Below are 230,686 nucleotides of genomic sequence, written 5' to 3' on the forward strand. Positions count from 1 at the left end.
CAATATATTGAAGAATCTGCAAAACTATTTAATAATATGAAAATAAATATTACTAATGATTCAATCATTGAGTTGTATCAAATTACTAACACACAAGAAGCAGAGCCATCTATGGAAGAAAGAACAATTAATATTACAGAAAATGATATTAAATTAATTCTTGAAGAAGTCGGAATATCTCCAGAAGAGTTTAGTAGAAAAAATGTTGATGATAAATTTAAACAATTAATTGAAAACGAAAAAGATGAAGTTTTAAAAGATCAATGAAAAATGAAATTCACAATTGTTTCAGGATTTATGGATAAATTAGATGAAATGTACAATGAAAAAGTGCAAAATGTTAATTTAACAAATGAAGATTTAGATAGAATTGTTGAAAAGTTTGATTTTAAAAATATTCAAGGTGATAAAGAAAAAATAAAAGCTAAAATTACTGAGTTGTGTGAAGGTAAAACAGAGGAAGAAAAAGAAAAAATATATTTTGAAGCAATTATTTTAAGAGACATTGACAGAATATTGAAAAATAAAATTAAAGATATGTCAAAATTAGATGAAGTTGATAAACAAGAATTTAAAACAAAATTAGGCTAGAATTATTTTTTTGTATTACAATTAAATAAACTATAAATTTACTAGGAAATTTTCTTAGTATTTTTTGTATTTTAAGAGGTTGAAATGAAAAAATTTAAGTTAAAAACCACATATCAACCAAGTGGTGACCAACCAAAAGCAATTGAAAAATTAGTTATTGGTTTAAAAGAAAATAAGAAACATCAAGTATTATTGGGTGCAACTGGTACTGGAAAAACTTTTACAATTGCAAATGTTATTCAAGAGGTTCAAAAACCAACATTAGTTATCGTAAGTAATAAGACTTTAGCAATGCAATTGTATGTTGAATTTCAAGAATTATTTCCAGAAAATAAGGTTGAATATTATGTTTCACATTTTGACTTCTACCAACCAGAAGCATATGTTAGTGCCAAAGATTTATACATTAGTAAAGACGCACGTAGAAATACTGATTTAGATATGATGAGAATCAGTTCTTTAAATTCATTAATTACAAGAAATGATACAATTGTTGTTGCCTCAGTTGCTTCAATATATCCAACACAAAACCCAGATACTTATTCAAAGTTTTTTGCACAATTTAATGTAGGACAAATTATAAAATTAAAAGATATTTTATTATCTTTAATTGAAATGGGTTATGTTAGAAATGATGTTGATAATGAAATTGGTTCGTTTTCAGTGAAGGGCGATACTTTAATTATTAGACCAGGATGAACAGATTCAAAAAATTATCGAATTGAATTTTTTGGAAATGAAATTGAAAATATTTCTATTTCTGATCCTATTAATAATAATGTTTTTGAAAAGTTAAGAACATTAACAATTTATCCTGCATCAGCTTATGTTTCAGACAAAGATAAAATGAAAATAATTATTGAAAAAATCAAAAAAGAATTAAAAGAAAGAGTTGAGTTTTTTAAAAAAGAGGGATTAATAATAGAGGCTGACAGAATAGAGAAAAGAACAAATTATGATTTAGAAATGCTTGAAGAATTTGGTGTTTGTTCAGGAATTGAAAACTACTCTATGTATTTAGATTTTAGAACACCAGGAAGCACGCCATGAACTATTATTGATTATTTTGGTAAAGACTTTTTGACTATTATTGATGAGTCACATTTAACAATTCCCCAAATTAGAGGGATGTATAACACCGATAGAAGCAGAAAAGAGTCACTAGTTCAATATGGTTTTAGATTACCAACAGCAAAAGAAAACAGACCTTTAAATTTTGATGAATTTAATAGCAAGCTAAATCAAACTATATATATTTCTGCAACTCCTAGTGATTATGAGTTAGAACTTACTCATAATAAATATGCTGAACAAATTATTAGACCAACCGGTTTATTAGATCCAATTATAGAAGTAAGAAAATCTGAAAATCAAATTGAAGACATAATCAATGAAATAATAATTCGAAATAAAAAAAATGAAAAAGTTTTTATTACAACATTAACAATTAAAAGCTCTGAAAAAATTACAGATTATTTACAAGAACGAAAAATTAAAGTTGCTTATCTACATTCTGAATTAAAAACTTTTGAGAGAACACAAATTTTAAATGATTTAAGACTTGGAGTCTATGATGTTATTGTCGGAGTAAATTTACTTAGAGAGGGTTTAGATATTCCTGAAGTAAGTTTGGTTTGTATTCTTGATGCTGATAAAAATGGGTTTTTAAGAAATTCAAGAAGTTTAATTCAAACAATAGGTCGAGCAGCAAGAAATGAAAATGGAAAAGTAATTATGTATGCTGATCAAATAAGTAGTTCAATGCAAGAAGCCATTGATGAGACTTATAGAAGAAGAAAAATTCAGGAAGAATATAATCAAAAAAATGGAATTACTCCCAAAACAATTATTAAAAAAGTTAACAAAAATACAAATAATTACTTTAAAGAAGTAATGTTAAAAACTAAAAAAACAAAAGATAAAAATAATATTATTAAAGAATTAAAAGAAAAAATGTTTAAAGCATCTAAAGAAATGAATTTTGAAGAAGCAGCGCGTTTAAGAGATATTATTTTTGAATTAGAGGTAGACACAAATGGTAGATAAAATTATTGTAAAAGGTGCAAAAGAACACAACTTAAAAAATATTGATATTGAATTACCTAAAAATAAATTAATTATTTTTACAGGTTTATCAGGTAGTGGAAAATCTTCATTAGCCTTTAATACAATTTATGCTGAAGGTGAAAGAAGATATATTGAGTCTTTATCTTCATTTTCAAGACAATTTTTAAGAACGGTTGATAAACCAAACGTTAGTGAAATTGATGGTTTATCACCAGCAATTTCTATTGATCAAAAAACTACAAGTCATAACCCAAGATCAACTGTTGGAACAACAACAGAAATTCATGATCATTTAAGATTGCTGTGAGCAAACATTGGAAAAGCTTATTGTGTTAATGGTCATGGACAAATAAACTCACAATCAATTCAAGAAATTTATAACACTATAAAAGCAGAAACAAAAGAAGGCCAACAAATTTTTATTGAATCACCAATTGTTAGGGATAAAAAAGGGACTCACAAAGATTTATTTTTTAAATTAAGAAAAGAAAATTTCTTAAGAGTAGAAGTCGATGGTAATGTTCGTCTACTTGAAGAAGATATTGAACTTGAACAAAATAAAAGACACAATATTAGTATTATTGTGGATAGATTAATTTTTACAGATAATGATGATTTTAATTCTCGTCTTTATTCTGGTTTAGAAGTTTGTGCTTCATATTCAAAAGGGTTAATTAAAATTAAATATCTAAAAGAAAATACAGATAAGTTATTTTCTACTAATTTTGCATGTAAGGAATGTGGTTTTTATATTGCTGATTTAGAACCGAATTTATTTTCATTTAATAAAAAAAATGGTGCTTGTGAAGTTTGTACTGGACTTGGAATTAATCTTGAAGCAGATATGGAATTATTAGTTCCAGATAAAAAATTATCAATTAAACAAGGCGCAATAATTTATTACAAAAATTTAATTGACACAACTAATTTAGAGTGACAAAGATTTAAAGTATTACTTGATTATTATAAAATTCCTCTGGATCAACCATATGATGATCTGTCAGAAACACAAAAAAATTTAATTGCTTATGGTAGCGATGAACCAATTGAATATAGAATTGAATCTTCAAGCGGAAATATTTTAAAGGGTAGCGATTTCATTGAGGGAGTTGCAAACTTAGTTCAAAGAAGATATTTTGAAACAAAATCAGAAGAGACAAGAAAATGATATGCAAAATTCATGGTTTCAAAAGTTTGTCGCGCGTGTGGTGGAAAAAGATTAAATGAAACAGCACTAAGTGTAAAAATAAATAATAAATCGATTTCAGATTTTACAGAATTAACAATTAGAGAAGAGTTAGATTTTTTATTAAATTTAAATTTAACAAAAAAAGAAATAGAAATTTCATCTCTTGTGCTAAATCAATTAATTTCTAGAGTCAGTTTTTTAAATGAAGTAGGACTTGATTATTTAAATATTTCTAGAGCAACAATGACACTATCTGGTGGTGAAGCACAAAGAATTAGACTAGCAAAACAACTAGGATCAAAATTATCTGGAGTGCTTTATGTTTTAGATGAACCATCAATTGGATTACATCAAAAAGATAATGATAAATTAATTACTACTCTAAAAAAACTTCGAGACTTAGGGAACACATTAATTGTTGTTGAACATGATGAAGACACAATGAAAGAATCTGATTGAATTGTTGATATAGGTCCGGGTGCTGGTGAAAGTGGAGGACACGTTGTTGCTGAGGGAACATACAAACAAATTTGCGAAAACCCCCAATCACTTACAGGACAATATTTATCTAAAAAATTAAAAATAGAAATTCCTAAAAAACGTCGTGGTGGTAACGGAAAAACAATCGAATTTATTGGAGCCACAGAAAATAATTTAAAAAATATAAGTGTAACAATCCCACTTGGAAAATTTGTGACAATCACCGGAGTTAGTGGAAGTGGTAAATCAACACTGCTTGAAGAAATAATTTATAAAGGATTAAAAAAAGAAGTTAATGGAGAAATCATTAGAACTGGTAAATACAAAAAAATTATTGGTGGGAATAACATTGATAAAGTAATTTATATTTCACAAGATCCAATTGGTAAAACACCACGTTCTAATCCAGCAACATATACTTCTGTATTTAATGATATTAGAGATCTATTTGCATTAACACCCGAAGCTAAAATAAGGGGATATGCAAAAGGTAGATTTAGTTTTAATGTTCCTGGTGGCCGCTGCGAAAGTTGTCAGGGTGATGGTGTTGTAAAAGTTGATATGCAATTTTTGGGATATGTTGAAGTTATATGTGAAGTTTGTAAAGGTAAAAAATATAATGAAGAAACTTTACAAGTAAAATACAAAGGTAAAAATATTTATGATGTTTTACAAATGAATGTTGATGAAGCGTGTGAATTTTTCAAGAACATTCCAGCCATTCATGATAAATTAAACACAATGTTAGAAGTTGGATTGGGTTATATTAAACTTGGTCAAAATGCTGTAACTTTATCTGGTGGTGAAGCTCAAAGAGTTAAATTATCGACATATCTATTGAAAAAAGCAACAGGGAAAACATTGTTCTTGTTAGATGAACCAACTACTGGTTTACATATTGATGATATTAAAAGATTAATTAAGGTTTTAGATAAATTAGTTAATTTGGGAAATACAGTTTTAACAATTGAGCACAATTTAAATTTTATTAAAATGTCAGATTATATAATTGATTTAGGTCCCGATGGCGGACAAGATGGTGGAGTAGTTGTCACTAAAGGCACTCCAGAACAAGTGGTTGAATCTGGAAAGGGGTACACAGCAAAATACTTAAAGGAGTATTTAAATGATTAGTGTAAATGAAAATATTTTTCCGAAAAATAATTTATTTGCCAAAGAATATAATTTAAAAAAGTTATTAATAGAAGTTAAAAATAATTCTCAAAATAATTTTGAAGTAATAAATGTTGTTGGAACAAATGGAAAAGGTTCAACATCAACAATACTAGCAGATGCAATGCAAACCAAATATAAAAAAGTAGGATTATTTATATCACCTGCATTTTTAAACCATAATGAACGCATTTCAATTAATGGTAAGTGTATTTCTGATGAAGAATTAAAAAATACCATTAACTTAAATAAGGAATTAATAAAAACTTATAATTTAACTTTTTTTGAAATTTGAACACTTATTGCAATTGATTACTTTAATAAAAATAAAATTGATATTGCAATTATAGAAGCCGGAATCGGTGGATTGTATGATAGTACAAACGTTTTTGAAAATCAAAAATTAGTTGCCATAACTTCAATTTCATTAGATCATGTAAATGTTTTTGGTAATTCAATTGAAGAAATAATTAAACAAAAAATTGGCATTGTAAAAAATAAAAATAAAATATTTTTAGCAAATTCAAATTTAAAATATAAAGATTTTATTAAAAAAGAATTTTCTGATGAAAAAATAATTTTTTCAGAAATAGATGATTTACAAGAAAATCATTTTCAAAAAGATAATGTTGGATTAGTTAAAGCGATAGTTAAATACTTAAATATAAAATATGATTTTAAAAATATAAAATTTCCTTTAGGAAGATATAGTGTATTAAGAAAAAAACCATTTTTTGTAATCGATGGTGCTCATAATGAAGAAGCCTTTAAAATTTTAAGTTCATCTATTAAAGAAACAGGAACTATTGTTTTAGTTGGTTTGAGTGATGCCAAAAAAGTAACAATGGCACAAAAATATTTTTCAAATAATTTGTACTTTACAAATTTTGAAAATTTCAAAGCAGCAGACTTAAGTAAAATAAAAGATATTAATTTTGTAAATGATTGGAAACAATTTTTAATAAAAAATATTAATCAAAATATTTTAGTTTGTGGAAGTTTATATTTTGTTCCACAAGTTTATGAATGATTTAATAAAATAAAAGATAAAATATAAATATGAGATAAGCGAGATAAGCATGAACAAATTAACTATTAAAAAAATTGTATCTGAATTTAAATTAGATGTTTTATATGGAAATGAATATTTAGACAACATTGTTGAAATATATGGTTTGAATAGACCAGGTTTAGAATTGGCTGGATTTACAGCTAAGGGTGAAAAAATTCATAGGTTAGTTTTGCTTGCAACTAAGGAATTTAAATATTTAACAACTTTTACAAATGCGGAAAAAGAAAAAAAATATGAAGATATTTTTAAAATGAACTTACCAGCAATTATTATTACTAATAGTTTTGAAGACAAAACAATTTTTGAAGTTGCTAAAAAATACAAAACCCCAATTTTAAAATCTAATAAAAATTCAACAACATTAACTCATGATATCTTAGGATATTTAGATGACTGATTTGCACCATCTATTGAAGTTCATGGGTCACTTGTGAATATTTTTGGAACAGGTGTTATGTTAATTGGTAAATCTGGTATTGGTAAATCAGAATTAGTTTTAGATCTTGTAAAATATAACCACTTATTTGTCGCTGATGACAGAGTTGTAGTTTTTAAAAAAATGAACAAATTATATGCTAAGTCACATCCAATTTTAAAAAATTTAATTGAAGTTCGTGGTTTAGGAATAATAGATGTTACACAAACTTTTGGTCATCAAATTATACTTGACCAGACTTCGCTTGACCTTGTTATTGAATTAGAAAAATTTGAACAAGCTGATACTTTTGAAAGATTAGGATCAGATATTAAATTAACAGAATATTTAGAAACAAATATTCCATATATTAAATTACCAATATCTTCTGGTAGAAATGTTGCTAATATAATTGAAACTGCAGTTGCAAAATTAAAAATGTCACAATTAGAAAACTATAAACCAGCATTGGAAATATTACAAGAAAGAATTGATAAAAATGAATCTTAATAATATTTTAAGTAGCGTTATGCCTAATAAAATAATTGATAAAGATTTTTCAGATGATTTATCTTTTATGTATGGAATATTAATAGCAACAGGAGCATGTGTTGCTATTTTGGTATCAGTCATAAGGTTACGTCGTAAAAATATTCCAGTCTTAGACATAATTAATGTAATCTATATTTCGGTACCAATCGCTTTTTTTGGTGCATCTTTAATTGGCAAATTAGATACAGGAAAACAAGATAGTTGACACATATGAGAATATTTTTATTTTTGAGATCCGGGTATGAGCATTTTTGGGGGAATGATATGCGGTTTTGGAAGTGCATTTATTTTCTTGCAAAAAAAAGGGAGGGTAAATAAAATATCAGTTTTAGTTTATGCTGATTGTATTCTCCCTAATGTTTTATTAGCACAATCTATAGGAAGATGGGGGAACTTGTTTAATCATGAAATTTTAGGTAAATCAACCAATATTGAGAATTGAAAGTGGTTGCCAAAATTTATTTGATCACGTTTTTTTTACATTTCTAATCCAGCCACAGGGAAAAGATATGATGTTGTCGAGTATAGAGTGCCACTTTGTCTTGTTGAATCAATTTTAACTTTAACTTTATTTTTTATAATTATTTTTATAGTGCCACTTTTATTTAATTTAATTAGTTCAAAACCATGAAATGTTGATAAAAAAGCTTTTCCAATTAAAAAATATGCAATTAAAAAAGAAGAATTAAAATTTGTTCAAACGCAATTGGCTATTGATGAAATTAAATATAATGGAAAAGTTTATTATTCAAGAAAAAACGCTTGAAGAAAAGCATATTATTGATATGAACCAAATGCTATCGAAGTTAGCGATGCTCAAAAAGAATATGACAAAATAAAAAATGTTTTAGCTTCAAAAGGAAAATCAAAATGAAAATCTATTTGAATGAGTAATTCAAAAAAAATGTATAATCTAAATAATACTGGAAATTACACAATTATGCATTGTGGAGTTCAAGGCTCATTATATTTCATCGGTTATGTTTTAATTAGAATTATTTTAGATTTTTCAGAAAGATCAGAATATGAAATGACTATAAGAAACATACCAGGTAATGCCTTATTTTTAGTTGTTATGTTAATTCTCTCTATTTCATTTTTAGTTATAGTTCAATTTATTGCACCATATAAATGAAGAGAAGCAGAATGGTTATATGAAAAATCTTATTAAGGAGTAAATTATGAATACAAATTATGATGTTGTCATTGTTGGGGCTGGTCCTGCTGGATTAAGTGCGGCGATTTATACTGCAAGAGCTGATAAAAAGGTTTTGGTTATTGAAAAAGAAGCACCTGGAGGTAAAATAATTAAGACTTATAAAGTCGAAAATTATCCTGGTTTTGAAAATATAGATGGAGTTGAATTGGCAACTAAACTTTTTAATCATGCTACTAATTTTGGTGCACAATTTGAATATTCAAGTATTAAAAATTATATTAAAAATGACGATGGATTTTTAGTTACTTTAACTAACGAAAAAAGTTTTCAAACTAAAGCAATTATTTTAGCAACTGGTACTAAAGAAAATAAATTATGCATTCCGGGCGAAGATGAATTTTATGGTAAAGGTGTTTCATATTGTGCAATTTGTGATGGAGCATTCTATAAAAATAAAGAAATTGCTGTTGTCGGTGGTGGGAGATCCGCATTTGAGGAATCAGACTATTTAACAAATTTTGCAAGCAAAGTTTATCTAATTCACAGAAGTGAAAAATTTAGAGTTAATGATGACGTTTTTAATAGAATTCAAAAAAATAAAAAAATTGAATTAATTTTAAATACTGTTGTCACACAAATAAATGGAAAAGATAAAGTAGAAAGTTTAATTTTAAAAAATGATAAGGGAAAAGAAACAATATTAAAAGTTTCAGCAATTTTTCCTTTTATTGGTCAAAAACCTGTTACCGAATTTATTACTGAACCTAAATTTTTAAATGATAAAAAAAATATAATTACAAATGAAAAAATGCACACTAAAATTTCTGGAATATTTTCTGCAGGAGATGTTAGGGATACACCATTTAGACAAATAGTTACCGCAGCATCTGATGGAGCTATTGCGGCCCAAGAGGCAATTAAATATTTAGATAGGTTAGGTAAATAATATGTTAAGTTCATATAATGTTAATTGACCCGATTGGGATTCAAATTATGGAAGAATGGGTTATTGAACCATTAAGGAAAATTACGGTCCATTTCACATGTATGCAACAATTATTACTATTGGTTTTATTCTTGCAATACTTTTGTCATGTTATCAAGCAAAACTACGAAAAACAGAAGTAATGCAACTATTATTAGCAGCAACTCCTATAATTCCTTTATCGCTTATGGGTGCTAGTTTTGTAGGGAAAGTTAATACTGATCCAGACGCAAGTTTTTTTAGTTTATTTAAATTTTGAGAAGGTGGTATGGCAATTCATGGTGGTGTAATAACTGCAACAATATTTGCAATTCCAGCCCTTATTTATTTTAGTAAAAAATTTGATATTTCTGTTTGAGAGTATTTAGATTGTTTTGTTCCAAATATAATGTTGGCACAAGCAATTGGAAGATGAGGAAACTTTTTTAATCACGAATTAGTTGGACCGTGTGCAGGAATAGTTGATGAAAATAACACACCATTATCTTGACTACCTAAATTTATTCGTGTAAATACTCAATATACATTTAATGGAGCAGTTTATCAATTCCACCCAATATTCTTCTATGAATCAATTGGATTGTTTTTAGGTTGAATTTTTATTATGGTTATTCCTTTTATTGTTAAAGCAACTGGGAAAAAACCTTGAAAATTAAAATCGGATAAATATAAATTTTCATGAAAACAAACACTAATAGCACCACTTGATCTTAATAAAGAATATAAAAATTCATATATGTATATTTGGGATAAAGAATATCATTTCAAATCTAACAAAGAAAATAGAGAAAACTTTTTACAAGAATTAAAAAATATTGAAAGTTCTAATAAATCAAATTTTAAAAAACATCTTGAAAAAGGAATTTTATTAAATAAATGCAATAATCCCGAGGGTTATCATACGCTTAAATCTGGTGTAAAAGCAGGATTTTATTGAGCAATTTGAAATCTTGTAAGAGGGATACTTGAAACAATGAAAACCGATAATATTTTGTTTATTAAATACCACAAAGAATTATCAGTAAGTTTAATATTTACAATGATGGTTATAGGAATTATAATTGTATTATTATGTCAATTTGTATTCCCGTACGTTTTTAGAAAACCGGGAATGCGCTATGAAAAACAATATTTTTATACAAAGGATGTATTAGAAAAAAAATATAAATAAAAGGTGGTTTAAATATGTCGTTTTCAATAGAAGTAAAAGAAGAAATTGTTTTACATACTTTTAATGAAGATCAAACCACAGCTTTTTTATCAGGTTTTATAAAGCATAATGGAGAAATTTTATTTACAAGTGATGGCCTTGAATTAAAAATAAGTTCTTCAAGTAATCAAACAATAAGAGAATTTTATAAGAAAATTAAAAATGTTTTTGATGGTAAAATTAATATTCGTATTGTTCAATATCAAAAACTTAAAAAAAACAAAGTATATGAACTAATATTGTCAAACAATGTTAAAAGCTTTTTAGAAAAATATGAAGTCTTAGAGCCAGACACGTTGCAAAAAAAAATTACTCTTAAAAAAGAATGGGTTCAAACAGAAGAAATTTTAAGAGCATATATAGCCGGAACATTCATTGCAACAGGAAGTGTTAATTCTCCCAAAACTTCTAATTATCATTTAGAGATACAATTAGATAACAAAAAGGAAGCAATTTATTTAAGTAAAATTTTAAAAAACTTTAATTTTAAAATTATTCAGCGAAAAAATAAATGAGTAATGTATATTAAAAAATCACTTTTAATTTCTGATTTTTTAAAGTTTATTGATGTTCCTAAATCAGTTATTTATTTTGAAAATACCAGAATTAAAAGAGATTATTCAAACAATATAAATAGAATGATCAATATTGATATTTATAATCAGCAAAAATCAATTCAAGTAAGTGAAAAACAAACTGAATTAATTAAAAATATTTCAGAAAAAAAATACAAAAATTTATCTTATAAAGCAAAAAAACTTTGTGAGTTGCGAATAGAAAATCCCGATTCATCATTTGCGGAGTTAGAAGTTTTAATGAATGAAGCAGGAATTAAAATAACTAAATCTGGAATTAGCAATTTATTTAAAATAATAGCTAAAGCTTCAAGAGAGGAATAATTTTATGAAAAAAAGTGAAGACATAATAAGTATTTTTACTAAAAATATGAGAAATATTAGAATTGCAAAAGAACTTACTCAAGAAGAATTAAGTTTTAATTCAGGTTTACATAAAAATTATATTTCAGATACAGAAAGAGGAGTTAGAAACATTTCTCTAAAAACAGTCGAAAAAATTGCTAAAGGGTTAGGTGTAGAGATTCAAGAGTTGTTTAAATAATGTTAACTTTTGTTAAATTATCAAAATTACTATTATTTCTAATTTCTTTATAACCAGCATATAAAACATATGGGTTATATCTTTTTTTCTTTAGAGAATTATAGATGTTTAAATTGCTTCTATAATCATTACTAATTAAAAGAATTTTCATTCTAGGTTTTAAATGTTTATAATATTTTCTAAAAAAATCTAGTGCAGGAATATTAACAGTACCTTGAAGATGATGTTCATAATAGGCAGCTTGATTTCTTAGATCAATTACAATCCAGCTATTTGATTTTAAAATATCTTTTAAGTTTTTTAATTTTTTATGTTTGTATTTTGTTTTTCAACCATAATCTTTTAAAAAGTATGAAAATATTTTTATCATTTTTTCAATAAATTGCATATAAAAGACCACCAACGAATATAATATATTATAATTTTATAGTATCATATCATTGTGGAGGAATAAAAAAGTGTTTGAGTTATTACTAGTAGCAGCTTCAGATAAAAAAACAGTTAATGTTGTGGTATTTGCATTAGAAGTTTTTTGTTTAATAATTTCTATTATTATAATTGGAATCGGAATGATTCAAAATAAAAAATCACAAACTGGTCTAAGCGCACTTAATGGTGGTAATGATGAATTATTCTCAAATTCTAAAGAAAGAGGATTAGACAAAACACTTTCTACTTGAATGATGGTTATAGGAATTGTGCTTGCTGTGATTGCGATAACTTCTGCGATTTTAACTAATATTTACTTAAAATAATTTTATGAAAGAACAAATAATTAATATTCTTGAAAAAGAAAAAATAACAAGCATCGATAATTTAAAGAATTTATTAAACATTGAAAAAAATAAATTCTTTAAATTAATAGATGAATTAATAGAAGAAAAAAAGATATATAAAACTATCGAATCTAATATTATATTAAATAATAAAAGTTTGAAAAAAGGAACAATAAGAATTAATTCAAAATGTTTTGGTTTTATAAAACCACTAGAAGAATACAATGAATTTAATCAAGATTTTTTTGTGCCCAAATTTGGTTTAAATAATAGTATTTCAAATGATGAAGTAATATTTTCATATATTGAAGAAGACGATGGAAGATATCGTGGTAATGTTGAAGGAATTATAAAAAGAGATAAAAAAACTTTAGTGGGAATTATGTCTTATAGTCAAGACAAAAGATTTTTAGATTTCATTCCCTCAGATCCTGCATTTATTAACTACCGAATTGTTTTGGTAAATAAAAATAAATATAAATTAAAAGAAGATTTGATAGTTAAAGTTTCTATTTCTAATGTAAAACAAAACAAAATGTTTGTGTATATTGATGAAATTATTGGTGATGCTAATAAGGCTGTTGATAGAATTATTTCAATTGCCTATGAAAATGAAATTGAACCAGGATTTTCTAGTGAGTCTTTAAAAGAAGCGGAAGAAGTTGCAAAACCAATAAATAAAAATGATATTAAATTTAAAAAAAGATTAGAGAAAAATTTATTTAATAAACCTATTGTAACAATAGATGGTGCTGATTCTAAAGATTTAGATGATGCTGTATGTGTTGAAAAAGTAAATGATAATTATGTATTAACAGTTGCGATTGCTGATGTAAGTTATTATGTTAGACCAAGAACTAAATTAGATTATGTGGCTTTATATAAAGGAAATTCTACTTATTTAGCTAACAAAGTTTTACCAATGCTTCCTGAAGTTCTTTCAAATGGAGTTTGTTCATTAAATCCTAATGAAGAAAAGCTGTGTATGGTTTGTGAAATGACAATAAATAAAAATGGAGAAATTATTGATTCTAATATTTATGAATCAATAATGATTTCAAAAGCACGTTTAACATATGGGGGAGTAAATGATTTATTTGAAACAAAAAAATCAAAATATCCCGATGAAGTTAATGCAATGTTGTGAGATGCTTTAGAGTTACATAATATTATTGAAAAAAGAAAAGATAAGTTAGGAACAATTGATTTTGATATTCCAGAACCAAAAGCAATTTTAAATGCTAATTCTGATGTTGTTGATATAGTTGCTCGTGAAAGAGGAATTGCTGAACGATTAATTGAAAATTTCATGGTTAGCGCCAATGTTACAGTTGCTCTAGAAATGGAAAAAATTAAAATGCCTTTTCTTTACAGAAACCATGAAAGTCCAAAAAAAGAAAACATGGGTGAATGAGTAAATAGTTTAAAACTTTTAGGTATTAATGTTCCTTTTAATTTAGAAAAAGATATAACACCCTTAGATGTAAAACAAGCACTAGAAAAAATTGCAAATGAAGTAACTGATGTTAATGAAAAAACAGTGATCAACATAACACTTTTAAGATATATGGAAAAAGCTAGATATGAATCAGAAAACATTGGTCATTTTGGTTTAGCGGCAAACACATATACCCATTTCACTTCACCGATAAGAAGATACTCAGACTTAATGGTACACCGATATCTAAAAAAATATTTAATAAATAAAGAAGATGATTATCAAAATGAAAATATTTCTTTTATTGATAAAGCATGTGAAATCATTAATGAAACGGAAAAAAAATCTCTTAATGCAGAGCGTGAAGTTAATAAAGTTTGTATGGCTGAATTTATGAAAGATAAGGTTGGCCAAGAATACAATGGAATCATCTCTGCAATTTTAAAATTTGGAATATTTGTTCAATTAGAAAATTGTGTTGAGGGATTAGTACATATAACTAATTTAAAAAATGCCACATTTGATGAAAAGAGAAATATTTATACAACTGATGATAAAAAAACATACAAATTAGGACAAAAAGTTAAAATCAAAGTGATAGCAGCTGATGTTAAAAGAAGAATTATAGATTTTGAATTTTGTTAATTAAGGCAGGTGATTAAAATGGGTATAAAAATAATTATTAAAAATAAAAAAGCCCGTTTTAATTATGAGATTTTAGAAACTATTGAAGCAGGAATTGTTTTGAATGGAGATGAAATAAAATCGATAAGAAATAATGATGTCTCAATTAATGAATCATTTATACTAATTAAAGAAAAAGAAGCATATATTTTAAATATGAGTATTAAAAAATATGAATTTTCTACTCAAAAAACTTCTGAACCAACTAGAAACCGTAAGTTGTTATTACACAAAAAACAAATTATGAAACTGTTAAAAAGAGTTAAACTTGAAAAATTAACAATTGTGCCAATAATGTTATATTTTTCAAATGGTTTAGTTAAACTTGAAATTGGATTAGGAAGAGGAAAAAATTTAATTGATAAAAGAGAAACAATTAAAGAGCGTGACTCAAACAGAAAATTAAACAAAATTAGAAAGGTATAATATGAAATTTTTATTACAAACAGCAAATTTAAATAAAACATCAACACCCGTTGTTTGTGGGATCATTATTTTAATTTCAATTTTGGTATTTCTTATAACTTTGTTTGCTTTTATTAAATACTTAAAACAAAGAAATTTAAAACAAAAAAATTTTGGAGAAACAACAAAGCACCAAGACTTATTTAAATTTTGAACATTTTATGCATTTATAATTGTAATGTTTTCAGCGGTCTTAATATTTTTAATTTCATTTTCAATTATGATTGGCAGTTTTTAAAAAAAATTATAAACAAATTTAAATTAAATACAACATCATTTGTCAAAAAAAATGATGTTTTTTTGTAGTAAAAATTTAACAAAATAATACATAAACTTTTTCAAAATCATTGCTTATTTTTTTATAAAAAAAACATAAAAAATCCTTGCTTTTGTTTTTTAGTTTAATATCATAAGGGCAAGAACTAAATATTAAACTTATATAGTTTGGCATAACGGGCCATTGATTCCACCCCAGGACCTATCTTGGGACTATAAGTATTAATAATTTAAAAAAGGGTTTAGGATTTAGTTTGAATATAATTATAAATTAAAAACAAAAAAAAGAATTATATGAACGAGATTGTTAAATCAATATTTAAATTTGAAACCATTATTATTTTGAGACATGTATTACCTGATGGTGATGCATATGGCTCTCAGTTGGGTTTAAAAAGTCTAATTTTAGATAATTTTAAGCATAAAAAAGTTTACGCCTTTGGTAAAGAAATTTCCTACTTAAATTTTGTTGGGAATATGGATGTTTTTCAAAAACAAGTTTTTAAAAATGCATTGGTTATAGTAACTGATTGCGGAAACATAGAACGAATTGACATAGAAGACAAACAACTTTTGCAGCAAGCTAAAAAGGTTATTAAAATTGATCATCATCCAGATGTTGAACCATATGGTGATATTTCATGAGTAGATACATCATTTACAAGTGCAAGTGAAATGGTTGGTTATCTAAGTTTAAAAAATAATTGATATGTAAACAAAAAATGCGCACAAATTATTTATCATGGAATTTGTACAGATAGCGGAAGATTTTTATATGAAGGGACAACTTCAAGAACATTTGATGTTGCTAGTTATTTATTTAAAACAAATTTTGACTTTAAAAAACTTTATAAAAATATGTATGAAAAAACATGAAATGATGTTTTGTTAAATACAAGATTAATTAATCAAGCTCATATAACTTCTAAGGGAGTTGGTTATTTAATAATAAACAAAGATATTTATAAAGAATTCAATATTGATCCGTCAACAAGCGGTAAATTTTCAAATATTTTAAGTAATATTAAGGAAATTAAAATTTGAATTACCTTTTCCTGAAGAACCGACAATAAGTGACGTGTAGAGTTCAGATCTAAAGATGTTTCAATTAATAATTTAGCTATAAAGTTAGGTGGTGGAGGACATCGATTAGCTAGCGGAGCTATTATTGAAAACTTGAATGATATTAAAAAAATAATTAAAGAAGCAGACTCCTTATTATAAAAAATAAAGGAGCAAAAATGAAAAAATTATTATCCGTATTAACAGGAATATCACTTATTATTGCACCAGCCGTAACATTAGTTTCATGTGGAGATAATTCAAAACCAGAAAACGATGTTGAGTTTCTTTTACAAGGTAGAACAATGGCAAAAGGTTCAAAAATTGAAAAAGCTTATGAAAAAATAGCGCAAGACTTTAATTCAACATTACCAGAAGGAGATGTAAAAATTGATGTTGAATGAGAAGCAAATGATGCTGTTCAAAATAGAATTAGTGCTAAAAGAGCATTACCCGATTTGTATATTTCTTATCCTGGGGATGTTGCTAAAAATATTTACGCATCAATTTCTGATCAAAAAGTAAGAGACATGGATAAAGTGTTACCTCAAAATGCCAAGTTTTGAGATAATGCTCTAAAAAATGAAGGACTTATTTCCAAAATGGGAGAAGGTGGCAAAGACTTACAAGCTGTTTTACCACTTAATAAATCTTTAGATGTTCAAGTGATTAATGTAAAAATCTTTGCAGAATTAAAGTGATTGGCCGAACAACATAAAGCTTCATCAACTTATAGTGCAGTTGAACCAAAAAAAGAAGAATTCTTAAAAGTTTATAAACAAATAACTGGAGATAAATTTTTTACAACAGCAGATTTATTTAAAGATGAAAAACTTAAATTTGATACAACAAATGATGATGTTAAAAAAGCAATAAAAAACATTTCAGAAATTGTTGTAACCGATGAGGATTCAATAAGAAATGCAATGGAAAAAACATCGAACGTTGAAGATTTTATGACACTATATTCATTTTGTTATAATCAAGCGTATCCAAAAAATGATTTAAAAAACAATATGTTTTCTGTTGGTCTTGATGATATCCCAAACGCAATATTTGAAAATTATGCTTCTGCAGCTAAACAATATACATTTGATACTGTTTCGGCAAAAGATGATAACAACAACAATAATAAGTTTTTTTATAACATGACAAAACCAGAAAATCTAAGCACAAAACTTTATTTAAATAAAAAAGGTGCTATTGAAAATGTAAATAATTTTTTTGCCAAAGCTCAAAAATTAGCAATTCATAAAGAAGAAAAACAGTCATTAGCAAATAATTGAAATGGTTCAATGTATCTAGGAAAAATGGATGGAAAAACTTATACAAGTAATTTCTTCGATGCAGGAACAATGCTATCTTCAATTAATTGTTCATCAGCAGGTCTAGGATATTTCACACACAGCAGCTCAGTTAAAGAAAATAAATATAATTCCTTTTATGACTTAATTGTGGCTGGAAGTCCTACAAAAGAAGGAGGGTTTAATGCTATTTCACAAGGACCTGGTTTAGCTGGATTTACTTCAAAAGGAGGTAATCAAGAGATTAAAGAAAAAACAGTTAAAGATTTTGTAACATTTTTATATGATAAAAAAAACATTTCTAAATTAGCTGCTAGTTCGGGGTATTTACCTTCAACAACAGAAGCTATAAAAGATTATGATCAATATTTAAGTGACGATTATAATGCAAGTCACCCTAAAAGTCCAAAAAAAACATTAGAAGAATTGAAACATAGTCTTGTATATCAATTAATTAGATATGTAAAAAATAATATTGATAAAACTGGTGATAAGAAAATATTTAATTTAGTTTCAACAACACCAGATCCTTTATCAAACACTCTTCGTAGTGCTTTAAAAAATTCTTATCAAAATACTATTTTTACAGAAAATAAAAATATTAGTGAAGTATTATTTAATAAAGATGCAGGACATTCTTTAATAAATGAAATGAATAAAATCTTACCAGGAGGTTTTGATGATATAGAATTTAAATTCATGGTTTAAGAGAAGTTATTGTATGAGCATAAAGTTAAAAAATATTGTTATTGATTATGGCAATTATATTGCAGTTAATGATTTTAATGTTGAAATTAAAACTGGCGAATTAGTATCCTTATTGGGTCCAAGTGGTTGTGGAAAATCTACAACCTTAAATGCAATCGCAGGTTTAATAAATATTACTAAAGGTCAAATTGTATTTGATGATATTGATGTTACTAACAAAAGTTCCCAAAAGCGTAATATTGGTTTAGTTTTTCAAAATTACGCTTTATATCCCCATTTAAGTGTTTACAAAAACATTTCCTTTCCATTAGTACAATCAAAAACATTTCGATTTAACCTTAAAAAAGAAAATTTTCAATACCAATCAGAAATTAAAATTTTAAAAAAAATTAAAAACAATAAACGAGCATATTTAATTTTAATAAAAATTTTAAAAAACATTGATTCAATAATAAATTATATTTATGAACAATATGATAAATATGAAAATGAATATTATGATATTCAAAAACAAGAAATTAATATTTACTTACAAAAACTTTTAAGTAATGTTAATTCAAAATTATTTTATGAAAAGATGGTTACTTATTTATTTGATAGGGTGAGATACTCATATTATTATTCTAAAAAAAAGTCTTTAATAAATTTAAAAACTTTTTTAAAATCTAATCTTCAAGATCAAACAATTAGTTTTGAAATTCGAGATGTAATTGTTAATAGAATTAAATACATTAATAAGTATCGAATTAAAAAAACTAACATAATTTTACTCGATGTTAGAGGAACAAGAAATATTAGTAAAAAAAATATAAAAAAAGAACAAGCTTTTTACAACAAAACAAACACTAATAAATTAGAGATTTTTAATATTGAAAAGAACAAACAAATTTATAATGACTATGCTAATAAGCGTGACAGTTTATTTAAAGGTGTTATTAAAGATTTAAATAATAAAATTAATAACAAAATTGACAATCTTAAAGAGTTATTTAAAACTCTAAGCAATGATTTTAATGAATTGCTTGAAAAACAAGATTTAAATTTTAACTTTAAAAAGCAAATAATTGAATTAAAAAAACAAATTTTTTCTCATTCTAGAAAAATTAGAGAATTAGTTTTAGAAGTGGCAAATAAAGTTGACATTACATCACAATTGCATAAAAAACCAGGAGAATTGTCAGGAGGTCAACAACAGCGTGTTGCAATTGCAAGAGCAATAATAAAAAAACCCCACATTTTATTGCTTGATGAACCTTTGTCAAATTTAGATGCTAAATTAAGATTATCCACTCGTGAGTGGATAAAAAAATTTCAAACAGAAATGGGAATTACAACAATTTTCGTTACTCATGATCAAGAGGAGGCGATGAGTATTAGCGATAAAATTGTTGTAATGAATAAGGGATGTTTACAACAATGTGGAACACCCCATGAAATTTATAATAACCCAGTTAACACATTTGTAGCTAATTTTATTGGAACACCAAATATTAATTTGATAAGTGTTGAAATAAAGAATAAATTAGTTATTTTAAATCAAGAAATAATATTTAAAACCGAAACTGATGTGAGAGATGGTAATTATTTTATTGGTATTCGCCCAGAACATTTTAGTCTAGAAAAAAGTATTAGCAATTTTGTGTCATTAAAAGGAGGACGCTTAATACATTGTGAAATGCTTGGAAAAGTAAATAATTTAAAAATTCAGTTTTCAAATTATGAAATTTGTTTAATTGTTAATCCAGAAGAGATGACAAAACTTAATCAAAATGAAAGTGTAATTTATTTTGCACCACAAAAAGTTCATTTCTTTAATAAAGATGGGAGGTCAATTTTGTAATGAAATGGACATTTGTTTTAAGGGTTGATCGCAATAAGTCTCTAAAACCAGATAATAAGAAACACCGAAATAAAAATAAAAATATGCAGAAAGGAAAGTTTGATTTAATTAATCAATTAATTTGAATAACACCAGCTTTGTTTCTACTATTTTTATTTGCTTATTATTCTATATATATTTTGTTTAAACGTGGATTTGATCAACATGGTGGATATAGTAAAAATTTTACCTTTTCTTGAAGATATTTAAAGATGGTTTGAAATGATGCCGATTTTATTATAGGTATTAAAAACTCATTTATTTATGTTGTTATAGCTATCCCAATTTCCTTATTAATTTCTCTATTAATTGCTAAATGTCTAGCAGATATTGTAAACAAAAAAATATTTGCTTTTTTACAATCATTATTTTTTATGCCGTTTGTTACTACAGCTTTAGCAATCACAATGGCATTTTCTGCAATATTTTCTAGTACAGATCAGTCACTTTTAGAGCAACTACTTAAAAAATTAGGTGTCGGGTTCGTGGATTTTAGAAAGCCTGTAAATGCTAAAATGATTTTAATATTTTATGGAATATGAAAAATGATGCCATTTAAAATTATTATGTTTACAGTTGCTCTTAGCGCCGTTGATAAAAAACTATATAGTGCAGCATCTATTGATGGAATGGCTAAATGAAAACAGTTTTGAGCAATTTCAATACCACAAATTATTCCAATAATCATTTATATGATTACCACTAGCATGATTGGTGCATTTAAATATATGCCCCTAGGATTGTTTGGTGATTATAATGCTGTAATGCAGTCAAAAGCACAAACAATGGTTTATTATATTTTCGAAAATATGGTGCAAACCCAAAATTATGGTAAGGCAAGCGCCGCTTCAATTATTTTAATGATAATTATCGGAATAATGACAATTGTAAATCGCTTTATTACAAAAACATTAAGTAAAAAATATAAAAGCGAGGCAATTTAAAATGGAGATTAATAAATTCAATAAACTTAAATTTGCTTATGAAAAACGTAAAACAAATTTAACAAATTTAAAAAACAAACATCGAAATGAAGAGTTTGAAACTTTAAACATTTTTAAAAAACAAATTTTAAAATTTAAACATTTTTTAATTGAAATTTGAAATTTAAAAATAATGAACTTTTTATCAAGAAATCTTAATCGAGAAATTGAACGTAAAAAATTAATTACGTTATCATTAGCAGGTGAAAACATTTGAATAAAATGATTTAAAAAACTTATACAAGCAACTACATTACTATTTTTTTCAATTCTTTTAATTTTTCCCTTTTACTGAATGCTTATGAGTTCTTTTAAACATCCAGATGATATTAATCCAACCTTTAACGAAACGTTGTGACCCAAACATTGAACATTAAACGCTTACAAAGAATTGTTTAATTATGTAAATGGTGATGGTCAAAGGAGTTCAATTTCTATTAAAACTTTTCTATTAAATTCGTTTTACATTTCTGGAATTTCGACATTTTTTCAAGTAATAATCTCTTTAATAGGCGGGTTTGCAATTTATAATTGAAAAACTAAATTTAATAAAATTTTTCTAATGATAATGTTCTCATTATTAATGATTCCTGGTGAAGCATTAATGATTGGTAGATATATTTTCATTGTTTCACTTGGATGAAACAACATGATGATCGCTTTAATTGCACCATTTGTTGCCAACGTATATACAATTTATTTAATGTCTAACGCATTTTCAACATTGCCAAAAGATTTAAAAAATGCTTGCAAAATTGATGGCCTATCGACATTTAAATACTTTTTTAAAATAGCTATTCCTAGCATTAAATCAACAATTGTTACTTCAGTAATTATTTCTTTTATTGAAGGTTGAAACTCAACGCTATGACCAGTAACGGTAATTAGGGCAGATGGGCAATCATCAACAATTCCAATGCTTTTGTATCAAATAATTTCTTTGACGGGAGTTGATCTTTCAGACGAATATCATTCCCTAATTGATCCTTATAATGTCAAAATGGCAGGTTGTGTAATTACAATTATGCCGATGATTATTATTTTTATTGTTTTCAACAAGTGAATTATTAAGGGAGTTTCAAATCGTAAAGCAACATCAAGCACGAAAGGATAAGATGATTAGAATTAAAAAAATATTGCTGATGTTATTGCTAATTATTGGTATATTCCCACTAGTTTTTGCCACATCATGTAAAAAAGATCCAATTGTTAAAGCAGATTTTTCTTATCATGTTTTAGCTGTTGGAAATGGAAATTTTACTTTTTTAGAAAATAACAACACAGGACATATAGTTATTTTAGATTGTGGTAATGGCTTAAAAGCTAAACAAACCGATGATTTGGAAAGTAGTCCTATATCAAATCGTAAATGAGGATTTGAAAGACGTACTAATGTTAAAAAGTATTTTGTTGATTATTTAAACCACTTTCATGTAACTGAAATTGAAGCAATCTTTGTTTCACACAATCATGCAGATCATTTTAATGAAATCGAAAATATGCTTAGTAATTTTAAAGTAGATAATCTAATTATGCCAATTGTTTATGATAGTGCCAAAACACAAATCGAAACATATGTCAAAAAAACACAAAATGAAAGTTTAAATATTGATACAACCTTTTCGTATAAATACAGTTTTATGGGAATCGAATTTCACAATATTACTGCCAAATTAGATCACCAAGCACTAATAGATGCAGATTATAAAGCTAGCGAAGGACCCAATGCAACTTCAATGGTTATTGACTTCACAGTTAATGGACAAACGGTTTTATTCACAGGAGATGCAATAGAAATGACTGTGAGCCCTAAAAAATTTGATCCCAATGGAATATTTAAATCTTTAATTAGTAAAATGAATATCAATACATTTTTATTAGCTCATCATGGCTCAACAAACAGTTCAACCGATAAATTATTAGAATATATGGGTAAAAATGCCTCAAGCATTAAATACTCTTTGATTAGTGGTACTAATCATTATTCTGGTAATTGATGAAATGCCTCTGGTAATCATTCCTTAGCTTCTATCCAAGAAGTGGGATATACCAAACAATGTGCTAAAAATACAAAAATTTTTATTACCGGAACAATGACCGATGACAATAGTGGAACCTATGATGTAACCCCAGATGGAGAAAATAAATCTTATGAGATTGAATACAAAGAAAGTGGAGAAACTTTAGTGATTCCCAATAATTCAACCGTTATTCACCCCGAGTTTTAAAATTAAAATGGCCAATGGCCATTTTTTTATTTTTTAAACAAATATTTGTACTTGCTTTTTTCCATATTTTCCATTAAATTATTAAAGTTAGGAGAAAAAATGGAAAATATAAAAATAAAACAGAGGACCAATTGGAAATCTAGAATTTTAAACACATTACAAGAAATTGGTAAATCATTGCAATTCCCAATTGCAATCTTACCGTTCGCGGCAATATTAAACCGATTCGGAGCATTGGGTTTATCATATACATCAAATACAACACCTGATGGTGTATTACATATAACAAATCACATTGGTTATTGAATATCATTTATTATTCAAAAACCAGGTGGTGTAATTTTTGATAACTTACCCTTAATCTTTGCAATCGGTATTGCATTTGGTCTTGCAAAAGACCACCGTGGAGAAGTGGCATTAGTTGGTGCAGCTATTTATTTAGTTATCAGCGCAATGTTGGGTGAACACGGTATTGGTAACATGATTTATGATAAGGTACTTACGTTTAAGGCCGCCGATGGTAATTTTTCAAAATTACTATATGTAGAAAATTACAAAGGCGACGTTTTACAAAATGGTAAGTTTGTCTTATCTATTGGTGTTCTTGGAGGGATTGTTTCAGGAATATTAGCATCAGTGTTATATAACAAATATAAAGAAATTAAATTACCAAAAGCATTATCATTCTTCGGGGGAAGAAGATTTGTTCCAATGATTGGATTAGCATGTGCAGTTCCTGTAGCATTAGCATTTGCAATTATTTGACCATGATTACAATATGTTTTAATGTTAATGGGAAAACAAGTGGCAGATCCTTCAAAAGCATCTGTGGCGATTCCTGGAACAATGTTATATGGATTCTTAAATAGATTGCTATTACCATTTGGATTACACCAAATATTAAATACATTCTTTTGATTCCAATTACCAATTCAAGGAAATCATATTGATCCAATCTCAGGTAGTTCAGATGGAATTATTCACTGAGATTATGGAGATATAAATGCATTTACAGCGAAAAATGAAAATGCAGGATTATTCCAATCAGGATTCTTCCCAGTAATGATGGGTGGAATTCCCGCAATTGCATTAGCAATGATTATGAGTGCTAAAAAAGAAAAAAGAAATGAAGTAGCAGGGTTCTTAGGTGGAGTTGCAGTCGTTGCAATTGTATCTGGTATTACAGAACCAATTGAATTCTCATTTGTATTCTTAGCGCCAGCATTATTATTAGTTCATGCATCATTAACTGCAATATTTGTTGGAATAACAACAGCTATGCGTATTCAAGTTGGATTTGGATTCTCAGCAGGAATTATTGATTATCTAGTTTCATTCCCACAAGCATGAGGATTCTCTCAACACCATGGTGGAATTTGAAAAGTAATTAGTAATCCGTTAATGATAATACCATTGACAGCAATATGTGCATTTGTTTATTACTCAGTATTCATGATATTAATTAAAAAATTAAATGTTATGACACCAGGTAGAGAAGAAGAAGGTGTAGAAGTAGAAGAACAAACATCATCTTCAAAACAAAACTCAACTTCTTATGATCAATCAAATAAATATGCTAAACAAGCAAAAATGATATTTGATGCAATTGGTGCAGATAACTTGGTTTCAATTGATAACTGTGCAACTAGATTAAGATTAATTGTTAAAGATAATCAAAATATTGATAAAGCATTAATTAAACAATCAGGAGCATTTGGAATAAAACAATTAGGTACAGAAGCATTACAAATTGTAATTGGACCAGACGTTGAACATGTAGTAAACGAATTAAAAAAAATTAGTAACTAAACAACATATAAATAAAAAAAGCAAACTTTTAAGTTTGTTTTTTTTATGACTCTACGTGTAAAATAATTTTTTGTATTATAATAATATTTGGAAAAGGAAAAAAATGATAACATCACTTAAAAAAGAATTGCTAAAAGCAAAAAAAGAACACTATGCAGTGCCAGCATTTAATTTTGACAATCTTGAAATGTTAAAAGGAATAATTGCTGCTGCGGAAGATCAAAAATCACCAGTAATCTTAATGGTTACTGAATCTGCTGCAAAATATATGGGAATCGAATATGTTTTTGCATTTGGAAAAAAAGCAGTTGAAACATCAAAAGTGCCAGTTATATTACATTGAGATCATGGTTTTGATATTGATTTAATTAAAAGGGCATGTGATAACAAATTTACATCAGTTATGTTAGATGCTTCAACAAAAGAGTTTAATGAGAATGTTAAACTAACTCAGGAAGTTGTGGAATATGCACACGCAAGAGGGGTAGAAGTAGAATCTGAAATTGGTCACGTTGGAGGAAAAGAAGATGACAGAAATTCAGCAGGTGGAGGATACACTAATGTTGATGAAGCATTTGAATTTAACAAATTAACAAATGTTGATGCACTAGCAATTGCTGTTGGTACAAGTCATGGTATTTTTAAAAGTGCTCCAAAATTACAGTTTGAAATTATCAAATCTGTAGTAGCTAAAATTGATACTCCAATAGTTTTACACGGTTCAAGTGGAGTTCCCTTAGAAGATCTGCAACAAGCTATTAAATGTGGGGTTACAAAAATTAATATTGGAACTGATTTAAAAATAAAAAATGCTCAAGCATTAAGACAATGGTTAAATGAAAATCCTGATGGATATGACGCAAGAAAATTTGGTGAAGCAGCAATAGAAGCTGTTAAACTTGAAGCAATCAAAAAAATAAAAGCTTTTGGTTCAAATGGAAAAGCATAATTTTATTTTATTAGGAGTACAGTTAAATCAATTCCCAATGTGAGGATTGTTTTTAATTTTATTTTCAGTAACTTTAGTTATTACTATTGCCCCTTGAACATTGGTAAAAAATAAACGTGAAATAAAAAAACAAGTAAAAAAAGAAATTATAAATAAAAAAATAGAAGAAGAATTGAAAGAGAAAAAAATGATATTTAATTATACAGAACAAGAATTAGAACAAAAAAAAGGAATACATACTTTAAAAGAAATTGAACAACAACCAGTTATTTGAAACAACATAATTGATTTAATTCAAAAAGATTATGAAAAAATAGATAATTTTTTAAATAAAAATTTAACAAAAGACACTAGAATAATTTTTTCTGGTGCCGGAACTAGTGAATTTATTGGTAATACACTATATCCATATTTTATTGAACAAGGGTTTGATGTTCAATCAGTGTCAACAACAGACATAGTTTTACAACCAAAAAAATTTTTATCAACAACCAAAAGAACTTTATTAGTTTCATTTGCAAGAAGTGGTAATTCTCCAGAATCTGTTGCAACGTTTAATTTAGCAAATCAATGCTTAGAAAATGTTTCACACTTGATTATCACTTGTAATAAAGAAGGTAAATTGGCAAATATTAAATCAAAAGATAATGTCTTTATTTTTTTATTACCAGAAGAATCAAATGATGTTTCATTTGCAATGACTTCAAGTTTTACGGGAATGCTTTGCACAGCTTTATTGATTTTAGATAAAAAAAATTATAAAAAAAATCTTGAAGAATTAAAAATAATTTCTAAGCAAACAAAAGAAGATATGCAAAAAAATCATTTAGAAATTAAAAAGATAGCCAATATAGATAACAAAAGAATAACTTATTTGGGTTCAAATAGTTTAAAAGGAATTGCTCAAGAAGCACATTTAAAAGTCTTAGAATTATCAGCAGGAGATGTCACAGCATTTTTTAATTCACCAACAGGTTTTAGACACGGTCCCAAATCAATACTAAATAAAGATTCTATTGTTTTGTTGTTTATGAGCAATGATGAATATACAAGAAACTATGATAAGGATATGATTAATGAATTATATTTGCAAAAGCAAATAAATAAATTGGTTGTGTTTGATTATTTAGAAGAAAAATTTATTTTGGATAGAGCGGATGTTTTAATTAAAACTGGAACACAAAAAGTTAAAAATGATATTTTGCAAGCAATTAATTATATTGCAATGGCACAATTATATGGTTTTTATAAATCACTATTCTTAAATAAAACACCCGACAACCCTTGTCCAACAGGAGAGGTTAATCGTGTTGTTAAAGGAGTAATCATTCACGATTACAAAGGATAAAAATGGAATTTAAAATATTATTATGCATAATAGTTTCAATTATTTCTTCGGTTTCTTTGGTTGCGTTAACTATGTTTTTAATTTGAAAAATTAAACATTATAAATTAATGAAATATAATTCTTTTAATAATGTAAATTCTTCATTTGGTTTTAAAAAATGATCTAAACCAGTTTCATTTTATGCACTGTCTATATTATGGCTAACATTATTATTAATTTTTTTGGTATCGGTAGCTTATGCAATTACATATAGTTAGTTTTCTAGCAATGTTTGATAATCAAAAACTTGCAATTTCAGTAATAGTTATCTTAAGTTTTTTGACAATAATTTTATTAGCAACATGAATTTTATTTGTTAATAAAAGAAAAAATGCTCTTGAAAATTTTATAAATTTTAAAACACAATTTAAGCAACACCAAAAACCAATTGACTATTTTGGAGGAGATGTTGAATTAGCAGCTCATTTTTATGAAACAACTTTTAGTAAAAAAAATACAATAAACAACATGTTTTTTGAAGAAAAGCGAATTCATAATTCTAAAATTATTGTTGAAAATTTTTTGGATTTAAAAAAAATAATCGAAATTAATGAGCAAATAAATTTTATAGAAGGCAAAATAATAATAAATGCTAAAAATATGACTTTTAATTTTAAGGATAAACAAATTGTAGTTAATTTAGAAGACGTGTTTTATTATTCAGGGTTTTATGAACCAAAAAATAACGTTTTGTTTTTAAAACTTAATTTTTTCGATCAAAATAATGATTTAAACATAATATTTCAAATGAAGTATTATGAAGATTTAAACACCTTTATTCAAATAAATAATTTAGTCAATTAAATTAATTTCCAAAAATAAAAAAACTTCCAATTATTTTGGAATTTTTTTTATTTTTTGTTGTTTAATAATATTGGAAAGGATTATAAAAAAATATGAAAACAAAAATAGAAACTTTAAACGTAAGCGAATCTAGTTTTAAATCAAAGCGTTCAAACGACGTTAACTTTGGTGCAAGACTAATGGTTAATTTACAAAAAATTGGTAAAGCTCTATTATATCCTATTGCTGTGTTGCCTTTTGCTGCGCTGCTAAATAGGTTTGGAGCTTTAGCTACAGGTTATTCACACTTTGGAACAACCGGTGAATATGATGTATTGTATTGAATTGGACTAATAATTGGTACTCCAGGTGCCATTGTTTTTAATAACATTGCATTAATATTTGCGATTGGTGTAGGATTTGGTTTATCTAAAGATAATAGAGGTGAATCAGCACTTGTAGCAGCCGTTTTATTTTTAGCTATTACAACATATCTAAAAGAAAATGGAATTCAAGATTTATTTTATAAAAATGTATTACCATTTACATATAATGATGATAAAGGCGTCGCACACAGTGCTTCACAACTATTCTATGTACCATCTTATTCTGTAAAACCAGATGGTTCAACATTTGTATCAGGACAAACATTTATTCTTGATATCGGTGTTCTTGGGGGGATTGTTTCTGGTGGAGTAACAGCGATGCTTTATAATAAATATTCAACCATTAAACTACCACAAACTTTATCATTCTTTGGTGGAAGAAGATTTATACCAATGTTAGCATTAAGTGTATCATTACCATTAGCATTAGCATTTGCAATTATTTGACCATGATTACAATTTATTTTAATTAAATTTGGTACTTTAATATCTTCATCAGATGCATGAGCAATTCCTGGTGCAATGCTATATGCACTTGTTAATAGAGCGGTGCAACCATTTGGAATTCACCACATTATTAATACATTCTTATGATTCCAATTACCAATTGAAGGAGATATGATTAATAGTTCAGGAAAAATTGGATTAGAAGGCTCAAATTTTGCTAATAATTTACCAACATCTGATGGTTTAGCATTAATGAAAAACATAGCACATCATTGAGCAAGTCATCCAGATATTAATAGTGATAACTGACAAAATTATTTCTTTAATTATGGTAGTCAACCAAAAGATGTACACCCAGGAAAAGATGGATCACAAATTGTATTTGGAGATATTAATGCATTCCAAAAAGGAATAATATCTGGTAACTTCCAAACCGGTTACTTCCCAATGTATTGAGGAGGACTACCAGCAGCAGCGTTAGCAATGATAATGACTGCTAAACCTGAAAATAGACGAGAAGTTTCTACTTTCTTAGGGGGGGTTGCCCTTGTTGCTGCCTTAACTGGAATTGATGAACCTATAGTATTTGCATTTATCTTTGTAGGACCAATCTTATGAGCTTATAATGCAATATTTACAGCAATCTTTGCAGGTATCGCTATTGCAATGCATATGCATATTGGATTTGGATTCTCAGCCGGATTCATTGATTATGTTATTTCATTTGCAAACTCATGAGGAATGAGTAAATGAGAAGGAAATGTTAATGGATCATTGTATGGAGTTTTATCTAACCCACTATGAATGTTGGTATTAGCTGCATGTATTGCGCCAGTTTATTACTTTGCATTCTACTTCACTATTAAAAAATTTGATATCAAAACACCAGGTAGAGAAGATATGGATGTTGCCATTAAACCAATGGCTTCAAAATCAGCTTCTTTAAAAGGTGATAAATATGTTATTCTTGCAGAAAACATTGTTGATATTATTGGTGAAGACAATATTGTTAAAGTAGATAATTGTGCAACTAGATTAAGACTAATTGTTAAAGACAATTCAATTGGTACCGATCAAGAATTTAAAGCTTTAGGAATATTTGGAACAAAACGTTTAGGTAAAGAAGGATTACAACTAATTATTGGAACGGATGTCGAGCATGTTGCAAACGCAATGCATGACATAACAAATAAATAAAAAACAAAAATAGACAGTTGTCTATTTTTATTTTTTTTGAATATCTTGCTTTATAATAGTATTATGTTTAAAAAGATATTCTCATTAAAAACATTAATTGTTTTAATAGTTATATTTCCTTCACTGTTGGGGTTTGTTATGATGACTCCTGGTGTTGGTTTTCAGTCATTAAGATTTATAAATTCTGTTAAAAAACAAATTAAAAAAGTAATGCCAAAAGGAAAGTATGTTCTTGATGGTAAACACCCAATGTATAATGCTGCAGCTGGAAGTATTATTAAAAAAACTTATGTTGCTGATATTTTATCTGTTACAGATTGAAGAAACCCAGAAGAATCGGGTTCTGAAGCTAATAGAAAAAAATATGTAGAATATGCTGAAAAATGATATGAAAAAACTTATGCAGAAAAAGTAAAAAATCATCAAGATATTGATATTAATTCTGTTTGTTTAGACATGGTTAAGTTTGATGAAAAAGCAGTCGCTGATTTATTTAAACCAACTTATGTAAAAACTGGAATTGAATGATTTTTTAGAGACGGTTTAGAATACTTGTTTTCTAGTAAAGGAAATGATTTGGTTAAAGAAGCAAGATTAAAGCAAACAGTTATTGATCAAGGACAATTTATTAATGCATTAAATTATTCTAATCACACACTAGATGGACCTGAAGTAAAATTTTCAATTGGTAATTATGTTGTGAATGCAAAGGTTTGATTATTAAATATTCAGCAAGAATCAATGCGAGCTGCTGCAAGTTTGGGTTTATTAAAAGATCACAATATTAAAGCATCAGATATTTTTTGAAATGTTAAACCTTCAGATTTAACAGCACCAAATTATGTATTAGCAATATATGCAACATTTATTGGTTATGTTTTATTCTTAATAATTGGTCCTATATCAATTTTAAGTTATATTACATTTTTATTAATCGTAAGAATAAGGAGAAAATATCATGCGTAAATTATTGACACCATTATTGGGAATAATAATAATTTCTGCTTCTGTTTCAACAGTTGTCGCTTGTGGTAATAATAAAACAAGTCAAAAAGAATTAGATAAAGTTGTTGGCATGGATATTGATAAAAGTAGTGCTAGTGATGAAAAACCTAAAAATTTACAATATGGAATCACTGATTTTTATACAATTGGTGATTCATTAAGCGATGGTGGAGCCTTGTTTCATGCTTTGGGGTTCAAAGCAAAAGCTTTACTTGATATTATTGCAAGTGATCCTAAAACCTTAGATCCTATTGTTAAAAATATTTTAGTGAATTATTTACATTTTAATGTATCTGATTTTCAATTAAAAAATTTAATTACTTTAGCAAAAGCGATTATTGGCTATGATTCATGAAAAATCAATATAAATTTAGTTAATGAAAAAAATGAATCAAGAAATTATTACAATGATAATGGAGCAGCAGCTATATGATTAGCTAATAAATTGGGATTCAATATAGATGACACAATAAATGGGGCTGAAAAACCTCAAGGCGGATTAAAATTTGATTATGGTTTTGAGGTTAACATTAATGGAAAACTAAAACATAAATATGGAAGAAATTATGCAATAGCTGGTTCCACAGCTCAAGAACAAAGTGGTATTTCTGGAATTCTTTTAAATGATTGAAGAATTAGCGAACAAGCAAGAGTAGTTGTAATGCAACATAAAATTTTACCTAATGACTTAGTTATGATGGAAATTGGGGGAAATGATTTATATAATTTAGCTGCAACAAATAATGACAAAGAAAAAAATGCATTAATGAATAGTTCAATAAATGATATTAGAAGAGCAATTTTAACATTAGTAAACAATGGTGTTAAAAAAATTATGTTTTTAAATGCACCAGATATTAGTTTAACACCCAATATAATTAATTTAACTAGCGACAAAAAAAGAGCAAGTGAAATTACTAAAGAATTTAATAATAAAGTTTCTGCAACAATTAACGACATTGAGAATGAGTATGAAGAAAGTAATTTAAATATTCAAAAATATAATTTATTTTCTAAATTTAATTCAATCATTGAAAATTCTCAAAAAGAAGATGTGAAGACAAATATAACAGATTCTACTGTTAAATTTGATTTTTCAAAAGAAACAAAAACAAATTTAGAAAATCTAAAAAACTTAATTGAAAATATAATCAAAGAACAAAAAGAAGGTAAATTTCCACTTGATGCCTTAGCAATAGGTTCAAAAATTGAAACCTTTTTAAAAAGTATAAATATATTAGTTTCTGATAATGAATCAATTAATAAAGATAATCCCGCTGATCCAAAGGATGGCAAAGGTGGATATGTATTTTGAGATAAAATTCACCCAAGAACTTGGGTTCATAAAGAAATAGCTCAAGATATGTTTGATATGTTAAAAAAATAAAATAGAACCGTAATTTTGCAAAATTTAGTTTTCAGCAGTTTAATTATTGGTTAATTAAATTTAGAAAAAAAAGAATTATATATTCATTTTTTTATTTTTTTATAAGAAAACTCAAAATAATACTATGAATATTTTATTTAAAAAATAAATAAAATATATTAAAATTATTAAGGGGGAAAAAGAAATGGATATTATAAAAAAAGATTATATATTTCTAGATTTAGAAATTCAAAATCAGCAACAACTTTTTGAAAAAGTTGCAGAAATATCATTTGAAAATAACTTAATTAAAAATAAAGAAAATTTAATTAACGCTTTTTTGGAAAGAGAAAAAATTGATTCTACATATCTAGAAGATGGATTTGCAATTCCTCACGCAAGGGATAAATCCGTTTTAGAGTCTGCAGTATTCTTTATTAGAACTAATAAGGAAATCCAATGAACAGATAAAGAAGCAACAAAACAATTTATTCTTTTAGTTATACCAGAAGGAAATGGTGAATATTTAGACATTTTAAGTGGCATTGCTACCAAATTAATGGATAAAGAATTTAAAAATAAATTAAAAGTTTCTACTAATATAGAAGAAATTTTAGAATTACTAAAAGAAAAAAATAAACAAAAAACAAGTAACATTGTTGGTGATGATGCACTAACAATTGTTGGTGTAAGCGCTTGTGCAACCGGAGTTGCTCACACATACATGGCAAGAGATGCAATATTAGCAGCTGGTAAAGAATTAAATTGAAATGTTTATTGTGAAACACAAGGACAAAAAGGAATTGAATTCAAACTAACAGATCAACAAATTAAAGACGCAGATGCAGTTATTTTGGCAACAGACATTTCTGTTGATCTAGAAAGATTTGCCAATAAAAAAATATATAAAGTAGGAACAAAGGCTTTAATTGCTGATCCAGTTAATCATTTAAGAAGCGCTGTCTCAAAAGGTAAAAAAATGCAAATAGGAAATGATGGTAAAGGTGTCTTTGATGTTAAAACTGATAAAGCCTGAATTGGTCATATAATGAGTGGTATTTCATATATGATTCCATTTATTGTATTTGCTGGAATTATATTTGCTGTAGGAACTGGTATCGGAAAAATTGTATATGGAAAATGATTAGACTATAACGGAGATTTAAATGGTCTAAATTATGTGCAAAAAAATATTCACATTAATAGTGATTGATCAAAAGATTACTTAACACCAAATGGTGATGGAACATATACTGCGCATATCAATGGTTATTGTATTGCAATATTTTATTTATTAAATAAATTTGCGAATGTGGGATTTACAGTTATGATTCCAGTGATGGGAGCATACATTGCAAATTCAATTGCTGGTAGATCTGCAATTGCTCCAGCATTTGTTTTAACATGAGCAGGAGCAAATACAAACTTATGATTACACTGAAGTTTTATTTCAGATAAATTAGTCAACAACTATCCAAGTAATGGTGGAGGTATTTTTGCGGCATTATTCTTCGGATTTGTAATAGGATATACAATAAAATGAATAAATACCAAATGAAAAATTCATAGAATAATTCAACCAATCATGCCAATAATTATTATTCCTGTTTTTGTATCATTAATTTATGGTCTAATAACAATATTATTTTTAGGAAATATTTTTGGGATATTAATTGGTTATGTAAACCAAGGATTACAAGATCTAGAAGCTACTCAATTTGGAATGGCAGGTCTAGGATTAATCTTAGGATTGTTAGCCGGAGTTGATATGGGGGGACCAATTAACAAAATTGCTTCTTTTGGAGCAACAGCCTTAATCTTTACTGATGGAGGTAAAGCTATGGGTTGTGCAGCAGCAGCTTTTGCAGTTGCACCAATCGGTTGTGGTTTATCAACATATATCTTTAAAAAACGTTTAAAAAATGATAAACCTTTAGGAATCAATGCCTTAATCTTGGGATTTATGGGAATTTCTGAGGGAGCAATTCCCTTTGCAGTTAAATATACTTGAGCAGTAATTTTTGCCAATATTATTGGTTCTGGGGTTGCTGGAATGATGGCTGGTTTATTACATGTTTCTGGATGAGTTGGTGCCTGAGGGGGACCTATAATCGCCTTATTTGGTGGTGTAACAAGTTGAGATATGTCATACATTGGAATTCTTTGATATTTATTAGCAATATTTGCAGGTGTTGTTTTCCAAATTATTATTTTTAGATTTTTATTGGTTGTTAAAGATAATGGGGGATTTAGAGGATTAAAAATTAAAAATGTTTTATCTGATAAAATAGAAACCGAAAATTTTGTGACAAATAAATAAAATATTCATATTTAGGCGTTAGTTATTTATAATATTTAAGAGGAATAAAAACATGATCTTAGACAATATAAAAATTTACGCAAGTGATAAAAAAAATAGTTATTCAAATATAGCAAAAAAAATTATTGAAATTATAAATGAAACCAAAGCATTTCATATTTCTGTTAGTGAATTAGCCAAACGAGTTGGTTGTAGTCAACCGACAGTGACTAGATTTATTAATATCGTTAGTAACAAAGAAGGATATAGAATATTTTCTATAAAAATTAACAAAGAAATAAAACTTTATTTTGAGGGCGAACTAGTTAATGGTGATTATGTTGAAGATCAAAATTCTATTGTAGAAGATATTAAAAATACTTTTGCTGGAATCACAAAAGAAAACATTGAAGGTATAGTCGAAACAATTAAGGGTGCTAATAAAATAAATGTTGTTTCAATCGGTGGCAATAACTCAATTAAATTTGAAATTGAACATACACTTGCCAAAATAGGTAAGTTTGTTATGATTGGTTATGATTGACATCAACAATTAATAAACATTAAATATATGCAAGAAAATGATATAGTTATTGCAATTTCTTATTCAGGATCAAAGGGCGAGATAATATCAATAATTAATGAAGCTAAAAGGAAGAATATTAAAATCATTTTAATAACAGGTTATTTTGAAAGTGAATCAAAAAAATTAGCCGATTATGTTTTAAATGTTTATTCAAAAGACGCAAAGTTTAGAGCTTTTTCTTACTCATCTAGAGTATGTGCACTTGCATTATGAAATGTTATTTTTAAATACTTATTGATGAAAGAAGAACTGAGTCAAGATATAATTGAAGCTTGACAATGAAAAAAATAAATTTTTATTTTGAGTGTTATAATCAAAATATGTTTTCTGATCACGTTATGGAAAAGATTGATTTGGCGGGAATGTTATTGTTTAATATAACATTTTTTTTGCCTCTAATGACTTTGGCATTTTATATATCAATATTGCTTGTTATATGAATTTCAACAATAAAATACACTAAGAAAAAAATTATTTTTCACCACTCTTTGAATAATCATATTTCAACAATTTTGATAAATTGTGTTTCTATTTTTGCAAACATTTTAATTGTTTGTTTACTATTTTTCACGAATGTTTTATTTTTTGGTTCTAAAAACATTGATACAAAAGCATTCATAAAAATTAGTTTTATAATTGCAATGCTAATAATAAATTCAATAACATTTGTTGTCATATTTTTTAAAATTAAATATCTTTTATATTATGTTAAAGATGAAAAAGTATATTATTTTTTATTTAATAAAAAAGCTAAATTACCTAAAACAAAACTTGTGAAACTTTTGGCAGGAAAAGATTTTTTATTATATTTTAAAAACAACGATAAACAATTTTCAAAAACTAATGAAACTTGAACAGAAAATTTAAAATTTAAATCATATTCATGTGGTTTGAGTTTGATTTACATTATTTCATTTTTATTACTTGCAGTTTCTAGTTTTTTTCTTACATACAGATTGGGAGAGTTAAAAAATAATCCTACCAATGCTGCCGAAAAAATGAAAGTAATCCCCCCAAAATTTAAACTTAAAAAATCAGTAAATTATAATAATTACATACACAGTTTTTTTGGAACCAAATATGACAACTATGCAGTTTACTTGGAACACAAAGCTCAAGAAGATGTTTCAAAAAATGAACGTAAATTAGCTTCTGGTTCTTTTTGGGGTAATTATAAAGATTTATTTAATGTTACAAATGATAATTCTAAAACAACTTTATGAGAACACGATTTTAATTCAATGCAATTTGTAGTAATTCCCAAAGATTCTATTTCTTCAATGAGTTTAAGTATTGTGCCTAAAAATAATATAGAAGATAACAACATTTCTGTTAGTTATGGTTGATCAAAATATGTTTATGCATCTAATAATTGAGATTGAGATGGAAACCAAATTGCTAGTGTGCCAAATAAACCATTATGAATACCAGAAAATGTTACCCAAAATCACACTCTAAAAAATATTGATAATCAAAAAGATGTTAATGGAAATTATATTGTTTATGTAGCATGGATTAATTTTTATTCAAATTATGATAACTTAGACAAACCAGTTTCTAAAGAATATACATTAAAGCTTGATGTAAATAGAAGTAGTTATAATTTTCAAGAGTCTTTATGACAACAAGAAAATAATATTAATGTAAAAATTATTAATCATAATTATAATGAAGCAAAACAAACTGCTAATAATAATTTAACATTATTAACCAATGATTCTTTTTTAGCATATAACTCTAGATACATTAATAGAAATAAATTAAATGTTCCTTGAAAAAATGAAGAAGACAAAAATGATTATAATAAATATCTTGATTGAATTTGAAATGAAGGAAAATTAACGCAATTTTACTCATATGCACACAAATATTTAAATTTAAATAATTATACAATGTTTTTTTCAAAACACATGGATAACTATGATAATGGTGATTATCAAACAACAAATTTTGATCAATCTTGAAATTATTCTAAAAACAATTATTCTTTTGTAACATGACATATAGGTACTGATGAAATAACCAAAAAAAGAGAGTTATATATTCCTGAATCAAACAAAGAACTCATTAATAAAAATTTAGATTATGTTTCCAAAACCGGAATTAATAAAATTTATGTTAGGGGATTAATGGATGCTTCAAGAAGATATGGTGGCAAATTTAATAGCAAAAATTTATACTATGATGATAATACAAAACACATGGTACAAATTAATTCATCTGATGAAAACACTGGTGATGAATTTGGTTTTACAGGTCATAAATATAAAATGGAATTTGTTGAAAACATTTTAAATATATTTAAAGAATGAAATAAAAATAATAAAAACAAGTTAACACCAGTATTTTATTTTGATGAAAGAGATAAAGAAGATATTCATGGATTAATTGATGATATAAATATTGATAAACAAGCATGAAAATCAATGGATGAAGATTTTCCAGAACTTGATCCCTTTAAACAACCATATAAAATTGCATGATCAGAATCAATATATAATATGGATTTTAATGATAATGTAATTTTTGCAAAAGATCAACCAATAGATGAACTTTATTTTTATGTAGACTCTTTAAATGAAGTTGGGCCAAATTTAGAAAAAATATCTAATGAAAGAAGTGAAAAAAATAAAAGTACTGGAGTTTATACGGTTGCGACAAATAAATTTAATTTACTTTCAAGATCAGAACCAGGAAACAGTGCATTTTTCTTAAATGCAGAATATAACAAACAATTAAATTCATTTTTAAAATATGCTATAAGTTCTTGGACATATTATAATCAAAAAGATAAAAATCAATTAGTTGAATCAGATAGTGTTTGAACGAGTAATTATGAAAAAAAATATAAACATGAATGAAGTAATGCCGATGTTTCAGGTGATACTGTTTTAACTTTCCCTTTAGAAGATAGTGATGAATCGGCTTTAAAAGAAAATATAAATAGCCAAAATCCTTATTTCAATATTTCTAATAGATATTATATGCTTTCATATGGTTTAAATAATGTTAAAAAACTTGAATGATTAAAAGAAAAAAATAACCCAGATTATAATAATTATTTAGATTATGCAATTAATTTTAATGAATATGCGCAACAACAAAGCAGTTCAAGTTTTAATAAATTTCATTTTAATACAAAAAATTGATTTAAAGATCCATCTAATTGATTTAGAGCAAACTTTTACATTTATAACATAAAAAACATCGCAGAAGATCCAATAAGTATTTCAAGAAAACTTGAAAATATTTTAAACAAATAAAATACTTTATCACCAATAGAATAATTTATTCATTTAATAAATAAAAAATAGTATAATATTTTATTGAGGAGAAGATTTGTAATGGATATTATAAAAAAAGAATACATTTTCTTAGATATAGAAGTTAACAATCAAAAAGAAGCGTTTAGTTTTTTTGCAAAAAAAGCTGCCGAATTTGGAATTGTTAATGATGAAAAATCTTTAATAAAAGGTTTTGAAGATAGAGAGCAGGAATCATCTACAGGTTTTGAGGAGGGTTTCGCAATCCCACACGCAAGAATTCCAGAAGTTAAAAAAGCCGCTGTTTTTTTTGCTAGATTCAAAAAAGGAATTGATTGAAAATCAATGGATGGTAATCCAACAAACGTCGCAATTGCACTTATAGTTCCTAAAGGTCCATCAGGAGATGAACATATTAGTATATTAAGCAATGTGGCAACAAAATTAATGGATAAAAAATTTAAAAATATTGCAAAAACAAGTAATAATGAGCAAGAAATTGTAGAGCAATTAGTTGAGGAACAACAACCACAAAAAATTACTAATAATAATGACGACAAGAAATTAAACATTGTTGGTATTACAGCATGTGTTGTAGGAATTGCTCACACTTATATGGCAGAACAAAAGTTATTAGAAATGGGGCAAAAATTAGGTCACAACATTAGAGTTGAAACACAAGGTTCTAAAGGTGTTGGAAATAAACTAACAAGCAAAGAAATCGATGAAGCTGATGTTGTTATTTTAGCAACAGACACAGCTGTTGATACATCTAGATTTGTTGGTAAAAAAGTTTACTCAGTTAAAGTTGCTGAAGCTATTAAGGATCCAGCTAAAATTATTAACCAGTCAATGAAACTAGGTTCTATATTAGTTGGAAATAACAAAAACAATTCATTTAATACAAAAAATGTAAATAATGAAAAAAATGGAGTTATGCAACACATTTTATCTGGTATCTCATATATGATTCCAGTTATCATCATGGGGGGTATTTGTCTTGCCTTTTCATTAGGGGTAGCAAAAGCTGTTTGAGGACCGGGTGCATCACCTGATCACGACGGTCTTGCAAAATGAGGTCCCTTAAATATTTTAAATATTATTGGAGGAGCCGCATTTGGATTAATGATTCCAGTTCTTGCTGGATTTATTGCAAATTCAGTTGCTGGTAGATCGGCCATAGCCCCTGCAATGGTTTCTGCCTGAATAGCAAACCAAGCAGGCACAATGAATGCTGATGGAAAAATTGAAAATCTAGGAAACTTAATGCCTTGAATTAGCGGTATGGACGTTGTTCAAACACCGCTAGGATTTATTGGAGCAATAATTGCTGGGCTTGGAGTTGGATATTTTGTAAAATGAATTAACACCTGAAGAGTACCAAAAGCATTAGCACCAGCAATGCCAATATTTTTTGTACCACTAGTTGCTGGTATAGGAATGTCATTAATATTTATTTATATAATTGGTGCGCCAATTGGATGAGTAATGCAACAAGTTCAAGACGGAATTAAAAAGGCTTATTCAGGAGATATTGGATTTGGTGTTGGTATTGGACTTGGATTTATATTAGGGGCAATGGCTGGATTTGATATGGGTGGACCCGTTAATAAAATCGCTTTTGTTACATGTTCAATGTTAGTAACAATGAAAATTTATGAACCAATGGGAGCAATGGCTGCAGGTATTCCTGTTGCACCATTAGGAATGGGACTAACAACAATATTCTTTCCAAGATTCTTTAACAAAGATGAAAAAGGTGTTGGAGTTGCGGCAATTATTATGGGATCAATCGGTATTTCAGAAGGAGCTATTCCTTTTGCTATAAGAGATCCTAAAAGAGCTATTGTTTGTAATGTTGCCGGTTCTGCTGTTGCATCTGCAATTGCAGGAGCATTAATGGTAACAAATAGTGCTGCTCATGGGGGACCAATTGTTGCAATATTAGGAGCAGTTCCTTATGGAAAAGAAACCGCATACTTTTTTCTAGCTATTTTCTGTGGGGTAGTAGTAAATACTTTAATGTATGGACTATGATTAACAAAAGATGCTGGAGCTTATGGTTCAATTAAAGAAGCTCATGTTGCTAAAATTAATGAATATATAAGCGACAGAAATGAAAAAATTGACGAATTAAAAACTCAAATTAAATTAGCAAAACAAGAAAAAAATACATTAAAAGCAAATTCACTAAAAGAACAAATTTACAAAGAGAAACACATTTGTAAATCACTAATTAGTGAAGCAAAAAATGCTTATAAATCAACTTATAAATTAGAATCACAATTAATTAAAGAAAATAAAACTAATATTAAAAATGAAATTTCTAAAATTAATTTTGAATATAAACAAAAAATTGCAGAAGCAAAAATTGAACTTAAAAAAGCACAAAATAAAAAAGATACTTCTAAAATTCAAGAAAAAGAAAATATTATTAATGAAATATTTGAAGATAAACAAAGTGCAATTATTAAATATAATCAACAACTAAGAAAAGATTGTCGTGAAAAATATTTAAGCTTAATTAAATAAAACCACATTTAAAAAAGAGTTAAACTCTTTTTTTGTTTATAATCAAACATAGGTGAAAACATGAAAAATAATGTAGCAATATCATCAGAACAACTAAATAAATTATTTAAGTCAGGATATGGTGTTTTTGATGCTAATTTTGATGTTGAATACGGAAAAGTATTTGGTTATTTGGGGCCTAATGGTGCAGGTAAATCTACTACTATTAGAATGATTATGGGATTTATTAAAGCCCAAAGTGGGAATGTAACAATTAATAAAAAAGATGAAGATTTAGAACAGTATGTTCAATATGATTCATGAAAAGATGCAAATATGATTCAAAGAAATATTGGTTATGTTCCAGGTGAAATTTCTTTTCCAAATTATATGACTGGTGTCGAATTAATTAAACAAGTTTGTAAATTAAGAAACATGAATAATTGAGAAGATGCTAAAAAATGAATTGATTATTGAGAATTTAATCCCAATATGAAAATTAAAAAAATGTCTAAAGGGATGAAACAAAAAGTTGCTTTAGTTTTAGCGTGAATGCATAATCCAGATATTATTATTTTGGATGAACCAACAACAGGTTTAGATCCATTAATGCAAGAAAAGTTTTGCAAACTTGTTCTACAATCAAAAAAAGAAGGAAAAGCAGTTATTCTTTCATCGCATATTTTTTCAGAAATTGAAAAAGTTTGTGACAAGATTGCAATTATTAAAAGAGGAAAAATAATTTCTAATATAGACATTGATGAAATTAAATATCATGAAGAAAAAACTTATGAAATAAAATTTCTTGATAAAGTTGAAATGAATCAACTTAAAAATGATGACAAATGAATAATTGAAAATTATGACAATGATTCATATGTTATAAAAGTAAACAATAAATTTGTTAATGAATTCATTTCAAAAATATCTAAATTTAAAGTGGAATATTTAAAAGAACATGCATTAAGTTTGGAAGAATATTTTATGAAATATTATCAAAACGAAATTGAGTCAGATGTTACTGATTCTGTTGCAAGGGTAGAAATATCAGGTTCTCATAAAAGGGGAAAATATTCTTTTGAATTGATTAGAGATACAACAAGAAAAACATGAAAACTTTGAGCATTTTTAACTTTTTTACCAATTTTAATTGAAGTTTTATTAATTATAATTTTTAAAAAAGACAAAGGTACGGGTGTTACTATTGAAGATTCACTATTAAAAATGTTTTTCACAAGTACTGGAACACCATTTTTAGTAATGTTAATTTATATTATTATTGTTAATAATTCTTTAGTAGTTGGTGAGGTTGATAAAGGTACAATGGTGAACTTGTTAACAACAGATCAATCAAGAAAAAGAGTTATTATTTCTAAAATGGCTGTGACTTATGGTTCTGTTGTGTTAAGTATTTTATTGTTTTATTTAACCCAATTATTAGTATTTTCAATGCTAGGAATAATAAGTCAAACAAATCAAGTAACTTTATTTATAAACTTAGTTGGTCTATTATTACTACTACTAACATTTAGCACTTTAACTTTTTGATCAAGTGCGTATTTTAATAAATCAGCGATTTCATTATCTATTTGTGGAGCAGTTTCAATAATATTTTACGTATTTGCTTTAACCGCTAAAATTGGTGAAATGGAACATAATAAAGCGATTGAGAATTTAAAATATATCACAATTTGTACATTGTTCGAACATATAAAAAATATTTCTAAAGTTCAAACATGAATGCCAGAATTTCTAGTTATGGGGGGAATAATTTGTGGATCAACGTTTGCTGCATATCAAACTTTCTTAAGAAAAGATTTACCATTATAAAATAAATATTAAAAAACCTTTTTATATTAGGTTTTTTTTTTTTTTTTATTATTAATGTAAAATTAAATTAGAAAAGAAAATATTAAATAATTAAATTAAAAATCAACAATACAAAATTATACAAAATTCAATTTATTATAAAGTTTAAAATATAAATTTAAACTTTTAAACAAACTAAATAAGGATTTAAATAAAGTAATGAATTCAATAAAAATAATTAATGTTACAAAAGATTATGGAAATAATCGAGGAAATTTTAATATTAATTTAGATGTTAATGAATCTGAAGCATATGCAATCTTAGGACCAAATGGTGCTGGTAAAACCACATTAGTTAGTCAAGTAATGGGTTTTATAAAACCTACATCAGGACAAATTAAAATTAATGAAATAGATTCTTTAATTGAACCAGAAAAAATAATGGAATTTGTTGGTTATATACCAGGAGATTTTTTGTTATATAAAAATATTAAAGGAAAAGATTATTTTGATATCATATCTAGTTTTAGAAAAAATATTGATAAAAAATATTTAGATTATCTAATTCAATATTTTGAATTAGACCCTAACATAAAAATTAAAAAAATGTCTAAAGGAACAAAACAAAAAGTTGCAATAATAAATGCTCTCATGTTTAAACCAAAAATTTTAGTTTTAGATGAACCAACAAGCGGGTTAGACCCATTAATGATGGAAAAATTTAATAATATAATTATGAATTTAAAAAAACAAGGTTGCACAATTTTTGTGTGTTCGCATATATTTCAAGAAGTTGCAAAGTTTTGTGATAAAGCAGCATTTTTAAAAAATGGAAAAATTATAAAAGAAATAAATATAAAAAATAACAATGTTGATTTAATTGAAAAAGAATTTTTAAATATTTTTAAAGAAAAAATGGAATTTAATTATGAATAGTAAAAGTAATTTAGCGATATTTAAAATACATAAGTTTGAGTTTAAGCGCTCATGAATTTTACTTTTATTTTTTACAATTATTTATTTTTTAATTACTGCACTTTTTATTTTACAAATCACAAACTATACCTTTAAAACAGTTAATAGTATTACTAAAATATCTTTTTTAAATCCATATGTTAAGTTAAAGGGTTCTGATCACGGTTTTTTTTATGGTATGGAAGATAATGGTTATGCCTTTAGAAACATTTTACTTAATGCGCCAGCTATTGTGTTGTTTTTAATTTTTTCACAAATTATGATTAATAAAGTTTTATTAGTAGAAATTAATCATGGAGAAATTTACACATGATTAACACTGCCAATAAATAGAAAAAAAATAATTTTAGGAAAAATGAGTTCAATATTTTTAATGAATATAATAATATTTCTTCCGTCTTTTTTATATGGGGTTTTAATGACTTGTTTTTATGGAGTGAGTTCTGAATGAGCAAGGATGTTATTATTTTATTTAGAATTCTTAGTTTTTATATTTTTAATGATTTCAATTTTTATAATTGTTTCATTGGCACTTTCAAATAATAGTTTTTTAACTAATTTTATATGTTCCATAATAACAACATGAATAATTCTTAGTTTTGCCATGACACAAGTTTATGAGGCACAAAAAAGTGCAAATAACGAAGTTCATGGATTTATTGCAAACTTTAAATACATAAAATATTTTTCATTTCAATCACTAATTATTTCAACAATAGATTATGATAATGAAATTCTAACAAAGACAATTAATCAAACTTATTTACCCAATGGTAAGTTAAAACATTATTATGTTTTAACTTATGTATTAATTAAAAAAGTTAATTGAAAATTATTAATTCCATTTACATTATTAACTACGTTAATTACATTTATAAATAGTTTTATAAACATAAAATTATTTAAAACAAAAAACTTCTTATTATAAACCACAAATAGTGGTTTTTTATTTTGATATAATAACTTTATGGGGATGTTTTGGATTCGACAAGATATTTCTGATTTTTAACTGCAGTGGTGTGGTAGACCATAATTACTACTAGGTTTGATTAAACGCAAACGAAGAAAAAAACGAAACTGAAATGCCAGCATTTATGATCAACAATGCATCAGCTGGAGCAGCATACGCTGCTTTCTAATCTTTTAGATTAAAGCATTCAAGCTATTTTATGTTGTGTGTTGAATAAGATAGTTATAATAAACACAATCGAATTAATGATGGTAATAAATTAGTTCAAAATTATATTACCAAGGTCATCGAGTTAAGCTTGTTAGTTTCTTAATTGGTGATCACGTTTTAGAATTAACTAAACTGTAGATGTTATTAATTGGTGTATTTTGGACGCGGGTTCAACTCCCGCCATCTCCACCATTTTTTTATTGTTTTTTAAGAAAGGGTATTGAAAATATGCAATTATTTCAGTTATTAGTATTCAATGGACTTTCTTACATAGCAATAATTTTATTGTTTTATATTATCGTGTGAGGTTTTACAAGACACATTTTTGATAGTGTAAAAATTTATTATGAAATCATTTTGGGAATTTTATTTTCCCTTTTTTCAATTGTATTTAATATTTTTTTACAAGGTACACTTAAGGGTAATGAATTATTAAATAACAACTATGAAATTATTTATTTATTGCCCATATTAGTTTTTTGAACCGTAACAGTGTTTATTTCTTTATGATCATCAGCAATAGTGTTAGCAACAAATTTATTAGTTATCTTTTCGTTTTATAAAATATTGCCAGAATTTTTTAAACAGATTGAAAATCAAGAAATTTTAATTTTAATAATGATTTCTTATTTTTTAATATTGTTTTTAATGATATTAAAAACATTTGTTTACCGAAAAATAAACACAGTGGTTATTTGATCATCAACAACACTAGCATGTTTAATGTACATATTTATTAGAATTATTCCTCATTTATCTGCAGAAAATAATTGAAACACTTTGTTAATATTGTCGGTTTGATTAGTTCTTGGTTATATATTGTATGGTTTTGTTGTAATAGTTGAAAAAATTTATAATCATGCGCTAAGACTTAAAAATATTGTTAAATTTGAAAATGATTATTATTTAAATTACAGCTCAAAAAACTCTTTTTTACTCGAACAAATATTTGATAAAAATATTAAATATGGAATATACATACACTTCTTTGTTTCTAACTATGAGTTATTCGAAAAAAATTTAAATTCAGCTACTCGTGAATCAATAATGAAAAATATAACTGATCAAATCTATCAATTATTTGTACAAAAATTTCCTAATGCAGTTTTCTTTAAAGAAAATTATAAAACTTATGGATTATTTTTGCCCTTAGAAACATATGGAAAGATTATTAAAAATCCTACAAAATTTATTGGAGAAAGTATTCCACAACTAGAAGAACTTATTTGTAAACTAAAATTAGATTTTTTTTATAACAGTTACAAAATTTCTTTGCAAATAAAAAATTCAGTTGCATTTTTTGGAGTTGATTCAAATGACTTTAAAGAATTAAGTTATTTTAATCAATATAACGAAAGATTTAATAAATCATTAAGAGCAGATAAATTAAACGTTATTAATGTTGCAAAAATTCACCAACATGAAAATATTAAGCACCAAATAAATGCACTTTCATCATCAATTGATTTAAATTTATTTACTCCTGTTTACAAACCAATTTATTCTTGTGAAGCAAGCGATTATATTGGTTATGAAATTGATTATGCATTTGAGGGGTATTTAATTACCGAAAAAGTTTTTGAAGAAAATATGAGGAATATTCAAAAATTAGAATTAAATTCTTTATTTACACGTTACATTTCTTTAATAGGGGTTAAGCGTTATAAAAAAGATGTTGAAAAACTAAAAAACAAAAAAGTGTTTATTAAGTACGATTTAAATACATTTTGTGAAAAAACATTTGATGTAGAAGAATTTATTTTAAAACTAGAAGAAAATGATGTTAATTTTCAAAATTTGTATTTAGGATTTGATTACTTGTTTGAAATAAAAAACGTTGAAGTCTTTCAAAAAAATATTGAAAAAATATTACAATGCGGAATTAAAACTTTTATTTTTAATTACGAATTTGATAAAGAAAAAATCCAATATGTATTGTTGACAAAACCATCATATGTTTGAATTAATAATGAAAATTGAGCTAAGTATTTAGAATTAAAAGTTTATGTTGATTTTATAGAAAGCACAAAAAATATTTTTGAAAAATTAGGAATTGAAGTTATTTTTACCAACGTAAGGACATACAATGATTTTAAAAAAATTAAAGAAAAAGGTGTAAAATTAGTTCAAGGTGAATTATTTGAGAAATTCTATACACCAAGTAACATTGGTAAAGAACTTAAATATCTGTTAAATAAATAGGGAGAACATCGTGGAATTAAACGATTCGAAAAAGTTAGAAGAAATAAAGACGAAAATTAAACTTGCTTATTTAAACAATAGCAAAAGCGACTTAGAAAAATTGGCAGAGGAATATTATTTTATTGATATCGCCGAAGCAATTAATGATTTTGATGATATTAATTATACATTTAATGTATTCATGTTTTTTGATATTGAAGCACAAGCGGAGATGTTTGAACATTTAAAAAACGAATTAAAAGAAAAAATTGTTAGTAGTTTATCCTCAATAAAACTTAAAGAAATTTTTTCAGAAATAGATACAGATGAAATTGTAGAAATTTTAGAAGACGTCGATAAAGAAACAGCAATTAAGATTTTAAAATCAATGGATAGAGAACTTCGTAGTGAAGTAAATCAAATATTAAAACATGATGATGATAGTGTGGGAAGCATTATGTCTACAGAATTCATTTCTTTAAATGAAAATTTAGATGTCAAAGAATGTAAAAAAATTTTAAAAATTAAGTTAAAAGAATTTAATGAAGTTAAAGAGTTTTATGTTGTTAATGACTATAACATGTTGATTGGAACAATTACTTTAAAAGAAATTTTCTTTGAAAGCGATTCAACTAAAATTAAAGACATTATGGAAACAAGAATAATTTCTTTAAAAACAAATCAAGATCAAGAAGAAATTGTTGAGTTATTTAAAAAATATGAAGTTACTGCTATGCCAATCGTAGACGAAAAAAATGTACTTGTTGGTGTAATAACTGTTGATGATGTTTTAGATGTTATTGAAGAAGAGATTAATGAAGATATTTATAAAATTGGGGGAGTCGTTCCACACAATGATGATTATTTTGAAACATCAATTTTTAGCTTGTTAAAGAATAGGTTTTTAATGATGTTTTGTATAGGTGTTATAGGTATGATAATTCAGTTTACAATTTTTGCAACTATTAAATTAGTTGATGTTGATGCATTTAATCAATTTCAAAAAACAAGAATGTTTTTGATAATCCCAGCATTAACTTATTTCTTTTTATTAATATCTACAAAATTTACACAAACTTATATTGTGGTAAATCGATGTGTATCATTAAGAGAAGTTGATAGAGATGAAATTTATAAAATATATGGCAAAGAACTGTTGGTTTGTTTGGGGATTTCGGGACTGGTATTTTTATTATCAATAATTAATTTTATTTTATTAAAATTATTATTTGTTGATTTAAATAGCATTAACAAATTTATTGAGTATTCACTAGCACTTTCATTATTGGTAGTTTTCTTGTCATTTGTTTTTACAATAATTGCGGTTGCAATACCAACTTATTCTTTTAAATATAAAAAATCTGATTCAAAAATTTCGTTGCCCATATTAACTGGTTTTGTACAATTAATAACAATTGTTTTAGAATGTTTATTTATTTACTTAATAAAATTTTAGAAATGAGGCTTTATGAGACTTAGAAATAAGCAATGAACAAAAGAATATATAGAACAAAATCAACAACATTTTATTAATTCTCAAGATGATGTTAAGAATTTTGCAAAAGACTCCCATCTTCATATTGAAATTGGTTGCGGTAAGGGGAAATTTATAACTGAATTAAAATACAAAAACCCAACTATTAAATACATTGCAATTGAAAGAGAGGCAACAGTTATTGGTGTTGCATTAAAGAAAGCTTTAGTTTACTTTGACAATAAATTAGAAAATTTAAAATTCTGAAACGGAAATGCAAAACAACTTGGAGAATATTTTGAAAAGTCATCAGTTGATAAAATTTATTTAAATTTTTCAGATCCATGACCTAAAAAAAGACACTCTAAAAATAGATTAACCCATATTAATTTTTTAAATATTTATCTTGATATATTGAGGGCTGGCGGTGTTATTGAAATTAAAACAGATAATGAAAATCTATATAACTTTACTTTAGAAGAAATAACAAAATCAAAATTTACCTTAGTTTATAAAACAACTAATTTATATCAAGATATTGAAAATAATTTAGAAAATATTGCAACTGAATATGAACAAAAATTTGTTGAACAAAACAAAAATATTTATAAAATTTGTCTAGTAAAAAATTAATTTTTATTTAAATAATAAGTGTTTAATTTAACAAACAACGTGCAACATAAAAAGTTTGATAATAAAATAACTAATATTGGAATTAAAATTTTATGAGTCATAATTTGAAAATCAACACCTTTAAATGAAATAAAAAAACTTACAAATTGTAAAAATGTTATAAAAATACAAAAAGCAATTATTCATATTAATCCAAAACTTGAAATCTTATATTTTCTTTCATCATTATTAACAACAAAAATTTTTAAATAAACTATTTCTTTATAATTTAAAACAGCAAAGAAAACAGAAAATAATATTGGATTAATACCAATAATTAATAATTTATATTTCTTGTAAGTGTCATCATTTAACGAATTGAATAATGCAAACAAGATGATTGCAATTAAAAACAAAACAGACAGCGTGATTAAAAATATTTTATTTTTTGAATTAAGCATTATTTTCTCCATATTTACATATATTATATATTTAAAATTGTAAAATATATTCATATAAGAAAGGGTAATAAAATGACACCACATATTAAAGCTGAAAAACACGAAATATCAAAAAAAGTTATTATGCCTGGAGATCCACTAAGGGCAAAATTTATCGCAGAAAAATTTTTAAAAAATATTAAACAAGTAAACACAATTAGAAATATGTTTTTCTATACAGGAGAATACAAGGGAGAACAAATAACTATTGCAAGTAGTGGAATGGGAATCCCAAGTATGGGAATTTATTCATATGAATTGTATAAATTTTATGATGTTGAAAAAATTATTAGAGTTGGAAGTTGCGGAACTTACACAAAAGATTTAAATTTATATGATATTTATAATATAAAACAATCTTTTACAGAAAGTGCGTATCCAATAACTGCTGGGGGTTTTGAAACTAGTACAACTGGGTCAACTGAAAATTTATTTAATGAAGTAGAAATAACAGCAAAAAAATTAGGTATTAAATTACATTCTGGTAATGCACATTGTTCAGAGGTATTTTATGGAAAAGATCCTAAATTTACTTTTGCTAAAACACATAATTTAGATGTTGTTGAAATGGAATCAACCGCTTTATTTGCAAATGCAAAAATATTAAATAAAGAAGCTGCATGTTTATTAACTATTTCTGATAGTTTAATTGAAAAAAATCAATCAACAACACCAGAAGAAAGAGAAAAAAATTTCATGCAAATGGTTGAAATTGCACTTGAAACACTTACTAAAAAATAATGAATATATTAGCAATTGAATCTAGTTGTGATGAATTTTCAGTAGCAATTTTGAAAAATGAAAAAATTGTTGCTAACATTATTTCATCACAAATAAAAGATCATAAAAAATTTGGTGGTGTTGTTCCCGAACTTGCATCCCGACTTCATGTGGAAAATTTTTATTGAGTTTTAGAAACCGCTTTGTTAGAATCAAAAACCAAAATTGAAGAATTAGATTGTATTGCATATACTGCAAAACCAGGATTAATTGGTAGTTTAATAGTTGGCAAAATTGTTGCTGAAACACTTGCAAATTATTTAAATATAAAATTATATCCACTTGATCACTTAGAAGGACATATATATAGTTCTTTAATTGAAACAAAAGTTCAATTTCCAGCACTTGCTTTAATTACAAGTGGTGGACACACAGAACTATATTTAATGAAAAAAGATTTAGATTTTTGCTTACTTGGTTCAACACAAGATGATGCTGTTGGTGAGTGTTATGATAAAGTAGCCCGTAAATTAAATTTGGAATATCCTGGCGGACCCAAAATTGATATGTTAAGTAAACAATCTAAAGAAGAAAAATATATGCTGCCAACACCAAAAGATAAAGAAAAGTATGATTTTTCTTTTTCGGGTATTAAAACTGCTTCAATTAATTTAATAAATAAATTAGGAGCTGAAATTGATACAAAAAGTTTTGCATTAACATTTCAAAAAACATGTATTAACTATATACTTAATAAAGTAAAACTAGCAATCAAAGAGTATCCTGAAATTAAATCGCTATTATTAGGTGGAGGAACATCAGCAAACTCACTTTTACGAGAAGAAATCAAAAAACTTGAAAATAAAAATTTAAAAGTTTATGTTCCTAAAATGGAATATTGCACCGATAACGCTGCAATGATTGCAAGGCTTTGTTTAAGCTATTTAAAGGAAGGTAATTAAAATGACATCATTTTTTGCAAGATTAGCCAAAATAAATTCAAATGAATTTACAAAAAAAGAACAGGTATTAATTGAATATATCAAACTTAATGCTGTTCAAATAGTTACTTTAAATATGAGAATCGAAAACCTTGCTCAAGAAACTAATACAGGTTTTAGTGCAATTTATGGAATAATAAAAAAGTTAAAATTAACTGGTTATAAAGAATTATTATCATGTTTAGAATATGATGTTGAGTCTGGAACTTCTGAAAAAACTATACTTAAAAATGAAGAAATCAAAAATATTTACATTAAAGCAATTAATGAAAATTTTAATTCTCTTAACAATAAAGAAACACTAGAAATTGTTCACTTAATTGAAAAAAGCAAAAAAGTTGTTGTTGTTATTTGAGAAAGAGAATTAGAAGATATTTCAAAGCAATTATGAAGATGTTTGTGAGAAAAAAATATAAGTGCTTTTTTAATTGATAAAGGTGATTGTGTTTTTGATCATATTATTAACAATGCAAATCATGATTGAACATTTATTTTTTATGCTCGTGATACATATAAATCTAATTCAATTAATTCAGTATTAGGGGAAATAAGCCGAAGAAATTCTAATATTATTTATTTAAGTGGAACCGATCCTAAAAAAAATATTGATAAATATATTACTTTAAAACACATAATTAGTTTGCCATCAGGGTTAAATTTAAAAATATCAGATTTAGCATTCTACTCTTTTTTTAATGATATTTTAATTTCACAAATTAGTAAAGCAAAAGGTTAGCATATGAAAAAAAACAAAAAAAACCTAATTAATACTACAAGAAATTCATTAAAGTTATTTTATGGTTCTTTAGAGAATTATTTTAGTGTTAGAGGTGTTCTTAAAAGGCAACTAGAAGAATTTAATGATGACAATGCAACATATAAACAAATTATTAAATTTAATAATATTATGTTGAAGTTTTATAAAAGAAAAGAATTAATCATTGAAGATATTGAAAATTTAAAAGATGTTGTTTTTGAAACTCAGGACGGGAAAAAATTAAAAGGTTTATTTTATATTCCAAACCGCGATTCAAATAAATGATTAATTGCTTGTCATTGATTTTCTGGTCACAAGTATTGAGCATTGTATCATGCAAAGGTTTTTGCAAAGATGGGATACAATATTTTTGTTTTTGATTTTAGGGGACATGGTGAATCTCAAGAAGCTACAAGCACATTGGGTTTAACAGAATCTTTTGATTTATTAGCAGCGATAAAATTTGTAAATGAAAAATATTCAGTTGATGAAATTGCATTAATGGGAACAAGCGTTGGTGCATTTATTGTCAACTTTGCTAGCATCAAATATAATCAATTTTTTTTAGAAAATAATGTTAAGCTAATTGTTTCAGATTCTGCTTTTACTAATATTGAAACTGTTTTAGCATTTTTTACTAAAAAACTTATTTGAGTTGTTCCTAAAACAAAAAGAAAAGAATTAGTGAACAAGTTTGTGGAATCACAAAATAAAATGTTAAAAAGTGAAGGTTATGAAAATCTAGATTTTTATGAAATGAATATTATGAAATTAATTACAAAACAAAAAGATTTAAAATTAATTCCAACATTATTTATTCATTCTAAAGATGATAAACAAACTCCGACTTCTGATACTTATGATCTCGCTATTGCAAGAAAAAAATTTGATTCTGAAATAAGGGATGAAATTTTAAACTTTAATCACGCAATGCACACACAAGCAATAAAAACACATTTTAAAATTTATAACAATAAAATAGCAGATTTTATTGTTGAAGAAGCTAAACATAATAAATCAAAAGAACTAGAAAATATAATTAAATTGTATAATAAACTTATTAGTGAATGAAAATTAGATGATTTAAATGTTGAAGATAAAAGAGACAAAAAATCACTTTCACTTTATTAGGGGGACAAATGTTAGTAAGAGAATTATTAAAAAACTTTCAAGAATTAGCGAATAAAGAAGTTGAATTTACTGGAAGAATTAGATCAAATAGACAAGGTAAAAATGTGTCTTTTTTAGTTTTAAATGATGGCTCTGTAATTGACGATGTCCAAGTTGTGTATAAAAATGAAACTAAAAATTTTGAACAACTTTCCAAACAAAGACTAGGAGCGGTGGTTTATATTCAAGGTAAATTAGTACCCACCCCTAATAGACCACAACCTTTTGAAATTCAAGCAAAAATTTCAGAAATAATAAGTGAATGTGCTGAAGAATATCCATTACAAAAAAAAGAACAATCTCTTGAATTTTTAAGAGAAATTCCGCAATTAAGACCAAGAACTAAAACTTTTCAAGCTGTATTTAAAATAAGATCTTTATTGTCTTTTGCAATCCATAAGTTTTTTAATGAAAAAGATTTTGTTTATGTAAATACTCCAATAATTACAGAAAATGATGCCGAAGGAGCGGGGGAAGCATTTGTTGTAACTACCAGAAATGATGGTAAATATGAAGATGATTTTTTTGGTAAAAAAGCAAACTTAACTGTTTCAGGTCAATTAAATGCTGAAGCATATGCTCAATCATTAAACTCAGTTTATACTTTTGGACCAACATTTAGAGCCGAAAATTCTAACACATCAAGACACGCAGCTGAGTTTTGAATGATTGAACCAGAAGTTGCTCTAAATTCTTTAAAAGAGAATATTGATTTAATTGAAGAGTTAATTAAATCTGTGCTTTCATATGTTCTAGAAAATGGTAGAAAAGAGCTTGAGGCTTGTCAAAACTTTTTTGATGATAAGTTAATTTCAAGATTAGAATCTGCCAAAGATTCAAAATTTAAAGTTTTAGATTATGCTGAAGCCATAAACATTTTAAAAGAAGCTGTTAAAAAAAATAAAAATGAGTTTGAAGAAAAAAATATTAAATTTGGTTTAGATTTAGGTTCAGAGCATGAAAAATATCTTTGTGAAAAACACTTTGGAAGTCCAGTTTTTTTAATTAATTATCCAAAGGAAATTAAAGCATTTTACATGAAATTAAATGATGACAAAAAAACTGTTGCAGCAGTCGATTTATTAGTTCCCGGAATTGGTGAATTAGTTGGTGGTAGTCAAAGAGAAGATAATTTTGACAAGTTAATCCTTCGTTCAAAAGAATTGGGTATTAATTTTGATGATCTAAGTTGATACTTTAACTTAAGAAAATTCGGTTATTACAAATCTTCAGGATTTGGACTTGGATTCGAAAGACTAGTGATGTATGTAACTGGAGCAACCAACATTAGGGATGTGATTTCTTTCCCAAGAACACCCAACAATTTATTATTTTAGTTTATAATATTTAGTATATATAGGAGACCTTAATATATGGTAGTAAGTTTTATATGTGTTACAAATCTAACAAAATATGATTTTAATAGAACAATTAATTCAATAAAAAAACAAACAAGCACAAACTATGAAGTGATTATTATAGTTGATTCTTTTGATGGTGCTCAAGAAGAAGTAAGTTTTAATAATGTAAGAAAACTTATGATTGAAAATGACAACATTAAAGTAATTCATGCTTTAAAACCACAAGGTAGATCTTCAAGTTGAAATGATTCAATTAAATTGGCCGAAGGACAATACATTAAATTTATAAATGATGGTGAAGAATTAGATCCTAATTTTGTAGAACGTGTTGAAAAAATTGTTGCCGAAAAAAATGCTCCTGATATAATTGAATATTCATTAGTAATGAATCTAAAAACACAACCGCTTCCAGTTGATGTTTTAGTTAAACCAAATAAAGTATTTGATTTAACAACTGATTTTAATCCCTTGGCATATACTGGAGAAATTGTTTTTAATAAATTATTTAAATTAGATATTATTAACGAATTTACATTTAGATTTAATAGAAAACAAAGATTTGATTTATTGTTTGTTTACAAAGTATTCTCAGAAGCTAAAACATACATTTGGGTTGAAAAAGGTTTAGCTTCTTCATACACAATTAGACCAGTTGATTATTCTGCTTTTGATACAATTAATCAATGAACACACATTTTTAATTATTTTAGAAGAGTTGGAAAATATAGAGAAGTCGAACACTATATTAAATATGCTTATTTTAGACTTTTAATTTTAAAATGATTAAGAACCCTAAAATGAGAAGGTAATAAAAATTTAATTAGAAAAGGTGTTGAATTTGCTAAAGTTAAATTTAGAAAAGAAAAACGTGAAAAATTTATCAAAGATAACATTATTCTTGCTAGAAAAAAAGATCTTGATTTTAATGATTGAGTTGAAAACTTTGAGTCAAACATTAAACAACAAATTTTAAAATAATTTATGAATAAAAAAAATTTCTTATTTAAAGATAATGAAAAATTTGAATATAAAACACCACACTGAGGAAGAATATTAGCAGCAAGATTTTTTGATGTGTTAATAATGCTTCCTTTCTTATTGATAATTTATTATTTTTCATGAAAAAATTTACCTGAAAAAAATATAGATATTATTTTAAGGGCAATGCTTGTTTTTCTTTCGCAAGTTTTACTAATTATTTATTTTTTTGTACTTATTCCATGAGTATTAAAAGGACGAACATTAAGCAAAGTAATTTTTAAATTATATTTGATTCAAGAAAACGTTTTTTATCCAACTTTTAAAAATCTCTTAATAAGAGAAAGTTATTTTTTAATAATCCCAGCATTTGTAGAATTTTTATGCAAAATAATTGGATTAGAATTAAATTTATTTTCTAAAGACCCGATTGTTTTTATAATTTATAACTTTGGTCAAATGTTGTCAAGTGCTTGATACATTGTTTTATTAATTTCAATTTGAGCACAACCAAATAAACTTTCTTGAATTGACATTAAATTAAAAAACAAAGTTTTACACGTTATTAAAATAGAGATAATGATTAAAGATTTTGATGATAAAGTGAAGATTGACGAAATGCCCTTTGTTGTAAGCAAAGAAAATTTAAAAGAAATTATGGAAGAAGAAAATGATTAAAGAACTATTAGCAAAACTTAATAATGATCAATTAGAAGCTGTCCTTGAAATTAAGAGGCCTTTAAGAATAGTAGCTGGAGCGGGTTCTGGTAAAACCAGAGTAATAGCAACAAAAATTGCTTATTTGATTGATGTTGAAAAAATTAATCCTAATAAAATTTTAGCTATAACTTTTACAAACAAAGCAGCAAAAGAAATGAAGAATAGAGTTTATGATTATTCGGGTTTTGAAACTAAAAATATATCAACTTTTCATTCTTTGTGTGTAAGGGTTTTAAGGGAAGAGTTTGCACATGCTAATTTAAAAAAAGATTTTTTAATTTTAGATTCATCTGATCAAGTTTCGATTGTAAAAGAATTAATAAAAACTAACAAAATTGATGATGTCAAAAAAGAAAGGGCTATTGTTTCCAAAATAAGCCATTGAAAAAATAATGGAACATCTCCAGAGTCAGCTGCCAAAGATAATTTTAAATACGCAGATATTCAGATTGTTAAAATTTATAAATTATACAATCAATATTTAAATGAAAATAACTATTTAGATTTTGATGATTTAATTATTAAAACTGAAAAATTATTTTCTAATAACAAAGACGTTGTACAAAAATGATCTGAAAGATATGATTATATTTTGGTTGATGAATTTCAAGATACTAGCTTAAACCAATATAACTTAGTTAAAATGCTAGTTAATAATAGAAATAATCTAACAGTTGTTGGTGATCCAGACCAAAACATTTATACATGAAGGGGTTCAAAAATTGAAATAATTTTAAATTTTGAAAAAAATTTTAAAAATGCAAAAACAATATTTTTAAATAAAAATTATCGTTCAACACAACCCATTTTAAACATTGCAAATGATTTAATTTCTAAAAATAAAAATAGAGAAGAAAAAAGTATTTTTTCTGATATAAAAGTCGGTGAAAAAGTTTTAGTAACGGGCGCTGCTAACAAAATGTTTGAGGCAAAATATGTTGCTAAAAAAATTGCCAAATATGTAAAAGATGGTAAATATAATTATTCTGATTTTTTCATTATCTATAGAATAAATGCATGATCACAAAATTTTGAAAATGAATTACAATATAACAAAATTCCATTTGATGTGTATGGTGGAATGGCATTTAGGGATAGAGCAGTTGTTAAAGATATGACAGCAATTCTTAAAGCTGTTGTATTTGGCGATAAAAACTCTTTTAAAAGAGTTTTTAGATTTATTCCAAGAGTTGGTGAAAAAACAGCTGAAAAAATTTTTTTAGCAGCGTCAATTGAAAACTTAAGCATTTTAGATATATTTTTACATCGTTTTGAAGTTGTTGAAACAATATCAAAAAATTTAAAATTTTTAAGAGATGCTTTTGTTGCAGCAACTAAGTCAATGGATGAAAATAAATCAATGGTGGAAATTGCTAAACAATTAATTACAGATCTTGAATATGCTAAAAAATTTGATCCGAAGGATGAAGAAGATGCAGATTCATTAAGATACATTAAATCATATTATGATTTAATTTCTAGCTTTCAAGAATATTCAAATGAATCAAATACCAAAGATATGTTTATTGAGTTTTTACAAAATGAAACCTTAAGTGATTCTTCTAGCAAAGAAGACACTAAAAATAAAGTTATACTTTCAACTATTCATGGTGTAAAAGGTCTTGAAGCAAAATGTGTTTTTGTTGTTGGAGTAAATAGAGGAATATTTCCACTATCAAAAATTTGAAGAGAAGAAGAATTAGAAGAAGAACGCAGAGCATTTTATGTTGCAATTACTCGTGCAAAAGAAGAACTTGAAATTACTTATGTTGATGGTGATTTCTCATATATCACTAATGAAAAATTACAACCCTCACAATTTATAAGTCAGATTGATAAAAACTTATATGTATCTCAAGAAAATCTAACATTTAATTCACCTAGTGAAGCAACATTTTTTAAACCACAAATGCAATCACCAATTCCTAAATTTCAAACAAATAAAAAAGAACCACCAAAAACTAATCAAAAAATAACACATATTAATTTTGGAGAAGGTGTTGTGATTGATATTGTCGGTAACTTTATTAAGGTTGCTTTTGCAGATTCAAAAATAGGAATAAAAATGGTGCCATTAAATTCAAATTCTTGAAAAATAGCATAACAAAATGATAAAATAATATAGAACACACATAGGGGGAATTATGACTTCATTAAAAGTAACAATCATCGATCCAGTTGGATTACACGCAAGACCAGCTTCTATACTAACAAAAGAAGCTTCAAAATTTTCTTCAGAAATAAAAATTAAATCTGGAGAAAAAGAAGGAAACTTGAAATCAATTATGAATATCATGGCTTTAGCAATCAAAACAAACACTGAGGTTACTATTATGGCAACAGGTAGTGATGAAAAAGAAGCTATCGTATCAATTGAAAAAGCAATGAAAGATAACTCACTAATTTAATTTTTGAGTTAAAAAAACGCTTCGGCGTTTTTTTGTTTAAACAATCTATCAAACAATATAAATATAAGATAAAATTATAAACAAAGGAAATTAATAATTATGGAGATTTTTAAAATAAAACCACATTTTTCTGAAAAGCTATGGGGATCAGATAAATTAAAAACAATGGGATTTAATATTGGTGATGCTAAAAATATTGGTGAAGCATGAGTTATATCTGCTCATGAAAATGGAATGGGGTATATTGAAAATGGGAGATTTAGAAACAAATCTTTAAAAGAAGTTTTTGACAACAACAAAGATTTATTTGGTAATTATCAAGGAGAATATCCCTTATTAGCAAAAATAATTACTGCTAAAGATTTTCTTTCAGTTCAAGTGCATCCCGATGATAAATACGCCTTAAAAAACCACAAACAACTTGGAAAGCCAGAGTCATGAATAATTTTAGATTGTCCCGACAGCGCACAATTAATTTATGGTCATAATGCACAAAACAAAAAAGATTTAGAATCAATGATCGATAACGGTGAATGAGATAAATTATTAAAAAAAGTTAATGTTGAAAAAGATGACTTTGTTTATGTTCAACCAGGAAAAATTCACGCAATAACACCGAATGTAGTTGTATATGAATTACAAAGATCAAGTGATGTTACATATAGATTATATGATTATGATCGTGTTGATAAAGATGGTCAAAAAAGAGCTCTAGATATTCAAAAATCTTTAGATGTTACATTGGTGCCAGATATTCAACCTGAAATAATTCAAGAAGCAAAAGAAAAAGTATTTAGCTCTGAAGTATTTTCTATTTATATCTTAGATTCAAAAATAACAACTAAATTTAGAATGTATGAAGAAGCAAGTTGATTACAATTTACTGTTATTGATGGTGAATTTGAAGTTTTAGAATTAGGATTTAAAAAAGGTGAATCAGGAATTATTTGCGATTTAGAAAAAGCGAAATTTAATTTTAAGGGTGAAGGTAAAGTAATAATTTCATGAATTAAAAAATAGCAACGCTATTTTTTTGTTATTTTAAATCCATTTTTTGTGTTTTCAAATAATAATTAAGTATAATTAATAAATATAAACGGAGGACAATTATGTCAAAAACATTTAAAGGTATTGGTTCTTCAGAGGGTATTGCAATAGCAAAAGCATATATTCTAAATGAACAACCTGTTGAAGATTTTATCAAAAATGATAAAATTTCTGATCCAGAAAAAGAGATTGAAAAAGTCAATAAAGCAATTGAAGAAACAAAAACAGATTTAAAAAAATTGCAAGTTATTGCATTAGAAAAATTAGGAAAAGAAAAAGCCGAAATTTTTGAAGCGCATTTGTCTATTTTAGAAGATCCAGCAATTATTGATGACATTAAACAATTAATTAAAAATGATAAATTAAATGTATCAAAAGCTATGTTTGATGTTTCAAAAAAATATATTGAAATGTTTGAAATGATGGAAGATGCTTATTTTAAAGAAAGAGCAGCTGATGTTAGAGACGTTTCAGAAAGAATGTTAAAACATTCACTAGGACTAAGAATCATTGATTTGGCAAATATTTCTGAAGAAGTAATTATAGTTGCTGAAGATTTAACTCCTTCACAAACTGCACAACTAAATCCCAAAATGGTTAAAGGGTTTTTATGTAACATGGGAGGAAGAACTTCACATGCAGCAATCATGGCAAGAAGTTTAGAAATTCCAGCCGTGCTTGGATTAAAAACTATTTTATCTGATGTTAAAGAAGGACAATTAATTGCTATCGATGGATTAACTGGTGATGTAGAAGTTGAACCAAAAGATAAAAAAACTTGATTAAAAAAACAAGAAGAATTTAATGTAACAAAAGAAGAACTAAAAAAATTCATTAATAAAGGAACTGTTACAAAAGATGGTTATGAAGATTTTGTATTAGAGTCAAATATTGGTAGTACAAATGACATTGAGAGTGTTTTAGAAAATGGCTCAGAAGGAATTGGATTGTTTAGATCAGAATTCTTATATATGAACAACACACACTTCCCAACAGAAGAAGAACAATTTACTGCATACAAAAAAGTTATTGAAAAAATGGCTGGTAAAATTACAATTATTCGTACATTAGATATTGGTGGAGATAAAAAATTATCATACTTCGAATTCCCACATGAAATGAATCCATTTTTAGGATATAGAGCTATTAGATTTACACTAGATAGAAAAGATATTTTTAAAACACAAATTAGAGCATTATTAAAAGCTTCAGCCTTTGGACCATTAGGAATTATGTTTCCTATGATTGCAACAGTTGATGAATTTAAACAAGCAAAAGAATTCACTTTAGAAACTAAAAAAGAATTAGAAAAAGAAGGAATTAAAGTTGGTAAGGATTTACAAATCGGAATGATGGTTGAAATTCCTGCCGCTGCTGTTAATGCAGATAAATTTGCTAAATACTCAGATTTTTTCTCAGTTGGAACAAATGACTTAATTCAATACTCAATGGCTGCTGATAGAATGAGTGAAAATGTTGCTTATCTATATCAACCATATAACCCTTCAATTTTAAAATTATTAAAATTAACAATTGATGGTGCACACAAGCACAAAAAATGAGTTGGAATGTGTGGAGAAATGGCTGGAGAACCTAATGCAATTCCATTGTTAATGGGATTGGGATTAGATGCATTTTCAATGTCAGCAACAAGTATTCCAAGAGCAAGAAGTATTATTTCAAAATTAACTTTAAAAGAAACACAAGAATTAGCTGAAAAAGCATTGGAATGTGAAACTACAAAAGAAGTATTAGACTTAGTAAAAAAAGTTATCAAATTATAGTAGAATAAATTAGAGGAGATATAAAATGGGTTTATTTTCAAAAAAACCAAAAATGGTTGAAATATTTGCACCAGTAGATGGTGAATTAATTGAACTTTCAAAAGTTAATGATGAAGTGTTCGCAGAAAAAATGTTAGGAGACGGATTAGCTGTTATTCCAGCAAATGGTGATTTCATTTCACCAGCAGATGGTGAATTAGTTACCGTTTTCCCTTCAGGACATGCATTTGGATTAAGAACATCTTTAGGTGCAGAAATTTTATTACATATTGGAATGGATACAGTTTCATTAAACGGAGACGGATTTGATGTTAAAGTTAGTCAAGGTCAAAAAGTTAAAAAAGGTGAACATTTAGTTAAAGTTGATTTAGAAAAAATTAAATCAAAAGATTTATCAATTCAAACACCAATTGTTTTTACCACAGAATCAATGGATGGTAAAAAAATGGAAATTATCAAAGGAACAGGAAATGTTAAAAAAGGCGATTTAATTGCTAAAATAATTTCAAAATAATTTATATTTTAAAAAAGAGTCGCAAGATTCTTTTTTTATTTTCACTTAAATATATAATTAAGTCATGAATAAATTTAAATTAGCTATTAAAAAAAGTAACGAAAAATATAATAATACTTTTAACTTAACCGACTTTCGAAGAGATGGACTTTTATTTATACTTTTTGTTTTAGTAATTCCAATGATAAGTTGCTTTTTATTATTTGCTGTGTTTAATAATTTTAAAGCTTTTTCAACAGATCAAAAAAATATTAGTTCCATTAACATAATGATTCAATTATTTTCACCACTAATAGGAATATATATTTTTTACATTAGACAAAAAGAAATTTTTTATAAAGAAGGATTTTTTATGTTTTTGTTTTATTCAATTATGCCAATTGTTTTATCGATTTGTTTAATGATGTTTGCAGCTGAAAAATCAAATGATAGCATTACTACTTCAAACTATAAAAATTCTGCCCAAATCCTTGGTCAAGCAATTTATGAATTTATTTTCATTCTTGTTGCTTTTAAACAAATAAAATCAATAAGAGAAATTTTTATTGAAACATTTAAAAAAAGTTGAAAACTTATTTTAATCACTACATTCTTTGGTGTTTTGCTAACATTATTTTCTACATTTATTGTTAATCTTATTCATAGTAGTCAATCAGTTAACCAAGAATCATTAACACGTGGATTAAAATCTGCAGCTTCACCTTCAAAAACATTATTAATTATTTCACTATTTCTTTTTACTGTTTTGGTTGCTCCATTATTTGAAGAAATAATATGTAGACATTTAATTAATATGTTTGTTTCTAATCAAACATGAGGTTTTATTTTTAGTGCATTATTTTTTGCGGCAATTCACATTATGCAATCTGGAGATTTTGAAAATATTTTAAGTTATCTTGCACCCGCAATTGTTTTAACAGCGTTCTTTTCTCTAAGTGGGGGAAATATCGCATATTCATGACCAATTCACTCAATATATAACATGGTTGTTTTAATTATTGAAATAACAAATCCCGGGGGTACAAAATAGTGGTTAAATACATTGCTAACAAAAATGATGAAGGTCAAACACTTTTTAAGTTTGTTAAAAAAACCCAAAAAGATACTAAATTATCAATTATTTATAAGTGATTTAGAATTGGTAATATTAAGGTTAATAATAAAAGAATTAAAAATAATAATTACATAATAAAAGAAAATGATGAAATTATTATTTATGACACATCAGCAAAAAAAGAATTAAGAGATAAGGTTGAAACAGTAGATTTTTCAACATTAAAAGTTATTTATGAAGATAAAAATATTTTAATTGCTGATAAAGATGCAAATGTAGAAATGCATTCTCAGTATAATATTTCACTTGATCAAATAATTAAATCTTATTTAATATCTAAAAATGATTATAAAATTGAAAATGAAAATAGTTTTGTAATTAGTCATATAAATAGAATTGATAAGTTAACCTCAGGTCTAGTTATTTATGCTAAAAATAAAGAAGCACAAGCTTATTTTTTACAAGCTATCAAAAATAAAAATCAAATTCAAAAGACTTATATTGCAAAAATTGAAGGTGTTTACCAAGGTCCATTAGTTGTAAAGGGATATTTAAAATATGATGAAGACAAAAAACAATCACTTTTTTCTTTAGAAGAAAAAAAAGATTATAAAAAATGCTCAATGGAAGTTAAGCAAATCTCGAAAGAAGTAATTGAAATAAAATTACACACCGGAAGAAAACACCAAATTAGAGCAGTTCTTGCTTATTATAAAAGTCCGATTGTTGGTGATTTCCGATATGGAGCAAAAAAAACATTCGATAAAAAAATTGATTTAATATCTAAAAAACTTGAATTTAATAACATGGAAAAATTTGAATACTTAAATAAACAAAGTTTTGAAAGCGATAGACATTTTTAATTAGCTAAAAATGATAAAATAAATAAAATGGAGTCAATGATGAATTTATCTAAAGCACAAGGTTTATATAATTTAATTTTATCTGTTCTATTTTCTATATTTACAGCCACAGTGCAACTTTTATTAATTTACTTTATTATGAATAATTATGGCACTAAATTTAATGGTTTCATAAGAATGCTTATGGCTTTTTCAACATTTATCATTACAGCCGAAAGTGCATTGGGAATAGCGACAATTATTTTGTTGGTTAAACCTATAAAAAATCATGATTGAATAACTTGTAATGAAATCTATTCTTCATCTAAACGAAATTATCGTAAGTCTGCAATAATACAACTAGCTGTGGGAATTATTATTTCTATTATTATTCCATTATTTATGAATGCAAATGGTCTTGACTCAATATTTGAATCAAAATCTTTTGGTAAAGGTATTGAAATAAAGGATAATGGATCAATATCTTATTTTGGAATGGCAGCACTTGCCTTAATATTTCTTTTTAAAAATTTTATTAACACTTGATTTTTTGCTGCAGAAGAAAATATTTTGGCAGCTGATGAAAAAAATTCAATTAGAAGATCAATAATAATTTTTTCTGAGATTACTATTTATTCAATTATTATATTGTTAATTTCTTTAGAAAAAATTTCTCCCTTAATTGTATTTAATTTTATTTTATTAACTGGTCCAATTAAATGCGTTTTATTATATTTTTTTGTTAAAAAAAGATACATATGATTGAAGTACAAAAAAAATGTTGTTAATTTAAGACTAAGCACAATGACTGCTCAAATTAATAAATCATCATATGGGACTTATTTATTAATATCAACTGATGTAATTGTTGTTTTCGTTTTATTTGGACTTAACATTTCATCAGCTTTTTCACTATATATGGTTATTGCGTTTAACATTCAACTAATTATGTTAAATTTTATTACGTCATTTAGAGAATATTTCACACACATCATTGCTCAAAAGGGAAGGGTGTATTGAGAAAGTTACTCTCGATATGAAATGTATACATATATGATTGCTGCATTTACATTCATTAATATGTCAATTTTGTCACCTTACTTTGTGTCTGCGATTTATTGAAAACAGTTTGAAGATTTATTTAATAATACTGATCCAACAAAAATACCATTTGGAGAAAAAGAATTAATTACGTACATTTTCAAAAAACCAATGTTTTCTACTCTTGTTGCTCTTTCTACCTCATTAATAATTTTATGCGAAACACAAAGTATTTTAATTTATGCTAAAGGACGTAATTCTGAAATTTCTAGATTTCAAAATTATTTAGGTGCGGCTTATATAGTAATTGTATTAATTATTGGATTTACTTCAAAACAAGCATTAAATAGATTAGATGTAAATAAAAATGATTTTATGATTAAGGCGATTGTCTTGATGTATGTTACAAAGTGCATTGCTTTATATATAAAACGTTTATATTTATGAATTTATTGTTATAAATATTTAACATATGACTCTTCTACAAAATTTGTTTTTCGAAATCTTTTAATTTTATTAATTCCAATTTCACTATCTATATTTATTAACTTTACAGTAATGAAAAATCATTATGACGTTGATTCATTTAAAAGCGCAAGGGAATTATTTGAATTAATGGTATTTTGTGGATTGACATCTATTGGAGTTATTTTAATTGTCACAGTATTGCTGTTGCCAAAATTATTTCTTTCTGTTATTGGTAAAATACCAATTGTTTCAAAAGTTGTTGATAATAAACTAGTAGAAAAAATTAATTCTTTAACTAGCAAGTTTGACGAAACAGAAATTTATATTAAAAATGATAAAAATTTAGAAGAAGTTTTAAAAGACACTAAAAAAGTAAATATAATGACTTCTAATGCAACTGTTGGTGGTAACACACTTGCTATTGATGGATTAAATTTAGATGAAGACAAAAATGTCGAACTAATTTATAAAATTCAGCCAGAAGAATAATTGATAATAAAATAGGAGGTAAATATGATGCCATTATTTAGTTTAGGTTTAATATTTGGGTTGTTATCTTGTGCATCATTTTATGCTTTTGGTTCAGCTATAACAAACATGTTTAAGATAAATATAAAAAATAATTTTGCCAACTTAGCAATTGGGGCATTTTTATATTTTTCATTAATTTTCATGTTCTTTATGCCAATATTGTTATTAAAAAACATCCCTTATTTTATTTTGATATATTATTTTTTAATATTAAATATTGCTTACTTATTAACTGTTTTAGTATTTATTAAGTTTTGATTTCAATCCATTAAAATATCTTGGGAAACATTTACATTAGCAATATTATTTTTACTTACAATACTATTTTTTTACTTAACAAAAGAAATAAAACTTTCTAATAATGTTAATAAAGAATTTCACAATATTATTAATGCTTTCAGAAAGAAAGATGACAAAATAATTAATTTTTTTATTCTTGCCAAAACTAAACATAATGTCAAAAATTTTCCAATATGATATATATTTTTGATGCTACCATTTTATTTTGAAAGAATTGTGCCTATTAATAATGAAAGTTTTAACTTAATTAACTATTTAGAGGGGTTTTCCTTAATTTTTAATGCATGTATATTATTTTCGATTTTTGCTATTGTTTATCCTTTATTAAAAATAAATTCATATAAATGATTTAATCTTTTATCCCTAGTAGTATTTTGGGTTGTTGCAATGTTATTTTTCGTTTTTGTTTTAGACATAAAACACCCACAATTTGTAAACAATAATTTAATGAAATATTATTTGGTTTTTTTAGTAACATTATTTATAGCGTATGTAAACGAAAATTATCGTATGAAGTCTATGCCATTATTGATTGGAATGGTTTTACCAGCTTATATAGTATTTAATTGAAATATAACATTTCAATTTCTGTTTTTATTTTACACAATGCTATTTATTATACAGATTCGTTACTTTAATATTTTTGTTAAAGATTTTACAAAAATGGCTTTATTTATTTTTTCTTCAGCATTGTTTTATTGTTTTAAACAAGAGCTATATTTTCAAGTAATAGCAGTCACAATTTTAATTGTAATTACTTTTATATTTATTGTTTGAATTAATACAAACTATCATAAAATAAATTTATTTGAAGTTTATGTTAATAGAAACATTTCTTTTTTCATTTTAATAGCTCCATTTATTTTAATAGTAATGGGGGGAATTTATTTTATTAAAAGAGACAATGATTTTAATAACATTAAATTTTTAGAAAATTTTTTATCTTATCATATGCTCTTTTTTATTAAAGAAGATCTAACATTAAAAACCAATTTAACTTTGGCTATATCGGGATTAGAAATTATTTTAGCAATCTGTTGATTTATTAAAAGGAAATCTATTAAAAACAATTATCTAACTTTTGCAATAGATTTATTATTAATTCAATTTATGACATTTTACAATTCTTTTTCATTTATTATAATATTTAAAAGTTTTAAAAATAATAATTTGTTTTATGAAGACATAATTTATAAAACGTCGCTATTTTATTTAATTTTTGCATTTTTATTATATTTACTAAAATATATTGAAAAAGTAATGTTAAAAAAATTTCCCGTAAGTGATGAAATAGAATTGATTTATATAAAATCAACAAAAGAAAAAATTGAGGATAGAGTTTATGACTGAAAAAATTGAACGCAAAATAAATCAATTAAAAGAAAAGCTTAATAAGTGAAATAATGATTATTATGTTTTAAATCAACCAAGTGTTGATGATTTAGAGTTTGATTCAACAATGAAAGAATTAATCGATCTTGAAACTCAGTACCCTCAATTTAAAACGCCTGATTCACCAACCCAAAAAGTTGGAGGTTCAGTTGAAAATATTTTTACAAAACATAAACATAAATATCAAATGTTAAGTTTAGCAAATGCTTTTAATTTTGATGATTTAGAAGCATTTGATACAAAAATAAAAAAAGAGCTAGAAGAAAAACCTTATAGTTATTTTGTCGAGCCCAAAATTGATGGTTTATCAATTTCACTAATTTATGAAAATGGCAAATTAGTTAAAGGTGTTACAAGGGGTGATGGTATAGTTGGTGAAGATGTTACAAACAATATTTTCACAATTAAGAGCATTCCCAAAACAATTAATAATAATGATAAATATTTTGAAGTTAGGGGAGAAGTTTATTTATCAAAAAAAGAGTTTGATAAAATTAATGCAAAAAAATTTGAAAATGGCGAAATGTTATTTGCAAATCCAAGAAATGCGGCTTCTGGTACATTGCGTCAATTAGATTCTGAAATTGTTAAAAAAAGAAATTTAGATATCTGAACATATTTTTTAATGAACAAAGAACATATAGAAACACATGAAGAATCTTTAAAGTTTTTAAATGATTTAGGCTTTCAAATAAACCCTTTATCTAAGCACTGTCAAAATATTAATAATGTTAAAGAACAAATTGGTTATTTAAATGAGATTAGAGACTCATTAGAATATGAAATTGATGGAATTGTTATAAAAGTAAATGAATTTGAATATTATGACATTTTAGGGAATACTTCTAAATTTCCCAAATGAGCAATAGCTTATAAATTTCCAGCAGAAATAAAAGAAACTAAACTATTGGATATTTTTCCAACAGTTGGAAGAACTGGGAGAATAACTTATAACGCAAAACTTAAACCGGTTAAATTGGCTGGTTCAAATGTAAAAGCGGCAACCTTACATAATTCATATTTTATAAGAGATAAAGATATTAGAATTGGTTCCACTGTTAAAATTAAAAAAGCGGGAGATATTATTCCCGAAGTGCTCGACTCAATTAAAGATACAAACTACGAATCACTTCCAATATGAACAGAATCAAATTTATGTCCATCGTGTCAAAATAAGTTGGAAAGATTTGAGGGTGAAGTTGATCAATATTGTGTAAATATTGAATGTCCACGAAAAATAATTAGATCACTAGAACACTTTGCAAGTAGAGATGCTATGAACATTGAAGGTTTAAGCATTAAGATTATCGAAAAATTATTTGCAAATAAATACATTGTTAAAATATCAGATATTTATAAATTAACTAATTTTAAAAATGAATTAATAATGCTTGATAAGTTTGGCGAAAAATCAGTTAATAATCTTTTGAAATCAGTCGAAAGATCAAAAACTAATTTATTTGAAAAATTAATTTTTGGATTAGGAATTCGTCACATTGGTAAAAAAACAGCCTATATTATTGCTAAAAATTTTAAAAATATTGACAACATCATAAATGCAAATTTTGAAGATTTATCAAAGATTAGGGATGTCGGACCAATTGTTGCAAAATCTATAAAAGATTGATTTGAAATTGACCAAAATATAAATTTAATAAATGATTTAAAAAGTTTAAATATTAATATGAACTTTAGTGGAACTGATGTTATTGAAAATAATAATATTACTTCAAAAAACTTTGTGATTACAGGAACACTTTCAAAACCAAGAAATCATTTTAAAGATTTATTGGCGAAATATGGGGCAAATATTTCTGAATCCGTATCTAAAAATACTGATTATGTTTTAGCTGGTGAAGAAGCTGGAAGTAAACTGGAAAAAGCTAAAAAATTAAATGTTAAAATATTAAGTGAAACTGAATTAGAAAAACTAATAAAAGAGGAAAACAATGACTAAAGAACAAATTAAGGAATTAGCTGAAGATCTTTTGATAGATTTAAGTGAAGATGAAATAAAGGATATTTTATTAACAGATGAAAATGTTGAAAAAAGATTTGAAAAAATAATTAATTATCAAGTTGCAGATGTTGAACCTTTAGATTTTCCTTTTGAAATAAATAACACTTTTTTGAGAGAAGATGATCAAATAGAAGCAATTGAAAAAGAAACAATTTTAAATTTAGCGCCAGAAAAGAATGCAGATTATATAATTGTTAAAAAGGTAATTTAAATGAACAAAACTATTAAAGATTATTTGAAAACAAATAATAAAAAAATTTTAACTGATAAAATTGTAGAATCTCAAAAACTAAAAGATTCTAATTTTTTTGTGTCATTAAATAAAGACTCTAATTTTAAAATGATTGATGGACCATTAACGGGGGTTCCATTTTTTGAAAAAGACAATATTTCAACTAAGGGAATTTTAACTACAGCAGGAACAAATATTTTAAAAAATTATATTCCGCCTTTTGATGCAACAGTTCACAAAGAATTAATTGATAATGGTGCAGTTTTAGTTGGAAAAGCAACATTGGATGAACTTGGAATGGGCGGAACTGGATTATTTGCAGCTAATGGAATTGTTCACAATTTCTATGATAAAAAAAGAATAATTGGTGGAAGTTCATCTGGAAGTGCATTTGCTGTTAGTTCTGGAATTGTGCCATTTGCTACAGGCACAGATACCGGAGATTCAATTAGAAAGCCAGCTTCTTATGCAGGGATTGTTGGATTCAAACCAACATATGGTTCAATTTCAAGATATGGTGTAATTCCATATGCCCCAAGTTTAGATACAGTTGGTTTATTTGCAAATAATGTTGAAGATGTTTCATATGTTTCTAAATTAATTTTTAAACAAGATTTAAATGATTTCACTTCAATTTCAAATGAATTAAAATTTGAAAATTTAGATTTTACCAAAAAAGCAAGCATTGCATATATTAAAGAAGTATATGATTGAATGCCTAATGATGTTAAAGAAAAATATAACTTATTGAATGAAAAATTAAAAGAAGTAGGACATAAAATTAATTTTATTAGTTTTGATACAGAGTTATTATTTCTAATACAAGAGTTGTATATGATTATTTCTTATTGTGAAGCATCTTCAACACATGCCAATTTAGATGGTATTAATTTTGGCGCAAGAATAAATGGCAAAGATTATCGTGAAATTATGTCAAAGTCTAGAGGAATGGGGTTTGGAAGAGTTGTTAAAAGAAGATTTGTAATTGGTAGTTATAATTTAAAAAAAGAAAATCAAGAAAAATTATTTTTAAAAGCTAAAAAAATTAGAAGAATTTTAAACGACAAAATTCAAAAGATTTATGCAAAAAACGATTTTTTAATTTTACCCCCAGCAGTTGATATTGCCCCTCTTATAAGCGATGTTCTAAATAAAGATATTGTTACTGTTGTTGATGAAAAACAAAACGCGCTAGATACAATTTTAGTGTTGGCAAATTTTAATGGTATGCCTTCAATCACATTGCCATTTTATAAAAAAAATAATTTACCAATAGGAATCAATATAAATGCCAACATCAGAGAAGATTCAGAATTATTAATATTTTCTCAATATCTAGAAAATATTTTGAAAGGATTTTATGAATAATTTAGAAATAATTATTGGTATTGAAAATCATGTTGAATTAAAGACAAAATCTAAAATGTTTTCAAAGTCTGCCGCAGAATTTAATGTTGCTCCGAACACAAGTGTTGATGAAAGAGTATTTGGATTACCAGGAGCTTTACCGAGTGTTAATAAAAAAGGTGTTGAATTAGCATTATTGGCATGTAATGGATTAAACATGGAAATTGATACACTGCTTAGATTTGATCGTAAAAATTACTTTTATCCTGATTTAGCGAAAGGCTTTCAAATAACACAAAACTTTTTTCCTATTGGTAAAAATGGCTATTTAGAAATTGAAGTAAATGGTAAAAACAAAAAAATTGATATTGAAAGATTGCACATTGAAGAAGACACAGCTAAACAAATTCACAAAGATGATAAAACATACTTAGATTACAATAGAAGTGGTGTCGGATTAGTTGAAATTGTTACAAGACCAGTTTTAAGAGGGGCAGATGAAGCTGTTGCTTATCTTGAAAAATTAAGAGAAACCCTTTTATATCTTGGAATTAGTGATGTAAAAATGAATGAAGGTTCATTGCGTTGTGATATAAATATTTCTTTAAGACCATATGGTGTTGATAAGTTTGGATCAAAAGTGGAAATCAAAAATTTAAATTCATTTAATAATGTTAAAAAAGCTATTGATTTTGAAATTAAAAGACAGACTGAAATGATTTTAAATAATGAAATTATTTCTCAAGAAACAAGAAGATTTGATGAAAAAACTCAAGAGACAATTTTAATGAGAAGTAAGGGTGATGCACTTGATTACAAATATTTTGCTGAACCAAATATATTTCCAATTCAACTTGATAAAAATTGAGTAAATAATGTTATTAAAAATTCGCCTGAATTACCTTCGGTCAAAAGAAATAAATATTTAAATAAATTTGGTTTAAATAAAAAAGAGATTGATTATATTTTGGCAGATTATGATTTTAATAATATTTTTGAATCATTGGTTCAAAACACTAAAACTGAACCAAAAAAAGTATTTAATTTATTATCATCTGATATTCAATCAATTTTAAATTTAAAAGGGATTAGTTTTAAGGAATCAAATTTTAATGTTGAAAACATTTCTAAAATTTTAAATCTTTTAAATGAAGAAAAAATTTCTTCTAAACATGTTAAAGTGATTTTACAAATTTTAAGTGAAAAAAAAGATACAGTAGAAAACATTATTGATAAAAATAATTTGAAACTGATAAGTGATGAAAAAAGTATTATTAATATTTTAGAGCCAATAATTTTAAAAAATACTGAGTTAATTAAAAATGAATTCAATAATAGACCAGAGCGTGTTTTGAAAACAATAATGGGATCATTAATGAAAGAAACGCAAGGTAATGTGTCACCATCAATTGCTCAAAAAATCATTGATATTAAAATCAAAGAAATTGTTAAATAAAATTAATAACAAATAATAAAAAAAATACGCACTGCGTATTTTTTTTATTATTCATTAATACCACTTATTTTTAAAACTAAATCATTAACAATGTTGTTTCTAGCGAAAATATATAAAAGATCTCTTTCTTTAATTATTGTATATTCATCAGGAATTAAAATTTTTCCTTCTCTTCGAATTTGCACAATTGTAAAGTCTTTATTTGTTACTAAATTATTTTCTGCTATTGATCTATCAAAGTGTGATTCTTCTTTAACTTCAACTTTAGTAAATACAAATTCATTATCAATTGGTTGAACATCAATATCAATATCAAATAACACTTTTGTTGCAACTAATTTTCCTGAAATTTTGTTTGGTACAATGATTTGTTCTTCTGTTAATCCTAAGGCAATCAGAATTCTTTCATGTTTGTTTTCAATTCCTTGAACAATAAAGTTAGAAACATTTAAGTCAATAATATTTAAAGTAACCATTATGTTTGCTTCAATATTTTTACTAATACATACAATGACACTGTCAAATTGGTCAATTCCATTTTTTTCTAAAACTTTTTTTAAAGTACAATCAGCAACAATTCCTTCAACTGATTCAAAGTCATCAATATGAGCATTTAATTTTTCTTCAGAAATATCAAACAATTTAACAATTTGCTTTTTCTTATCTAATTCTCTAGCGACAGACAATCCAAGTGGACTTGCCCCAATAACGGCAAAGGTTTTTTTTCTAGCCATACATATGCCTCCATTGACTTTAATTATAACAATTATTAATAAAATAGTATAATATTTAAAATAGTAAAAATACAAATATTAAATTTGTAATAACATATATTAATATTGAAAAATTCTGGGGAAATAATAAATGATTGATAAAGATTTTGATAAAACAAATTCTTATAGTAAAAAAGATTTTAGTGAAAACTCAACAATTCGTGAAGAGACTAAAGATTTAAAAAGCGAAAAGAAGTTGTATAAAAAGCGAAAATTAAAAGAGAATGTAAAGAAGTCTAAAAAATATAGAATACAAAAAACGTTTTTTAGTCGCTTAAAACAAGCTGTGCCATTTTCAAGAGTTATGGGTAAAATTATTATTCTTTATTTTATTGCGGTTGTTTTTGCTGGCTTCTTGTTAATGATTCCTGGAATAGTTGACACTACAAGGGGAAATAAAAAATTATCTTGAAATTTAATGTCAGGAATTTTTAATGCAGCGAGTGCGCTTTCTGATACTGGAATTACAACTTCTTTAATTCCTGCGTCGTATACATTTTGAGGTCATTTGATTATTTTAATTTTAATTCAATTGGGTGGAATCGGGGTTCTAACATTTAAAATTACATTTATGATTTTATTAAATAAAAAAGTGTCTATTAATGATCAAATAGTTGCCCAAACCGAAAGGGGTGGTATTGCGCTTGCAAACACTACCGAGATGATTAAGGATGCATTTATTTTTTTAGTATTTGTTGAACTTATCGGAGCGCTTTTGTTATTTTTTGGTTTTTACTTTATTCCTGTAGAAAATAGTAATGATTGAAATCCAAATCACAACTTTATAAGATCTTTTTGATATGGAATTTTCCACTCAATCAGTGCAACAAATAATGCAGGAATCGATATATTTTCTAATTCATCATTAAAAATTTATAATGAAAATAATTATGGTTATTTTATTCAAGTAATATTTTTATTTCAATGAGTTATTGGTGGATTAGGATATCCAACATATCACGATATTAAGAAAAAATGAAGAGCAAGAGCAACTGGCTCTGCTGCCCACTTTTCATTATTTACTAAATTAAACTTTATTGTTTATACAACATTATTTATTTTAGGACCGATTCTAGTGTTTGGGTGTGAACTAACTTTATCACACGAATCCAAAATTCTTTACAACCCCGATGGAACCAATAAGGTTTGATATAAATCTTTTATGGATATTGTAATCAATTCATCGGCTGCCAGAAACTCAGGATTTTCAACTATTGATGTTAATGATTTTTCATCCGGTTCTAAACTTGTTTTAATAAACTTAATGTTTATTGGTGCGGCGCCATCATCAACGGCTGGGGGGATTCGTACAACAACATTGGCAGTTTTATTACTATCTATTTGAAGTGCTGTACGTAATAAACAAACGGTTGATGCATTTGGTAAAAAAATTCCTAATGAAACAGTTAAAAAAGCAAACGCAGTTTTCTTTATGTCAATTTTCCTTGTAATGGTAGTGCTTTTCATAATTTATATTGATAGTTATGATGTTTTAAAAAATCAACATAAAAATGTGCTTAATGGATCAGATTCGGGAATATTTGTAAATTTATTATTAATAGTTGGTAGTGCCTTTGGTACCGTTGGGTTCTCTCCATATGATAATGAAACAATTACATCTCTTGGAACACTTTCAAAAATAACATTAATTTTAACAATGTTCATCGGACAATTAGGGATTTCAAATACTTTATTAGCATTTGTTAAACCTTCAAATAAACAAAATCACAGAAACCTTGAAGAAGATTTAATGATTGGATAAAAAATTTACTTGTGTAAAAAAACTATTGATATTAAAAAATAAAATATGTTATTATCAATAAGTAAGTTTTACTTATGGCTTTTTAGCTCAGTTGGTAGAGCAACCGGCTGTTAACCGGTTTGTCACAGGTTCAAGTCCTGTAAAAGCCGCCATTTTTATGGCCTGTTGGTGAAGTGGTCAACACACACGGTTTTCATCCGTGCATTCACGGGTTCGAACCCCGTACAGGCTACCATATTATTTCTGGAGTACTAGCTCAGTTGGGAGAGCTCCTGCCTTACAAGCAGGTGGTCGGCGGTTCGAGCCCGTCGTACTCCACCATTTTTTATGCTGATGTGGCTCAACGGTAGAGCAACTGACTTGTAATCAGTAGGTTGTAGGTTCGATTCCTATCATCAGCACCATTAGGAAAATTAGAAAACTATTTAAAACAATTAGCCAAATTGTTTTTTATTTTTTTCTTTTATGTTTTAATAAAATTATCAACCGGAATTGGCGGAATGGCAGACGCACCAGACTTAGGATCTGGCGTGGTAACACGTGGGGGTTCAAGTCCCTTATTCCGGACCAAATATGATATTAAAGCTTCTCATTAGAGAAGCTTTTTTGTTGTATAATATATAAAATAAAGGTGGCTTATGAATAAAAATAAAAAAATAAATTTAGTTTTTTCTGATCTTGATGGTACTGCTTTAAATGAAAAATTTGAATTCTCTCCTGAAACAAAAGATGTAATTAAAAAATTATTTGCACAAGGTGATGTATTTATACCAATTACAGGGAGAAATATTACCAACACAGTAAGTTTAATTAAAACTTTAAATAACCATGAAGAAATTAAGTTTATTATCGGTCACAATGGCGCACAAATTTTAGATTTTAGCAAAAAAGAGTTTTATAAAAACAATGTTATAGATAGGGAAACTATTAAAAAAATCTTTAAAAGTACTTATGGGAGAGTTGGTGAAGTAAAAATTCATTTTATTGGTGATAAAACAACCTTTTCGTATGGCAAATCAGACGACACTGAATTTTGAACAAAAGTAATGAATAAAAAATATAAAATAATTTCTGATGCACAAGAAATTCATGAAGATATAAATATTTTGATGATAATTTTAAATGAAAATGCAAATGAAGAAGATGCAAAATATATGTATGAATTATTTAGTAATCATAATGGTTATAAAGTTCACCAATATACAAATAGAGTTTTTGAAATGTCACATTGTAATTCTACAAAAGGAGCAGCAGCTCTAGAAGTTATTGGTGAATATGAAAAAGCAGGTTTTGAAGTAGAATCTTGGTGTTTTGGAGACGGGATGAACGATGTAACAATGTTTAAGGTTATTGATAACCCAGTAGCAATGGCAAATGCAAATGATAATTTAAAAGTATTTGCAAAATTTATTACTACAACAAACAAAGAAAACGGAATTGCCAAATTTATTGAAGAAAATATATTAAATTAAATATGATAAAATATTATTAATAGGAGACAAAAATGGCAAAAATTGTTGAAAACATGCAAGAATTTAATCAAATATTAAATCTTGACAAAGTTGTAGTTGATTTTTATGCAGATTGATGTGGACCATGTAAAATGATGGCACCTTTTTTCGAAAAGGTTTCAGAAGAATTTCCTGAAATAAATTTTATTAAAGTTAATGTCGATGTCGCAAGAGAAATTTCTGACAAGTATTCAATTATGTCTATTCCTACTACGATAGTTTTTGTAAATGGTGAAGTTTACAAAAAACATACGGGATTTTTAAATAAAGAAGGACTTGAAGAGTTAATAAAATAGGAGAACACAATGATTAAATTATTATTTTTAGATTTAGATGGAACACTTTTAAATAAAAGTGGAGAAGTCACAAAAGAAACATTAGAAGCAATTAGAAAGGGAAGAAGATACGGAATAAAAGTTTGTATAGCAACTGGAAGATCAATTAGCAGAACAAAACCATTAGCAAAATTTATTGACGGTTTCAAGTTTGATGACTACGTTATTTGTTTAAACGGATCAAAAATTTATAAATTTACAAACGACATTTTAAATCAAGTGGAGTCACACCCAATTATTGAAGAAGATGCACAAATGATATTTAAAAAAGCTAATGACTTAGGTTTAACAGTTTTAGGGTATGGTGAAAAAGATACAAAATACTACACAAACAAAAGATTTTCACTACTTTCAATGTTTGTTAAAAGAACAAGTGGATTACAACCAATTAAATATAAAGGTGAGAAGTTGCTTGATGAATCAATTTCTAAATTTTTAATTAAGGGAAATAATGAAAAATTAAACAAAATGAAAAAATTCTTAACTAAAAAAGAATTTGAATGATGTGGTTCTTCATATGCTTCAGATAAATCAATTGAAGTTAGCAAAAAAAATATTAACAAATTAACAGGTGTTAAATTTGTTGCAAAAGAATTAGGAATAGAAGCTAAAGATATTGCATATTTCGGAGATGGCGCAAATGATATCAAAGCATTAAAATGAGTAGGTCATTCATATGCAATGGGTAACGCAATTGATGAAGTTAAAGAAGTTGCTAAATTTAGAGCTCTTTCAAATAATGAAAATGGGATTATTGAACCACTAGAAAAATATGCAGCACAATTAGAATCAACTACTGTTTCTTCAAATACAGTATTAAGTGATTTTGCTGAACCACAAAATGAAAAAAAATAAATTTTCTTAATCGGTGCAAGCCGATTTTTTTATCTTTAAATATTAAAAAAACTTTAAAAAATAGCAAAAGTGTTTATAATAAATTTATCTTTAAAAACAGGGGGTTACTATGAAAAAATTAATAAATTGTATAAATATAAAACAATATTTAATTTATGAATGATTCATGGTTGTTATAACCCGTGTTGAATGATTTGAAAAAGTTCTTGAGACCCAAACACTTTCCCGTTAATTTAAAATAATTAGCAATTTTAAATTAAATAGGAGAATTAAAGAAATGACAAAAAAACCAATATTGGAAATTCGTAATTTGACAAAGCAATATGAAGGTAAAGTTATTTTAAAAGGAGTCAGTTTTAATGTTCATGAAGGAGAATTTGTTACAATTCTTGGACCATCTGGTTGTGGTAAATCTACAACACTAAATATTATTGCTGGACGTGAAAAACAAAATAGCGGAGATCTTTTATTTGAAGGAAAAGACTTGTCAAGAATACCAACTAACAAAAGACAAATTAATACAATTTTTCAAAGTTATGCATTATTTCCACATTATAATGTTTTTGAAAATATTGCTTTTGGCTTAAGAGTTAAAAAAACAAAAGAACACATAGTTAGAAAGCTTGTGGGCGAATACATTAAAAAGTTCGATTTAATCGGACTAGAAGAAAAAAATATTAATGATTTAAGTGGTGGACAAAAACAAAGGGTTGCAGTTGCAAGAGCACTAGTTTTAAAACCCAGAATTTTATTGTTGGATGAACCACTTTCAGCATTGGATGTTCAAATTAGAAAAAAAATGCAAGATGAATTAAAACAACTTCAAGAAGAAATTGGGATAACATTTATTCTTGTTACCCATGATCAAGAAGAAGCTTTAACACTAAGTGATAGAGTTATTATTTTGAATCAAGGTGTTGTTCAACAAATCGGAACACCACAAGAAATTTATAATGAACCAGAAAACAAATGAGTAGCAAGTTTTATTGGGAAATCAAACGTTATTGAAAATGGAATTTTTATTGATGATGAAAAAGTAAAATTTGATGATGTTGAATTTGCATGTAATGATAAAGGTTTTGGAAAAAATGAAACAAATATTGATATTGTTTTAAGACCAGAAGATATTCAAATACTTCCTAAAAATCAAGGCTTTTTTAATGCAACTGTTGAAGACGTAGTTTTTAAAGGTGTATTTTATGAATATTTATTAAAAACAAAATTTAGAAAATTTTTAGTTCAATCAACTGCTTTTCATGATTTTGATAAAGAAGTATCAATTAAATGAGATAAAGATGAAATTCATGTAATGTGAAAAGAAATTGATGATTAGTGAGAGGTATTGTGGATATGGAAAAAGTTTCAAAAAGTAGTACAAATTCTTCAAACCAAAGCATGAACATCACAGAAGAAATTTCAAAAAAAATTCAAGATATTGAAGTTAATATTTTGGAAGAAATTGATGAACCCAAAGCACCCAAAAAAACTAATAAGATTATAAAATTTGTTGATAAAAACTTTATTAGTAAGTCATGAGCTATATTAGCACCATTCTTTTTTGTTATGATATTTTTAATCATTTTACCAATTATTGCAATCGTTGTTTATTCAATTGTAAAACCAACAAACGATGCTACAATGTTTAAAATCAGATTTGATCATTTCACTAGTTTAATGAAGGATGGTTCTTTTATATGGGTATTATTCAAATCATTATTTTTAGCCTTTATTGCAAGTATGGTTTCTGTAGTATTTGCTTATCCAATTGCTTTAATATTAGCTTCATTAAAATCAAAAACAGCAACAAGAAATATTTGAATTCTTGTAACATTACCAATTTGAATTAATATGATTTTAAAAACAATTGGATTGAAAACATTATTTTTATTGCTAATGCCTTCAGTTTTTGGAACCCCAGTAGCAATTGTTATTGGAATGGTATATATGTTTTTACCATTTGCAATTGCTCCAATTTACAATGCATTAGAAAAACAAGATAAGTTATTAGTACAAGCTGCATATGATTTAAAAGCAAGTCGTTTAAAAACATTTTGAGAGATTATATTTAGATATTCTATTCCGGGAGTGATAACTGCCTTTTCACTTGTTTTAATTCAAGCATCAACAACACTTTTAGTTGTTTCTTATTTAGGTGATGGAAGAGTGACATTTATTACTTCAATTATTGAATCATATTTCTTACAAGGAAGTGACTTTGGACAGGGGTCTGCAATTGCAGTTGTTTTAGCAATCGTTGTTTTATTCTTAATTTTAGTTTTAAATCTACTATCAAAAACATTTGAGTCAGGAAGGGGTAAAAAATGAAAAAATTTATCAGATCTAGCTATCTAGCAATTATTTTGTTGGCGCTTTATTTACCGATTGCAATTATGATGTTTTATTCTTTCAATAGTAAGGATGGCTCAGAATATACTTTTAATTCGTTTTCATTTTATTGATATGATAATTTAATTAAAAATTCACCATTTTTAAAATCAATTACAACATCTTTATTTGTGGCAATTACTTCAACAATCATATCAATTGTTATTGGAGTTATGGCTGTTATCGGGTTATCAAAAATTAGTCCCAAAAAATCTAGAAGATATTATGCAATTGCTAATATTCCATTAGTAAATGCAGATATTATTACAGCAGTTAGTTTAATGGTTGTATTTATTATAATGGGGATAAAGTTTGGAATACTAACATTAATTGCATCCCACGTTTCTTTTAATGTTCCATATGTAATTATTACCGTAATGCCATTTTTAAAAAGAATTGATAAAAATATTATTGCTGCTAGTGAAGATTTAGGTTCAACTCAAAGACAAACAATATTTAAAGTAATCTTGCCTTCACTTTTACCATCAATTATTACAGCAGCAGCAATTTGTTTTTCAATGTCATTTGATGATTTTATAATTTCATATTTTAATGGTGGAGATCAAACTAACGTCTCAACATTTATTTATACCGCTAAAAAAATTGAACCATACATTAATGCCTTTGGAACATTGCTTGTTTCTTCAATTTTTGCAATTATTATTTTGTTTAACATATATAAATCAATCGTCAATAAAAAAGCGGCTGAAAAAAATCAATTAAAAAACAATGAGTATAAAATTAAAAAAATTAATAAATTTGAGAAAAAAATTGCTTATTATCAAGGAATTATTGATTACAAAACTTTTACTAAAAAAACAAAAAATATATTTTTATTAATTAAATATAGATATTTATTTTTATGTTTAAAAATAAATCAAATAAGAAACTATGATTCTAAAATTTCTAAACTAGAATGAAAAAAAGAAGTTTTAAATAAAAAAATCAAAAATCAAATTCTTTTGCAAGAAAAATATCAAAATGCGATTTTTAAAAAAGAGGATTTGTTAAAACAACTAGATAGTCTAGATAGCAAATCTAAAATTGAAAAAATTAATTCTATAATTGAAAAACTAAATAAAAAAATTAAACATTGAGAATATGAAATTGAGTGACAAAAAGAACATGAAAGTTATGTCCTTAAAAAAGTTACTGACATTCAAAATACCATTGATGAATTTAAAGATGAACTAGCACAAGTTGAAAACAAAAAAGAAAAACAATGATATTTAAATCATATTGAAAAACTAGAAGTTAGAAAATTTGAAATCATTGAAGGTAAATCTAAAGTTAAACTTAAAAAAACAATTGCTAAGTTAGCTCTTTTAAAACAAGCACAAAGTAAAAAAATTCAAAATGTTTATGCAAAATTAAGTGTTATTAAAAACCTTGTATTTGTTTCATTTTTAATAAAAGATGATAAAAAAACAAAAATTATTACTAAAGCAAAAAACAAAGTTATTAAACTTCAAGCTAAAATTGCTGATATTAATAATAAAAAAGAAAAATTATATATAAAATATTACCCCGACTATATAAATGTAGAAGGTCATGAAATTAATGTAAATAAATGAAGATTTAAAAACTTGAAAGTATTTATGGTAATTATTTTATTTGGAACTTCATTTATTATTTTGGCAGTAACATATGCTTTAAATAATGTTTATGACATTGTAATTGGTAATTGAGGAAGTTATATAAGAATGTCTTTGGTTACTGATTTTGAAAAAAAATACAACGTTAAAGTTAATTATCAACAATATGATTCTAATGAAATTTTATATAACAAAAATATCACATATAATTATGATGTTATGGTTCCTAGTGATTATATGGTAAAGAAAATGGCTGAAGAAAGTTACTTACAACCAATAGATTGAAATAAAATTACAATTGGTGGAAAAAAGGGAACTGATGGTGTTAATAAAACACTACTTTCTCAATTGAACAAAACTAAAATAGATAGAGATAAAATCACAAAAGACTTATTACCAGTTAATTCACAAACAAGTGAATTAACATTAAAAGATTATTGTGCTCCTTATTTTTGGGGTGATGTAAGAGTTGTCTTTAATATGCAACATAAAAATGTTGTTAAATTTTTAAAAGATAATGACATTAAATATAACGCAAAAACCGGTGCAATTACAAATCAACAAAAATTATCTTGAGATATTTTATGAAGGGCGGCAGACAATAATTTAAATCTTTGTTTAAATGATGACGATAAAAATTTATTTATGTACGCATTAGAAAAAGACTTTCAAATAGCAACTCCTGGAAAAAAATATGAGAATGGTGAATTCAAAGATTTTGGAGATGCTTCAGATCAAATAACAAAAGCTACTAGTGATTTAATAAATTTAATTAAAGGTCGAAAAAATGTTGGTCTATACACAGATGATTTAATGACTAAAGTGCAACTTGGTGATTTTGATGTGGCCACTTTATATAATGGTGATAGTGTTTCAGCAACAGATGATTATATGAATGCTCATAAAAATTGGGATTCATCAATTGCTCCGTTTGTTCAAGGTTCACCACAACGTAATGGAGAAACCACAAATGCGTGAACCGACAATATGGTTATTTCTAAAAATGCAAAAAATACAGATTTATGTTATAAATTTATTTCATTTATTTATGAACAAAATACTCAAGATCAACTTGTTGATGAAACTGGATATTTAGTACCAACATATGCTGAAAATAAAACATATTTTGATAATTTTTTAAATGATTGATATAAACCAATACCTGAACAAAACGCAGTTCCATTCCAAATGTTAAGTAAGGAATTAGAAAAACAATTGGTTGATTCTTATAATAAAATAAGAATGCAAAAATAATTAATATAAAACAACAATCACTGTTTTTTATATTTTACAAAATTAATTATCAATTTTAGTATAATTAATTTTGTAATGGTACCATGGCCAAGCTGGTCTAAGGCACGAGTCTGCAACACTCTGATCGTCGGTTCGAATCCGACTGGTACCTCCATTTTAGAAATTTCTGCTAAATTAGCAGATTTTTTATTTCTTTAATAATTATTTGATATAATAAAAAATGTCTTTTATTTATATAAAAGAGTGTAAATGTAATATATAATATTGTTGTGTTTTTTTATGCGCCATTAGATCAATTGGATAGATCGTTTGACTACGGATCAAAAGGTTAGGGGTTCGAGTCCCTTATGGCGCGCCAGATAAAAACCAATGAATATTGAAAAATATTCGTTTAATCGGGAAGTGGCTCAGCTTGGTAGAGCATTCGGTTTGGGACCGAAGGGTCGCAGGTTCGAATCCTGTCTTCCCGACCATTAATTTGGGCCCGTAGCTCAGCTGGGAGAGCACCTGCCTTGCACGCAGGGGGTCGTCGGTTCGATCCCGATCGGGTCCACCAATATGGCGGGGTAGCTCAGCTGGTCTAGAGCGCTCGGCTCATACCCGGGAGGTCAAGGGTTCAAGTCCCTTCCCCGCTACCATATTATTTTATTATTGGACCTTTAGCTCAGTTGGTTAGAGCATCCGGCTCATAACCGGACGGTCATTGGTTCGAGTCCAATAAGGTCCACCATAATTTGAAAATTAAAAATGACGAATTGTGAGGGACCAAAAAACAAGGAAGATTACCCAAGTCCGGTTGAAGGGGTCGGTCTTGAAAACCGAGAGTCGGGGAAACCCGAGCGGGGGTTCGAATCCCTCATCTTCCGCCATTTTTTTATCGCGGGGTAGAGCAGTTGGTAGCTCGTCGGGCTCATAACCCGGAGGTCGTAGGTTCAAGTCCTGCCCCCGCAACCAATGGCTCCATAGCGAAGTTGGTTATCGCGCCTCCCTGTCACGGAGGAGATCACGGGTTCGAGTCCCGTTGGAGTCGCCAGATGGTTTTGTAGCTCAGTTGGTAGAGCAATTGATTGAAGCTCAATGTGTCGGCGGTTCAATTCCGTCCAAAACCACCATTTAGAAACTAAATTTTTAGTTATTAAAAGTGTGACCCATCACACTATTCCGGAGCATAGCTCAGCTGGTTAGAGCGCACCCCTGATAAGGGTGAGGTCGGTGGTTCGAGTCCACTTGTTCCGACCATTTTAGAAATTTTACAAGCGGGACATTTAATGTCCTATTTTATTTGTTTAGAGAGGAGAAAGAATATTTATGTTTATTGATAATCAAGAATCATTGCAAAATGATCCATTTCAAACTACAAATATTAATAATCCTTCTAAAAACAAAATTCGTAAACGTTTTTTTGCAACAAAGAATTGATATAAATTAGCAATAACGCTTATTTTATGGGCTGTGTTGCAAGAAATCGTTTCAGCATCAACTGATATTATTGACAACATATTTGTTAACTTTTTAAAAGAAAGACAAATTGATGGATTAAAAGATTTAAATCAACAAATTGAAGATAGCGGTTGAAACAATTTAAGTAAAGACGTTTTAAATGGACTTCAACTATTTAAATATCATGCTGGTCAAATTGCTGTTAACGGAGTTGTTGCTTCAAACCAAATATTTTTAATTATGTTTTGTACTATAACAGGATTTTGTTATGGAGCAGGAGTTTATTCTGCTCAATATTTTGGTGCGGAAGAAAATGCCAAACTAAGAAATATAGTATGTTTAAAATTATATGTCACAGTTTCTATCGGAGTATTGGTAGGTATGTTTAGATTTATTCCTGGTTTACCTGAAGCATTAATGAAATTAACTATTGACTCTCACGGTAATGGTGCAGGACATTATATTGAAAAAATAACAAATAGAGAACAAGCACAAGAATTTTATTGATACATTCAAAATCAAGTTGATCAAATGTCGATAAAAGAAGGGGCGATGTATTTTAAATCAATTTCATGAAGTTACCCAATTTTAGCAATTAACTTAACATTTATTTCAGTACTTAGAGAAACAGGAAGACCAAAAGCTTCTTTCATTATGGCAGTTATTGCCTTAGTTTCTAATTTTACAGGTAATGCAATATTTACTTTACCAAATAGTATTTTGAGTGGAATTATTGGGATTGGTTATGGTGTTCAAGGTTCTGGTATAGGAACTGGAATCTCAAGAGTCTTTCAGTTAGTGTTTATTTTATTATTACTAAATTTTAAAAAATATGAGTTTATTCCAAGATGAGCAAGTTTCAAAATACCATTAGGTGTTTGAACTAAGGCAATGAAAAAAGCATTACCGTTAGTTGCAAGTGAAATAATGTTTTCTTTAGGTGTTGTATTACAAGTTAAATTAAAAGCAAAATATTCAGCTGATTCTTTAACAGCTAACGCAATTTTTGAAACTGTATTAACTATTTTATTTTCTCCAATTTATCATGGTTTTAGTGCGGGAATTTCTGTACTTGTTGGTAATACCTTAGGAAAGAAAAAATTTGAAGAAGCAAATTATAATGCAGAACATTTGATTAAGTTATCGGTTATGATTTCAGTAATATTAATGATGATGGGATTTTTAATGGCATATCTAGTTCCTAATCATCTATACACAAATGCCAGTCACGAAGCTAAAAATATTGCTTTTTGAACAATTGCAATATATTCTTTCTTTTATCCAATTGTAATTGTTGATAACTCTTGTTATTCAATAATACGGACAGGTGGGAAAACGCTCCAAGCATTTTTATTAGACTCCATTGTTACATGGTGTATTACATTACCAGTATTGTCAGTTTTAATTTTATATAACACAAGAGTGACAAATATAAATTCAAAATTTACAATCAGTATTAGTATTATTTGAATTCAATTTATTGTTTTTGCATTAGAATCTACGAAGTTTTTCTTTGCCATTTATTTTTATAAAAGAAAAAAATGGCTTCAATCTATAGTGTAAAATTTAAGATATTTATTTATAATATATTTAATGGAGTAAACATATGAATTGAGCAAACAAAATAACACTTTTAAGAATAATCTTAATACCAATAGTTTTGGTTTTAATGTTTTTGGATGAAAAACATCATGGTTTAATAGACATTAAAATTGGAAGCAGCTATGAAATTTCATTGGTAATGATACTTGCAGGAATTATTTTCATTATTGCTTCATTAAGTGACTTTTTGGATGGTTATATCGCAAGACATCATAATCAAGTAACAACATTTGGAAAATTTTTTGATACAATAGCTGATAAGCTTTTAACTAATTTAGTTTTAGTAATGTTTGGGTATTTAAATGTAATTCCTATTTGAGCAGTTTTAATTTTTGTTGCAAGAGATTTTATAATGGATGTAATTAGACAAGTTATGTCTTCACAAAAGGTAATTGTTCCTGCAAATAAATTAGGAAAAATTAAAGCCGCTGTGCAAATGATTGGTTTATCAATATTGTTTTTTGCAAATTGTAAAATATTAAGTATTGATATTTACTCTTTTACAAGTCAAATGTTGTTAATTCCAACATACATCGCAATTTTATTATCAATAACTTCTTTAATAAATTATATTTACTTAAATCGTAAAGGACTGCTTGATACAAGCACAAGAAAACATGATTAATGAAAAAGGGTGAGCAATAGTTACTGGTGCTTCAAAAGGACTTGGATTTGCTTATTGTAAAGAATTATTAAAAAAAGGTTTTAATGTTGTTGGCGTGGCACGAAATACTGACACATTAGACGAATTAAAAACAATTAATCCAAATGTGGAAATCAAAAAAATTAATCTTGATCTTTCGAGCAATGAAAGTGCAATGAAGTTATTTGAATTAACTAAAGATTTAAATATCACTCTTGTTATAAATAATGCCGGATATGGTGTTTTAGGTAAATTTACTGAAACAGATTTAGAAAAAGAATTAAACATGATTAATTTAAATATTAATTGTCTTCATATAATTTCAAAATTATTTATTCAAAAATTTCAAATTAATAATAAGGGAAGAATAATCAATATTGGATCAATTGCTAGTTTTATTCCTGGTCCAGGGTTTTCAAGTTATTATGCTTCAAAGGCATATGTATTAAATTTGGGTGTAGCAATTAATACTGAACTTAAAAAATCAAAATCAAAAGTTAGATTAGTAACGGTTTGCCCAGTATTGTTAAAAACTGATTTTCTTTTAAGAATAACTGATGGAAAGAAAAAAGCAAATTATTCAAAATTCAATTCAATAGATACAAATGTTTTTGCAAAAAAATCTTTAAACAAAGCATTCAAGACAAATAAAAATTATATTATAATTGGAAAAATTAATAAACTAGTAACTTTATCATTTAAGTTATTACCGCAAAAATATTTTTTAAATAAAATATATAAATTTCAAACTAAAAGGAAAAAATAAAATGGAATTTTCTCACAAAGCAATTGAAAAAAAATGACAAAAAGTTTGAGAAGAAAATAAAACTTTTAAAACAACAGATCAAAGCAAACAAAAAATTTATGTATTAGATATGTTTCCTTATCCTTCGGGCGCAGGATTGCATGTTGGACATACCAAAGGTTATACAGCAACTGATGTGTTTGCAAGGTTTAAAAAACACCAAGGCTTTGATGTTTTACACCCAATTGGATATGATGCATTCGGTCTTCCAGCAGAACAATATGCTTTAAAAACAGGAAATGATCCTCGTGATTTTACTTTAAAAAATATTGCTAATTTTAGAACCCAATTAAAAAAAATGGGTTATTCATATGACTTCGACAAAGAAATTATTACGTCAAATCCCAATTACTATAAAATTACACAATGAATATTTTGTGAGCTATTTAAAAAGGGTTTAGCAGAAATTAGAAATGTAAATGTAAATTGATGTCCTGGACTTGGAACAGTTTTAGCAAATGAAGAAATTGAAACTAAAAATGGAAAAACCGTTTCAGAAGTTGGTGGTTTTGATGTTTTCAAAAAACCAATGCGTCAATGAGTTTTAAAAATAACTAATTATGCTGATGAATTGCTAGATGGTTTAAATGAATTAGATTGATCAAAATCAATTAAAGATTTACAAAAAAATTGAATTGGAAAATCTGCAGGAACAGTAATTGAATTTGATGTAAAAGATTCAGCTGAAAAAATTTCAGTTTTTACAACAAGAGCAGATACTATTTTTGGAGTTTCATATATTGTGTTAGCTCCAGAAAATAATTTAGTTAAAAAATTAGTTTCTAAAAAACAAGAAAAATTAGTTGATGATTACATTAAACAAACAAGTGCCAAAACCGATATTGAAAGACAAGATGATTCAAAACCTAAAAATGGTGTATTTTTGGGGCGTTATGCAATTAATCCAATTAATGGTGAAGAAGTTCAAATATGGACCGGAGACTATGTTTTAAATGATTATGCAACAGGAAGTGTTATGGCAGTTCCTGCACATGATGAAAGAGACTTTAAATTTGCATCTAACTACAATTTACCAATCAAATTTATTTTAGAATCAGAAGATAAAACTAAGGCATTTGTTGGAGAATCAAAATATATTAATTCTGAATATTTAGATGGTCTTCAAAAACGCGATGATGCTAAAAATTTAGTAATCAAAAATTTAACTAAAAATAAAAAATGTACTTTAAAGGTTAATTACAAATTAAGAGATTGATTGTTTTCAAGACAAAGATTTTATGGTGAACCATTTCCATTAGCATTTGATGAAAATAATAATATTGTTTTATTAGAAAAAGAATTACCAGTAGAACTACCAAAAGCAGATTATATAAAACCATCAGGTACTGGTGAATCACCGCTTGCTAACTTAACTGATTGATTACACATTGAAAGAGATGGTAAAAAATTGGTGAGAGAAACAAATACCATGCCTCAATGAGCGGCATCAAGTTGATATCATTTAGCATATATTTTAGCAACGTCTCCAAATGAGTTTTTAGATATTCAATCTTCAGAAGCAAAAGCATTATTTAAAAAATGATTACCAGTAGATATTTATGTTGGTGGACAAGAGCATGCAGTTGGTCATTTGTTATATGCAAGATTTTGACATCGCTTTTTATATGATTTGGGAATTGTTCCTACAAAAGAACCATTTAAAAAACTTATTAACCAAGGAATAGTTTTAGATTCTAATGGTGAAAAAATGTCGAAGTCAAAAGGTAATGTTATAAATCCAGAAGAAATAATTAATTCTCATGGTGCAGACTGCTTGAGATTATACAATGTGTTTATGGCTCCCGTTGAAGCATCGCTACAATGAAGTGAAAAGGGTCTGGATGGTGCTCGCAAATGATTAGATAGAGTATTCAGAATGATTAAGAACACAAAAACAACAGATAAAAACAATGGTTCATTAGATTTTATTTTTAATAGTGTGTTACAAAAATACACACAAATGATGGAAGACTTTAAATATAACACCGGAGTTTCACAATTAATGTTATTTGTAAATCAAGTTTATAAAGAAGATCAACCAGTTTATAAAGAATATTTTGAAAAATTCCTAATAATGTTATCACCAATAGCACCACATATTGCAGAAGAACTGTGAGAGTTTTTGGGTCATAAAGATTCTATTTATGCTCAACCTTGACCAATATTTGATCCTAAGAAAATTGAAATTGATGAAGTAATAATTCCAATTCAAATTAATGGTAAAGTTAAAGCAACCTTAAATGTTAAAAAAGATACTTCTAAAGATTCTTTAATTAAGGAAGCTAAATCAATTGAAAATATTAAAAAACAATTACAAGATAAAAATATTTTAAAAGAAATAGTTGTAATAAATAAAATCATTAATTTTGTGGTTAAATAGTCTAAAAGGTGACATATGAAAAAAGCAATATATGCAGGCACATTTGATCCATTTCACGAAGGCCATTTGCAAGTTTTAAAACAAGCAATGGAAGTGTTTGATCTAGTCTATGTAATCATTGCTAAAAATATTAACAAAAAAGTATCAACCTCAGCACTTGAAAGAAAACAAAACATTGAAAAAATAATAGATAATCCTAAAATAAAAATTTTAATTAATGAAACTAATCTTATTGCAGACATTGCTAAAGATTTAGGTGTAAAATTCTTAATTAGAGGTATTAGAGATAAAACTGATTTAGAATATGAATTTGAGATAGCAGATGTAAATCATATTCTAAATAAAGAACTAAAATCAATTTTTTTTATAACATATGATGATAAAAGAAAAATATCTTCTTCAAAACAAAAAGAAATTGCGTTTTTTCAAAATAAAAAGGAGTAACAATGAAATTAACTAGAAATACCGAATTTTCATTAAAATTTACAATTTTGATAATTTTAGTAATGTTTTTGGTAATTGACTTTTTTTCACAATTTTATTTTCCCAAGAAAAATCTAGTTGGAATTCCAACAATGGAAAGATTGAATATTTACTATGCTTTTTGAACAACCCAAACAAATTATATTGTTTTGGTTTATTTAATACTAACTGTTTGTTCTTCACAATTTTATGGAACTAAAAAATTATTTGGTTTAGATTTAGCTGTAACAATTTATATTACAATTACTTTTATAGTTTTTTGATTTGGGTTAGTTTTATCTAGTAGTGAGGCGGGCGCTTATAGACCAATTAATTGATTTACAACAGTTATCCTTCACTTAGTTATTCCATGAATTATGATTTTTACATTTTTAAATTCTTGTGGAAGTAGATATGTTAATTTAAAAGAATTTTCAAAATTTGGTCTAGGTGCATTATGTGCTTATCCAATATTTTATTTAATTTTTATATTAATAAGAGGATATTTGAGATTTCAAATGTTTGGGCCAGATTTTTACACTCATATTTATAGTAGTTATGGACCTCAATCTTGATGAAATTATAATATTAATAATGAGGAACAAGCAAAAGCCTTTGGGATATTAAACTATAAAAAACCATTTTCATCACAAATGTATTACCCATATTGATTTTTAGACATAAATTCATATGTATTACGTCATCAAAATAGCAATGGTGATTGAATAGTTGATTTTGATCATAGTAGACCAAGAATTCAATATATTTTAACTACAGTTGTATGTGTTTGTTTAATTACACTTTCTGTTATTGGGTTATGTGCAATAAATTTAAAAATTAATAATAAAAAATACTATAGTTGACATGATTTACGTGGTGTTCAAATTACCCCAGAAGAACATAAATATCGTAAAATTCAAAGAAAAGTTAGTTTGGTTAAAATGAAAGCAACTAGAAAAGCTGAAAAAACAACTAAAAAAATTGCTATTAAAAATTTTAAACACTCATTAAAATTAATGACTCCAGAAGATAGAAAAATTTTATGAGCAGAACATAAAAAAACAGAACAACAAGTAAGACTTGAAAAAAAATGAAGTGCACAATCTCAAGCATTAAAACTAAAAAATGAAGAGAAAAATTTAAAACAAATTTATAAAAATTTATCACGTAGAGATGTTAACTTTGTTAAAAATAATTTAAGAGAAGCACAGCGTTATCAAAAACTTGTTAAAAAAGGTATTTTAGTGCCAACAACAAAATACTAAAACATAATGTATAATTAAATAAAGCAAGAGGAATCACATGTCTGACAATAAATCTAAATTATTTGAAAAAGATTTAAGAAATAATAAAAGTCGTTTTAGAGATTTGGTAGAAAAAAGAAGAAGCGATTTTTTAGCACAAGAAGATTACGAAGAATTTGTAGAAAAAAAAGTAGATTCACAAGATTTTTTAGATGATGATGGTAAACCTAAAACATTAAGAAATGTTATTGATAAAAGAATGCAAGATTTTAAAGAGGGCACTTTAGAATTAGATGATGATTCAACAAAATATAGTAAACAACTAGAAACTAGTAATTCAAGTGATCCACAAACTGATACAATAATTTCTAAAATTTCTAAAAAACCAAAAACTGATCGTACTTATGCTGAAAAAAAGATTATGAGTTTTTATGATCGTGAAGAAGCTGATCGTATTTTAAATGATGCACGTGTGAATAATAGTAATATCAATAATCGTAAAAGAATATATGAATCACAAAATGGTGGTACAAAAGAGATAATTGAAGAAATTGGTGGTGTTCAAATTCCAATTCATTTTTTAAGAGAATCGAAAACAATTGACCCTAGAACTGGCAGAGTAGTTAATATAAAATTTAAAGACACACCAGATGGTCGTGATGATTTTATTAAATGATTAAAATTAAAAAATATCTTTCATTTATATAAAGATAAATTAAGTGACATCAAAATTGAAAAACAACAACAACCTGATGAACAACAAATCAGAATGCCTTCACCAATTTCAACTATCAGATTTAAAAAAGAAGAAATTCATGAAATTGAAGAAAGTGAATTACCTGAAAAAAACTTTGTTGAAGCTCCATCTGCTATTGATGAATTGGCACAATTACGTAGAGAAGTACAAGAACTAAGAACACAGGTTTTGGAAAACACAAATGACTTTAATGACATTAAAGAAGATGTTGTTGATGATTTATTTTCATTAGAAGATGAAGATTTTTCTGAATCTAAATCAAATAGATTAATTAAAAAAATTGATACTAAAATTCCAGATGTTGTTGTTGAAGAAGTTAATATTTCATCAATTTTTAAAATTAAAAACGAAATGAAAGAAATTGGAAATAATAAATTTGTATTTTCAACAATGGCCTTTGTAATAAAAGCAATTTCATTAGCATTAAATAAATATAAAATTTTTAATTCAAATTTTAATTCTAATTATGGAACTGAAATTTTTGAAGAACAAAATATTGGTTTAGTAATTGATTATGAAGGAAATACTTTAGTGCCTGTTATTAAAAGTGTTGAAAATTTAACAATTAAAAATATTGCAAAAGATATTTCAAAAATTACTGCAGAAATTAGGGGAGAAAAACATATTTATCCAGAAGAACCAACAATAACAGTTGCTAACTTTGGACATCTAAATGCAATTGCATCATTAAAAATTCAACCAAATAATTCAGCTGCAATTTCTTTAGGTAAAGTGGTGAGAAAAGAAATTCATGACAAAAATAAAAATCGCATTTTAAATGTTGCTACTTTAAAAATATCATTGACATATGATCGCAGAATTTGCGAGCAAAATGATGCTAAAGCATTTTTAAAATTAGTCAAAAATTTCCTTGAAAAACCACAACTTTTAACATTATCATAAATGCTTGTAGTATAATTACGAGTGTTTATTAATATGGCGTATGTGGCGAAGTGGTTAACGCATCGGGTTGTGGTTCCGACATACGAGGGTTCAATTCCCTTTATACGCCCCATAAAGAAAAACAAGCGAGCAATCGCTTTTTTTATTTCGTCAACAATTTATTACAAAAATACACGATGTAAAAAATGGAGGCAATTATGGATATACAAATTAAAAGTCCACTTAATAAAAATAATGATCCTAAAATTTCTGAACAATATGATTTCGTTGGTTTAGATGTAATTTTTTTTGATTATAAGTTTAATGTTGATGGAAAAGAATTTTATAAATTCTATTTCAGACCCAATTATCGTTGTGATGCTTCATATGGTGTTGAGACATTAAATCCTTATTTAACATCATTTGCATTAAATACAAATGATGGATTAAAAACTCTTAAAAATGACATAACAAATAAAAATTATTGAATAACAAAAGAACAAACAACATCATGTATGGATTTTTATGGAACACAATATTGAGAGTGTGCAAAAATACCAATCAAAGATTTAAATGATTCTAAAATCAATTTAGAATATAAATTACAAAATCAAGAAAGTGGTAATGTTTTTAATGGAAAACTAACTTTAAATACAAACAAACAAATTAATAGAACTAAATTAAAACCTGGAGAAAAATACGGTTGAAAAGTTCCGGGAGTAATCAGTTTATTTGTAAAATGGTCTAATGAAAGTGAAGAAGGTGTATGTTATTCACTTGTTGATGAACAATTTAAATTTTTAAATGTTCTTGATGATTATAGTTTTCAACTAAACAAAAAATTCTTGTTTAAAAAATTTCAATGTTATTTTGATACTAAACATAACCCCGAGTTACTATCATTAATTAATGCATTCTTAAATGAAGGAATAGCTAAAAATAATATAACAAAGTTTAATTTTAATGATAATGAAGACAAAAAATATTATGAAATAATTAAACCGGAATTAGAAATTAATAAAGTCAAATCTAATTACCAATACAATTTAAAATTTAAAACAAAGTTTGATTTTTCTAAAAAGTTAGTTAAAACAGATAAGGATGGTGAAAACGGAATAATTAGAAATCCATATTTTAAAGGAAAAGTTGATTTAACTTATGAAATAGACATTGATGATATTTTATTTGCATTTACTAAAAATTGAATTGAAGATAAAGAAATTGACAAAATGTTTTTAAAAACAGAAAACAAAAAAAATTTAATAAACTCTAAATTTATTAAATGAAAACTAAAAGATATAGATAAAATTAAAAAATTTACATTTAAAGAATTTGAGGATTACTTTAATGAATAAAAAAATAAAAATAGTTTTGTCAATTTTATTAATTTTATCAATTGGAAGTGGATTTACATATTTTGCTTATAGATTTATCTATGTTAATTATTTTTCAAATAAAATGAATTATAACCATAAGACAGAACCAAATTCTGATTCAGATCCTGATCCCAAACCAAATCCAAAACCTAAACCCAATCCTGATCCCAAACCAAATCCAAAACCTAAACCCAATCCTGATCCCAAACCCAATCCACAACCTGATAAAATTAACCTAGAAAATATTATCTTAGTAAAAGAAATTGGTTATCAAGATGATTTAACAAATTTAGAATTAATTAAAGCAGTACGGGAAAAAAATATTAATTTAAATATAAATTGAGTAAAAATTGAATCATTAAAAGATAGTCAATTTTTCATAGTACCGACTACTAATGGTCAATATTATTCAAAACATGAAATAAAAATTACATTTATTAATGGGATGAAAGTTCCTGATTTTGGAAAAGAAGATACAAATATTAAATTTACAATGACAGAAAAAAGTGAAATGTTAAGAAGAGTAGAGGGAAATTGAAATATAAATATAGAAGAATTTCAATTTATTTTTTTTAAAAAGTTTTTAAATTTGTTACCAACTAAAAGTAATCAAGGACTTGAATTTTCATATGATGACAATTTTAATACAAGAATAGCATGTGCAACTTATGAAGGAAAAACTAAAAAATTTATATGAACTTATAAGATATAAAATATATAATATTATTAAAAGGAGTATTGTATATGAAATATTTTGAACAAATTAAGGAATCACTAATCCAAAAAGGGGTTTCTGTAGAAATTACTCCAGAATCAATAATTAAAGATTTAGGTATAGATTCATTAGACTTAATGGATTCAATTGTGGATTTAGAAAGTGCTTTAGATATTCAAATTCCTGATGATAAATTGATGGAAATTTCGACTATTAAAGATCTTTTGGAAATTATTGAAACATTAAAAAAATAGTTATGGTAGATGAAAGCATAAAAGATTTTTATTTAAAAAGATTAAAGGAATTGAAAATAAAAATTACTGATTTAAGATTATTGATTATTGATGTTTTAGCTTCTAAAAGTCATTTTAATATAAATGAATTAATTGAAATTTTAAAAACAAAAATAGATAAAGTAAATGTAATGTCAGTTTACAATAATATTGATTTGTTTTTAGAAAAACATTTAATTTATGCAAATACATTTAACGGTAAGTTAATTATTTATGAAGCAATAAAACCATATTTAGTGCACATTAAATGTGATGAGTGTGACAAGATTATTGATTTAGAAGATAAAAACTTAAATGAAAAATTACAATCAACATTTAAGGAATTTTCAAAAAAAACAAACATAGAAATAAATCATTATAAAATTGAAATGCATGGTGCTTGCAAAGAACACAATAAATAATGATTTTATTATTAGGGGTATAGTTCAATGGTAGAACATCGGTCTTCAAAACCGAGTGTTGTGGGTTCGAGTCCTGCTACCCCTGCCATAGAAAAAAGCCGCCGGAGGGCGGTTTTACTATAGGGATGTAGTTCAATGGCAGAACATTAGTCTCCAAAACTAAGTGTTGTGGGTTCGAGTCCTACCATCCCTGCCAAAAAAATAAAAAAGTTAACCACCGCGGTGGTTAACTTTTATTTTTATTATTTAAATTAATTTGATTTTGGTAAAAACATTAAAGCTAGTGAATTAACCCCAGCATGACAAGCAAACACTGATGGTAATTCTTCTTCAACATAGTTAATTTTTTCTTTTATTAATCTTTCTTTAGTAAGTTTATCAAACATTGGTTTTAAAGCTTTAGATTTAACATAAATAACATTATCCATTGACATTTTTTTATCTTTAGCATAGATAATTGCTTTTTGAATTGCAGCATCCATTTTTCTAGTCATTCCGACTCTTTTAGGTTGTGCTCCTCATGCAATTAACACTTTAGTGTTTAATGCTGATAAAAATGATGCCAATATTCCAGTTCCACGACCTGATTTAGCCAATCTTTTAATATCTCCCGGAATAAACATTATTAAAGTTTTTGAATTGTAGTCTTTAATAAAATTAATAACATCATCATGTTTTTCAAGTCCTGCTTGTATTTTTTCATTTAAAGCCAACGCTAAATATTTCATTGTAGATGCTTCAACAGTTTCATCAACTAAAGTGATACGACCATCAAATTGTTTATCTTTTGAAACTATAAAAGCTATTTTTTTCATACTTGATAATTTTTCAGATATTGCTATATGAAAAATGTGTTCATATTCTTTCAACATTTCAGAATATTTGTTTTCTAATTTTCCTTGTGAAGCAAGAGAGGTTGTTACTTTTCCATTTCCATCAATAACTTTTAGTAAGTCATGTTTTTTGGCATTTTCTTTAGTATCATCAAATTCTGTTGTGCCATTCATAACAATTGTTAAGGGAATTAATTCAATATTTGTATCTTTGATTTCTGCTTCAGTTATACCTGAAGAACTATCAATTAAAATACCTATTTTTTTCATCTTTATTTAACCTCAATACCTTTCATTATGGCAAAAACATCTAATCCTACATGTGCTGTAAGAACTGCCGGGATGACAGCGATTGTTCTAACTTCAAAGCCTTGTTTTTTTAGCTCACCTAAAAGATAATTTTTATCATCTTCATTTTGTAGTGATCATCCCATGTCAATTATTTTATTTTCAGTGTCTATTTTTGATACCATTCTAATTGACTCATCAACCGCTTTTTTTCAAGTCCTAGCTTTTCCAGCTTTTTCAATTCTTCCATTTCATTCAAGAATAGGAAATATTTTTAAAACTTTTGCAAGTGTTGCGACACCAGCCCCAACTCTTCCGCCTTTAACAAGTCTTTTTAAACTTTTTACTACAATAAAACCCTTAACCTTTGAGGCAATCTCATCAATCTCATTTTTTATTTTTTCTGCATCTCAACCTTCATTAATTCTTTGTTGAATAATTGTGATATATCTGTAAAGAATTAAAGAAATTCCGTTTGTATCACATACAAATACTCTACCTTTATATTTTTCATCATTTGCCAACATACATAATTTGTCATATTGACCTGATAATCCACTTGAAATTGGTAAATTAATTATGTAATCATAGCTATTTAAAATTTCATCTCATTTTTCTAAAACCATTCCTGGTGGAGTTTGTGAAGTTTTTAAGTCTTCATTTTTTTTAATAATTGCTTCTAATTCTTCTATTTTAAAATTTTCATCATCTTTAATTTCTCTTCCATCTTCTGTTGTTATAAGAAGGGGAATTAAAAATACATTGCTTACGTCAACTGATTCTTTAAGCTTTTGGGGACCGCAAGCTGAATCAACTACTATTGCTATTTTTTTATTCATTATTACCTCGACATAATATATGATTATAATATATATAATATAAAAAGGCACCAAAATATGAAAGTTAATTCAAGTAAAGTTCTAGTTAAATACAATGATTTTTTTAAGACGTTATTTATTTTGTTTTCAGGAAAATCATGAAATCAAATTAAAGAACATAAAAATATGATCATAATGTTAAATGATGATGAAATTGTTGCCATAAATGTTATTGATATAGAACCGTCAACTAATTTGGTTTTATTAGCAAAAAAATTAATTAAAGATAATTTAGGAATTGAAATAAATTTGGAACCTCAATTTGTAGTTGTTGAAGTGATGGAAACTACAATGATTCCAAACACACATTTAACAGTCTGCAAAGTTTTTGATGGTAAGCAAACATTACAAGTTGTTTGCGGAGCTGCAAACGTAAAAAAAGGTATGAAAACAATTTTGGCCACAGTTGGTTCATGAATGCCTAGTGGATTACAAATAACAAAAGGTAAGTTAAGCGGTTATGAATCATTTGGAATGTTATGTTCTGCAAAAGAACTTAACATTAAAAACAAATTTAATGATAAAGGAATTATTGAATTATCAAAAGAAACAGTCATTGGCCAAAATTTAGAGGAGTTAATTTAAAATGAAGTACAAAATAAATTTGGATAAAAGGATAATTGATAATTATTATTCGGCTGACTATTTTAAAAAATCAAGAATTATTGCAAAAAATAATTTAGAAAATAGTATGGTTACTATGCAATGATTTCAAAGACAAAATGATGTTGTTGTTTGTGGATTAGAATTTATTTTTGAAATTTTGCGAATGAATAATCTTGAAGACAAAATTGAAGTTTATGCTTTACAAGATGGCGATCGAGTTAATGAAGGTGAACCAGTGTTAAAAATTACTGGTAAATATGAAGATTTTATTCACTTTGAGGGTTTGTTTGATGGAATATTATCAAGAGCCACTTCTATTGCAACTAATTGTCAAAGAATAAGTCAAGTTGCTAATGGTAAAACAATTCTTAATATGAATGATAGAAATGATTATTTTTTAAATCAACAAATTGATGGATATGCATCTTTTATAGGTGGTATTAAAAATCTTGTAACTGAAGCAGCAACAGAAGTTGTAAGTGAAGAAATTAAAACAACTACTGGAACAATGCCACACTCTTTAATTGCTTTATTCAAAGGTGATTTGATTAAGGCTTTAGAAATGTATAAAAAAGAATTTCCTAATAATAATTTAGTTGCCTTGGTTGATTACAACAATGATGTGATTAATGATTCGTTAAAAGCAGCTCAATCATTTGGAAAAGATTTATTTGCCGTAAGAGTTGATACTTCAAATGCCTTAATTGATAAATCTTTACAAGGTAAAAAAGAAGTAAGTACTGAAAATCATGGAGTAAATTCAACTTTAATAAAAATTTTAAGAAAATCATTAGATGATAATGGTTTTGAACACGTAAAAATTATTGTGTCATCTGGATTTGACGAAGAAAAAATTAGATTGTTTGAAAAACAAAATGTGCCAGTTGACATTTATGGTGTTGGTGAAGCAATCACAAAAAACAAAATTCACTTTACAGGAGATCTTGTTTTGGTTAGTGGCGAAGAACAATCAAAAGTTGGTAGAAAAAATATTAATAGTGATAAACTTAAAAAAATAAATTTATAGGAGAAAAATGACTGTATTTAAAAAGTTCAAATTGTTTTTTAAAAAACCAAATAAAATTTCTGAATACGAAAGATTGGAGAAGGAAAGAATTCCTAACCATGATGCTTTTGATGATGACCCTTTGTTAAATATAGAACCAATATTAGTTGGATCACCAGAAGAAAAACAAAGAGCACAGCAAAATAAAAAAATTATTGAAAAAGTAAAATCTACTCCGACATTAGATGAAAAAATTCAGTTTAAAAAAGTTAATGAAAGTTCCCCACTAAGTGGAATAATTCAAAATGCAAAAAAAACAAATGAACAAAATATTGAAAAAGTTTATCAGTCTAGTGAAACTCAAAAGAAAATGGCACTTATTGAAGAAATCAAAAAAAATGGTGGTGAGATACCAGACTATTTATTTACTGATTTAAGTAAGTCTAATAGTGCAAATTCATATAGACAAAAGGCCAATCAATTAAATAAAAGTTCTTACAATAGTCACGATATTCATGAACAACTTGAAAAGAGACGAAAATTAAGTGAAGAGAATCAAAAACGCTTAAAAGAAAATCCTAATGGAAAACTTTTAAATGTTTTAGTAAATAAAAACCAAAACCAAAAAAATAATAAATAATATATAATTAACTAATAAGAAGAGGTATTCAAATGAATAATTTATTATTTTTATCAGAATCACAAACATTAGAAACTACTGCTAGAATTTTAACAATTGTGTTTTTTGCAATCGCTATAATTGTTATTTTGTATATTGCATTTACCTTTAAGAGAATTGGTTCTGCAGCAAAAAAAATAAATTATTTTTATGAAGATCTAACATATAAGTCAGAAATGTTAAATTCAACAGTTGACTCTATCAACAGGATTTCAAATTATGTTGACTTATTTGATGCCTTAGCAAAAAGAAATGTTAAATCTTGATCAAAAGTTGCAACTCAAAATAAAGATGTTATTTATAAGTTGATTGATAAATTAAGAGATTTTGCAAACTCAGAAGATTAGTGTGGTAATTATTTATGGCGAAAATTGTTAAAAGTCTTGGATTATTTTTTTTAGGAATGATGTTAGCTCCCAAGAGGGGTGTCGAAATACGTGCAGATTTCGTTGATTATTTAAAAAAATATAAACCACAGTTAAAAAAATTAATTGAAAATATTGATGAAGTTTGAGAAAAATCTAATTCAGGTAAGAATGATGAAATTTCTTCTGAGATTGAAATGAAAATTAATGAAATCAAAGAATTAGAAGAAGAATTAGATATTGTAAAAACTAAAGAACTTGCATATAAAATTGTTGAAAAATTAGCAAACAAGTCTTTAAAAATTTCTAAAGATTTAGCAAAGTCAGAAAATATGAAATTGGTTACAAAAGATTTAGCATTAATGAGTGTAAATATTATTGATAAGGCAAGTGATGTATATAATAAATCAAAAACAATTTCTGAAAAAGTTACTGAAGATTTAGCAACAAAATCTGATCAAGAGAAAGAAAAAGAATAATATGAAAAACATTTTAGATGAATTAGAAAAATTAGGTGTTTTAAAACAATTTACTAATAAAAATAAAATTATAGAAGCACAAAAAAATCATAGTGCGATATATTGTGGATTTGACCCCACAGCAGATTCTTTACACATTGGTCATTTAATTCAAATTGTAAATCTTATTAGATTTCAAAATTATGGTTTTAAACCAATAGCATTAATTGGTGGTGCCACAGGGATGATTGGTGATCCATCATTTAAGAGTGCTGAAAGAGTTTTGCTAGATAATAGTGTTGTTAAACAAAACACAAACAAAATTCAAGAACAAATAAAAAAATTAATTCCAAATATTCAAGTTGTAGATAATGCTGAATTTTATAAAAATTTAAACGTGTTAGATTTTTTAAGAGATGTTGGAAAAAGTTTTAATATTTCATATTTATTAAACAAAGAAAATATCGCTTCTAGAATTAGTAATGGTCTAAGTTTTACAGAATTTACATATACATTATTACAAGGATATGATTTTTATAACCTATATAAAGATCATAACTGTATGGTGCAATTAGGTGGTTCAGATCAGTGGGGTAACATTACAAGCGGAATTGATTTTATCGCTTCTTCTGTAATTAAAGATTCAAAAGCATGTGGAATTACTTTTAATTTATTAACAAAAAAAGATGGACAAAAATTTGGTAAATCAGAAAGCGGAACAATCTGAATTGATATCAATAAAACAAATGAATATGAGTTATATCAATTTTTAATTAATCAAGATGATGATCAAGTGGAAAAATTAATTTGTTTTCTAACAACATTAGAATTGAAAGAAATTAAACTTATTATGGACGAACATAAACAACAACCATTTAAAAGATTGGCACAAAAAAGATTGGCTAGTGAGGTTGTGAAATTTGTTTATGGAAAAGAAGCATTACAAAATGCTTTAGAAATATCTGAAGCTTTGTTTAAAGGCAACATAATTGAACTTCCTGAAGACAAATTACTAAAAATTATTAAAACATTTCCTCATCATGAAATCAAAAATGCAAAAACTGTTTTAGAACTACTTGTTGAGACTAGTATTTGTTCATCTAATCGTGAAGCAAGAGAGTTAATTAAATCTGGAGCTATAAGTATAAATAATTTAAAAATAGAAGATAATGAGACTATAATTAATAATATTAAAAAAATAATATCAAAATTTTATATAATTAAAAAAGGTAAAAAAAATTATTATTTAGTTTTTTAATTATCTTATAAAGAAGGATTTAAATGAAATCTTACAAACTACTTTTAAAAAATGGATTTAAAACAATGTTTAAATCACATAAAGGAATTGTCTTTATAGTGATTTTAACTTTTTTACTATCTTTAATTATGAATTTATCATTTACAACTATTAAAAAAATCAGTAATGATTTTAATCAAACTGTTGGTAAACATGAAAAATTTAATTCTGTTTATAGTAAAGACTCAGTTCTTAACCAAAATAAAGATGACGTTTTTTATCCATTGATGGATTTAGTTGATCCTAACTCTTACACAAAAGAATATACATATCATGATTTAAGTAATGAAGATATAAAAGACAAATATGTAAAAATGAATTCATTTGACTTTGACTATCATAATGTTGATTTCATTAATAAAACAATTGAAGGAAATGAATTCCAGTTAATGTTTCCATTTTTAAATCAAGTAAAAAATATAAATAGATTAGCAGCTGGTGGAGATTCAATACAATGATGTAATTACAATGATTTACATAAAGGTTTGAAATTTTATTTAATTCCAACAGAAAAAAAAGCAGATAAATATATAATTGACAAACCATTTGATTTACAAGAAAAACAAATAAAAGATCTTTTAAATTCAGACGAGTGATATTTTGGTGAAAATAGAGAGCTTTTAGGTTATGATGGTATTTTTGCAAATCTTGATATTAAAAGTACAAATACAACTCATCAAACTAAAAAATTGACAAACGGTATCTTTTGATATTCTGATGATTTAAAAACAATAGATAACATAAATAAAATAGATCACCTAGAAGCCCCAACAAACAAAAATCCGTTGGAAGATTTTTTATTTAATAATTATAAAGGCAGCAATTCAAACATAATTGATATCTTTTTAGATATTTTTGCAAAAAATTTATTTACACATTTAAAAAATGATAATTTAGATAGCGATCACTCAAATATTGCTGAATTTACAAAATTAAATCCTGATTGATTTAATAATTTAGCATTTAAAAATAATAAATTTATAAACTGAGCAGACCATTTTGATGCAAATAGTAATTTTATTAGTAATAATGTAACAGAAAAAAATTTAAGAATGTATAAATACATATATTATTCTATTCAGAGTTATGTAGAATGATTGGCAAATAGAACATTCGATTTTCAAAAATATATATATCCAGATATTAGCAAAATGAAAGAAACTTCAGATTATGGTAAAACCGGTGCTAGTGATTTATCAAGTATCCCAGAAATTACAGATATTAAAAAATTGTTTTGATCACCATTTGCAGTCAATGTTCCTTATTACACATTTCAATTTTTATTTGGGGAAAAAATTAATTCATATGATAATTTATACAAAGAATTTAATGATTCTAAATTTAAAGATAAATTAATTATTGTTGATGCAGAATCCACAATTAATTTAAAGCGCGATTATGAATATATCTCTGATAAAAAAGAAGAAAATCAATATAATATTGATGTTGAAGATAAAAATAAAAATATATCATGGTATCTTGGTGACGCCAAAGGCAAAACAGAAGAAGATTTAATTTTAAATAAAGGTTATCGTGGACATTTAAATCCAATATACTTTAACTCAAAAGACAAACAATGTTACTTTGTTAATAATGTAGATGAACTACAAGGTTATTCAAATAGTGAAGTATCTAAAAACTTACATTTTCCAAATAAAATAAAACACTATTCTGAAGTATTTAATAAATTTAATAATGTTACAGATATTGGTTTATATGGGCAAAACTTTTTAGGATTTAATTATAAGTATGCAAATTCAGTAAACCCACTTATTATTCAAAGTAATGCAGATGTTTGAAATGGGGTAAGTGATATTGCGTTAACTAATGAATATTATTCACATACACTTTTATCCTCATATATAAGCAATGTTGAAATTAAAAAAAGAACAGAGCTATTTTATTCTGATGCAAGTGAACAAAGGGAATTTAGACTAATTAATTTAGATGAATCAAAGCAATCAAATAAAATTACAACAACATTACTATCTGGTTCAATGCCTGTTGGGGACAATGAAATTGGCATAAACTATCAATTTGCAAATAATAATAACATTAAAGTTGGAAATATAATTAATATAGGTAATGCTTCATATGTTGTTAGTGGATTTTTAACAGATACTTATACTTTTTTTCCTAGTTCATCTTCAACTATGCCAATTCCTTCACCAACAAAAGGAATGATTGGATATTTAAATAATTCGGGTATTGAATCTTTATTAAAATACACTGAAGGAATTGAAGGTCAAATACAATCTATTGTTAATTTCTTTGTTTATGCAAATAATCAAAAAGATGTTAATAAATTTTATGAAAGATTAGGAGATAATCTCGAACAGTCTCAAACAATACTAAATAACATTAATAAAAATGATTTTTCAGATTCATTTAGCTCGGTTCAAAAACCAAGCAAATTTAAAGATTCAAATTTTGGTTTGAATTGATCTGTTTATGAAACTGTTTATAAATTAATGAAATACTTACTAGTATTTATTACTATTGTGATTATTGTATTAATAATTTCAATTGTTTATATAACAGTTTCAAGATTAATTAAACAAAATGCCAAAACTATAGCAATTTTAAAAGCACAAGGTGTTAGTTCACTGATTATTTCATTTCAATATGTTTGATATTCACTACCAATCTTGTTAATTTCTATTCCATTTGGAACTATAAGTGGTTTCTTTTTGCAAAACTTTTTTACAGGGTTATTTAAAAATTATCTTTCATTTAATACAGAATCTTATCAATTTGGTTTTTTGGGATTATTTTTAGTAATATTTATATTATTCATTTTTATTGGAATTTTTATTCCAGTTGTTATTGCCGTGTTAATTATTAAAAGACCTTATTTAACTTTATTAAATTCAGAAGCTAGTTCAAAAAAAATTAAATCATTTATTTGAGTTAAAAATAAATTCTTTAGTAAATCTTCATTTAATAAAAAAATATCAATTGATTTATTATCTTCTGAAAAAAAATTGCTAGGAATATTCTTTTCAATAATGATATTTTCTTCATTTATAGTTTCATTAATTATTACAATACCTTCTTTAAACTTGAAAATTCAAAATAACTACTTTAAAAATAGTAAATATAAAAATCAATATACATTAAGAGATGGAGCGGTTAACTCACCGTTGGCACAAAAAAATATTAATTTATGAAAAGGTCCTGATCAATTATCAAATGAAAGAATTAAGGTTAACCAAGTTTTTGATGGTAAGGGTGGAAATGAATCATACATCTATAATTCATCAGATGGATTTTCAAGTTCAGTAGCAAACTCTAAATTTTTACCATTATTTGTCTATAACAACGGAACAACAAATCCATTAAGTAAAACAATTATTAATGATCCTGGTAAATTATTTAATTTAATGTTGGGTTCAGTTATATATAATCTTTTAAATCCAACTGGAAAAGGTATTTCTGTAGGAATATTTGATCAATGAATAACAGATTGTTTTAATAATGCTTCATTGCTAGGTGATAACAAGGGTGTCTCAGATGCAGAATATGAAAAAATCAGAGTAGAGAACGCCTCTAAAATAGTTTCTACTATTTCAACAATGTTACCAAATGTGTTCTCGATTGCAACCATTCCGAACTTATCATTCCAACCAGGAGATGATTGAAAAAAACAATTACTATTAACTTTCACCACAAAAGCTCCACCTTATATAAAACAATATATTGAAAAAAAAGACAGACAAGATATTACAAGTATGGGATTGCAAACCGAGAATTTAGTTGCCGGAAAAGAAACTGCTGCAACAACTTCAAGTTTTAATGGACAAAACTTATCATCAGATGTTATAGGTATTTCAAAAACAAATAATTCTTTTGGAATTGATTCTCGTGTTAAAAAGAGATTATTTTATAGTGACAAGACTATTGATGAAATTCATAAACTTTATAATGGATTTAAATTATCAAGCAAAGAACTTGATGATCTTAACAATCAAGGTATTTATAATAGTGGAACTAATACATTAGAATTACCAATTATTGTAAATAAAAAATTGCAAATATTAAATAATTTAAATGAAGGTCATGAAATTCAAAAAGTTAAGTTTAATTCTAACAATTTGGTAATGAGTACTTCAAAATACAATGATTTAATCATTCCTAAAACTGCTTGAAAATATGATGATACTGATTTTGCAAATACAACATATGCAAAAAAAACAGTTAAAGGTCTAGAAAATATTTTTAAAAATTCACTTAATGGATATAATCAAACAAATAAAAGAACTTATTTAGATGCATTTAATATAGATCCAAATAAATTTACTTACAAAAAAGAATTTGATCAACCAATTGATCAAGTTAAAACAGATGCACAAACCGAATTATTAAATAATTCATATATGTTTGGAAATTTTTCTTACAAATATAATGAAAAAAATGGAAATAAAGAAATTGAATCATCATATTTAAGACCTTATTATCAATGACAAAATGTTAAATTATTTATTCCTAAGTCAATATTTTCAAATGATGCAGAACAAAAAGAATTAAATAGATTTATTAACCCAAGAAACAACCTTTATTATGATAAAGATAAACTTAAAGAAATAGGTTGAACTTTAGATGATAATTCAAGTATTTTAGTAAGTGGAAATGAAGTTCCTGATGATGTTAAACAAGGATGAAAATATAAATTAACACCCGAAGATTATAAAGAATTAAATGACTCAAATTCAAAAAATTGATTTGCAATAAGACCATATGATATAAGACCTTCAATTGGTTTACCGGGAAATGGTGGAGAGGGTGAAGAATTAAAAGTAATGATTCCTCAAGCTCAATACTATTGATTAAGAGAAATGCTAAACGATGTAAATAGCGGGTTTGTAAAATTCAAAAATACTGAAAGTGAAAATATCAAAAATATTAATGTTAACTTTAAAGTAAAAGGAATTCTAGATACATACAATGGGGACACAATACTTTCAAATATTGACTTAATAAATACTTTAATTGGTGCATCTAATGCCAAAGAAGTTCAATTTAATTCTAATTTATTAGATTCTGATCAACCTGTCACAAACAATAAATATAATTACAATTTATATAAAGAAAATGTGTTTAAACCATACGTGGAAAATAAAGATGATGGAACAAAACTAATTAAAAAATATACAACCGTAAATGGGTTTGATTCATTTAAAAATGCAACCAACATGTATAACAATTCAATATATTCAAACATAGAAGAACCTGTTGGAATATCAACTGGTGTATCTATTGAAAAAACACAAAGAGATGGAGCTTTATCTGTTTATGATGACTTCGGACAATATGATACAGGAATGAAAAATATTGATATGTTCTCAATCAAAAAAGACTTATTTACAAAAGCATCAATGATAATACTGTCAATAAGTTTAATATTCATTGCTATATTGTTTATAATATTAGTAATAACATTGATAACAAATTCAGATATTTATATTACAAAATATAAACACTTTATTGTTACACTTAAATCATTTGGATATTCAAAACGACAAATATCATTATATACAATGACAATTCCTGGAATAATTGCGTTCATAGGAATAATAATAGGTTATCTATTTATGATGGTCGTCTCGAACTCTATAATAGCAATTCTAACTCACAACGGAATAGTGGTTCCATTTGCAATATCACCACTAATACCATTGATTACATTTATCTTAATTATGAGTACATGATTTTCATCAACATTAATTGTTGTATTAAAACTATTGAAAAAATTACCATATGAATCTTTAAAGGATACATTTAGCGAATAAAAAAAGGAGACATTAATATGTTTAAAAAAATTTATTTATCATTACTATCAATTTTAATATTAGTGTTTTCTTTTTCATCACTTGTTAGCTGTGGGGCAAATGAAGTTGAAAACAAAATGTATAAGTTTGTTAAAATTGCAAGTTATAGTGCCAAAGCAGCAATTATAAATTCTAAAACAAAATTAGCTTTAGATGATCACCTAGATCAAAAATATATTGTTAAATCAATGGGTGAAAAAAATGTCAAAGATGAACTTGGCAAAGATTTCACCACAAATCAAACATCTAACACAAAAATGAGTAGTTTGTTTCAAATGATGTTTGGTGATGCAAACTATACTTATAATAATGATCAAGGCACTAACGAGGGAATTAAAACCAATGATGGTGGTTTAACACCCAAATCAGACTTACAACAAACTATTTCTAAATACTTTGGAATAGTTTATGGTTTTTTACAAAATGGTGTTAAACAAGAGTCATTAGGAATGTTAAATAAATTTTTATTGGATACTTTATCAAGTCTTTCTGATTTAAATAAAGATCCAAATGAAGCTTCAAAAAAAGATGGTGTTAAAAAATTATCTACATTTGGAAAAATTGATGAATTTTTACAAGGAATTGAAAAACCAATTATTGAACCAATGAAAGATGCTTTAAAACCAATTAGTCCTGAAAATCAAAAATTAACATTATTTGATTATGAAAATAAATTAGCAGATGAAATAAAATTAAATCCCCAACATACACAAATTTCTTCAATTATAAAAAATTTAATTTCACTTAACAAAGAGGGATTGCTAGGTGATGGTAATGAAGATAAATTAGCAGACATTGCTAAGTTAATTACTAGTATTATTAAATACATCACATTTAATTTAACTGTTGCTTACAACTACTATGATGACTATTTAAAAGCAAAAGAAAATGATGATGTAAAAATAATTGGATTATTAGGATATTGAAACACTAAATTAGTCAGTGATATACCTGAATTAAAAAATAATCAAATAAATGGTGAAAAACTATTTCAATTATTATCAGGAATCTTTAAATCTAATCCTAAAGATGGTGCTGGTATTGATAATTTCACAGCAGTTCAAGCATTATTATATTCACCAAGTTTATCTGAAATATTAGTTGAGGTTTTAAATCCAATTTTAAATAAATTATTAGAAAAAGTAAATATTGGTAAATTAGTTGTAGGATTTGCAAGTGATGAATTTAAAAATACTGATGATGCAAAAAAAATTGAACCAGCAATAAATACATTTATCATTAAAACTGTAGATAAATTACCTAAAATTATAATTGAATTATTATCTCCAACAGACAAAGGTGAAGAATTGATTCAAAGTATATTGGATGAAATAATTGCAACCAAAGATCCACAAAAAAAAGATGATATTTTTTCATATCTTATTAACTTAATGGCCGCAATGAGCAACGATACAGGAAAAAATATACTCTATAATATTTTGGACTTGCTTGCCAAGAATGCTAGTCCAAGTTTTAAAGATACAATTAAAACAATAAAAGGTTTATTGCCAGTTATCTTAGGTCGTTTGGGAAGATTTGTTTTAGATGGGGCCAGATCTAAAATTAGAGATATTTTACAAAACTATGTTGATAAACTAGCTGATTGAAATGCTGATATAAATGGAATAATTAGATCATTATGATCAATCTTATATGTTGGTATTCAAATTGATGATAAATTTTCAATTGGATTGAAAGAATTGTTTAATGCTAAATTATTAAACTTATTAGATGATGGTGTTTTTGCAAAAAATGATATACTAAAAAACTTTTATACATTCAAAAATGAATCCTTAAGCTCTATTTTTGAAATTTTGTCCAATAGATTTAAAACATCAACCAAACTAATTAAGGGAAAAACTTATAAAGTTGTACCAACTCTTAGTTTAAGCGCCTTATCTCTATTGCTTAATTTATTTACTCAAAAAACTTGTTGATTTAAAAATATTAGAAATACAAGAGATGGGGATGCTAATCAAAATCCATCATTCGGAGGAAATCTTACAAAAGCACAAAATGATGATGTTCAGTCAGGCAAAGGTATAAATGTAACAGTACTTAAGGGTATTGAAATATTAAATAATAATATTATGTTAAATGAAGCTAGATGACAAAAAGAATTTGATTATCCAAATGCAAAATATTTCTTTAGCGAAGATGGTAAAGGACCGAATGAGGGGTCCGGACCAAAAGATGGCGGTTGAAGAAATTATAATGATTATTCAATAATTACCCATAATAATATTTTTGACACAATTCTGGGTAAAGATTTATATAAAACAGATGCCACAAAAGACAATGATTATTTATATAAAAATTCATTAATAGATACACTAGGAACGGTTTTTGGTGGAAAAGATGTTAATGATCAAAATATTGTTATGGAACTTGCACAGAATCAAGCATTTATGTGTGGTGGAGTTTTAGATATATTCCAAGATTTGTTTGATAATTATTTTAAAAAATCAGAAAAAGAATTAAATGAAAAATATTTTGAAAGTTATGTAGACAAAAAAAATTGAATGATTGAAAATAATAAATCTTTCTCTCAACAATTTAAAAATGGATCTTCAACTGAATCACATTTCTATTTTAAAATGTATTGAAAAACAAGTAATGTTTTCCCTAATGAACAATATAAAGTTTGAATTGCAAAAAATGATAATGGAACTTATAGAATTGAAAAAATTACACAGCAATAAAAAAATGAACTTTTAAAGTTCATTTTTTCTTATTTAATAAGACGGTTGTATCATTCAACAATAAGTGATTCATTAATTTCTTGGTTAAGTTCTTCTCTTTTAGGTAATTCTTTAAAAACTCCTTCTAGTTTAGTTTTGTCAAATTTAACAAACCCTAATGTAGAAACATTAGCTTTTAAAGCTTCTTGAATTTTTACATTTTTTTTGATTTTTTCTTTAACTTCAATTTTGTCCCCAACACTTAAAATGTGTGAAGGAACATCTAATTTTCTACCATTAACTAAAATGTGACCGTGTGACACTAATTGTCTTGCACCTTGTCTAGTTAATGATAAACCCATACGATAAACAATATTATCTAAACGGCTTTCTAATCTTTGCATAAAGTTAACACCAGTAACACCTTGCATTTTTTTTGCTTTAATGTAAGTGTTTCTAAATTGTCTTTCTGTTAGTCCATACATAAATTTCAATTTTTGTTTTTCTTGTAATTGTTGACCATATTCAGAAAGTTTAACTCTTTTAGCTCCGTGTTGACCAGGAGCAGTTACTCTTTTTTTACCTTTAGAAAATTCTTTACCATCTTCTCTTATTGAAAAACCATAACGTCTAGCTTTTTTGAATGAAGATCCAGTAAATCTTGACATATATTTTTCTCCTTTATAATTATCATCAAATTTTAAGATATCCAACCCTATTGAGGGAAGTGTAACATTCACCTTAAATCTGCAAAGGTTACAACATAATTTTGTTAACTAAGTACCTCAATATGTTTGAACGCAGAATATCAAAATTTAACCTTATTATTATATAACAAATTATTATGTTTATAAAATATTCTTTAATAATTGCTATGTTATAATTTATTAATAATAAGAGGTGTATTTTGCAATTATTAATGGGTGAAAAATTTTTAAATACTAGCGATAAAGTTATCTGATTAACACTTACAATAATAGTTGTTTTTTTAGTGTTTGGTTATTTATTGTTTTTATTTGGATATAAATATATCATTCAAACATATGCTAAAACATTAGATTTAATTAACATTATTAAAAAAAATCAAGTTAAATATAAATTAAAAAGAATTGCTGAAATTAATAAAAATACAAATACACTTTTTGGTGAATTACAAATTTGACGAACAAATTATGAGCATTATGTGGAATTACGTTTGAAGGAAGTTTATTATTCATTTTATAAATTCGTTACTTCTAAAAATTGATTAATACCAACTCCTAAAAATATTAGAAAAATTAAAAAAATAAATAATGAAATAAAAGAAATTTATGAAAAATTATTTCATATGTTAAATGAAATAAACAATGTGCTTGAAGTAGAGGATATTCAAAGGGACTCAATTACTTCTTATAAAGAAATGTTTGAAAAAATTAAAACAGAAACAAACATGTTTATCATGGCACACAACTATGTTGATGAAGCAAAACTTTTTAATACATTATCAAACATTGAACAATTGTTTGAATCTTTTTATAATGAATTAGCACTTGGGAAATATGAAAACTCAGTTGCAATTCTTGGTTCAATAAAACAAGCATTAATCTTTATGATTGAAATGTTAGATTCAATTCCACGAATAGTTTCGACATTAAAAAATACTGTTCCTCCAAGAATGGAAAAATTAAAAAAACAATATATGTCTGCAAACTCTTTAAAACGCAACTTATCTAAAAACGCCAAAACTTTTTTACAACTTGAAGAAAAAGTTAATATGTTAACAAACCAAATTAATGAAAATTTGAAAAATGCACAATTTAAAAAAGCCCAAAAAAATTTAAAAATTATTTTAAAATCCATTCAAAGTTTTAATGATGAAATTGTTGGTGAAGACAAATTAAAAGACTATGTAATTTATAATATTGACGGAATTAGAAAACTAATTGACAGTTTATTTACTTCTTCATTAATGATTGAAAGGGCATTTAGAAATGTGGAATCACTTTCAAAATATCCAACAAAAGAAAAAATTGAATTTGATCGCGCTAAAGCAGAGTTCACAAAAGCAAAAACTAAATTAGATATTATCTTTTCAAATTGAGATGTTAATCGAAAAAATGGATTAGAAATCGACATCAAAGACTTCAAGAAAAGATTATTACTAAATCTTGAAGTAATCATTAATGAAATGGATAATTTTGAGAAATCAGCTAAAAAGGTTAAAAACTCATTAACAAATAAAGAGAAAGTAAATAATGCAATAGTTTTTATAAAAGCTATTATTTTACAATCACAATCTTTAATAAAACAAAACAAAACAATTTCTCAACTAAGCGCCTTCGAACCAAAAATTAATGAGTTTATTGAAGAATTAGAAAAGTATATTAAAGATAATCAAGATAAATTTGAAAATCAACAATATAGAAAAGATATTGAAAAAGATATTGAAGAATTACACAATAGAGGTTGAGAATTATTTGCTTCTATTAAAGACGCAATTTTTTATGATTTTATTGCCCAAGAAATTTTGGTGTATTTAGAAAAAATCGCAATTCAAAATCCTACAGTAGAAAAGGATTTAATAACACTTGAAAATATGTATAGAAAAAAAGAGATGGATTTATTAATGGGTAACCTATTAACAATATTAAAACAACTTAGAAAATAGGTAATTATGAAAACAATTTTAATTAGATATGGAGAATTAACTTTAAAAGGGAATAACAGAGACATTTTTATTGATCAACTTATTAAAAATATAAAGTTTAAACTAAAACCTTATAAAGAATCATTAACTTATATAAAAGATCACAACAGTTTAGAACTTGAAATGATTGATGAATCTAAAATTGAAGTAATTTGTAACATTGTTAAAAATATTTTTGGAATCTATTCTTATTCAATTGCAGAAAAAATTAGTTATTCTAATACTGAAAAAATTATTGATACTGTAGTTGAAAGTGCAAAAATAATTAAAAACAGAACCTTTAAAGTTAATGTTGTTAGAAAAGATAAAACATTTCCTATAAAATCAGACGAATTTAAATTGGACTTAGCAAAAAACATTTTACAAAAATATGATAATTTAAAGGTAGATGTTAAAAATCCAGAAGTTGAAATTCAAGTTTTAATTAAACAAAAAAAAGCTTATGTCTTTAGTGAAAAACATGATTGTGTAAAAGGTTTACCAGTTGGAACCGGTGGTAAAGCTATCTCTTTAATAAGCGGGGGTATTGATTCGCCGGTAGCAAGTTTTCTATCATTAAAAAGAGGACTACAAGTGGATTTCTTACATTTTATGACACCACCTCACACAACTAAAGAAGCAGTTGATAAGGTATTTGATTTAATTAAAGCAATTGCAAAATACAACACTAATAATTCAAGTTTTTATTTATGTGACTTTTCAACTATTTTAAAAGAATTAATGCACATAAAAGATGAATCATATCGTATAACAATTATGAGGAGAGTTTTTTTAATTATTGCAAATAAACTAAGTGAAAAAATTGGAGCATCAGCAATAATTACAGGTGATTCACTTGGTCAAGTTGCTAGTCAAACAATTGAATCAATGAGTGTTATTAGTGAAGTTTCTGAAAAAATAATTCTTAGACCATTGATTACTTTTGACAAAGAGGAAATAATTAAGATAGCTAAACAAATTAATACATATGAAACTTCAATATTACCATTTGATGATGTGTGTTCAATGTATGTTCCTAAAAAACCGGTAATTAAACCAAAATTAAAACAAGCATTAATACAAGAAGAAGGTTTAATAATTGAAGAAATGGTGGAATATGTAATTAACAATTGTATTACTCGATATTATTTAAAAGATGGTGAATGAAATGAAGAAAAGAAAATCTAAAGAAGAATATGGTGTTTTCAAAAATAAAAAAGTAGATAAAAATGTTTCTAATAAAGAAAAAACATTTGTTGTTAATGAAGTTGAAGATGAAAATATCAAAATAGAAAAATCTTATAATATTAATAAAACAATTATTGATGAAGATGTTGTGTTAATACTTGATTCGGATCAAAACAAAAAGAAAAAGAAAAAAAGATTTTTCAATCTTTATTGAATAGCGTTATACATTTTAATATTAATCATTGTTATTATTTTTGTAGTATATGCAATTAATAAAATGTCTAATGGTGAAACATTAATTACATAAGGAAATAAATATGGTGAACCTAATAAATGTAAGAACAGAATATAATTTTCTTGATTCTTTAATTAAAATTAAAAACTACATAAAACTTGGTGTTGAAAACAAGCTTGATGTTTTATTTTATTCTGATGTTAATTTTTTATATGGGGCAGACACTTTTACAGATGAATGTATTAAAAATAATATTAAACCAGTTATTGGTGCTAGTTTTAAAATTTTTAATTCTGAAATTATTTTGTATGCAAAAAGTAAAACAGGTTATGAGTTCATTTCAATAGTTAGTTCAAAAATGGCACTTAAAAAAGAAGTTCAATTTGTTGATGTTATAAATAATTTAATTTTAAAAGATTTAATTATTGTTTTTTGTCCTTCAGTAAAAGCGGAATTAGAGAAATTTAATTCTCTAAAATTAGAAAATTGTGAAGTGTTTTTTGGAGTTAATAAGCAAAACTATGAAATTTTAAAAAACAAAGAAAATGTCATCTTTGCAAATCCAATTAAATATTTTAATAAAAATGATAAGTTTTCATTTGAAATATTAAAATCAATTGAAAATAATTACTCTAAACTTAATGTGGAAGATGATTTTCATTATTTTACAGATGAAGAAGTCAAAAAATATATTGATTTAAAAAAACACAATAATGCAATTAAAACAATTATTAGTAAAACAAATTTTAATTTATTAGAAAATAAAGAAAAACATTTTTTAAAAATAAATGATAAAAATTCTTTAGATATTTTGAAAAAAGTTTGCAAAACTTTAATTGAAAAATATTGTGATATTAACAAGTTAAATCTTAATAAATATCTAGAAAGATTAGATTATGAAATCACAATTATTGATCAAATGAATTTTGTTGATTATTTTTTAATTGTGCAAGATTTTATCAAATATGCTAAAGAACAAAAAATTTTAGTAGGACCAGGAAGAGGTTCTGCAGCAGGAAGTTTAGTGTCTTTTTGTTTAGGAATTACATGATTAGATCCAATTAAATACAATTTAATGTTTGAACGATTTTTAAATACTAAAAGATATACTATGCCAGATATTGATATTGATTTTCAAGATGATCGTCGGGAAGAAATTATCAATTATTTAAGTAAAAAATACAAAGATAAATTTGCAACAATTTCTACTTTTCAAACAATTGGAATTAAAAATGCAATTAGAGATTGTGGTAAGGTATTAAAAATATCTGAAACAGAAATTACAGCAATTATTAAATCAATTAAAACTGCAACTGTAACAGATTTAGAATTAGCATTTAATGAATCAGAAAGATTTAAAGCATATGAAAATGATTCACGCTACACGACTTTATTTCAAGTAATTAAAAATATAATTGGTTTGCCTAGACAAGCTGGAACTCATGCGGCTGGTGTTGTTTTTTCTGACATTGAATTAAGTAAAATTATTCCGACCAAATTGTCATCGCAAAATATTCAACAGACACAATTTCCAATGACTAATTTAGAAAATTTAGGTCTTATAAAAACTGATATTCTGGGGTTGCGTAATTTAACAGTTTTAAAAAACATTATAAATTTATATACAGAGCAATATAACAAAAAAATTAATTTAAGATCAATTAATTTAAATGATAAAAAAACTTTTGATTTGTTATGTTCTGCAAAAACACTAGGAATATTTCAATTTGAATCAGAAGGGATGCGTAAAACGCTTTTAGAAATTAAACCGCGAAATTTAGAAGAAATTTCTTCTGTTTCCGCACTTTATAGACCGGGACCCCAAGAAAATATTCCTCTATATGTAAAAAATAAATTATCAAAAAAATTTAAAAATATAGATAAAAGATTAGATCATATTTTAAACCCAACTTATGGAATCATTGTTTTCCAAGAACAAATTATGCAAATTTTTAGTGAGCTAGCAAACTTTTCATTAAATGAAGCAGACATTATAAGAAGGGCAATTTCCAAAAAAAGTTTTGCATTATTAGATAAATATAAAAAAGAGTTTTTTCAAAATTTACAAAAAAATAATTTTGAATTATTTAAAGCTCAAAAACTTTGAGATTTTATATATAGTTTTGCAAACTATGGATTTAATAAAGCACACGCAATGTCATATGCTTTAATAAGTTATTGATTTGCTTATTTTAAAGCTAATTACCCCCAAGAATTTTACTGCGGCCAATTAAACTCGTTAATTAGAAATATTGATAAATCAGAACAATTTGTAAATGAAATTAAAAATCAAAATATGCAAATTGTATCACCTTCAATTAAAACACCAACAAAACTATTTGTTATTAAACGTAACAAAATACAATCACCATTATCAATTGTTAAAGGTGTATCTGAAGATAAAATTAATCAAATAGTGTCAGTATATGAAAAAGATAAAAATGCTTTTCAAAGTTTTGAGTCAGTAATAACTATTTTACAAAGTGAAAATATTTTGGATGAAGAAACATTTTCAGCATTAGTTTATTCAGGAACATTTGATGAATTCGGATACTCACGCAAGTTTTTAATGAAAAATATGGAAGATATTTTATATTTAGCTTCACTTGGTAATTTAAAAGAAAATACTTTGCTTGAAGATCACGAAAAAGATGACACGATTGCAAAAATGAATTATGAAAGAGAATATATTGGATTTTTTATTTCAGAAAATCCACTAATTCATTTGCGTAATAAAGAAGAACAACTGAATAAGATTAAAATATCTAAGATAAAAGATTGTGAAACCAATAATATTGAATATAATGTTTTAGGAACACTAAAAAGAAGTGCTTTTAAATTAGATAAAAATCATAAAGAAATGGCATTTATAGATTTTGAAGATGAAACAGAAAAAATTAGTTTAACTATATTTACAAGCGTTTATACAGAAATTAAAGATCAACTTGTAGAAAATGGTGTTTATTTATTAAGTTTTAAAAAACAAGTTTATAAAGATCAAAAAAGTGGTGTAGTCACTAAAATTATCAAAAGATTAAAGGATTAGTATGAAAAAAATATTATTAGTAGATGGAAACGGATTATTGTTTAGAGCATATCACAGTTCAATGTATGGGGGGAATCAAATGAAGACCTCATCAAATATTGTGACTAATGCCGCATTTTCATTTGTTAATATGCTATTAAATTTAATTAACAAAAATGATTATTACAATGTTATTGTTGCTTTTGATATTGGTAAAAAAACTTTTAGACATGATAAACTACAAGATTATAAAGGAACCCGTTCAAAAACACCTGAAGATTTAATTACACAATTTCCAATAGTTAAAGAATTTTTAGCAGCTTCTAATATTCCTTACTATGAACTTGTTAATTATGAAGCAGATGATATTATTGGGACTATCGCTAAAAAGAAAATTACAGATTATAAAATTGAAATTCTTTCAAGCGATAAAGATATGTATCAATTAATTGACGACAGAATTACAGTTGTTAGTCCACAAGTTGGCACATCTTCAATGAAGGTAATTGATATTAAGGCAGTACATGATAAATATCAAATTACTCCAGCACAAATAATTGACTTAAAAGGAATATGGGGTGATAGCTCTGACAATATTAAGGGAATTAGTGGAATTGGAGAAAAGGGCGCCATAAAACTTTTAACCCAATTTAAAACCCTTGAAAATATTTATAAGAATATTGATTCAATTTCAGGATCACAAAAAGATAAATTAATTGCAGATAAAACTAATGCTTTTTTGTCAAAAGAAATTGCCACAATATGTTTAGAAACACCGATTAAAGAGTTTCAAAATATAGAATTAAAAATTAATTTTTCTAAAATGAAAGATTTTTTTGAAAAATATGAAATGTTTAGTTTGATTAAAAAATTTTGTCCGATTGATGAAATTCCTGAAACAAAAATCAAGTATCAAATTTTAAAAAATTGAGATACAAAATTTAATTGTCCTGAAAATTATATATATTTAGAAACACTTGATGAAAATTATCATAATGCAAAAATTATTGGGGTTGCCATTTCAAATAAGAAGGGGAATTTTTTTATTAATTTAAATACTTCAATGACTGAAGAAGTTAATTTATTTAACTGAGATAAACAAAACATTGATCAAGATTTTCAGCAATTTTTAAAAATGGCAAAGTTTAAAACATATGATGTAAAAAAAACTATCTATTGTTTAGAAAGATTAGACTATGTTATAAATTATGATAATTTTATTTATGATATGATGCTTGCTTGCTATGTTTTGAATCCCAACATTAAATCAACTATTGAAACACACATTAATTATTTAGATGCGAAATATTCTTTAACTTCTTTTGAAGAAACATTTGGTAAAGGAGTTAAAAAAACAGATTTTATTGAAAATGATATTAAAGCATTATTTATGTGTCAAAGATCAGAAGCAATATTAAACTTAGAAAATAAAATAATAAAAAATTTAAAAGATGAAGATCAATTTGAATTGTATGAAAACTTAGAATTTTCTTTTGCTTTTGTTCTTCTAGAAATTGAAAAAAATGGTGTGTTAGTAAACAAAAAAGAATTAGAATTGCAAACAAAACAGACTCATGAAATAATAGTTGATTTAGAAAATAAAATTAAAGATATCTTAAAAGAAAATATCGATGAAGATTTTAATTTATCTTCACCAAAACAACTAAAAGAATTATTGTATGAAACACTAAAATTACCAGATAAGTTTAAAGGAAGCACAAACAAAGATGCGCTAGAATTTTTAGAAGATAAACATGAAGCTGTTGGATATATTTTAAGACACAGAATGTTTTCCAAACTATATTCAACATATTTAGTTGGTTTAGAAAAATACATTGAAGCAGATTCTCGTATTAGAAGTATTTTTAATCAGGCCCTTACTAATACTGGAAGATTAAGTTCTTCATATCCAAACTTACAAAATATTGCTATAAGAAATGATGAACAAAAAGAAGTTAGAAAAATATTTATCGCTCCTAAAGAAAAAACTTTAATATCATTTGATTATTCACAAATAGAATTAAGAATTTTAGCAGAAGTTGCTAATGAAAAAACATTAATTGAAATCTTTGACCAAAACAGAGATGTTCATGAAGAAGCAGCAAAAAGAATTTTTAAAAAAGACACTATAAGTTCTGATGAAAGAAGGATTGCGAAAATCTTTAACTTTGGAATCTTATATGGTTTAAGTGAATTTGGTTTGGCTAATGATTTAAAAATCACAAAAGCAGAAGCTAAAGAGTTCATTGATAACTACTTTAAAACATTTGAAGATATTCTTAACTTTAAAAAAGAAATTGTAGAATATGCTAAAGCACATAAATATGTTTTAACGCTTGCTAATAGAAAACGTTGAATTCCGGAATTAGAAAATTCTAACCGCATGATTAAAAGTTTTGGGGAAAGAGTTGCAGTAAACGCTCCAATTCAAGGCACCTCAGCTGATATATTAAAAATTGCAATGAATAACATTTATAAACATTTTAAAAATGAAGTTAAAATTATTTGTCAAATTCATGATGAAATAATTGTTGAAGTTGATTCTGAAAAAGTAGATTTTTATAAAGAAAAAATTTCTTTTATTATGAAGTCTGCTCTTGAAGATCTTTATCAATTAGTTAAAAAAGATAATAAACCAAAAGTTAGATTGGAGGTTAATAGTTCAAGCGGTAAAAACTGATTTGAACTAAAATAGTTATGCCTGAATTGCCTGAAGTTGAAAGTGTCCGTGCAGTACTTGAAAATCAAGTTAAAAACAAAACAATAGATAGAATTAAAGTTATTTATAACAAGTTGCTAAAAGACACAACTGAAATTGAATTAAATAATAAATTAAAAGACAAAAAAATTATTAATGTAAATCGAAAAGCTAAATACTTAATTTTTGAATTTGAAAAATATGTATTAATAAGTCATTTGAGAATGGAAGGTAAATGATATTTTTACAATGATTTAAATATTAATATAAACAAGCATGCAGAATTTATATTTTATTTTAACGATAAAACAATGCTAGTTTATTTTGATACTCGTAAATTTGGAACACTAAATTTTCTAGAAAAAGATAATTATTTTCAAAAACTTCCTTTAAATAAGTTGGGACCAGATGCAAATAAAATTGAAAACAATTTTACACCATTTTATAAAAAAATATCAAAATCAAGTAAAAATATTAAAACTATTTTATTAGATCAAACCATAATTGCCGGGTTGGGAAATATATATGTTAATGAAGTTTTGTTCGCTGCAAAAATATTGCCTTTTAGGGAAGGTAAATCAATTTCTGAAGAAGAAATGAAGACAATACTAAATGAGTCCCAAATGATACTTAATAAGGCCATAAAATATGGCGGGACTACAATTTCGACATTCCATTCACAAGAAAATTCTAAAGGTGGATATCAACAATTTTTAAAAGTTCACTTAAGGGTGAACAAACCATGTTTTACATGCGGAACACTAATAAAAAAAATTGCTGTAAATGGTCGAGGGACCTACTATTGTGAATTGTGTCAAAAATAATTTAATATGTGGATAACTTTAAATAATCCTTTATTAATGGTACTTTTGTATATTGCAAAAAGTTAATTTAATAACAAAGAGCACAAATTAATCAAGTCATAATGACTTGGTTTTATTTTATTTTATATTTAACTTTGTCGTACAAAGGAGTAAGAAAAATGAATTCATTTGAATATAAAATTTCTGCAAAAAATAGAATTGAATATGTTGATGAAAAAGTTCTTCTTTACCTTTATCAACCAATTGTTGGTTCATCTGCAATAACGCTATATAAAATTATGATTCACGAAATGGATCTAATAAAAATGTTTAAATCAAATGTGTATTTAAAGTTGGACAGATTAATTAAATTATTGTCATTTAAAGACAATGAAGAGTTTTTCGAAAATGTTAAAAAACTTGAAGCTATGAATCTTATAGAAACAAAAAGAAATTTTAAAACTAATAAAATAATTTTTAATTTATTATCACCAGTTGATGAGTGTGAATTTTTTGATAATCAACTTTATAGTTCTTATTTGTGCAAGAAAATGGGTAATGATAATTTTGAAATTAATCAATTCATTTTTAGAAATGATAACCTTACAGAGCCAGATGATTTTTTAAATACTACAGAAAACTTTGCTGACATATTTTCTGATGCTTTAATTGGTGATGTAATTGCAGAACAAAAAAATATTAAGCCATCAAAATTTAACAAAATATTTAATAAACAATATGAAGATTTACTTATCCTTGCAACTAAATATAATTTAGAAAATGTTATTAATGAAGGTGTTGTTAAAAAAGTTATTAAATCAGCGATGGATGTTTATACTCTAGACAATGATGATTACATAAAAATTATTCAAGAATTACAACTAAATCAAAATAATAAATTTGATAAAAATAAATTTAATGATTTATGTGTTCAATATCAAAACAATTATAAAATTGAAAGTGATAACAAATCTTATTCAGAAATAAAAAGAACTAAATTAGCTAAAAAAATGGTTGAGTTAAGTACAGAAGATTCAGAAAATTATGCAAAACTATTATTAAAAATGCATTCTTTATCAGAAGATATTACAAACATGATTGCTAATTTACGAAACAATTTTTTATTAGATGATTCATTAATTAATGCAATTATGGAATTCTCATATTATAAAAATGATGGAAAAGTTGTTCCTAACTATCTTTACAAAATAGCAACAACAATTAATGATAAAAATATTACAACTCTTGAAGATGTAATGACACATTTAAAAGGTGCTTACAATGGCAAAAAACGTCAAACTAAAGTATTTGCAAATATAGAACCGCTAGAATATGATAAAACTAATGTTAACTATAAATCTAATCCAATATTAAGTGATGAAGAGTTGTTAAACTGGGATGGTGAATAGTGGTGGATTTAAATGACATTAAAAAAAATATTGCAGTTCAAGATTGCATCAAAAAATTTAACATAACTGATGAAAAACTTTCTTCAATTCCCGTTATGCGCGTTTTAACAAGATTTATTAAAACATTTACATATTGTGATAAAGAAGAACCGTTGGTAAACTGCAAGCAAATAATTCCTGGAATTCAAGAATGATTAACATTTGAAAACGGCAACTTTTATATTGTTTCAAAAAAATGTAAGCATTGAGAATTTGAAAACCCTTATCATTTAATTGAAAAATATGTTTTATATAGTGAATTCAATTTAATAACTAAAGAAATTGATATTGCCCACTATATTAAAAAATTAAACCAAGAAAAAAATATTGATGAACAAAGAAAACATTTTTTAAAAACCTTTATTGAAACAAAAGATAAAAAAGGAATATATTTGTGAGGTTCTATAGGGGCTGGAAAAACCTATTTGTTAAAACTATGTGCAGTTTATTATTTAAAAAAAGAAAAAACAGTTACTTTTATTTCAATTGGCGGACTTGCAAAAAGTATTAAAGATTCATTTGCTTCAGATGAAAATAAATCAAACTTAAATAAATGTTATAAAGCTGATATTTTGTTTTTAGATGACTTAGGTTGTGAACAAGAAACTGATTGATTTAAAGATGAAATATTATTACCATTATTAAGTTTTAGATATGAAAATAAATTGTTAACTTATTTTTCATCGAATTATTCAATTGAACAATTGAATAGTAAATGATCGGCAAAGAGAAAAAATGATTTAGTTCCAGTTAATCGATTAATTGATAGAATTAAAGCTTTGGGAAAAGAATCAGAAATAAAAGGAAATTCAAGGAGATACTAATGAAAATAGATAAAAAAGAATTAATGGAAAAATACTTACCCGAAATTAAAAAAGAAATTAAAAATTTAGTGGCAATTTCAAGTTATAAAAGAGGTCCTAAAGGATCACCAGTTGATAAGGAGGTTGAGCAAGCTTTAGATTATGCTTTGAATTTAGCTAAGTCATTTGGCTTTAAAACTTTTAAAGCAAAAGATGCAAGATATGGTTATGCAGATTTTGGTGATAAACCAGAACTGTTCGGAATCTTATGTCATTTAGATGTTGTTCCTCCAGGAGACTTAAATGAATGAAATTCATCGCCATTTGAAGTAATTGAAAAAGATGGCAAACTAATTGGTCGTGGTGTGTTTGATGACAAAGGGCCAACAATTATAAATTTATATGCAGTTAAATGTTTAATTGATCATGGTTTTGAATTTGACTACACAATTAGATTTATATTTGGAACAAGTGAAGAAACTACATGAGAATGTATGGAAGCATATGTTAAAAATGAGAGATTAGTAGATCGCGGATATGTACCTGATGGAAACTTTCCTGTAGTTTATGCTGAAAAATATATTGCCGACATGGATATTGTTTCTCAAGAAAAAGCAGACTTTGAATTAAAAGGTGGCGAAATTTACAATGTTGTTTGTGATCTAGTTAGTTTTGTAGGACCACAATTAAACAAATTACAAGAATTTATAAATAATGATAAAAAAAATAATTTAAAAACTTATATCAAAGATGGCAAGTTATTTGTTAAGGGAAAATCAAGTCATGGAAGCTTACCACAATATGGAATATGCGCTTCAACTTATACTTGTTGAGCATTAACACAAATTGGTGTTAAACACCAATTAGTTAATTTTATTGCAAATAACTTTTGAGGTAATAATGAGTTAAAACAATTCTTTGGAGAAACCCAAGATGAGACTGGAACATTAACATGATGTAATGGAATTATTAATATTGATTCACAATCATCTAGATTTACTTTAAATTTTAGAATTCCTTGTGTTAAAAATACAACAGATACAATTGTTGAACCTATGAAAAAAATTCTTACAAAAGAAGGATTTGAATTTAAATTAATTAAAACTGAAAATAGAATTTATCAACCAATTGATGGTGAAATAGTTACAAAAATTATGGATGTTTATAAAGAAGTAACTGGTGATCAAAATGCTAAACCAATTGCAATTGGTGGGGGAACATTTGCTAAATCTATGCCTAATTTATTGGCATTTGGTGCTGAATTTGATAATACAAATTCAACAATGCATACACCTAATGAATTTTTACCGCTAAGTGATTTGGAAAAAATGTTTGAAATATATGTTAAATCATTAATTAAATTAACCAAAAAAGACTAACTAAGTCTTTTTTGTTTTCAATTGTAATATAATATGACTATATAAAATAATATAATTCTTGGCAAAACATAGTTAAATTTTATCTAAGCATTAAAAAAATAAAGGGATTTTTATGATAGAGGTTAAAAATATTACTAAAAAATTCACGCCTACTTCAGGAAATTTTAATATTTCTTTTAATGTAAAAAAAGGCGAAATTTATGGAATTCTTGGACCAAATGGTTCTGGTAAGACTACATTAATAAGACAATTTTTAGGTTTTATAAATTCAGATGCTGGTGAAATAATTGTTAATGGTATTCAAATTAAGAAAAAGGGTTTTGAGAAAGTTTTGCGCGACATTGCCTATGTTCCTGCAGAAACTTCAACCTTTGATAACCTTTTGGCAAAACAATATCTAAAAATTGTTGCTGAATTAAATGGCAATGTTAAAAAAAGATATGTAGATCAATTGATAAAATATTTTGAATTAGATGTAAATACAAAAATTTCAAAAATGTCTCGTGGAATGAAACAAAAAACTTTTATAATTGCAGCTTTAATGCAAGAATCTAAAATTTTAATTTTGGATGAACCAAGTAGTGGTTTAGACCCTGTTATGCAAAAGAAATTTGTTAACATAGTTAAAAAACATAATTCCTTATATGGAACAACAATAATTTTATGCTCACATATTTTTGAAGAGGTTGCGAACTTATGTAATAGAGCAGGTTTTTTGAAGCATGGAAAATTAATTAAAGAAACTTTTGTTACTGAAGGAAATAATAAAGAAATTTCAAATGAATTTGACAAGTTATTCGAAGATGAGGTTTCCCATGTTTAGCAATTCAAAAACAATTTTTACACTTTTTAAGTGACATTTAAAATTAAATTATAAACTAATTATTTTTTTAATTATTTCATTTTCTTTGCTTTTTGCATTGCTTTTATATTTTTGAACACTTTTTTCAGATGCACATGACGTCTTTTTTAAGGATCCAAACTTAGATAATGAAGATGGTACAAAAAAATATCATTATTTAATAAATGGTTTTTCAAAAAGTTCATTTGTTATTTTTGGACAGCTTAGTTATTATTTTTATGCATTGTTTGGTTTTATAATAATTTCAATTTCTTCAATATGTTTTACAAGCAAATTATTTTTAAAAGAACTTGAGGGAAAAATTATTATTTGATTAATGAGTGGTGTTTCTAAAAAACAATTAATAATTATGAAATTTTTAACAATTCAATTTATAAATATTTTAATAATTTTTGTGCCTGTAACAATTTCTGTAACTATTTGTCTTCTTTCAGAACACGATGATGAAATTTATAAAAGATTTTTAATAATGATTGCTAATTTTATTTTGTATGTAATTGCTATTGCATCAATATATTTTTCATTATCAATGATATTTATTAAAAACACAACTTTATTTCTTTTAGTATCTTTTATCTTTTATTTTTTAACAATAGTATTTACAATTACATATTTCATTGCATACATAAAAGTTTATTCACCACAAAATGCTGGTGGTGATTCAGGGCCTTTTTGATCTGGTCTGCTTAAACTTAAATATGTAACATATCCATACCTATTTACAAATCTATTTCCCGTTGATATTGAATTACAAACACCTCAAAATTTAGCTAGTGAAATATTTAAACATAGACATCAAACAAAATTAAATTTAAAACCTTTTGATTATTCAAAAGTGCTTAAAAAAGACATGATACTTTTCTCAATAACAGCAACTCCTTACTTATTAATATATTTAATTGCTGAAAAAAATGATTATCAAATATAAAGTTAAAATTATTTTTTTGTATTTTTTATATAAAAATGTTATAAAATATTTTGTATAGAAAAGAAAAAATTAATATTAATACTTTTTTGATTTAATATACTTGAGTGATAATTTCAATTATAAATGTTGGTCAATACTTTATTAATTTATTTATAAAAGGAAATATTAAATGTTTAAAAATCAAAAAAAATTATTAAAAATTTTAAAATGAAATATTTTGTTAAATAAAAAAATGATTATATTTTTTACAATACTTTTTACTTTAATACTATTATTTATGACAATTATTTTATTTCTCGCATCACAAAGTTCACCACTTTTAAAAAAGCCAACTATGGCAGCATGGTATTGTATAAGAATTATTTTTGAAAATAATAAAGACCATCATAGTATTTCTTCTGTTAGTGGAAATGCAATGTCTTTTGGAGAGTTAAGTTATTTTTTCTTTTCAATTGCTGGATTTATTTTGTTATCTTCATCATCAATATATTTTGTAAATAAATTATTTTTAAGCGAACTTAAAGGTAAAATTTCAATTTGATTAATGAGTGGAGTTTCTAAAAATGGTTTATTAATTATAAAACTATTAACAATACAGATTATCAACTTAACAATTGTTTTTCTTTCGATGTTATGTTATTATTTTTGCTTTAAAAGGAGAACATAATAGTGACGAAATTAAAAGATTATTTTTAACGATATTCAATTTTATTTTTTATGTGATTATTATTACATCAATATATTTCATAGTGGGACTTATTTTTATTAACAAACCAATTTTGTTTTATATAGTATCGATATTGTTTTTGGCTTTTACAATAATAACAACATCTATGTATACAATTTCAAATATATTTATATTAGGTTCAACCGATCCAAACAAATTTAAAGGAACTATTTTAGGTAAATTACTAAAACTTAAATATATTTCTTATCCATATTTATTTGAAAATTTATTTTCATTCCATAGTCTCACTGAACAACAACAACAAGAGATAAATTCTTTTTTAAATGATAATAGAACAGGAAGTGGAGATATATCAAAGGTTTGGAAAAAACCTTTGGAAAAAATAAATACTTCAAGAATTATTATTAAAGACTTAATTTTTTTATTGATAGGATTAATTCCCTATCTCTTAAGTTATTTTATTGTTGAAAGAAAAGATTATAAATTATAAAATAAAAAAATTTTATTATTAAAAAAATAATTTTAAAGTCAAAAAACAAAGTAAGGATTTTATATGATAGAAATTAAAAATATTACCAAAAAATTTACATCAACTTCAGGAAACTTTGATATTTCCATATCTGTAAAAGATGGAGAAATATATGGAATTTTGGGTCCAAATGGTGCCGGTAAAACAACATTAATAAGACAAATTTTAGGATTCATGAATTCAGATTCGGGAGAAATTGTAGTTAATGGAACGCAAATTAAATCAAAAGGTTTTCAAGAAGTGTTGAATCATATTGCATATATACCAGCAGAAACAGAAACTTTTGATGAATTAACAGCAAGAAAATATTTTAAAATTATTGTTGATCTTAATTCAAATGTTAAAAAAGAGTATATGGAACAATTAATAAAATATTTTGAGTTAGATATAAATGTTAAAATTTCAAAAATGTCTCGAGGGATGAAACAAAAAACATTAATAATTGCGGCCTTAATGCAAAAAACAAAAATATTAATACTTGATGAGCCAAGTAGTGGTTTAGACCCTGTTATGCAAAAGAAATTTGTTAACATAGTTAAAAAACACAATTCTTTATATGGTACAACTATTGTTTTATGTTCTCATATTTTTGAAGAAGTTGCTAACCTATGCAATAGAATTTGTTTTTTAAAAAACGGCAAAAATATTAAAGAAACTTTAGTTACTGAAGGTAACAATAAAGCAATAGAGCAAGAATTTGATGAGTTGTTTAAAGATGAAATATTTGATATTTAAAATTATTAATTATAAAACTAAAAGTCTTTTTTTAATTTATATAACTAAAAAAACAAAATGTTATATAATTAGTTTATGAATAACTCAAAAGGTTAGCATAAATATAAGGAGAACAAAATGAAAAAAATCGCTATAAATGGTTTTGGTAGAATTGGAAGATTAGCTTTCAGACAATTATTCCAAATGAAAGACATAGAAATCGTTGCTATTAATGACTTAACAAGTCCAGCAACATTAGCATACTTGCTACAATATGATTCAGCACACAGAGGATTCCTAAAAGGAAAAGTTTCTGCAACTGAAGACAGTATAGTAGTTGATGGTAAAAAAATTAAAATTTTAGCAGAAAGAAACGCTGCTGATTTACCATGAGGAGACTTAAAAATTGACTTAGTTGTAGAATGTACAGGATTCTATGCTGATAAAGAAAAAGCTTCAGCACACATTAAAGCAGGAGCTAAAAAATGTATAATTTCTGCACCAGCTACAGGAGATTTAAAAACTATTGTTTATGGTGTAAACCACAAAACTTTAACTAAAGATGACTTAGTTGTTTCAGGTGCATCATGTACAACAAACTGTTTATCACCAATGGCTAAAGTATTAAATGACGAATTTGGTATTGTTAAAGGTTTAATGAACACAATTCATGCTGTAACTAATGACCAAAGATTATTAGACTTACCACACAGTGATTTAAGAAGAGGGCGTGCAGCTGCATGAAATATTATTCCTTCAAAAACTGGAGCTGCAGCCGCAGTTGGTAAAGTATTACCTGAATTAAATGGTAAATTAGATGGATTAGCATTACGTGTTCCAGTTATTACAGGTTCAATCGTTGACTTAACTGTTGAATTAGAAAAAAATGTAACTGTTGAAGATGTTAATAAAGCTGTAAAAAATGCTGTTGCTAAAGATAAAGACTTAGCTAGAGCATTAAACTATGTTGAAGATCAAATTGTTTCATCTGATATTATTGGTTCTACATTTGGATCAGAATTCGATTCAACAATGACAAGAGTTATGACAGTTGATGGAAAACAATTAGTTAAAGTATTTGCATGATATGATAACGAAAATTCATTTACTTCACAATTTGTTAGAACAATTTCTCACATGTTAAGTTTATAATTTAAAATTAAAAAACCTTTATTGGTTTTTTTTTTTTTTTTTAATAAACGAGCATTTATTACATAATGCTCGTTTTATTGATTTATATACTATTTTTGTGCTAAAAATGTTAAAATACTATTAATATATAAGGAGTTAAAAATGAAAAAAACATTAAAAGATATTACTTTTAAAAATAAAGTTGCTTTAGTTAGAGTGGACTTCAATGTTCCAATTAAAGATGGAAAAATTACAGATGACAATAGAATTCAGGCAGCATTGCCTACTATAAAATTCTTAATGAAAAAGAAAGCAAAAATTGTGTTATTTTCTCATTTATCAAGAATTAAATCTGAAGAAGATAAAAAAGCAAAATCTTTAGCACCAGTTGTTGCAAGATTAAAAGAATTATTAAAAAAAGATATTAAATTCATCGCCCAAACAAGAGGTGAAGAATTGGAATCAGCGATTAAAACAATGCAAGCAAAAGAAATCGTTGTATTTGAAAATACTAGATTTGAAGATGTTGTAAATGGTGAAGTTGTAAAAAACGAATCAAAAAACAATGCTGAATTAGGAAAATACTGAGCTTCTTTAGGTGATGTATTTGTAAACGACGCTTTTGGGACTGCTCACAGAGCACATGCTTCAAACGTTGGAATTGCTTCAAATATTGAAGAAAGTTGTGTTGGATTCTTAGTTGAAAAAGAATTAACAGCCTTAGCTAAAGGGATTGATAATCCTACAAAACCATTTGTAGCAATTATTGGTGGAGCTAAAGTTTCAGATAAAATTGGTGTTATTGATAACCTGTTAACAAAAGCAGACAAAATTTTAATTGGTGGAGGAATGGCATATACATTCTTTAAAGCACAAGGACACAATATCGGTAAATCATTATGTGAAGAAGATAAAGTAGAATTGGCTAAATCATATTTAGATAAAGCAAATGGAAAAATTATTTTACCAGTTGACTCAGCAAACAATACTGATTTTAAAGATTCACCAGCAACATTCTCTGGTGTTGATCTACCAGATGATGTAATGGGATTAGACATTGGACCAAAATCTATTGAATTATTTAAAAATGAATTAAAAGGTGCAAAAACTGTTGCTTGAAATGGACCAATGGGTGTATTTGAAATGGAAAACTTTAAAAAAGGTACAGTTGGAGTTTGTGAAGCAATTGCAAACTTAAAAGGAGCCTTTACATTAATTGGCGGTGGAGATTCAGCAGCTGCCGCAATTCAATTAGGATTCGCTAAAAAATTCACTCATATATCTACAGGTGGTGGAGCATCACTTGAATATATGGAAGGTAAAGTTTTACCAGGAATTGAAGCAATTCAAGAAATTTAAGAAAATAAAACCACCCCTTAATCAAAAGGTGGTTTTTATTTAAGTTAGATTTCTTTAAACATTAATAGTATAATATTATGGAGGTGAAAAGATGAGATACGATTTATCAAGAACAAGGTTCTGATTAACATTATGTAATTTTGTTGGTTTAATTATTTCAATATTTACATTAGCAATGATGTTGTTTGGTCTACAAACAATATTAGACAAAGCTGATAGCTATGAAGGAATAAATACTATTATATGAGTATTTGTTATAGTAGCATTAATATCAGCAGCGTCTATTTATTTGCAAATTGTACTTATTAGATTTATTAGAACTTCAACAGATGAAGAATTAATTGGTAATAGATATATTCTTGCTTTATTCTCATTAGGTTTAGGTGGCATTATGACACCATTTATGTTAACACAAATGCCAAATGTAGATTCAGAGTCAAAAGACAATCCAAGATATACATTATCTAAACATTATGGAATGGCTGCACTAATTGGTGGAATATCAGCTATAGCATTCTTTTTCTTAATGAAACAAAAATATCATTCAGAATTAGAATTTACTAACGCTTTTGACATTAAAGCAACAGGAGTACAAATAGTATTAGCAATTTCAGCGGTTTCATTTGTTTGAGGTGCTCTAACAGTTCCTTTATTTTGAACTAAAGGTGCTAAAGCAAGATTTGATGCACAAGAAGGAATGTTATATAACTTAATGGCATTCGTTGCAATAATTAACTTAATTGTTGGAACTCTTGTACTAGTTATGTTAATGGTTAAAGCTTTTATAAACTTATTAAATGCAATTAGCAGATTATTTGAATCACGTGGTGGTTTTGATATGTTTATAGCACTATTAAATTTAGTATTTGTTATTTGATATGTAACATTTATTATTTCAATTGCTGCTCAAACAATCAAAGGAATCTGAAGTAAAAATAATGTTGTTGCTTACAAAGTTTATACAAAATTTGATGAAGCAAAACAAAACAGAGAATATAACAATAGATAATAAATAAAATAAAAAAGAACCAAAAGGTTCTTTTTTATGTTTTATTTATGGTTTTTACAAATATAAATGTCATCAGGATCACTATTGGCAATTCCTTGTTGCATTTTACTTAATAAAATTGGGTTAATTTTATTTTTTGGATCATTTTGCATTTCTGCTAAACATTTAAAACATTTATTATCATATTCTTTTTTCATTTGAAACTCCTACTTATATTTTACCAATTTAAGGCAACAAAAAAACAGCATCTGCTGTTTTGTTTTATTTTTTAATAGGTGTATCAGTTTTTTTATTTAAAATGACTGGAATAATTAAAGGATTTCTTTTTTTGTGTTTAAAAATATATGGTGATAAAGATTCACGAACTGCATTTTTAATTCCTGCAAAAGTAGTTTTTTCTGAATTTAAAACTTCATTAACTGCATTTCCAACTATTTTAATTGAATCATTTATAATGTTAAAACTATCTTTTACATAGAAACATCCTCTAGATAAAATTCTTGGTGGATAACACATTTTATTGATTTTTGAATCAATAGAAACTACAACTAAAATCATTCCTTCTTTAGAAAGAATAGTTCTTTCCTTCATAACAGTTGCAGATTTTCCGGTTGTATCTTTTCCATCAATAAATACTGCTTCAACAGGAATTCGTTTTCCAAGAGATGCTTGTTGATTTTGCAATAGTATTTGATCACCATTGGCAACAACAAAGACATTATCTTTTGGAACATTTACTTTTGTGGCAGTTTCCCCATGAGTTTTTAACATTCTATATTCACCATGCATTGGCATAAAGAAATGTGGTTTTAATAATGAAAATAATAATTTTTGTTCTTCTTGACTGGCGTGTCCAGAAGTATGAATTTTATTAGTATCACTATTTTCAATTACAGTTGCTCCTAATTTAGTTAATTTGTTAATTACATTTTCTACATCAGCTCTATTTCCAGGAATAGGTGATGAAGAAAAAATTATTGTATCACTAGGGATAATTGAAATTGCTTTATGTTCTTGACGAGCCATTCTTGAAAGGGCGGCCATTGGTTCTCCTTGAGAACCTGTACAAATAACCATAATTTGATTTTTAGGATATTTATCAACATCTGTTTGTTTTATAAATAATTTTTCATTAATATCCAAGTGACCCAATTCTCTAATTACTTTAATAATTTTTTCAAGTGATCATCCAACAACCACAATTCTTTTAGAATATTTATTTGCAAGTTTTATAATTTCTTGAAAACGGTGCACATTAGATGCAAATGAAGCGATTACAACACGACCCTTAGCTTTTAGAATGTGATTTTCAATATTAGAAATAACTTTTCTTTCACCAAGAGTATAACCTTCAACTTCGGCATTAGTTGAGTCGGCCATTAATAATTCAACTCCTAATTCACCAAATTCTGCAATCCTTTGTAGGTTTGCTCTATGCCCTAGAGGTGTTCAATCAAATTTATAATCACCAGTTGAAAAGATTGCGCCATTAGGTGTGTTTACATAAATTCCGAAAGCATCAGGAATAGAGTGGTTAACCGCTGCAAACTTAATATCAAAATGTTTAGTTTTATAAACATCATCTTCAACATATTCTTTAACAATTGTTTGATATTTGGGCTTAGCGTCTTTTAATTTTTCTCTTATTAATGCTGCTGCTAATTCAGGTGCATAAATAACAGGAATTGGCATTCTATCTAATAAATAAGGAATTCCACCAATGTGATCTTCATGACCATGAGTTATAAGTAATCCTACAACTTTTTCTTTGTTTTCAACTAAGTAAGTATAATCGGGAACAATTGCACTAATTCCTAATTGAGTCTCATCAGGAAATTTTACACCTGCATCAATTATCAATATTTCATCATCATATTCAACACAATATGTATTTTTTCCAACTTCTTCTAATCCACCTAAGGCAAAAACCTTAGTAGCAATATTATTATTTTTTATTTTTTGTCTTAAAATAGTTTTTTCAAAACTACCAACTTTCTTAATTGGTAAATCTTTATCTTCCATATGTCTCCTTATAAAATTACAAAAACACATTAATTATTAATATATATGATTAATTACTCAAAAAATTGCTAAAAATAATACGTGTTTGTTTTATTAATATTAGTATAAATCATTTATTGAAAATTAACAAAAAAAAGTTAAATACAACTTTAACTTTAAATTTCTATTCAATCTTCTTCAAAATATTCAGGATCTTCTTTGTTGATATGGTCATAATATAGTTTACCAATTATATGATCATATTCATGTTGAAACACAATTGCTGTATATCCCCTTAAAATCATGACATAATTTTTATCTTTTAGATAGTCATAGAATTCCACTTCGATTTTGTAGTTTCGTGGAACAACACCACGTCTATCACCATCAACACTTAAACAACCTTCACCACCTTTTAAATAAGTTAGTTGTTCACTTCTAGCTGTAATTTTACAATTGACAACAGCATATTCGTCAATTGTATTAACTTCATCTTCTCAACAAATTTTAATATAAAACATGTTTTTATTAATTCCAATTTGGGGGGCCGCTAATCCAACAGCTGGTCTTAAGTGTTCTGGAGTACCTTCGGGAGCATTTAATTTTTCATCTTGAGAAAAATTTACAAAGTCAATTAACTTTTTCATACAAAGATCATCTTCTTTATTCATTGGGTATTTAACATCAGGACTTGTAGCTCTAATTATTTCAGGATTGTTATCTTTTGTAAGTCACTTATTAGTTGGTTTTTCTTTAGATAAAAACTCCATAATTAATCCTTTCTAATTTATAATCATTAATATAATTATATATTATTGAGGTTTTAATGAAAATAATTTCTGGGAAATATAAGGGAAGAAAGTTAGTTGCACTTGAAACAAATGACACAAGACCCACACTTACAAGGGTAAAAGAAGATATTTTTAATGTACTAAATAGTTATTTTATTTTTGAAAATAAAACATGTTTAGATTTATTTGCTGGAAGTGGATCATTGGCGATTGAATGTATTTCAAGAAATATTAAGTTTGCCTATATCAATGACAACAATTCCTTATTACAAAATGTGATTAAAGAAAATCTAAAAAATATTCCTGAAATACAATATTCAATTTTAAACAAAGATTATCATGAAGCATTAGATTTTTTAATAAATAATAATATTAAAATTGATTTATTATTCTTAGATCCACCATATTCACAATTAGAAGTTTATAATGAAGTAATAAGTAAAATCTTAGAAAATAATATGTTAAATAACTATGGGATCATTGTTTGTGAATCTAGTCTTAATTGAACATTAAATTCTTTTAATAACCTTGTATTGTTAAAGAATAAAAAATATAATAAACTACAAATAAATATTTTTAGATTAGAAGTGGAGAATTAGACATGGCTAAAGGTAAAATTATAATTGTTTCAGGTCCTTCCGGAGTTGGAAAAGGTCGAGTAAATACCGAATTAATTAAAAACGAAAAATTAAATTTGTCATTTTCAATTTCTATGACAACAAGAGCACCAAGAGTTGGTGAAATTCATGGCGTTAATTATTTATTTGCGTCAAAAGAAGAATTTGAAGAAGAAATTAAAAAAGATGGTTTTATTGAATACGCTGAATTTTTAGGAAATTATTATGGAACTCCAAAAGCAGAAGTATATAGACAATTGAATCAAGGAAAAAATGTTGTATTAGAAATAGAAGTTATTGGTGCAACCCAAGTATTAAAAAAAGAAAAAAATGTTGTTTCAATTTTCTTAATGCCGCCAAACTTAAAAGTTTTAGAAAATCGTCTTAGAACAAGAGGAACAGAAAGTGAAGCAATAATTAAGGAACGATTAAATAAAGCACTAGCTGAAATTCCGCTAAAGAAAAAATATAAATATGTAATTGAAAATGATGATGTAAATGTTGTTTTGGCCAAAATTGAAGATGTTTTATTAAAAGAAAAAGCAGTTAGAGGTTCAAAAGAACCAAGTCAATATGAACAATTAGTTAAAGACATTCAAAAATTTATTGATAATAAATATAATTTCTTTATTGCTGGTTGAGAAGAAAATTTAAAAAGAAACCAAATTAAAATTCCTGCAAATGTTAATTTAAATAATCACTTAATTAAATTTTTAGCAGATAAAATTTATGATTATGTTTTAAGAAATGAAGACATAAAAATTTTAAAAGACCCTGAATTTATTGACAATATAGCAGAATACTTTTTATTAGAAGTAGACTTCTTTAAAGTAAGACAATAATGAATACAAGACTAACAATAGTTAAAATTTTAATTGATGTTTTTAAAAATAATAAATTTTCAAATGTTCTTATAAATAAACTATTTAAAAATTCAAATCCCAATGATGAACAGGATTTGAATTTTATTGTTAACTGTGTTTATGGAACAATTCAAAATAAATTATATTTTGAAGAAATTGCGAGTCAATTTATTAACATTAAAAAAACTAAAATTGAAGCACAAATTATTTTGTTTGAAGCGTTGTATGAAAAAATTGTTTTGGATAAACCAGATTATGCAATCGTTAATAATTCTGTTGAGACAACAAAAAAAATCAATTTTCATTTAAGCGGCTTAATTAATAAAGTTTTAAAAAATATATTTACCAATCTTGAAACACTAAAGACACTTTCATGAATAAAAGATGAAGATAAAAAAAATATGATTAAAAATTCAATGCCACTTTGATTGGGACAAAAAATAATTGATCAATACGGAAAAGAAACATTTTTAAAACTTGCTAATGATATAAATAGAACACCAAATAATTATTTTATAATTAATTTTAAATTAATAACTAAAACTGAATTTATGAACAAATATCAAGCACAATACAATATCGTGCCGTCATTGCTCTCTAATGAAGTTTATTTTATGAATAATTCAGTTGTAAAGACAGAATTTTTTAAAAACAATGAAATATACATTCAAGATGTAACAAGTACCTTAGCAATTAAAAAATTAGCTCTAAAAAATGAATCAATAATTTTGGATATGTGTTGTGCTCCAGGGGGCAAATCAGTTGTTGCTTCAATGTTTTCAAATAAATCTAAAATCATCGCAAATGATATTAACGAAACCAAAAAAAATTTAATTATTGAAAATTTTAAAAAAGCTAAGATTGAAAATTATGAATTAATTATTGGTAATGCTTTAGAACTTGATGAATCTCAATTATATGATGCCATTATTTTGGATGCTCCTTGTTCAGGATATGGGTTAATTAAAAGAAAACCAGAAACTAGATATCATGAAATCACAAATGATTATCAAGATTTATTAATGTTACAATCTAAACTTTTAGAAAAGGCTTATAAATTATTAAAAGTAAATGGTAAATTAGTTTATTCAACTTGTACAATTTTTAAAGAAGAAAATGATAATCAAATTAATAACTTTTCAAAAAAATATTCAAATATGAAAATTGAATATCAACAACAATTTTTTGGTTTTGAAGAAAATAATAATGGTTTCTTCATTTGTGTAATGATAAAAAATTAATACTTATATAATTATTTAATTTATAATTAATTTAGTAGGTATAAAATGAAATACAATTTTACAAAATTAACAGATGTAGGAAATTATAGAAAGAATAATCAAGATTATCTAGATTTTGTTACTAACTCAAAAGGTGAAGCGTTAGCAATTGTGTGTGATGGTATGGGTGGTCATGCGTTTGGTGAAGTGGCATCAAAAATTGCAGTTGAAGAATTTGTTAAATATTTTAATAAAACAGAGTTTTCTAAAGTGGAAAATCCAGAAGAATGACTTAAAAGTTCAGTTGAAAGAATTTTAGAAGTTATGATTAATCATGCTAATAAAAAACCAGAAACATTAGATATGGGAACAACATTAACTGCAGTATTGTTTGTTAAAAATAGAGCCTTTAATATTAATATTGGTGATTCAAGAACATATAAAATTGAAGATGAAGAATTGGTTCAAATTTCAGTTGACCAAAACTTATGAAATCAAACTAATGATCAAGAAAAAGAAGCTGCTAGAAAAACAAATTTATATGCCAAAATGAATGAGGCTACATTTTGAAAAGTTTTAACAAGTGCACTGGGTCCTAACAAATCATTAAAAATTGACATAAAAGAAATTGAAGATCCTAAGGGAATTTATATGTTAACAACTGATGGAGTTCATGATTATATTGATGAAGAAGTAACTGCTTCAACATTATTGAACACATCATTAAAATTAAAAAAGAAAGCATATTTTATTGTTGAAGATGCTAAAGATAATATTTCAACAGATAATTTATCAATCTTAATTGTTGAAGCAAAATAGAGGAAAACCATGAAGTATGAAAAGGGACATTTAATTGATGATCGTTATGAAATAATATCTAAACTTGGCAATGGGGGAATGGCCGAGGTTTTTAAAGCGCTTGATACTGTTAACAACAAAATTGTGGCAATTAAAAAAGTTAATGAAGAAACAATTGTTAAAAAACAATCTCGTGAAAGATTTGATATTGAAAAAGAATCTTTTGCAAAATTGGGATTAAATCCTTATGTTGTGAAATTATATGATGTCGTGCAAACAAAAGATGAATGAATCATTGTTTTAGAATGTGTTGATGGTGGAACATTAACTGAATTTTTAAAACGCTTTGTTAACATGAATAAAAATGAATTCAAATACTTTTTTAAACGTTTAAGCATTGCTTTAAAAGATGCTCATAAATTAAAAATTTTTCACCGTGATATTAAATCAGATAATGTTCTTTTAACAAAAGATGGAAATGTTAAATTAGGAGACTTTGGAATTTCATTTATTGAAGGATTTTCAAGTGATGCTAGGGGAGAAATTATTGGGACACCCACATATATGGCACCAGAAATGTTTAATAAGCAACCAGTGTCAGAAAAAACAGATATTTATTCATTGGGGATTTTAATGTATTATGCTGCTACTGGTGAATTACCATTTACTAACTTTATTCCAAATAAAAAGAATGGTTATCGATTTATTATTAAAAAACATGTTATGAATAAACCTTTAAGACCATCATTGATTAATCCTTTATTAGATTCAAAAATAGATAATATAATCATGAAAATGATTGAAAAAAATCCTGTATATCGTTATGAAAATATGGATATGATTATTAAAGAAATTGAGTCAATCACTAGTGAAAAAAGTAATGATAAATTATACAAATATCATAAAAAATCACAAGTTCTTGGAAAAGGAAAAACAACAAATATTAAAGTTTTAGATGACCTAGAAAGTATTCCATTTGCAAGTAAAAATAAATACTTTATTATTTTATGCTCAATGTTTTTGTTTTTTGTATTTTGTTTTATAGGAGCAATCATTGTTAAGTATGCATAGAGTTATTAAAGTAAATAAAAAAAGCTTTAAAGTTTTTCTAGACAATAAAGAAGTTGAATGTTTTTATAAAGGTCAAAATCTTTGAAATAACCATAAAATTTTTGTTGGTGATTTTGTCGAAATTGTTCAAAAAGATGATAAATATATTCTGGAAAAAATTCACGAACGCAAAAATTTTTTATATAGACCAAATGTTGCTAATGTAGATCGAGCAGTTATTGTTACTTCTTTAGAAAACAGTGCAAAAGACACCTTTATACTAAATAAATATATTAGCTTTATTGAATTAAATAATATTAAACCAGTGCTTTTGTTTACAAAGAAAGATGTAAAAAATGATATTTTTTTTAACATTGCCAATAATTATAAAAAGTTAAACTATGCAACATTTTTTATTTCAAATAATCAAATAGATAAAGAATATGATTTGTTTAAAAAAGAAATAAGTAATGGTTTAAATGTTTTCACAGGATTAACGGGAGCTGGTAAATCTACAACCTTAAATAATATTTTGAATAATCAAATTCAAAAAACTCAAGAAGTATCTGAATATACAAAAAGAGGAAAAAACACCACAACTTCATCAGAAATATTTTTATATAAAGATGGATTTATTATCGATACTCCTGGTTTTTCATCATTTGAGATAAAAGATTTTACTAAACTTGATATTGCTCGTAGTTATGGTTTTTTAAAAGATAATTTTAATAAATGCAAATTTAAAGATTGTTTGCACACCCCCGAAACACCAAGTTGCTTTATAATTGAATTTGTTAATAATAATGAACATGTCAAAATAATGTATGAAGATTATTTAAAATTAATTCAAGAGGTAAAATATTAATATGAAAAAGGGAATTTCATTAAGCATTTTAAATGTTAATTTTTTAAATTTAAAACAAGAGTTAGAAAAATTTAAACAATTTGGAATTGAAACATTACACTTTGATGTTATGGATTTTCATTTTGTGCCTAATTTATCATTTGGTCCAAAAATTTTAGAAGATATAACCAAAGAATTTGATTTTTATATTGATGCCCATATGATGGTTGAAATTAAAAATGATTTTAAAAATGTAGTTAATGTGTTCAAAAATGCTAAGGTAAATCAAATGACTTTTCATATAGAAGCGTTTTCAAATCAAAAGATTATTCAAATAATTGAATATTTAAAATCTCAAAATATTGCCGCTTCTATTGCTATCAAGCCGCAAACAAACATTACAGAAATAATTAATTTATTGCCACTTGTAGATAATGTTTTAGTAATGAGTGTTGAACCTGGCTTTGGTGGACAAGCATTTATTCAAAGGGTTATTGAAAAAGTGGAAAAATTAAATCAAATTAGAAATGATAATAAATACAAATATACAATTCAAATTGATGGCGGGATTAATGATCAAACTTACAAAATTGCCAAAACAGCTGGTGTTGATAATTTTGTTGTGGGTAGTTTTCTTGCAAACAAAGATGACTTTAGTGAAAGGTTAAATAAATTTTATGAATAAAAATGTTTTAATTTGTTGTGCAAAAAATAAATTAAATTTTGATAAATTTCTAAACTTTAGTTTTATTGGTGTTGAAGGTGGCGCTATTGATTTGTTAGCTAAAAAAGTATCGCCAGAACTATTTATTGCAGACTTTGATAATGTTTCAGAAGAAGAATTTGATTTAATAAAAAAATCAGGAATTGAAACAATTGTTTTAAATCACAATAAAGATTTATTAGATGGTGAAGAGGCAATTATTGAAGCGCTTAAAAGAGGGGCAGAAAATATAACAATGGTGGTATCTCCCACAAGAAGAATGGATATGAATATTAGTCATTTGCACTTTATCTATCAATATAATTTAAAAATTATAAGTGACAATAGTTTTTTATTTAAATTAAACAAGGGTATTAATGAAATTGATTTTAATAAATACCAAGATTATAAATACATAAGTTTTATTTCAAAAGACAATGACACTAAAATTACTTTAAAAAACTTTTTGTATAATGCAAATGATTTAGATATTGCAAATTTATCAACATGAGCGTTTTCAAATCAATTTATTCCTTATCAAAATGGAATCGTACAATCAAACAACGAGATAATAATTATTTTCTCAAAATAAAAAAATCGGAGTAATCCGATTTTTTTGTCTAGTGGTGCCCCCTGTCGGGGTCGAACCGACACGGTTTCCCGGCAGATTTTGAGTCTGCTGCGTCTGCCAATTCCGCCAAGGGGGCATATAAATAAATTATATTATTAAACAAAATAAAAAACTACACAAAATGCAGCTTTTTATTCTTTACATTAATTCTTCATTTTTCTTTAAAGTTTTTAAAGTTCTTGCAGATACTTTAATAGTCATAACTTTACCTTTTTCATCAGTAACTTTAATTTTTTGTAAATTTAAATTTCATTTTCTTTTTGTAGCATTTAAAGCATGAGATCTAGAATTTCCAGATAATGCTTTTTTGCCAGTAATAAAGTCTTTTCTAGCCATATATTTCACCAACCTATATTTTGAATACTTAATAATAATAACAAAAAAAAATATTCTTTTTGTTTTTTTTTTAAATAATATAAAATAATATGTAGGTAAAATGTTTCAGGTAAAATTTAATGGAAAAAAATAGACACAAAATATTAGAAATAATTAAGGAAGAAGTTTCAAGGGTTCCCGGAGTATCTTCTTTTGCAAGATTTGATTCTGATGAAAAAGGATACGCTACAACTGACAAAGTTGAAGAAGCCGTGGAGTTTTTTAAAGACGACTTTGAAAACAAAATAATTATTCATGTAACTATATTAAGCAATATTAATATTAAAAATCTTGCTGAAGAAGTTCAAGAACATTTAAAATTAAGAATCGATAAACTACTTGATTATATTGATGAGTATCAAATCGATCTTTACGTTGAGGGCATAAAGTCTAAAACATTGAACAATTAACATATAAATAAATAGGAGTATAAAATGTCAAATGTCAAATTTTTAAAGAACGCCATTGAAAGTGGTGTTAACAATATTTATAACTTTCATCCTCAAATTGATAAGTTAAACGTATTCCCAATCCCAGATGGCGATACAGGTACAAACATGAATCTTACTTGTACAAGTGGATTCGCTGAAATTTCTAAAATAACAAGTTTTGAAAATTCAGGTGCATTAATGCAAAAATTCTCTAGAGGATTAATAATGTCTGCTAGAGGTAATTCAGGAGTTATTTTTTCACAAATAATTAAAGGGTTTGCAACACAATTTGAAGGAAAAGATATCATTACTGTAGCTGAATGAGTTGCAGGATTTGAAAAAGCAAAAACAATTGCTTATGAAGCTGTTATGAAACCAGTTGAAGGAACTATTTTAACTGTAATTCGTGAAACTTCTGCAGCACTAAGCGAAGCTTTCAAAAAAAATCCTTCAATGACAATGAATGAATTTTGAGCACTTGTTGTTAAAGAAGCAAATGTTTCATTAGATAACACACCAAATTTATTGGAAATCTTAAAAAAAGTTGGTGTAGTTGATTCTGGGGGATTCGGATTAGTTAAATTTTTTGAAGGTATTGAAAAATTTGTTAGAACTAAAAAAATTATTGCTAAATCTAAAAAACTAGAAACCAATTTGGGTGAAAATGTTAATATGGATTTAGAAGATGAAGAATTTGGATACTGTACAGAAGCCATTGTTATGTTGTCTTCACAATACATCAAAAATATTAACGTTAAAGAAATTAGATCAAAATTTGAAAGTTTTGGTAATACTTCAATTGTTGTTGTTTCAGATAATGATATTTTAAAAGTACATACTCATGCCTTAAAACCAGGTCAAATCTTAGATACTTTACAAGAGTATGGGGATTTTCAAACTATAAAAGTTGAAAACATGACTTTACAATCAGATAAACATGTTAAAGGTGGAAATCCAAATGTTAAAAAAGGTGTTGTTATTGATAAAACAATGACAATTATCGATAGCCAAATTGAAGAACCAAAAAGATTATTAAATAAATCAGCTATTATTGCTGTTGTTCCTTCTAAAAAAATTCAAGATTACTTCAAAGAAGAATTGGGTGTTGATTTTGTTATTAATGGTGGACCTAAAATGAACCCATCAACAAATCACTTTTTAAAAGCAATTTCTGAAGTTGATGCTAAAGACGTTTACATTCTTCCTAATGACTCAAATATTATAATGAGTGCTAATCAAGCAAAAGAATTAGAAAAAAAATCAAGAGTTCATGTTTTACCAACTAAAACACTTGTTGCTGGAATGACTGCTATTTTAAATATTGATCACGACGAAAGTGCTAAGAAAAATATTTCTAATGTTACAAAATCATTGAAAAATTTAGTTTCAATTTCACTATCTAAATCAACTAGAAACGTAAAAATTGATGGTGTAAATATTAAAGAAAATGACTGTTTAGCTATGGTTAATGGTAAAGTTTATGCTTCACACAAAGACACTAAAGAAATTATTAAAAAATGTCTTAAAGACCACATTAAACCAAAAACAGAAATAATTACTATTTTTAAAGGTATGGATGCAACATATAAAGATGTAAATTTCTTAAGAAAATTCTTAGATGAAAACTATGATGTTGAATATGAAATTGTTGACGGTGATCAAGAAATCTATCCATTCTTAATATCTATTGAATAAAACAGAAGAGCGGAACCTAAAATGAATAAAATTATAAAATCCTACATTAAATTATTTTCAAAAACTCTTATAGAAACTTTTGGTACAATAATTTTTATTGGATTTTTTATTTTGATATGTCTTCCGCTTTTGTCATGTCCATTGCAAATAGTCGCGTTTTCGAATCAAATTGAACAAAAAACTAATAAATGAGATTATAGTTTCCAAGTAAGTAAAATGAATACTGAAAATGTAGATTTTAAAAAAAATAAAAGTAATGCAATTTCTATTAAATTATTGGAACAATCTTTAGATTATATGTTGACTCATAATGGAGATCAATTTGGAAAATATAAACTAAAAAATAATATTGATTCACAAGAAATTCAATTATTTTCTAATTTTCCTAAATTACCAAACATAAATACAAAATTAAAAGATATATTAAATTTAAAATTTTCAATTGAAATTGATAATACAAAAAAATCAATTATTATTGATGAATCAGAAAATAACAAAGAAAACAAAGATCTTTTTAAATACATATTATTGTTTCATGTTACAAAAAATTTATTTGATGCAAAAATAAACTACGCTAATGATTTTTCAAAAATTTTTAAAAATTCTTATAACAAATTAGTTGAAGGAAAAACCAAAAAAGAAAAAGAAAAAATTAATAGTCAATTTGTTATAAAAAATAACGAAATTTATGAGAATTCAAATGATAATAATATTGTTAAGTCATGACTAGAAAAAATTGGTCAATCATATTCTGGTGATCTCTGGGCAATGTTTACTAATGATGTTTTAACCCAAATGAAAATACAAAATAGTAAGATAAATAATTTGTATAATGTTTCTAGTAATAGGGATGTACTTAACTTTTTTAGTGTTAAACGAACACCTCAAGAAGAAAAAGATTGTTTTAATAATTTAGTAATAACAAAAGGGGACTATCCAAATAAAAAAGTAGAAGACAACGACGGTTATTTTCAAGCTGCAGTTAATCAAAGATTTTTAGACTATCATCAATATAAACTTGGTCAAAAAGTAGAAATTCCAATTAATGATAGTGGTTTAATAAACTCTAAATATAATCAAAAGTTAAAAATTCAGTTTACTTCAATTGGATATCGTTATCAAAATTTATCTCCAGAACAATGGCAATTAACAGCTGATTATAATGGCGCAAATTATGCTAATATTTTTATGCAAGAAAAAGATTTAAATAACATTATTTCTGAAGCAAAAAACAACACAAATTTAATGTTTTATATTAAAGATGAAGCAGATAAAAAGTTAAATTTATTAAAAACAAAAATAAATAGTAAAGATGAAAACTTCTTTGCGTCAAATGTAACATCAGTAGTTTATTTTTCAGATGATATTTTATTTGGTAATGTAAAGATTGCTAATATATTAATGATAATGTATTCTACTTTATTTTTTGCAATGATCGCTTTAGCTTTCGGATTTATTATTTATGTACAAAAAAAAGAACTATCAGGCACAAGAAAACAAATGGGAGTTTTCAAATCTATTGGTTATAGCAAGTGATCACTTTCAGTTCCCTCAACAATTAAAATTATAATTATTATGTATGTTGGAATTACTTTTGGATATTTAATTTCAATGCCAATGCAAGTTAAAGTATTTAATACTCAATATAGCAAAATGATGGTCTTTAGTATTCAACATGTCTTTCATAGTTTGTGGTTTATGTCAATTTTGTTTATTGCCTTGCCGGTATTCTTTACAATAATAGGATATTTAATAATTTTAAATTATTTAAAAGAATCACCACTATCACTTATGAGTGATTCTACTACTACTAAAACTAGTCAAAAATGATATAAAATTTTATTAATTTTACAACCATATATTTTATTATTTATTTGATTTAATAGGCTTGTAGGAAAAATACTTAGCCGATGATCATGGGGATTTAAACATAAATTACAAACAGCATTTTTGGCTAAATCAAAAGGAAAGTTTGTAATTATTATTACCCTTTACTCATTAATGTCACTTGCTCTAATGCTTGAAATAAGAATGGTTTATGCAATGCAAACTCTATTTTATCAACCATATGTTCATTTAAAAAACTCTGTTGATCACTATGACAATATTTTAGGACCTAAACTAAATATTAATAATGACGATAAAGATAAATATGGAAAAACATCAAAAATAGATTATGAATATGACAAAATTTATAACATTAACTATTTAAATCTTAATGGTCATAGTACTAAATATTTATTGGAGCATAAAGAAGATTTTAAAGATAAATTCGATTATAATTTTCACACACACTTTCATTTAATTTGTAAAGCATTAAATAATACTCTTGAAGATAAAGAGATTAGTGAATTTATTAATAAAAATAATATTCCAAATTCTAATGATAATATTGTTGACTATATAAGAGCTTGGTTTATTGCTTGTGCATTTTTCGAAGTAGAAATGCAAAACAATAATACTAATCAATCTAAAACATCTCAAGAATGATTAGAGTATTATAAAAATGAAATTGAAAATACAGAAAATATAAATAAAGCTAAATCTGATGTAGATTATATTAAAGAAAATAAACGACTTCCAGATTCTGATAATAAAAAAAATACATTAATGTTTATGCAAATGGATTTATATGATAAAAAAATTAAAGCATTTAGTGCTAATGATTTTTTAACTTCATTTAATGAATTGCAAAGAATAATTAACAAATATAATAAGAATTCAAAAGAAAATAGTTTATCAAGTATAAAAAATAAAGATGATTCTATTTGAGATGATCTTCCACAAATAAATTTAAATAATTCAGTATTGTTAAAAAAAGTAGTGCCCTTGTTAATGAAACAAAGAAGTGGCAATAACACTTTATGTGCTTTAAACGGTATTATATTTGATGGAAAACAAGAAACTATGGTCAATAGTTTTGATTTAAATTTTGATAAACTAGGAGCTGTACATCCAAATTTAGTTTTAACTCAAACTAAAAATAATGATTTTGGAAACATTGCAAATACTTATGATCTTTCAAATAAAAATAAAAAACAATTGAAAAAACTTCTGAATTTAGGAAATAATGGTAAACCAATAGTTAATGAAGATGGTTCAATTAATGGAATTATATCTGCGCGTCTCTCAAAATGATATGGTGCAAAAATTGGGGACACTGTTAATACCTTTATCGAAACAAAACCAATAAAAGTGCATGTAGTTGGTATACAGGAGTCTTCAACATATGAAGATGGAATTATTGCTGACGCCGATCAATTTTGAGCTACTTATGCAAGTAAAATGATTCAAAATCATGAATTTATAAGAAAATTTGATAAAAATGATAAAAATAAAGATATAAACTTAAAAAATGTTTACTCTTGAAATCGAATTATTAGTAATAAAAAACAATTTTATGGAAAACTAAGTTCAGGAATTTCTACTGATAATATAAGTGTAGGTCAAGATAGTATGTGTATATCTAGTCGTTTTATTCTTGAAAATGAAAAAAACTTTTCAAGCAATCATTGATTTTTTGAATTTGCAATTGGTTGAGAAAATGATGACTTTAATCATGTTGAGGTATGTAATTTCTTAGTATTTACTCTTTCTGGAAAAGAATTTAACTTAAATCTTAACTATTCATACTTTATTCAAAAATTACTAATTAAAATTCAAATTCAAAGTTCAATTGAAATTATGATATTTGATACAGTTATACTAATTTTCTTAATGATAATTTTATTTATTATATTAATTAAATTTATTATTTTTGATTCTAAAAATATAATAATATTGTTACGTTCATTTGGATATAGAGACAGAGAAATAAACTTTATTATTTTAGGAAAATATGCAACATATAGTGTGGGTTCATTCCTACTAATGTATTTTGCTAACTACATGCTATGAAAAATAATTGAAAATATTATTTGAGATAAAGCAAAACTAGTTTTTCATACACCAACGGTTGTTTGAATGGGATATTTAGTTTTTGCTCTTATTGAATCTATTGTATTATTATGTTGATTAGCTGGTGAAAAATATATTAAAAAATTACCATTGTCAAGATTATAGGAGTAAACATATGGAAAAAATAAAAATCGCTTTTGATATAATGGGCTCAGATGAAGGTCCAATTGTTGCAATTAATGCAGCCTTAAATTTCATTAAAAAAAATAAAGATGTCATTCTTTATTTGGTTGGTGATGAAAAAATTATTAAAGAAAAAATTAAACAAGAAAAAGACAATTTAAAAATAGTTCCAGCGACACAACAAATTGAAATGACTGATGGAATTTTTGAGATTAGAAGAAAAAAAGATTCTTCAATGGCCAAGTCATTAGAATTAGTAAAAGATAATGTTGTTGATGCTATGATTACGGCTGGAGCAACAGCACCATATATTGCTGGATGTCATTTAGTATTAGGCGAAATGCCAGGAATTTCAAGACCAGGATTTATGCCAATAATTCCCACAATGAAAAAAGGTCGAGTTACATGTTTATTAGATGTTGGAGCAAACTTAGAAAATGATCCTAATGATTTAGTAAATTATGCATTAATGGCAAGTGTTTATCAAAAAGAAATTCTTAACAATAGTGATCCATTAATTGGATTATTAAACATTGGTGAAGAAGAATCAAAGGGTAAAGATTTACAAAAACAAACTTTTAAACTATTAAAAGCTAATGAAAAAATTAATTTCTTTGGAAATATTGAAGGAAGGGATATTTTTTCTGGAAAAGTAGATGTTATTGTAAGTGATGGATATAGTGGAAATATTTTATTAAAAACTATGGAAGGATCTGCTAAAGCTGTAACCCAACTTTTTAAAGACCACATTACAAAAACTATCATAAGAAAAATTGCGTGTTTATTTTTATTAAGAGCATTTAAAAGTATGAAAAAAACAATGGACGTTAGAGATTATGGTGGGGCAATACTTTTAGGAGTTAATGGAATTGTTTTCAAAGCACATGGTTCAAGTGATGAAAAAGGTTTTGCAGCAACATTAAGATTTGCTAAAGAAGCTGTAAAACATGACGTTTTAAACAAAATAAAAGAAAAAGTACAAGGATAAAATGAGAGAACTATTACTAGAATATGGAATTGAAATTAAAGAAATGAGTTATTTTGATGAAGCTTTAACACACAATTCATATGCAAATGAACATGGAACACCAATTACTTATCAAAGATTAGAATTTTTGGGTGATGCTATTTTACAACTTAAAGTTAGTGAATATTTATTTAATAATTTTAAAACCTATAATGAAGGACTAATGACTAAATATCGTAGTGCCATTGTTAGGGAAGAATCACTTTCATATATTGTTAAAAACATGGGTTTAGGAAAATTAATTAAACTTGGTGCTGGAGAGATTCAATCAAAAGGTCATGAAAAAAATTCAATACTTGCAGATATTTACGAATCAGTTACTGCTGCAATATATCTAGATTCCGGAATGGAAGTTGTTGAACAATGATTAAATAAAACATTATTTATTTCAAGCAACATTTCATATTTTTTAGACAAAACTCATGATTATAAATCTGAATTGCAAGAATTAATTCAATTAGAAAAACGTGATCAATTAGTTTATAAAGTAATTAATTGTGAAAAAAATGAATACAACCAACAAAACTTTACTGTCAATGTTTCTGTTGAAAATATTGTTTATGGTACAGGAGAGGGAAATAATAAAAAAGCCGCAGAACAAAATGCAGCAAAAGACGCACTATCAAAATTAAGAAATCTTAAAGGAGTAAAACATGCCAATAATTAAATTTAGTGGAATTGATAAAAAAGAAATTTTAGAATATTCAAAAAAAGTTAATGAATTATCAAAATTAGTAAATGCAGATCCTGAAAATATTTTATTTATAAATGATAATTCTGAGATCAGCAAATCTCCAAAAGGGGTTGAACTTCTATACATTACTATTGAATGAATGGCAAGACCTGACAAACAACAATTAGTTGTTAACAATTTAATGGAGCATTTTAAAAAAGAAAATCGTAATATATTTATTTTTATTACTAATGTAGATGGAATGTTATATGTTAATTGTAATAAAAAAGGAATTTCTAATTAAGGGAGTAGTTCCTTTTTTTATTTTTTTAATAATTAATTGTATATAATCATAATATATTTCATATAAATAATATGTACAGGACGGCTGAACTATTAGAAATAAAGAGGTATTTAATTATATGATTTTTGTCAAATCTATTGAGGCATATGGATTTAAATCCTTTGCCGAAAATACAAATTTAAGTTTCGAATATCCAATGACTGGAATTGTTGGTCCCAATGGTAGTGGTAAGTCTAATATCACAGATGCTTTACGTTGAGCCCTGGGAGAACAATCATCAAAATCATTAAGAGGTAGCAACATGGAAGATGTTGTTTTTTCTGGTTCTGTTAATAAAGCACCATTAAATATTGCAGAAGTTACAGTAACATTTGATAACAAAAATCGTATTTTTAAAAATTTAGATTTTAATGAAGTTTCAATTACGAGAAAATTATTTAAAGATACTAAAGAATCTGAATATTACATTAATCATTCACGAGTGCGTTTAAAGGATGTACAAGAAATTGCCATGGAAACCGGAATAACTAAATCATCTTTAGCTATTATTTCTCAAGGTACAATTTCAAATTTTGTTGAAGCAAAACCAAATGATCGTAGAAAAATTTTTGATGATGCAGCAGGAATTTCAATTTATAAAAAAAGAAAAGAAGAATCAATTCGTAAAATAGTTAGAACTCAAGAAAATCTTGATCGTTTGAATGACATTTTAAATGAGATTGAAAGAAAATTACCAGGGTTAAAAAAACAAGCAGAAAAAGCTAAACAATTTCAAGAAAAGTGAAATGAATTAAAAGTTATTGAAGTTGCGATTCTAGCAAAAGATATTAGTTTGTATGAAAATAGAATTGTAGAACTTGAAAAAACAATCAATATTTTAAGTGAACAAATTAAGACTGTTCAAAAAGATTTAGATCTAAAAACAATGGATCAAAACAATATTTATTTAAAAAATAATTCGATTGAACAGCAAATGGCAATTCAAAATGATAAATTTTCACGAATTGTTGAACAAATTTCTGCATTAAAAATATTAAAAATTAATTTAGAATCTAAAAAACAAAATTCATCAATTGATCAAAATGAATACCGTATATCAGAATTAAAACGTCTTTATAGAGAGAGCCAAATTCACTCTGAACATGAAGAAAAACAATATGAATTATTAATGACTTCTAAAAATAAATTAAAAGAAGAACTTGAGACAGAGTTTGCAAATAGATATAAATTAAGCAATGCATTAGATTTTTTAAAAAAAGAAATTTATAAAATTGATTTAAGTATAGATATGCTAAATAAAAGAGTTAATAATAATGACTCATTGCATTTCGGGGTTAAAAATATTTTACAAAATCGTAATTCACTATCAGGAATCATTGGAACAGTTGATGAATTAATTAAAGTACAACCAAGTTATGAAAATGCAATCTTGCCATTGTTGTCTACTTCTCAACAAAACATTGTTATGAAGGATGCTATATCAACAAAACATGTAATTAAGTTTTTAAAAGAAAACCGTGCAGGTTATGCCACATTTTTACCAATGGATAATCTAAGGGTTAATTATATTAATGATGAAATTAGGTTTGCTATTGAAAAATCAAAAGGGTTTATTGCCTATGCGAATCAATTAGTAGATTTTGATGATAAGTATGCTAAAATTGCCGATTATTTATTAGGCACAGCAATCGTTGTTGATAATTATGATAATGCAATTGCAATGTCTAAATTAATTAATCAAAGATATAATGTTTTAACACTAGATGGAGAAAGAATTTTACCAAACGGAGCGGTTGTTGGTGGTGAACGTAAATTTAAAAATCCAAACAATAGTATTAAAGAAGATATTGAAAAGGCAGAATCATTAAAAGTTTTAAAAGAAAAACAAGAATTTGAAATTATGCAAACTCTTGGCGAATTGAATGATAAAATTGAGCATTTAAATGAAAAAAAATCAGAGAATACATCTTTAATTACAATATCAAGACAAAAACTTGAATCAATCGAAAAAGAATTAAATAGAATTTCTGAAGAGTATCGACAATTAACTGGAAAAAGAATTGATATTGAAAATGATAAGTTTAAATCAGTTGATGGTCAAATTATCGAAGTTAGTGAAAAAATTATTAAATTTGAAAGCGAATGTCAAGATATTAAAAATGAGATTGAATTACTAAAAAATTCAAAATCTAAATATCTTGAAAAACAAAATAAAATTAACACTGATTTAAATCAACAACGTCAAGAATTATTTTCTATGAAAGATGAAGTTTCAGCTCAAAGATCAGATATCTTATTAATTAGTGAAAGAAAAACTAATGCTTTAGAAAGATTGGCTCAAGAATATAATTTAACTTTTGAGACAGCAATGTCAATGGAACAAGTGGAATTTGAAAATGAACAAGAAATTAGAGATAAAGTTATTAATTTAAGAAATGACATTCGTGATTTAGGAAATGTAAATATCGAATCTATTGCTGAGTATGAAGCAGAAAATGCCCGATATGAAGAATATAAAAAACAAATTCAAGATATTGTTGAAAGCGTAAACAATCTAAAAAAAGCCGTTAAAGAAATGGATGAAAAAATGGTTGAACAATTTACAACTGTAATTAATGATGTTAATAAAGCACTTCCAGAAACATTTAAAAGGTTATTTAATGGTGGAACCGCTCAAGTTATTTTCACAGAGACAGATAATATTTTAGAAACAGGTATTGATATTAAAATTGAACCACCTGGTAAAAAAATTACTAATCTCAACTTATTATCAGGAGGAGAGAAGTCACTTGTTGCCTTAACAGTACTTTTTTCAATATTAAAAGTAAGACCATTACCATTAGTTGTACTTGATGAAGTAGAAGCTCCATTAGATATTGCTAATGTTGAAAGATTTGCCAAGTACATTAAATCATTTACTAAACAAACACAATTCATGATTGTAACTCACCGTATGGGAACAATGGAAAATTGCGACATTTTATTTGGAGCTACCATGGAACAAAAGGGAATTACTAAAATTGTGCAAATAAAACTGATTGAGGCTAAAAAAATCACAAACGCCAACTAGGAGAAAAATGAAAATTAAAAAAATAGTTTATATAATTTCAAGCTTAATTATAATTTTGTCTATTTTATTATGAACAATATTCTCTTCAAATAATTACTATATGTATGGTGGTTCTACAAGTGTTAATGAGTTTATGCAAGCAGTAACCAATATTTGAAACAAAGATAAATCACATAAAAAAATTATTTATAATTCAATGGGAAGTCAATATGGCGTTAACTCAGTAGAAAACAATACATTTAATATTGGGTTTATTTCTAAAGAAGTAGAAAACAATACTTTAAGTAAGGGAAATGAATTTGTAGATAAAAAATATCAAGATAAAACTTTAATAAAAGATGGTGAAGCTATTAAAGTGAAAGATGATAGTTCATTCAGTTTTGTTGAAATGTTAAATAATGAAAAAAATCGGTTTTTATCACTTCAGTTTGCAATTGATAAAATTGCAATTATTGGAAATTTACCAAATTGATTAAATGAAAAATTACCGAGCATTAATCTTAAAGAACACCCAAATATTTTAAAAAAAATTTATGAAGGTTCTTTGACATGAGAACAACTCGCAAAAGAAGAGGGCATTAAAGATATTCCTAATTCTTCAACAAAAATTATCTCAATAGCTAGAGAATCAGGTTCGGGAACTAGAACAGCATTTGATGATTTAGCAGATGTTAAAAATTCTAAAGATTCATCTGTTGCAACTTCAAATGGAATGATGGTGCAAAATATTAAAAATACACCAAACTCTATTGGTTATGTTTCATATGGATTTATTCAAAATGAAATTCAAAAAAAAGAATTTACTACATTTGAGATTAATGGTGTTGATATAAAAAATAAAGATTATTCATTTTCTAGACCATTTAATATGATTTTAAAAGCTAAAAAATCATCATGAAATCAAGCAAAAAATTTAGTTAGTTTCTTGTTTGATCATCAAGAAATTTATGACAAAGAAGGATTGGTAAAAGATTTTGTGTTAAACAAAATAATTTCTAAAGGATAGTTATGCAAATTAAAAATTGATTTAAAACTTCAGGATTTAAAAAGTCAAAAAACGACGGTATTTTTAAGTTATTTTTAATATCAATTACAAGCTTTGTTTTGTTGTTTTTAACATTGATTATTTTATTTATATTTATTAAATCAATCCATGTATTTAAAGAAGTAAAGATTTGAAAATTTATTTTTTCAGATAATTGAAATCCGGGAAAAGATAATTCGTCAACTGCCACATATGGAATTCTAGGAATTATAATTTCTACAATTGTAATGTTGGCTTTTGCATTAATAATTGCAATACCATTAACAATATTTTCATCACTTTATATATGTGAATATATGAGTGAGCGTGGAAGAAGAATTATTATTACTATTACTCAATTATTAGCCGGTATTCCTTCAGTTGTATTTGGGTTGTTTGCTGTAAGTCATATTGGTAATCTAATGGTATCTTTAGGAGCAAAAACTCCTGGAAATTTAATGACAGCTTCAGTTACATTGGCCTTTATGTCGCTACCAACAATGATCACATTATCAGTAAATGGAATTGCCGCAGTTCCAGAATCATATCGTTTTGCTTCAATTGGTTTGGGGATTTCTAAAGAAGCAACCACAATGAAAATTATTTTTAAATCAGCGTTGCCTAAAATTATTACAGCTATTGTTATGGGAATGGCAAGAATCATTGGAGAAACAATGGCTGTAATTCTTGTTGCTGGTAATTCGGCTGGTGGGTTAAATACAAGTAATGGATTTGGTGGATTTATATTTTCTTCACTAAGAACACTTTCAGGAACTATTGGAATTGAAATATTAGAAAATTCAGGAAAAACTCATGAATCCGCTCTTTATGCCATTGGATTAATTTTATTTATTGTAATCATTATTATTAATTTAATAGTTTTAAGTTTATCAAGAATGAATGCAAAAAAAAGTTCAAGAATTTCAGCAAGAAAAAAATCACATAAAAATTATCAACACTGAACATATAAATATAAAAGATTAATTATTAATAAAAAGAAACTTGGACTTGATGAACAAAGAATGAGTTTATTAATGAAAACAAGTGGTGAAAATAAATTATCAAAAACAATGTATAGTTGATTTTATAAAATACTAATGTTAACTTCATTATTTATTATTGTTGCTTTTACACTATGAATTATTTTTTCTATTATCTTTAATGGGGTTGCTGGATTTCAATTTTCTGCATTCAACTCCATAAGTGGTAGTGGCAGTCAAGACGGTATCATTTCTACAATTCTTGTTACAATCTTGCTAGTTATTACAACAATGATATTTGCATTGCCATTAGCATTATTTTCTGCAATATACTTTAATGAATACGCCAACAAAAAAGCATTCTTTACCAAATTCTTAAGATTTGCAATTAACATATTAGCTTCAACGCCATCGATTGTGTTTGGTATATTTGGATTAACCTTATTTTTAATTACAATGCATATTCCTATGTCGGTCTTAGCTGCAGGATTAACAATGACAATGGTTGTCTTGCCCACACTAATAATTACATTTGAAGATGGTTTAAGCGACGTGCCCATGGAATATCGTGAAGCAGCTTATGGTATGGGAATTAGAAAGATTAAAGTAATTTTCTTGATTATTTTACCATCGGCTACAAGGGGAATTGTTACAGGAACAATTTTGACAATTTCAAGAATCATTGGTGAATCAGCTCCGGTGTATTTAACATTAGGAACAACAGTAAGAATGCCAAGTGAAGGATTACTTTCACCAGGAGCTACATTAACAACAAAAATTTATATGTTAGCATCAGAGGGAACTGGTAACAATTCATTAGGAATTGCTTATCAAATGTCATTAATAATTATTTTAATTATTTTTGGATTAAATTGATTAAGTAGATATTTAGCAGAAAAACTTGATCCATTAAAAAAACCAATTCCTGTAAAAGAAAGAATTAAATTAGCTCAACAACGAATTGAACGTTTATTTTCAAAAAACACAATTATTTCAATAAATAAGTGATTTATTAAAAAAAGTAAATCAATTAAATTGCTATTTAATCACAATAGGAATAAAACCATAATAAAGAATGCAAAAGAAAGAAAGAAAATTATTAAAACAATTATAGAAGAGGAGGAGGATGACAATGGATAAAGCAGTTAAAATAGTTGAAATTGATAGTGAAAAAGAATTATCACATAAACCTAAGAAAGCTAAAATAGCAGTTTCCAAAAGAAAAGTTATAATAAAAATTAACAACTTAAATTTTTATTATAAAAATGGTAAAAAACAGTCACTTAAAAATATCTCATTTGATATTAGAGAAAACACAGTTACAGCATTAATTGGTCCATCGGGTTGTGGTAAGTCAACATTATTACGAAACATTAATCGAATGAATGATTTAGTTGAAGGTACACTATCAGATGGTGAAATCATTATTGATGATAAAAATATTTTAGATAAAGATATAAACTTAACGGATCTAAGAAATAAAGTTGGTATGGTATTTCAAAAAGCTAATCCATTTCCTTTCTCAATTTATGACAACATCGCATTCGGCCCAAGAAACCAAGGGATTAAAAATAAAAAAATATTAAATCAAATTGTGGAAGATTCATTAAGAAAGGCAGCACTTTGAGATGATGTTAAAGATGTATTGTCAGAATCGGCATTGGGATTATCTGGGGGACAACAACAACGTCTTTGCATTGCTAGAGCAATTGCCATGAAACCAAAGGTGCTCTTAATGGATGAACCAACATCAGCACTTGATCCAATTGCTACTTTAAAAGTTGAAGAATTAATTTTAAAATTAAAAGAAGAGTACACAATTATTATTGTGACTCACTCAATGGCCCAAGCCGCTAGGGTAAGTGACTATACTGCATTTTTATTAAATGGAGAATTAATTGAAATTAACAGAACAAGAAAAATGTTCACAAACCCAAAACATCAAAAAACAGAAGATTACATTTCAGGAAGATTTGGATAGGAGGAATAAGATGTCATATAATAAAATTTTAGATAACGATATTAAACAAATCAAAAGAGAATTAAATCATCTTATTGAAAAAACTAAATCACAATTCGCCTTAACTTATGAAGCATTATCACTAAATGATATGGTTTTATTTCAAAAAGTTATTGATGGTGATAGTGCCATTAATGAAGTGCAAGATAAATATGTTAAACAAGCATTATGAAAAATTGCTAAACAGCATATGGTGGCCTCTGATTTAAGATTGGCTGTTGGGGGAATTATTATTGCGCGTGATATTGAAAGAATTGCCGATATTGCCAAACACATTTGTGAATATGCAATAAAACATAAACCAGCACCAGTTGACATTAGTTACATTTCAAAACTATTTGATATTATTAACTCAATGTTAAACATAACTTCACAAATTATTGAAAATTATAATGAAGATTTAAAAGAACAATTATTAAAAATGGAACTAGAAGTTACAAAAACATTTAGTACTTTACATAAAGAATTAGCAGAAAAAACAAATAATTTAAAAAACTCACAAGAAATTAGAGGGAATTTTAGAATAATAAGACAGCTTAAAGATATTGAAAGAATTGCAGAATATTTAATTGGTGTTCAAGAAACTGTGTACTTTATTAAAAATGGAAAATTTGTCGACACTGAAAGACCTATCATTCAAGAAGAAATAATAAAAACAGAAAAAAAATAAAAGGTAATTTTATGGGATTTTGATCAAAATTAAAAGAACGTCGTTCAGAAAAAAAAGAAATTAAAAAGCATTACAAAGAAAATAAGAGTACTTTAACTTTTTCTAAAGAAATCAAAGGGCTTTCAAAAAAATATAAAAAAGTAAATGAAGAATATTTTGAAGACTTAGAAAACATTTTAATTAAAACTGATATGGGAATAAAGATGGTTTTAGAAATTACTAAAAACATTCGTAAAAAAGTGAAAAAAGATTCATCAACAGAATTTATTAAAGAATTAATTGCTGAAGAAATCTATGATGCTTATGATAGGGGTAGATATCATGCTGAACCAAATTTAGCAAAAGAAGGACCAACAGTTTTTTTAATTATGGGTGTTAATGGTGTTGGTAAAACTACTTCAATTGCCAAAATGGCAAACTACTATAAAAATTTAGGAAAAAAAGTTTTAATTGTTGCGGGTGATACATTTAGAGCGGGTGCTGTTGAACAACTAGAACAATGAGTGACAAATCGTTTAACTGACATTGATTTATTGAAACCAGATAAACCACACCAAGATCCAGCAAGCGTTGTCTTTGATGGTGTTAAAAAAGCGGTTGAAGAAAATTATGATATGTTGTTAATTGATACTGCTGGTCGTTTGCAAAACAAAACTAACCTAATGCAAGAACTAGAAAAAATCTTTAAAATTATTAAACGTACATTACCGAAAGCTCCCCATGAATGTTTCATGGTAATTGATGCTAATACTGGACAAAATGGTGTGGTACAAGCTAAATCATTTTCTGATGTGGCACCAGTAACGGGGATTATTTTAACTAAAATGGATTCAACATCAAAAGGTGGAATTGCTTTATGCATTAAAGACTTAATTAATATTCCAGTAAAATTTGTGGGATTTGGTGAAAGTGTTGGTGATTTAAAACCATTTAATTTAGATGATTATGTTTTTGAATTAACAAGTGGATTTATGGAGGATGATAATGAAAATTAGTAATGATTTTGATAAATCTCTAGAAACAATCCAACTATATGATTTTTATAAATCATTGTTATCTTTAAAACAACAAAAATATTTTGAAATGTATTACATTGAAGATTATTCATTATCAGAAATTGCCAATGAATTTAAGATTAGCAAAAACGCGATTTATGACAGTTTAAGTAAAACAAAATTATATTTAGAAGATCTTGAAACAAAAATAAGTATGAAAAAAACAATTTATGATTTAAAAGATTGCGCAAGTAAAACAAATGAAAATAATTATAAAGAATTATTAAAAAGAATTGAGGAAATATAATGCTAAAAATTTTGTTTATTGGAGATATATTTGGAAAAGTTGGGAGGGATACAGTTGACACTCTTTTACATGAAATTATTTCCAAAGATAACATTGATTTAGTAATAGCAAATTCAGAAAATGTAACACATGGTCGTGGCATGAGTTTGCAACATTATAATAAATTAATGGAATCAGGAATTGATATTTTTACTGGTGGTAATCATACATTTGACAATCAAGATGTTTACGAATATATTGATAATCAAAACTTTATAAGACCAGCAAATTATAATCGTTTTGTTGCTGGTAAAGGAACTGAAGTATTTTCTTATAAAGGAATTAATATTAGAGTAACAAATATCTTGGGTAGAGCTTTTATTAATGCCAATACTAACAACTTTTATGAAGTGATGGATGATATTTTAGAACAAGATAATTCTGATATTCATATTATTGATTTTCATGGTGAAGCAACTGCTGAAAAAATTGCTTTCTTTGCTACATACAATGGAATGGTAGATGCTATTCTAGGAACTCACACACATGTTCAAACAGCTGATGAACAAATAAAAAACAATACTGCATACATTAGTGATGTTGGTGCAACTTGTGCTCTTGATTCAGTTATTGGGGCAAATAAAAAAGAAGTTTTATTTAAAGAAAAAGTTGGTCTTCCAATAAGATTTCGTTCAGCTTCAGGTGAAGGACAATTTTGTGCAGTTAAATTAACTTTTGACAATGAAAATAAAATTGAAAATATCGAACGAGTTTATATTAAAAATATTTAAACTATGATATTCTATAAATGAAAATTAAATATTCTTATTCAGAACTGCATAGAGAAACAACTCGTCAAGGCAGTAGCAACCTACGGAATGCAAGGTGCTTAAATAGGGGGGAACCATCAATAAGGCTAACTTTTGTTTAAATATTCCCAGGAATATTTTTTTTATTAATAAGGAGAAATTAACATGAAAATATTATTTACAAGTGAATCTGTTTCAGAAGGACACCCAGATAAAATTTGTGATCAAGTATCTGATGCAATCTTAGATGAATGTTTAAAACAAGATAAATTATCACGTGTAGCGTGTGAAGTATTTATTTGTGATCAGAAAATGATTATTGGTGGAGAAATTACAACTAGTGCCAAAATTGATTATGACAAAATTGCTCGTGAAGTAATTAAAAAGATTGGTTATGAAGATGAAACAATTGGTTGTGATTGAAGAACTTTAAAAATTGAAGTTATGGTAAATACACAATCACCCGACATTGCCTTAGGATTAAAAAATGAAGATGATTTAGGAGCTGGCGATCAAGGGATTATGTTTGGTTATGCCACTAATGAAACTGATTCTTATATGCCCTTAGCAATTAAACTTGCGCACGAATTAGCCCAGGAAGCTTCACGATTACGTAAAAGCGGAAAATTTAAATGAGCAAAGCCGGATATGAAAACTCAGTTTACAATTGACTATACAAATAAAAATGAAATTAAAATTGATACAGTTTTAATTTCAGTCCAACATGACAAAGAATATATTGAAGCAGAATTTAAAAATTATATTAAAAATGAAATCATTTCAAAAATTGCAAAAAAATATAATTTAAATAACGATTATAAAGTTTTAATTAATCCAACTGGACAATTTATTATTGGCGGTCCAAAAGGGGATGCTGGATTAACTGGAAGAAAAATTATTGTTGATTCATATGGGGGATATGCTCGTCATGGTGGCGGTGCTTTTAGTGGTAAGGATGCCACTAAGGTTGATAGATCAGCATGTTATATGGCAAGATATGCAGCTAAAAATTTAGTAGCAGCTGGTTTTGCTGATAAATTAGAAATTCAAATATCTTATGCGATTGGTAAACCACAACCTGTGTCAATTTTTGTAGAAACTTTTGGAACTAATAAGGTATCTATGGAAAAAATTTATCAAGCAGTCAATGATAATTTTGATTTTAGTGTTTCTAACATTATTAGAACATTAAACTTAAGAACTCCAATTTTTTCACAAACAAGTACTTATGGTCACTTTGGTAAAGAAGAATTACCATGAGAAAAATTAAATTTAGTCAACAAACTAAAAAAATACTTATAATCATAGTAAGTGGAGAAAATAAATGTTGTTAGAAGTCATTGCATATAATCTTGAAGATGTTAAAAAAATTAATCAATCAAATGCTAGTAGGATTGAACTAGTCAGAGATATTGATAAAGAGGGTTTAAGTCCCAGTAAAGAACTAATTTTAGAAGCTTGTGAAATTTCTAATATTCCTATTAACGTAATGGTGCGTGAAACTTGAGACTCGTTTGTATATTCAGATGAAGAGTTTGAAAAATTGCTAAATGAAATTGACTTTATTAAAACAACTGCAGTTAATGGAATTGTATTTGGTTCATTAACTACTGAAAATAAAATTAATGAAAAACAATTAGCAGAAGTTATTAAAAGAAAAGAACATTTAGAAATAACATTTCATAAAGCGTTTGATTTAGTCGACGATTTTACAAATCAATATAATTTATTGCAAAAATATAATGTTACAAATGTATTAACAACTTGTGGCGCATCATTTGAAGCTAACCAAGATAAAATTAAAGAATTAGCCAAAATTAATAATCCTAAAGTTTTAATCGGCGGGGGAATTAATGAGACAAATTTCAAAGCAGCGATGAGAATTAGCCAAAATGTACATATTGGAAAACTAGCAAGAAAAAATAATGACATCAATAATGAGATTGATGTTGATAAAATTAACAAACTATTTAAAGGAAAATAAAAAATGTGAATTAAAGAAATTAATAAAGAATTAAAAGAAGTTTCATTTGTAACTAGAATTGGTAAGTCAATTGCTGCAACTTCAAATCAAAAAACATATCTAATACTTAATTTCGTCGACAATACGGGACGTATTGATGCAAGGTTGTGAGATAGTTCAAAAGAAGATGAAGAAGCCCTTAAATCTAACAATTATGTAAATGTTACTGCCGAAGTTAATGTCTTTAAAGGTACAATTCAATTAAAAGTAAAAAGCTATACTTTAATAACACCTCAAAGAATTGTTGAAATGGGTTATAAAGAAGCAGATTTTTTAATTACTTCTGCAATTGATGTTGAAAAAGAATATAAAAATTTAATTGAAGAATTAAAAACTTTTAAAAATAAAACTTATTCAAAAATAACTTTACATCTATTAGAAAAGCATAAAGAAAAATTTTTAAAATACCCTGGAGGAATGTTTGTTCATCACAATGTAGTTGAAGGATTATTTTGACATTCAATTTCTTTATACAAATTAGCAAAACAAATTAAACCAGTTTACTCATATGCAAAAAATATTGATTGAGAATTAGTTTGTTGTGGAACTATTTTACATGACCTTGGTAAAATCTTTGAAATTAAAGATAAACAAGGAAGCGACTATACAAATTATGGTAAATTAATTGGACACATTTCAATTGGTAATCAACTAATTTTTGCAACAGCACAAGAACTAGGATTAATTTCTTTAGAGACTAATATTGATGATCAAAAAAATCAAGATGTTCTTAAAATGCAACATATGATTATTGCCTCACATGGTAAAAAAGAATATGGTTCACCAATTGAACCACGAATTATCGAAGCGGTCATTCTTTCAACATTAGATGAAATGGATGCAAGAATTTATAAAATTAATGACGAATTAGAAAGAGCTGAAATTGATAAATATACAGCAAAAGTTATTACAGAAAATGGAACAGCATATTTTAAACATTTTAAATAAAAGTTTATAATTATTGGAAAGAAAGGGAGTTTAGATGTTAAAGAATAAGAAAAAAAATGCTAAAAAACAACATTGATTAAAAGATGAAACAATTTTTTCTTGTGCAAAACAATCAAAACAATCATTACTACAAGACTTTAATTTAAAATTTTTTGGTGATGCTTCTAATCGAAAGACCCGAATTTCAAAATATGGATTAAATACAACAAAAATTTCTAAATTTAATCATATTTTATATTTTTTAAAAGAAACTATTGAACCATTTAATATCTTGTTGTTTGTAATGATTTTTATTGATTTAGGAATATATTTTTTTAAAGCCCCTGAGCACGGTCAAACATCAAATGTTGACAACTTAGTTTCTGCAATAATTTCATTTATTCTTTTATCTTTAAATATGTTTGTGGCCCAATTTCTAGGTTATAAAAGTTATAAAGTTTCTAAAGAATTATATGATGTTATTAACAATAGGTATAATGTTGTAAATTATCAAATTGATGATTTATCAAAAGTAGATATTCCACATTTACAAAGTAAAGTGTTTTCTATTGCAAGAAATTCCTTAACTATTGGAGATGTCGTTTTATTACAAAAAGGAGACATTGTTCCTAGTGATATGAGAGTTCTATGAGCTTCTAATTTATCAGTTAATGATAATCATATTAGGGGAAGTAAAGTAAAAGTATTTAAAACAGCTGAATATATGCCAGCAAAATATATTTATGATTTACAAAATATTTTATTATCACAATCACAAATTATCTCTGGAACTGCATTGGCAATGGTTACAGGTGTGGGTGAAAATAATTCTTCATTTAAATTATTGTCACAAGAAACATTAGAAAATCAATCTTTCTATAAAAAAGGATTAAAAAGATTGATGATTGGAATTATGCTATCAATCTTAGTTGTCTTTCCGGTGGCTTGTGTGGCACATATTTTATGAAATCCAAATTCTAGCTTATTAGAATCAGCGCTTTTTGCAATTAGTATTATCATCTCATTAACTCCAGAAGCGTTACCAGCGCTTGTTGCATTTAATCTTTTATATGGAGCATCACAAATTAAAAATAAAAAAGTAATTATTAAAAACTTTGATTCTATTCAAGATATGGGTGCTGTTAATTTACTAATTACTAATAAGTCAGGTCCGGTTGTTAAACAAAGATTTATTTTGTATAACACAATAAACTACAATGAAAAAAAATCAAATTATGTTTATAACCTTGCTTTCATGAATGCCTATTTCCAAAATTCACTAAATTATAAATATGAAAAAGTTATTTTAGATCATGAAAAAAATCCCGAAAGCATTGTTAAATATTGAGAACTAGTTTCTACAAAAGAAATTGATCTTTATAGAAAAATTGGGACTATTATAGTCAAAAATAAACTAACAGGTAAAGCTTTGCAAATAACAAAGGGTACATTTAAAAATGTTCATAATATTACTAAATTTGTAAATGATAATGGCACAATCGTTCCGTTTACTCCAGAAATGAAGGCAAAGCTTTATGAATATGTTAATAACCAAATAGATAAAGGTTTTAAATCAATTCTTGTTTTAACTAAAGAAATTAAAAATATTAATGATCCAATTGTTGAAGATAATTTAGTTTTTGAAGGAATCATGCTATTTCAAAACCTTGTACAAGAAGATGTTAAAGAATCTTTAACAAGTTTACTTAAATATAATATTGATTTTAAAATGTTTTCATCAGATGATGAAATGACCACAATGTGGGCTGCGAAAGAAGCTGGAGTTCCAAATATCAACTTTTCTAAAACATTAGAAATGGGATATCAAAATGATAAAAAAGAAATTATTGAAGAAGTAAACGTTTTTGCAAATTTATCTCCAAGACAAAAAGCATTGTTAATTAATGAATATAAAAAACAGGGAAATGTTGTAGCATATTTGGCCAATGGCCGAAATGATACTGTAGCAGTTAAAAGGGCAGATGTGGGTATTGTTCCCGAAACTGCCACACCAATATCTAAAATATTTGCTGACATTATTGTTAAAGAAACAAAAATTTCTAATATTGATGAAGCGTTTGTAATTGGAAGAAAAACATTTATTAATTCAATTAAATATATACAATTAACATTTGCTATTAACCTAGGATTGTTATTATCACTTTTTGTGACTAATCTTTTATTTGATTTTGTTCCTTTAAATTCAAATGAATTATTATTACAATCACTGTTAATTGATATCTTAAATTTTGCCTTTATCTATGATGTTGTTGATAAACAAACTTTAAAGAACCCAGTAAAATGAAACCTAAAAAGAATTGCAATTTTTTCACTCTGAAACTGTTTATTGCCAATGTTTGTGTCGATATCGAACATTGCAATTGTAGCTTATGGGTTTGGTTGAAAAGATGAAGTAAACGCGAAAGAAAAAATTCAAACAGTTTATTTTATTGAAAGTTTTTTAACTAGATTATTACTATTATTTATTTATCGAACTGAAAAATTATCATTAATTAAATCACGACCAAGTGCAAAATATGCACTAATAGTTTTAATGGTTGCCTTAGCAATGATTGCATTAACCTACACTCCTTGAATTGACACCACATTTGATATGAGCACACCAGACTCATGATGATGGGGAATGTTAGCGGGAATAATATTTGTGACGTGAGCACTTGGAGAATCAATCAAAAAACTATATTTATATATATTTAAAGAATGATTTTAAAAAACAAAAACACCAACCATGTTGGTGTTTTTTAATTAATAATTTTATTTTTAATTTCTTCAAGATCTAAATTAGTTGGAGCATCATTTATAATGAAACCAAAGCCTTTAGATTTCTCATATTTAGGCACAACGTGCATATGATAATGAAAGACAACCTGACTAGCAATTGCTTTTTCATTTACAACATAATTAAAGCCTTTAATGTCTTTTAATTTTGTTTTTAATAATATTGCAACTTCTTTAGCTAATTTACTAACTTCAAATAAGTATTGATCGTCACATGAAGAATAATCATCATAATGACTTTTAGGAATCACTAAAGTGTGTCCCACAGAATTAGGATATATATCTAAGAATGCATAGGCATAGTCATTTTCTTTTATTAAAAAAGAAGGCACTTCTTTTTTAATAATTTTGCAAAATAAACAATCAGCTTTTAAATTACATGTCTTCATCATCATCACGTTTATGAATATATGTCCCGATTTTATCTCATAATCCTGAATAATAAATATCTTTTTCATTTAAGTATTTACTATAAATTTGTGTTTTTGCATTTGACTGAATTGAAGCATTTGAAGCTAACATAGAAATCATTTGATTGATTAGTGATGTTTTTTTATCAGTTGTTAAATCGGTTACATCTTTTGAATGTAGTTTAGAGTTAACCGCATTATTTCAAATTGTTAGTAAAGGATTTGGATTATTTTGATCACTACTTTTCCCGGTTGCTAAGTTAATTGCAATTTTTTTATCAGCAGCATCTCTAATACCAAATTCATTTTCATTATTTTTATTTGGTTCAAGAATGTTTGCTAAATAAATTGGTAGAACAATAACTAAATTACATTTTGTATCATCTTTTTCGTCATCAAATCCAAATTGGTTGGCATTATTATAAATTATTCCAGCACCTTTTTTATTGTATGCAGATACTTGTGATTTATATTTGTCGCTTAATGTATTTTCTCCATAAGTAATTGAATCTTTTTCAAATGTATAACCTTGGAAACCACTAATTCCAAAATAAGGATCATATGCTGATTTATCATTAATTTCTTTAATGTCTGAAGCTTTTTTTAAAGCATCTACAATATTGGAAATATTTTTATCATTTTTTAGTGTGTAATCTGAAAGACCAGTATCTGAAATTTTATTAAAAATTTCATTTGCATTTAAAGCAGTTCTAACATCTGAATCTTTAGTTTTGTCATATTGGAATGTTCATACCATTTTAAAGTTTGTTTTTCATGCATCAGAAACATTATTATCATTTCATTCTTGTGAAGTGCTAAATAGTGGACTTAGTGAGTTTAAATATAAATTGCCATCAGCCACACGATAAAATTGGAAAATATTTGACATAACCATTTTTGTTTCATTCATATCATTAATTAATTTATTTTCAAAATAATCTTGAAATCTTAATGAAACGGCAGTTGTAGAAGAAATGCTAAGTTTATTTCCTTTAGCATCAGTTATTCAAAAGTTATGTTTACCTTTATCATATTCTTGAGTTAAATCTTTAACAGATGGAAGATGGTCACCACTTTTTGAAGATTTATCTAAATTTTCAGAAAAAATCTCTCAAGGTTTTTGTTCATCTCCAAATAATACTTTGCTTCCCTCAGGAATTGCTTCTGCATTTTTTGTTTCTTTTCCATCATTATCATAAACAGTAATGGAACCAGCAGGAATCTCAGTTGTAACATTAAAGTTGTATAGAACACCATCAGATTGATGATAATCTAGGGGTTCATCATTTTGAATAGATTTTGTATATTCATTAAATAGTTTATTTTCGGCAACATTTCGAGCTACTGAATCATAACTTTTTTTGTATTTTTCAATTCCATCATTGTTATCATCATAGTTACTTATATGAGAATCGGGTGTAGATAAGTTTTGTAATAATGTTCTTGTTTTGTCAAAACTATTTTTTAATCCTAAAAGATCATTAATAATTTGAACAGCTTTATCAAGAAGGTCACTATCTTTATAATATTGACCTAAATCAAGTGCATTTGAATAATCTGAATTCCCTGAAATACCAGCAATAATTTTTTTAATTAAATCTCTATTAATTGAAGGTGTAGAAAATCTTTCAACTTTACTTTTACATGAAACCAATACTGCTGAAGAGGTTGCAACTAAAGAAATTGAACCTAATATACCAATTAATTTTTTCATATTAGTTACCTCCATTTAAGTTATTATTAAAGTAATAATTTACTGTTAAATAACTTAAATTTGTTTTTGGTGTGGGTGTTGTAGTAAATCATCATTTGTTTTCAAGTTCTTTTAAAATAACCGCATATTCAAAATTATTTGTAAATAATTTTTTTGGATATTCTTTTTTTGTTTGTTTTTTAATAGATTCTTGTCAAGTTTTTAAGTTGTTTCTAAATGTAGATACTGGGTAAACACTTTTTCTAATTGTTAGTGTTTTAAGTGAATTAGAAAATATTTTTTTAATTTTTTTTACATATACTCCACTATCTTTATCATTTTCATCACCAAATTGAACAAACTCACCAACAAATTCATCAATACTTTCTGATTTCTTTTTAACAGTAGAAATTAAATTTTTAAAGTAATCAAAATATCCTAATGCTCAAGTATTTGAAGTTTCACCAACTGTATTAATTGAAGCAGATCAGTCTTTAACTTCTGACATTATGTCATAAGAAGTTATACTTCCAGTTTTGTCTTTAATTAATGAGTTGTTTGTAAGGTAGTGTAAATAGGGGTTTGTAATTGATTGATTCATTGTTTTGTAAATTATATTGTTGTCATCTGTAACATTTTGAATTGCTTCAACTTTTTTATTATCATCTAGACTATAAAATTGATTAAATCTTTTTAATTGTTCTAAAGTGTTTGTTTCAATAGTGTGATCTTTATCATATGATTTAACAAAACCTTCTTCTTTTGGAGTGTTGCTTTCCATTCAATGTTTGTAACCATCAATAGAAACAATGTGTAAACCATCACTTTCTACAAATACTAATTTACCAGGTGCTAACTCACCATACATTCCAGTTGTTGTTGCACCATCTGCAAGTGATTTACTTGCGTTTCGATTAATTTTTGCAAGTGCAGTTTCTAGTTTGAAATCTTTTGCATCATCAGTCATGTTAACAAAATCCTTTTTATCACCTAGATAGTCATAAACTGAATTTTTTAACATTTGTGTGAAATCAGAAGTGCTTGAACCTAAAGTTAAAAGTTTGCTGTATTTTTTTGCACTAATTTTTGCCCCATATTTATTAGTTAAACCAGAACTTGTAAATATTTGTGATCATTTTTTATCAATAGTTGAATCATATCCACCATCAGCCGCTAAACTATTTTGTTTAGCAAATAAATCTTTCATTAATTGATTAATTTTATCAGCTTCTTGTTCGGCACCACTTTTTGTGGTGAAGCTATCTTTACTAATTCCATTTTCAAAAGCATAACCATCAGCAAAACCAAAAATCAATTCACTAACAGCTACAGGAGCATTTGTATTATAGTATTGGTCTAAGAAATATCTTTGTGAGTTAGATAAAAATCCTCCACGAGTGCTTAAATCACTAGTACTTAATTTTGTTGTATCAAAAGGAACATTGTCGGCAACTATTTTTGTATCATCAATTTTATTTAGTTTATCTTTTACATCACTTTTAATATTTTTTTGTTCATCAAAATACTCAGAATCATATGTATTTTTTCAACTTTTTGTGTCCTGAGATGTTGCATTAATTATTTGCATAATTCATGGTTTTTTATCACTATCATTTATATTAGCTTCAAAATTTCCGCTTGCAATTCATCCTTTAATTGCATTTAAGTGTTCAATTACAGTTTGTTTAGTTACTCAAGAAACTCCAAGTTGATCTGTACCTAATAAAACATCTTTTAATATTGATGAAACATTGTTGTCACCATCTATCATTAAAGTATATTTGTATTTTTTCTCTAATAAACTTACATCTGCATCATCTGCATCATCTTGATATTGTGGAAATTTACCAACAAGATAATTTTTTCAATTTTTAGCTCAATGTTTACTATCGCTTTTCTTTTTATCATCTTTTTCTTCTTCAATTTTTTGCTCTACTTGTTTTTGTAGTGTAGCAAAACGATCTTTTAGGATGCTAATAAGATCTGTAAAGTAATAATTATCTGATCCTTCTTCAATTTCTTTTGATTTACCATCTTTATCGACACCCTTAAATTTATCAACGTTTGCTAAAAATGATAAATTCATTAGTGACAATAAGTCTTTATCGATTTGTTTACGAATTGTTGGATCATTATAAATTTTTTCTAAAAGTTCTAAAGAAGTTAGTTGAGTTTTCCCGTCAATATTACTGATGAATTTAGCAATTATTGAATTACCATTATCATCTTTGTGATAATCTGTTTTATGTTTACAAGAAACTAAAACTAATCCGCTTGTTGCGGACAAAGTTACTACTCCTAATAAGGAAATAAGTTTTTTCAATTTAATCGCTCCTTTTGCAATATTATTATTATATAAAAAAAAACAAAAAATAGATAAAATATTTTATATAAGGACAAATATGAAAAATCTACGAAACCATTTTTCCCATAATTTTCAAAAAAGTAAAAATATTTATTTTGATAATGCCTCAACAAGTTTCAAGTTAGACGCAGTTATTAATAAAGAAATTGAATTTTTGGAAAAAATAAATACAAACACACACAATGAAATTTCAAATGAATCATTTCATATGAATGAAAAAATCAAAGAGTTAAGAAATTTAGTATGCAAATTTATTAATGGCAATAATGCCAATGAAGTTTCTTTTAATTCAGGAACCACTTATTCATTAAATCAATTAGCATTTGGAATCAAAAGTGAGTTAACAAAAGATAGTGAAATTGTATTAACGTTTGCAGAACATTCATCTAATTTAATTCCTTGATTTGAGGTTGCTAAAGATTCTAAAGCAAAAATTAAATACTTGGAAACAAATAAAAATGGTGTTATTGATTTAAAAAAAATAAAAAATATTATTAGTAAAAATACAAAAGTTGTTTCTTTCGCTAATGTTTCAAACACCTTAGGGTTTGAAGGCGATGTAAAAAATATTGTTAAAGAAATTAGAAATATTAATAAAGATGTTTTGATTTTTGTTGATGGTGCTCAAAGTGTAGCACATTGTCAAACGAATGTGAGTGATTGAGATATTGATGCTTTTTGTTTTTCTGCGCATAAAATATATGGACCTTTTGGATTGGGCGTGTTATGAATTAATAATAGAGTTGTAGATAAAATCAAACCATTAACATATGGCGGCGGAGCGGTTGAAATTTTTGATTCGGAAAATGACTATAAGATAACTGATAGTCCATCGAAATTTGAAGCTGGGACACCGAATCTAGCCGCGATATATTCTTTTATAGAAGTGTTTAAATGATTTGAAACAATTGATTTTAATAATCTTTTAAATATAGAAAAAGAATTAAAAAAATATTTAGTATCGCAAATCAATCAATTGAAATTAGATGATATAGATTTTTTTAATTTAGATTCAGATCAACCAATTTTGATTTTCAGAGATAAAAATATAAACCCCCAAGATTTTGCTTTATTCTTAAAAGAAAAATATAATATTGTTTCGCGCTCTGGAGAGAATTGTGCCAAACTTATTTCTCAAATAATTGGTACTAAAAAAGTGAATAGAATATCAATAAGTTTCTTAAATACTAAAGAAGAAATTGATAAATTAATTGATGGGTTTAAAACAAAAGCAGAATGATATAAATATTCATTATAGGAGATAAAAATGAGTACATGATTAATGGATAACTATACAAATCCTGAATATAAGAAAACTTTAATTGGGGACAATGTTTTTTCTAAAAGATATAGTGCAAAATCATGTAACGATGACATAACACTATTTTTTGATATTAAAAATGATGTGATAAATGATGTTGGGTTTGACGGAGAAGGCTGTGCATTATCAATAGCATGTGCCAATTCCTTTTGTCGGTTAATAAAACAGCAAAATGTTGCTGAAGCAAAAATGCTTGCCAATAAATTTTTATTAGCAATAGAAAATAAAAAACTTACAGAAAATCTTGATAATGAACTTGCTAATTTTGAAAAAAATATAATAACAGGAAAAAGAAAAATTTGTTTATCAATTGTTCCAAATATAATTAATACTATTTAAATATTAATAAGCATATTTTTAGTTTTAAAGTGTATAATTTGATTAGGAGAATAGAAAGACATGTATAAAAAAGATCAAAAAATTATGGTCAAAGTTACAAGTATTGTAAATTATGGTGCTTTTTGTGAGACATTAGATCAAGGTGATGTTTGAAAAGGTTTAATTCATATTTCTGAGTTGTCAGATTTTTTTGTAAATGATATTTCTGAGTTCTTAAATGTTGGTGACGAAATTGAAGTTTCTGTTATTTCATCTATTGATGATAAAAGACAGTTAAAATTAAGTTACAAAGCTATAAGACCAGAGCTATTGAAAAAAGAACAAAAAATCGTTGAAACTGGAAAAGGTGCTGAAACTTTGAAAAACAATACTAAAAAATCTATTAGCAAGTAATAGATTTTTTTTTAAAAAAAATAGACAATATAATATAGGAGATATTAAGATGATCAAAATCAATTTAAAACATTCTTTTGTTGAAAAAGATGTAAAAGACTTTAACAAAAATAGAGTACAAGAGATTCATAACATGATTGAAAACAAAACTGGTGCTGGAAATGATTTTCTAGGATGAGTAGAGTGGCCATCAAATTATGATAAAAATGAATATGCCAAAATGAAACAAGTTGCAATTTCATTAAGAAACGAGATTGAAACATTGTTAGTGATTGGAATTGGTGGAAGTTATTTGGGAGCAAGGGCTGCCGAAGAAATGATCAGAGGATTATATAACAAAGATAAAGTGGAAATTATTTTTGTTGGTAACACAATCTCATCAACTTACATGGCAAACTTAGTTGATTATTTAAAAAACAAAGAATTTGGAATTGTTAATGTTTCTAAATCAGGAACAACTACAGAACCAGGAATTGCTTTTAGAGTATTTGAAGAAATTTTAATTAAAGAAAAAGGTCAAGAAACTGCTAAGAAAAGAATTGTTGCAGTTACTGATAAAGCCAAAGGTGCATTAAAAACTTTAGCTGATTCAAAAGGTTATGAAAGTTTTGTAATTCCAGATGATATTGGGGGAAGATATTCAGTACTTACTCCAGTAGGTATTTTTGCATTAATGGTTTGTGGTATTGATACAGATGTTATGATGAAAGGTGCATTAAGAGCGCAAAAAGATTTAAACACTGTTAACAATACAGCATACGAATATGCAGTTGCAAGATATTTATTACATACTCAGAAAAAATTTGCTGTTGAAGTTTTAGTCTCATATGAATTACAAATGCAAGTATTTACAGAATGATGAAAACAATTATTTGGTGAATCAGAAGGTAAAGATGGAAAAGGTTTATATCCTTCAAGTTGTGTATTCTCAACAGATTTACATTCATTAGGTCAATTTATTCAAGAAGGAACAAAAAATTTATTATTTGAAACTGTTATTAGAGTTAAAACACCACAACAAGATTTAAGTGTTCCTAAATTAAAAGATGATTTAGATGGTTTAAATTATTTAACTAATAAATCATTTCATGAAATTAACAATATTGCATTAGAAGGTGTAATTGATGCTCATACAAATGATGGAAAAGTTCCAAATATTATTTTGGATTTTGAAAAAATGGATAGCGAAATGTTTGGTTATGCATCATATTGATTTATGAAAGCTTGTGCAATGAGCGCTTATTTATTAGAAATTAATCCATTTAACCAACCAGGGGTTGAAATTTATAAAAAAAACATGTTTAAACTATTAAAAAAACCCGGTTATTAGAAAGAAGGTTTTAAAATGTTAAGCAAAGAAAATTTACTTTTAATTTGTGAAAAACAAAAAGAATTAGATTTTTATATTTATAAAAAGAAAAAAATAATTATGAACAAAAAACTATACAATCAAAAAGCAATTGCTTTGATTGTTGAATTTTTTGAATTTTTAAATGAAACAAAATTTTTTAAATATTGATCAAGCAAAAAAAATGTTGTTGATCATGCAAAAATTGTTGAAGAATTTGTAGATGTAATTCACTTTGCATTTTCTATTGGAAATAATCTTAAATATGATTTTGCAAAACATAATTTTATAAGTAAAACTTCTACTTTAGAAGAAGCTACATTGAAATTTGTTGAATCATTTACAAATTTAATAAAAGAAAATACTACTAAAAATTTTTCAAGTATGTTTAATAGATTATTTAATATTGCTGAATTACTAAAAATTAGTGAAACTGAAATCATGGAAGTGTATTTAAAGAAAAATAAAATTAATATTGAAAGACAAGATAATGGATATTAAAACGATTACTAGTACAAAAAATGATTTGATTAAAAATTTAATTAAATTAAAATCACAACCAACTAAAGAAATGTATTTTGTTGAAGGGAAAAACATTGTTAAAGAGACACTTGCAAAAAACATTGTTATAAAAGTTTTTTGTGTTGAAGAAGAAATAACAGTTACAAAACAATACAATGTTGAAACAATTATTATTTCTAAAGCAGTTGCTGATAAACTAAGTGAAGTTAAGACAAACCAAGGAATTTTTGCAATATGTAAAATTAACCAGTCAGAAATAGATTTTAATAGCAATGTTTTAATTCTAGATAATATACAAGATCCTGGTAATATGGGAACTTTATTAAGAAGCGCGGCAGCATTTGGTTTTAAAACAGTAATTGCTTCAGAAACTAGCACAAGCTTTTTTAATCAAAAAACGATTCGCTCTGCTCAAGGAAATCATTTAAGTTTAAATTTGATTAAAGCAAATCTTGAGGAAATAATTGAGATATTAAGAAGGGCGAATTATAAAATTATTGGGACCTTTATTAACCAAAAAAATGATGTAAATATTATTAACAATAACAAGTTAGCTTTAATTCTTGGAAATGAAGGAAATGGAATTGACTTGAAATTTAAGGCAATGATTGATTATAATATATTAATTGAAATGAATAATAATGTTGAATCATTAAATGTTGGTGTAGCAGGATCAATAATTATGCATGATTTCTTTAATCAAAAAAATAGGAGTTAAAATGATTGAATTTAAAGCATTAATAAATGGTGAATTTGTTAAAACTACTAAAAAATTAGAAATAATTTCACCAGTTAACAATAATGTGGCTGGTGTTGTAAGTTCACTTGTTAAAGAAGATATTGATAAAGCATATAAAGTTGCTAAAATTGCGCAAGAAGAGTGAGCTAATAAAAAATTAGTTGATAGAATTAAATATATTAATTCATTTAAAGAATTAATTGTTAAAAACAAACAAAGAATCGCTGAACTGATTATGATTGAAATTGCTAAATCTAAAAAAGATGCACTTGGTGAAGTTGAAAGAACTGTGGAGTTAATTGAATTTACAATTGAAGAAGTAAAAAGGATTTATCCAATCGCAAAAGATGGTAAAGCATTTGGTATTGAAAACAAAATTGGTATTTTTGAAAGAGAACCACTAGGAGTAATTTGTGCAATCTCACCATTTAACTATCCATTTAATTTAGCACTAGCAAAAATTATCCCAGCACTTTTAGTTGGTAATGCTGTTGTTTTTAAACCAGCAACCCAAGGTTCTTTAGTGGGATGTTTCTTAGGTGAATTAAGCGTACTTGCCAAATTTCCTAAAGGAATCTTTAATGTGGTAACTGGTAGGGGTAGAGATATTGGTGATGAAATTGTTTCTCATGAAGAAATTGATATGATATCATTTACTGGTTCAGTTGCTGTTGGAAAACATATTCAAGCAATTGCTAAAACTGCCAATATTGTATTAGAACTTGGAGGAAAAGATCCAGCAGTTGTACTTGATGATAAAGATTTGGAACACTATGCATCTGAAATTGTTGCGGGAGCATTTGGTTATTCTGGACAAAGATGTACTGCAATTAAAAGGGTGATTACTACAAACGAGATTGCTGATAAATTGGTTCCGATTTTAGTTGATAAAGTAAACAAATTAACTGTTGGGAATCCAGAAAAAAATTGTAACATAACACCATTAATTGATACTAAAACAAAAGATTATGTTTTAGGTCTAATAACCGAAGCAAAAGAAAAAGGTGCAAAAGCACTTAATGGTGATCGCAGCAAAGGTAATTTGGTTTGGCCAACACTTGTTGATTATGTAACAACTGAGATGAAATTGGCATGAGAAGAACCTTTTGGACCAGTACTGCCAATCATTAGAATTGACAAAATTTCAGAAATTGTTAAAGTAGTAAATGAATCAAATTTTGGTTTACAAGCTAGTTTATTTACCCAAAACATAAATGATGCCTTTATTATTGCTAAAAAACTAAAAGTAGGAACAGTTAATATAAATGGTAAATCACAAAGAGGACCAGATAATTTTCCTTTTTTAGGAATTAAAGATTCTGGTGTTGGTGTTCAAGGTATTGAAGAAAGTATTTTAAGTATGACAAGATACAAAGGAATAGTTATTAACTATAGAGGAGAATAAAATGGAAATTATTACATTAGTACTAGAAGAAGCCGACAAAGTAGATAATGTTAAATCAATAATTGCAATTATTTTAATGGCAATAGGTTTTGTTTTAGCAACAACATTTATTTTTTTAACAATTAATTTTAGAAAAAATAGAGTTATGAAAAACTTTGAAAATGACCGTAGTAAAATTCAGTCTTGAAAAGATTTTATTAAACTAAATATTTATCCATTTTTAGCAATTATGGGAATAATTATTTTAGTGGTTGGTATCTATTTAGAAATTACCTCACATCATCATTAAATATAAACAAAATGCACTTGCATTTTTTTTGTTTTTTTGTATATTAATAGGGAGAGGTATTGATTTATGAATACTAAAGAAATAACTTACCTAGGAGCTATTATTTTTTTGCTAATTGTTGAAGTTATTTTGTTGTTATTTTATTTTTATTTTAAAAATAAACGTTCTCATCAGATATACTTTAAAGCACAAAAAAGTAGTGAGTCTCTTTGAGATTTTACTAAAAAACACTTATTATCATTTTCAATGATTTTTGTGATGGTTTTAATAATTTCTTTTGTAATGTTATGAATTAGTAATTAATACCTCGACTAGAAAAGAAAGGAATTAAAATGAATTCTAAACAAAAAACAAAAACAAATGTTTTTGCTCAAATAATGCCAACACTTTCAAAACTTGGTAAATCATTTTTACTTCCAATTGCCTTACTTCCAATAGCTGGATTATTTTTAGCAATTGGAGCAACTATTACAGCAAAAATTACTAATCATGATGCATTTTTCTATGTTATTGGAGACATAATGAATAAAATGGGTAACGTGGCTTTTGCTAACTTACCAGTATTTTTTGCAATTGCAGTTGCGATTTCATTTACAGGAGATTCAGGTGTTGCAGCTTTAACTGCTGTGCTTGCATTCTTAGTATTTAATGCATTTCAAACTCCATTAATAAAAGATATGGGGGCAGATAAATTTAAAATTTTATTTATAAAAGATATAGATAAGGGTTTATTTACAGACAATTTAGGTGTTCATTCACTAAATACTGGGGTTTTTGCCGCAATATTTGTTGGAGCTATTTCTGCAAAAATGTATAACAAATTTCATAAAACACAATTGCCAGCAGCAATTGGATTTTTTTCGGGTTCTAAATTAGTTCCAATTGTTACATTCTTTGCAATCATTCCTTTATCAATAATTTTCTTAATTATTTGACCATTCATTGGTAAGGGATTATCAGCATTCGGAACATGAACTGGTTCGCTTCCAAACGGAGTTTCTTCATTAATTTATGAAATTATTGAAAGATCATTAGTTCCATTTGGATTACACCACGTTTATTATTCACCATTATGATGAACTGGAGCTGGAGGAGATTTATTAAAATCACTTCAAGATTTTTTAAATAAAGGTCATCAAACATTTGCAGATGGTAAATCAGTTCAAGATGCTATAAATGCAATCATTAATAATAAAGATGCTTCATCTCCTTTAGGTGATCAAACAATTATTATGTGAATTATTGGTCACTCAAACTTAATGACATTTGCTGATGCTAAAGAAGTTGGATTAAATCTAGGTCAATTTATGACTGGTAAATTTGGATTTATGTTATTAGGATTGCCAGCTGCTGCTGTTGCAATGTGATTAACAGTTCCAAAAGAAAATAGAAAACAAGTTATGGGGATTTACTTCTCAGCAGCATTCTGCTGTATGTTGACTGGTATTACTGAACCACTAGAATATACATTCTTATTCGTGGCCCCTTGATTATTTTATGGAGTACACATGCCATTGGCTTCAATCGCATTCTTCTTATGTGGATTAATGCAAGTTCATATTGGGCAAACTGTTTCAGGAGGATTAATTGACTTCGTGGTATTTGGAATAGTACCTTGAGCAGGTGGAAACAACACTAATGCAATTCACATATTCTGAATTGCACCGTTAATGGGAATTCTATATTTCTTTGCATTCTCATTTGCAATCAGATTTGCAAATAGTAGAAGATTAAAAGCTGGTTTAACTGAAATTGAATTACCAGGATTTGGTAATGAAATGGCACTAAAAACTAAAGCAGACTTTATTGCTAAAAAAGAAGGTGCAGTAAGTGCTGAACCTTCAGAATTATATGATGTTAACAATCCTAAAGCAGTAAAAGCATTTAAATTAATTGCATGTTTTGGTGGAGAAGAAAATATTGAAAATGTTGACTCATGTGCATCAAGACTAAGAATTACAGTTGTTGATGGATCAAAAGTTGACGTTGAAGGTATTAAAGCCTTAGGTGGATGTAATGGTGTTCTTGTTAAAGGGAAAGCTATTCAAGCAGTGTATGGTGGAGAACAAGAAGTTATTAAACCATATATGAAAGAAATTCTTGTAAAAATGAGAAACCAAAATAACTAATTTATCAAAATAAAAAAAGGTCATTGACCTTTTTTTTGATTTAAATTTCTCCAGTAATTTTTACAAATTTACTTACTAATTCAGGACCTTGAACTGATTGGTGTTCAAACATACTTGATTTTTTAGTATCTAATGATTTAATTTTTTCTAAATCATCAGCATCCAATTTAAAGTCGAAAATATCAAAATTTTGTTTAATACGTTCTTCGTTAACTGATTTAACAGCAAAGGGGATGTTTCTTTCTAATAATCATCTTAAGATTACTTGTGCTGCTGACTTGTTATATTTTTTTCCAATACTTACAAGAATCTCATTTGTAAAGATATTATTTTTTCCTTCAGCAAATGGTGCTCACGCTTGGGGAACAACATTGTATTTATGGTTAACTGCAACTGCTTCTTCTTGTTGGAAGAATGGATTGATTTCTATTTGGTTAACTGCAGGTATAACTCCTGATTCATTTAATAAACAAATATCGGCTAATCTTCCTGGATAAAAGTTTGATACTCCAATTGATTTAATTTTTCCTTCTTTTTGTAAATCAGCTAAAGCACGATATGCTTCATGATAATTTGAAAAAGGTTGGTGTAATAAAACTAGATCAACATAACTCATTTGTAATCTTTTTAATGAGCGTTCAACAGAAGCTTTAGTTTTTTCATAACCGAAGTTTGAAACTCAAACTTTAGTTGTGATAAATAATTCCTCACGTTTTAAGCCACATTTTTTAACTGCATTACCAACAGCTTCTTCATTATAGTATGCTTGGGCAGTATCAATTAAACGATATCCTGTTTTGATTGCTGCTAACACAGCTTCTTCACATTGTTTTGCATCTTTTATTTGGTAAACACCAAATGCAACCATTGGCATTTTATTGCCATCATTTAATTTTATATAATTCATTTTTTTAACCTCACTTATTAATATTAATACTTATAGTAATTAAAGACAATAAATATTATAAAATATACTAAGAAGGTATTATATGAGACTAAAAATTTTATTAGGGATTTATGTTTTTGCAATCATCATTGTAATTATTGGAAACACTGTTTATATTCACAGCAATTCAGTGAATGTTTGAATGGTATTGTTTGTACTTGTAGAAATAGCAGCATTTATTTCAGCAACTTGAATGATTATTGAATTATTTTTTAAGTGAACTCAATTAGTTGATGGTAATATTCCACTTTTTAGTAAACAACCAAAAACTCCTAAAGAAAAACCAATTAAAATAAAAAAACAAAAACCTAATCCTAAAGAAGAAATCGAAGAAGACATTCCCCAACTATTTGCTTCTGAAAAACCAATATCAAGAATGAAACAAAGTATTGATGATTTTGAGATTGAACATAACTTAGCAGAAAAAACTGCATTAGTTTATGAAACAACACCTGAAAAAGAAGTTAATAATTTTTCAAATTACGATAATAAAGATAAATTGAGTGATTATGAAAACACTTTATTAAAAGGAATTATGGGTAGTGATGATTCTATTGATAATGTTAATGATTTAAATCAAAAACCATTGTTAAATAATCAAAAAACATTAATTATTCCTAAAAGGGCACAAGAAAGAGCTGATGAAATAAAACGCGGCATGAGCGATATTAATTTTAATATTCCCAGTTCTAAAAAAGGGGAATATTTAGATAGTCCTAAACCAAGAAGTGCCGTTCAATATGATGCAAATAATAATGCTGATATTGATAAGTATCTTAATAAAGATGCTGATCGAATTTGAGATGCAATTAAATCTCAAGAAAAAGCAATTAAAAACTTAGCTAATACAATTAAGTTAAATAAATTTAATGTAATGGATGAAGTTAATGAAGATTTAGATGATGACGACGATGATGACATTAACGTTATAGAACAAGAATCATTTGTAGCAAAACCTAAAGTTTCTGCAAATAATAATATTGATAACGAAGTGGAAGATCCTTTAGCAAATATTTTAGATGAGCAAAACTTTTATGAACCAGAGTCTAAAAAATTCTATAAAGAAAATCAAATTGAATTAGATGATTATTTAGCTGATAATAAATCATTTGATGACGATGACTATGAATAGTGCAATTAAATAACTAAAAAAAATAAAAATTTAGCAAAAAATTAAATTTTTATTTTTTTTTATTTTTTTTGCAACAAATTATTTTTATTGTGTTATTATTTTATATGTGTTCACAAATTTGTAAACACGGTAAACAATTGATGTAATTTACATTAGTTGAAACGATCTTTGAAAACTAGATAGAACAACCAAAAAAACTTGTAAAATACAAATTTTTTTAAGTAATAAATCATACGATATCGAGTTATGAATCAAACAACAATTTTAAATGAGAGTTTGATCCTGGCTCAGGATGAACGCTGGCGGCATGCCTAATACATGCAAGTCGAACGGGGTGCTTGCACCCAGTGGCGAACGGGTGAGTAACACGTATCTAATCTACCTTTTAGTGGGGGATAACAGTTGGAAACGACTGCTAATACCGCATGCGACACTCTTTGGCATCAAGGAGTGTTGAAAGGCCCGTGTGGGTCGCTAGAAGATGAGGATGCGGCGTATTAGTTAGTAGGCGAGGTAATGGCTCACCTAGACGATGATACGTAGCCGAACTGAGAGGTTGATCGGCCACATTGGGACTGAGATACGGCCCAAACTCCTACGGGAGGCAGCAGTAGGGAATTTTTCACAATGGGCGAAAGCCTGATGAAGCAATGCCGCGTGAATGATGAAGGTCTTCGGATTGTAAAGTTCTGTTGTAAGGGAAGAAAAGCTAGAGTAGGAAATGCCTTTAGTCTGACGGTACCTTACTAGAAAGCCACGGCTAACTATGTGCCAGCAGCCGCGGTAATACATAGGTGGCAAGCGTTATCCGGATTTATTGGGCGTATAGGGTGCGTAGGCGGTTTAGTAAGTCTGAGGTTAAATTCTGGAGCTCAACTCCAGTTCGCCTTGGAAACTGCTTTACTAGAATACAGAAGAGGTAGATGGAATTCCATGTGTAGCGGTAAAATGCGTAGATATATGGAGGAACACCAGTGGCGAAGGCGGTCTACTGGTCTGTTATTGACGCTGAGGCACGAAAGCGTGGGGAGCAAATAGGATTAGATACCCTAGTAGTCCACGCCGTAAACGTTGAATACTAAGTATTGGGATTTTCTCAGTGCTGCAGCTAACGCATTAAGTATTCCGCCTGAGTAGTATGCTCGCAAGAGTGAAACTTAAAGGAATTGACGGGGACCCGCACAAGTGGTGGAGCATGTGGTTTAATTCGAAGCAACGCGAAGAACCTTACCAAGGCTTGACATACAGTGCAAAGCTACAGAGATGTAGTGGAGGTTAACATTGATACAGGTGGTGCATGGTTGTCGTCAGCTCGTGCCGTGAGGTGTTAGGTTAAGTCCTGTAACGAGCGCAACCCTTGTCATTAGTTACTAACATTCAGTTGAGCACTCTAATGAGACTGCTAGTGTAAGCTAGAGGAAGGTGGGGATGACGTCAAATCAGCATGCCCCTTATGTCTTGGGCTACACACGTGCTACAATGGCTGGTACAAAGAGTCGCAAACTCGCGAGAGTGAGCTAATCTCAAAAGCCAGTCTCAGTTCGGATTGAAGTCTGCAACTCGACTTCATGAAGCCGGAATCACTAGTAATCGCGAATCAGCAACGTCGCGGTGAATACGTTCTCGGGTCTTGTACACACCGCCCGTCAAACCATGAGAGTTGGCAATACCAGAAGCGCGTATCTTAACCGTAAGGAGAGAGCGCACCAAGGTAGGGTTAGCGATTGGGGTTAAGTCGTAACAAGGTATCCGTACGAGAACGTGCGGATGGATCACCTCCTTTCTATGGAGTAATAGAAACAAAAGTCTTAGATTCAGAGACTTTCCAAAAACAACTGATATCGATATTAGTTCTATCTAGTTTTCAGGGATTGTTTAATTTACAATCTCTGAAAAAATCATTCTTTGAAAACTGAATATTAGATGAAATTAGACAATTTTCCAGCACATTAATTTATTAGTGTGCTTGTAACAAAAATTCAAAATTCAATAAGTTTTGTTTAAATGTGGAAAAAAAACTAAAATTTCAAAATAGTTATTATAAATGCAATAGGTTTTTCTTTAAAAAGTATAGTAAGGGCGTATGGTGAATGCCTTGGAAAATGGAGCCGATGAAGGACGCGATTACCTGCGAAAAGCGCCGGGGAGCTGGAAGTAAGCTTTGATCCGACGATATCCGAATGGGGAAACCCACTATGATTAATCTCATAGTATCCATAAATGAATACATAGTTTATGAGAAGGGAACCTTGGGAACTGAAACATCTTAGTACCAAGAGGAAGAGAAAACGAATGTGATTCCGTAAGTAGCGGCGAGCGAAAGCGGAACAGGCCAAACCGGTTTTAACCGGGGTTGTAGGACTCCTATTAGAGTTACAAAATTTATATATAGTGGAAACTGTTGGGAAGCAGTGCCGTAGATGGTGATAGCCCAGTACACGAAATATATAAATCTCGAAGGAGTATCCTGAGTACGGCGGGGCACGTGAAACCCTGTCGGAATCCACCCAGACCACTGGGTAAGCCTAAATACTACCATTTTACCGATAGTGAACCAGTACCGTGAGGGAAAGGTGAAAAGTACCCCGAGAGGGGAGTGAAATAGTTCCTGAAACCATATGCTTACAAGAAGTTAGAGCCCGTTAATGGGTGATAGCGTGCTTTTTGTAGAAAGAGCCGGCGAGTTATGATAGCGTGCGAGGTTAAGCCGAGATAGGTGGAGCCGTAGTGAAAGCGAGCCTTAATAGGGCGATAGTACGTTGTCATAGACACGAAACCGGGTGATCTAGCCATGAGCAGGTTGAAGTTGGGGTAAAACCCAATGGAGGACCGAACCAACGTTCGTTGAAAAGACCGTGGATGACTTGTGGCTAGCGGTGAAATTCCAATCGAACCCGGAGATAGCTAGTTCTCCCCGATATGGCTTTAAGGCCAGCGTCGAGATTTAAGGACTATGGAGGTAAAGCACTGACTGTATGATGGCCCTACCTAGGGGTACTGAATACAATTAAACTCTGAATGCCATAGTTACATGCTCGGCAGTGAGAACATGGGTGATAAGGTCCATGCTCGTGAGGGAAACAGCCCAGATCAACAACTAAGGTCCCTAAATTTGCGCTAAGTGTGTAAGGATGTGAAAGCGCACAAACAGCTAGGATGTTGGCTTAGAAGCAGCCATCATTTAAAGAGTGCGTAACAGCTCACTAGTCGAGTGCTTTCGCGCCGAAAATGTACCGGGGCTAAGCGCAGTACCGAAGTTTTGGATTATACGTAGTATAGTGGTAGGGGAGCGTTCTAAGCGTGATGAAGTTAAACCGTGAGGATTAGTGGAATGCTTAGAAGTGATTATGCCGGCATGAGTAACGTTTGGGAGTGAGAATCTCCCATGCCGTTTGACCAAGGTTTCCTGGGCAAGGTTCGTCCACCCAGGGTTAGTCAGGACCTAAGATGAGGCCGAAAGGCGTAGTCGATGGACAACAGGTTGATATTCCTGTACCACCAATATTGTGATGGAGTGACGGAGAAAGATAGTGGTTGCCAGCTGTTGGATATGCTGGTTTAAACACAAAGAGGTGTATGTAGGCAAATCCGCATACTTTAACCTTGAAGTGTGATGAGGAGTGAACGCTTCGGCAAGTAGCGAAGTCCATGACTCTATGCTTCCAAGAAAAGCTTCTAACTTAAGATATTGGTGCCTGTACCTAGAACGAACACACGTGGTCAAGGAGAAAATCCTAAGGCAAGCGAGATAACTATAGCTAAGGAACTCTGCAAAATAACCCCGTAAGTTAGCGAGAAGGGGTGCTCACTTTTAGTGAGTCGCAGTAAAGAGGAAGGGGCAACTGTTTAGCAAAAACACAGCTCTCTGCTAAGTCGTAAGACGAAGTATAGGGGGTGACGCCTGCCCAGTGCCGGAAGGTTAAGAGGAGATGTTAACTTCGGTGAAGCATTGAATTGAAGCCCTGGTGAACGGCGGCCGTAACTATAACGGTCCTAAGGTAGCGAAATTCCTTGTCAGGTAAGTTCTGACCCGCACGAAAGGCGTAATGATCCCTTCGCTGTCTCGGCTATAGACTCGGTGAAATTTTAGTACCAGTGAAGATGCTGGTTACCCGCAACTAGACGGAAAGACCCCGTGGAGCTTTACTATAACTTTATATTGAATCTTGGTATAACACGTAGAGGATAGGTGGGAGACTTTGAAGCATTTGCGCCAGCAGATGTGGAGTCAACCTTGGAATACCACCCTTGTTATATTGAGGTTCTAACCTAGATCCGTTATCCGGATCAGGGACAGTGTATGGTGGGTAGTTTGACTGGGGCGGTCGCCTCCTAAAGAGTAACGGAGGCGCTCAAAGGTACCCTCAGTACGGTTGGAAATCGTACGAAGAGCGCAAAGGTAGAAGGGTGCTTAACTGCGAGACTTACAAGTCGAACAGATGCGAAAGCAGGACTTAGTGATCCGGCGGTCCCGTGTGGAAGGGCCGTCGCTCAACGGATAAAAGTTACCCCGGGGATAACAGGCTGATCTCCCCCAAGAGTTCACATCGACGGGGAGGTTTGGCACCTCGATGTCGGCTCATCGCATCCTGGAGCTGTAGTCGGTTCCAAGGGTTGGGCTGTTCGCCCATTAAAGCGGTACGCGAGCTGGGTTCAGAACGTCGTGAGACAGTTTGGTCCCTATCTGTTGTGGGCGTTGGAAAATTGAAGAGAGCTGTTCCTAGTACGAGAGGACCGGAATGGACACACCTCTGGTGCTCCTGTTGTCACGCCAGTGGCATAGCAGGGTAGCTATGTGTGGAACGGATAATCGCTGAAGGCATCTAAGCGAGAAGCCTCCTTTAAGATGAGTTTTCCCATTTCTTTAAGAAAGTAAGATCCCATGTAGACCACATGGTTGATAGGCTGGGTGTGTAAGTATGGTGACATATTTAGCTGACCAGTACTAATAGATCGAGGGCTTTTTAAAGAAAATCTATTACATTTATAAACCTAAATAATTTCTAATATTCAGTTTTCAGAGAATGATTGAAAACCATAATCTGGTGACCATAACGCTGAGGTTACACCTGTTCCCATACCGAACACAGAAGTTAAGATCAGTAGTGCCGAAGATAGTGTTAATTCGCGAAAATAGGAAATTGCCAGTTTAAATAAAAAAGCAACGGATAACCGTTGTTTTTTTATTATTTAATTTAAATATTATATAATTAATTAATAATGATTAAGGAGCGTTTAATTTATGAAAACAAAAATAAAAGAGCTAGATGAACATTTAAATAATGAATTAAAAAATTCAACTAACGAAACTAGTTTAGATAAATTAAAGACTTCTTTTTTAACTTCAAAAGATTCTAAATTAAATAAATTATTAGAAGAAATGAAGTCTTATCCTAAAGAACAAAAAAAAGAAATTGGTCAAATGATTAATCGCTTTAAATTTGGTGTATTAGAAAAGTTAGAAAAACATCGTCAAGAGCTTGCTGATAAAAAATATAAACACCGTTTAGAATCAGAAAAAATTGATATTTCTATTCAAGGTCTTAAACAAAATCGTGGACAAAAACATCCACTTAATTTAGTGATTAATGAAATCGAAGACATCTTTATTGAGTTGGGTTATGACTTAGTAAATGGAAATGAATTTGAAACTGATGAATTTTGTTTTCAAAAATTAAATTTACCAATTGGTCACCCCGCAAGAGATATGCAAGATACTTTTTATATTGATAAAAATACAGTGTTAAGAACTCATTGTACAAATATGACTGCAAGAACATTATCAAAACTAGCTGAAGATAAAACAGAGTTTAATAATGTAGCAATGATAAGTTATGGAAATGTTTATCGAAGAGATGATGATGACGCAACTCATTCCCATCAATTTATGCAAATGGATGGATTCTTAATTGGTGAAAATATAAGTTTTGCCAATTTAAAATGAACTTTAGAATATATGTGTAAACGTTTATTTAATGAAAAAACAACTATTAGAATGCGTCCAAGTTTTTTCCCATTTACTGAACCTTCAGCAGAAGTTGACATCAGTTGTGTTGCCTGTGCTGGTAAAGGATGTAACATTTGTAAACACTCAGGATTTATTGAAGTACTTGGAGCTGGAATGATCAATAAAGAAGTGTTTGCTTTAAATGGTATTGATGCAAATAAATATCAATGTTTAGCATTTGGAATTGGAATTGAACGAATTGCAATGCTAAAATATGGAATCAAAAACATCAGAGACTTTTATGAAAATGATGTAAGATTCTTAGAACAATTTAAATTTTTTGGAAATTAATTATGAAAATCACAAGAACATGAATCGAAAAATATTTAGACATATCTAAAATTTCAAATAAAGAAATTTATGATGCCTTTAACTCTCTTGGACTAGAAGTCGAAGAATTTTTAGATTACAAAAATTTAAATTCTAAACTTGTCCTTGGAAAAATTAAAGCAGTAACCCCAATTGAAGGTAAAAAAATTAGATTATGTGAAGTGGAAATTGGAGCAAATAAAACTATTAATATTGTTTGCGGAGCTTCAAATCCTCGTCCAGGAATTTATGTAATTGTGGCAATGAATGGGGCAAAATTAGCAAATGGAATGGAGATTGTTAAACGTTCATTTGGCGATGGTGTAGAATCTAATGGAATGTTATGTGCTTTATCTGAAATTGGGCTAAATCCAATTGTCTTTAATGAACAAGAACAAGATGAAATTTTTGAAATAAACCTAGATCTTGATTTAGATAAATATCTTGGTGCTGAAAATGTTTTAGATTTAATTAAGTTTAATGATTGTGTATGAGATATTGATTTAACAATTAATCGTAGTGATTGCTTTGGGGCTATTAATTTATTAAAAGAATTAGCAAACAAATTTAATTTAACAATCAAACAAGATATTTTGACAGAAGATATTTTTGCAAATAATAAAGAAGCAGAAATTAAATTATCTGTTAAAGAAATTAATGTTTTAAACGCGATATCTTATCAAGAAATCACAACCCACGAACTAAAACAAAATCAAATTAATTCAATTGATGATATTTGATTAAAAAACAATGGTATCAAAAAATTAAATAATTTCTTTTTAGATACTAAAAATATTACTACTTTAGAAACAGGACAACCATTAATTATTTTAGATAAAGCTAAAATTAAAAAGGGATTAGAAATTAAATTCTTGAAACAAAAAGGTGAAGAAGTCTTGCAACTAGTTGATGGTAATGATGTCATTTCAACAATTGGTGAAAAAGTTAATGAGTTATATACTCCAAGCACAACAACTCAAGAACTAGTTGTAATTTGTTTAAATATTGATCCTGTGTTTATGCGTGAACAACAAAAACGTATGGCAATATTATCTGGGTTAAATGTTCAAAGATATATTAGACCAATGAGTTTATATAACTTCAACATTGTTTTTAACAACTATATTAATGTTTTAAAAACATACAATTTTTTTAAAGAAGCTTCTAAAGTTGTTTTTGTCAAAGCACCAAAAAATGAACCAGAAGCAATTAAATTTAATGCTCAAAAAATTTCGCGATTAATTGGTAATGAAATTAATTCAGCAGCAATTATTAAACTATTTGAACAAACTCAATCTAAAATTGAATTTCAAAATGGTGAAGTAATTTTTACTCCAGATAAATATCGTATTAATTTAAAAAATGAAATTAATGTAATTCAAGAAATTTTACGTTTATTTGATTACAACAAAATTCAGGCAATCGCGCCAGTTGTGCAATCACAAGCAAAAGTTAAAAAGCTAGAGTTGAACCAATTAAAAGAGGTTGAGAGATTTATTAGATTTAATGGATTTAATAACATTAAAACATATTCACTAATTGATAAAGAAACTAATGATGAATGAGATGTTTTTGGGATTAAAAAACCAATTAACTTAATGATGCCTTTATCAAATCAAAGAGAATCATATCGTTTAAGTTTATTTCAATCATTGATTAACACTTTAGAATTTAATTACAAACGTAATAATAACTTTATTAAAGTTTATGAAATTGCTAAAATTTATAATTTAGAAAATAAAGAAACCACACATTTAGCTTTAGGAACTTGTGGAGATATTTTAACAAATAAAGCATATGGAGTTAACATTACTAGTTCATTTGGCTATTTAAAAGGAATGATAGAAGAGATTTTTGATCAATATCAATTAAATAGTGCCTTTGTATATTTCGAACCATTTAAAACTGATAATAAAAAAATTCATAAATATTTAAGTGCAAAAATAAAATATCGCGATAAAGTTATTGGTTTTATTTTTAAATTAGATCCACGTTATAATGAATCATTAAAAGTAGATGATATATATTTAGCAGAATTAGACATGGGATTAATTTCACAAATGTTTGATAAAAAATTAATTATTAATCCAATTAGTAAATTTCAAGCAACAACCAGAAATATAACTTTTGTTGAAAGTGAAAAAATAAGTTATCATGATGTGATTAAAGAAACATGCAATAGCATTAATAATTTAATTAAAGTTTCATTAGATGATATTTTTGAAAATAAAGTTACTGGTAAAAAAACTATCACTATTAAACTTATATTTAATAATGAAAATCATCAATTATCAGATGAGGAAGTTAAAGATGCTTTAAGTGAAATATTAACTAACTTCAAAAAAAATAAAGTTGAGGTGATTTAATGATTTATACAATTAACGAATTGCTAAAAAATAAAAAGATTGTCATTTCACAAGAAGTGGTATTAGATGCAACAATTAATGAAAAATATCATCACCCATTAGTTAGTCAACTTAAGTCATTAAAAATTGATGGTCAATTAACTTATCAACAAGATATTGATTCAATTTTTATTGATATGAAATTAGAAGCAAACAATGATTTTATTGATGCAAGAGATGGTAAAATTTTTAATGAAACTTTAAAGTTAGATTGAAAGGATGATTATCTTTTTTTAAATTCAGAAAATAATCCTGAATCAAACTTTATTATCGGCGATAAAGTTGATGTTTTAGATTTAGCAATCAATGAAGTGTTTTTAAATATTCCTATCAATTTTTCAAAAAATTATGGTAATATTAAAGTCGTGAATGAAAATTTTTATTTACTAAGTGAAGAAGATTTAGAAAATGAATATTCATCAAATTTAGAAGATCCCCGTTGGGATAAGCTAAAAGAATTAAAATCAAAATAGGTTAGGAGTTAAGACAATGGCAGTTCCATTTAGAAAGACAAGTAAAGCGGCTAAAAACAAAAGAAGAAGCCACCTTAATTTAAAATCAATCGCAATTGTGTCATGTACAAATTGTGGAGCAATGATTAAACCACACAGAGTATGCAAAGAATGTGGTTACTATAAAGAAAAAGAAGTTATCAAAGTTGAAGATTAATGAAAATACGCCAATGCGTATTTTTTTTATATACTTAATGTATGAATATACAACAACAACTAGAAAATCTTCAATTAGCTAAAAGCAAAAAAGATGTGAAATATGAACAACTTACACAAACTTATTTACACCAAATTTTAGCAGAATATAAAAGTGATCATAAAGTTTACAATTATCTAAATTTAAATGAGTCAACTGAACTAAAAGATAAAGCAGGTGTGTATTTAATGTTTGCCGAACAAGAAAAAAATATTATTTTTACATATGTTGGTGAATCGACAAAAATATGAAACAGATTTAAAAGACATCTAGATGAAATTAAAAAAGGTAATAAAAAATTAAGTTTATATAAAAAAATCAATTATCGAATTAACACACATAACTTAAAATTAGAAGATATTAAGTTTATTGTTATTGCAGATAATCTTGAAGATGAGAATCAACGATTAGCTTTAGAAGTCTGAAACATTTATAAAACAAAAACCAAAAATTATTCTATGAACAGCAAAATTTGTTCGCGAAGACTTAAATGTCCTTTGGGTCATGGGGTTTGTCGTACAAAAATGCAATTTGTTATTGATGATAATCAAATTAAAATGATTATCAGTGGCATTAGCAAATCAAAAAAATGTAAAGAACGTTTTTTAATTACAGAAACAGGAAATATTATTTTGAAAAACAAATAATATTTTTTTTCTTTTTTGTAACTTTTTGTTGCAAAGTGGTTAATATATGTTTTAATAATAATAAGTGTGGTAGAAAGTGGGAGATAGTGGTATGTTATTAGGGTCGTTTGAACATTCAATTGATGATAAAGGTCGTTTAATTATTCCTTCAAAAATAAGAAATAAATTGGGCGAACTTGTATATGTTTCAAAAGGATTTGAAGGTTGTTTAGAAATTAGACACCCGGAAAAATTTGAACAATGATCTACAGAAATACTTTCTAGTTCGAATACTAATTCATCTACACGTTTATTAATGAGAGAAATCTTTGCAAATGCAGCAGAAGTTGACTTTGATTCAGTAGGGCGTATCAAAGTACCAAACAACTTATTACAAAATGTTGGTATTACTAAAAATGTTATTATCCTTGGGTTAGGAAATAAATTAGAAATTTGAGATAAAGAAAAATACAGCAAATATCTAAAAGATAACAGTTCAAAATTAGAAGATGTTGCCGAAAAATTTGGCGGAGCACAATAACATGGAACACATTTCTGTTTTATTGGATGAAGCAACAGACTTACTAAATATCAAACAAGGCGGAGTATATGTGGATGCCACTCTAGGGCGAGCTGGCCATTCTCAAAAAATATTAAATAGTTTAACTAATGGTAAGCTATTTTGTTTCGACTTAGATACAGAAGCAATTAAAAAAAGTGAAATTTTACTAAATAAAATAAGTAAAAATTATTTAATTTTTAATGAAAATTATAAAAATTTAAAAGCATGTTTAGCTATGCAAAATGTTTTTAAAGTTGATGGTGTTTTATATGACCTTGGCGTTTCTTCACCACAACTTGATGATCAAAATCGAGGATTCTCATATCGTTTCAATTCTAGAATTGATATGAGAATGAATCAAACACAAAAACTTGATGGACATTATGTTGTCAATAATTTATCAGAACAAGAATTAACTAATATTTTTTTTAAATATGGTGAAGAAAAGTATGCTAAGTCAATTGCAAAAAACATTGTAAAAAAAAGACTAGAAAAACCAATTGATACAACATTTGAATTAGTAGAGATTATTAAATCATCAATTCCCAAACGAGAAATGATTAAAAAACATCCAGCTAAAAAAGTATTTCAAGCAATTCGAATTTATGTAAATGATGAATTATCATCATTAGAAACATCATTAGAAGATGCATTACAAATTTTAAACGTTGGTGGTCGAGTAGTGGTAATTACATTCCACTCCCTAGAAGAGAACATTGTCAAAAAAATATTTAAAAAATATACTATTTTTAAAGAAGACGAAATCATTAATAAACTACCAATTACAATTGAAAACAACAAACAATTTAAGTTGGTGATGAAAAAACCATTTACCCCAAATTTAACAGAACAAGAAACAAACAAGAGATCTAGAACAGCCAAATTATGGGCGATAGAAAGAATTAAGGAATAAGCATGAAATCAGAAATATACGCAGCACTTCAAATAACTAAAAAAGAAATCAGATTTATTGTGGGAAAATACAGACCCAATTTTGGTTTAAAAGTTATTTATAAAGAAAACACAGTTCAAAAAGGGATGAGTTGATTAAACGACAAAGATGAAGTAAAAGATGTTAATTTAGTATCTCACCGTGTTAAAAAAATGATCAATAATTTTGAAACAACTTTTAAACAAAAATTAGAAAATATTATTTCTGTATTACCAACTAAAACTTTAAAAATTAAAGATGCTAATCCATCTATTTTTGATAATTCACGTGATAGACGTGTTGTTTCACGTGATGATATTGCCAAATTAGCTAATGAAGCAAAAAAAGCTAATTATGAAGAAAATCGTTCAATTGTACAAAATAAAGTACTTTATTATGTGATCAATGAAATGTCAAAAAGTTATAAAGCACCACTTGGAGAATTAGTTAATTCATTATCAATGGTTTCAAAATTATACACTATTGAAAATGCAGTTATTAAATCTCACAATGAAGTAATTAAACAAGCAAACAAAGAAGTTCTATCAACAATGTTAGAAAACTATTCTTTAGCAAAACAAGTTATTAATCAAGAAGAATTTGGAAAAACTAATGCTTTAGTTAATTGAGATAATGAAAAAGTAAACATTGGTTTTTATTCAGAAGGTGTACTAATTAGAGATTTACAAATTGATTTTGGTGTTGATGACATTATTAATAAAGTAGCTTCAAAACTAAATTGTAAAAAAGATGTTTGCAAAAAATATTTAAATTCATTTATTAACTTTTCAAATGATGAATTCAATAATGAAGTTATTTATCGTAAATATGTAACTGCTAATAAACAAACTTTAGAATTAACATTAGCACAATTAAAAGAAATTTTTAAAGCAGAAATTAATGAAATAATTTATAAAATTGATAATCAAATAATTAAGTTTTTTAAAAATGTTAATAAAAGTTTTAAAGTGTTTTACACTGGAGAGGCAACTGAAATTGCTGGTTTTGAAAACTTATTATCAGTATCAGATTTACAAAATCAATCATATATTTACTTTTCAAGAATATTTGGGGCAAAAGAAATGTGAACAATCACACTAGCTGGTGCAGTTAAAAACTTACACAAAATTAATAAAACAAAAGTTAACTTTAAAACCAGTGTTGAAACTATCAATAAAGAAGCGCCAATTATGGTACCAAAAAGAAAAAGTTTTTTTTCATGAAATAACAACAAAGAAACAACATATAATAATGCATATGGAAACTAATAATATAGGAGTTTAAATGTACAATAATTTTAATCAAGTTGCAAAAATCAAAGTGATTGGTGTTGGTGGCGGTGGTTGCAACGCTATTAATAGAATGATGGCAGAAAATGTACAAGGTGTCGAATTTATTGTTGCTAACACAGATGCACAAGTTTTGGCTCAATCAAATTGTTCTAAAAAAATTACTATTGGTGAAAAAATTTCTAAAGGTTTAGGGGCAGGTGCTAATCCCGAAATTGGTAGACTTGCTGCTTTAGAATCAGAATCTGAAATAAGGCAAGCATTAGTTGGCGCTGATTTAATTTTTGTTGCTGCTGGAATGGGTGGTGGTACTGGAACTGGTGCTGCTCCCGAAATTGCAAGAATTGCTATGGAGACAGGAGCACTAGTTGTTGCCATTGTTACAAAACCATTTAGATTTGAAGGTAAAATGCGTAATTCTTATGCAATTAATGGTCTAATTGAGTTACGTAAATATATTGATTCAATAATTACAATTTCTAATGATCGTTTATTAGAAATCATTGGAAACTTACCAATTAAAGATTCTTTTAAAGAAGCTGATAATATTTTAAAACAAGGTGTTCAAACAATTACAGATTTAATTGCAATTCCTGCAGTTATTAACTTAGACTTTGCTGATGTGAAAACTATTATGAAAGAAAAAGGGAATGCCTTATTTGGTATTGGTTTAGGAACTGGTCCAGATAAAGCGATTGAAGCTGCTAACAAAGCAATTAATTCTTCACTTTTAGAAACTACAATTAGAGGAACTAAAGATGCAATTATTAATGTGACAGGTGGTCCAACCGTTTCTTTAAATGATGCATATGATGCAGTTGACATTATTCAACAAGCTTCTGGAGAAGATATTAATATTATTTTTGGAATTTCAATTAATGAAAGTTTAGGTGATGAAATTATCGTTACTGTGATTGCAACAGGAGATGATGAAGAATATCAATTAGCTAGAAAACAAGTGAAACTAGAAGTTGAATCTCGCTTAGTAAAAACATTAGAAGCAAACATCAATGCGGAAAAAATTTTGCCAAGAGCACAAGAACCTATTAAGCAAGGGCCAACATTACAAGAAGCATTTGATGCACGTCTCCAAAATACTGCAACTTTAGAAAATCCCATTATAGATATTCAAGATACTGGTGAAGACTATGAATATGATGATGACGATGATGATATTCCCAAATCATTAGATGTTAAGCATGTCGATACTAATACAATAGCGCAATTTACTAATCAAGAATCTAATGAAGATCATGATGATGATGAAGAAGATGAAGACTTTCCCACATTCTTAAGAAAGAACTGATAATATGGATGAAAATAATACATTTGATACCAGCAGATTAACACATTTTAAACCAGAAGCTTATAGTGAAGTAAAACAAATTGTGCACACATTAAAAAAGTTTAAAAGTGTAAGTGTGAATTTTGATAGTTTAAGTAAAGAAGAAAAAACTCGTGTAATTGATTTTATGTTAGGAGCAATGTTTGCCTTAGATGGGGCATATCATAAAGTTACTAAATCAATATATGTATTTGATATTAAATAAATAAAAAACTGGTCATGCCAGTTTTTTTAATATGTAAAATAAATGATCAATGCGGCAATTACTAATAATAGGGCAATTAAAATTAGTTTTTTACGTAAACGTTTTTTTTCACCATTACTTTCATTAATTGCTCAATTGTAACGTCTTCGATGATCATTATACATTTGGGCATTTTCACGATTAGTTAAATAACCCACAATAAACCATAAACCTAAAGATAATAAACCAAATAGTAGGGTAAGTTCTTCAAATAAAACTTTATTTTTAAAAATTGCTGAAATCCCAAAAGCTATACCTATACAACCCAAACTAATAACGACAACTGCGATTAAATCAATAACACGGATTTTTTTTGCACTTTTATAAGTTGTAATATTATCAGGAGTTTCACTTTTTAAAATGATATCTAAGGCTTTATTTTTTTCCAAATCATTATTTGAATTTTTCATTTTATTTCCCATTTTTTCCTTTTTATTGTAAAATTATAAATATGTTTTGTTTAACTTAATAATATCATTAAATATTATTGGTTAAATTTAAATAATTTTTATTGAAGGAAGATGAATAATGATTAAAACATTTAAGCAAACTACGCAATCTATGAATCAACAAGCGTTACTAAGACCGTTTTATTTTGTTATTGGCACATACAATACAACTTCCACTGCTAAGACAAATTAGAAACATAAAAATTATTATTTAGTTTTGAAATTATAATTAAAGGAAAATGAGGAAATTATGAACCAGGATTTTAATAAAGATATCCGTTCTAATTTACATGATGAAAATAACACCTCTTTTGAAAACCATATTATGGGGATTGAAATTAACTCAAGTTTAAGCAAGAAAGGTGAACTATTATCAAAGATAAAAAAATTCTTTATTAATGTAAATTACGGATTTAATGAATTTAATCAAAAACGACCATTAGTTGGGTATTCACTAAAAAGAATTTGTGCTGCCTTTGTAACGTTATTTTTAGCATTAGCAATTTTGTTTGTATTATTAAAAATGGTTACTCCTGATAGTGCATTTATGTCTGATATTAACTTTGACAAAAGTGAGATTAAACCAGGTAATGATGCCTACATGAAACTTCTAAATAAACGTAAAGAAAGTGTGGGATTAACAGGACCAACAATTCAACAAATTCTGCGTTACTTTTATAATATTTTGCCAATCTTTGAAAAAACTATTTATTTAATTGATGCAAAAGGTGAACAACACGAAACTCACCAATTAGTATATTTTGGTTTAGTATTTAGTTCTAAATTTGGAACCCCATTCCAACAAGATGTTTGAGGATTATTTAAAAAAGCAATTCCTACTTCATTTAAATTTGGATTTGTTGCGATTGCTGCTACGTATTTAATTGGAATTCCAATTGGAATATTAGCGGCCAAATTTAAAGATAAATCAGTTGATGGTATTATTAACGGATTCTCAGCATTCCTAATTGCAGTGCCACCACTAATCATTGTAATGTTTGTGTTCTTGTTCTCTGTAAAATTATTTAATATTTCAACAATATATTCTCCCGATAAGATCATGACGTTTATTGTGCCAGTATTTGTAATTGTATTAATGTATATTCCCCAAGTTATTGTGCAAACAAGAAGGTATGTAGTTGATGAAATGTCATCTGAATATACTAAGTTTGCTATGTCAAAAGGGATGTCACAATCAAGAGTGTTCTTTATTCACATTTTTAGAAATGCCGGAATTCGAGTTATTCGAGATATCCCAGTATTTCTAATTGCCACATTATTTGGTTCTTCAATCTTTACAGAACAACAATGATCAGTTGATGGGATGAGTCAATACATTGTTGGGGGAGTGGCAATGCGTGAAACCTTCTTAGTTATGGGTTATGTTACAATTGCTGCCTTAGCAGGAATTATCTCTTCATTAATTGCCGACTTAATCATGGCATTAATGGACCCAAGAGTAAAATTAACAAAATAGTATAAAATTATATGAAAGGAAAACAGTATGAGTAATTTTGAGTTAAATCATAAAATTGATATTGATAATCTAAGTCCATCTTTATTTGAAGTTGTAGGAATAGATAAAAAAGAAAATGAACAAATTTATTCAAAACCATATAGCTATTGAAAATCGGTTTTAAGAATTTTATTCACATCTAATACATTCATAATTTCATTTGCCATACTTGCGGTAATTCTTTTACTTGCCATCTTTGTGCCAATTGGTAAAATGTGATGACCCGATCCAGATGATACCAAACATATTTTTGAAGGTGAAAGCTTAGCACCATCATGACATCATTGATTTGGTTTAGGTAAATTTAATGAAGATTATTGAACAACTATTTGAATTGGAACAAGAGAAACTTTAATATTTGCCTTTATTATTGCTGTTATTCAAATTACTGTCGGAATCATCGTTGGTTCAATATGAGGTTATAACAAAAAATTAGATATTGCTTTTATTGAGTTGACAAGATTTTTGACATTAATTCCAACACTAGTTTTATGATTGATAATTATCTTTATGTTTAGTTCGTTAGGTGAACAATTTAACAATTCAATCTTTGTGGTTGTGTTTGCAGTTTCGTTAACCGCATGAATTCCAATTTCACAGACAATTAGGGTGCAAGTAATTATGGTTAAAAATTCCGAGTACAATGTCGCTTCCCAAACATTAGGAACTCCAGGAAGAAAAATTTTATCTCGTAATATTTTTCCAAAAATTTTACCAGTTGTTATTCAAACCGCATCATTTTCAATACCTGATGCAATTGCAATTGATTCAACATTAAACTACTTTGGATTTTCATTTATTAAATCAGATGATTATCACAGAACATCATTAGGAAAAATATTAAACTTAGCATTAGCAAATAATAACTGAGAAGAAAATGTGTGATGATTGTTATTCCCATTAATTATGATTGCTGTCATTTCAGCACTATTCTTCTTAGTTGCCAAAACTTTGGCTGACTCATTAGATCCAAAAAACCACCGTTAATTTTAAGAAAGGGACATATGAAAAAAATACTATCAGTTGAAAATTTAGTCGTTAAATTTAGAGTAAGATCTAAAATTTTAACTGCGATTAGAAATATCAACTTTGATGTATATGAAGGAGAAACTGTTGCCATTGTGGGTGAATCAGGTTCTGGTAAATCAGTGTTTACAAAAACCTTTACTAATATGTTGGAATCAAATGGATGAATTGCTAATGGTTCAATTATTTATTATCCTCCCGAAACTGAAAACGCAAAAATTTCTTATACAACTGATTTAACAGATTTTCATCATAATTTATTAGATCGTGATTTTAAAAAATGAATTATTAAAAAAACTAAATCATTTATAAAAGAATTAGAAGATTTTAAAAAACAAATTAATAATTTAGATGAAACCGCAACCAATCAAGAGATTAAAGATTTACAAGCAAAAATTGATTTATTAAAACCTAATTTAGGGTTTGGAAAAAAATCAGATAGAGCGTCAGTTAAAATTCAAAGATATGAATTTAAAATTAAAGAACTAACTAATATTTTAAACCTAGCAAAAGATGTTGAAGCTAAAGCAAAAGAAATCCAAGCAATTGATGAAGAGATTGAAGATTATAAATCTCAGTTATCATTCTTTATAAGCGCACCACGAAGAGAAAGGGTGTTTTTAGCAGAAGTTATTGAAGGCATTAAAAAAATGTTCAAGGAGAGCGTTCCATTTGATTCAGAACTTAAAGTTAAATTAGAAGAATACTTTAATAACAAAACTAATCTAACCCAAGTTGAAAGAATTATTAAAGGAATTTACAAAAATGTCATTGTTAATGGAGAAACATTTGATGAAGATCAATATCGTTTATTCGTTTATAAAGCAAAATTTTTCAAAATGTCTGACTTTATGAAAAGACAAGCTGTTAAAAAAGATATTTCTAATTTGCGTGGAGCAACTATTGCCACAATCTTTCAAGATCCAATGACATCTTTAAACCCATTATTAAGTGTCGGATTTCAAATTTCTGAAGTTTTACGAAAACATTCAAAAATGTCTAAATCAGAAGCAAGAAAAGAAACTATTGAAATTCTAAAAAAAGTAGGAATTCCTAATGCTGAGAAACGTTATCATGATATTCCCGGAAAATATTCTGGAGGAATGCGTCAAAGGGTTGTAATTGCGATTGCCCTTGCATGTAAACCTAAAATCTTATTATGTGATGAACCGACAACTGCACTTGACGTAACTATTCAAGCACAAATTTTAAATCTAATTAAAGACTTACAAAAAGAATACAACTTTACAACTATCTTTATTACACATGACCTTGGAGTTGTTGCAAATATTGCTGATAGAGTTGCAGTTATGTATAGTGGACAAATTGTTGAATATGGAAAAGTAGATGAAATATTTTATGATCCCCAACACCCATATACTTGAGCACTATTATCATCACTTCCTCAACTTGGTAAAAAGGGTGAAGATTTATATTCAATTGCTGGAACCCCTCCAAGTTTATTTAAAAAAATTAAAGGGGATGCATTTGCACCACGAAATCCATATGCATTAAAAATTGATTATCTATATGAACCACCAATGTTCAAAGTTACAGATACTCATTATGCAAAAACATGATTATTGCATGAGAAATCTCCCAAAGTAGAAAAACCAAAACAATTAGAGAAACTAAAAAAATAAGGTGAAAACATGGAAAATAAAAAACCACTAATTTCAGTTAGAAATATGGTAATTGAATTCAGAAATAAAGGTAAAAAATTTGAAGCCATCAAAGGTGCCAACCTAGACATCCAAAAGGGTGAAATTTTTGCGATTGTTGGAGAATCAGGTTCTGGTAAAACAACAATTGGTCGTGCCATTATGGGAATTCAACCAATTAAAAGTGGTGCTGTTTTCTTTGAAGATCAACTTGTTTTTGGAAGTCCTTTACACTTACATAAACTAAATAAAAAAATTCATCATCATTTAAAACAAATGGTGATTAATTCACACATTACTTCAAGATTGTTAAACAACTACATCAATGAAGTTAAAGTCGATTATTTTAAATATATTAAACACTTAAGTTTTAATGTTAAAACTAAAGAAACTCGTCCCTTAACAGAAGCAGAATTACATAAAATAAAATATGCTTCTACAAAAACTGCTAATGTGACATTTAAAAAAATCTATTACTGACAAGAAGGAATTCTAAAAAGTTTATTAGACATTATTAGAATGCAACAAAAAACTATTCGTTTCCTTGATTATATTGATAAACAAGCTAAGGATTTAACTCCTGAAATGTATGAATCAATTCGTTTGAAATTACGTAATACACATATTATTGTGCGTGACACTAAATCCGTAGCTAATAATATTTTCAAAAAAATTGAAAACATTATTGAAGTGAGAAAACAATATGCTAGCAAACAACTTGAGTTAGAACCAGCATTGAAAAAGATTTTTAAATTAATTGAAATTATTATTCAAGAACAATTAGTCTTAGAAGACTTTTTTCAAAAAGCGATTGATTCTCAAGAACAAAATATGGCACTTTCAGCACCACATTCTAAACGTAAAAGTTATATTGAAAAATACAACGCTTTAATTAATGTTCCTCGTGACAAAATGTATAGTTCATTAATGAAATATAAACAAGAATATGAAGCCACAGATGCGCGTGATGATTATTTTAACCAAGCAACCTATGATGAGGTTTGTGAAGAATTAAAAAATCTTTACACAAATGAGACAGTAAATTTTAGAGCTCTAATAACTTATGTAAGACAATTTGAAAAATCATTAGCAAGTGATAAACCAATTAACATTGCTAAATTAGATGCTTTAGTTGCTTCATTTAAAGAAAGCGATTTGGAACGTAAAGTTAAACATTATCATGAAGAAGTATTAAAACCAAAATTAGCTTTTGATGCATCATTTAAAGAATTACAAAGACAATGTGAATTTGCCTGAAAAATTGTTCGCAAGAATATTATGGTAGATAGAGATATAATTAACTTATGATACAAAGTGGAACGCAAAACTTTGGATTTAACTAGCGAAGAAATTAAAGATTATCAACAACTGCTGGATTTTTTAGAAATGCCATCACTTGATCAAGTCTTAAAAAATTTAAAAACATTAATTCCTTTAAATAAAAAGGGTGTTAGAAATAATAAAAAAATTATGCAAATGGTGTTCCAAGACCCAGCTTCTTCATTAAATGATCGTATGCCAATTGAACAAATTATTGGTGAGGGATTAGAGAATTTCCCCGAAATTTATAAAAATGATGAAACTCGTCAGTTGTATGTTGACCAATACAATAAAGACCTTAAACCAAATCAAGAACCAATTACTTTACAACAAGTTGATGATAAAAAAGTTAAACAATTCATCACCTTAAACATGTTGAAAGAAGTGGGAATGTTACCCGAACATATGTCAAGATATCCTCATGAATTTTCTGGTGGTCAACGTCAAAGGGTGGGAATTGCCAGAGCAATGGTAATGAAACCAAAATTAATTGTGGCTGATGAACCAATATCAGCACTTGATGTGTCAATTCGTGCGCAAGTCTTAAATATGTTTAAAAAATTTCAAGAAGAAATGGGATTGACTTTTATCTTTGTTGCTCATGACTTGTCAATTGTAAGACATATTTCTACAAGAATTGCAGTTATCTATCGTGGAATAATTGTGGAAATGGCAGATTCAGAAGAATTGTTTAATCGACCAATGCACCCATATACAAAAGCATTGTTATCTGCAATTCCTGAACCAGATCCAAAAGCACAAAATATTAAAAACAACTTTGTTTATGATGAAGAAAAAGAACACTATGATTATTTAGTTGATTTCCCAAACTTTAAGCAAATTATTAACAATCACTTTGTTTATGCAAACTTAAGAGAACAAAGAGAAATTATCAATTCATTAATGGATAGTTCTACCAAAAAAGGAGAGTAATGAAAAAATTAATTGTTGGATTAGCTGCAGTAATTGCTGGAGCTATTGGAATAAAATTTTTAATAAGTTCAACTGGAATTTCTTTTAGTGCTTTAATGGCGCGAAGAGTTTCAACTGACGAATACAAAGGTTATTTTCAATTTAATCCAATTTCATTGTCTTCTGGTAAAACAATGCAAGCTAGTGATTTTGAACAATTAGCTGATCTTCAATCACCATTAGTTGGAGTTGATGAATTGGGAAATTCAAAAACAGATCTTGCACTTAAAAATGTTTACCTAACTGCAAATGCGAACAAAGTTGAACAAAAAGTTGGATTTAGACAACTTGGAAAAGATGCTGCAAATAAAAAAGAATCATGAACATATGCAATTGATCCTAATGCTAAATGAGTTGATAATGATGGTAATTATGTTACTGATGATAAACTTGTTGACAATAATGGACAAATTTCTGGAAAAGATTTTGTCAATATTTTCTTATATGTTTTAAATCCTAATGTTGATAGTGATATTTCTTCATTTTTTGCAAACTTTATTGATGGATTTAGTGAACTTAAAGATTATGTGGCTACTCATGATGTGTCAGGAGTTAAAAAGAAAAATAGCGTTGGTGCAGAAGAAAAAGATAAAGATAAAATTGTTACAGAAAACTGAGAAAGAATTAAACAAGCTTATGAAGTCGCAACAAAAGGTAAAGATTCATTTGATGGTAAATTAAAATTTACTGATGATAGTGGAGAACAAACATTTGATCTTGGAATTGTTTATGGAAAAATTAATGGAACTGATGCTGGCGGAGTTAATATAAATACTGCCACTCCTGGTTCTAATATTGATGGTGCTAGTTATGTAAGATTTATTAATCCCGATGGAATCACTACGCCATTCTTTGAAGGTATTATGAGTTATGTAATTTTTGCACCAATGCCAAAGAAAGCAATTGATGAAAAATATATTTTAAATTATGGATTACCCGGAGAATTCTCAGCAACTTTATATACTGGTGCTTATACTTTAACTAATTATTCTCCAAACAATAATTTATCATTTAAGAAAAATGAACATTATGTAAATGCGGAAGACATTAAAATAAAACATATTCAAAAATTTTATAAAGCTAATGTTACACCATCTGATTTAAGAGTTTCCTTTGAAGCTGGTGATTTAACTGAAGATTCATTAAGTGTGACTGATGGTGGGGGATGAAATAAATACGTTGGTAGTGATTATAAAAATCCGAAATTCGAAGCTGTCTTTAGCCAAGAACCAGTACAATCTTCATCATTTGGAATATTCTTTAACCCAATCAACACTGATACAAATGGTAATGGTAATAAAAAAGAAAAAGCAGAATTATTATCTTCATCATTAATTCGTTCATATTTCACAACAAGATTTAATAGAGATTATAGTGCTAAATACTACTCTTCAAAATTTGATGCTAAAGGGGCAGACTCAGCAGCTGGAATTAATTTTTGAACTGCTTCAAATTTCATCAATGATGGTGAAAAAGATTATTCTGATTATATGAAAGATGAAGTTGCAACAGAAGCTAAAAAAGATAATTCAGTTTCAAATATAGAATCTTTAAAAAATAATCTAGAACAAGGACATAATTTTTTCCAAAAAGAGGATGGAAAAAAATATATTGAAGAAAGAGCAAAAAAATCTAACAAAATATCAAATGATTATACTCAAGATATTATTGATGAAGTTAAAAATATTGATCCTTCTGCGACAACATCTAATCCATTAGAGTTAAAATTATTGTTAAATGTATCACAAAAATATGCTTTAAATATGAGTGTTACAAATAGTATTAGAATGTTTAATAAAGTTGCTGCTAGAGAAAATGTACCTTTAAAAATTGATATTAATGAATCAAAAGATCAATCTGATTTCATGAATAAGAGATCTAGTGGTAGTTATGATTTATTAATTACAGGATGATCACCAGATTATGCTGACCCTTTAACATATGCAGTCTTTGGAGCAACTGGAGATATGAATACATATTATGGGATTGCAAGAATCCTTGATAGTCATAAATTACCAGTCCTTCAAAAAATATATGATAAAAAATGAAATGCTCAAGGAACATGAGATTTCTCAAAAAATAGTATTGATGATCGTGAAGATTTATTAAGTTATGATGAAATTAAAGGTGCATTTAATAAAACAATAAATGATAACTATGCAAGTGATAATAATACTTGAAAAGCAAATATTACTAAATATGTAAATCAAAATTTAAAATATAGTCAATTAGTTTACCTTGCTTCAAAAATTGCTGATATTCAAGCTAGATATAAAGCCTTTGCTCAAATTGAAGCCTATGCATTATATTCTTCATGTATTACCTTGCCAATTGATGACCAATTTTTACCAGCATTAGTAAAAATTTCATATGTGCGACCATTTGAATATTCAACTGCTAAATATGGAACAAGTCAATATCAACATAGAAATTGAACAATTTTGAATAAGTTACCAAATAAAAGTGATCTTCAAAAATGATTACAAGAATTTGAAGATAAAAAAAAGAATAATAAACCACAATAGTGGTTTTTTATTTTAAAATAAACATTAAGATATAATTAATTATATTAATAGAAGGGGTCAAAAAATGAATGAGTTTTTATTAAATTCAGTATGAGCTGTGTTAAATTCAAAAATAATAACTAAACGTGATAATTCAGTGGAATGCCAATTAAAACATTTTAAATCACTTAAAAGAATTGTTAATATTCATGATGTTGATAAAACCCGACTATTAGATCTTGGTGAATATCATGAATGGCAACAAATTGAATTGTTTACTTCAGATGATATCGAGCTTGCAGGAATGTATTGAATTAATCCAATTAAAACAGATAAGTGAATTATTTCACTTCATGGTTTTAGTTCTAAAAAAGAAGTTGCTGCAACTGCTGCAAGTTTTTTTAAAGCAATGGGATACAATATTTTTGCATTTGATTTTAGAAATCAGGGGATGAGTAGTGAAGACTTTGTGACTTTTGGCGTGAAAGAACAAGAAGATTTATTAACAGCACTTAAATATTTACGAAAAGAGTTTCATCCCACAACTGTTGGACTAATTGGTTTTAGTATGGGAGCTTATGCTTTAAATGCTTTTGCTTTAAACAATGAACCAGTGTTTCAAGAATATAATATTAAGTTTGGTATTTCTGATTCAACATTTGCTAATTTATCACCAGCAATTTCAAGATTAACAGAAACATTTGGTCATCATTTGAAGGTTAGTCGTAAAATAATTGATAATATGTTAGTTTGAGTAAAAAACAGATATATGATTAATACTGAAATGTTAAATTTAAGTAATTTTAATTTAAATAATGTGACTTCTTTCCCAATTCTTTATCTTCACTCAAAAGATGACAAAATTACTTCATATAAAGATAGTGAAAAATTTATAAAAGAGCGAAAAAGTGTTAAAGTTTTAGGAAAGGATAATATTGTTTTATTCACAAAAGTTGGTCACATTAAAGCAATTTTTGATGTCACTCAACAATATGTTGATGCAGTTAAACAATTCTTACAAGAAAATCAGGTAAATTAATGGAAAAAAAGATCGTTGTTCAATTAAATAATATTTTGAAAATTCACAATGGAAGAACTATGACATTGAGAGGAATTAATCTTAATGTTTATGAAGGAGATGTCATTGCTTTAGTTGGTCCAAATAACTCAGGTAAAAATATTTTAGGAAGAGTTATTGGTGATGAAATTAAACCAACAGCAGGAAGTGTGGAATACTTTTTTGATACACCTGACATCTTATCTAATGTAGGATACCACTTTCGTAAAAATATTTGACCTGATGGTTTTAGAGTGCAAGAAGTTATTAAGTTTTATCGAGATATTTATGGAATCAAAGATGAAGCATGAATTTCACAGCTATATGAAGTATTTCGAATTAAATCTCATTTAAAAGAGTATTTAAATCAAAGCGATCAAAACTGATTAGAAGTGTTTTCAATGTTCCTTGCCTTTATGCATAAACCAAAATTATTAATCTTAAATCCAATTACAACTACTATTTGGGTAGATATTAGAATTGGGATTCTAGATTTCTTAAAAAAATATCGTGAAGAAAATAATGCAACAATTATTTTAACTTCACCATCTGATGCAATGTTTGATGCATTATGTAATCGTGTAATCACTATGCATCATGGGCAAATTTTTAGAGAAGATTCAGCGATTAAAATTAAAGAATCAGGAACTTCATTAACTGATTATTCATTAAAGGTTTATGCAGACATTAAAAAGAAAGATTTAAAATTAAAAAACCAAGACCCTGTCTTGGATGCGATTTTAAGTAAATTTGAAATGTATGAAAAAGTCTTTGATAAAGCCTTCAATGAATTATGTAAAAAACATAGTGATGAAGAAATTGAACAAATGAAACTTTTTAACGATATTAAATTAATTCAAATTAATTTGAGTACAACAAGAAAATCAATTGAAAAATTAGCGTTCTCATTAATTTCAATTAATAGCTTAAAGTTTACTAAAAAAGAAATTAAAGAATTAGTGAATTCAATTGATAAATTTATTAAACCAGTTAAAAAACTTGATCCAACCAATTTATATTTAAATGAATCAATTGCTTTTTTAGAAGAAATTAAAGATGTAATTACATTCTGTAAACATGAGTTAATTCAAATCTTTAATGAAACCGCGTTAATTCATCGTTATTCTTCTGATAATAAAACGTCATTACGTGAAAAACGTAAACTAAAAAAACTAAAACGTAAATATATTAAAGAAGAAAAACAAAAAATTATGAACAAAATTAAAAAAATTACATAAAGGAAATTCCAATGCTTAATAATAAATGAGATATTTTTAAAGATATGATGAAATTCCAGTGAAAAAACAATCTTCGCAACATGATTAGTGTTTTTACTGGACTTTTTGTCACAATCATTTTGTTATTTACATGATTAACATTTAAGGTAATTGTCGATAAAAATGATTCTAATAAAAACATGGAATTATTTTTACAATATGATCCCTTCATTTTGTCATCAGCGATCGGGATTAGTACAATCATTAATTGTTTTTTAAATATGGCCCGTATTATGCACGAGTTTAAAATTAAAAACTTTTTTCGTAGAACATTTGCAACAAACATTTCTAAAAAATTCTTAATTATTTGTATGGTTGCTTATAACCAAATGTTTAACATGATTGTAAGTTTATTATTATTTTTATTTGCAATGTGTTATGTCAGCCAACGAGATGAGTTAGCGTCTGTTAATTGATTAATATTTATTGGTGGGTATTTATTATTGGCATGTATTTGCAACTTGTTTGGAATTTATGTAGCATTTGCTGTTAAACGTTTTGATATGGTATTGATTGTAACTAATGCCTTTTATTACGCATCAACATATTTTTTAGGATTAGGGATTCCTTATGGGAGTTTAATTAATCAAAATAGTAAAATAATGTTGTGAATAAGTTATATCTTTCCCCAAAAATATCCATTGTCAATTATGCAAGCAGGGTGACAAGGGCACTTTGGTTTTGATAATATGAAACAACAAACCCGTGATGAAATTGGTGATATTGGAATTGGTTATTGGGGTCATAATTGAATTCCATTTGTAGTAACAGCGTTATTATTTTTATTTGCTATGTTGTTATTAAGATGAATTATTAAAAGTAAATATAAAATCGAAAGAACTAATAACTATGAAAAATATGCACGTGTTTCAAAAGAATCAGCAAATAAAATTTATTTATTAGAAAGAGCAACAACAATTGAAGAGTTAAAACGTATTAAAGAGAGTCAAGGATAAAATGGTCAAAGAACAACAAGATAAGTATTTTAATCGTCATAGTAATTTTTATGTATTAAGAAAATTAGTTTGACTACATACAAAAACATTTTTTAGAATGCCATGAAACATTTTTGTGGGACTTTTTGTGATGTACTTAATTTTGGTGATGTGATTAATTTTTAAACCAGATAACGTGTTTGTTATTCCTTCAATCGTGGCTGTAAGTATTACAAGAAATACGGTATCAAATTTATATCGTGTGTTATTTAGATATAAATTTACATCAATTGATAAACGTATTATGTATTTACCAACATCAATATATACCAACTTTATTGCTGTTTGTTTATTTTCATTTATTTTTAACTTTATTAATTCAGCAATTTTAATGTCGGTGCCAATAATTTTTCAATCACAAATTACCGTTCATTCTACTAATTGATTGATGTATTTATCTGGATCATTATTACTATGAATTACTTGTGTTTTAACGTTGTATATAATTTTCTTTTGAATGGGGATAAAGTATACCCAACTAGCTCAAGGAATTGTAATTGTCTTATATGTTGTTGTCTTTAACTTAATGGGTTGTGCGTTCCCATATGATTTAATAATGCAACATAAAGGATTAAATGCATTTTTATATTTATTCCCCCAACGTTATGCAATCAACATAATGCAAGCAGGGTGAATTAATGCCACTGATATGATTATGCCAGCCAACATCACTACTTCTAACTTACCAGCAGTAAGTTTTGGATTTGCAGGACAATTATGAATTCCATATCTTGTATCAATTGTGTATATTATTTTAATGGTAGGAATGTTATATATATTTTTCATCTTTAAATCAGAAGCACAATTTCACGTTTATACTAAAGCCCAAAAACAAAATAAAGAAAGTTATTTGTATCGTGTCAAACACGCTGAGTCAATTGAGAAATTAAATCAAATTCACGATGAGTGGAATAACTCCCATAAATAATTTTTGTTTACTAACCCAAAAATGATATAATTTTAAAATTATAACTATTATTTAAAGGAACGTTTATGAAGAATAATCAAAAGAATAAGTTCAATTTATCAGAAATGATTTGAATTGGTTTTAACTATACATGTGGAATATCATTTACTGCTGCTTTTGCAACATTTATGATTAATTCTAATGGTGAAGGTCTAGGACTTGGGGCACACATGATTTGAATCTTTTTAATTGAAGGTTTAATTGCTGCCACTTGTGCATGAGCATTTTCTAGAATGTCACATATTCATAAAGGAGAAAATGGGGCAGCCTATATTTATGTCCGAACTTCTTTTGGAAAGTTTGCTGGATGAATGATTTCTTTCTTACAATATACAACAATGCCGATGATTGTTACTTCACAAATTGTGTCAATGATTCGCATTAACTTTGTAGATACCGGATCAGTGTTTAACACACAACAAATCTTTGGGGCATGATCTTTCTTAGTTTGAGATATTGTGGGAATCATTGTTTATGCTTTAGCTTCATGTACAATTTTCTTCAGTATGAGAGCCATTAAGAAATTTTTAAATATGTCTGGTTACATTAAATGAGGATCAACTTTTTTATTAGTAATTGTTTTAGTTTATTTATTTATACATGATAGCCAATTTGGTAATAATGTTGCTCATAATTCAAAAATATCAGTGTCATCATTTTCAACAGCCTTTACTTCTGGATTCTTCTTCTTTATGGGTTTTGAAACATTTTCAACAATGGGAAAAAATGTTGAGAACCCAGAAAAGAATATTGGAAAAGCGATTATGTGAATTATGTTTTTAGTAACACTATTTTATGTTTCAATGACAATATTATTTTTAGGAACATTTATTAAATATGGATCAAATCCTAATATTGAAGCATTTTCTCTAATTAACAATAATGCTAAATATCTTAAGTGATTAGGGGCGATCATAATGTTAGTATGTACTTTATCTTTAAAAATGAATTCTGCTGTGCAAAACTCATTGTATTCAGGAACCATTTTAGAACCATTTGCTAAAGAGGGAATGATTAACCCTAAATATCAAGAAGTTAATGAATATGGGATTCCCTTTAGAGCGTCATTACTTAACTTGATATTAACTACATCATTTGCGGCAGTGTGATTAATAATTCCTGACATTATTCAAGGATGTATTGGTTCTACAGATCCGATCTTTAATTTCTCTGATATTACAGGTGAAACCGCTTTAATCATGATTATGATTTATATTGCAGTTATTTATACAACCTTGCATTTAACATTTACTAAAAAAATGAAAACCAATTTATTCGAAAAAATTATTTGAATATTTGCATTAATATTTTTAATTTTCCAATTCGAAGAATTTTTTAGAAACCTAATTACAGAAATAGTTGATGCTGCTCGTTATCATACACATAATTGAGTTGGTAAAATTATCTCAGCATCATTAGAAATAATTTATGTAATCTTGGCAATCACTTTTGGAATAATTTGATATAAAGTAAGATACTTACCAATTTATAAAAAAAGAATGGCAGAGAATCCTCAACTACAAGTTGAACTTGATGAAGCCTACCAATTAATAAATAATTAAAAAAACACCCGCGGGTGGTTTTTTAATTATTTTGCTTTCTTTAATGTAAAGTTAAATTCAATATGTAATATTTGTTTATTTGTATCTTTGATTTTAAAGTTAGTTATAAGTTTAGTAATAGCATCATATTTATATGTATTTGTATCATCTATAATTTCTCCATTAGGTTTGATTTTAATGGGAACATTTTTTCCACTTACCATAAATGCCGCATCAAAATTTATTAATTTGTTTCAATTATTATCATATGCAAGATTATTTTTTTGAAAAGCTTCTTTTATAGCATTGTTAATTTCAGTTTTATGATCTTCAATTTTTTTATTATCTTGGTCATTAGTATTTTCATTATTTGATGGAGCAAACAAGTCTGCAAATTTTGCTTTAAATAAATTAGTTAATAAAATATTTTCATCTGGGAAATCGTCTTTATTTAAAGTTATTTCTCCTAAATTAATAGTTTTTGTTATTCCTTCATCTTTTTTGTCGCCACAAGCAATGGTGGTAACTCCTGTTGTTGCCACCAAACCTAATGAACCTAAAAGTGTTAACAGTTTTTTCATCTTTTTTTCTCCTAGTATTATTATAATTTATAGTTGCATAATTAAAAAAGATATTTGTAACTTATTTTTTATATAAATATTTAAAAAAAAAGCCTTTTTTTTTTTTTTTTGTTTAGTAGGTTATAATCATTAAAGAGTGATTTAAAAATAACTCGCAAAAAAAGATTTTAAAAGATTTTAAATATATTAAAAAGGGGAAAAATATGAAAAAATTAATAGGATTGTTAGGATCTTTAGGTCTAGTTGCCGCAGCTGGTGTTACAGTTGTGTCATGTGGAAATAAAGACAAAGACAAAGACGAAAATGGATTAGCAAAATTGCTAAGCAATGTTAAATTTGATGAAACATCAAAATTATCAGATGTAAAAAAAGAAATTATTGAAATAGTAGGCGATGCTAATAAAGATAATATTGATGTTACATCAAATCATAAAGCAGAAGCAGATGCTGACAAAGATGTTTTAGCAGTAGGAGATGTAGTTACTGTTACAGCAAAATCAGACTTCGATGTTATGGGTGGTCAAGATGGTAAAGAAAGATTAGCATCAGTTAAAAAAGACGAAACTTTTAACATTACAATTTTAGATTCAACAAAAAAAGTTACAGCTGCTGAAATTAAAGCAGTTGAAGCCGTTACAAAAATCAAAGATTCAGCAGGCATTGATGATGTTAATGGTAAATTAAAAGCTGTTGTTGATTCAAATGATTATAAAGATAAATTATCTTCATTAACAGCAGTACTTAAACAAGATTCACAAACTGATGTTGTTGTGGCTATTGAAACAAAAGGTGATTACTGAATTTCTGGTGATAAAACATTTGAACTTATAGGAGCAATCAAAAAACAAGAAGATAAAAAAATAACAGCTGATGCAATTTCACAAAATAACGCTATTAAAGCTATTAAAGGTTTAGAAAATTTAGATGCTGTTAATGCAGCATTAACAGCCGCAATTCCAAACATTGATGGTGTTAAATCATTAACTGCTGTTCTTGATGCTAAACCAACCGATGTTGTAGTAACTATTGAAGCAGCTGATGGTTATACAGTTGATGGTGTTAATACATTTAAAATTATTGGAGCAATCAAAGAAAATAAACCTACACCAGAAGTTAAAAAAATAACAGCTGATGCAATTTCACAAAATAATGCTATTAAAGCTATTAAAGGTTTAGAAAATTTAGATGCTGTTAATGCAGCATTAACAGCCGCAATTCCAAACATTGATGGTGTTAAATCATTAACTGCTGTTCTTGATGCTAAACCAACTGATGTTGTAGTAACTATTGAAGCAGCTAATGGTTATACAATTGATGGTGTTAATACATTTAAAATTATTGGAGCAATCAAAGAAAATAAACCTACACCAGAAGTTAAAAAAATAACAGCTGATGCAATTTCACAAAATAATGCTATTAAAGCTATTAAAGGTTTAGAAAATTTAGATGCTGTTAATGCAGCATTAACAGCCGCAATTCCAAACATTGATGGTGTTAAATCATTAACTGCTGTTCTTGATGCTAAACCAACTGATGTTGTAGTAACTATTGAAGCAGCTAATGGTTATACAATTGATGGTGTTAATACATTTAAAATTATTGGAGCAATCAAAGAAAATAAACCTACACCAGAAGTTAAAAAAATAACAGCTGATGCAATTTCACAAAATAATGCTATTAAAGCTATTAAAGGTTTAGAAAATTTAGATGCTGTTAATGCAGCATTAACAGCCGCAATTCCAAACATTGATGGTGTTAAATCATTAACTGCTGTTCTTGATGCTAAACCAACTGATGTTGTAGTAACTATTGAAGCAGCTAATGGTTATACAATTGATGGTGTTAATACATTTAAAATTATTGGAGCAATTAAAGATAGCCAACCAAAACCACCAGCTAACAAAGACATTGCAGTTGATAATGATAAAGCAACAACCGTTATCAAAAAAACTGCCACAATAACAATTACAAACTTTCCAGATTTACAAAATGTAGTTGTTGCTTCCGAAAATGAAGCAATTGCAACAGTTGTACCACCAACTCAAGATGGAACAATTGTTATTACAGGAATGGCTGAAGGAACAACAAATATAACAATTACAGCTAGCAATGCTAATGCAACAAAAACTATTGCTGTTATAGTTACTAAAGCACCCAAAACTTTATAATTATTAAAATAATATCAAAATAAAACAAATGTATCTTATGATACATTTTTTTTGTTATTTTTTATAAAAACATAATTCTATTTTTCTCAAATAAGGAGGCATTTTTGCTTGCTTTTTTTTTTTTTTTTATGCACACTAATAGTAGAAACACTGATCTATTAGAATATTAAAATTTAAAAACAATAATAAAAAATAAAGAATAAAACAAAATAAAGAAAAGAGAAATAAATGAAGAAATTAATAGGATTATTAGGTTCTTTAGGTCTAGTTGCCGCAGCTGGTATTACAGTTGTGTCATGTGGAGATAAAGACAAAAAAGATAACACTATAACATTAAAAATATTATTAAGTGACCTTAAAATAAATGATAGTCAAACCAAAAAAGATGTTAAAGATCAAATAGCATCAAAATTAATGGGGGCTACACTCGATAAAGATTATTCAGTCACATTTAATCCGAAATCATCTATTAGTAAAAACTTATCAGATGATGATAAGTTAACAAACATTAAATCAATTACTGTTAAAGCACTACAAGATTTTAAAGTAAATGAAAAACAAGTAAAAAAAGATGATTCTTGTGATATTGATGTAACAGATGCGAATAGAATTAAAGATATTTCTAAATTGCATCCAAAAGCAATTGGTGGTGGGAAAACTGCACTTACTGAAGATGAAGCTAAACCACAAGCAATTGCTGCCGTTATTAAAGCTGCATCAACTGATGATAATCTTAAAAAATTAGCAAAAGAAGATTTAGATACTAAAGAATTTAAAGCTAATACAAAAGATGCTGATGGATCAATTACAGTATTTGTTAAAAAAGCGAGCGAAGATAAGTTTAAAGGTGAAGTAAAAGTAACTATTACAAAATTTACTAAAGATAAAGAAGATAAAGAAGTTAAAGCAGATGACATTAAAAATAATGCTGATGTTAAAAAAATCAAAGACTTAGCTGACTTAGCCGCTGTTAACAAAGCACTAGATGATGTTGCTAAAAAAATTGATGGTGTGGATACATTAGTAGGAAAAGTTGATGACAAACCAACTAATGTAAAAGTAACTATTAAATTAAAAACTGGTTACAAACTTACAGGTGATGATACTTTTGTAATTGAGGGTGCAATTAAAGCAGCAGATAAAGAAGTTAAAGCAGATGACATTAAAAATAATGCCGATGTTAAAAAAATCAAAGACTTAGCTGACTTAGCCGCTGTTAACAAAGCACTAGATGATATTGCTAAAAAAATTGATGGTGTGGATACATTAGTAGGAAAAGTTGATGACAAACCAACTAATGTAAAAGTAACTATCAAATTAAAAACTGGTTACAAACTTAAAGGTGATGATACTTTTGTAATTGAAGGTGCAATTAAAGCAGCAGATAAAGAAGTTAAAGCAGATGACATTAAAAATAATGCTGATGTTAAAAAAATCAAAGACTTAGCCGACTTAGCCGCTGTTAACAAAGCATTAGATGATATTGCTAAAAAAATTGAAGGTGTGGATACATTAGTAGGAAAAGTTGATGACAAACCAACTAATGTAAAAGTGACTATTAAATTAAAAACTGGTTACAAACTTACAGGTAATGATACTTTTGTAATTGAAGGTGCAATTAAAGCAGCAGATAAAGAAGTTAAAGCAGATGACATTAAAAATAATGCTGATGTTAAAAAAATCAAAGACTTAGCTGACTTAGCCGCTGTTAACAAAGCACTAGATGATGTTGCTAAAAAAATTGAAGGTGTAGATACATTAGTAGGAAAAGTTGATGACAAACCAACTAATGTAAAAGTAACTATTAAATTAAAAACTGGTTACAAACTTACAGGTGATGATACTTTTGTAATTGAAGGTGCAATTAAAGCAGCAGATAAAGAAGTTAAAGCAGATGACATTAAAAATAATGCTGATGTTAAAAAAATCAAAGACTTAGCTGACTTAGCCGCTGTTAACAAAGCATTAGATGATGTTGCTAAAAAAATTGAAGGTGTAGATACATTAGTAGGAAAAGTTGATGACAAACCAACTAATGTAAAAGTAACTATCAAATTAAAAACTGGTTACAAACTTACAGGTGATGATACTTTTGTAATTGAGGGTGCTATTAAAGCAGCAGATAAAGAAGTTAAAGCAGATGACATTAAAAATAATGCCGATGTTAAAAAAATCAAAGACTTAGCTGACTTAGCCGCTGTTAACAAAGCACTAGATGATATTGCTAAAAAAATTGAAGGTGTGGATACATTAGTAGGAAAAGTTGATGATAAACCAACTAATGTAAAAGTAACTATCAAATTAAAAACTGGTTACAAACTTACAGGTGCTGATACTTTTGTAATTGAAGGTGCTATTAAAGCAGCAGATAAAGAAGTTAAAGCAGATGACATTAAAAATAATGCCGATGTTAAAAAAATCAAAGACTTAGCTGACTTAGCCGCTGTTAACAAAGCATTAGATGATGTTGCTAAAAAAATTGATGGTGTGGATACATTAGTAGGAAAAGTTGATGATAAACCAACTAATGTAAAAGTAACTATCAAATTAAAAACTGGTTATAAACTTACAGGTAATGATACTTTTGTAATTGAAGGTGCAATTAAAGCAAAAACTTTATAATTATCAAAATAACAAAAATGTATCATATGATACATTTTTTTATTTGGTTGTTAATTTAAATCACACATTAGTTTTGTAAAAATAATCTAGTTCAGTTAACAAGTGTTGATCATTAATATAACAAAAATTTATTTTAACTGTTTGAAATTTTTCTAAAGCATACATCGTTGTTGATGACATAGGTAAATTATCATGATGAGTTGTTTTATCATATGAATAAGTAAGTGTTTGATGAGCAATTTCATATATAAAATCAATCTTTAAATGCACATGATCAAAGGTTTTATCATAAGCTTTTTTAATATTTGCTTCGAGATTATAAAAAAATCTTTGTGCTTCATTATTTAAAAATTTTTGATGATTTTTACTACCAATAATTATTTGTAATAATAGGTTACTAACTAAATTAATAGACATTCCAGTTTGATATTTTTTTAATACTTTTAAAGTTCCTAATTGATAATTGGGGATTTTACTTTTTTGGCAACTTACCAATAGTGGAGAACTTGTAAATATTACAAATCCCAGGCTAAGAGTTATTAATGTTTTTTTCATATAAAAGTTCCTTTCCAAGAAAATTTTATGATTAATAACTTAAAAAATAAAATAGTCAAAATAAAAATGCATTAATTATGCATTTTTTTATTTTCATTGATAACTGTAAAATTTATTCTTGATTGAAAAAATAAATTTCTTCCACTGGTTTTTTTATAATGTCAAACATTGACATCTACTAAACTAAAATCACCAATATTATATTCTTGATTATTATCTTTTTGTGTAACTTGATTATCATAAGAATAGTTAATTGCTTCTTGATGACCAGCAACTTTAAATGCTAAATCGAAGACAAAATGGTCTTTTTTAACTGAAAGATTATTCATGTTTAATGCGTTTGTGAAATTATCAATAAAACGTTTTTCTTCGTTTACGGCATCTTTTTGTGCTTCTGCATCAAAGTGTTGAAGAATAAACATTGCAACATCTGAAATCGTGATTTTATCACCATTTCAAGATAAAGGAGGGAAGTCATAAAGGGGATCATTGGGGTCTTTATTATTAACACATTTTGTCAATGTTGTTGTATATGTATCATTGCCCTCATAATTGTAGGGATTATTAAACTTAAATATTAAATCAACTGCAGTGTTATCTGCTTTATTGATTTTTCCATTAAGACTTTTTACGCGTGGTTTCAAATATTCTTTGTAATCATCGGTAACTTCATATTTATGTTTAATTTCATTAAATTTTTCGTCAAATAGAACAAGAGGTGGATAAGCTTGTTGTAAATCTCTTTTAATTAAAGCAACATATTGATCAATAAGTTCTTTAGTACTAGATTGATCATCTTTTTCATTATTATTTTTATTATTATGATTACAAGAAATTAAAGTTAATGTTGTTGTTGATGAAACAACTAATGTTCCTAGTAAGCTTAAAATTTTCCTCATTTATTACTCCATGTAATAGTTATTATATATTATTTATAAGTTATTAATCTTTGAATAAGTTACATATTTCTCTTTTTAGGGGTTATCCTTTATAATGATTAAAGACACTTTTAAAATAAATTAAAATTATTTTAAACATATAAATAGGAGAAATTATGAAAAAATTATTAGGGTTATTAGGAGCTTTTGGTCTTGTTACTGCCGCTGGTGTTACAGTTGTTTCATGTGGACATAAAAAAGCGGAAAACGTGGAAAACATAAAAACATTAGCAGAATTATTAAGTGGAGTTACAATTGTTGATACACAATCAAAAGATGATGTTTTAAAAGCAATTAAAGCTAAATTAGGAAATGCAAACCTTAAAAGTGATTATGTAGTTGAATTTAGTAATAAAGATGTTGCTACATTAACAAAAGCTGAAACAATTACTATCAAAGCATTACAAGATTTTAATATTGGTGATGCCATAGTTAAAGCAAATGATAGCTTCAAAATTACAGTTGCAGATGCCACAAAAGTAGAAACAGTTAAGATTGCTGATATTCAAGCTGAAGCAGATAAAATAAAAGGTAAAAAAAATTTACCAGAAGTGCAAACAGCATTAAATGACATTGTTGCTTTAGAAAAATTTAAAGATAAAATTCAATCATTAACAGGTGAGAATATTGATGGACAACCAACCAACGTTAAAGTAACTATCGTTTTAAAACCAAACTACAAACTTGATGTTAAAACAAATACAATTACAATTACTGGGGCAATACAAGATAATACTCCTAAAATAAAAATTAACGCTAAAGATATTAGTGATAAAATAACAATTTCAGGTTTTAAAACTATTGCAGAAGTCCAAAAACAACTAGATAAATTTGTTACTGGGACACCAGATTTTCCGGGAGTGATTCAATCATTAACAGCTAAAACTGATCCTGAAGAAAAAATTAATGTTATAGTAAAAATTAAATTAAATGAAGGATATGAACTTATAGGTGCTGATTGATTTAGAATTATAGGAGCAATTGACCCAAATAAATAAAAATTATAAATTTAACAATTAGCTACAAAATAAAAAAATGCATTATGTGCATTTTTTTATTTTAAATTATTTAAAACTGGTGAAAAAAGGCAAATTGTTTTTTTATGTCTAAATTTTAAAAATTAGTGAATTTTATTTTAATTTAGTGTATAATAATAAATAGGTATTAATACCGGAAAAAAGAAGCAATATTATTTTCTAAATAATAGATTTAGAAATGTTCGCAATTTTTTCAAAAATTATAACAAAAATATTTTTTGTTTGTTTAATTAAAATGAAATACATATTTTTTGTTTGTTTAATTAAAATGAAATACATATTTTTTGTTTGTTTAATTAAAATGAAATACGTCGCATTTTCTGTAAAAATAATTTTAAATATTAATACCAAAAAAAGTAAAGAAAAGAGGTCTCCATAATGGACATTAAATTAACATGTCCTAAATGTGAAAAAACATTTAGTGCAAACGAATTATTTGAACATAATTCAAACGAATACAATAAATTTATCAATGAAAAAGTAAATAAAAAACTATCTGAAGTTGTTTTAGAAAAAGAAAAACAAATAAATAAAGATAAATTTTTAGAAATTGAAAATCTAAAAATTAAATTAGAAAAAGAAAAAAGTGATTTTGAAAGAAATCTTCAAAAATTAAAAACGGAAGAAATTCAAGACAAATTAGAGATGATATCAAGCTTGAAAAACAAAATTAATTCTATGGAAGAAACAAAAAAACTAGAAATAGAAAATTATAAAGCCAAACTTGATGCTGAAAGAACAAGATTTCAAAACGAATTAATATCTAAACAGCAAAAAGAAAATCAAGACAAATTAGAGATGATATCAAGCTTGAAAAACAAAATTAATTCTATGGAAGAAACAAAAAAACTAGAAATAGAAAATTATAAAGCTAAATTAGAGGCAGAAAAAGAAAAATTTGATCAACAAATAAAAATTAAACTTTTAGAAATGGAAGATAAAATAAAATCTCCTTTATTAGAACAAATAGAAATTCTTAAACTTGCAAATGAAAAGCATAAAATAATAAATTCTAAAGTTAAGGGTGAGAATTTTGAACATGAAGTAGAGGCAGAATTAAAAAAAGTTTTTGGTTTTGTTGATAAAATTGAAAAAATAAATGATTCTTCACAAGAAAAAGCAGATTTTTTACAAACTGTTATTGTTGATAAAAATAAAATTGGAAAGATAGTATATGAAGTAAAAAATGCTAAATGAAGTGATGGTTGAGTTGAAAAACTTGTAAAAGATTGCGCAAGAAAAAATAGCAAATACGGAATACTTGTAGCAACATCATTTAAAGAAAAATATGGTTCAATACCATTTATAAAATCAACAGAGTACGACAATATATGAATTACTGATGACGAAGGGTTTATATTTGTTGCACAAATATTAAGAAAATTAGTTGAAGTTGATAGTAAGTTTGAAAAATATGCATCAAATGTTGGTGATGGAAAAAATGAAGAACAATTAAATGAATTATTTAAAATTAAAAATTCTCTTTCTGATTATTTAAAAAATGATTTAAAAGTTTTAATTTCTGATTTTGAAAAAGAATTTAAAAAAATGACTAAAGTTAGAAACTCTTTAATAAAAAATTCAAACGATATAACAGTGGTTGAAGAAAAATTAAGAAGAAAAATTAATAGTCAAATAATCAAAAAACTTGAAACAATTTCAGGTGAAACGTTTGAATATGGCAATGACGATGAAGATAACATCGAAGAATAAGATTAAATATAGAAAGAGAGGATACTTATGATAAATTGACATGCAAAAAAATATGAAGATTATAGAAGCGATTGTATTTGTACAGAATGCACAAAAATTAGAGTTTTGAATATTATTGCGACAGAAATGATTAAATTAACACATTCTATTAAATACAAATAACAATCAAAAGAATAAAAATTAAAGAAATTTTTTATTCTTATAATGGGGCAACTAGTGTTTTAAATCAGTGCAATTCTGATATGCTCCGCCAAATAGTTGTTATTAAAGATATGAATGATCTAAAATTGTCGTTTATTCTTTTTAAACAAACTTTATTAATATAAAAAATGAAAGGAGACGCTATATAGTGAAATCAAATTTAAAAAATTTAAGAGTTATTAGTGAAACTAACACCGGCTTAGATAAAAAATGATCTAATCGTCGTGGAACTTCTTTAACAAGAAACCAAGCGATGAAAATGTCAAAAGAACTTTTGAAATCAGAATATGGTCTTGAAAAAGTTCGCACTAAAAATGTGGAATATATAAGAGCATTGCCAACAAAAGGCAAAAAAAATAATAGACTAGATTAAACTAAAAAGATAAAAAGTAGAAAATCAATAATCTATTATTAATACAATTGTACCTTCTTGTGTTCTGAAATACAATAAGGCACAATTTATATAAAATATATAAAATTTTAAGCTTATAACAAAAATATACTTATCTTGTTTGATAACTAAAAAAGTTTTCGGAATTACAACCAAAAACTTTTTTATTTTTATATCAACAATATTTTTTAGGGTGTGAGAAATAATTGGTGGGGAAAACCAGTTTACAATTAATATATTAAATTTTTAACCAATAAAAAAGCAACAAAGTATCTTTCGAATCTTTTGCTACTTATAATAACTTTCAACTAAATCCACTACAGCATTTTGTCTGCATTTGCTTTTTTTTTTTTTTTTGTGCATGCTATTAATAGAGCACTGAGATATTGGAATCTTCAAAAAATTGCCTTGTTAATCAAATAAAAGAAAAGGAATTGATTATGCAAGCACATATTAATGACAAGATTGTTGAACCAGTTAAGTATATCAATAAGTGAGAAGTTGTTGCCGAAGAAATTTTTAATTTAGTCGGAACAAATAAAAATTATGAAACATATCAAAATTGCATGACGCGTTTAAGATTTGTTATTAAAGATAAAACTAAAGTGCAAGAAACAGCGTTACTAAATTTAGATATTGTTAAAGGAATAAATTATCAAGGTAATGAATTGCAAATCATTATTGGAGGAGCAGTTTATAAAGTTAAAGAAGCTTTAGATAGATTTGTTAAAAATGATTTTAAATTTGAGTTAAAAAATGTCAAAACTCACCAAGAAGGCTTTGATATTTTAGCTTGTGTTAAAGCAATTGTATTACCAATAATTCCTGCTATTATGGCAGCGGGGATGCTACAAGCAGTATATGTATTATTATCTGATAGTGTGGCAGGATTATATCCAGCAATTGATATTAAAAAACCATTAATTAATTATTCATGATTTAATGTGTTATTTTATATTGTGTCCCATGCAGGACTAGACTTTATCTCAATATTTTTCTTATATAACACCGTAAAATATTTTAACGGTAATACTAATGTTGGATTGTTATTAGGAATCATCTTTATATCACCATATTTTTTTAATCAACTCCCAATTGCTTGAACCACAATTACAGTTGGTGATGTAACATCAACAATAGGAATCAAACCATACCCAACATCAATTATTCCGATGGTGGCAGCGGGAATAATTTATGTGGTTATTGATAATTGAATTAAAAAGTGAATGCCTTCAGTAGTAGATATTATCTTTAGACACTTTTTATCAGTTTTGATTACATCATTAATTATTTTTATTGCTGTTGGTAATGTATTAGGGCTATTAGAGAGTGTTATTGGCTGTACTCTAGGATTATTAAGATTTATTCCTTGAGGTATCGGAACAGCGATATTTGGGATTTTTTGACAAGCAATTGTAATTACAGGAATTCATGGAGCGTTGATCCAATTTCTAATGTTGCCAGCCATTACCAATCCAGGAACTTCAGTACCATTAGTAATGGGATTTGTCTTTGGAACTTTTGGTCAATTAGGTGGAGGAATTGGAGTTGCTTTGAAAACTAAAAACCAAACTCTAAAACAACAAGCAATTGGGGCCATGCCTGCTAGTTTGTTTGGTATTACTGAACCAATGATTTATGGAGTTACTCTTCGTTGCGGGTTACCATTTATTACTGCATCACTTGGAGCTGGGGCAGGTGGAATCATCTACACAGGATTCTTTAATGGTGATTGACGTTTACCACCAGCCTTTGGGATTTTGGCCTTTGTATCATGTGGAACCACAGCTTCACAATATATTGGGTGATCACTTGGGGTTTTAGGAACCGTTGCTTTATCGGCAATCTTAACTTACTTTACTTTTAAAGATCGTCGTGATGAAGTTAAGGGAACTTTAAAATTAACTCATAAATTAAGTAAATGATTTGTTATAGATAATAATTTAAAAACATATCTTGATGAATTGGAAACTTTTGCTAAAACAAATTTTAAAGATAATAAAAAAATGGAAAAAGCTTTTCAAGAATGAGTTACTAGCAATTTTAAATATAACCATCTAAGTCAAAAACTAAGTGATTTACAAGCAAAATATGCCAAACTAGCAAATAAGGCTTTTATTAATAAAAAATATCATCTAGTTAAAAAATATAATAATAAATATAACAAGTTAGAAAATTCTGTCGCTCTTGATAAATTATGAAAAATTAAATTAGCAAAAGAACAAGTGGGGAGTGCATGGTTACAACAACTAGAAGTAAAACAACAAGCATATATGGAAATAGTGGCAAACATTATTGCCTTATTAAACCAAAAATCTCCAAGTTCAGAAATTAATAACTTAACAAATAATTATTATAATATTTGTCATTCATTAGATATTTCATATGACATTAATATTAAACAAAAACCATTATTTAAATATAAAAATTTTAAACTTAAACAACAAGAAGTTAAAGAAGTATTAGTTTAGTTTAATTTATAAATAAAAACACTACTTATGGTAGTGTTTTTTATATTTTGTTTTTTTGAAAAACTTGTAGTTTTTTAAATAATGTTTATAATAATTAAATATAATATTTAAATTAGGGAGAAAAATGGAAAAAAATAAAGAAATTCAAAGAAATGAATTATATAAATCAATTGGTCATATAGCAAATGATTTAAGAGGTTCGGTTGACGGATGGGATTTTAAACAATATGTTTTAGGAACAATGTTTTATAGATATATTTCAGAAAATCTTTGCAATTACATAAATAAAGGAGAGCATGAAGCAGGAGTCTTAAATTTTGATTATGCAAAAATAAGCGATGAAATTGCTGTAAAAATAAAGGATGGCATAATTAAAGAAAAAGGTTTTTTTATATTACCTTCACAACTTTTTTGTAATGTAAGATTAAATTCTTTTAAAAATGAAAATTTAAACGAAACATTACAAGATGTATTTAAAAGCATTGAAAAATCTTCGAAAGGCACAGAATCCGAAAAGAATTTTAAAGGTTTATTTGATGATATTGATGTAAATTCTAAAAAATTGGGTCAGTCTGTTGAAAAAAGAAATAAAAATTGATCAAGAATTTTAAATGCTATTGGAGAAATGAAACTTGGTAAATATAAAGAGAATAATATTGATGCATTTGGTGATGCATATGAATATTTAATGTCAATGTATGCAAGTAATGCCGGAAAATCTGGTGGTGAATTTTTTACCCCACAAGAAGTTTCGGAACTTTTAACACGCTTAACATTGGTTAATAAAAGTGAAATAAATAAAATATATGATCCAGCATGTGGTTCAGGATCACTATTATTACAATCAATAAAAATAATTGGAAAAGAAAACATAAAAAATGGTTTTTATGGTCAAGAAATAAATGTTACTACATATAATCTTTGTAGAATTAATATGTTTTTGCATGACATTGACTTTGATAAATTTAATATAGAATGTGAAGACACTTTAATTTCACCACGTCATTTAGATGATCAACCATTTGATGTAATTGTTTCAAATCCACCTTATTCTATAAAGTGAGAAGGTAATAGCAATCCAGTTTTAATTAATGATTCTAGATTTTTAGGTCCAGGTGTTTTAGCACCAAAATCAAAAGCGGATTTTGCTTTTATTCTACATATTTTATCATCGCTTTCTGAAGACGGAGTTGCTGCAATTGTTTGTTTTCCAGGAATAATGTATAGAAATGGTGCTGAACAAAAAATTAGAAAATATTTAATTGATAAAAATTTTATTGATACAATAATATATCTTCCTGAAAATTTATTTTTTGGAACAACAATTTCGACTTATATTATGGTTTTAAAAAAACAAAAATTAGATCATAATGTTTTATTTATAGATGCATCTAATGAATACATAAATTTTAAAAAAAATAACAAATTAAGTTCTGAAAACATTAAAAACATTTTAAATTGTTTTGAAAATAGACAAAATATTAATTTTTTTTCACATTTAGTTTCTTCTGAAGAAATTAAAGAAAATAATTATAATTTATTAATTTCTGATTATGTTGATAAAAAAAATTATGAAGTATTTACTGATATTAATTTTGTTAATAATGAGCTAGATAAATTGGTGAATGAAGCAAAAATTTTAAGAAATAAAATTGAAGTGTTAATTAATGGAGAAAAAAAATAATATGTTAAATGTTGGTGAAATAATAACTTCAAATATTAATGAAAATATTGAGTTAAAATATTTATGAGAAGTTACTATTTGAGACAAAAATTTTAGTAATTTAAAAGATATTGTTTTAAATAAAAAAATAAAGTATAAATATTTTTTAGTTAAAGATATAAAAAAAATAGTTAATAACAATGGAAATGTAAAAATATTAACAACCAATGAAACCAATTTATTTACAAGAGAAGAATTGGTTTTACCATTTCTTAATAAAGGACAAGTTGTTTGTATACCCGGTGGAGGAAATCCCATAGTTCAATATTTTAATGGAACTTTTATAACCACTGATAATAGATTAGCTGTTTCATTTGATGAAAATATTTTAAGAACAAAGTATTTATATTATTTTTTAAAAAATAATATAAATACTATTAAAAGCTTTTATAGGGGTTCTTCTTTGTTACACCCGGACATGTCTAAAATCTTAAAAATGCAAATACAAATACCCACAATCAAACATCAGGATAATATTATATTTCTTTTAGATAATTTAAATTTATTAATAAATAAATTAAAAAATAATTTAAATTGCGAAATAAATCTTCGTAAGTTAATTATAAAAAAATATATAGAAAATAAAACAAATAGTTTTAAAGATTTTCTTTCTTTAAAAGAAGTATGTGCAATAAATACAGGAAAAAGATTAACAAGAGCAAATTTAAATAAAAAATCAAAATATCCTGTTTATCATGCCGGAATCAAGCCGCTTGGATACTATAATTATTCAAATGCGCCAAAAAATACAACAATGATAATAAATACTGGCGATGCTGGAAAAATAGGTTTTTCTAAGGAAGATTTTTGATCTTCAGATGGTTGCTATTGGCTAAAATGTAATGATTCTTATAACAATAAATTTTTGTATTATTTTTTATTATCAAAAGAAGATTTTCTTAAAAGTAAAATTAGAAAAGGCGGAATACCAACATTAAATAAAGAAGTTGTTCAAAAATTAAAGGTTCCATTTGTTAGTTATGAAGAACAAAATAATATTGTAACTTTTTTGGATAATTTGTTAGATTATAGTAATGAACTTATTAACAATTTAAATTTAGAAATAAAAAATTTAGAAGTTAAGGAAAAATATTATATTAATAAATTATTTTCATATAAAAAGGAAATAAAAAATGATTAAAAAAAATGCAACAGTAATTGAAGAATATGTTTTTCAAAATCAAAAATATAATAATTATTCAGAAAAAGATATTGAAGAGAAATTAATAGAAGTTTTAAAAAATGAATCTTATGAACATCTTAAAATAAAAAGTGAAATAGAGTTAATCAAAAATTTAAGAAATAAAATTGAAAAATTAAATAACTTTTTATTTACAGATAATGAATGAAAAATTTTTTTCACAGAAATATTAGCAAATCCAAATAATGGAATTATAGAAAAAACCAAAATTATTCAAGAAGATTATAAACAAGTTGTAAAACTTGATAATGGTAATTTTAAAAATATAAATTTAATTGACAAAAAAAATTTATATAATAATTGTTTACAAGTAATAAATCAATATTCGAATAAAACTGAAAATCATAGCAGTAGATATGATGTAACATTGCTTGTTAATGGTTTTCCACTTGTTCATATTGAATTAAAAAAAAGAGGTGTTTCTATAAAAGAAGCGTTTAACCAAATAGGCAGATATCAAAATGAATCTTTTTTTGCTGGAGCAGGGTTGTTTGAGTATATTCAAATTTTTGTAATATCTAATGAAATAAGAACTAAATATTATTCAAATACAACAAGAAAAGACAAAAGTCATAATTATAGTAAAAGTTTTGCATTTACTTCATACTGAACAGACAAAAATAATAACATAATAAATAATATTTTTGATTTTGCAAAATCATTTTTTAATAAAAACACTATTTTAAATATAATAACAAAATATTGTGTTCTTACTTCAGAAAATATGTTGTTAGTAATGAGACCATATCAAATAGTTGCTTCAGAATCAATAATAAATAAAATCAATTTTATAAATCATAATAATAATTTTGGTAAAAAAAATTCCGGTGGATATATTTGACACACAACAGGAAGTGGAAAAACATTAACCTCTTTTAAGACAGCAAAGTTAATAACTGAATTAGATTTTATTGAAAAAACGATTTTTGTTGTTGATAGAAAAGATCTAGATTATCAAACAATAAAAGAATACGATAAATTTGAAAAGGGTGCTGCTAATTCAAATAATTCAACTGCTATTTTAAAAAAACAATTAGAAAGTTTTAACTCTAAAATTATAGTTACAACAATTCAAAAACTTTCAAATTTTGTTAAAAATAATAAAAATCATGTTTCTTTTAACAAAAATATTGTTTTTATTTTTGATGAGTGTCATAGATCTCAATTTGGAAAAATGCATTTAGAGTTAACAAGTAATTTTAAAAAATATTGTTTATTTGGTTTTACTGGAACACCTATTTTTGCAAATAACATAAATAATAAAAATGATTATTATTTAAAAACTACAGAAGAAGTATTTGGAGAAAAGTTGCATTCTTATACGATAGCCGATGCAATTAAGGATCAAAACGTTTTACCTTTTAAGGTAGATTTTGTCAATACAATAAAACAAAAAAATGAAGCATTGAATTCTAATTTTTATAATGTAGATAAAGAAAGTGCTTTTTTAAATTCAAAAAGAATAAAAAACATAACTGAATATATAATAAAAAATTTTGATAAAAAAACATACAAATCATATAATTACAAAAAAATTACAGAATCGAATGATTCAAAAATAAAAGTATTAAATGGTTTTAATTCAATTTTAGCAGTATCTTCAATTAATGCAGCAAAAAAATATTATTCAGAATTCAAAAATCAATTAAAAACTGCTAAAAACAAATTAAAGGTAGCATTAATATATTCTTACTCGGTAAACGAAGAAGAAAATGATGGAATTCTTTATGAAGAAAATAATGAAAGTGTTTCAGAGTTGGATTATAACTCAAAACAATTTCTTGAAAATGCAATAAAAGATTACAACAATCTATTTAATACAAATTTTGATACAAGCTCAGATAAATTTAACAATTATTATAAAGATTTATCGATTAGAGTTAAAAATAAAGAAATTGACATATTAATAGTGGTTAACATGTTTTTGACAGGATTTGATTCTCCAACGTTAAATACTTTATGAATTGATAAAAATTTAAAATCGCATGGTCTAATACAAGCCTTTTCAAGAACTAATAGAATTTTAAATTCTATCAAACAATTCGGTAATATTGTGTGTTTTAGAAATTTAGAAAAAGAAACCAATGATGCTATTAAAATGTTTGGTAATGATAATAATCTTGAATATGTTTTGTTAAAAAAATTTGATGATTATTATAATGGTTTTACAAAAAGTAATGGAGAAAGGGTTCAGGGTTTTGTCGAAATTGCAAATCAATTATTAGAAAATTTTTCTTTAAGTAATGAATGAAATTTATCTAATAAAGAAAAAAATAGTTTTATTAAAATTTTTGGTAAATATTTAAAAATTAAAAATATATTAAAAACTTATGACGAATTTGAAAATAAAGAAATTCTTACTGTAGAGCAGGATCAAGAATATTGCGGAAAATACATTGATTTAAGAGAAGAATTAATTTTAAATAAAAATCAATTTGAAAATAAAGAAATTAGTGACAATATAACATTTGAAATTGAACTTTTAAAAAATATTGAAATAAATATTGAATACATATTATTTTTAATAAAAAATAATATTAATGATTTAGATAATTTAAATTTTAAAAAACAATTAAATAACGCAATATCATCTTCAATGAATTTAAGGACAAAAAAAGAATTAATTAATTTATTTATAATTGAAAATAGCAAAATCAATAATAATTTTATTGAGTGAAAGACTTTTATAAATAACAAAAAAGAATTTGATTTAAAAAAAATTATTAATACATACGGATTAAAAGAAGACGAAACCAGAACATTTCTAAAAAATTCTTTCGAATATAGATATATTAAAAAAATTGGAACGGACCTTGATAAAATAATGCCTAGAATTTCTCGTTTTTCTAATGAAAATTATTATGTTAAAAAAACAAAAATAATAAAAGAATTGGAGAATTACTTTTATAATTATTTTGATATTTAAAATAATATAAATTAATAATTTTTTTCACTAAATTAAACATACTTATGTATGTTTTTTTATTTTCCTTTACAATAAATTTATAAAAAAATAAGGAATTGAATACATGCATATATTACTACTAACTAACAATAGTCAAGCTACTGACATATTAGGGTGATTAGGAACAATTTTATCATCATTG

General features: G+C 26.6%; 187 protein-coding genes, 20 tRNA genes, 3 rRNA genes, 1 other RNA gene and 1 riboswitch (2 of these 212 only partly in view). Of the genes, 192 read left to right on the forward strand and 19 right to left on the reverse strand.

The genetic code is table 4. The annotated features are described in order from the left end of the window. From secA to AACL01_RS00325, 10 genes are all read left to right on the forward strand, one after another. Window positions 1–591: the end of a preprotein translocase subunit SecA gene (secA, locus tag AACL01_RS00280; protein ID WP_339022848.1), read on the forward strand. 2,220 nt of this gene lie to the left of the window's left edge; only the last 591 of its 2,811 coding nucleotides appear in the window; its start codon lies beyond the left edge, outside the window; its stop codon occupies window positions 589–591. 84 nt (window positions 592–675) lie between these two features. Next, the gene (gene uvrB, locus AACL01_RS00285) at window positions 676–2,637 is read left to right on the forward strand and encodes an excinuclease ABC subunit UvrB (RefSeq protein ID WP_339022850.1); all 1,962 of its coding nucleotides are present in this window, start codon (window positions 676–678) and stop codon (window positions 2,635–2,637) included. Then, window positions 2,627–5,461 (forward strand): excinuclease ABC subunit UvrA, encoded by a 2,835-nt coding sequence (gene uvrA / locus AACL01_RS00290; protein ID WP_339022852.1) that lies wholly within the window; start codon window positions 2,627–2,629, stop codon window positions 5,459–5,461. Before uvrB ends, uvrA begins: the two co-directional genes overlap by 11 nt. Next, window positions 5,454–6,557, forward strand: a complete 1,104-nt coding sequence (locus tag AACL01_RS00295) for a bifunctional folylpolyglutamate synthase/dihydrofolate synthase (protein WP_339022853.1) — start codon at window positions 5,454–5,456, stop codon at window positions 6,555–6,557. Before uvrA ends, AACL01_RS00295 begins: the two co-directional genes overlap by 8 nt. Window positions 6,558–6,579: 22 nt before the next feature. Next, complete coding sequence (hprK, locus tag AACL01_RS00300; protein ID WP_339022854.1) at window positions 6,580–7,497, forward strand: HPr(Ser) kinase/phosphatase; 918 nt, start codon at window positions 6,580–6,582, stop codon at window positions 7,495–7,497. A gap of 19 nt (window positions 7,498–7,516) precedes the next feature. Next, complete coding sequence (locus AACL01_RS00305) at window positions 7,517–8,710, forward strand: prolipoprotein diacylglyceryl transferase (RefSeq protein ID WP_339022856.1); 1,194 nt, start codon at window positions 7,517–7,519, stop codon at window positions 8,708–8,710. 10 nt (window positions 8,711–8,720) lie between these two features. Next, the gene (trxB, locus tag AACL01_RS00310) at window positions 8,721–9,644 is read left to right on the forward strand and encodes a thioredoxin-disulfide reductase (protein ID WP_339022858.1); all 924 of its coding nucleotides are present in this window, start codon (window positions 8,721–8,723) and stop codon (window positions 9,642–9,644) included. Window position 9,645: 1 nt separating this feature from the next. Beyond that, window positions 9,646–10,854 (forward strand): prolipoprotein diacylglyceryl transferase, encoded by a 1,209-nt coding sequence (locus tag AACL01_RS00315; protein WP_339022859.1) that lies wholly within the window; start codon window positions 9,646–9,648, stop codon window positions 10,852–10,854. A 14-nt stretch (window positions 10,855–10,868) separates the two neighbouring features. Then, window positions 10,869–11,792 (forward strand): DNA-binding protein WhiA, encoded by a 924-nt coding sequence (whiA, locus tag AACL01_RS00320; protein ID WP_339022860.1) that lies wholly within the window; start codon window positions 10,869–10,871, stop codon window positions 11,790–11,792. A 4-nt stretch (window positions 11,793–11,796) separates the two neighbouring features. Next, a complete protein-coding gene (locus AACL01_RS00325; protein ID WP_339022861.1) occupies window positions 11,797–12,012 on the forward strand; it encodes a helix-turn-helix transcriptional regulator in 216 nt (71 codons plus the stop codon). On the opposite strand, the gene AACL01_RS00330 is transcribed toward AACL01_RS00325, so the two are convergent. Further along, on the reverse strand, window positions 12,005–12,400 hold the full coding sequence (locus AACL01_RS00330; protein ID WP_339022862.1) for a rhodanese-like domain-containing protein: 396 nt from the start codon (window positions 12,398–12,400) through the stop codon (window positions 12,005–12,007). The two genes, AACL01_RS00325 and AACL01_RS00330, sit on opposite strands and share 8 nt — an antisense overlap. 79 nt (window positions 12,401–12,479) lie before the next feature. Here AACL01_RS00330 and secG point away from each other — a divergent pair, with 79 nt between their 5' ends. From secG to trmB, 29 genes are all read left to right on the forward strand, one after another. Further along, window positions 12,480–12,767: a preprotein translocase subunit SecG gene (gene secG, locus AACL01_RS00335; RefSeq protein ID WP_422397970.1), complete on the forward strand. Its 288-nt coding sequence runs from the start codon at window positions 12,480–12,482 to the stop codon at window positions 12,765–12,767. A 4-nt stretch (window positions 12,768–12,771) separates the two neighbouring features. Beyond that, window positions 12,772–14,871 (forward strand): ribonuclease R, encoded by a 2,100-nt coding sequence (gene rnr, locus AACL01_RS00340; protein ID WP_339022865.1) that lies wholly within the window; start codon window positions 12,772–12,774, stop codon window positions 14,869–14,871. A gap of 18 nt (window positions 14,872–14,889) precedes the next feature. Next, complete coding sequence (gene smpB, locus AACL01_RS00345; RefSeq protein WP_339022866.1) at window positions 14,890–15,336, forward strand: SsrA-binding protein SmpB; 447 nt, start codon at window positions 14,890–14,892, stop codon at window positions 15,334–15,336. Between the two features lies 1 nt (window position 15,337). After that, window positions 15,338–15,613 (forward strand): hypothetical protein, encoded by a 276-nt coding sequence (locus AACL01_RS00350; protein WP_339022867.1) that lies wholly within the window; start codon window positions 15,338–15,340, stop codon window positions 15,611–15,613. Between the two features lie 195 nt (window positions 15,614–15,808). Next, window positions 15,809–15,872, forward strand: a riboswitch (nucleoside riboswitch). A 73-nt stretch (window positions 15,873–15,945) separates the two neighbouring features. Next, window positions 15,946–16,875, forward strand: a complete 930-nt coding sequence (locus tag AACL01_RS00355) for a bifunctional oligoribonuclease/PAP phosphatase NrnA (RefSeq protein ID WP_339022868.1) — start codon at window positions 15,946–15,948, stop codon at window positions 16,873–16,875. Between the two features lie 17 nt (window positions 16,876–16,892). Continuing rightward, entirely contained in the window at window positions 16,893–18,725 is a 1,833-nt protein-coding gene (locus tag AACL01_RS00360; RefSeq protein WP_339022870.1) for a lipoprotein, read from the forward strand. 13 nt (window positions 18,726–18,738) lie between these two features. After that, window positions 18,739–20,565 (forward strand): ATP-binding cassette domain-containing protein, encoded by a 1,827-nt coding sequence (locus tag AACL01_RS00365; protein WP_339022872.1) that lies wholly within the window; start codon window positions 18,739–18,741, stop codon window positions 20,563–20,565. Next, window positions 20,565–21,548: a sugar ABC transporter permease gene (locus AACL01_RS00370; RefSeq protein WP_339022873.1), complete on the forward strand. Its 984-nt coding sequence runs from the start codon at window positions 20,565–20,567 to the stop codon at window positions 21,546–21,548. Before AACL01_RS00365 ends, AACL01_RS00370 begins: the two co-directional genes overlap by 1 nt. Window position 21,549: 1 nt before the next feature. Further along, entirely contained in the window at window positions 21,550–22,701 is a 1,152-nt protein-coding gene (locus AACL01_RS00375) for a carbohydrate ABC transporter permease (protein WP_339022874.1), read from the forward strand. 1 nt (window position 22,702) lies between these two features. Next, window positions 22,703–23,815, forward strand: coding sequence for an MBL fold metallo-hydrolase (locus AACL01_RS00380; protein WP_339022875.1), 1,113 nt, complete (start codon window positions 22,703–22,705; stop codon window positions 23,813–23,815). A gap of 99 nt (window positions 23,816–23,914) precedes the next feature. Then, window positions 23,915–25,624: a PTS transporter subunit EIIC gene (locus AACL01_RS00385; RefSeq protein ID WP_339022876.1), complete on the forward strand. Its 1,710-nt coding sequence runs from the start codon at window positions 23,915–23,917 to the stop codon at window positions 25,622–25,624. A 103-nt stretch (window positions 25,625–25,727) separates the two neighbouring features. Further along, a complete protein-coding gene (locus tag AACL01_RS00390) occupies window positions 25,728–26,573 on the forward strand; it encodes a class II fructose-bisphosphate aldolase (protein ID WP_339022877.1) in 846 nt (281 codons plus the stop codon). Beyond that, window positions 26,560–27,921 (forward strand): SIS domain-containing protein, encoded by a 1,362-nt coding sequence (locus AACL01_RS00395; RefSeq protein WP_339022879.1) that lies wholly within the window; start codon window positions 26,560–26,562, stop codon window positions 27,919–27,921. The genes AACL01_RS00390 and AACL01_RS00395 overlap by 14 nt, the downstream gene beginning before the upstream one ends. Window positions 27,922–27,923: 2 nt before the next feature. Further along, window positions 27,924–28,178, forward strand: a complete 255-nt coding sequence (locus tag AACL01_RS00400) for a hypothetical protein (protein WP_339022881.1) — start codon at window positions 27,924–27,926, stop codon at window positions 28,176–28,178. Next, window positions 28,159–28,764: a hypothetical protein gene (locus AACL01_RS00405; RefSeq protein ID WP_339022883.1), complete on the forward strand. Its 606-nt coding sequence runs from the start codon at window positions 28,159–28,161 to the stop codon at window positions 28,762–28,764. The genes AACL01_RS00400 and AACL01_RS00405 overlap by 20 nt, the downstream gene beginning before the upstream one ends. 92 nt (window positions 28,765–28,856) lie before the next feature. Continuing rightward, window positions 28,857–30,773, forward strand: a complete 1,917-nt coding sequence (locus AACL01_RS00410; protein WP_339022885.1) for a PTS transporter subunit EIIC — start codon at window positions 28,857–28,859, stop codon at window positions 30,771–30,773. 63 nt (window positions 30,774–30,836) lie between these two features. Continuing rightward, a complete protein-coding gene (locus tag AACL01_RS00415) occupies window positions 30,837–31,739 on the forward strand; it encodes a hypothetical protein (RefSeq protein ID WP_339022886.1) in 903 nt (300 codons plus the stop codon). Then, the gene (locus AACL01_RS00420; RefSeq protein ID WP_339022887.1) at window positions 31,732–33,165 is read left to right on the forward strand and encodes an SGNH/GDSL hydrolase family protein; all 1,434 of its coding nucleotides are present in this window, start codon (window positions 31,732–31,734) and stop codon (window positions 33,163–33,165) included. The genes AACL01_RS00415 and AACL01_RS00420 overlap by 8 nt, the downstream gene beginning before the upstream one ends. Window positions 33,166–33,349: 184 nt before the next feature. Next, the gene (locus tag AACL01_RS00425; RefSeq protein WP_339022888.1) at window positions 33,350–35,464 is read left to right on the forward strand and encodes a PTS fructose transporter subunit IIABC; all 2,115 of its coding nucleotides are present in this window, start codon (window positions 33,350–33,352) and stop codon (window positions 35,462–35,464) included. Between the two features lie 52 nt (window positions 35,465–35,516). Then, the gene (locus AACL01_RS00430; protein WP_339022890.1) at window positions 35,517–36,320 is read left to right on the forward strand and encodes a MurR/RpiR family transcriptional regulator; all 804 of its coding nucleotides are present in this window, start codon (window positions 35,517–35,519) and stop codon (window positions 36,318–36,320) included. Then, entirely contained in the window at window positions 36,308–39,292 is a 2,985-nt protein-coding gene (locus AACL01_RS00435) for a hypothetical protein (RefSeq protein ID WP_339022891.1), read from the forward strand. The genes AACL01_RS00430 and AACL01_RS00435 overlap by 13 nt, the downstream gene beginning before the upstream one ends. An 81-nt stretch (window positions 39,293–39,373) precedes the next feature. Beyond that, the gene (locus AACL01_RS00440) at window positions 39,374–41,824 is read left to right on the forward strand and encodes a fructose-specific PTS transporter subunit EIIC (RefSeq protein ID WP_339022892.1); all 2,451 of its coding nucleotides are present in this window, start codon (window positions 39,374–39,376) and stop codon (window positions 41,822–41,824) included. Between the two features lie 60 nt (window positions 41,825–41,884). Beyond that, complete coding sequence (locus tag AACL01_RS00445; protein ID WP_339022893.1) at window positions 41,885–43,633, forward strand: ATP-binding cassette domain-containing protein; 1,749 nt, start codon at window positions 41,885–41,887, stop codon at window positions 43,631–43,633. Between the two features lie 198 nt (window positions 43,634–43,831). Beyond that, window positions 43,832–44,548: an ABC transporter ATP-binding protein gene (locus AACL01_RS00450; RefSeq protein ID WP_339022895.1), complete on the forward strand. Its 717-nt coding sequence runs from the start codon at window positions 43,832–43,834 to the stop codon at window positions 44,546–44,548. Further along, a complete protein-coding gene (locus AACL01_RS00455; RefSeq protein WP_339022897.1) occupies window positions 44,541–45,515 on the forward strand; it encodes an ABC transporter permease subunit in 975 nt (324 codons plus the stop codon). Before AACL01_RS00450 ends, AACL01_RS00455 begins: the two co-directional genes overlap by 8 nt. 41 nt (window positions 45,516–45,556) lie before the next feature. Further along, window positions 45,557–45,959: a transfer-messenger RNA gene (ssrA, locus tag AACL01_RS00460) on the forward strand. 36 nt (window positions 45,960–45,995) lie between these two features. Next, window positions 45,996–47,969 (forward strand): EAL domain-containing protein, encoded by a 1,974-nt coding sequence (locus tag AACL01_RS00465; RefSeq protein ID WP_339022898.1) that lies wholly within the window; start codon window positions 45,996–45,998, stop codon window positions 47,967–47,969. A gap of 10 nt (window positions 47,970–47,979) precedes the next feature. Further along, on the forward strand, window positions 47,980–49,404 hold the full coding sequence (locus AACL01_RS00470; protein WP_339022899.1) for a magnesium transporter: 1,425 nt from the start codon (window positions 47,980–47,982) through the stop codon (window positions 49,402–49,404). Between the two features lie 12 nt (window positions 49,405–49,416). Next, window positions 49,417–50,055: a tRNA (guanosine(46)-N7)-methyltransferase TrmB gene (trmB, locus tag AACL01_RS00475; protein WP_339022900.1), complete on the forward strand. Its 639-nt coding sequence runs from the start codon at window positions 49,417–49,419 to the stop codon at window positions 50,053–50,055. Here the strand turns inward: trmB and AACL01_RS00480 are convergent. Further along, window positions 50,052–50,495 (reverse strand): hypothetical protein, encoded by a 444-nt coding sequence (locus AACL01_RS00480; RefSeq protein ID WP_339022902.1) that lies wholly within the window; start codon window positions 50,493–50,495, stop codon window positions 50,052–50,054. The genes trmB and AACL01_RS00480 overlap by 4 nt on opposite strands. A gap of 72 nt (window positions 50,496–50,567) precedes the next feature. On the opposite strand from AACL01_RS00480, the gene deoD reads away from it, so the two are divergent. The 20 genes from deoD to gatB all read left to right on the forward strand — a co-directional run bounded on the left by deoD (window position 50,568) and on the right by gatB (window position 73,677). Continuing rightward, window positions 50,568–51,275 (forward strand): purine-nucleoside phosphorylase, encoded by a 708-nt coding sequence (gene deoD, locus AACL01_RS00485; protein WP_339022904.1) that lies wholly within the window; start codon window positions 50,568–50,570, stop codon window positions 51,273–51,275. Continuing rightward, complete coding sequence (gene tsaD, locus AACL01_RS00490; RefSeq protein WP_339022906.1) at window positions 51,275–52,216, forward strand: tRNA (adenosine(37)-N6)-threonylcarbamoyltransferase complex transferase subunit TsaD; 942 nt, start codon at window positions 51,275–51,277, stop codon at window positions 52,214–52,216. Before deoD ends, tsaD begins: the two co-directional genes overlap by 1 nt. A 1-nt stretch (window position 52,217) precedes the next feature. Further along, the gene (locus tag AACL01_RS00495; RefSeq protein ID WP_339022909.1) at window positions 52,218–52,991 is read left to right on the forward strand and encodes a hypothetical protein; all 774 of its coding nucleotides are present in this window, start codon (window positions 52,218–52,220) and stop codon (window positions 52,989–52,991) included. 3 nt (window positions 52,992–52,994) lie between these two features. Next, window positions 52,995–54,143: an alpha/beta hydrolase gene (locus AACL01_RS00500; protein ID WP_339022911.1), complete on the forward strand. Its 1,149-nt coding sequence runs from the start codon at window positions 52,995–52,997 to the stop codon at window positions 54,141–54,143. A gap of 8 nt (window positions 54,144–54,151) precedes the next feature. Beyond that, on the forward strand, window positions 54,152–55,519 hold the full coding sequence (gene asnS / locus AACL01_RS00505; protein WP_339022913.1) for an asparagine--tRNA ligase: 1,368 nt from the start codon (window positions 54,152–54,154) through the stop codon (window positions 55,517–55,519). A 36-nt stretch (window positions 55,520–55,555) separates the two neighbouring features. Next, window positions 55,556–56,521 carry a glycosyltransferase family 2 protein gene (locus tag AACL01_RS00510; RefSeq protein WP_339022914.1) on the forward strand — a complete coding sequence of 322 codons (966 nt, stop codon included), beginning with the start codon at window positions 55,556–55,558 and terminating at the stop codon, window positions 56,519–56,521. A 3-nt stretch (window positions 56,522–56,524) separates the two neighbouring features. Next, entirely contained in the window at window positions 56,525–57,199 is a 675-nt protein-coding gene (locus AACL01_RS00515; RefSeq protein WP_339022916.1) for an RDD family protein, read from the forward strand. Next, entirely contained in the window at window positions 57,192–59,345 is a 2,154-nt protein-coding gene (locus AACL01_RS00520; RefSeq protein ID WP_339022918.1) for an ATP-dependent helicase, read from the forward strand. Before AACL01_RS00515 ends, AACL01_RS00520 begins: the two co-directional genes overlap by 8 nt. A 40-nt stretch (window positions 59,346–59,385) precedes the next feature. After that, the gene (locus AACL01_RS00525) at window positions 59,386–59,649 is read left to right on the forward strand and encodes an HPr family phosphocarrier protein (RefSeq protein ID WP_339022920.1); all 264 of its coding nucleotides are present in this window, start codon (window positions 59,386–59,388) and stop codon (window positions 59,647–59,649) included. Between the two features lie 99 nt (window positions 59,650–59,748). Next, window positions 59,749–60,669 carry a type I phosphomannose isomerase catalytic subunit gene (locus AACL01_RS00530; protein ID WP_339022922.1) on the forward strand — a complete coding sequence of 307 codons (921 nt, stop codon included), beginning with the start codon at window positions 59,749–59,751 and terminating at the stop codon, window positions 60,667–60,669. Between the two features lie 89 nt (window positions 60,670–60,758). Continuing rightward, window positions 60,759–62,480, forward strand: coding sequence for a phosphoenolpyruvate--protein phosphotransferase (gene ptsP / locus AACL01_RS00535; protein ID WP_339022924.1), 1,722 nt, complete (start codon window positions 60,759–60,761; stop codon window positions 62,478–62,480). Between the two features lie 25 nt (window positions 62,481–62,505). Next, the gene (locus AACL01_RS00540) at window positions 62,506–62,994 is read left to right on the forward strand and encodes a PTS glucose transporter subunit IIA (RefSeq protein WP_339022926.1); all 489 of its coding nucleotides are present in this window, start codon (window positions 62,506–62,508) and stop codon (window positions 62,992–62,994) included. Between the two features lie 64 nt (window positions 62,995–63,058). After that, window positions 63,059–64,024 (forward strand): CPBP family intramembrane glutamic endopeptidase, encoded by a 966-nt coding sequence (locus AACL01_RS00545; protein WP_339022927.1) that lies wholly within the window; start codon window positions 63,059–63,061, stop codon window positions 64,022–64,024. After that, a complete protein-coding gene (locus AACL01_RS00550) occupies window positions 64,024–64,911 on the forward strand; it encodes an RluA family pseudouridine synthase (RefSeq protein WP_339022929.1) in 888 nt (295 codons plus the stop codon). The genes AACL01_RS00545 and AACL01_RS00550 overlap by 1 nt, the downstream gene beginning before the upstream one ends. A gap of 36 nt (window positions 64,912–64,947) precedes the next feature. Next, the gene (locus AACL01_RS00555) at window positions 64,948–66,888 is read left to right on the forward strand and encodes a hypothetical protein (protein ID WP_339022931.1); all 1,941 of its coding nucleotides are present in this window, start codon (window positions 64,948–64,950) and stop codon (window positions 66,886–66,888) included. Window positions 66,889–66,912: 24 nt separating this feature from the next. Next, on the forward strand, window positions 66,913–68,622 hold the full coding sequence (locus AACL01_RS00560) for a hypothetical protein (RefSeq protein ID WP_339022933.1): 1,710 nt from the start codon (window positions 66,913–66,915) through the stop codon (window positions 68,620–68,622). Beyond that, window positions 68,573–70,579 carry an NAD-dependent DNA ligase LigA gene (gene ligA, locus AACL01_RS00565; RefSeq protein ID WP_339022935.1) on the forward strand — a complete coding sequence of 669 codons (2,007 nt, stop codon included), beginning with the start codon at window positions 68,573–68,575 and terminating at the stop codon, window positions 70,577–70,579. The genes AACL01_RS00560 and ligA overlap by 50 nt, the downstream gene beginning before the upstream one ends. After that, entirely contained in the window at window positions 70,572–70,853 is a 282-nt protein-coding gene (locus AACL01_RS00570) for an Asp-tRNA(Asn)/Glu-tRNA(Gln) amidotransferase subunit GatC (protein ID WP_339022936.1), read from the forward strand. Before ligA ends, AACL01_RS00570 begins: the two co-directional genes overlap by 8 nt. After that, window positions 70,854–72,242: an amidase family protein gene (locus AACL01_RS00575; protein ID WP_339022937.1), complete on the forward strand. Its 1,389-nt coding sequence runs from the start codon at window positions 70,854–70,856 to the stop codon at window positions 72,240–72,242. Then, window positions 72,235–73,677: an Asp-tRNA(Asn)/Glu-tRNA(Gln) amidotransferase subunit GatB gene (gene gatB, locus AACL01_RS00580; protein WP_339022938.1), complete on the forward strand. Its 1,443-nt coding sequence runs from the start codon at window positions 72,235–72,237 to the stop codon at window positions 73,675–73,677. Before AACL01_RS00575 ends, gatB begins: the two co-directional genes overlap by 8 nt. A gap of 47 nt (window positions 73,678–73,724) precedes the next feature. On the opposite strand, the gene AACL01_RS00585 is transcribed toward gatB, so the two are convergent. Then, window positions 73,725–74,411, reverse strand: coding sequence for a TrkA family potassium uptake protein (locus tag AACL01_RS00585; protein ID WP_339022941.1), 687 nt, complete (start codon window positions 74,409–74,411; stop codon window positions 73,725–73,727). Window positions 74,412–74,541: 130 nt separating this feature from the next. Between AACL01_RS00585 and AACL01_RS00590 the strand changes: the two genes are divergently transcribed. The 37 genes from AACL01_RS00590 (at window position 74,542) to AACL01_RS00770 (ending at window position 97,343) form a co-directional block, all read left to right on the forward strand. Continuing rightward, window positions 74,542–76,212, forward strand: coding sequence for a potassium transporter TrkG (locus tag AACL01_RS00590; RefSeq protein WP_339022942.1), 1,671 nt, complete (start codon window positions 74,542–74,544; stop codon window positions 76,210–76,212). Between the two features lie 76 nt (window positions 76,213–76,288). Continuing rightward, window positions 76,289–76,364: transfer RNA gene (locus AACL01_RS00595), tRNA-Asn, on the forward strand. A 7-nt stretch (window positions 76,365–76,371) separates the two neighbouring features. Continuing rightward, window positions 76,372–76,447: transfer RNA gene (locus tag AACL01_RS00600), tRNA-Glu, on the forward strand. A gap of 10 nt (window positions 76,448–76,457) precedes the next feature. Continuing rightward, window positions 76,458–76,533, forward strand: a tRNA-Val gene (locus AACL01_RS00605). An 8-nt stretch (window positions 76,534–76,541) separates the two neighbouring features. Continuing rightward, window positions 76,542–76,616, forward strand: a tRNA-Thr gene (locus AACL01_RS00610). A gap of 82 nt (window positions 76,617–76,698) precedes the next feature. Beyond that, window positions 76,699–76,782 (forward strand) — tRNA-Leu (locus tag AACL01_RS00615). A 68-nt stretch (window positions 76,783–76,850) separates the two neighbouring features. Further along, entirely contained in the window at window positions 76,851–77,684 is an 834-nt protein-coding gene (locus AACL01_RS00620) for an HAD-IIB family hydrolase (RefSeq protein WP_339022943.1), read from the forward strand. Between the two features lie 32 nt (window positions 77,685–77,716). Next, window positions 77,717–78,019 (forward strand): thioredoxin, encoded by a 303-nt coding sequence (gene trxA / locus AACL01_RS00625; protein ID WP_339022945.1) that lies wholly within the window; start codon window positions 77,717–77,719, stop codon window positions 78,017–78,019. Window positions 78,020–78,028: 9 nt separating this feature from the next. Continuing rightward, on the forward strand, window positions 78,029–78,913 hold the full coding sequence (locus tag AACL01_RS00630) for an HAD family hydrolase (protein ID WP_339022946.1): 885 nt from the start codon (window positions 78,029–78,031) through the stop codon (window positions 78,911–78,913). A gap of 277 nt (window positions 78,914–79,190) precedes the next feature. Continuing rightward, a complete protein-coding gene (gene potA, locus AACL01_RS00635) occupies window positions 79,191–80,246 on the forward strand; it encodes a spermidine/putrescine ABC transporter ATP-binding protein (RefSeq protein WP_339022948.1) in 1,056 nt (351 codons plus the stop codon). Between the two features lie 17 nt (window positions 80,247–80,263). Continuing rightward, window positions 80,264–81,265 carry a spermidine/putrescine ABC transporter permease gene (gene potB, locus AACL01_RS00640; RefSeq protein WP_339022950.1) on the forward strand — a complete coding sequence of 334 codons (1,002 nt, stop codon included), beginning with the start codon at window positions 80,264–80,266 and terminating at the stop codon, window positions 81,263–81,265. Further along, the gene (locus AACL01_RS00645; RefSeq protein WP_339022951.1) at window positions 81,235–84,147 is read left to right on the forward strand and encodes an extracellular solute-binding protein; all 2,913 of its coding nucleotides are present in this window, start codon (window positions 81,235–81,237) and stop codon (window positions 84,145–84,147) included. The genes potB and AACL01_RS00645 overlap by 31 nt, the downstream gene beginning before the upstream one ends. Before the next feature lie 77 nt (window positions 84,148–84,224). Continuing rightward, window positions 84,225–84,301, forward strand: a tRNA-Cys gene (locus AACL01_RS00650). Window positions 84,302–84,428: 127 nt separating this feature from the next. Continuing rightward, window positions 84,429–84,505, forward strand: a tRNA-Arg gene (locus tag AACL01_RS00655). 38 nt (window positions 84,506–84,543) lie between these two features. Next, window positions 84,544–84,620 (forward strand) — tRNA-Pro (locus AACL01_RS00660). A gap of 7 nt (window positions 84,621–84,627) precedes the next feature. Further along, window positions 84,628–84,703: transfer RNA gene (locus AACL01_RS00665), tRNA-Ala, on the forward strand. A 4-nt stretch (window positions 84,704–84,707) separates the two neighbouring features. Then, window positions 84,708–84,785, forward strand: a tRNA-Met gene (locus AACL01_RS00670). A 15-nt stretch (window positions 84,786–84,800) separates the two neighbouring features. Then, window positions 84,801–84,877 (forward strand) — tRNA-Ile (locus tag AACL01_RS00675). Window positions 84,878–84,923: 46 nt separating this feature from the next. Next, window positions 84,924–85,016 (forward strand) — tRNA-Ser (locus AACL01_RS00680). A gap of 9 nt (window positions 85,017–85,025) precedes the next feature. Beyond that, window positions 85,026–85,101: transfer RNA gene (locus AACL01_RS00685), tRNA-Met, on the forward strand. A gap of 2 nt (window positions 85,102–85,103) precedes the next feature. Then, window positions 85,104–85,180: transfer RNA gene (locus AACL01_RS00690), tRNA-Asp, on the forward strand. Between the two features lie 3 nt (window positions 85,181–85,183). Beyond that, window positions 85,184–85,259 (forward strand) — tRNA-Phe (locus AACL01_RS00695). Window positions 85,260–85,309: 50 nt separating this feature from the next. After that, window positions 85,310–85,386, forward strand: a tRNA-Ile gene (locus AACL01_RS00700). 69 nt (window positions 85,387–85,455) lie between these two features. Beyond that, on the forward strand, window positions 85,456–87,150 hold the full coding sequence (locus AACL01_RS00705; RefSeq protein WP_339022953.1) for an MATE family efflux transporter: 1,695 nt from the start codon (window positions 85,456–85,458) through the stop codon (window positions 87,148–87,150). Window positions 87,151–87,193: 43 nt separating this feature from the next. Further along, window positions 87,194–87,814 (forward strand): CDP-diacylglycerol--glycerol-3-phosphate 3-phosphatidyltransferase, encoded by a 621-nt coding sequence (gene pgsA, locus AACL01_RS00710; protein WP_339022954.1) that lies wholly within the window; start codon window positions 87,194–87,196, stop codon window positions 87,812–87,814. Beyond that, window positions 87,786–88,598, forward strand: a complete 813-nt coding sequence (locus AACL01_RS00715; protein WP_339022956.1) for an SDR family NAD(P)-dependent oxidoreductase — start codon at window positions 87,786–87,788, stop codon at window positions 88,596–88,598. The genes pgsA and AACL01_RS00715 overlap by 29 nt, the downstream gene beginning before the upstream one ends. Before the next feature lies 1 nt (window position 88,599). Then, window positions 88,600–91,017 (forward strand): leucine--tRNA ligase, encoded by a 2,418-nt coding sequence (leuS, locus tag AACL01_RS00720; protein WP_339022959.1) that lies wholly within the window; start codon window positions 88,600–88,602, stop codon window positions 91,015–91,017. 15 nt (window positions 91,018–91,032) lie between these two features. Beyond that, window positions 91,033–91,461 carry a pantetheine-phosphate adenylyltransferase gene (gene coaD / locus AACL01_RS00725; RefSeq protein WP_339022961.1) on the forward strand — a complete coding sequence of 143 codons (429 nt, stop codon included), beginning with the start codon at window positions 91,033–91,035 and terminating at the stop codon, window positions 91,459–91,461. Between the two features lie 2 nt (window positions 91,462–91,463). Continuing rightward, window positions 91,464–92,744, forward strand: coding sequence for a hypothetical protein (locus tag AACL01_RS00730; RefSeq protein WP_339022962.1), 1,281 nt, complete (start codon window positions 91,464–91,466; stop codon window positions 92,742–92,744). Window positions 92,745–92,781: 37 nt separating this feature from the next. Further along, window positions 92,782–94,383 carry a 2-oxo acid dehydrogenase subunit E2 gene (locus AACL01_RS00735; RefSeq protein ID WP_339022964.1) on the forward strand — a complete coding sequence of 534 codons (1,602 nt, stop codon included), beginning with the start codon at window positions 92,782–92,784 and terminating at the stop codon, window positions 94,381–94,383. A 36-nt stretch (window positions 94,384–94,419) separates the two neighbouring features. Then, window positions 94,420–94,495, forward strand: a tRNA-His gene (locus AACL01_RS00740). Between the two features lie 85 nt (window positions 94,496–94,580). Then, a complete protein-coding gene (locus AACL01_RS00745) occupies window positions 94,581–95,717 on the forward strand; it encodes a hypothetical protein (protein WP_339022967.1) in 1,137 nt (378 codons plus the stop codon). Next, window positions 95,710–96,450 (forward strand): hypothetical protein, encoded by a 741-nt coding sequence (locus tag AACL01_RS00750; protein WP_339022968.1) that lies wholly within the window; start codon window positions 95,710–95,712, stop codon window positions 96,448–96,450. Before AACL01_RS00745 ends, AACL01_RS00750 begins: the two co-directional genes overlap by 8 nt. Window positions 96,451–96,482: 32 nt before the next feature. Further along, on the forward strand, window positions 96,483–96,707 hold the full coding sequence (locus AACL01_RS00755) for an acyl carrier protein (RefSeq protein WP_339022970.1): 225 nt from the start codon (window positions 96,483–96,485) through the stop codon (window positions 96,705–96,707). Window positions 96,708–96,709: 2 nt separating this feature from the next. Next, complete coding sequence (locus AACL01_RS00760) at window positions 96,710–97,147, forward strand: Fur family transcriptional regulator (RefSeq protein WP_339022971.1); 438 nt, start codon at window positions 96,710–96,712, stop codon at window positions 97,145–97,147. A gap of 13 nt (window positions 97,148–97,160) precedes the next feature. Continuing rightward, window positions 97,161–97,235 (forward strand) — tRNA-Trp (locus AACL01_RS00765). Between the two features lie 33 nt (window positions 97,236–97,268). After that, window positions 97,269–97,343, forward strand: a tRNA-Trp gene (locus tag AACL01_RS00770). Window positions 97,344–97,398: 55 nt separating this feature from the next. Here AACL01_RS00770 and AACL01_RS00775 read toward each other — a convergent pair. Next, window positions 97,399–98,250 carry a DegV family protein gene (locus AACL01_RS00775; protein WP_339022973.1) on the reverse strand — a complete coding sequence of 284 codons (852 nt, stop codon included), beginning with the start codon at window positions 98,248–98,250 and terminating at the stop codon, window positions 97,399–97,401. A gap of 2 nt (window positions 98,251–98,252) precedes the next feature. After that, window positions 98,253–99,107, reverse strand: a complete 855-nt coding sequence (locus AACL01_RS00780; RefSeq protein WP_339022976.1) for a DegV family protein — start codon at window positions 99,105–99,107, stop codon at window positions 98,253–98,255. Window positions 99,108–99,164: 57 nt separating this feature from the next. Here AACL01_RS00780 and ytpR point away from each other — a divergent pair, with 57 nt between their 5' ends. From ytpR to AACL01_RS00820, 8 genes are read left to right on the forward strand one after another with little or no spacing between them, the layout of a single operon-like run. Further along, complete coding sequence (ytpR, locus tag AACL01_RS00785) at window positions 99,165–99,731, forward strand: YtpR family tRNA-binding protein (protein ID WP_339022977.1); 567 nt, start codon at window positions 99,165–99,167, stop codon at window positions 99,729–99,731. 1 nt (window position 99,732) lies between these two features. Further along, on the forward strand, window positions 99,733–100,779 hold the full coding sequence (locus tag AACL01_RS00790; RefSeq protein ID WP_339022978.1) for a nicotinate phosphoribosyltransferase: 1,047 nt from the start codon (window positions 99,733–99,735) through the stop codon (window positions 100,777–100,779). 7 nt (window positions 100,780–100,786) lie between these two features. Beyond that, window positions 100,787–101,398 (forward strand): hypothetical protein, encoded by a 612-nt coding sequence (locus AACL01_RS00795; protein ID WP_339022980.1) that lies wholly within the window; start codon window positions 100,787–100,789, stop codon window positions 101,396–101,398. Between the two features lie 32 nt (window positions 101,399–101,430). Beyond that, window positions 101,431–101,784, forward strand: a complete 354-nt coding sequence (locus AACL01_RS00800) for a hypothetical protein (protein WP_339022981.1) — start codon at window positions 101,431–101,433, stop codon at window positions 101,782–101,784. Window positions 101,785–101,798: 14 nt separating this feature from the next. Beyond that, window positions 101,799–102,281, forward strand: a complete 483-nt coding sequence (locus tag AACL01_RS00805) for a hypothetical protein (RefSeq protein ID WP_339022982.1) — start codon at window positions 101,799–101,801, stop codon at window positions 102,279–102,281. Between the two features lies 1 nt (window position 102,282). Next, window positions 102,283–103,518 (forward strand): tyrosine--tRNA ligase, encoded by a 1,236-nt coding sequence (gene tyrS, locus AACL01_RS00810; protein WP_339022983.1) that lies wholly within the window; start codon window positions 102,283–102,285, stop codon window positions 103,516–103,518. Window positions 103,519–103,541: 23 nt separating this feature from the next. Beyond that, entirely contained in the window at window positions 103,542–109,346 is a 5,805-nt protein-coding gene (locus AACL01_RS00815; RefSeq protein ID WP_339022985.1) for an ABC transporter permease, read from the forward strand. Between the two features lie 17 nt (window positions 109,347–109,363). Further along, a complete protein-coding gene (locus tag AACL01_RS00820; protein ID WP_339022986.1) occupies window positions 109,364–112,087 on the forward strand; it encodes a hypothetical protein in 2,724 nt (907 codons plus the stop codon). A 29-nt stretch (window positions 112,088–112,116) separates the two neighbouring features. Here the strand turns inward: AACL01_RS00820 and rpsD are convergent, their stop codons facing one another. Beyond that, window positions 112,117–112,734 carry a 30S ribosomal protein S4 gene (rpsD, locus tag AACL01_RS00825; RefSeq protein ID WP_339022987.1) on the reverse strand — a complete coding sequence of 206 codons (618 nt, stop codon included), beginning with the start codon at window positions 112,732–112,734 and terminating at the stop codon, window positions 112,117–112,119. A gap of 239 nt (window positions 112,735–112,973) precedes the next feature. Between rpsD and AACL01_RS00830 the strand changes: the two genes are divergently transcribed. The 17 genes from AACL01_RS00830 to AACL01_RS00910 all read left to right on the forward strand — a co-directional run bounded on the left by AACL01_RS00830 (window position 112,974) and on the right by AACL01_RS00910 (window position 133,530). Further along, the gene (locus tag AACL01_RS00830; RefSeq protein ID WP_339022989.1) at window positions 112,974–114,713 is read left to right on the forward strand and encodes a septation ring formation regulator EzrA; all 1,740 of its coding nucleotides are present in this window, start codon (window positions 112,974–112,976) and stop codon (window positions 114,711–114,713) included. Window positions 114,714–114,719: 6 nt separating this feature from the next. After that, window positions 114,720–115,919 carry a tRNA uracil 4-sulfurtransferase ThiI gene (gene thiI, locus AACL01_RS00835; protein ID WP_339022990.1) on the forward strand — a complete coding sequence of 400 codons (1,200 nt, stop codon included), beginning with the start codon at window positions 114,720–114,722 and terminating at the stop codon, window positions 115,917–115,919. Beyond that, complete coding sequence (locus AACL01_RS00840) at window positions 115,900–116,226, forward strand: hypothetical protein (protein WP_339022992.1); 327 nt, start codon at window positions 115,900–115,902, stop codon at window positions 116,224–116,226. Before thiI ends, AACL01_RS00840 begins: the two co-directional genes overlap by 20 nt. 10 nt (window positions 116,227–116,236) lie before the next feature. Further along, entirely contained in the window at window positions 116,237–119,200 is a 2,964-nt protein-coding gene (gene dnaE / locus AACL01_RS00845) for a DNA polymerase III subunit alpha (protein WP_339022993.1), read from the forward strand. A gap of 1 nt (window position 119,201) precedes the next feature. Further along, entirely contained in the window at window positions 119,202–121,874 is a 2,673-nt protein-coding gene (polA, locus tag AACL01_RS00850; RefSeq protein WP_339022994.1) for a DNA polymerase I, read from the forward strand. A gap of 2 nt (window positions 121,875–121,876) precedes the next feature. After that, on the forward strand, window positions 121,877–122,701 hold the full coding sequence (mutM, locus tag AACL01_RS00855) for a DNA-formamidopyrimidine glycosylase (protein WP_339022996.1): 825 nt from the start codon (window positions 121,877–121,879) through the stop codon (window positions 122,699–122,701). A gap of 158 nt (window positions 122,702–122,859) precedes the next feature. Further along, entirely contained in the window at window positions 122,860–124,089 is a 1,230-nt protein-coding gene (locus AACL01_RS00860) for a DnaD domain protein (protein ID WP_339022997.1), read from the forward strand. Continuing rightward, window positions 124,089–124,952 carry an ATP-binding protein gene (locus AACL01_RS00865; RefSeq protein ID WP_339022999.1) on the forward strand — a complete coding sequence of 288 codons (864 nt, stop codon included), beginning with the start codon at window positions 124,089–124,091 and terminating at the stop codon, window positions 124,950–124,952. The genes AACL01_RS00860 and AACL01_RS00865 overlap by 1 nt, the downstream gene beginning before the upstream one ends. Further along, entirely contained in the window at window positions 124,952–126,310 is a 1,359-nt protein-coding gene (locus tag AACL01_RS00870; protein ID WP_339023001.1) for a Sapep family Mn(2+)-dependent dipeptidase, read from the forward strand. Before AACL01_RS00865 ends, AACL01_RS00870 begins: the two co-directional genes overlap by 1 nt. A gap of 112 nt (window positions 126,311–126,422) precedes the next feature. Then, entirely contained in the window at window positions 126,423–127,133 is a 711-nt protein-coding gene (locus AACL01_RS00875) for an ABC transporter ATP-binding protein (protein WP_339023002.1), read from the forward strand. Continuing rightward, window positions 127,126–128,100 (forward strand): hypothetical protein, encoded by a 975-nt coding sequence (locus tag AACL01_RS00880; protein ID WP_339023004.1) that lies wholly within the window; start codon window positions 127,126–127,128, stop codon window positions 128,098–128,100. The genes AACL01_RS00875 and AACL01_RS00880 overlap by 8 nt, the downstream gene beginning before the upstream one ends. Window positions 128,101–128,269: 169 nt before the next feature. Then, a complete protein-coding gene (locus AACL01_RS00885; protein ID WP_339023005.1) occupies window positions 128,270–128,767 on the forward strand; it encodes a hypothetical protein in 498 nt (165 codons plus the stop codon). A gap of 139 nt (window positions 128,768–128,906) precedes the next feature. Next, window positions 128,907–129,278 (forward strand): hypothetical protein, encoded by a 372-nt coding sequence (locus tag AACL01_RS00890; RefSeq protein ID WP_339023007.1) that lies wholly within the window; start codon window positions 128,907–128,909, stop codon window positions 129,276–129,278. 63 nt (window positions 129,279–129,341) lie between these two features. After that, complete coding sequence (locus tag AACL01_RS00895; protein ID WP_339023008.1) at window positions 129,342–130,052, forward strand: ABC transporter ATP-binding protein; 711 nt, start codon at window positions 129,342–129,344, stop codon at window positions 130,050–130,052. A 117-nt stretch (window positions 130,053–130,169) separates the two neighbouring features. Then, a complete protein-coding gene (gene gap / locus AACL01_RS00900) occupies window positions 130,170–131,183 on the forward strand; it encodes a type I glyceraldehyde-3-phosphate dehydrogenase (protein ID WP_339023009.1) in 1,014 nt (337 codons plus the stop codon). Between the two features lie 141 nt (window positions 131,184–131,324). Further along, window positions 131,325–132,521: a phosphoglycerate kinase gene (locus AACL01_RS00905; RefSeq protein ID WP_339023010.1), complete on the forward strand. Its 1,197-nt coding sequence runs from the start codon at window positions 131,325–131,327 to the stop codon at window positions 132,519–132,521. 91 nt (window positions 132,522–132,612) lie between these two features. Beyond that, a complete protein-coding gene (locus AACL01_RS00910; protein WP_339023011.1) occupies window positions 132,613–133,530 on the forward strand; it encodes a hypothetical protein in 918 nt (305 codons plus the stop codon). A 41-nt stretch (window positions 133,531–133,571) separates the two neighbouring features. On the opposite strand, the gene AACL01_RS00915 is transcribed toward AACL01_RS00910, so the two are convergent. The 3 genes from AACL01_RS00915 to def form a co-directional block, all read right to left on the reverse strand. Beyond that, complete coding sequence (locus AACL01_RS00915; protein WP_339023012.1) at window positions 133,572–133,727, reverse strand: hypothetical protein; 156 nt, start codon at window positions 133,725–133,727, stop codon at window positions 133,572–133,574. A 64-nt stretch (window positions 133,728–133,791) separates the two neighbouring features. Beyond that, window positions 133,792–135,552: a ribonuclease J gene (locus AACL01_RS00920; protein ID WP_339023014.1), complete on the reverse strand. Its 1,761-nt coding sequence runs from the start codon at window positions 135,550–135,552 to the stop codon at window positions 133,792–133,794. Window positions 135,553–135,707: 155 nt separating this feature from the next. Beyond that, on the reverse strand, window positions 135,708–136,301 hold the full coding sequence (def, locus tag AACL01_RS00925; RefSeq protein ID WP_339023015.1) for a peptide deformylase: 594 nt from the start codon (window positions 136,299–136,301) through the stop codon (window positions 135,708–135,710). Window positions 136,302–136,357: 56 nt separating this feature from the next. On the opposite strand from def, the gene rsmD reads away from it, so the two are divergent. From rsmD to AACL01_RS00965, 8 genes are read left to right on the forward strand one after another with little or no spacing between them, the layout of a single operon-like run. Further along, a complete protein-coding gene (gene rsmD / locus AACL01_RS00930) occupies window positions 136,358–136,921 on the forward strand; it encodes a 16S rRNA (guanine(966)-N(2))-methyltransferase RsmD (protein ID WP_339023017.1) in 564 nt (187 codons plus the stop codon). Window positions 136,922–136,923: 2 nt separating this feature from the next. Beyond that, complete coding sequence (gmk, locus tag AACL01_RS00935) at window positions 136,924–137,781, forward strand: guanylate kinase (RefSeq protein WP_339023019.1); 858 nt, start codon at window positions 136,924–136,926, stop codon at window positions 137,779–137,781. Continuing rightward, window positions 137,781–139,043: a transcription antitermination factor NusB gene (locus tag AACL01_RS00940; RefSeq protein WP_339023020.1), complete on the forward strand. Its 1,263-nt coding sequence runs from the start codon at window positions 137,781–137,783 to the stop codon at window positions 139,041–139,043. Before gmk ends, AACL01_RS00940 begins: the two co-directional genes overlap by 1 nt. A gap of 45 nt (window positions 139,044–139,088) precedes the next feature. After that, complete coding sequence (locus AACL01_RS00945) at window positions 139,089–139,841, forward strand: PP2C family protein-serine/threonine phosphatase (RefSeq protein ID WP_339023021.1); 753 nt, start codon at window positions 139,089–139,091, stop codon at window positions 139,839–139,841. Between the two features lie 9 nt (window positions 139,842–139,850). After that, entirely contained in the window at window positions 139,851–140,891 is a 1,041-nt protein-coding gene (locus tag AACL01_RS00950) for a serine/threonine-protein kinase (RefSeq protein WP_339023022.1), read from the forward strand. Further along, window positions 140,884–141,735: a ribosome small subunit-dependent GTPase A gene (gene rsgA / locus AACL01_RS00955; protein WP_339023023.1), complete on the forward strand. Its 852-nt coding sequence runs from the start codon at window positions 140,884–140,886 to the stop codon at window positions 141,733–141,735. The genes AACL01_RS00950 and rsgA overlap by 8 nt, the downstream gene beginning before the upstream one ends. A 1-nt stretch (window position 141,736) precedes the next feature. Beyond that, entirely contained in the window at window positions 141,737–142,399 is a 663-nt protein-coding gene (locus AACL01_RS00960; RefSeq protein WP_339023024.1) for a ribulose-phosphate 3-epimerase, read from the forward strand. Continuing rightward, entirely contained in the window at window positions 142,392–143,009 is a 618-nt protein-coding gene (locus AACL01_RS00965; protein ID WP_339023025.1) for a thiamine diphosphokinase, read from the forward strand. Before AACL01_RS00960 ends, AACL01_RS00965 begins: the two co-directional genes overlap by 8 nt. 32 nt (window positions 143,010–143,041) lie before the next feature. Here the strand turns inward: AACL01_RS00965 and AACL01_RS00970 are convergent. Beyond that, window positions 143,042–143,124: transfer RNA gene (locus AACL01_RS00970), tRNA-Leu, on the reverse strand. 62 nt (window positions 143,125–143,186) lie between these two features. Continuing rightward, window positions 143,187–143,384 (reverse strand): 50S ribosomal protein L28, encoded by a 198-nt coding sequence (gene rpmB, locus AACL01_RS00975; RefSeq protein ID WP_339023026.1) that lies wholly within the window; start codon window positions 143,382–143,384, stop codon window positions 143,187–143,189. A 119-nt stretch (window positions 143,385–143,503) separates the two neighbouring features. Between rpmB and AACL01_RS00980 the strand changes: the two genes are divergently transcribed. From AACL01_RS00980 to AACL01_RS01065, 18 genes are all read left to right on the forward strand, one after another. Further along, window positions 143,504–143,833, forward strand: a complete 330-nt coding sequence (locus tag AACL01_RS00980) for a hypothetical protein (RefSeq protein ID WP_339023028.1) — start codon at window positions 143,504–143,506, stop codon at window positions 143,831–143,833. A 24-nt stretch (window positions 143,834–143,857) separates the two neighbouring features. Next, window positions 143,858–145,549, forward strand: a complete 1,692-nt coding sequence (locus tag AACL01_RS00985) for a DAK2 domain-containing protein (RefSeq protein WP_339023029.1) — start codon at window positions 143,858–143,860, stop codon at window positions 145,547–145,549. Window positions 145,550–145,570: 21 nt separating this feature from the next. Continuing rightward, on the forward strand, window positions 145,571–149,611 hold the full coding sequence (locus AACL01_RS00990; RefSeq protein ID WP_339023031.1) for an ABC transporter permease: 4,041 nt from the start codon (window positions 145,571–145,573) through the stop codon (window positions 149,609–149,611). Window positions 149,612–149,621: 10 nt separating this feature from the next. Then, a complete protein-coding gene (plsX, locus tag AACL01_RS00995) occupies window positions 149,622–150,617 on the forward strand; it encodes a phosphate acyltransferase PlsX (RefSeq protein WP_339023032.1) in 996 nt (331 codons plus the stop codon). A gap of 1 nt (window position 150,618) precedes the next feature. After that, entirely contained in the window at window positions 150,619–151,323 is a 705-nt protein-coding gene (rnc, locus tag AACL01_RS01000; protein ID WP_339023033.1) for a ribonuclease III, read from the forward strand. Then, window positions 151,310–151,633, forward strand: a complete 324-nt coding sequence (locus AACL01_RS01005) for a DUF1904 family protein (RefSeq protein WP_339023034.1) — start codon at window positions 151,310–151,312, stop codon at window positions 151,631–151,633. Before rnc ends, AACL01_RS01005 begins: the two co-directional genes overlap by 14 nt. A gap of 118 nt (window positions 151,634–151,751) precedes the next feature. Further along, on the forward strand, window positions 151,752–154,703 hold the full coding sequence (locus AACL01_RS01010; protein WP_339023035.1) for an AAA family ATPase: 2,952 nt from the start codon (window positions 151,752–151,754) through the stop codon (window positions 154,701–154,703). A gap of 7 nt (window positions 154,704–154,710) precedes the next feature. Continuing rightward, the gene (ptsS, locus tag AACL01_RS01015; protein ID WP_339023037.1) at window positions 154,711–155,709 is read left to right on the forward strand and encodes a phosphate ABC transporter substrate-binding protein; all 999 of its coding nucleotides are present in this window, start codon (window positions 154,711–154,713) and stop codon (window positions 155,707–155,709) included. Between the two features lie 2 nt (window positions 155,710–155,711). After that, window positions 155,712–157,847, forward strand: coding sequence for a phosphate ABC transporter permease PstA (gene pstA / locus AACL01_RS01020; protein WP_339023038.1), 2,136 nt, complete (start codon window positions 155,712–155,714; stop codon window positions 157,845–157,847). Continuing rightward, window positions 157,840–158,688, forward strand: coding sequence for a phosphate ABC transporter ATP-binding protein PstB (gene pstB / locus AACL01_RS01025; protein ID WP_339023040.1), 849 nt, complete (start codon window positions 157,840–157,842; stop codon window positions 158,686–158,688). The genes pstA and pstB overlap by 8 nt, the downstream gene beginning before the upstream one ends. Window positions 158,689–158,698: 10 nt before the next feature. After that, on the forward strand, window positions 158,699–159,397 hold the full coding sequence (gene phoU, locus AACL01_RS01030) for a phosphate signaling complex protein PhoU (protein WP_339023041.1): 699 nt from the start codon (window positions 158,699–158,701) through the stop codon (window positions 159,395–159,397). Between the two features lie 11 nt (window positions 159,398–159,408). Next, on the forward strand, window positions 159,409–160,392 hold the full coding sequence (gene ftsY, locus AACL01_RS01035) for a signal recognition particle-docking protein FtsY (protein ID WP_339023043.1): 984 nt from the start codon (window positions 159,409–159,411) through the stop codon (window positions 160,390–160,392). Then, window positions 160,382–160,699 (forward strand): YlxM family DNA-binding protein, encoded by a 318-nt coding sequence (ylxM, locus tag AACL01_RS01040; protein WP_339023045.1) that lies wholly within the window; start codon window positions 160,382–160,384, stop codon window positions 160,697–160,699. The genes ftsY and ylxM overlap by 11 nt, the downstream gene beginning before the upstream one ends. After that, window positions 160,699–161,469 carry a TIGR00282 family metallophosphoesterase gene (locus AACL01_RS01045; RefSeq protein WP_339023047.1) on the forward strand — a complete coding sequence of 257 codons (771 nt, stop codon included), beginning with the start codon at window positions 160,699–160,701 and terminating at the stop codon, window positions 161,467–161,469. The genes ylxM and AACL01_RS01045 overlap by 1 nt, the downstream gene beginning before the upstream one ends. A gap of 183 nt (window positions 161,470–161,652) precedes the next feature. Beyond that, window positions 161,653–162,789 (forward strand): methionine adenosyltransferase, encoded by a 1,137-nt coding sequence (gene metK / locus AACL01_RS01050; RefSeq protein ID WP_339023049.1) that lies wholly within the window; start codon window positions 161,653–161,655, stop codon window positions 162,787–162,789. 22 nt (window positions 162,790–162,811) lie between these two features. Further along, entirely contained in the window at window positions 162,812–163,471 is a 660-nt protein-coding gene (locus AACL01_RS01055) for a copper homeostasis protein CutC (RefSeq protein WP_339023050.1), read from the forward strand. 3 nt (window positions 163,472–163,474) lie between these two features. Beyond that, a complete protein-coding gene (locus tag AACL01_RS01060; protein ID WP_339023052.1) occupies window positions 163,475–164,458 on the forward strand; it encodes a 3'-5' exoribonuclease YhaM family protein in 984 nt (327 codons plus the stop codon). A 34-nt stretch (window positions 164,459–164,492) separates the two neighbouring features. Beyond that, a complete protein-coding gene (locus AACL01_RS01065; RefSeq protein WP_339023054.1) occupies window positions 164,493–167,168 on the forward strand; it encodes an HAD-IC family P-type ATPase in 2,676 nt (891 codons plus the stop codon). Between the two features lie 31 nt (window positions 167,169–167,199). On the opposite strand, the gene AACL01_RS01070 is transcribed toward AACL01_RS01065, so the two are convergent. Genes AACL01_RS01070 through AACL01_RS01080 form a run of 3 tightly spaced genes read right to left on the reverse strand, consistent with a single transcriptional unit; the run spans window position 167,200 to window position 171,662 of the window. Then, window positions 167,200–167,625, reverse strand: a complete 426-nt coding sequence (locus AACL01_RS01070; RefSeq protein WP_339023056.1) for an HIT family protein — start codon at window positions 167,623–167,625, stop codon at window positions 167,200–167,202. Continuing rightward, window positions 167,612–169,360, reverse strand: coding sequence for a lipoprotein (locus tag AACL01_RS01075; RefSeq protein WP_339023058.1), 1,749 nt, complete (start codon window positions 169,358–169,360; stop codon window positions 167,612–167,614). The genes AACL01_RS01070 and AACL01_RS01075 overlap by 14 nt, the downstream gene beginning before the upstream one ends. Before the next feature lies 1 nt (window position 169,361). Then, entirely contained in the window at window positions 169,362–171,662 is a 2,301-nt protein-coding gene (locus AACL01_RS01080; protein WP_339023060.1) for a lipoprotein, read from the reverse strand. Between the two features lie 79 nt (window positions 171,663–171,741). Here AACL01_RS01080 and AACL01_RS01085 point away from each other — a divergent pair, with 79 nt between their 5' ends. The 10 genes from AACL01_RS01085 to AACL01_RS01130 all read left to right on the forward strand — a co-directional run bounded on the left by AACL01_RS01085 (window position 171,742) and on the right by AACL01_RS01130 (window position 180,189). After that, window positions 171,742–172,962 carry a cysteine desulfurase gene (locus AACL01_RS01085; RefSeq protein WP_339023062.1) on the forward strand — a complete coding sequence of 407 codons (1,221 nt, stop codon included), beginning with the start codon at window positions 171,742–171,744 and terminating at the stop codon, window positions 172,960–172,962. A gap of 9 nt (window positions 172,963–172,971) precedes the next feature. Then, window positions 172,972–173,364, forward strand: coding sequence for an iron-sulfur cluster assembly scaffold protein (locus tag AACL01_RS01090; RefSeq protein ID WP_339023064.1), 393 nt, complete (start codon window positions 172,972–172,974; stop codon window positions 173,362–173,364). Between the two features lie 60 nt (window positions 173,365–173,424). Further along, window positions 173,425–173,757, forward strand: a complete 333-nt coding sequence (locus AACL01_RS01095; protein WP_339023065.1) for a S1 RNA-binding domain-containing protein — start codon at window positions 173,425–173,427, stop codon at window positions 173,755–173,757. A 49-nt stretch (window positions 173,758–173,806) separates the two neighbouring features. Beyond that, the gene (locus tag AACL01_RS01100) at window positions 173,807–175,087 is read left to right on the forward strand and encodes a glucose-6-phosphate isomerase (protein ID WP_339023066.1); all 1,281 of its coding nucleotides are present in this window, start codon (window positions 173,807–173,809) and stop codon (window positions 175,085–175,087) included. A 15-nt stretch (window positions 175,088–175,102) separates the two neighbouring features. Continuing rightward, on the forward strand, window positions 175,103–175,606 hold the full coding sequence (locus AACL01_RS01105; RefSeq protein WP_339023067.1) for a dUTP diphosphatase: 504 nt from the start codon (window positions 175,103–175,105) through the stop codon (window positions 175,604–175,606). Continuing rightward, window positions 175,596–176,345, forward strand: a complete 750-nt coding sequence (locus tag AACL01_RS01110) for an RNA methyltransferase (RefSeq protein WP_339023069.1) — start codon at window positions 175,596–175,598, stop codon at window positions 176,343–176,345. The genes AACL01_RS01105 and AACL01_RS01110 overlap by 11 nt, the downstream gene beginning before the upstream one ends. A 1-nt stretch (window position 176,346) precedes the next feature. Further along, a complete protein-coding gene (locus tag AACL01_RS01115; RefSeq protein WP_339023071.1) occupies window positions 176,347–177,771 on the forward strand; it encodes an NADP-dependent glyceraldehyde-3-phosphate dehydrogenase in 1,425 nt (474 codons plus the stop codon). Between the two features lies 1 nt (window position 177,772). Beyond that, window positions 177,773–178,060, forward strand: a complete 288-nt coding sequence (locus tag AACL01_RS01120) for a hypothetical protein (protein WP_339023073.1) — start codon at window positions 177,773–177,775, stop codon at window positions 178,058–178,060. A gap of 66 nt (window positions 178,061–178,126) precedes the next feature. Continuing rightward, window positions 178,127–178,363: a hypothetical protein gene (locus AACL01_RS01125; protein ID WP_339023076.1), complete on the forward strand. Its 237-nt coding sequence runs from the start codon at window positions 178,127–178,129 to the stop codon at window positions 178,361–178,363. A gap of 29 nt (window positions 178,364–178,392) precedes the next feature. Beyond that, window positions 178,393–180,189 (forward strand): PTS transporter subunit EIIC, encoded by a 1,797-nt coding sequence (locus AACL01_RS01130; RefSeq protein ID WP_339023078.1) that lies wholly within the window; start codon window positions 178,393–178,395, stop codon window positions 180,187–180,189. Between the two features lie 40 nt (window positions 180,190–180,229). Here the strand turns inward: AACL01_RS01130 and AACL01_RS01135 are convergent, their stop codons facing one another. After that, window positions 180,230–181,096, reverse strand: coding sequence for an aldo/keto reductase (locus AACL01_RS01135; protein WP_339023080.1), 867 nt, complete (start codon window positions 181,094–181,096; stop codon window positions 180,230–180,232). A gap of 82 nt (window positions 181,097–181,178) precedes the next feature. On the opposite strand from AACL01_RS01135, the gene AACL01_RS01140 reads away from it, so the two are divergent. The 14 genes from AACL01_RS01140 (at window position 181,179) to sepF (ending at window position 196,654) form a co-directional block, all read left to right on the forward strand. Beyond that, window positions 181,179–182,267 carry a hypothetical protein gene (locus tag AACL01_RS01140; protein ID WP_339023081.1) on the forward strand — a complete coding sequence of 363 codons (1,089 nt, stop codon included), beginning with the start codon at window positions 181,179–181,181 and terminating at the stop codon, window positions 182,265–182,267. Window positions 182,268–182,531: 264 nt separating this feature from the next. Continuing rightward, window positions 182,532–184,050, forward strand: a 16S ribosomal RNA gene (locus AACL01_RS01145). A gap of 278 nt (window positions 184,051–184,328) precedes the next feature. Continuing rightward, window positions 184,329–187,237 (forward strand): 23S ribosomal RNA (locus tag AACL01_RS01150). Window positions 187,238–187,308: 71 nt separating this feature from the next. After that, window positions 187,309–187,417, forward strand: a 5S ribosomal RNA gene (gene rrf / locus AACL01_RS01155). The 16S, 23S and 5S rRNA genes sit together here, the layout of an rRNA operon. Before the next feature lie 92 nt (window positions 187,418–187,509). Then, window positions 187,510–188,565: a phenylalanine--tRNA ligase subunit alpha gene (gene pheS / locus AACL01_RS01160; RefSeq protein ID WP_339023083.1), complete on the forward strand. Its 1,056-nt coding sequence runs from the start codon at window positions 187,510–187,512 to the stop codon at window positions 188,563–188,565. Between the two features lie 2 nt (window positions 188,566–188,567). Then, window positions 188,568–190,949, forward strand: coding sequence for a phenylalanine--tRNA ligase subunit beta (gene pheT, locus AACL01_RS01165; protein ID WP_339023084.1), 2,382 nt, complete (start codon window positions 188,568–188,570; stop codon window positions 190,947–190,949). Further along, a complete protein-coding gene (locus AACL01_RS01170) occupies window positions 190,949–191,461 on the forward strand; it encodes a hypothetical protein (RefSeq protein WP_339023086.1) in 513 nt (170 codons plus the stop codon). The genes pheT and AACL01_RS01170 overlap by 1 nt, the downstream gene beginning before the upstream one ends. A gap of 16 nt (window positions 191,462–191,477) precedes the next feature. Continuing rightward, on the forward strand, window positions 191,478–191,657 hold the full coding sequence (gene rpmF, locus AACL01_RS01175; protein WP_339023088.1) for a 50S ribosomal protein L32: 180 nt from the start codon (window positions 191,478–191,480) through the stop codon (window positions 191,655–191,657). A 41-nt stretch (window positions 191,658–191,698) separates the two neighbouring features. After that, window positions 191,699–192,343 (forward strand): hypothetical protein, encoded by a 645-nt coding sequence (locus AACL01_RS01180; RefSeq protein WP_339023089.1) that lies wholly within the window; start codon window positions 191,699–191,701, stop codon window positions 192,341–192,343. A 76-nt stretch (window positions 192,344–192,419) separates the two neighbouring features. After that, entirely contained in the window at window positions 192,420–192,863 is a 444-nt protein-coding gene (mraZ, locus tag AACL01_RS01185; protein WP_339023090.1) for a division/cell wall cluster transcriptional repressor MraZ, read from the forward strand. A gap of 1 nt (window position 192,864) precedes the next feature. Beyond that, window positions 192,865–193,797: a 16S rRNA (cytosine(1402)-N(4))-methyltransferase RsmH gene (gene rsmH / locus AACL01_RS01190; protein WP_339023092.1), complete on the forward strand. Its 933-nt coding sequence runs from the start codon at window positions 192,865–192,867 to the stop codon at window positions 193,795–193,797. Between the two features lie 2 nt (window positions 193,798–193,799). After that, on the forward strand, window positions 193,800–195,083 hold the full coding sequence (locus AACL01_RS01195) for a hypothetical protein (RefSeq protein WP_339023093.1): 1,284 nt from the start codon (window positions 193,800–193,802) through the stop codon (window positions 195,081–195,083). Between the two features lie 16 nt (window positions 195,084–195,099). Beyond that, the gene (gene ftsZ, locus AACL01_RS01200) at window positions 195,100–196,413 is read left to right on the forward strand and encodes a cell division protein FtsZ (RefSeq protein WP_339023094.1); all 1,314 of its coding nucleotides are present in this window, start codon (window positions 195,100–195,102) and stop codon (window positions 196,411–196,413) included. A 1-nt stretch (window position 196,414) separates the two neighbouring features. Beyond that, window positions 196,415–196,654 (forward strand): cell division protein SepF, encoded by a 240-nt coding sequence (sepF, locus tag AACL01_RS01205; RefSeq protein WP_339023096.1) that lies wholly within the window; start codon window positions 196,415–196,417, stop codon window positions 196,652–196,654. Window positions 196,655–196,680: 26 nt separating this feature from the next. Here sepF and AACL01_RS01210 read toward each other — a convergent pair whose 3' ends face one another. Then, window positions 196,681–197,103 carry a hypothetical protein gene (locus tag AACL01_RS01210; protein WP_339023097.1) on the reverse strand — a complete coding sequence of 141 codons (423 nt, stop codon included), beginning with the start codon at window positions 197,101–197,103 and terminating at the stop codon, window positions 196,681–196,683. A 289-nt stretch (window positions 197,104–197,392) separates the two neighbouring features. Between AACL01_RS01210 and oppB the strand changes: the two genes are divergently transcribed. The 10 genes from oppB (at window position 197,393) to AACL01_RS01260 (ending at window position 211,999) form a co-directional block, all read left to right on the forward strand. Beyond that, window positions 197,393–198,619, forward strand: a complete 1,227-nt coding sequence (gene oppB / locus AACL01_RS01215) for an oligopeptide ABC transporter permease OppB (protein ID WP_339023099.1) — start codon at window positions 197,393–197,395, stop codon at window positions 198,617–198,619. Between the two features lie 27 nt (window positions 198,620–198,646). Then, a complete protein-coding gene (gene oppC / locus AACL01_RS01220) occupies window positions 198,647–199,645 on the forward strand; it encodes an oligopeptide ABC transporter permease OppC (RefSeq protein WP_339023100.1) in 999 nt (332 codons plus the stop codon). A 17-nt stretch (window positions 199,646–199,662) separates the two neighbouring features. After that, the gene (gene oppD, locus AACL01_RS01225) at window positions 199,663–201,327 is read left to right on the forward strand and encodes an oligopeptide ABC transporter ATP-binding protein OppD (protein WP_339023101.1); all 1,665 of its coding nucleotides are present in this window, start codon (window positions 199,663–199,665) and stop codon (window positions 201,325–201,327) included. Window positions 201,328–201,336: 9 nt separating this feature from the next. Continuing rightward, window positions 201,337–203,598 (forward strand): ATP-binding cassette domain-containing protein, encoded by a 2,262-nt coding sequence (locus AACL01_RS01230; RefSeq protein ID WP_339023102.1) that lies wholly within the window; start codon window positions 201,337–201,339, stop codon window positions 203,596–203,598. Beyond that, the gene (locus AACL01_RS01235) at window positions 203,598–206,162 is read left to right on the forward strand and encodes a hypothetical protein (RefSeq protein WP_339023104.1); all 2,565 of its coding nucleotides are present in this window, start codon (window positions 203,598–203,600) and stop codon (window positions 206,160–206,162) included. The genes AACL01_RS01230 and AACL01_RS01235 overlap by 1 nt, the downstream gene beginning before the upstream one ends. Window positions 206,163–206,226: 64 nt before the next feature. Then, a complete protein-coding gene (locus tag AACL01_RS01240) occupies window positions 206,227–207,180 on the forward strand; it encodes an alpha/beta hydrolase (protein ID WP_339023105.1) in 954 nt (317 codons plus the stop codon). Beyond that, window positions 207,180–208,436, forward strand: coding sequence for an ATP-binding cassette domain-containing protein (locus AACL01_RS01245; protein WP_339023106.1), 1,257 nt, complete (start codon window positions 207,180–207,182; stop codon window positions 208,434–208,436). The genes AACL01_RS01240 and AACL01_RS01245 overlap by 1 nt, the downstream gene beginning before the upstream one ends. Before the next feature lie 11 nt (window positions 208,437–208,447). Continuing rightward, entirely contained in the window at window positions 208,448–209,431 is a 984-nt protein-coding gene (locus AACL01_RS01250) for an ABC transporter permease (RefSeq protein ID WP_339023108.1), read from the forward strand. Window position 209,432: 1 nt separating this feature from the next. Further along, on the forward strand, window positions 209,433–210,398 hold the full coding sequence (locus AACL01_RS01255; protein WP_339023109.1) for a hypothetical protein: 966 nt from the start codon (window positions 209,433–209,435) through the stop codon (window positions 210,396–210,398). Window positions 210,399–210,463: 65 nt separating this feature from the next. Next, entirely contained in the window at window positions 210,464–211,999 is a 1,536-nt protein-coding gene (locus AACL01_RS01260) for an APC family permease (RefSeq protein ID WP_339023110.1), read from the forward strand. Between the two features lie 26 nt (window positions 212,000–212,025). Here the strand turns inward: AACL01_RS01260 and AACL01_RS01265 are convergent, their stop codons facing one another. Next, complete coding sequence (locus tag AACL01_RS01265; protein WP_339023111.1) at window positions 212,026–212,559, reverse strand: lipoprotein; 534 nt, start codon at window positions 212,557–212,559, stop codon at window positions 212,026–212,028. A 203-nt stretch (window positions 212,560–212,762) separates the two neighbouring features. Between AACL01_RS01265 and AACL01_RS01270 the strand changes: the two genes are divergently transcribed. Together AACL01_RS01270 and AACL01_RS01275 are read left to right on the forward strand one after the other, a co-directional pair. Beyond that, window positions 212,763–214,727 (forward strand): lipoprotein, encoded by a 1,965-nt coding sequence (locus AACL01_RS01270; protein WP_339023113.1) that lies wholly within the window; start codon window positions 212,763–212,765, stop codon window positions 214,725–214,727. Between the two features lie 228 nt (window positions 214,728–214,955). Next, window positions 214,956–217,349, forward strand: a complete 2,394-nt coding sequence (locus AACL01_RS01275) for a lipoprotein (RefSeq protein WP_339023114.1) — start codon at window positions 214,956–214,958, stop codon at window positions 217,347–217,349. 39 nt (window positions 217,350–217,388) lie between these two features. Here AACL01_RS01275 and AACL01_RS01280 read toward each other — a convergent pair whose 3' ends face one another. Together AACL01_RS01280 and AACL01_RS01285 are read right to left on the reverse strand one after the other, a co-directional pair. After that, window positions 217,389–217,904 carry a hypothetical protein gene (locus AACL01_RS01280; RefSeq protein ID WP_339023115.1) on the reverse strand — a complete coding sequence of 172 codons (516 nt, stop codon included), beginning with the start codon at window positions 217,902–217,904 and terminating at the stop codon, window positions 217,389–217,391. A 71-nt stretch (window positions 217,905–217,975) separates the two neighbouring features. Further along, the gene (locus tag AACL01_RS01285) at window positions 217,976–218,803 is read right to left on the reverse strand and encodes a hypothetical protein (RefSeq protein WP_339023116.1); all 828 of its coding nucleotides are present in this window, start codon (window positions 218,801–218,803) and stop codon (window positions 217,976–217,978) included. Window positions 218,804–218,958: 155 nt separating this feature from the next. Between AACL01_RS01285 and AACL01_RS01290 the strand changes: the two genes are divergently transcribed. The 9 genes from AACL01_RS01290 to AACL01_RS01330 form a co-directional block, all read left to right on the forward strand. Further along, window positions 218,959–219,840 carry a lipoprotein gene (locus AACL01_RS01290; protein ID WP_339023117.1) on the forward strand — a complete coding sequence of 294 codons (882 nt, stop codon included), beginning with the start codon at window positions 218,959–218,961 and terminating at the stop codon, window positions 219,838–219,840. Between the two features lie 417 nt (window positions 219,841–220,257). Beyond that, entirely contained in the window at window positions 220,258–221,592 is a 1,335-nt protein-coding gene (locus AACL01_RS01295) for a DUF2130 domain-containing protein (protein ID WP_339023118.1), read from the forward strand. Window positions 221,593–221,619: 27 nt separating this feature from the next. Then, window positions 221,620–221,754 (forward strand): hypothetical protein, encoded by a 135-nt coding sequence (locus AACL01_RS01300; protein WP_339023119.1) that lies wholly within the window; start codon window positions 221,620–221,622, stop codon window positions 221,752–221,754. Between the two features lie 187 nt (window positions 221,755–221,941). After that, window positions 221,942–222,166: a hypothetical protein gene (locus AACL01_RS01305; RefSeq protein ID WP_339023120.1), complete on the forward strand. Its 225-nt coding sequence runs from the start codon at window positions 221,942–221,944 to the stop codon at window positions 222,164–222,166. A 458-nt stretch (window positions 222,167–222,624) separates the two neighbouring features. Further along, window positions 222,625–224,655 (forward strand): PTS transporter subunit EIIC, encoded by a 2,031-nt coding sequence (locus AACL01_RS01310; protein WP_339023121.1) that lies wholly within the window; start codon window positions 222,625–222,627, stop codon window positions 224,653–224,655. 124 nt (window positions 224,656–224,779) lie between these two features. Beyond that, entirely contained in the window at window positions 224,780–226,339 is a 1,560-nt protein-coding gene (locus AACL01_RS01315) for a type I restriction-modification system subunit M (protein ID WP_339023122.1), read from the forward strand. Further along, window positions 226,323–227,519: a restriction endonuclease subunit S gene (locus AACL01_RS01320; protein ID WP_339023123.1), complete on the forward strand. Its 1,197-nt coding sequence runs from the start codon at window positions 226,323–226,325 to the stop codon at window positions 227,517–227,519. The genes AACL01_RS01315 and AACL01_RS01320 overlap by 17 nt, the downstream gene beginning before the upstream one ends. Next, a complete protein-coding gene (locus tag AACL01_RS01325) occupies window positions 227,512–230,505 on the forward strand; it encodes a type I restriction endonuclease subunit R (RefSeq protein ID WP_339023125.1) in 2,994 nt (997 codons plus the stop codon). Before AACL01_RS01320 ends, AACL01_RS01325 begins: the two co-directional genes overlap by 8 nt. A 103-nt stretch (window positions 230,506–230,608) precedes the next feature. Further along, window positions 230,609–230,686, forward strand: the start of a protein-coding gene (locus tag AACL01_RS01330; protein WP_339023127.1) for a SemiSWEET family sugar transporter. The gene runs 210 nt beyond the window's last position; only the first 78 of its 288 coding nucleotides appear in the window; its start codon is at window positions 230,609–230,611; the stop codon falls past the right edge of the window.

The organism is Spiroplasma endosymbiont of Crioceris asparagi (genome assembly GCF_964020035.1).
Classification (GTDB): Bacteria; Bacillota_I; Bacilli_A; order Mycoplasmatales; family Mycoplasmataceae; genus TIUS-1.